This window comes from Nocardia sp. Marseille-Q1738 (assembly GCF_965283145.1).
Window position 1 is genome coordinate 1 of sequence record NZ_CBDIMS010000011.1, and the last position, 219574, is coordinate 219574.

At 67.7% G+C, this 219574-nt stretch carries 248 protein-coding genes, 6 tRNA genes and 1 pseudogene (1 of these 255 cut by a window edge); 168 read left to right on the forward strand and 87 right to left on the reverse strand.

Annotation, left to right across the window (positions count from 1 at the left end):
* Positions 1–302: 302 nt before the first annotated feature.
* A complete protein-coding gene (locus tag ACWPXK_RS29085; protein WP_454199356.1) occupies positions 303–1178 on the reverse strand; it encodes an oxidoreductase in 876 nt (291 codons plus the stop codon).
* A gap of 281 nt (positions 1179–1459) precedes the next feature.
* Between ACWPXK_RS29085 and ACWPXK_RS29090 the strand changes: the two genes are divergently transcribed.
* Positions 1460–2101, forward strand: a complete 642-nt coding sequence (locus tag ACWPXK_RS29090) for a TetR/AcrR family transcriptional regulator (RefSeq protein ID WP_454199357.1) — start codon at positions 1460–1462, stop codon at positions 2099–2101.
* Here ACWPXK_RS29090 and ACWPXK_RS29095 read toward each other — a convergent pair.
* A complete protein-coding gene (locus tag ACWPXK_RS29095; RefSeq protein ID WP_454199358.1) occupies positions 2098–2739 on the reverse strand; it encodes a TetR family transcriptional regulator in 642 nt (213 codons plus the stop codon). The genes ACWPXK_RS29090 and ACWPXK_RS29095 overlap by 4 nt on opposite strands.
* Positions 2740–2912: 173 nt before the next feature.
* Here ACWPXK_RS29095 and ACWPXK_RS29100 point away from each other — a divergent pair, with 173 nt between their 5' ends.
* From ACWPXK_RS29100 to ACWPXK_RS29125, 6 genes are all read left to right on the forward strand, one after another.
* Positions 2913–3134: a hypothetical protein gene (locus tag ACWPXK_RS29100; protein WP_454199359.1), complete on the forward strand. Its 222-nt coding sequence runs from the start codon at positions 2913–2915 to the stop codon at positions 3132–3134.
* Between the two features lie 78 nt (positions 3135–3212).
* Positions 3213–4169, forward strand: a complete 957-nt coding sequence (locus tag ACWPXK_RS29105; protein WP_454199360.1) for a sigma-70 family RNA polymerase sigma factor — start codon at positions 3213–3215, stop codon at positions 4167–4169.
* Between the two features lie 55 nt (positions 4170–4224).
* Entirely contained in the window at positions 4225–6258 is a 2034-nt protein-coding gene (locus ACWPXK_RS29110) for a DHA2 family efflux MFS transporter permease subunit (protein WP_454199361.1), read from the forward strand.
* Positions 6259–6318: 60 nt separating this feature from the next.
* On the forward strand, positions 6319–6963 hold the full coding sequence (locus ACWPXK_RS29115; RefSeq protein WP_454199362.1) for a PadR family transcriptional regulator: 645 nt from the start codon (positions 6319–6321) through the stop codon (positions 6961–6963).
* A gap of 180 nt (positions 6964–7143) precedes the next feature.
* On the forward strand, positions 7144–8346 hold the full coding sequence (locus tag ACWPXK_RS29120) for an FAD-dependent oxidoreductase (RefSeq protein ID WP_454199363.1): 1203 nt from the start codon (positions 7144–7146) through the stop codon (positions 8344–8346).
* 78 nt (positions 8347–8424) lie between these two features.
* Positions 8425–9348, forward strand: coding sequence for a LysR family transcriptional regulator (locus tag ACWPXK_RS29125; protein WP_454199364.1), 924 nt, complete (start codon positions 8425–8427; stop codon positions 9346–9348).
* Positions 9349–9719: 371 nt separating this feature from the next.
* On the opposite strand, the gene ACWPXK_RS29130 is transcribed toward ACWPXK_RS29125, so the two are convergent.
* A complete protein-coding gene (locus ACWPXK_RS29130) occupies positions 9720–10511 on the reverse strand; it encodes a helix-turn-helix domain-containing protein (protein ID WP_454199365.1) in 792 nt (263 codons plus the stop codon).
* Between the two features lie 86 nt (positions 10512–10597).
* On the opposite strand from ACWPXK_RS29130, the gene ACWPXK_RS29135 reads away from it, so the two are divergent.
* Positions 10598–11041 carry a hypothetical protein gene (locus tag ACWPXK_RS29135; RefSeq protein ID WP_454199366.1) on the forward strand — a complete coding sequence of 148 codons (444 nt, stop codon included), beginning with the start codon at positions 10598–10600 and terminating at the stop codon, positions 11039–11041.
* A 196-nt stretch (positions 11042–11237) separates the two neighbouring features.
* Here the strand turns inward: ACWPXK_RS29135 and ACWPXK_RS29140 are convergent, their stop codons facing one another.
* Positions 11238–11954 carry an HNH endonuclease family protein gene (locus tag ACWPXK_RS29140; RefSeq protein WP_454199367.1) on the reverse strand — a complete coding sequence of 239 codons (717 nt, stop codon included), beginning with the start codon at positions 11952–11954 and terminating at the stop codon, positions 11238–11240.
* 674 nt (positions 11955–12628) lie between these two features.
* Here ACWPXK_RS29140 and ACWPXK_RS29145 point away from each other — a divergent pair.
* The gene (locus ACWPXK_RS29145; RefSeq protein ID WP_454199368.1) at positions 12629–13501 is read left to right on the forward strand and encodes a haloalkane dehalogenase; all 873 of its coding nucleotides are present in this window, start codon (positions 12629–12631) and stop codon (positions 13499–13501) included.
* Positions 13502–13686: 185 nt separating this feature from the next.
* The gene (locus tag ACWPXK_RS29150; protein ID WP_454199369.1) at positions 13687–14547 is read left to right on the forward strand and encodes an RNA polymerase sigma factor; all 861 of its coding nucleotides are present in this window, start codon (positions 13687–13689) and stop codon (positions 14545–14547) included.
* Between the two features lie 155 nt (positions 14548–14702).
* Here ACWPXK_RS29150 and mmuM read toward each other — a convergent pair whose 3' ends face one another.
* Positions 14703–15641, reverse strand: coding sequence for a homocysteine S-methyltransferase (mmuM, locus tag ACWPXK_RS29155; RefSeq protein WP_454199633.1), 939 nt, complete (start codon positions 15639–15641; stop codon positions 14703–14705).
* 305 nt (positions 15642–15946) lie between these two features.
* Between mmuM and ACWPXK_RS29160 the strand changes: the two genes are divergently transcribed.
* On the forward strand, positions 15947–19447 hold the full coding sequence (locus ACWPXK_RS29160) for a hypothetical protein (RefSeq protein ID WP_454199370.1): 3501 nt from the start codon (positions 15947–15949) through the stop codon (positions 19445–19447).
* Between the two features lie 61 nt (positions 19448–19508).
* Here ACWPXK_RS29160 and ACWPXK_RS29165 read toward each other — a convergent pair whose 3' ends face one another.
* Positions 19509–20168: a phosphate signaling complex PhoU family protein gene (locus tag ACWPXK_RS29165; RefSeq protein WP_454199371.1), complete on the reverse strand. Its 660-nt coding sequence runs from the start codon at positions 20166–20168 to the stop codon at positions 19509–19511.
* A gap of 409 nt (positions 20169–20577) precedes the next feature.
* On the opposite strand from ACWPXK_RS29165, the gene ACWPXK_RS29170 reads away from it, so the two are divergent.
* Positions 20578–21579: a DUF418 domain-containing protein gene (locus ACWPXK_RS29170; protein ID WP_454199372.1), complete on the forward strand. Its 1002-nt coding sequence runs from the start codon at positions 20578–20580 to the stop codon at positions 21577–21579.
* Here ACWPXK_RS29170 and ACWPXK_RS29175 read toward each other — a convergent pair.
* The 5 genes from ACWPXK_RS29175 to ACWPXK_RS29195 all read right to left on the reverse strand — a co-directional run bounded on the left by ACWPXK_RS29175 (position 21521) and on the right by ACWPXK_RS29195 (position 25424).
* Positions 21521–22768, reverse strand: a complete 1248-nt coding sequence (locus ACWPXK_RS29175; protein WP_454199373.1) for an MAB_1171c family putative transporter — start codon at positions 22766–22768, stop codon at positions 21521–21523. The two genes, ACWPXK_RS29170 and ACWPXK_RS29175, sit on opposite strands and share 59 nt — an antisense overlap.
* A gap of 3 nt (positions 22769–22771) precedes the next feature.
* Positions 22772–23287 carry a hypothetical protein gene (locus tag ACWPXK_RS29180; RefSeq protein ID WP_454199374.1) on the reverse strand — a complete coding sequence of 172 codons (516 nt, stop codon included), beginning with the start codon at positions 23285–23287 and terminating at the stop codon, positions 22772–22774.
* A 45-nt stretch (positions 23288–23332) separates the two neighbouring features.
* Positions 23333–23776: a hypothetical protein gene (locus ACWPXK_RS29185; RefSeq protein WP_454199375.1), complete on the reverse strand. Its 444-nt coding sequence runs from the start codon at positions 23774–23776 to the stop codon at positions 23333–23335.
* Positions 23777–23941: 165 nt separating this feature from the next.
* On the reverse strand, positions 23942–25114 hold the full coding sequence (locus ACWPXK_RS29190; RefSeq protein ID WP_454199376.1) for a cytochrome P450: 1173 nt from the start codon (positions 25112–25114) through the stop codon (positions 23942–23944).
* Positions 25115–25232: 118 nt separating this feature from the next.
* A complete protein-coding gene (locus ACWPXK_RS29195; RefSeq protein WP_454199377.1) occupies positions 25233–25424 on the reverse strand; it encodes a cation transporter in 192 nt (63 codons plus the stop codon).
* Positions 25425–25538: 114 nt separating this feature from the next.
* Here ACWPXK_RS29195 and ACWPXK_RS29200 point away from each other — a divergent pair, with 114 nt between their 5' ends.
* From ACWPXK_RS29200 to ACWPXK_RS29210, 3 genes are read left to right on the forward strand one after another with little or no spacing between them, the layout of a single operon-like run.
* Positions 25539–25952, forward strand: a complete 414-nt coding sequence (locus ACWPXK_RS29200) for a hypothetical protein (RefSeq protein ID WP_454199378.1) — start codon at positions 25539–25541, stop codon at positions 25950–25952.
* Between the two features lie 24 nt (positions 25953–25976).
* Complete coding sequence (locus ACWPXK_RS29205; RefSeq protein ID WP_364335690.1) at positions 25977–26132, forward strand: DUF6131 family protein; 156 nt, start codon at positions 25977–25979, stop codon at positions 26130–26132.
* 25 nt (positions 26133–26157) lie between these two features.
* On the forward strand, positions 26158–26331 hold the full coding sequence (locus ACWPXK_RS29210) for a CsbD family protein (RefSeq protein WP_454199379.1): 174 nt from the start codon (positions 26158–26160) through the stop codon (positions 26329–26331).
* Positions 26332–26383: 52 nt separating this feature from the next.
* Here ACWPXK_RS29210 and ACWPXK_RS29215 read toward each other — a convergent pair whose 3' ends face one another.
* From ACWPXK_RS29215 to ACWPXK_RS29230, 4 genes are all read right to left on the reverse strand, one after another.
* Complete coding sequence (locus ACWPXK_RS29215) at positions 26384–27112, reverse strand: VIT1/CCC1 transporter family protein (protein WP_454199380.1); 729 nt, start codon at positions 27110–27112, stop codon at positions 26384–26386.
* 59 nt (positions 27113–27171) lie between these two features.
* On the reverse strand, positions 27172–27543 hold the full coding sequence (locus ACWPXK_RS29220) for a hypothetical protein (RefSeq protein WP_454199381.1): 372 nt from the start codon (positions 27541–27543) through the stop codon (positions 27172–27174).
* A 79-nt stretch (positions 27544–27622) separates the two neighbouring features.
* Complete coding sequence (locus ACWPXK_RS29225; RefSeq protein ID WP_454199382.1) at positions 27623–29563, reverse strand: UvrD-helicase domain-containing protein; 1941 nt, start codon at positions 29561–29563, stop codon at positions 27623–27625.
* Between the two features lie 207 nt (positions 29564–29770).
* Positions 29771–30847 (reverse strand): AraC family transcriptional regulator, encoded by a 1077-nt coding sequence (locus ACWPXK_RS29230; RefSeq protein WP_454199383.1) that lies wholly within the window; start codon positions 30845–30847, stop codon positions 29771–29773.
* Between the two features lie 34 nt (positions 30848–30881).
* Between ACWPXK_RS29230 and ACWPXK_RS29235 the strand changes: the two genes are divergently transcribed.
* Both ACWPXK_RS29235 and ACWPXK_RS29240 read left to right on the forward strand, forming a co-directional pair.
* Positions 30882–32387 (forward strand): flavin-containing monooxygenase, encoded by a 1506-nt coding sequence (locus ACWPXK_RS29235; protein WP_454199384.1) that lies wholly within the window; start codon positions 30882–30884, stop codon positions 32385–32387.
* Between the two features lie 83 nt (positions 32388–32470).
* Positions 32471–32851: a hemophore-related protein gene (locus tag ACWPXK_RS29240; RefSeq protein WP_454199385.1), complete on the forward strand. Its 381-nt coding sequence runs from the start codon at positions 32471–32473 to the stop codon at positions 32849–32851.
* Between the two features lie 144 nt (positions 32852–32995).
* On the opposite strand, the gene ACWPXK_RS29245 is transcribed toward ACWPXK_RS29240, so the two are convergent.
* The 4 genes from ACWPXK_RS29245 to ACWPXK_RS29260 all read right to left on the reverse strand — a co-directional run bounded on the left by ACWPXK_RS29245 (position 32996) and on the right by ACWPXK_RS29260 (position 36134).
* Positions 32996–33943 (reverse strand): RNA-guided endonuclease InsQ/TnpB family protein, encoded by a 948-nt coding sequence (locus tag ACWPXK_RS29245; protein ID WP_454199634.1) that lies wholly within the window; start codon positions 33941–33943, stop codon positions 32996–32998.
* A 12-nt stretch (positions 33944–33955) separates the two neighbouring features.
* Complete coding sequence (locus ACWPXK_RS29250) at positions 33956–34240, reverse strand: hypothetical protein (protein WP_454199386.1); 285 nt, start codon at positions 34238–34240, stop codon at positions 33956–33958.
* Positions 34241–34320: 80 nt separating this feature from the next.
* Positions 34321–35481, reverse strand: a complete 1161-nt coding sequence (locus tag ACWPXK_RS29255) for a sensor histidine kinase (protein WP_454199387.1) — start codon at positions 35479–35481, stop codon at positions 34321–34323.
* Positions 35478–36134, reverse strand: coding sequence for a response regulator transcription factor (locus ACWPXK_RS29260; protein ID WP_454199388.1), 657 nt, complete (start codon positions 36132–36134; stop codon positions 35478–35480). The genes ACWPXK_RS29255 and ACWPXK_RS29260 overlap by 4 nt, the downstream gene beginning before the upstream one ends.
* Positions 36135–36246: 112 nt before the next feature.
* On the opposite strand from ACWPXK_RS29260, the gene ACWPXK_RS29265 reads away from it, so the two are divergent.
* Positions 36247–36657 carry a nitroreductase family deazaflavin-dependent oxidoreductase gene (locus ACWPXK_RS29265; RefSeq protein ID WP_454199389.1) on the forward strand — a complete coding sequence of 137 codons (411 nt, stop codon included), beginning with the start codon at positions 36247–36249 and terminating at the stop codon, positions 36655–36657.
* Between the two features lie 60 nt (positions 36658–36717).
* Here ACWPXK_RS29265 and ACWPXK_RS29270 read toward each other — a convergent pair whose 3' ends face one another.
* From ACWPXK_RS29270 to ACWPXK_RS29280, 3 genes are read right to left on the reverse strand one after another with little or no spacing between them, the layout of a single operon-like run.
* Positions 36718–37707 carry a hypothetical protein gene (locus ACWPXK_RS29270; RefSeq protein ID WP_454199390.1) on the reverse strand — a complete coding sequence of 330 codons (990 nt, stop codon included), beginning with the start codon at positions 37705–37707 and terminating at the stop codon, positions 36718–36720.
* Entirely contained in the window at positions 37694–38983 is a 1290-nt protein-coding gene (locus ACWPXK_RS29275) for a hypothetical protein (RefSeq protein ID WP_454199391.1), read from the reverse strand. The genes ACWPXK_RS29270 and ACWPXK_RS29275 overlap by 14 nt, the downstream gene beginning before the upstream one ends.
* Complete coding sequence (locus ACWPXK_RS29280) at positions 38980–39303, reverse strand: hypothetical protein (RefSeq protein ID WP_454199392.1); 324 nt, start codon at positions 39301–39303, stop codon at positions 38980–38982. Before ACWPXK_RS29280 ends, ACWPXK_RS29275 begins: the two co-directional genes overlap by 4 nt.
* Positions 39304–39697: 394 nt before the next feature.
* Between ACWPXK_RS29280 and ACWPXK_RS29285 the strand changes: the two genes are divergently transcribed.
* From ACWPXK_RS29285 to ACWPXK_RS29300, 4 genes are all read left to right on the forward strand, one after another.
* Positions 39698–40771: a sugar ABC transporter substrate-binding protein gene (locus tag ACWPXK_RS29285; RefSeq protein ID WP_454199393.1), complete on the forward strand. Its 1074-nt coding sequence runs from the start codon at positions 39698–39700 to the stop codon at positions 40769–40771.
* Positions 40772–40846: 75 nt separating this feature from the next.
* Positions 40847–41620, forward strand: coding sequence for an ATP-binding cassette domain-containing protein (locus tag ACWPXK_RS29290; protein WP_454199394.1), 774 nt, complete (start codon positions 40847–40849; stop codon positions 41618–41620).
* Positions 41617–42855, forward strand: coding sequence for a sugar ABC transporter permease (locus tag ACWPXK_RS29295; RefSeq protein WP_454199395.1), 1239 nt, complete (start codon positions 41617–41619; stop codon positions 42853–42855). Before ACWPXK_RS29290 ends, ACWPXK_RS29295 begins: the two co-directional genes overlap by 4 nt.
* A gap of 30 nt (positions 42856–42885) precedes the next feature.
* On the forward strand, positions 42886–44094 hold the full coding sequence (locus ACWPXK_RS29300) for an ROK family protein (protein ID WP_454199396.1): 1209 nt from the start codon (positions 42886–42888) through the stop codon (positions 44092–44094).
* Positions 44095–44166: 72 nt separating this feature from the next.
* Here the strand turns inward: ACWPXK_RS29300 and ACWPXK_RS29305 are convergent, their stop codons facing one another.
* Together ACWPXK_RS29305 and ACWPXK_RS29310 are read right to left on the reverse strand one after the other, a co-directional pair.
* Positions 44167–45300, reverse strand: a complete 1134-nt coding sequence (locus ACWPXK_RS29305) for a cytochrome P450 (RefSeq protein ID WP_454199397.1) — start codon at positions 45298–45300, stop codon at positions 44167–44169.
* A 233-nt stretch (positions 45301–45533) separates the two neighbouring features.
* Positions 45534–46865, reverse strand: coding sequence for a phthiocerol/phthiodiolone dimycocerosyl transferase family protein (locus tag ACWPXK_RS29310; protein WP_454199398.1), 1332 nt, complete (start codon positions 46863–46865; stop codon positions 45534–45536).
* A 227-nt stretch (positions 46866–47092) separates the two neighbouring features.
* Here ACWPXK_RS29310 and ACWPXK_RS29315 point away from each other — a divergent pair, with 227 nt between their 5' ends.
* From ACWPXK_RS29315 to ACWPXK_RS29345, 7 genes are all read left to right on the forward strand, one after another.
* Positions 47093–47779: a crotonase/enoyl-CoA hydratase family protein gene (locus tag ACWPXK_RS29315; protein WP_454199399.1), complete on the forward strand. Its 687-nt coding sequence runs from the start codon at positions 47093–47095 to the stop codon at positions 47777–47779.
* On the forward strand, positions 47780–48367 hold the full coding sequence (locus ACWPXK_RS29320; protein WP_454199400.1) for a TetR/AcrR family transcriptional regulator: 588 nt from the start codon (positions 47780–47782) through the stop codon (positions 48365–48367).
* Positions 48368–48711: 344 nt separating this feature from the next.
* Positions 48712–50064 (forward strand): flavin monoamine oxidase family protein, encoded by a 1353-nt coding sequence (locus ACWPXK_RS29325; RefSeq protein WP_454199401.1) that lies wholly within the window; start codon positions 48712–48714, stop codon positions 50062–50064.
* A 57-nt stretch (positions 50065–50121) separates the two neighbouring features.
* The gene (locus tag ACWPXK_RS29330; RefSeq protein ID WP_454199402.1) at positions 50122–50568 is read left to right on the forward strand and encodes a universal stress protein; all 447 of its coding nucleotides are present in this window, start codon (positions 50122–50124) and stop codon (positions 50566–50568) included.
* A gap of 372 nt (positions 50569–50940) precedes the next feature.
* Positions 50941–51249 (forward strand): fluoride efflux transporter FluC, encoded by a 309-nt coding sequence (locus ACWPXK_RS29335; protein ID WP_454199403.1) that lies wholly within the window; start codon positions 50941–50943, stop codon positions 51247–51249.
* A gap of 109 nt (positions 51250–51358) precedes the next feature.
* Positions 51359–51727, forward strand: coding sequence for a fluoride efflux transporter CrcB (crcB, locus tag ACWPXK_RS29340; RefSeq protein ID WP_454199404.1), 369 nt, complete (start codon positions 51359–51361; stop codon positions 51725–51727).
* A gap of 195 nt (positions 51728–51922) precedes the next feature.
* The gene (locus ACWPXK_RS29345; protein WP_454199405.1) at positions 51923–52936 is read left to right on the forward strand and encodes a cation diffusion facilitator family transporter; all 1014 of its coding nucleotides are present in this window, start codon (positions 51923–51925) and stop codon (positions 52934–52936) included.
* Between the two features lies 1 nt (position 52937).
* On the opposite strand, the gene ACWPXK_RS29350 is transcribed toward ACWPXK_RS29345, so the two are convergent.
* Both ACWPXK_RS29350 and ACWPXK_RS29355 read right to left on the reverse strand, forming a co-directional pair.
* Positions 52938–53741, reverse strand: coding sequence for a class I SAM-dependent methyltransferase (locus ACWPXK_RS29350; RefSeq protein ID WP_454199406.1), 804 nt, complete (start codon positions 53739–53741; stop codon positions 52938–52940).
* Positions 53742–53818: 77 nt separating this feature from the next.
* Positions 53819–55237: an amidase gene (locus ACWPXK_RS29355; RefSeq protein WP_454199407.1), complete on the reverse strand. Its 1419-nt coding sequence runs from the start codon at positions 55235–55237 to the stop codon at positions 53819–53821.
* A 939-nt stretch (positions 55238–56176) separates the two neighbouring features.
* On the opposite strand from ACWPXK_RS29355, the pseudogene ACWPXK_RS29360 reads away from it, so the two are divergent.
* The 3 genes and pseudogenes from ACWPXK_RS29360 to ACWPXK_RS29370 form a co-directional block, all read left to right on the forward strand.
* A pseudogene (locus ACWPXK_RS29360) lies at positions 56177–56572 on the forward strand (FUSC family protein); the annotation flags it as partial.
* Positions 56573–57004: 432 nt separating this feature from the next.
* On the forward strand, positions 57005–57457 hold the full coding sequence (locus ACWPXK_RS29365) for an SRPBCC family protein (protein WP_454199635.1): 453 nt from the start codon (positions 57005–57007) through the stop codon (positions 57455–57457).
* 57 nt (positions 57458–57514) lie between these two features.
* Positions 57515–58168, forward strand: coding sequence for an SDR family NAD(P)-dependent oxidoreductase (locus ACWPXK_RS29370; protein WP_454199408.1), 654 nt, complete (start codon positions 57515–57517; stop codon positions 58166–58168).
* Positions 58169–58301: 133 nt separating this feature from the next.
* On the opposite strand, the gene ACWPXK_RS29375 is transcribed toward ACWPXK_RS29370, so the two are convergent.
* Complete coding sequence (locus ACWPXK_RS29375) at positions 58302–59555, reverse strand: cytochrome P450 (RefSeq protein ID WP_454199409.1); 1254 nt, start codon at positions 59553–59555, stop codon at positions 58302–58304.
* Between the two features lie 105 nt (positions 59556–59660).
* Here ACWPXK_RS29375 and ACWPXK_RS29380 point away from each other — a divergent pair, with 105 nt between their 5' ends.
* Complete coding sequence (locus tag ACWPXK_RS29380) at positions 59661–60131, forward strand: winged helix-turn-helix transcriptional regulator (protein WP_454199410.1); 471 nt, start codon at positions 59661–59663, stop codon at positions 60129–60131.
* Positions 60132–60305: 174 nt separating this feature from the next.
* Positions 60306–61382, forward strand: coding sequence for a DNA glycosylase AlkZ-like family protein (locus ACWPXK_RS29385; RefSeq protein ID WP_454199411.1), 1077 nt, complete (start codon positions 60306–60308; stop codon positions 61380–61382).
* A gap of 234 nt (positions 61383–61616) precedes the next feature.
* On the opposite strand, the gene ACWPXK_RS29390 is transcribed toward ACWPXK_RS29385, so the two are convergent.
* Positions 61617–62291 (reverse strand): class I SAM-dependent methyltransferase, encoded by a 675-nt coding sequence (locus ACWPXK_RS29390; protein WP_454199412.1) that lies wholly within the window; start codon positions 62289–62291, stop codon positions 61617–61619.
* Between the two features lie 119 nt (positions 62292–62410).
* On the opposite strand from ACWPXK_RS29390, the gene ACWPXK_RS29395 reads away from it, so the two are divergent.
* Positions 62411–62575, forward strand: coding sequence for a hypothetical protein (locus tag ACWPXK_RS29395; RefSeq protein ID WP_454199413.1), 165 nt, complete (start codon positions 62411–62413; stop codon positions 62573–62575).
* Positions 62576–62804: 229 nt separating this feature from the next.
* Here the strand turns inward: ACWPXK_RS29395 and ACWPXK_RS29400 are convergent, their stop codons facing one another.
* From ACWPXK_RS29400 to ACWPXK_RS29415, 4 genes are all read right to left on the reverse strand, one after another.
* On the reverse strand, positions 62805–63026 hold the full coding sequence (locus tag ACWPXK_RS29400; RefSeq protein ID WP_454199414.1) for a hypothetical protein: 222 nt from the start codon (positions 63024–63026) through the stop codon (positions 62805–62807).
* A gap of 118 nt (positions 63027–63144) precedes the next feature.
* Positions 63145–64824: a glycerol-3-phosphate dehydrogenase gene (gene glpD / locus ACWPXK_RS29405; protein WP_454199415.1), complete on the reverse strand. Its 1680-nt coding sequence runs from the start codon at positions 64822–64824 to the stop codon at positions 63145–63147.
* Positions 64825–64876: 52 nt separating this feature from the next.
* The gene (gene glpK / locus ACWPXK_RS29410; RefSeq protein WP_454199416.1) at positions 64877–66397 is read right to left on the reverse strand and encodes a glycerol kinase GlpK; all 1521 of its coding nucleotides are present in this window, start codon (positions 66395–66397) and stop codon (positions 64877–64879) included.
* A gap of 36 nt (positions 66398–66433) precedes the next feature.
* Positions 66434–67249, reverse strand: a complete 816-nt coding sequence (locus ACWPXK_RS29415) for an MIP/aquaporin family protein (RefSeq protein ID WP_454199417.1) — start codon at positions 67247–67249, stop codon at positions 66434–66436.
* 260 nt (positions 67250–67509) lie between these two features.
* Between ACWPXK_RS29415 and ACWPXK_RS29420 the strand changes: the two genes are divergently transcribed.
* The 3 genes from ACWPXK_RS29420 (at position 67510) to ACWPXK_RS29430 (ending at position 71152) form a co-directional block, all read left to right on the forward strand.
* Entirely contained in the window at positions 67510–68274 is a 765-nt protein-coding gene (locus ACWPXK_RS29420) for an IclR family transcriptional regulator (protein ID WP_454199418.1), read from the forward strand.
* 42 nt (positions 68275–68316) lie between these two features.
* Entirely contained in the window at positions 68317–69831 is a 1515-nt protein-coding gene (gene glpK, locus ACWPXK_RS29425; protein ID WP_454199419.1) for a glycerol kinase GlpK, read from the forward strand.
* A gap of 133 nt (positions 69832–69964) precedes the next feature.
* Complete coding sequence (locus tag ACWPXK_RS29430) at positions 69965–71152, forward strand: RNA-guided endonuclease InsQ/TnpB family protein (RefSeq protein ID WP_454199420.1); 1188 nt, start codon at positions 69965–69967, stop codon at positions 71150–71152.
* A gap of 23 nt (positions 71153–71175) precedes the next feature.
* Here ACWPXK_RS29430 and ACWPXK_RS29435 read toward each other — a convergent pair whose 3' ends face one another.
* From ACWPXK_RS29435 to ACWPXK_RS29450, 4 genes are all read right to left on the reverse strand, one after another.
* Complete coding sequence (locus ACWPXK_RS29435; RefSeq protein ID WP_454199421.1) at positions 71176–71751, reverse strand: YceI family protein; 576 nt, start codon at positions 71749–71751, stop codon at positions 71176–71178.
* Between the two features lie 70 nt (positions 71752–71821).
* Positions 71822–72427, reverse strand: coding sequence for an FMN reductase (locus ACWPXK_RS29440; protein WP_454199422.1), 606 nt, complete (start codon positions 72425–72427; stop codon positions 71822–71824).
* Complete coding sequence (locus tag ACWPXK_RS29445; protein ID WP_454199423.1) at positions 72424–73518, reverse strand: LLM class flavin-dependent oxidoreductase; 1095 nt, start codon at positions 73516–73518, stop codon at positions 72424–72426. Before ACWPXK_RS29445 ends, ACWPXK_RS29440 begins: the two co-directional genes overlap by 4 nt.
* A 102-nt stretch (positions 73519–73620) precedes the next feature.
* Positions 73621–74868: an alpha/beta hydrolase fold domain-containing protein gene (locus tag ACWPXK_RS29450; RefSeq protein WP_454199424.1), complete on the reverse strand. Its 1248-nt coding sequence runs from the start codon at positions 74866–74868 to the stop codon at positions 73621–73623.
* 208 nt (positions 74869–75076) lie between these two features.
* Between ACWPXK_RS29450 and ACWPXK_RS29455 the strand changes: the two genes are divergently transcribed.
* The gene (locus tag ACWPXK_RS29455) at positions 75077–75604 is read left to right on the forward strand and encodes an Rv3235 family protein (protein WP_454199425.1); all 528 of its coding nucleotides are present in this window, start codon (positions 75077–75079) and stop codon (positions 75602–75604) included.
* Positions 75605–75723: 119 nt separating this feature from the next.
* Here ACWPXK_RS29455 and ACWPXK_RS29460 read toward each other — a convergent pair whose 3' ends face one another.
* Together ACWPXK_RS29460 and ACWPXK_RS29465 are read right to left on the reverse strand one after the other, a co-directional pair.
* Positions 75724–76638: a cutinase family protein gene (locus ACWPXK_RS29460; RefSeq protein WP_454199426.1), complete on the reverse strand. Its 915-nt coding sequence runs from the start codon at positions 76636–76638 to the stop codon at positions 75724–75726.
* A 220-nt stretch (positions 76639–76858) separates the two neighbouring features.
* Positions 76859–77458, reverse strand: coding sequence for a TetR/AcrR family transcriptional regulator (locus ACWPXK_RS29465; RefSeq protein ID WP_454199427.1), 600 nt, complete (start codon positions 77456–77458; stop codon positions 76859–76861).
* Between the two features lie 109 nt (positions 77459–77567).
* Between ACWPXK_RS29465 and ACWPXK_RS29470 the strand changes: the two genes are divergently transcribed.
* Entirely contained in the window at positions 77568–78581 is a 1014-nt protein-coding gene (locus ACWPXK_RS29470) for a crotonase/enoyl-CoA hydratase family protein (protein ID WP_454199428.1), read from the forward strand.
* 178 nt (positions 78582–78759) lie between these two features.
* On the opposite strand, the gene ACWPXK_RS29475 is transcribed toward ACWPXK_RS29470, so the two are convergent.
* Together ACWPXK_RS29475 and ACWPXK_RS29480 are read right to left on the reverse strand one after the other, a co-directional pair.
* The gene (locus ACWPXK_RS29475; protein ID WP_454199429.1) at positions 78760–81324 is read right to left on the reverse strand and encodes an MFS transporter; all 2565 of its coding nucleotides are present in this window, start codon (positions 81322–81324) and stop codon (positions 78760–78762) included.
* Between the two features lie 9 nt (positions 81325–81333).
* A complete protein-coding gene (locus ACWPXK_RS29480; protein ID WP_454199430.1) occupies positions 81334–81909 on the reverse strand; it encodes a MarR family winged helix-turn-helix transcriptional regulator in 576 nt (191 codons plus the stop codon).
* 278 nt (positions 81910–82187) lie between these two features.
* Between ACWPXK_RS29480 and ACWPXK_RS29485 the strand changes: the two genes are divergently transcribed.
* Together ACWPXK_RS29485 and ACWPXK_RS29490 are read left to right on the forward strand one after the other, a co-directional pair.
* Positions 82188–82862 (forward strand): hypothetical protein, encoded by a 675-nt coding sequence (locus tag ACWPXK_RS29485; protein WP_454199431.1) that lies wholly within the window; start codon positions 82188–82190, stop codon positions 82860–82862.
* Positions 82863–83026: 164 nt separating this feature from the next.
* Positions 83027–84265 carry a lipase family protein gene (locus ACWPXK_RS29490; RefSeq protein WP_454199432.1) on the forward strand — a complete coding sequence of 413 codons (1239 nt, stop codon included), beginning with the start codon at positions 83027–83029 and terminating at the stop codon, positions 84263–84265.
* Here the strand turns inward: ACWPXK_RS29490 and ACWPXK_RS29495 are convergent.
* Positions 84262–85317 carry a phosphotransferase family protein gene (locus tag ACWPXK_RS29495; RefSeq protein WP_454199433.1) on the reverse strand — a complete coding sequence of 352 codons (1056 nt, stop codon included), beginning with the start codon at positions 85315–85317 and terminating at the stop codon, positions 84262–84264. The genes ACWPXK_RS29490 and ACWPXK_RS29495 overlap by 4 nt on opposite strands.
* Positions 85314–86522 carry an acyl-CoA dehydrogenase family protein gene (locus ACWPXK_RS29500; protein ID WP_454199434.1) on the reverse strand — a complete coding sequence of 403 codons (1209 nt, stop codon included), beginning with the start codon at positions 86520–86522 and terminating at the stop codon, positions 85314–85316. Before ACWPXK_RS29500 ends, ACWPXK_RS29495 begins: the two co-directional genes overlap by 4 nt.
* A gap of 162 nt (positions 86523–86684) precedes the next feature.
* Here ACWPXK_RS29500 and ACWPXK_RS29505 point away from each other — a divergent pair, with 162 nt between their 5' ends.
* The 4 genes from ACWPXK_RS29505 (at position 86685) to ACWPXK_RS29520 (ending at position 91007) form a co-directional block, all read left to right on the forward strand.
* Entirely contained in the window at positions 86685–87290 is a 606-nt protein-coding gene (locus tag ACWPXK_RS29505) for a TetR/AcrR family transcriptional regulator (RefSeq protein ID WP_454199435.1), read from the forward strand.
* Positions 87291–87668: 378 nt separating this feature from the next.
* Positions 87669–89249 (forward strand): hypothetical protein, encoded by a 1581-nt coding sequence (locus ACWPXK_RS29510; RefSeq protein ID WP_454199436.1) that lies wholly within the window; start codon positions 87669–87671, stop codon positions 89247–89249.
* Between the two features lie 562 nt (positions 89250–89811).
* Positions 89812–90417 (forward strand): ClpP family protease, encoded by a 606-nt coding sequence (locus ACWPXK_RS29515; RefSeq protein ID WP_454199437.1) that lies wholly within the window; start codon positions 89812–89814, stop codon positions 90415–90417.
* Complete coding sequence (locus ACWPXK_RS29520; protein WP_454199438.1) at positions 90414–91007, forward strand: ClpP family protease; 594 nt, start codon at positions 90414–90416, stop codon at positions 91005–91007. Before ACWPXK_RS29515 ends, ACWPXK_RS29520 begins: the two co-directional genes overlap by 4 nt.
* Here ACWPXK_RS29520 and ACWPXK_RS29525 read toward each other — a convergent pair whose 3' ends face one another.
* Complete coding sequence (locus ACWPXK_RS29525; protein ID WP_454199439.1) at positions 91008–91394, reverse strand: helix-turn-helix domain-containing protein; 387 nt, start codon at positions 91392–91394, stop codon at positions 91008–91010.
* A gap of 175 nt (positions 91395–91569) precedes the next feature.
* Between ACWPXK_RS29525 and ilvD the strand changes: the two genes are divergently transcribed.
* A complete protein-coding gene (gene ilvD / locus ACWPXK_RS29530; protein ID WP_454199440.1) occupies positions 91570–93258 on the forward strand; it encodes a dihydroxy-acid dehydratase in 1689 nt (562 codons plus the stop codon).
* Between the two features lie 235 nt (positions 93259–93493).
* Here ilvD and ACWPXK_RS29535 read toward each other — a convergent pair whose 3' ends face one another.
* Genes ACWPXK_RS29535 through ACWPXK_RS29545 form a run of 3 tightly spaced genes read right to left on the reverse strand, consistent with a single transcriptional unit; the run spans position 93494 to position 97532 of the window.
* The gene (locus ACWPXK_RS29535) at positions 93494–94984 is read right to left on the reverse strand and encodes an aspartate ammonia-lyase (protein WP_454199441.1); all 1491 of its coding nucleotides are present in this window, start codon (positions 94982–94984) and stop codon (positions 93494–93496) included.
* Complete coding sequence (locus tag ACWPXK_RS29540) at positions 94984–96051, reverse strand: asparaginase (RefSeq protein ID WP_454199442.1); 1068 nt, start codon at positions 96049–96051, stop codon at positions 94984–94986. The genes ACWPXK_RS29535 and ACWPXK_RS29540 overlap by 1 nt, the downstream gene beginning before the upstream one ends.
* Positions 96048–97532 (reverse strand): amino acid permease, encoded by a 1485-nt coding sequence (locus ACWPXK_RS29545; RefSeq protein WP_454199443.1) that lies wholly within the window; start codon positions 97530–97532, stop codon positions 96048–96050. Before ACWPXK_RS29545 ends, ACWPXK_RS29540 begins: the two co-directional genes overlap by 4 nt.
* Between ACWPXK_RS29545 and ACWPXK_RS29550 the strand changes: the two genes are divergently transcribed.
* Positions 97531–98406 carry a FadR/GntR family transcriptional regulator gene (locus ACWPXK_RS29550; RefSeq protein WP_454199444.1) on the forward strand — a complete coding sequence of 292 codons (876 nt, stop codon included), beginning with the start codon at positions 97531–97533 and terminating at the stop codon, positions 98404–98406. The genes ACWPXK_RS29545 and ACWPXK_RS29550 overlap by 2 nt on opposite strands.
* Positions 98407–98660: 254 nt before the next feature.
* On the opposite strand, the gene ACWPXK_RS29555 is transcribed toward ACWPXK_RS29550, so the two are convergent.
* The 4 genes from ACWPXK_RS29555 to ACWPXK_RS29570 all read right to left on the reverse strand — a co-directional run bounded on the left by ACWPXK_RS29555 (position 98661) and on the right by ACWPXK_RS29570 (position 102299).
* Positions 98661–99392 carry an alpha/beta fold hydrolase gene (locus ACWPXK_RS29555; protein ID WP_454199445.1) on the reverse strand — a complete coding sequence of 244 codons (732 nt, stop codon included), beginning with the start codon at positions 99390–99392 and terminating at the stop codon, positions 98661–98663.
* 46 nt (positions 99393–99438) lie between these two features.
* The gene (locus ACWPXK_RS29560) at positions 99439–100404 is read right to left on the reverse strand and encodes an alpha/beta hydrolase (RefSeq protein ID WP_454199446.1); all 966 of its coding nucleotides are present in this window, start codon (positions 100402–100404) and stop codon (positions 99439–99441) included.
* A gap of 55 nt (positions 100405–100459) precedes the next feature.
* Entirely contained in the window at positions 100460–101173 is a 714-nt protein-coding gene (locus ACWPXK_RS29565; RefSeq protein ID WP_454199447.1) for an alpha/beta fold hydrolase, read from the reverse strand.
* Positions 101174–101282: 109 nt separating this feature from the next.
* On the reverse strand, positions 101283–102299 hold the full coding sequence (locus ACWPXK_RS29570) for a GlxA family transcriptional regulator (protein ID WP_454199448.1): 1017 nt from the start codon (positions 102297–102299) through the stop codon (positions 101283–101285).
* An 80-nt stretch (positions 102300–102379) separates the two neighbouring features.
* On the opposite strand from ACWPXK_RS29570, the gene ACWPXK_RS29575 reads away from it, so the two are divergent.
* From ACWPXK_RS29575 to ACWPXK_RS29585, 3 genes are all read left to right on the forward strand, one after another.
* On the forward strand, positions 102380–102991 hold the full coding sequence (locus ACWPXK_RS29575; protein ID WP_454199449.1) for a TetR/AcrR family transcriptional regulator: 612 nt from the start codon (positions 102380–102382) through the stop codon (positions 102989–102991).
* Positions 102992–103075: 84 nt separating this feature from the next.
* A complete protein-coding gene (locus ACWPXK_RS29580; protein WP_454199450.1) occupies positions 103076–103837 on the forward strand; it encodes a hypothetical protein in 762 nt (253 codons plus the stop codon).
* A gap of 154 nt (positions 103838–103991) precedes the next feature.
* Positions 103992–104123 carry a hypothetical protein gene (locus tag ACWPXK_RS29585; RefSeq protein WP_454199451.1) on the forward strand — a complete coding sequence of 44 codons (132 nt, stop codon included), beginning with the start codon at positions 103992–103994 and terminating at the stop codon, positions 104121–104123.
* A gap of 61 nt (positions 104124–104184) precedes the next feature.
* Here the strand turns inward: ACWPXK_RS29585 and ACWPXK_RS29590 are convergent.
* Positions 104185–104266 (reverse strand) — tRNA-Leu (locus ACWPXK_RS29590).
* 385 nt (positions 104267–104651) lie between these two features.
* On the opposite strand from ACWPXK_RS29590, the gene ACWPXK_RS29595 reads away from it, so the two are divergent.
* Complete coding sequence (locus tag ACWPXK_RS29595; RefSeq protein ID WP_454199452.1) at positions 104652–113969, forward strand: fatty acid synthase subunit beta domain-containing protein; 9318 nt, start codon at positions 104652–104654, stop codon at positions 113967–113969.
* A 76-nt stretch (positions 113970–114045) separates the two neighbouring features.
* Positions 114046–114483, forward strand: a complete 438-nt coding sequence (gene acpS / locus ACWPXK_RS29600) for a holo-ACP synthase AcpS (RefSeq protein WP_043721202.1) — start codon at positions 114046–114048, stop codon at positions 114481–114483.
* 36 nt (positions 114484–114519) lie between these two features.
* On the opposite strand, the gene ACWPXK_RS29605 is transcribed toward acpS, so the two are convergent.
* Positions 114520–115140: a TetR/AcrR family transcriptional regulator gene (locus ACWPXK_RS29605; RefSeq protein WP_364334487.1), complete on the reverse strand. Its 621-nt coding sequence runs from the start codon at positions 115138–115140 to the stop codon at positions 114520–114522.
* Between the two features lie 297 nt (positions 115141–115437).
* On the opposite strand from ACWPXK_RS29605, the gene ACWPXK_RS29610 reads away from it, so the two are divergent.
* Positions 115438–116670, forward strand: coding sequence for a hypothetical protein (locus ACWPXK_RS29610; RefSeq protein WP_454199453.1), 1233 nt, complete (start codon positions 115438–115440; stop codon positions 116668–116670).
* Here ACWPXK_RS29610 and bcp read toward each other — a convergent pair.
* Positions 116667–117140, reverse strand: a complete 474-nt coding sequence (gene bcp / locus ACWPXK_RS29615) for a thioredoxin-dependent thiol peroxidase (RefSeq protein WP_454199454.1) — start codon at positions 117138–117140, stop codon at positions 116667–116669. The genes ACWPXK_RS29610 and bcp overlap by 4 nt on opposite strands.
* A gap of 166 nt (positions 117141–117306) precedes the next feature.
* On the opposite strand from bcp, the gene ACWPXK_RS29620 reads away from it, so the two are divergent.
* Positions 117307–117528, forward strand: coding sequence for a DUF3618 domain-containing protein (locus ACWPXK_RS29620; RefSeq protein ID WP_195130336.1), 222 nt, complete (start codon positions 117307–117309; stop codon positions 117526–117528).
* 85 nt (positions 117529–117613) lie between these two features.
* On the opposite strand, the gene ACWPXK_RS29625 is transcribed toward ACWPXK_RS29620, so the two are convergent.
* Together ACWPXK_RS29625 and ACWPXK_RS29630 are read right to left on the reverse strand one after the other, a co-directional pair.
* Positions 117614–117910: an excalibur calcium-binding domain-containing protein gene (locus ACWPXK_RS29625; RefSeq protein ID WP_364334377.1), complete on the reverse strand. Its 297-nt coding sequence runs from the start codon at positions 117908–117910 to the stop codon at positions 117614–117616.
* A gap of 134 nt (positions 117911–118044) precedes the next feature.
* The gene (locus ACWPXK_RS29630; RefSeq protein WP_454199455.1) at positions 118045–119022 is read right to left on the reverse strand and encodes a pirin family protein; all 978 of its coding nucleotides are present in this window, start codon (positions 119020–119022) and stop codon (positions 118045–118047) included.
* Positions 119023–119092: 70 nt separating this feature from the next.
* Here ACWPXK_RS29630 and ACWPXK_RS29635 point away from each other — a divergent pair, with 70 nt between their 5' ends.
* Positions 119093–119545, forward strand: a complete 453-nt coding sequence (locus ACWPXK_RS29635; protein ID WP_454199456.1) for a MarR family winged helix-turn-helix transcriptional regulator — start codon at positions 119093–119095, stop codon at positions 119543–119545.
* Between the two features lie 20 nt (positions 119546–119565).
* Here ACWPXK_RS29635 and ACWPXK_RS29640 read toward each other — a convergent pair whose 3' ends face one another.
* The 4 genes from ACWPXK_RS29640 to ACWPXK_RS29655 form a co-directional block, all read right to left on the reverse strand.
* On the reverse strand, positions 119566–120096 hold the full coding sequence (locus ACWPXK_RS29640) for a DnaJ family domain-containing protein (protein ID WP_454199457.1): 531 nt from the start codon (positions 120094–120096) through the stop codon (positions 119566–119568).
* 93 nt (positions 120097–120189) lie between these two features.
* Complete coding sequence (locus tag ACWPXK_RS29645) at positions 120190–120504, reverse strand: hypothetical protein (protein WP_454199458.1); 315 nt, start codon at positions 120502–120504, stop codon at positions 120190–120192.
* 91 nt (positions 120505–120595) lie between these two features.
* Positions 120596–121225 carry a transglycosylase SLT domain-containing protein gene (locus ACWPXK_RS29650; protein WP_454199459.1) on the reverse strand — a complete coding sequence of 210 codons (630 nt, stop codon included), beginning with the start codon at positions 121223–121225 and terminating at the stop codon, positions 120596–120598.
* A 717-nt stretch (positions 121226–121942) separates the two neighbouring features.
* A tRNA-Lys gene (locus tag ACWPXK_RS29655) sits at positions 121943–122015 on the reverse strand.
* Between the two features lie 302 nt (positions 122016–122317).
* Here ACWPXK_RS29655 and ACWPXK_RS29660 point away from each other — a divergent pair.
* On the forward strand, positions 122318–123550 hold the full coding sequence (locus ACWPXK_RS29660) for a L,D-transpeptidase (RefSeq protein ID WP_454199460.1): 1233 nt from the start codon (positions 122318–122320) through the stop codon (positions 123548–123550).
* Positions 123551–123725: 175 nt separating this feature from the next.
* Here the strand turns inward: ACWPXK_RS29660 and ACWPXK_RS29665 are convergent.
* Positions 123726–123801 (reverse strand) — tRNA-His (locus tag ACWPXK_RS29665).
* A 55-nt stretch (positions 123802–123856) separates the two neighbouring features.
* Entirely contained in the window at positions 123857–124513 is a 657-nt protein-coding gene (orn, locus tag ACWPXK_RS29670; protein ID WP_454199461.1) for an oligoribonuclease, read from the reverse strand.
* A gap of 251 nt (positions 124514–124764) precedes the next feature.
* Here orn and ACWPXK_RS29675 point away from each other — a divergent pair, with 251 nt between their 5' ends.
* On the forward strand, positions 124765–126462 hold the full coding sequence (locus ACWPXK_RS29675) for a helicase HerA-like domain-containing protein (RefSeq protein ID WP_454199462.1): 1698 nt from the start codon (positions 124765–124767) through the stop codon (positions 126460–126462).
* A gap of 19 nt (positions 126463–126481) precedes the next feature.
* Here ACWPXK_RS29675 and cmrA read toward each other — a convergent pair whose 3' ends face one another.
* The 3 genes from cmrA to ACWPXK_RS29690 all read right to left on the reverse strand — a co-directional run bounded on the left by cmrA (position 126482) and on the right by ACWPXK_RS29690 (position 129956).
* Complete coding sequence (cmrA, locus tag ACWPXK_RS29680) at positions 126482–127285, reverse strand: mycolate reductase (protein WP_454199463.1); 804 nt, start codon at positions 127283–127285, stop codon at positions 126482–126484.
* 61 nt (positions 127286–127346) lie between these two features.
* Positions 127347–129377 carry an FAD-dependent oxidoreductase gene (locus ACWPXK_RS29685; RefSeq protein WP_454199464.1) on the reverse strand — a complete coding sequence of 677 codons (2031 nt, stop codon included), beginning with the start codon at positions 129375–129377 and terminating at the stop codon, positions 127347–127349.
* Between the two features lie 21 nt (positions 129378–129398).
* A complete protein-coding gene (locus ACWPXK_RS29690) occupies positions 129399–129956 on the reverse strand; it encodes a PadR family transcriptional regulator (protein WP_454199465.1) in 558 nt (185 codons plus the stop codon).
* Between the two features lie 99 nt (positions 129957–130055).
* Between ACWPXK_RS29690 and ACWPXK_RS29695 the strand changes: the two genes are divergently transcribed.
* On the forward strand, positions 130056–131423 hold the full coding sequence (locus tag ACWPXK_RS29695) for an MFS transporter (RefSeq protein ID WP_454199466.1): 1368 nt from the start codon (positions 130056–130058) through the stop codon (positions 131421–131423).
* 22 nt (positions 131424–131445) lie between these two features.
* Here the strand turns inward: ACWPXK_RS29695 and ACWPXK_RS29700 are convergent, their stop codons facing one another.
* The gene (locus ACWPXK_RS29700; protein ID WP_454199467.1) at positions 131446–132066 is read right to left on the reverse strand and encodes a TetR family transcriptional regulator; all 621 of its coding nucleotides are present in this window, start codon (positions 132064–132066) and stop codon (positions 131446–131448) included.
* Between the two features lie 170 nt (positions 132067–132236).
* On the opposite strand from ACWPXK_RS29700, the gene ACWPXK_RS29705 reads away from it, so the two are divergent.
* Genes ACWPXK_RS29705 through ACWPXK_RS29715 form a run of 3 tightly spaced genes read left to right on the forward strand, consistent with a single transcriptional unit; the run spans position 132237 to position 134827 of the window.
* Complete coding sequence (locus tag ACWPXK_RS29705) at positions 132237–133352, forward strand: ferredoxin reductase (protein ID WP_454199468.1); 1116 nt, start codon at positions 132237–132239, stop codon at positions 133350–133352.
* Between the two features lie 18 nt (positions 133353–133370).
* Entirely contained in the window at positions 133371–134519 is a 1149-nt protein-coding gene (locus tag ACWPXK_RS29710) for a fatty acid desaturase family protein (RefSeq protein ID WP_454199469.1), read from the forward strand.
* Positions 134519–134827, forward strand: coding sequence for a hypothetical protein (locus tag ACWPXK_RS29715; protein WP_454199470.1), 309 nt, complete (start codon positions 134519–134521; stop codon positions 134825–134827). The genes ACWPXK_RS29710 and ACWPXK_RS29715 overlap by 1 nt, the downstream gene beginning before the upstream one ends.
* On the opposite strand, the gene ACWPXK_RS29720 is transcribed toward ACWPXK_RS29715, so the two are convergent.
* On the reverse strand, positions 134828–135361 hold the full coding sequence (locus ACWPXK_RS29720) for a DUF4254 domain-containing protein (RefSeq protein ID WP_454199471.1): 534 nt from the start codon (positions 135359–135361) through the stop codon (positions 134828–134830).
* Between the two features lie 393 nt (positions 135362–135754).
* Here ACWPXK_RS29720 and ACWPXK_RS29725 point away from each other — a divergent pair, with 393 nt between their 5' ends.
* Complete coding sequence (locus tag ACWPXK_RS29725) at positions 135755–136075, forward strand: hypothetical protein (protein WP_040775583.1); 321 nt, start codon at positions 135755–135757, stop codon at positions 136073–136075.
* Between the two features lie 4 nt (positions 136076–136079).
* Here the strand turns inward: ACWPXK_RS29725 and ACWPXK_RS29730 are convergent, their stop codons facing one another.
* The gene (locus ACWPXK_RS29730) at positions 136080–136328 is read right to left on the reverse strand and encodes an excalibur calcium-binding domain-containing protein (RefSeq protein ID WP_454199472.1); all 249 of its coding nucleotides are present in this window, start codon (positions 136326–136328) and stop codon (positions 136080–136082) included.
* 352 nt (positions 136329–136680) lie between these two features.
* On the opposite strand from ACWPXK_RS29730, the gene ACWPXK_RS29735 reads away from it, so the two are divergent.
* Entirely contained in the window at positions 136681–137358 is a 678-nt protein-coding gene (locus ACWPXK_RS29735) for a DUF4389 domain-containing protein (RefSeq protein WP_454199473.1), read from the forward strand.
* 38 nt (positions 137359–137396) lie between these two features.
* Here the strand turns inward: ACWPXK_RS29735 and ACWPXK_RS29740 are convergent, their stop codons facing one another.
* From ACWPXK_RS29740 to ACWPXK_RS29760, 5 genes are all read right to left on the reverse strand, one after another.
* Complete coding sequence (locus ACWPXK_RS29740) at positions 137397–138386, reverse strand: ABC transporter ATP-binding protein (RefSeq protein WP_454199474.1); 990 nt, start codon at positions 138384–138386, stop codon at positions 137397–137399.
* A 2-nt stretch (positions 138387–138388) separates the two neighbouring features.
* The gene (locus ACWPXK_RS29745) at positions 138389–139216 is read right to left on the reverse strand and encodes an ABC transporter permease (protein WP_454199475.1); all 828 of its coding nucleotides are present in this window, start codon (positions 139214–139216) and stop codon (positions 138389–138391) included.
* Positions 139209–139985: an ABC transporter permease gene (locus tag ACWPXK_RS29750; RefSeq protein ID WP_454199476.1), complete on the reverse strand. Its 777-nt coding sequence runs from the start codon at positions 139983–139985 to the stop codon at positions 139209–139211. The genes ACWPXK_RS29745 and ACWPXK_RS29750 overlap by 8 nt, the downstream gene beginning before the upstream one ends.
* Positions 139986–140293: 308 nt before the next feature.
* Positions 140294–141112, reverse strand: a complete 819-nt coding sequence (locus tag ACWPXK_RS29755) for a class II glutamine amidotransferase (protein ID WP_454199477.1) — start codon at positions 141110–141112, stop codon at positions 140294–140296.
* Positions 141113–141427: 315 nt separating this feature from the next.
* Positions 141428–141501 (reverse strand) — tRNA-Arg (locus tag ACWPXK_RS29760).
* A 201-nt stretch (positions 141502–141702) separates the two neighbouring features.
* On the opposite strand from ACWPXK_RS29760, the gene ACWPXK_RS29765 reads away from it, so the two are divergent.
* From ACWPXK_RS29765 to ACWPXK_RS29800, 8 genes are all read left to right on the forward strand, one after another.
* Entirely contained in the window at positions 141703–143736 is a 2034-nt protein-coding gene (locus tag ACWPXK_RS29765) for a cytochrome c oxidase assembly protein (protein WP_454199478.1), read from the forward strand.
* A complete protein-coding gene (locus ACWPXK_RS29770) occupies positions 143733–144701 on the forward strand; it encodes a serine/threonine dehydratase (protein WP_454199479.1) in 969 nt (322 codons plus the stop codon). The genes ACWPXK_RS29765 and ACWPXK_RS29770 overlap by 4 nt, the downstream gene beginning before the upstream one ends.
* Before the next feature lie 161 nt (positions 144702–144862).
* Positions 144863–145360, forward strand: a complete 498-nt coding sequence (locus tag ACWPXK_RS29775; RefSeq protein WP_454199480.1) for a single-stranded DNA-binding protein — start codon at positions 144863–144865, stop codon at positions 145358–145360.
* A gap of 81 nt (positions 145361–145441) precedes the next feature.
* Positions 145442–147118: an energy-dependent translational throttle protein EttA gene (gene ettA / locus ACWPXK_RS29780; protein ID WP_454199481.1), complete on the forward strand. Its 1677-nt coding sequence runs from the start codon at positions 145442–145444 to the stop codon at positions 147116–147118.
* A 397-nt stretch (positions 147119–147515) separates the two neighbouring features.
* On the forward strand, positions 147516–147638 hold the full coding sequence (locus ACWPXK_RS29785) for a hypothetical protein (protein WP_454199482.1): 123 nt from the start codon (positions 147516–147518) through the stop codon (positions 147636–147638).
* 189 nt (positions 147639–147827) lie between these two features.
* Positions 147828–152768, forward strand: coding sequence for an NAD-glutamate dehydrogenase (locus ACWPXK_RS29790; RefSeq protein ID WP_454199483.1), 4941 nt, complete (start codon positions 147828–147830; stop codon positions 152766–152768).
* Complete coding sequence (locus ACWPXK_RS29795) at positions 152765–153229, forward strand: acyl-CoA thioesterase (RefSeq protein ID WP_454199484.1); 465 nt, start codon at positions 152765–152767, stop codon at positions 153227–153229. Before ACWPXK_RS29790 ends, ACWPXK_RS29795 begins: the two co-directional genes overlap by 4 nt.
* Before the next feature lie 48 nt (positions 153230–153277).
* A complete protein-coding gene (locus ACWPXK_RS29800; protein WP_454199485.1) occupies positions 153278–153943 on the forward strand; it encodes a hypothetical protein in 666 nt (221 codons plus the stop codon).
* A 759-nt stretch (positions 153944–154702) separates the two neighbouring features.
* Here ACWPXK_RS29800 and ACWPXK_RS29805 read toward each other — a convergent pair.
* Together ACWPXK_RS29805 and ACWPXK_RS29810 are read right to left on the reverse strand one after the other, a co-directional pair.
* The gene (locus tag ACWPXK_RS29805) at positions 154703–155014 is read right to left on the reverse strand and encodes an AzlD domain-containing protein (protein ID WP_454199486.1); all 312 of its coding nucleotides are present in this window, start codon (positions 155012–155014) and stop codon (positions 154703–154705) included.
* Positions 155011–155706, reverse strand: a complete 696-nt coding sequence (locus tag ACWPXK_RS29810; RefSeq protein ID WP_454199487.1) for an AzlC family ABC transporter permease — start codon at positions 155704–155706, stop codon at positions 155011–155013. The genes ACWPXK_RS29805 and ACWPXK_RS29810 overlap by 4 nt, the downstream gene beginning before the upstream one ends.
* A 53-nt stretch (positions 155707–155759) precedes the next feature.
* Here ACWPXK_RS29810 and ACWPXK_RS29815 point away from each other — a divergent pair, with 53 nt between their 5' ends.
* Positions 155760–156326 (forward strand): helix-turn-helix domain-containing protein, encoded by a 567-nt coding sequence (locus ACWPXK_RS29815; protein ID WP_454199488.1) that lies wholly within the window; start codon positions 155760–155762, stop codon positions 156324–156326.
* A 4-nt stretch (positions 156327–156330) separates the two neighbouring features.
* Here the strand turns inward: ACWPXK_RS29815 and ACWPXK_RS29820 are convergent, their stop codons facing one another.
* On the reverse strand, positions 156331–157035 hold the full coding sequence (locus ACWPXK_RS29820) for an HNH endonuclease (protein WP_364337476.1): 705 nt from the start codon (positions 157033–157035) through the stop codon (positions 156331–156333).
* Positions 157036–157271: 236 nt separating this feature from the next.
* On the opposite strand from ACWPXK_RS29820, the gene ACWPXK_RS29825 reads away from it, so the two are divergent.
* The 4 genes from ACWPXK_RS29825 (at position 157272) to ACWPXK_RS29840 (ending at position 160197) form a co-directional block, all read left to right on the forward strand.
* Positions 157272–157676: a globin gene (locus ACWPXK_RS29825; RefSeq protein ID WP_454199489.1), complete on the forward strand. Its 405-nt coding sequence runs from the start codon at positions 157272–157274 to the stop codon at positions 157674–157676.
* An 82-nt stretch (positions 157677–157758) separates the two neighbouring features.
* The gene (locus tag ACWPXK_RS29830) at positions 157759–159363 is read left to right on the forward strand and encodes a glycoside hydrolase family 13 protein (protein WP_454199490.1); all 1605 of its coding nucleotides are present in this window, start codon (positions 157759–157761) and stop codon (positions 159361–159363) included.
* A 104-nt stretch (positions 159364–159467) separates the two neighbouring features.
* On the forward strand, positions 159468–159746 hold the full coding sequence (ctaJ, locus tag ACWPXK_RS29835) for an aa3-type cytochrome oxidase subunit CtaJ (RefSeq protein WP_454199491.1): 279 nt from the start codon (positions 159468–159470) through the stop codon (positions 159744–159746).
* Positions 159733–160197 carry a DUF5130 domain-containing protein gene (locus ACWPXK_RS29840; protein ID WP_454199492.1) on the forward strand — a complete coding sequence of 155 codons (465 nt, stop codon included), beginning with the start codon at positions 159733–159735 and terminating at the stop codon, positions 160195–160197. The genes ctaJ and ACWPXK_RS29840 overlap by 14 nt, the downstream gene beginning before the upstream one ends.
* Positions 160198–160254: 57 nt before the next feature.
* Here ACWPXK_RS29840 and pepN read toward each other — a convergent pair whose 3' ends face one another.
* On the reverse strand, positions 160255–162837 hold the full coding sequence (gene pepN, locus ACWPXK_RS29845) for an aminopeptidase N (protein WP_454199493.1): 2583 nt from the start codon (positions 162835–162837) through the stop codon (positions 160255–160257).
* 219 nt (positions 162838–163056) lie between these two features.
* On the opposite strand from pepN, the gene ACWPXK_RS29850 reads away from it, so the two are divergent.
* Positions 163057–163881 (forward strand): phosphoribosylaminoimidazolesuccinocarboxamide synthase, encoded by an 825-nt coding sequence (locus ACWPXK_RS29850; RefSeq protein ID WP_454199494.1) that lies wholly within the window; start codon positions 163057–163059, stop codon positions 163879–163881.
* A 9-nt stretch (positions 163882–163890) separates the two neighbouring features.
* Here ACWPXK_RS29850 and ACWPXK_RS29855 read toward each other — a convergent pair whose 3' ends face one another.
* From ACWPXK_RS29855 to ACWPXK_RS29870, 4 genes are all read right to left on the reverse strand, one after another.
* Complete coding sequence (locus ACWPXK_RS29855; protein WP_454199495.1) at positions 163891–164373, reverse strand: NUDIX domain-containing protein; 483 nt, start codon at positions 164371–164373, stop codon at positions 163891–163893.
* Positions 164374–164826: 453 nt separating this feature from the next.
* Positions 164827–166068, reverse strand: coding sequence for an RNA polymerase sigma factor (locus ACWPXK_RS29860; protein WP_454199496.1), 1242 nt, complete (start codon positions 166066–166068; stop codon positions 164827–164829).
* Positions 166065–166484 (reverse strand): YciI family protein, encoded by a 420-nt coding sequence (locus ACWPXK_RS29865; protein ID WP_454199497.1) that lies wholly within the window; start codon positions 166482–166484, stop codon positions 166065–166067. The genes ACWPXK_RS29860 and ACWPXK_RS29865 overlap by 4 nt, the downstream gene beginning before the upstream one ends.
* Positions 166485–166595: 111 nt before the next feature.
* On the reverse strand, positions 166596–167831 hold the full coding sequence (locus ACWPXK_RS29870; protein WP_454199498.1) for an NAD(P)/FAD-dependent oxidoreductase: 1236 nt from the start codon (positions 167829–167831) through the stop codon (positions 166596–166598).
* 177 nt (positions 167832–168008) lie between these two features.
* Here ACWPXK_RS29870 and ACWPXK_RS29875 point away from each other — a divergent pair, with 177 nt between their 5' ends.
* Positions 168009–168650 (forward strand): mycothiol-dependent nitroreductase Rv2466c family protein, encoded by a 642-nt coding sequence (locus ACWPXK_RS29875; protein WP_454199499.1) that lies wholly within the window; start codon positions 168009–168011, stop codon positions 168648–168650.
* Between the two features lie 123 nt (positions 168651–168773).
* Here ACWPXK_RS29875 and ACWPXK_RS29880 read toward each other — a convergent pair whose 3' ends face one another.
* Positions 168774–169880: a M48 family metalloprotease gene (locus ACWPXK_RS29880; protein ID WP_454199500.1), complete on the reverse strand. Its 1107-nt coding sequence runs from the start codon at positions 169878–169880 to the stop codon at positions 168774–168776.
* Between the two features lie 167 nt (positions 169881–170047).
* On the opposite strand from ACWPXK_RS29880, the gene ACWPXK_RS29885 reads away from it, so the two are divergent.
* Together ACWPXK_RS29885 and ACWPXK_RS29890 are read left to right on the forward strand one after the other, a co-directional pair.
* Positions 170048–170512 carry a ribose-5-phosphate isomerase gene (locus ACWPXK_RS29885; protein ID WP_454199501.1) on the forward strand — a complete coding sequence of 155 codons (465 nt, stop codon included), beginning with the start codon at positions 170048–170050 and terminating at the stop codon, positions 170510–170512.
* 148 nt (positions 170513–170660) lie between these two features.
* The gene (locus ACWPXK_RS29890) at positions 170661–171473 is read left to right on the forward strand and encodes an Fpg/Nei family DNA glycosylase (protein WP_454199502.1); all 813 of its coding nucleotides are present in this window, start codon (positions 170661–170663) and stop codon (positions 171471–171473) included.
* 30 nt (positions 171474–171503) lie between these two features.
* Here ACWPXK_RS29890 and ACWPXK_RS29895 read toward each other — a convergent pair whose 3' ends face one another.
* On the reverse strand, positions 171504–172454 hold the full coding sequence (locus ACWPXK_RS29895; protein ID WP_454199503.1) for a diguanylate cyclase domain-containing protein: 951 nt from the start codon (positions 172452–172454) through the stop codon (positions 171504–171506).
* Between the two features lie 1107 nt (positions 172455–173561).
* Between ACWPXK_RS29895 and ACWPXK_RS29900 the strand changes: the two genes are divergently transcribed.
* From ACWPXK_RS29900 to ACWPXK_RS29910, 3 genes are all read left to right on the forward strand, one after another.
* A tRNA-Gly gene (locus ACWPXK_RS29900) sits at positions 173562–173635 on the forward strand.
* 47 nt (positions 173636–173682) lie between these two features.
* Positions 173683–173756, forward strand: a tRNA-Pro gene (locus tag ACWPXK_RS29905).
* 134 nt (positions 173757–173890) lie between these two features.
* Positions 173891–175264 carry a tyrosine-type recombinase/integrase gene (locus ACWPXK_RS29910; RefSeq protein ID WP_454199504.1) on the forward strand — a complete coding sequence of 458 codons (1374 nt, stop codon included), beginning with the start codon at positions 173891–173893 and terminating at the stop codon, positions 175262–175264.
* A gap of 821 nt (positions 175265–176085) precedes the next feature.
* On the opposite strand, the gene ACWPXK_RS29915 is transcribed toward ACWPXK_RS29910, so the two are convergent.
* The gene (locus ACWPXK_RS29915; RefSeq protein WP_454199505.1) at positions 176086–176766 is read right to left on the reverse strand and encodes a hypothetical protein; all 681 of its coding nucleotides are present in this window, start codon (positions 176764–176766) and stop codon (positions 176086–176088) included.
* Between the two features lie 164 nt (positions 176767–176930).
* On the opposite strand from ACWPXK_RS29915, the gene ACWPXK_RS29920 reads away from it, so the two are divergent.
* The 41 genes from ACWPXK_RS29920 (at position 176931) to ACWPXK_RS30120 (ending at position 194216) form a co-directional block, all read left to right on the forward strand.
* Entirely contained in the window at positions 176931–177230 is a 300-nt protein-coding gene (locus ACWPXK_RS29920) for a helix-turn-helix domain-containing protein (RefSeq protein WP_454199506.1), read from the forward strand.
* Entirely contained in the window at positions 177227–177472 is a 246-nt protein-coding gene (locus ACWPXK_RS29925; protein ID WP_454199507.1) for a helix-turn-helix domain-containing protein, read from the forward strand. Before ACWPXK_RS29920 ends, ACWPXK_RS29925 begins: the two co-directional genes overlap by 4 nt.
* Complete coding sequence (locus ACWPXK_RS29930; protein WP_454199508.1) at positions 177469–178251, forward strand: BRO family protein; 783 nt, start codon at positions 177469–177471, stop codon at positions 178249–178251. The genes ACWPXK_RS29925 and ACWPXK_RS29930 overlap by 4 nt, the downstream gene beginning before the upstream one ends.
* Before the next feature lie 23 nt (positions 178252–178274).
* Positions 178275–178643: a hypothetical protein gene (locus tag ACWPXK_RS29935; RefSeq protein ID WP_454199509.1), complete on the forward strand. Its 369-nt coding sequence runs from the start codon at positions 178275–178277 to the stop codon at positions 178641–178643.
* Positions 178640–179167 carry a hypothetical protein gene (locus tag ACWPXK_RS29940; RefSeq protein WP_454199510.1) on the forward strand — a complete coding sequence of 176 codons (528 nt, stop codon included), beginning with the start codon at positions 178640–178642 and terminating at the stop codon, positions 179165–179167. Before ACWPXK_RS29935 ends, ACWPXK_RS29940 begins: the two co-directional genes overlap by 4 nt.
* Before the next feature lie 71 nt (positions 179168–179238).
* Positions 179239–179466, forward strand: a complete 228-nt coding sequence (locus tag ACWPXK_RS29945) for a hypothetical protein (protein WP_454199511.1) — start codon at positions 179239–179241, stop codon at positions 179464–179466.
* Positions 179463–179924 (forward strand): hypothetical protein, encoded by a 462-nt coding sequence (locus ACWPXK_RS29950; RefSeq protein WP_454199512.1) that lies wholly within the window; start codon positions 179463–179465, stop codon positions 179922–179924. Before ACWPXK_RS29945 ends, ACWPXK_RS29950 begins: the two co-directional genes overlap by 4 nt.
* Positions 179921–180427 (forward strand): hypothetical protein, encoded by a 507-nt coding sequence (locus ACWPXK_RS29955; RefSeq protein ID WP_454199513.1) that lies wholly within the window; start codon positions 179921–179923, stop codon positions 180425–180427. The genes ACWPXK_RS29950 and ACWPXK_RS29955 overlap by 4 nt, the downstream gene beginning before the upstream one ends.
* Positions 180424–180657: a hypothetical protein gene (locus ACWPXK_RS29960; protein ID WP_454199514.1), complete on the forward strand. Its 234-nt coding sequence runs from the start codon at positions 180424–180426 to the stop codon at positions 180655–180657. Before ACWPXK_RS29955 ends, ACWPXK_RS29960 begins: the two co-directional genes overlap by 4 nt.
* A complete protein-coding gene (locus ACWPXK_RS29965) occupies positions 180654–180842 on the forward strand; it encodes a hypothetical protein (protein ID WP_454199515.1) in 189 nt (62 codons plus the stop codon). The genes ACWPXK_RS29960 and ACWPXK_RS29965 overlap by 4 nt, the downstream gene beginning before the upstream one ends.
* Positions 180839–181267, forward strand: coding sequence for a hypothetical protein (locus tag ACWPXK_RS29970; RefSeq protein ID WP_454199516.1), 429 nt, complete (start codon positions 180839–180841; stop codon positions 181265–181267). Before ACWPXK_RS29965 ends, ACWPXK_RS29970 begins: the two co-directional genes overlap by 4 nt.
* Positions 181254–181520: a hypothetical protein gene (locus tag ACWPXK_RS29975; protein ID WP_454199517.1), complete on the forward strand. Its 267-nt coding sequence runs from the start codon at positions 181254–181256 to the stop codon at positions 181518–181520. The genes ACWPXK_RS29970 and ACWPXK_RS29975 overlap by 14 nt, the downstream gene beginning before the upstream one ends.
* A complete protein-coding gene (locus ACWPXK_RS29980; protein ID WP_454199518.1) occupies positions 181507–181716 on the forward strand; it encodes a hypothetical protein in 210 nt (69 codons plus the stop codon). Before ACWPXK_RS29975 ends, ACWPXK_RS29980 begins: the two co-directional genes overlap by 14 nt.
* Complete coding sequence (locus ACWPXK_RS29985) at positions 181706–181867, forward strand: hypothetical protein (RefSeq protein ID WP_454199519.1); 162 nt, start codon at positions 181706–181708, stop codon at positions 181865–181867. Before ACWPXK_RS29980 ends, ACWPXK_RS29985 begins: the two co-directional genes overlap by 11 nt.
* A gap of 5 nt (positions 181868–181872) precedes the next feature.
* Positions 181873–182067 carry a hypothetical protein gene (locus ACWPXK_RS29990; RefSeq protein WP_454199520.1) on the forward strand — a complete coding sequence of 65 codons (195 nt, stop codon included), beginning with the start codon at positions 181873–181875 and terminating at the stop codon, positions 182065–182067.
* Complete coding sequence (locus ACWPXK_RS29995; RefSeq protein ID WP_454199521.1) at positions 182067–182420, forward strand: hypothetical protein; 354 nt, start codon at positions 182067–182069, stop codon at positions 182418–182420. The genes ACWPXK_RS29990 and ACWPXK_RS29995 overlap by 1 nt, the downstream gene beginning before the upstream one ends.
* The gene (locus tag ACWPXK_RS30000) at positions 182417–183064 is read left to right on the forward strand and encodes a WhiB family transcriptional regulator (RefSeq protein WP_454199522.1); all 648 of its coding nucleotides are present in this window, start codon (positions 182417–182419) and stop codon (positions 183062–183064) included. The genes ACWPXK_RS29995 and ACWPXK_RS30000 overlap by 4 nt, the downstream gene beginning before the upstream one ends.
* Positions 183061–183294, forward strand: a complete 234-nt coding sequence (locus ACWPXK_RS30005; protein ID WP_454199523.1) for a hypothetical protein — start codon at positions 183061–183063, stop codon at positions 183292–183294. Before ACWPXK_RS30000 ends, ACWPXK_RS30005 begins: the two co-directional genes overlap by 4 nt.
* The gene (locus ACWPXK_RS30010; protein ID WP_454199524.1) at positions 183291–184139 is read left to right on the forward strand and encodes a PD-(D/E)XK nuclease family protein; all 849 of its coding nucleotides are present in this window, start codon (positions 183291–183293) and stop codon (positions 184137–184139) included. Before ACWPXK_RS30005 ends, ACWPXK_RS30010 begins: the two co-directional genes overlap by 4 nt.
* Positions 184136–184708 (forward strand): Rad52/Rad22 family DNA repair protein, encoded by a 573-nt coding sequence (locus ACWPXK_RS30015; RefSeq protein ID WP_454199525.1) that lies wholly within the window; start codon positions 184136–184138, stop codon positions 184706–184708. Before ACWPXK_RS30010 ends, ACWPXK_RS30015 begins: the two co-directional genes overlap by 4 nt.
* Positions 184705–185256 (forward strand): hypothetical protein, encoded by a 552-nt coding sequence (locus tag ACWPXK_RS30020; protein WP_454199526.1) that lies wholly within the window; start codon positions 184705–184707, stop codon positions 185254–185256. Before ACWPXK_RS30015 ends, ACWPXK_RS30020 begins: the two co-directional genes overlap by 4 nt.
* Complete coding sequence (locus tag ACWPXK_RS30025) at positions 185253–185618, forward strand: hypothetical protein (RefSeq protein WP_454199527.1); 366 nt, start codon at positions 185253–185255, stop codon at positions 185616–185618. The genes ACWPXK_RS30020 and ACWPXK_RS30025 overlap by 4 nt, the downstream gene beginning before the upstream one ends.
* Positions 185619–185713: 95 nt before the next feature.
* Complete coding sequence (locus ACWPXK_RS30030; protein ID WP_454199528.1) at positions 185714–186043, forward strand: HNH endonuclease; 330 nt, start codon at positions 185714–185716, stop codon at positions 186041–186043.
* A complete protein-coding gene (locus ACWPXK_RS30035) occupies positions 186040–186537 on the forward strand; it encodes a hypothetical protein (protein WP_454199529.1) in 498 nt (165 codons plus the stop codon). The genes ACWPXK_RS30030 and ACWPXK_RS30035 overlap by 4 nt, the downstream gene beginning before the upstream one ends.
* Complete coding sequence (locus ACWPXK_RS30040; protein ID WP_454199530.1) at positions 186534–187631, forward strand: DNA-methyltransferase; 1098 nt, start codon at positions 186534–186536, stop codon at positions 187629–187631. The genes ACWPXK_RS30035 and ACWPXK_RS30040 overlap by 4 nt, the downstream gene beginning before the upstream one ends.
* Positions 187628–188104 carry an SLOG family protein gene (locus ACWPXK_RS30045; RefSeq protein WP_454199531.1) on the forward strand — a complete coding sequence of 159 codons (477 nt, stop codon included), beginning with the start codon at positions 187628–187630 and terminating at the stop codon, positions 188102–188104. The genes ACWPXK_RS30040 and ACWPXK_RS30045 overlap by 4 nt, the downstream gene beginning before the upstream one ends.
* A 192-nt stretch (positions 188105–188296) precedes the next feature.
* Entirely contained in the window at positions 188297–188680 is a 384-nt protein-coding gene (locus ACWPXK_RS30050) for a hypothetical protein (protein WP_454199532.1), read from the forward strand.
* Complete coding sequence (locus tag ACWPXK_RS30055; RefSeq protein ID WP_454199533.1) at positions 188670–189947, forward strand: hypothetical protein; 1278 nt, start codon at positions 188670–188672, stop codon at positions 189945–189947. Before ACWPXK_RS30050 ends, ACWPXK_RS30055 begins: the two co-directional genes overlap by 11 nt.
* Positions 189944–190165: a hypothetical protein gene (locus ACWPXK_RS30060; protein WP_454199534.1), complete on the forward strand. Its 222-nt coding sequence runs from the start codon at positions 189944–189946 to the stop codon at positions 190163–190165. Before ACWPXK_RS30055 ends, ACWPXK_RS30060 begins: the two co-directional genes overlap by 4 nt.
* A complete protein-coding gene (locus ACWPXK_RS30065; protein ID WP_454199535.1) occupies positions 190162–190443 on the forward strand; it encodes a hypothetical protein in 282 nt (93 codons plus the stop codon). The genes ACWPXK_RS30060 and ACWPXK_RS30065 overlap by 4 nt, the downstream gene beginning before the upstream one ends.
* Complete coding sequence (locus tag ACWPXK_RS30070) at positions 190440–190928, forward strand: hypothetical protein (RefSeq protein ID WP_454199536.1); 489 nt, start codon at positions 190440–190442, stop codon at positions 190926–190928. Before ACWPXK_RS30065 ends, ACWPXK_RS30070 begins: the two co-directional genes overlap by 4 nt.
* Positions 190925–191104, forward strand: coding sequence for a zinc finger domain-containing protein (locus tag ACWPXK_RS30075; RefSeq protein WP_454199537.1), 180 nt, complete (start codon positions 190925–190927; stop codon positions 191102–191104). Before ACWPXK_RS30070 ends, ACWPXK_RS30075 begins: the two co-directional genes overlap by 4 nt.
* 187 nt (positions 191105–191291) lie before the next feature.
* Positions 191292–191840, forward strand: a complete 549-nt coding sequence (locus tag ACWPXK_RS30080; RefSeq protein WP_454199538.1) for a hypothetical protein — start codon at positions 191292–191294, stop codon at positions 191838–191840.
* A complete protein-coding gene (locus ACWPXK_RS30085) occupies positions 191837–192160 on the forward strand; it encodes a hypothetical protein (RefSeq protein WP_454199539.1) in 324 nt (107 codons plus the stop codon). The genes ACWPXK_RS30080 and ACWPXK_RS30085 overlap by 4 nt, the downstream gene beginning before the upstream one ends.
* Positions 192157–192501, forward strand: a complete 345-nt coding sequence (locus tag ACWPXK_RS30090) for a hypothetical protein (protein WP_454199540.1) — start codon at positions 192157–192159, stop codon at positions 192499–192501. The genes ACWPXK_RS30085 and ACWPXK_RS30090 overlap by 4 nt, the downstream gene beginning before the upstream one ends.
* Positions 192498–192860 (forward strand): hypothetical protein, encoded by a 363-nt coding sequence (locus tag ACWPXK_RS30095; protein WP_454199541.1) that lies wholly within the window; start codon positions 192498–192500, stop codon positions 192858–192860. The genes ACWPXK_RS30090 and ACWPXK_RS30095 overlap by 4 nt, the downstream gene beginning before the upstream one ends.
* Positions 192857–193156, forward strand: coding sequence for a hypothetical protein (locus ACWPXK_RS30100; protein ID WP_454199542.1), 300 nt, complete (start codon positions 192857–192859; stop codon positions 193154–193156). The genes ACWPXK_RS30095 and ACWPXK_RS30100 overlap by 4 nt, the downstream gene beginning before the upstream one ends.
* Positions 193141–193350 (forward strand): zinc finger domain-containing protein, encoded by a 210-nt coding sequence (locus tag ACWPXK_RS30105; protein ID WP_454199543.1) that lies wholly within the window; start codon positions 193141–193143, stop codon positions 193348–193350. The genes ACWPXK_RS30100 and ACWPXK_RS30105 overlap by 16 nt, the downstream gene beginning before the upstream one ends.
* Positions 193343–193627: a hypothetical protein gene (locus ACWPXK_RS30110; RefSeq protein ID WP_454199544.1), complete on the forward strand. Its 285-nt coding sequence runs from the start codon at positions 193343–193345 to the stop codon at positions 193625–193627. The genes ACWPXK_RS30105 and ACWPXK_RS30110 overlap by 8 nt, the downstream gene beginning before the upstream one ends.
* Entirely contained in the window at positions 193624–194034 is a 411-nt protein-coding gene (locus ACWPXK_RS30115; RefSeq protein WP_454199545.1) for a RusA family crossover junction endodeoxyribonuclease, read from the forward strand. The genes ACWPXK_RS30110 and ACWPXK_RS30115 overlap by 4 nt, the downstream gene beginning before the upstream one ends.
* Complete coding sequence (locus tag ACWPXK_RS30120; RefSeq protein WP_454199546.1) at positions 194031–194216, forward strand: hypothetical protein; 186 nt, start codon at positions 194031–194033, stop codon at positions 194214–194216. The genes ACWPXK_RS30115 and ACWPXK_RS30120 overlap by 4 nt, the downstream gene beginning before the upstream one ends.
* Here ACWPXK_RS30120 and ACWPXK_RS30125 read toward each other — a convergent pair.
* The 3 genes from ACWPXK_RS30125 to ACWPXK_RS30135 form a co-directional block, all read right to left on the reverse strand.
* Positions 194199–194441, reverse strand: coding sequence for a hypothetical protein (locus tag ACWPXK_RS30125; protein ID WP_454199547.1), 243 nt, complete (start codon positions 194439–194441; stop codon positions 194199–194201). The genes ACWPXK_RS30120 and ACWPXK_RS30125 overlap by 18 nt on opposite strands.
* Before the next feature lie 220 nt (positions 194442–194661).
* Positions 194662–195108 (reverse strand): hypothetical protein, encoded by a 447-nt coding sequence (locus tag ACWPXK_RS30130; RefSeq protein WP_454199548.1) that lies wholly within the window; start codon positions 195106–195108, stop codon positions 194662–194664.
* Positions 195109–195172: 64 nt separating this feature from the next.
* Positions 195173–195625 (reverse strand): hypothetical protein, encoded by a 453-nt coding sequence (locus ACWPXK_RS30135; RefSeq protein ID WP_454199549.1) that lies wholly within the window; start codon positions 195623–195625, stop codon positions 195173–195175.
* 108 nt (positions 195626–195733) lie between these two features.
* Between ACWPXK_RS30135 and ACWPXK_RS30140 the strand changes: the two genes are divergently transcribed.
* The 42 genes from ACWPXK_RS30140 to ACWPXK_RS30345 all read left to right on the forward strand — a co-directional run bounded on the left by ACWPXK_RS30140 (position 195734) and on the right by ACWPXK_RS30345 (position 217858).
* On the forward strand, positions 195734–196000 hold the full coding sequence (locus tag ACWPXK_RS30140) for a hypothetical protein (RefSeq protein ID WP_454199550.1): 267 nt from the start codon (positions 195734–195736) through the stop codon (positions 195998–196000).
* Between the two features lie 65 nt (positions 196001–196065).
* Positions 196066–196344 (forward strand): hypothetical protein, encoded by a 279-nt coding sequence (locus ACWPXK_RS30145; protein ID WP_454199551.1) that lies wholly within the window; start codon positions 196066–196068, stop codon positions 196342–196344.
* 47 nt (positions 196345–196391) lie between these two features.
* A complete protein-coding gene (locus ACWPXK_RS30150) occupies positions 196392–196715 on the forward strand; it encodes a hypothetical protein (protein ID WP_454199552.1) in 324 nt (107 codons plus the stop codon).
* Positions 196712–196855 (forward strand): hypothetical protein, encoded by a 144-nt coding sequence (locus ACWPXK_RS30155; RefSeq protein WP_454199553.1) that lies wholly within the window; start codon positions 196712–196714, stop codon positions 196853–196855. Before ACWPXK_RS30150 ends, ACWPXK_RS30155 begins: the two co-directional genes overlap by 4 nt.
* Complete coding sequence (locus ACWPXK_RS30160) at positions 196852–197070, forward strand: hypothetical protein (protein WP_454199554.1); 219 nt, start codon at positions 196852–196854, stop codon at positions 197068–197070. The genes ACWPXK_RS30155 and ACWPXK_RS30160 overlap by 4 nt, the downstream gene beginning before the upstream one ends.
* Positions 197067–197273, forward strand: coding sequence for a hypothetical protein (locus tag ACWPXK_RS30165; RefSeq protein WP_454199555.1), 207 nt, complete (start codon positions 197067–197069; stop codon positions 197271–197273). The genes ACWPXK_RS30160 and ACWPXK_RS30165 overlap by 4 nt, the downstream gene beginning before the upstream one ends.
* Positions 197270–197560, forward strand: a complete 291-nt coding sequence (locus tag ACWPXK_RS30170; RefSeq protein WP_454199556.1) for a hypothetical protein — start codon at positions 197270–197272, stop codon at positions 197558–197560. Before ACWPXK_RS30165 ends, ACWPXK_RS30170 begins: the two co-directional genes overlap by 4 nt.
* Before the next feature lie 17 nt (positions 197561–197577).
* A complete protein-coding gene (locus ACWPXK_RS30175) occupies positions 197578–197847 on the forward strand; it encodes a hypothetical protein (RefSeq protein ID WP_454199557.1) in 270 nt (89 codons plus the stop codon).
* Positions 197844–198047: a hypothetical protein gene (locus ACWPXK_RS30180; RefSeq protein ID WP_454199558.1), complete on the forward strand. Its 204-nt coding sequence runs from the start codon at positions 197844–197846 to the stop codon at positions 198045–198047. The genes ACWPXK_RS30175 and ACWPXK_RS30180 overlap by 4 nt, the downstream gene beginning before the upstream one ends.
* Before the next feature lie 186 nt (positions 198048–198233).
* A complete protein-coding gene (locus ACWPXK_RS30185) occupies positions 198234–198959 on the forward strand; it encodes a hypothetical protein (RefSeq protein ID WP_454199559.1) in 726 nt (241 codons plus the stop codon).
* Positions 198956–199324 (forward strand): hypothetical protein, encoded by a 369-nt coding sequence (locus ACWPXK_RS30190; RefSeq protein WP_454199560.1) that lies wholly within the window; start codon positions 198956–198958, stop codon positions 199322–199324. Before ACWPXK_RS30185 ends, ACWPXK_RS30190 begins: the two co-directional genes overlap by 4 nt.
* A gap of 240 nt (positions 199325–199564) precedes the next feature.
* Entirely contained in the window at positions 199565–199756 is a 192-nt protein-coding gene (locus ACWPXK_RS30195) for a hypothetical protein (RefSeq protein ID WP_454199561.1), read from the forward strand.
* Entirely contained in the window at positions 199756–199911 is a 156-nt protein-coding gene (locus ACWPXK_RS30200; RefSeq protein ID WP_454199562.1) for a hypothetical protein, read from the forward strand. Before ACWPXK_RS30195 ends, ACWPXK_RS30200 begins: the two co-directional genes overlap by 1 nt.
* A gap of 88 nt (positions 199912–199999) precedes the next feature.
* Positions 200000–200200: a hypothetical protein gene (locus tag ACWPXK_RS30205; RefSeq protein ID WP_454199563.1), complete on the forward strand. Its 201-nt coding sequence runs from the start codon at positions 200000–200002 to the stop codon at positions 200198–200200.
* Positions 200201–200291: 91 nt separating this feature from the next.
* Positions 200292–200684, forward strand: a complete 393-nt coding sequence (locus ACWPXK_RS30210; RefSeq protein WP_454199564.1) for a hypothetical protein — start codon at positions 200292–200294, stop codon at positions 200682–200684.
* 154 nt (positions 200685–200838) lie between these two features.
* A complete protein-coding gene (locus ACWPXK_RS30215) occupies positions 200839–201108 on the forward strand; it encodes a hypothetical protein (protein ID WP_454199565.1) in 270 nt (89 codons plus the stop codon).
* 11 nt (positions 201109–201119) lie between these two features.
* Positions 201120–201341, forward strand: a complete 222-nt coding sequence (locus ACWPXK_RS30220) for a hypothetical protein (RefSeq protein ID WP_454199566.1) — start codon at positions 201120–201122, stop codon at positions 201339–201341.
* A 66-nt stretch (positions 201342–201407) separates the two neighbouring features.
* On the forward strand, positions 201408–202028 hold the full coding sequence (locus ACWPXK_RS30225; protein WP_454199567.1) for a hypothetical protein: 621 nt from the start codon (positions 201408–201410) through the stop codon (positions 202026–202028).
* On the forward strand, positions 202025–202333 hold the full coding sequence (locus ACWPXK_RS30230) for a hypothetical protein (RefSeq protein ID WP_454199568.1): 309 nt from the start codon (positions 202025–202027) through the stop codon (positions 202331–202333). Before ACWPXK_RS30225 ends, ACWPXK_RS30230 begins: the two co-directional genes overlap by 4 nt.
* Positions 202330–202476: a hypothetical protein gene (locus ACWPXK_RS30235; RefSeq protein ID WP_454199569.1), complete on the forward strand. Its 147-nt coding sequence runs from the start codon at positions 202330–202332 to the stop codon at positions 202474–202476. The genes ACWPXK_RS30230 and ACWPXK_RS30235 overlap by 4 nt, the downstream gene beginning before the upstream one ends.
* 166 nt (positions 202477–202642) lie before the next feature.
* Entirely contained in the window at positions 202643–203593 is a 951-nt protein-coding gene (locus tag ACWPXK_RS30240) for a glycosyltransferase family protein (RefSeq protein ID WP_454199570.1), read from the forward strand.
* Between the two features lie 62 nt (positions 203594–203655).
* Complete coding sequence (locus ACWPXK_RS30245; RefSeq protein WP_454199571.1) at positions 203656–204177, forward strand: hypothetical protein; 522 nt, start codon at positions 203656–203658, stop codon at positions 204175–204177.
* Positions 204178–204191: 14 nt separating this feature from the next.
* Positions 204192–204890, forward strand: a complete 699-nt coding sequence (locus ACWPXK_RS30250) for an FkbM family methyltransferase (RefSeq protein ID WP_454199636.1) — start codon at positions 204192–204194, stop codon at positions 204888–204890.
* Positions 204887–205756 (forward strand): hypothetical protein, encoded by an 870-nt coding sequence (locus tag ACWPXK_RS30255; RefSeq protein WP_454199572.1) that lies wholly within the window; start codon positions 204887–204889, stop codon positions 205754–205756. The genes ACWPXK_RS30250 and ACWPXK_RS30255 overlap by 4 nt, the downstream gene beginning before the upstream one ends.
* A 76-nt stretch (positions 205757–205832) precedes the next feature.
* Positions 205833–206486: a hypothetical protein gene (locus ACWPXK_RS30260; RefSeq protein ID WP_454199573.1), complete on the forward strand. Its 654-nt coding sequence runs from the start codon at positions 205833–205835 to the stop codon at positions 206484–206486.
* A complete protein-coding gene (locus ACWPXK_RS30265; protein WP_454199574.1) occupies positions 206486–207505 on the forward strand; it encodes a glycosyltransferase in 1020 nt (339 codons plus the stop codon). The genes ACWPXK_RS30260 and ACWPXK_RS30265 overlap by 1 nt, the downstream gene beginning before the upstream one ends.
* Positions 207502–208134, forward strand: a complete 633-nt coding sequence (locus tag ACWPXK_RS30270; protein ID WP_454199575.1) for a hypothetical protein — start codon at positions 207502–207504, stop codon at positions 208132–208134. The genes ACWPXK_RS30265 and ACWPXK_RS30270 overlap by 4 nt, the downstream gene beginning before the upstream one ends.
* A 23-nt stretch (positions 208135–208157) precedes the next feature.
* Positions 208158–208436 (forward strand): hypothetical protein, encoded by a 279-nt coding sequence (locus ACWPXK_RS30275; protein WP_454199576.1) that lies wholly within the window; start codon positions 208158–208160, stop codon positions 208434–208436.
* A 399-nt stretch (positions 208437–208835) separates the two neighbouring features.
* Positions 208836–209138 carry a hypothetical protein gene (locus ACWPXK_RS30280; protein ID WP_454199577.1) on the forward strand — a complete coding sequence of 101 codons (303 nt, stop codon included), beginning with the start codon at positions 208836–208838 and terminating at the stop codon, positions 209136–209138.
* A gap of 34 nt (positions 209139–209172) precedes the next feature.
* Complete coding sequence (locus tag ACWPXK_RS30285) at positions 209173–210582, forward strand: terminase (protein ID WP_454199578.1); 1410 nt, start codon at positions 209173–209175, stop codon at positions 210580–210582.
* A complete protein-coding gene (locus ACWPXK_RS30290) occupies positions 210579–210749 on the forward strand; it encodes a hypothetical protein (RefSeq protein ID WP_454199579.1) in 171 nt (56 codons plus the stop codon). The genes ACWPXK_RS30285 and ACWPXK_RS30290 overlap by 4 nt, the downstream gene beginning before the upstream one ends.
* Complete coding sequence (locus ACWPXK_RS30295; RefSeq protein ID WP_454199580.1) at positions 210749–212155, forward strand: phage portal protein; 1407 nt, start codon at positions 210749–210751, stop codon at positions 212153–212155. Before ACWPXK_RS30290 ends, ACWPXK_RS30295 begins: the two co-directional genes overlap by 1 nt.
* Positions 212124–213053, forward strand: a complete 930-nt coding sequence (locus ACWPXK_RS30300; protein WP_454199581.1) for an HK97 family phage prohead protease — start codon at positions 212124–212126, stop codon at positions 213051–213053. The genes ACWPXK_RS30295 and ACWPXK_RS30300 overlap by 32 nt, the downstream gene beginning before the upstream one ends.
* On the forward strand, positions 213050–214498 hold the full coding sequence (locus ACWPXK_RS30305; protein WP_454199582.1) for a phage major capsid protein: 1449 nt from the start codon (positions 213050–213052) through the stop codon (positions 214496–214498). The genes ACWPXK_RS30300 and ACWPXK_RS30305 overlap by 4 nt, the downstream gene beginning before the upstream one ends.
* Positions 214499–214510: 12 nt before the next feature.
* Entirely contained in the window at positions 214511–215017 is a 507-nt protein-coding gene (locus ACWPXK_RS30310) for an aspartyl/asparaginyl beta-hydroxylase domain-containing protein (RefSeq protein ID WP_454199583.1), read from the forward strand.
* Complete coding sequence (locus ACWPXK_RS30315; RefSeq protein ID WP_454199584.1) at positions 215014–215346, forward strand: hypothetical protein; 333 nt, start codon at positions 215014–215016, stop codon at positions 215344–215346. The genes ACWPXK_RS30310 and ACWPXK_RS30315 overlap by 4 nt, the downstream gene beginning before the upstream one ends.
* Positions 215339–215752 carry a hypothetical protein gene (locus ACWPXK_RS30320; protein WP_454199585.1) on the forward strand — a complete coding sequence of 138 codons (414 nt, stop codon included), beginning with the start codon at positions 215339–215341 and terminating at the stop codon, positions 215750–215752. Before ACWPXK_RS30315 ends, ACWPXK_RS30320 begins: the two co-directional genes overlap by 8 nt.
* Entirely contained in the window at positions 215752–216288 is a 537-nt protein-coding gene (locus ACWPXK_RS30325) for a hypothetical protein (protein ID WP_454199586.1), read from the forward strand. The genes ACWPXK_RS30320 and ACWPXK_RS30325 overlap by 1 nt, the downstream gene beginning before the upstream one ends.
* Entirely contained in the window at positions 216288–216593 is a 306-nt protein-coding gene (locus ACWPXK_RS30330; RefSeq protein WP_454199587.1) for a hypothetical protein, read from the forward strand. The genes ACWPXK_RS30325 and ACWPXK_RS30330 overlap by 1 nt, the downstream gene beginning before the upstream one ends.
* Before the next feature lie 4 nt (positions 216594–216597).
* Positions 216598–216843: a hypothetical protein gene (locus ACWPXK_RS30335; RefSeq protein ID WP_454199588.1), complete on the forward strand. Its 246-nt coding sequence runs from the start codon at positions 216598–216600 to the stop codon at positions 216841–216843.
* Complete coding sequence (locus tag ACWPXK_RS30340) at positions 216840–217244, forward strand: hypothetical protein (RefSeq protein WP_454199589.1); 405 nt, start codon at positions 216840–216842, stop codon at positions 217242–217244. The genes ACWPXK_RS30335 and ACWPXK_RS30340 overlap by 4 nt, the downstream gene beginning before the upstream one ends.
* Positions 217245–217330: 86 nt before the next feature.
* Entirely contained in the window at positions 217331–217858 is a 528-nt protein-coding gene (locus tag ACWPXK_RS30345; RefSeq protein WP_454199590.1) for a hypothetical protein, read from the forward strand.
* Between the two features lie 106 nt (positions 217859–217964).
* On the opposite strand, the gene ACWPXK_RS30350 is transcribed toward ACWPXK_RS30345, so the two are convergent.
* Positions 217965–219197, reverse strand: coding sequence for an IS110 family transposase (locus ACWPXK_RS30350; protein WP_454199591.1), 1233 nt, complete (start codon positions 219195–219197; stop codon positions 217965–217967).
* A gap of 372 nt (positions 219198–219569) precedes the next feature.
* On the opposite strand from ACWPXK_RS30350, the gene ACWPXK_RS30355 reads away from it, so the two are divergent.
* Positions 219570–219574: the start of a hypothetical protein gene (locus ACWPXK_RS30355; protein ID WP_454199592.1), read on the forward strand. It continues 337 nt past the right edge of the window; only the first 5 of its 342 coding nucleotides appear in the window; it begins with the start codon at positions 219570–219572; its stop codon lies off the right edge, out of view.

The following is a 219574-nucleotide window of genomic DNA, read 5'->3' on the forward strand; positions in this document are numbered from 1 at the left end:
CGCCCCCCCCTTTTGTGCCCCCGTTCCTCCCGCGCGGGCCGTGGGGCTGCGTCGTGCGGGGGCCGCCGGGCCGCCGGGTTCGCCCGCCCCCTTTGGGGGGGGCGTCCGAGCGACCGCCGCTGGCGACTGCGTCGCGGACGCGGCGGCCGCTCGGACGCGAGCCGGTCCGCGAACGAGCAATGCTCGATCTCGCTTCGCTCGAAATCGGGAGTGGGGCCGATGTGGTGGCGCTGAGTGGTACACGCGGCACCGAGTGTCTGCGGTTGATCTGGTTGCCGATAACGCGGGCGGGCCGGTGGCGCTCAGAACGAGTAGATGACGCCGGTCAGCCGCTCGGATTCCGTCCACAGCCGCTGCCACAGGTCTTCGTTCTTCGACAGGCGGGTGGACGAGGAGGGGCGCACCGGGCCCTGGGTGCCGAAGAGCCTGGTCGGGCCCCAGTACACCGTGGGGTCGGCGTCGGGCATGGTCGCCGCGAACAGCGTCGAGTGGGCCGCCTTGGCGGGGGAGTGGCCGATCAGGCGGATGAAGGGCTTGGCGATGTGGTCGAGCGGCGTCTCGGTGTGCGCGAAGAGGTCGGTGGCCGAGACACCGGGGTGGACCGCGTAGGAACGCTGTGCGGACCCGGACTCCGTCAGCCTGCGTTGCAGTTCCCGCGCGAACATCAGGTTGCACAGCTTTGCCTGCGCGTACGCGAGATTGCGCTGGTAGCGGCGCTTTGTGTAGTCGAGGTCATCGATCCAGAGCTTCGGGGTCTGCTTGTGCGCGATGCTGGACAGCGTCACCACACGATCGGTGATCCGGTCCAGCAGCAGCCCGGTGAGCGCGAAGTGCCCCAGGTGGTTGACTCCCCACTGGGTTTCGAACCCGTCCTTGGTCCGGGAAAACGGGAGGTTCATCAGCCCCGCGTTGTTGATCAGCACATCGAATTCGCCGCTGTCGTGGGCGAACTTGCGCACCGAGGCCAGGTCGGCAAGGTCGAGTTCGGCCACCCGGACATCGCCGTCGATGCGGTCGGCGACCTCCTTCGCCTTGGCCGCGTTACGGCAGGCCATGATCACGGTCGCGCCCTTGGCCGCGAGGACTTCGGTGGTCACGGCACCGAGACCGCCGTTCGCGCCGGTGATGACAAAGGTGCGTCCCGTCTGATCCGGGATTTCAGTAGGTTTCCACGCCATGGGCCAACCTTACTTTGGAGTAAGTTTCTGGGGAAGGTGTGTGCGGTACTCGGCCTAGATCGTCTCAGACGCGAGCGCCAGTTTCCGGGGATCGCCGCCGCGACACGGGGATTTGCGTGGTCGTCGAGCTGTCGATCGGCTGCGTTGGGCGGCTGCGCACAGATTCCACTGTCTCCGCCACACCGCCGGGTGGCGGTGTGCAGATGTCGGTCGCCAGCGCTTGGGATCGGGTGATCGCACGGACCGGTCGCGGTCGCTGTGATTTCGCTACGGTGGAAGATGTGACGGCCACAGTGGGCAGGCAATACGGCGGGCGCGCCGTCGTGGAGCGGAAGGCCGAGCGGCGTCAGCGGTTCCTCGAGGCGGCGACGCGGATCTTCGCCGAGCGCGGCTACGCGGACTGTTCGCTGGCCGATGTGTGCGCCGCCGCGGGCCTGTCCAAGCGGCAGTTCTACGAGGAGTTCCACACCAGGGAGGACGTGCTGGTCGCGGCCTACGACCGGATCCAGGACGAGGCCGCCGCGGCTGTGCTGGCGCGGATGCGGGAACTCGACCCCCGATTCGATCTGACCACCGCGATGACCGCCGTGGTCACCGCCTATCTGGAATCGATCGGCTCCGACCCCTATCGCGCCAAGCTCGCCTTCATCGAGGTGGTCGGGGTGAGCGACCGGATGGAGCGGCACCGCCGCCGGCGACGCCACGCCTGGGCGTCCGTGCTGGAGTCCCACGTCGTGCCGGTGGTCGCGCCCGGTGCACGGGTACGCGGCGCACCCGGATGGGCCGCGAGCGCTCTCATCGGCGCGATCAACGGGCTCGCGCACGAGTGGGTGCTCGCCGACCCGCGCCCGGCCGCCGCCGAACTGGTGGATCTGCTCGTCCCGATCGCGATGTCGCTGCTGGAGCGGCCGGAAGAGAGCTAACCGCCGCGAACGGCGTAATCGCCGATGGCCTGTTCCAGCGTGTCGAACGCGGTGCCGATGTATTCGGTGAGGGCGGTGGCGATGTCGTCGTTGGATTGCCCGTCGAGGGTGCGGCGCAGGGTTTCGTCGAACAGCACGCGATGCACTCCGCCGAGTAACGCGGCCACCACGCGGGGCCTGATATCGATTGCGGCGGAGCCGGTTTCGCTGGCCAGCGTAGTCGCGAGCGCCTGCTCGCGCTCGTCGTGGAACTCGCGTAACCGGGCCACCAACGCCGGACTGTCGGTGATCATCCGGGCGAATTCCGGTCCGGAGAAGCCGGCCACCGGATCGTGCCGCGCCACCGCGTCCAGATAGGCCCGCCGCAGCGCCGCGAGCGCGGACTCGCCGGTTTCGCGCTCGCGCACCGCACGCGCGAGCTGGTCGACGAACACGTCGCGCAAGTCGAGGGCGAGGTCCTCTTTGCGGGGGAAGTAGTTGGTCACCGTCATCTTGGCGACCTGCGCCGCGTCGGCGACGTCGGCGATCGTCACCTTGTCGAAGCCGTGCTCGAGGAACAGCAGGGTCGCGTGGTGGGAGATGTTGTCCCTGGTCTGCTGCTTCTTTCTGGCACGAAGTCCGAGGTCCGCTGAGGTCATGCCGCCACGATAGCTGATATCGACATAAAAATCTTCTTGACATATTTTTAGGTGCGACATAAGTTTGCGGTCGTCACTAGAACGAAGGAGGGTCAGCGCGGATGAACCAAGGACTTGTCGAAGCAGCTGCGGCTCGCGTCAGTTCCACCATCGACCGAAAGGGATCAGCCACCATGCCCGACAAGACCAGCGCTCACACCGCCATCGAGGCCGCGGTTCGCCTGCTCCGCACCGAAGGAGTCGGCGAAACCCCCACCTCCCGGATCGCCGCGGAGCGCCCCCACTCCTTCCCGAGTGCAGTGCGCCGAGGACGGAAGGAAACCAAGCCGATGCACTCCGCAACGGCCTATCGCGCCAAGCCGCGGCGACCGCTGCGGATTCCCGGGCGCGGCTGACCACCGCTCCCCAACCCGCCGTTCGGCGGCGTGCTCGGCGCGCCGCCGAACGGTCCGCCCCGGCAGGAAGGACGTTCCGTGACCCAGTTGTGCACCCATTCGACCCGTTTCACAGGCACCGTCAGCGAGGACTCGATCAAGGACTACCTACGGCTCATCGGCCGTACCGCACTACTCACCGCCGCGCAGGAGTTCGAGCTCGGCGAGCGGATCGAGGCGGGTGAGTGCGCCGCCCGTCGTCTCGAAAACTCCGGCGATCCAGCGAAACTCGACGCGCGGGAGCGTCGGGAATTGCGCCGCCGGATCGCGGACGGTCGACGCGCCAAAGACCATATGGTCGAAGCCAATCTGCGCCTGGTCGTCTCGATCGCCAAGCGGTATCCCACACCGGCGGGCATGTCGCTGCTGGACCTGATCCAGGAGGGGACGCTCGGGATGATGCGCGCGGTGGAGAAGTTCGACCACCGGCGCGGACTGAAGTTCTCCACCTACGCGACCTGGTGGATCAAGCAGTCGATCGGGCGCGCGCTGGCCGACCAGGGCCGCACCATCCGCATTCCGGTGCATGTCGTCGAGGTGCTCAACCGGGTGAACCGCGCGCAGCGGGCGCTCGCCCAGCAGCAGGGCCGTGCGGCCACGGTGGCCGAACTCGCCGCCGAACTGGAGCTGTCCGAGGATAAGGTACGCGAACTGCTCGACCTCGGCCGCGATCCGCTCTCGCTGCACACGCCGGTCGGGGAGGGCGCCACCGAATTCGGCGAACTCATCGCCGATACCGCGCCGGACCCGTCCGACGCGGTCGCCGAGTCCGCGTTGCGCGGCCAGCTCGACAAGGTGCTGGGCTCGCTGACCGTCCGCGAGGCGGAAGTGATCGCGCTGCGCTTCGGCTTGCGCGGCGGAGAACCGCGAACTCTCGACGAGGTCGGCAAGACCTACGGAGTGTCCCGCGAGCGCGCTCGCCAGATCGAGGCCAAAGGCATGGCGAAGCTGCGACAGCCCGCGCGGGCCAAGGCACTCGACGGCATGCTCGGCTGATTCGCTGTCGTGTCGCTGGGATGCCACCTCGGCGGCAACGTCCCATACTGGGCTGATGACCGGTGCGGTTGCTGTCGCCGATGACCCGGCTGCTCCGATGAGCAGGGCCAAGACCAACATCGTGTTCGGAACGATCGTGCTCGGCATGCTGATGGCGGCCCTGGATCAGACCATCGTCTCCACCGCGCTGCCCACCATCGTCGCCGACCTGGGCGGGGCGGGACATATGGCGTGGGTGGTCACGTCGTACCTGCTCGCCGAGGCGGTGGCCACGGCGCTGGCGGGGAAGCTCGGCGACCTGTTCGGGCGCAAGCTGGTGTTCCAGATCAGCGGGCTGATCTTCATCGTCGGCTCGATGGTGGCGGGCTTGGCGGGTGGCATGCTGGTGCTGGTCGTCGCCCGCGGGATCCAGGGTTTCGGTGCCGGCGGGTTGATGGTCACCTCGATGGCGCTGATCGCCGACATCATTCCGCTGCGGCAGCGCGGCAAGTACCAGGGTGCGCTGGGCGCGGTATTCGGCGTGACCACGGTGATCGGCCCGACGCTGGGCGGTCTGTTCACCGACCACGCCAGTTGGCGCTGGTGCTTCTATGTCAACGTGCCGGTCGCGGTGCTCATGATCGCCCTGGCGGCACGCACCATCCCGCGGGTGCGCGCCGCCGCCAAGCCGATCATCGACTACGCCGGTATCGGGTTGGTGGCGCTGGGTGTCTCCTGTCTGATCCTCGGATTGGAGTGGGGCGGGGAGCAATACGCGTGGGGTTCGTCGATGATCGTCGGTCTGTTCGTCGCGGCGGCGATCCTGCTGGGCGCGTTCGTCGCCGTGGAATTGCGAGCAAGGGAGCCGATGCTCCCGATGGGGTTGTTCCGCAGTCGGGTGTTCACGGTGTGCTCGGTCCTCAGCTTCATTGTCGGCTTCGCGATGCTCGGCTCGATTACCTATCTGCCCGCGTATCTGCAATACGTCGACGGGGTTTCGGCGACCATGTCCGGCGTGCGCACGCTGCCGCTGGTGGCCGGTCTGCTCGCCACCTCGATCCTGTCCGGTCAAGTGGTCGGCAAGACCGGGCGCTACCGGTACTTTCCGATCGCGGGCACGCTGGTCATGGCGATCGGGCTGTATTTGATGTCCACCATGGACCGGACCACCGGCGTCTGGCTGGAATCGCTGTACATGCTGGTTCTCGGACTCGGTATCGGCCTGGCTATGCAGGTGCTCACCATCGTCGTGCAGAACACCGTGCCCTATGCCCAGCTGGGCACCGCGACTTCCGGGGTCACGTTCTTCCGGACGCTCGGAAGCGCGTTCGGCACGGCAATTTTCGGCACGCTGTACAGCAACGAGATCGGCCCGAACCTGACCGACGCGCTGACGCGGGTGCGGGTGGTGCCGCCGGAGGTCGCGGTCGACCCGCAGGCGCTGCGCGCACTGCCCGCCGAGCAGTCGGCACCGATCATCGACGCGTACACGACCGCGATCGATCACGTGTTCTTCTGGGTGGTTCCGGTCGCGCTGGCCGGATTCGTGATCGCCTGGTTTCTCCCGGAGGTGCCGTTGCGGGACAGCGCACGGGCTGGCGCGCGTGATGTGGGCGAAGGGTTTTCGGTACCCGATTCGCCCGATCGACTGGTGCAGTTGGAACGGGCGGTGGCGGTGGCGATGCGCAAAGCGCGGGACGAGCAGCCGATCGGCCCGCGCATTCTCGCCGACGCGGACAGCGACCTCACGCCCGGTGAGGCGTGGGCGCTCGGTCAGGTGTATCTGCGCGACCGCATCACGGGCGATGCCACGCTGGCCGCGATCGCGCGGGCGCACCATCTGCCCGACGAGGTGATCGAACCGATCTACGACCAGGTCGGTGCGGAGGGCTATCTGAGCAGGGAGGGCAAACGGTTGCGGCTCACCGATTCCGGCGCCGCCGAACTCGACCGGATCAAAGCCGCGTGGCGGCGCTGGCTGGACAGCAGGCTCGACGATTGGAACGCAGCCGATCCCACCGACCGCGCGCTGCTGGATCAGGCGCTGACGAACATTGCCACCAAGCTGCTGGAAGACCAGGCGCGCGAGGAGGAATCCGTACCAGCCTGAGCCCTCTTGCGGATTAATACTCGCGCACGTATATTCGTAGACGAGTAAGGAGGTGCCGCGATGAAGAAACGCAAGGTCGACAACCTGCTGGCGCTCGCGGTGCTGTCCGTGATGGTCGAGCGGCCGATGCATCGCTACGAGATCGCGCAGACCCTGCGCGAGCGGGGCAAAGAGCACGACATGGCGATCAAGTGGGGCTCGCTCTACACCGTCGTGCAGAACATGGCGAAGGTCGGCTTCCTCGAGGTCGTCGGCAGTGAACGCGAGGGCGCGCGGCCGGAGCGGGTGATCTACCAGATCACCGACGCGGGCCGCGCCGAGATGGCCGACTGGACCAGGGAACTGCTGTCCACGCCGGAGCCGGAACACCACCGGTTCCTGGCGGGCCTGTCCATTCTCGCGGTGCTGCCCCCGGAGGAAGTGATCGAGCTGCTCGGCAAACGCATCGACGCGCTGGATCAGACCATCGCGACGGTGCGCCGCGAACTCGACCAACTCAGCACGACGCTGCCGCGACTGTTCATCGTCGAGACCGAGTTCGGGGTGGCGATGCTGGAAGCCGAAGTGGCATGGACGCGTTCCCTGCGCGACGAGCTGACCGAGGGCACCTTCCCCGGGCTGGCGCAGTGGCGGCAGTGGCACGACCGCGGCATGCGACCGTCCGAGGTCGCCGAACTGGTGGAGAGGGGGATGGCCGAGAGCTAGCCGAGACCGGACCCGGCGAGGTGCGGCAACACCACCGCCGGGCCCGATCGAACAGTCTCGAACCGCGCCCGCGAACGCGCACCCGGCTACAAGGCTGGCAACCACAGGATAACCGGGTGGATGGCGCGCGGGTCGGTTCGGGCAACCGAAACCCGTATCGCACGAATCCTGGAGACACCTATGTCCACAACACGTACCGCCCTGGTCATCGGAGGCGGCATCGCCGGACCCGTCGTCGCGACGGCCCTGCGCAAAGCGGGCATCGACGCCCGCGTCTACGAGGCCTATCCGGGCCCGTCCTACGGCATCGGCAGCGGGCTCGCGCTCGCGCCGAACGGCGTCGCCGCGCTCGACATCATCGGAGCCGGTGATCCGGTGCGCGATATCGCGCTGCCGGTCACGGGGATGACCATGTCCATGGGAGACAAGCTGCTGTCCCTGCCCGCCCTGTCCGATGTGCCGCCGCTGCAATTGGTCGATCGCAGCGAACTGCACCAGGCGTTGCACCGGCACGCGGTCGCGGCGGGCGTCCCGTTCGAGTACAACAAGCGCCTGGTCGACGTGCGCGAGGACGAGTCGGGCGTCACCGCGCGCTTCACCGACGGCAGCACGGCCACCGCCGACGTGTTGGTCGGCGCCGACGGAATCCGCTCGACCGTGCGCACGCTGATCGACCCGAACGCGCCGGGCCCCGACTACACCGGCATGCTCGGCTTCGGCGCGATCACCGAGTGCGACGCCGACATCCCCCCGGACACGATGACTTTCGCGTTCGGTAAGCGTGCGTACTACCTGTACTGGTCGCTCGGGGACGGGCGAGTGGCATGGGGCGCCAACTTGCCGCACAAGGAGTACCTGTCGCTCACCGCGGCGCGGGCCATCCCCAGCGCGCAGTGGCTGAAGATTCTGCGTGAGACCTACGCCGAGGACACCCCGGGTGGCGAACTGGCCCGGCGCACCACCGAGGAGCAGTTGGAGGTGGTCGGGGCACTGCACATCATGCCGCCGGTGCCGCACTGGTACCGCGGACGAATGGTGCTGGTCGGCGACGCGGTGCACGCACCGTCCAACAGTTCCGGCCAGGGCGCATCGCTGGCCATCGAGAGCGCCGTGCAGCTGGCCCGCTGCCTGCGCGATCTGCCCACTCCGGAGGCGTTCGCCGTCTACGAGCGTTTGCGGCGCGGCCGGGTGGAGGGTGTCGCGGCGCGTGCGGCGAAGATCAACCACAGCAAGACGCCGGGGCCGGTGACGCGCAAGATGATGCAGCTGCTCGCCCCGATCATGGTCAAGACGGTGATGAACCCGGAGAAGACCATGGGTCCCGAGCAGCGTTACCGGATCGACTGGGACGCGCCCGCGGCCAGCGAACTCGCGGCGGCCTAGTGGCGAAGTCCTGCCGGTTCACCGGACCGGCAGGACTTCGACAAGCCGGTGGTATCGGGCAGGGAATAGACTTGTGCGGTGGACGATAGGGATTCCGATGGGAATGTCGATCTGAATCAACTCCGCACCTTTCTGGCCGTGCACCGCGCGGGGTCGATCACGGCGGGGGCGCGGTTGGTGGGGCTGTCCCAGCCGACGGTCACCGGTCAGTTGCAGGCGTTGGAGAAGCGGCTCGGCTCGCGGCTGTTCGACCGACTGCCGCGCGGGGTGGCGCCGACCGCCGCCGCGACCGAGCTGGCGGCGCGGATCGCCGCACCGCTGGACGCGCTGGACACCGTGGCGGGTCCGGCCCGTCGTGCCGAGCCAGCGCCCCAGCCCGCGGTGCGCTTGGCCGGTCCCGCCGAACTCCTTGCGGTGCAGGCGCTCCCGGCGTTGGCGCCACTGATCGCCCGGGGTGTGCGGCTGATGGTCGACGCGGGACTGACCGACGACCTGCTCGGTGGGTTGCGCGCCGGACACTACGACCTGGTGCTGTCCACGGTTCGGCCCAGAGGCCGGACACTGGTCGCCGAACCGCTGTTCGACGAGGAATTCATCCTGGTGGCGGCGCCGTCGGTCGCCGCGCGGATCGACACCGGGCTGTTGCGTGACAAGGGACCGGTCGCGCTGTCGGATGTCCCGCTGATCAGCTATGCGCCGGATCTGCCGATCCTGCGCAGGTACTGGCGACACGTCTTCGGCATCCGGCTCACCGCCGAGGCGGCGCTCGTCGTCGCCGACCTGCGCGCGGTCACCGCGGCGGTCGCGGCGGGCGCGGGTATCAGCGTGCTGCCGCGTTATCTCTCTGCGGCCGAGGTGGATTCGGGGGAGCTGGTCGCGCTGCTGGAACCGGACGACCCACCGATCAATACGGGATTCCTGGTGCGCCGACCCGGCGCGGCGCCCCGCCCGCACGTCGAGCTGGTGTACCAGCGACTGATCGCGGCGGCCAAGCAGTGGTGATCGCGATGAGCGCGGCACTTGCGGACGTCTGAGCCTGCCGCGTTCTCGCTATGCCGCCGAGTCGGGTTCGGAATCTTGACCGCGCTGGTGGACCGGGCTGACCGCCAATCGACACCGCGCTGCTCGTGCGCTGCCCGGATGTGGCGGCCCGCTCGCACCTCCAGCCGCAGTGGTGAGCGGCCATGAGCGCCGCCCGCGGGCGTCCATGTGCTGCCGCGTTATCGCTGTGCGGCGTGGACTGGTGGCGTTGTCGGACCCGGCCGATCCGCCGATCAATACGGCGTTTCTGGGACGCAGCCCGGTGTGGTGGCCCGACCCGCACGTCCGACTGATCGTGGCGTCGGTCTGGCGGTGGCGCTCGGTGGCGGACGCTACCGTCGTGCGGCGCGGTCGCGCAGAATGCGCGCGGTCTGCTCGTCGCCGGGGAGGAAGGCCTCCAGCTGGAGTTCGGCGAGCGTGATGTCGACGGCGGTGGCGAACGAGGTGAGTGTGGTGATCAAGCGCAACTCGCCGTCGTCGCAGCGCAGGCGCAGCGGCACCGCGAAGCCCAGGTGGTCCGGGCCCGGATAGGCCTGCGGCAGATAGCCTTCGAGCTCGGCGATCAGTTCGTCCAAGAAGGGGTCGGGACTGCGCGCCATCCGGCCGCGCAGCGCCTCGGTGACGTGCCTTCCCCATTCCGGCAGGTTGACCACTCGGGCGGCCAAGCCATCAGGGTGCAGCGCGAGCCGGAGCACGTTGACCGGAGGTTCCAGCAGCCACGGCGCGGTGCCCTCGGTGAGCACGTCGAAAGCGGCGTTGGCGGCGAGCAGGATGCCGTAGGGCCGCACGACCAGCGCGGGGTAGGGCAGATGACCGTCCAGGATGGCGCGCAGCGCTTCCAGCACCGGCGCCAATTCCGCGGTCTGGAGCTCTGATTCGGGGAAGATCGGCGCGTAGCCCGCGGCGAGCAGGAGTCCGTTGCGCTCGCGCAGTGAGAGGTCCAGCGATTCGGCCAGGCGCACCACCATCGTGCGTCCCGGTCGCGAGCGTCCCTGCTCCAGGAAGCTCAGGTGGCGCTGCGTGGTGTCGGCGCGGATCGCGAGGTCGAGTTGGCTGACCCGGCGCAGCGTCCGCCAATGCCTGAGCTGCCGAGCGAACCCGGTGGGTTCCGTCGCCGTCGTCATGGCAGCAGTATTGGTCGCCGCGCGGTCACTCGCCATACCCTGCGGGGAATCGCACACGACCGCCACGACCGGCAAAGCTGTGCCGCATGAGCAAGCAATTCGATGAGCAGGAACTGACGCACTTCGCCGACCGGTACGTCGCGCTGTGGAACGAGCCCGACACCGAGGCCAGGCATCAGCGGATTCGGCAGCTGTGGTCGGCGGACGGCGCCCAAGTGCTGGTCGACCCGCCGCAGGCGATGCGCGACGCGTTGGCCGCGCTGTCCTTTCCGATCCCGGCCGTGGAGATCCGCGGCTACGAAGCACTGGATCGCCGCGTCGACCGCGCGTACGACGAGTTCGTCGCCCCGGGCGAGCACGTGTTCGCGGCGAAGGGGCCGGCGGTGCGCCTGTCGGTGAACCTGATCGGTATCACCTGGCACATGGTGACCAAGTCCGATGGCGCGGTGGTCGGTGGCGGATACGACGTCATCGCGCTGGACGACACCGGCCGGATTCAGTGGGACCACCAGTACATCGGGGTCGCATGATGAATGCCGTTGCCTATTGAGCGTTTTGCGCGTCCTCCCCGAGTTGCGGGGAGACGGTAAACGAGCCCGCTGGAAACCCCATGTAAGACCATCCCTGCTGACAGCGGGTACCGCCACGGGAAGCCCACGAGGGCAACGTCGCGTGAGCGATCACGCGACTGCCGACCGAGCGTGCAACCCACGCACGCGCGACGGTTTACGGGCAGGCGCTGAGTACCCGGGCCATGGCGTCTTTTTCGGACTGGGTAACCCAGAGCTGGTAGGCCGCCTTCACTTGAATCTGCCTGGTCACGTAGGCGCAGTGGAAGTTCTTGTTCGGCGGCAGCCACTCGGCCGCGTCGGAGTCGCTCTTGGACTGGTTGGTGGGGCCGTCCGCGGCTTGCAAGTTCAGCGGATCGTTCGCCAGGTCGCGGCGGCGTTCGGCGGACAGCTTCTGAGCGCCTTTCTGCCAGGCATCGGAGAGCGCGATCACATGGTCGATCTGCACATCGTCGGATGACTTCGCGCCGCGCTTGAAGTGAATGGTCTTGCCCGTGTAGGGGTCGTCGAGCGTCCCGGTCGCGACGATGCAGTTGCCCGACTTGAACGTCACGTCGGTCAGGTCGCGCTGCAGGATGTCGTTGCGGGTGTCGCAGCCGTTGTTGCCGCCGGGCACCGACACGTTGTCGGACCAAGGCGGGCCGAATTCCTCCCGGCTGTAACCGGTTTTGGCGGCGCGGTCCGCGACGCGCAGGGAATTCAGGAGGGCGAGGGCGTCGCGGCTGGGTATGGCGGCGATGCACGCCTTGCCGCCGGAACCACAACCTGTCGCCGCGGTCGACTCGCTGGTTCCGACGTAGGAACAGGAGACCAGTCCGAGGGAAGTCGCGACCATAACGCTGATCAGGGCCAGGCGGTGTGCTGTGGATTTCATCGAACTTCCTAACGCCGAACCCACCGGAAACTGTAACCGGCGTCAAAGTATCCATTGACGGCGCCGACACAGACGAACGGCGCATATGAGATTCGGCACAGCTGCCCGGATCGGACTGGTGCGCCAAGGCGGTTGGGCAGCAGTAGTGGGCCCGCCCCCGAATCGCCGTGCCGGCGCCGACTCGGGGGCGGTCTGTCACGAGGAGACCGGGGGAGCCGCGCGGTTGTGCGGATGGTTGTCCACTCCGAAGACCGCACTGGGACGACACCACGGGGCTGATGAGGGGGAGGTCCCGAGGTGTCGAGCCGCGCCTGCTCCGGACGCACTCGTGACGATCAGGGATGATCGGGATCCGGCGGGGCCGGTGCGTCGGGCGACCTGTAGTCGCTTGCGCACCAGCACCTTTTCGCTCCATCTCGATCATGCTTGATTCTACGTATCGAGACAGTAGATAGCCGGGACGTCGATTGGCAAGTTCGTTCGGATGTTCCGGAAAATTTCTCAGATGATCTTCAGTTTCCGCCATGTATCTACTGCATGACTACGGATATGCGCGCCGCGGTGGAGCATCGACAACTGTGATGAGTGTCACCACATGGTCGGTCACAAGCGGCCGTGATCGTGTGTCGAAACCAGGTGAAGGCAAGCAAGCCGGACCTTGGAAGGACGACATCATGCCCACCGTCGAAGTACTCGACTCGTTTCTCAACTACCGCGACACCGGCGTGGGTGCCACCCCGGTGGTGTTCCTGCACGGAAATCCGACCTCGTCGTACCTCTGGCGTAACGTGATTCCACACGTCGCCGATCGAACCAGAGCGCTCGCACCCGACCTGATCGGGATGGGGGAGTCGGGCAAGCCCGACAGCGGCTACCGCTTCACCGATCACGCCGCATACCTGGACGCCTGGTTCGACGCGCTCGGGCTGGACCAAGTGGTCCTGGTCGGCCACGACTGGGGTGGCGCGCTCGGCATGCATTGGGCCGCAGGGCATCCCGGCCGGGTGCGTGGCATCGCGCTGATCGAGACCTTTTTGCGGCCGATGGCCTGGGACGAACTGCCCCCGCTCGGCGCTGAGCTGTTCCGCAAGTTTCGGTCCGCCGAAGGCGAGCGAATGATCCTGGAGGAGAACACCTTCATCGAGTTCAACCTGCCGAAGGGCGTCGCAAACCTCGCTGTCGAGGACCACGACGTGTACCGCGCACCGTATCCGACCCCGGCGTCGCGCAAGCCGCTGCTGGTGTGGCCGCGGGAGTTCCCGCTCGACGGGGAACCCGCCGATGTGGTCGCCATCGTGCGCGAGTACGGCGCATGGGCGGCGGCCACGCCCGAGGTGCCCAAATTGCTGATGGCGCTGGAGAACGGCGTCGGCTTGGGTTCGCCGGAGGTGATCGACTGGGCCGCGACCACCTTCGCGAGCGCCGAGGTGGCGCCGATCGGTCCGGCCGGGCACCACGCGCCGGAGGACCGGCCGGACGAAATCGGCCGCGCGGTCGCGGACTGGTTGGACCGGCACGCTCTGCTCGGCGCGGCCGCACGGTCCTGACGTGGCCTCCTCGCCGATCGACTCGACCGTGCCCGCCCGGTCTGCGGGTCTCGCGAGTGGCACACCATGGAGGGGCCTACTCGCGTTTTGCTGCAGTGGTGTGCCACTCGTGGGATGTGGCGGCGGTAGCCGGATGTGACCGGCGCCGCTTGCGCCGGCGGCGAGGCAGGCCGAATGATGGCCGGATGGGCACGGAGCAGGACCTGGTCGCCGCGGAAGAGAAGGACATGGTCGCCCGTGCGGTCGCGGGCGACCGGGACGCCGTCGCGCAGGTGGTGCGCCAGTTGCAGGACCCGCTCTACCGGCTGGCCCTGCGCATGGTCTGGCGACCCGCTGAGGCCGAGGACGCGACACAGGACATCCTGCTGCGCGTCCTCGACCACCTGCACACCTGGCGCGCCGAGGCGAAGCTGCTCACCTGGGCCTACCGCATCGGCGTCAACTACCTGCTGAATCTGCGACGGCAGACCCCGCAGGAGGCCGCGCAGCTGAGTCTGGACGCCTACCGGGAAGGACTTGCCGACGGGCTCGCGGACGCGGACTACCGGGGTCCGGAGGCGCAATTGCTGACCGCGGAGGTGCGGCTCACGTGTAGTCAGGGCATGCTGCAGTGCCTGGCCCGCGACGAGCGGATCGCCTTCGTGCTGGGCGATGTTTTCGAGCTGAGCTCCACCGAGGCCGCCTGGGTTCTCGGCATCACCCCCGCCGCCTATCGGAAACGGCGGGAACGCGCCAAGAAGCGGCTAGGCAACTTCATGAACGCGACCTGTGGCCTGGTCGACCCGGCGGCGTTCTGCCGCTGCTCACGCCGGGTGGACAAGGCGCTGGCCCTCGGCCGCGTCGACCCGCGCAAACCGGTGTTCGCACGCCATCCGGTCAGCTCCGGCGGGCGCACCGCGGCCGAGGCCGAACAGCAGATGATCCGCCTGCACGACGCGGCATCGGTCTTGCGGGCACACCCGGACTATGCCGCGCCCCAGGCGAAAATGGAGGCGATCACCGACCTGCTCGGCTCGGGCCGCTTCCCCATGCTGGGTGAGGGCTGACCCGCTCGGAACCCTCTAGGAGCATCGCCGCTACGACGATCCGGCGCTGCCGGAGTTCGATTGCGCTGCCTGCGGCTTGGAGAAGTCCACGTAGTACCGGTCGCCGTGGATGGCAGTGCCGTCGGGCCGCACTCTCGTCCGCCGGACAGGGGTGCTCAACCGGAAGTTCGGTTGGAAGGGGCGGACGCATTGCGGTCGCTCGAGGGTGACGTTCCGCGAAGCTCTGTTGCGAGGCGGGCTATGTGGGCCGGGCCGACGCGGCAGCAGCCGCCGATGCCGCGTGCGCCCCGTGCGACCCAGGTGCGTGCTTGTGCCGGGGCGAATTGGGCGTGCCCGGTCCAGGTATGGCGCGCGGAGTCCCAGCCTTCGCCGCTGTTCGGGTAGGCGATCACGGGTTTGCCGGTGCTGGTGGCGAGTTCGATCGCGGCGGTGACATCGGCGGGCGCGCAGCAGTTCACGCCGACAGCGATGATCGAGTCCGATGCGGCGGCCACCGCGAAGGCGTCCGTGAGCGGCTGCCCTGCCCGGGTGCGGCTGCCTTCGATGGTGTAGCTGAGCCACGCGGGCACACCGATGTCGGTCACCAGGTCGGCCAATGCCTCGGCTTCGTCGATGTCGGGGATGGTTTCCAGAGCGAGCAGATCGGCGCCCGCGTCCGCGAGCACCTCCATTCTCGGCCGATGCCACGCCCGTAGTTCGGCCACGCTGCGCCCGTAGCGTCCTCGGTATTCCGATCCATCGGCACGGGCCGCGCCGTACGGGCCGATCGAGGCCGCGACCCATCGGGGCCTTTCTTCAGCGCAAGCCTCGCGCGCCGCGCGGGCCAGCTCCACGCTGCGGCGCAGTAGCCGGATCGACTCCGCTCGGCTCAGCCCGCGCGCGGCGAACCCGTCGAACGAAGCCTGGTAGCTCGCGGTGGTCGCGATATCGGCGCCCGCCTGGAAGTACGCCGCGTGTACGGCCTCGATCGCGGCGGGATCGTCCACCAGCAGACGGGCCGACCACAGTGCGTCGGACAGGTCGTGGCCACGCGCCTCCAGCTCGGTGGCCAAGCCGCCGTCCGAGATCAGCACCCCCGACGTGGGGTCGAACAGCACGGGTCCACTCTAGTGCCTCGACCGTGAGTGCACGCCGCGCTGGCGACACGCCAGCCGAGCCCCGGTGTCTCCGATAGTCCGCGGCGCTTCGTCGAGACCGGGTCCGGGATACACCGCTCGCAGCGATGGAAGCAACGGTATCGCCGCTGATCCGGTCTACTGCAACGCCGCGTGGTGGAACGAGTACCGGCGGTACGAGCGACACCACAGCTTCTGGGGTTCGAGGCGGATTTCGCGTAGTGAACTACGCGGGACCAGGACGGATTCGCGGGGATACCGTCCGAAGCCCCATACTGCGGCGAATGGATCGAGTGATGCAGCAATTCGGTTCTCTCACCCATCTCGGGCTTTATCTGATCGACAAGGAAACCGGCGGACCGATTACCCGCCACCCCATCTACGCCGAAGTCGTTGTCACCCAGTACGACCCCGGTTCCGATGGTGGCCGGATCGAGGAGGCTGTCTCGGCGGGGGTGGAGGCGCTGCCGGCCTCGGATCGGTCCGTCTCGTGGTCGGCGCCGCTCGGTGTGCTGTGGACCGACCACGTGGGATATGTGTCCTACGACCTCACCCGGCTGCCGTCACCGGTCTGCCACCAACTCGACAGCGAGGCGGGCCGCCGTCGCGCTGGGGTGGTGCGCCGCGACGGCGATGGCGGCGAGGAGCCCGTCAGCATCCGCGCTCTGCCCTATGGATGCTCGGCGTGGATCGACGTCCTGAACCAGAGCCGGTTCACCGTCGGCGCGGTGGTCGGCAGGCTGGTGGTGCCGCACCCGGGTCTGCGGCCGCCGCACTACGAGGCGGGCATGTGCTCCATGCAGAACCCGAGCCTCACCGACTGGCAGTTGTCCCCGTCGTCGTTCGCGACCGACCCCAACCAGCTGATCGGCGAGCACTGCTGCGATAACCTCTCTCCGGCCACGCTTTCGCTGCACCAGTTCGTCACCGGGCAGGTGGTGCGGCTCAGCGACGACCCACCGGGCAGCGATATCCCTGACCCCTATCGCGCCGCCTACATCGATGAGTACAAGGTCACCTGGAGCGCGCTCGGGCATTCCCTGGGCGAGATCCGCTACCGCATACCGCTGGCTCCCGGTGAGTCGGTGAAACTCGCCGTGATCGACTGGTCCTGGGACAGCATCGCCAAACGCGATGAGAAGACCGAACTGACCGAGGACATACTGCACCAGACGCACCGCGACCGCGCCATCAGCGAAACCGTCCAGGCCGGGCTGCGCGAAATGCAGTACGGCTCCCGTTTCCTGGGCGGCGTCGCGCACTCCGGCGGCGGCGGGAATCTCGGCGTTGCCGGCCTCGGTGCGACCGTCGGCGACGCGTGGAGCATGGGCGGCTGCACCGCGACCAGCGCGGGCAGCCGCGACTTGACCGCCCAGAATGTGCAGCGACTCAGCGACAGCTTCTGGCAGGCCGGTGCCGCACAGCGCGAACTGAATTCGACGGTGGTGATCCGGGCCGGGCAGGAAGTGAATGAGTCGATTCAGACCCGCACTTTCTCCAACTACAACAGCGCGCGCACGCTGACCATCCTGTACTACGAGGTGCTGCGCCACTATCGGGTGACGGTGCAGTTCCTTCGCCGACGTGCCGCGGTGCTGGTGAAGTATCCAGGAGCGATCACCACTTTCGGCATGGCGGAACTGCTGCGGCATCGGGCCGCGCTCGAACCGGTCCTGGTGGATCCGACGCTCTCGCCCGGGTTCACGGCCCTGGCCAAGCAGGATCAGGTCGCCAGGATCCAGACGCTGCACAATGTCGACCCCACGAAGCTGGACAAGCCGATCCCTCAGTTCTGGGAGGGGGACATCCGGTTCGCGCTCTTCGAGTTCGGTGTGCGGACCTCCGACGGCCTGCGGAACAAGACCGACGAGCCGATGATGGTGAATCTGATCGCGGTGGACGGCAATTCGACGGTAACCCGGCCATTGCTCGAGCGATGGGAAAAGGGCTCCGAGACCGACAACGTCAATGTCGGCGAGCGCCTCAGCGACACCGCGATGTGCTGGTTCATCGCGAAGCCGTCCAGCGGCCCGGTCGCGTGGCGGGATCTGGTCGGATTCGAGTTCGTGCTGCACGACGATGACGAATGGCGGATGGACCGCCTCGCCATCAGGGCCTTCCATCCGGGCGGTGCCGTCGCGCTGCTCGACGACACCGACGTCGAGTTCTACTTCCCGCTCAACGGCGCGTCCAACACCGTTACCTTCATCCGCAGACCAGGCCCCCGCCCGGCCGACCTGCCGCCCACCTGGTCCCCGGAGAAATCGCTGACACCGGCGGAGTATCAGGCAGCGCAGCGCCTGATCGATCACGTCAACACCGACAACGCCTATTACAACCGGGCGATCATGCTGGCTACTCGGACCGCCGACATCAGCGTCGCCTTCGAATCGCTGCCGTGGCAGGGCGGCAAGACACTCGCGGATGTCGCGATGCCGACCCCGCTGGAGGTGTTCGGCAACCATGTCGCCTATCCGCTGACTGCTGTCGGCGTGGTGGTCGATGATCCGCCGCCGGAGGCACAGGCGGAACGGCTGATCACCATGCCGACCCGCGGCGTGTTCGCCTTCACCGAGGCCGCACAGCGCGGCTACGACCAGGACTACGTCACGGTCGGCTCCCGGGCGCCCGGCACAACCGTGCCGATCACGGCGGCCGACGACACCCAGCTCGGCCAATCCGCCGCCGTCGAATTCTTCGATGCCACCGACGTCGACAACTACTTCCTCGACACCACCGGCAAAAACTTCGCTGGATGGTATAGCGCCACCCTGGCCGGGCGCGGCAGCTGGGGGCCGCTATCGATGTCGATGGACATCGATACGCTCGAACGGTTCACCGAAACCTGGAACGCTTTCCCGGCGATCGTCGGCACCGACCGCGGCGCCGGAGTTCCCGGCATCACGCTGCCCGAATTCGCCACGCTGATGGCGACGTTCCTGCACGAGACCGGTGGACGGCTGCTGTTCCGTGGCGCCGAAACCGTCGGCGGTCACGGTCATCCCGGGCTGTCGTACGCGTTCGATTCCTTCGTCATCCACCGCCCCGGCGAGAATCCCTTCACCAAGGGCAGCTACAACACCAGCAATGGCAACCGCACCGCTTGCGCCTGCTTCCACGATCCGATTTATCTCGCGGTGTTCGGGACGCTGGCGCCCACCGCGCGGGCGGTGCGCGACCGCACGGAATGGAAAGGCACTGTCTGGCCGACTGGTGTGCCCACCACGATCGACGGCTCCACGGCGTTCCTGCAGGAGTCCGACTTCTACAAGTTCCGTGGCCGTGGCGCCATCCAGTCCACCGGCCGTGTCGCCTATCTTCCGATCGTGGACTTCGTGCGCGGATACACCGGCGACGATTCGCGCATCACCGCCGTCAAGCGACGCTGGGCCGATCTGGCGGCGACCCTGGGCTCCCAGGGCATCACGCTCACCACGAATGACGACTTCGCCACCGCATCGAGCAATGCCGACTGGGATGCGCTCTTCCAGTCGATCACGATCCAGGCGGTCGCTGTTCGCGGGCACAACAACATTCCCGGCAAGCATTACCTGCCGATGTCGTCCAGCGCGGCCGTGCTGCGTGGCACCGGCCGCGGTTCGGCCTACTTCGTGGCCATCGCCATCGCGGGCAACAATCCGTCCTACGGGAACGATGTGTGCCATCGCATGCTGGAATTCATCGGAACCCTTTGGAGTACACCGATGCCCGCGCCGGGATCGGGAGGCGGCACTATCGGCTCTAGCGCCGATCGCGTTGATCCGACCCCAAGCGGTCAGCTTTGAGGCCGGATCACCAGCCCACGTAACCGGCGAGCGCCTGTGGTCGAGGCACTCGGACCTGGGCTCACTCGTCGTCGCTGGGCTGCGCGGTCGGGGGAACGCCGGTGTCGAGGAAGCGGATCAGCCGATCAATGCGTGCGGTGTGATCGACGCAGCGTTCCAAGTGGTGCCCGAGCAGGGCGTTGTCGATCGCCATATCGGTGGGCGGCTGGGACGCGGGGTCGCGCAGCGCCGAATGCAATTGCTCGTGGAGCGTTTCCATCGATGGTGCGGCGGGCGTCTCCTCGGACAGCGGTTGGTGACCGGAGACCGCCCGCCCTGCCAATGCCGTGTGCTCGGCCGCCAGCTTTCCCATCGCGGCAAGGATGTCCAGAATCGGTTGCGGAGCAACGTGCCCGGGGTGGCGCTGGTACACCTGGTCGGCGACCCGGCTGGCCAGCCATCCGATCCGGGATAGTTCACCGGCGATCTGGATCGCGGTCACCACGTGCCGGAGGTCGCGGGCGACGGGCGCCTGCAACGCCAACAGCACCACGGTGCGCGCCTCGCACGCGCCGTACATCTTCTGCAACTGCTCGTCGAGCGCGAAGGCCTCGTAGGTGGCGGCGAGGTCGGCGTCGACCAGCGCGTCGGTGACACGCTCGACGGCGTCGTGGGCGAGCGTGCACATCAGCGTCAAGTCCTTGGTCAACGCGATGAGCTCGGCAGTGAACTGGGTCCGCACCGCCAAATTCTCACCTATCGACCGGCGCGGGGTCGATTCCTTACCGGATGTTCTTCGGTAACGACATCGCTTCGGCGCTACCATCTCGCGCTCCACCCGCGAGCGGTCGGCCGTCCCACTTTGCCGCGGCCAGGCGAAATCGCAGGCCGGATAGGTGGTTTCCGTTGCCCGTACCAGGGGCGCACGCCGCCGCGGGCGATCCGTTGCTTTCGAACCGATGCGGAGGCGCGCGAAATCGTCAGCCGGGTCCCGATGCGCAGAGAGGTAGTGCGGCACTGAGATTTATGGCATGCGTCACTCGGCCTGCTCGCGCAGGGCGGCTCCGGCCTCGGCCAGAGCCCCAGCGGCTCCAGCGACATCTCCTCGCGAGATCCCGGCGCGGGCGCGGCTGCTCGATACCGTGAGATCCATGCACAACGACGCAGGCCCGCTACGCATCCCCGAGTTGGACGCGGTACGGGGTTTCGCGCTGTGCGGGATGCTGGTGGTGACCATCCGGCAGATCGCGGGCATGGCCGCGACGGACGAGACGGGCGTGGTGATCCCGGTCGGGCATGCGCTGACGGTGGTGTTCGAAGGACGTTTCTTGCCGATCTTCTCGTTCGCGTTCGGGCTCGGCTTCGCCTTGCTGCTGGACCATGCGGCCGAGCGGAGCGAGCGTCCGCGACTTGTCCTGGTCCGCCATTTGGTCGCGCTCGGCGTCATCGGCCTGATCCATCAGCAGTTCCAGCCGGGGGAGGCGCTGCTGCCGTATGCGCTTGTCGGGTTGGCGATCCTGCTGCCCGCGGCTGTGCTGCCGAACTGGATGGTCCTGATCGCGGGCCTGGCAGGCACCATCGGCGTGGCGGTGGCCCTCGGTGGCGACCTGGCTCTGGTGCCCGGGTTGTTCCTGCTCGGCCTGGCCGTCGCCCGCGCGGGAATCGTCGAGACCCTGGGCGAGCGGGGTTGGCAGATCGGTGTGGTCTTCGTTCTCGCGCTGCCCGCCGCGGTGGTGGCGGGCAGGTGGGAGTACCGGACCCCGTATCTGGATTTGTGGTCGACCCCCGCTGCGGCGGTGGCGGGTCTGCTCGGCGCGCTTGCCTACCTGACCGGATTTCTGCTGCTGCTGCGCATCGAACCGGGACAGGTGCTGTCGGAGGTGCTTCAGCCGCTGGGCCGGATGGCAGTGACCAACTACGTCGGCGCCACCGCGCTGGTCCTGCTCGCCGAACCGCGCCTCGGGTTGTCCGGCTCCGCCGACTATGCGGCGCTGCTGGGTGCGGCGGTCGCGATCACCGTGGGGCAGGCGCTGTTCAGCGCCGTATGGCTGCGGTTTTTCGACTACGGTCCGCTCGAATGGGCGTGGTGGTGTGTTACTTGGTGGACGGTGGTGCCGATCCGTCGGGCGCGGGTGCCGAGCCGCCGGTATTGACCGCGGCCGCCCCGGTTTCCAGCGCGGCCAGCGTGGCGGGCACCAGCGGTGCGGTGTCGAATTGGATGGCGACCTCGACCAGCCACGCCAGTTCGCCGGCCAGCGTGGACTGGTGCGGCTCGGTGAAGGATTCGTCGTCGGGAGTCGGTGGCAGACCCAGCCGGTAGGCCCGCAGCGCGGCGGCGATGCGTGCGGCTTCGATCGCGGCCGGCCGTGTGCGCTCCGGGACCGCCAGTTCGGTCGCAAGACGCTCGGCGACGGCGGTCGCCTCGGCGGTCAGATGCGGCTGCAGGCGCAGCAGCCAGTCGCGAATCTCGATCACCCTGCGGTACACCCGGTCCCGCGCGGCCGGACGGCGCCGGGACGACGTGTGCGCCAGCTCCGGGGCAACCTCGTGCAGCGCCAGCCACAGCGGACGCAGCCGGGGCAGCGCCCGCAGTCGCGCGACGGTATGCAGCAGCCACGGCGCCAGCGAGGGGCACAGGTAGCCGACCAGCATGACGGTCGCGCCGAGACTGGCGAACGCGGGCGCGATGTCGGTGTTGAGGCGGCGCAGGCCGATGCCGGACCACGCCGCGACGATCGCGATCACCTTGCCCACGCTGTAGCCCAGCGCGATGGTGCTGCCCACCGCGAGCAGCCGCAGGCCGCGCCGCAACCAGATCCGGTCCACCTCGCCGATCCACCTGCGGCACAGCAGAATGATCCGGATCAGCGCCGCCGAGTACACGGTGAGATAGACGCCGAGGAACGCCACCGCGAGCGGGACCTTCGCGTAATGATCGTCGAAGTCGGTGGGATGACTCTCGTCGTGCACCGGGGCCACCATGAACAGCAGCGCCAGCACCGCGAGCACGAGCAATGGCAGCGCTAGGATGCGCCGCCCGGCACGATTGTCCGGCTCCTGGGGCGCCACCATGAACCCGGTCCAAACGATCTGGGCGAGCACAGCGGTCGCGATGGCGCCGTACACGACAAGCGAAGCCAGATTCGGGATGCCGGAAACGTCTCCCAGCCAGGTATAAGTCTGCGGCACAGCGGCTTCGAACCCGATGCCCGCCGCGAGGATCGCGAACGCGACGGCCCAGCGTGCGGGATTATCCGGGCTGCGAAGGGCGAGACCGACGCGCCATACGAACGCCGCGAACGCGAAGGCGCCGATGCCGCCGTACACCGCCGCGAACCACATCGCTCAGCCCTGTCCCGGACCGAGCGCGTCCAGCAGCCGGCGCGCGGCGACGGGCGCGGAGTCGGGCAGCACCCACTCCTCCCGGGCGGTCCAGTGCGTGATGTGGTGGGCCATCAGCATGTTCGCGATGTCCTCCGCCTCCTGCTCCTGCGGCTGGGCGTAGCTGGTGCGGCCCAGCATGCGCCGCACGACCGCCGGGTCGATATTCGGGGCGAGCAGCCGCACCGCTTCCGCGCCGCGCACGTCGACGGTGCGATGCCCGGCCAGCAGATGGCCGAGCTCGTGACAGACGATGTGGTCCTGGTGCACCTTCGAGGTATTGCGCTGGTAGGCGATGAAGTCGATCGTTTCGGTGACCAGCAGGCCGCCGGTGAGGCCGGTCACGGGGAAGCTTTCCGCGCGCAGCCGCAGCGGCCGGGCGCGGCGCGCGGCCACCGCCTCGGCGAGCTCGCCGACGGTGAACCGGCCGGGTAGTCCGAGGCCGCGCAGTTCGCGCCGCAGCCATCGACGATCCAGCACCGGCGAGTCACCTCCGTCCTTGCTCCACGCCGCGATCCGCATCGCTCACTCGCGGTCTTCGTTCTCGATGCGCCGCAGGATGTCCAGCATCGCCAGCACCGACTCCGCGCGGACCGTACCTTGTTGCAGCCCGTCGCGCAGCACCAGTTCCAGCACCTCGTGTTCGGCATTTCCCTTGAGCGCGTTGATCAATGCCAATTCGCTGCCCCGCGCCGCGGCCAGCTGCGGATCGGTGAACGGGTCGAGGCTGTCGAGCCCGAAGTAGCCGCGGAACACCTCCAGCGTCTCGTAGGACGGGTTCACCGCCTGCCCTGTGCGCAGCTTCCAGAGGTAGTTCGCGGAAAGGCGCGCTCCGGTGGTGCGGTGGATATCCTCGGCCAGGGCTCGGTGGGTGATCTCCAGGGGACGTCCGTCTTTGCTTGTGGGCGGGTGCATCCCATTGATCAGCGCGTTGAGAGCCCGGGTGAACGGGTGTGGATCCTCCCCCATGGTCAGTGTGTCTCCTGTAGTTGACAGGGTGTGTGTCGTAGATCATACTCGTCCGTGCTCCGCCAGCACATGCCGGTGTGGTCGCCCCGCACAGCCGGGCGACCACGAGAGGCCCGGCTCCCGAGAGCGGCAGCAGGTGGGGCGATCATCGTCGCTCGCCCCATCTCAACGGAGCTTCATCGGCAGCGTGAGCGGTCCGCGATGCCGAAATCCGGAGCGCCAGGCGATATCCCGCTCGTCCACCAGTAGCACCGAATCCGGCCACCGGGTCAGGACGTGGTCCAGCACCGCCGCGGTCAGCGTGTGCACCAGCGCGTTGCCCAAACAGGCGTGCACTCCGTAACCGAGTGCGAGCTGCGCGCCGCGGTCTCTGGTCAGATCCAATTCCTCGGGCCGATCGAAGATTTCGGGATCGTGATTGGCGGAGGCGAGGCACAGCAGCACAGTCTGCCCCGGTTGAATCGTGGTCTCGCCGATGGTCAGCTCGGTCGTCGCGAAACGCGGCCCGGCGAGCACTTGCGGCGACAAATAGCGCAGCAGCTCATCCACGGCCGCCTGCTTGTCCGGCATCGCGCGTAGCAGTTCTCCCTGATCCGGGCGGCCGAACAAGGTGAGCACCGATCCGGCGACCAGATCGACCAGCACCTCATACCAGACGAAAAGCAGGTAGAACAGCAGTCCGGCCAGTTCGTCGGCGCTAGGAGATCCGGCGTCGGCGTGTGCGGCCACCAAGCGGCCCAGCACCGTGTCCGGGCGGTGCGTACGCGCGTGTGCGGTGGCATCGGTGATGATCGCCAGCATCGTGGTCAGCGTGTCGCGGGCGCGCGGGGGCGACGCCGAGGGGAGCAGCGTCGAATTCGCCCAGCCCAGCAGGCGTTCCCGGGTCGGCTCGTCGAGACCGAGCAGTTCCCCGAGTACCGCCGCGGGCAGCGGCACCGCGAGGCGTTCGACGACATCGATCGGCTCGCCCGAATCCACATCGCGCAGTAGCGAATTCACCAGGACGGGAGCCAGCTCGGTCCACTCCGCCAGACGCCGCGGCGACAGCTCGGCGGTCATCAGACCGCGCAACCGCGCGTGGTGGGCCGGGGCGGCATTGAGGAGGTTGTCCAGCGGCGGCGGCACGGTGAAGCCGCGATAGTCTTCCGCGTTCGCGTAGTGGACCCGGGTGGACAGCCGGTGATCCAGCAGTCCGGCGCGCACGTCGCGGTATCGGGTTACCAACCAGGCCGGGGGACCGTCGGGTGTTCGGATTCGGTGCACGCCGCCCGCGGTGCGCAACCGATCGAGTGTTGGCCACGGGTCCCGCGCGAAGGCGGAGTCGAACACGTCCGTCACCCGGTCATCATCCCGCACGGCCCGCGATGGATGCGCATGATGCGTGGACTGCCCGCGGACCAGCCGAGCGAATGCGTCCGGGTGCGCGCATTCCGGCCGGTGGCCCGCGCGGCCCGGATCAGGAGGCGGCGACTCCGGTCTGCCGGATGGCGTCGAGGACCTCGCCGTGCGTGAGGGTGGAGTTCACCAGGGCGCGCTCGGACGGCACATCGATGTCGACCGAATCGATGCCGTTCACCCCGCGCAGTGTCGCTTCGATCGCCGACGCGGACTCCCGGGTCACATTGTGCAAAGTAATCGTGTACGTCATGCGTTTCGCATTGACCGATTTGCCGGATGCAAACGGTCCGTTTTGCCCGGTTTGATCGCTCCGGCCGCGGGAATAGCCGAGTTGTCATAACGAATCGAGGCAACAGGGATTGTCATGATCATCATCATCGGGCTCGTCGTCTTGATCGCGGCAGTGATCATCGGGGTTGCCGCAGTGGTTGGCAACACCGGCGACGTCCAGCAATTCGCGGTATTCGACTACCAGTTCCACGGCTCTACCGGCGCGCTGTTCGGTTACGGGATCGTGCTGGGCGCAATCGGGATGCTCGGGCTGGCGCTCGTGCTGTCCGGCGCCTGGCGGGTCACCCGGCGCAGCGCGGCGGCACGTCGTGAGCTCAGGCAGTCTCGTCGCGAGATGGCGGCGGTACGGCGTGATCTCGCGGCAGACACTCCTGAGACAGGTGACCAGGCCGCACGCGAGCCGGCGTGGCGGCGGTGGCTGCATACCCCCGCGCGGGGCGAGCGCGGGGCGACGGCTTCCACCTCGAAACCGTTGACCGCGAAATAATTATCGAGAAAAGGAAATACGGCAATGATTATTCTCGGCCTCATCCTCCTGGTCCTCGGCTGGCTGCTCGGAATTCCACTGCTCACCACCGCGGGCATCATCGTGCTGATCATCGGTCTCGTGCTGCTGGTCGCGGGCTCGGTGGGCCGTCCGGTCGGTGGCCGCCGTTGGTACTACTAGCGGCCTCGGCACCCAAGGAATGGTCATGAAGTTCGAAGATCGCCTAGCGCGCCAAGCGCGGGCCACCCGGGGCAGGGTCAAGAAAATTCTCGGCAGGACAACGGGAAACTCCCGGCTGGAGGCCAGGGGGCGTCGTGAGCAGGCCCGCGGCAACCTGGAGCGCGCCGCGGACAAGCTGCGGGACGCGTTCCGGCGCTGATCCGGGATCTGCCGGTGTCACGCGGAGGCGGTGAGCCGTCGCGGGCACCGGATCAGATTCCGGCCAGGTCGGCGAGCTGTCCGATGCCGTAGGTGACTCCCATGGCCAGCGCGCCGCCGAGCACCACCCGGATCACCGCACGTCCGCGCGGGCTTCCGCCCAGCCGGGCACTGACCGAACCGGTCAGCGCGAGTGCCGCAAGCACGGCCGCGAACGTGACCGGGATGCGTGCGGTGACCGGCGGCAACAGGATGGCCAGCAGTGGAAGCAACGCGCCGAGGATGAAGGACACCGCCGAGGAGAACGCCGCCTGCCAGGGATTGGTCAATTCGGCGGGGTTGAGGCCGAGTTCGGCTTCGGCGTGCGCGGTGAACGCATCGTGCGCGGTGAGTTCTTCGGCGACCTTGCGCGCGGTCTCCGCCGTGAGGCCCTTGGCTTGGTAGATCCCGGCGAGTTCGGCCAACTCGTAGTCCGGCTCCTCGCGCAGCTCCCTGCGTTCTCTGGCCAGCAGGGCACGCTCCGAATCGCGCTGGGTGCTGACGGAGACGTATTCGCCCACCGCCATCGAGATCGCTCCGGCGGACAGGCCCGCGATACCCGCGGTGAACAGGGCCGCGGTGTCGGTCGTGGCCGCGGCGACGCCGACGACCAGGCCCGCGGTGGACACGATGCCGTCATTGGCGCCGAGCACGCCCGCGCGCAACCAGTTCAGCTTGGACGCGAAGCCGACCTCGTGTGGCTCGTGCGGATGGGGGCCGGGTTTGCCGATCGTGCCGTCCATGAACGCAGACTATGTCACTGCGGCCGACCCACCAGGCGTTCGAGACGCCCCTCGGACGGCTATTCCGGCTGGCGGGGGACCGCTTGCGGATGCGGGAGCATCGCGCGGTGGATGACCTGCAGGATCAGCAGGAACAACACCGAAAGCCCCGCGGTGGTGTAGTCGCCGAACAGCACGGCCAGCCCCGCGAACGCGCCGAACACCGGAATCTCCAGCAGCGTGCACCAGCGCAGGATCCGCAGCCGCCGCGCGTTGACGGTCAGCCGCCGCACACCGTCGTCGATGATGGTGAGCGCGGTCTCGTAGCGCACCATGCCGTCACCGACCTGGACGAACATGTGCACCGCTTGGTCGCGGCTGAGTTCGCCGAGCCAGGCACGGTCGATCAGGCGCTTGCCCTCCTCGGCGACCTCCTTGACAACCGCGTCCATGCGGCCCCCTTCCCAGTCGATCCCGGAGAGTCTAGCGGCCGAATCGCGCCTTCCCAGGAGGGATTCGAGGCTGCCGTCGTCAGGCGCGGCCGGTCTCCAGGCGGTCGTCCCGGACGCCGATCCACGCGTAGTCGCGCGCCCGGGTGATCGCCACGAGCTTCTGGCGCTCGGCGAGCTCGGCTCGTTCGCGGCTCGCGCCGGTCGGCGGTTGGGCGCCGCCGGACCAGGTCGGGTGGAAGACGGCCGCGAAGTCGAGGCCCTTGGCGCGGTGGACGGTGCCGACTTTGACCGCAGCGTAAGGTTTTCCGTCGAACTCCGTCAGCGGCAGCGTCGCGATGCCGACCGCGTCGAGCGCGCCGATGAGCCGGTCGGCCTCCAGGTTCGTCCTGGTCAGCACCGCGATGTCGGACAGCGGTCGGCCGCACTCGCGAATGCCGGTCACCAGTGCGCTCTCCAGGTACTGGTCGGGTCCGCGCCAGATCTGCACCGCGCCGTCGGGCAGTGTGACATCTGCGTCACGCAGCGCCACCCCGGAATCGCCGTCGAAATCGCCGAGGGCGTTCACCGCGTCGATTCCCGCCGCGTTTTCCCAGATCCGACGGCGATTGCGGTAGTTCACCCGGAGGATCTCGCCACGGCCGCGCAAGGTGATGCCCGCGTCGGCCATCCGCCAGCCGCCCGCGTACACCTGCTGCCGGCCGTCGCCGAGCAGCAGCAGCGGACTCGATCCGTTCCCACCGGCGATGGCGTGCGCCAGCCGGAGCCCGGCCAGCGTCATGTCCTGTACCTCGTCGACCACGACCGCGTCGTACGGTTGCGCAAGCGGTTCGTTGCGAATCTCGGCCAGCGCGATGGCGATGACGTCGCTGTAGTCGGAGATGCCCCGCTCGCGCATCTCGCGCACGTACGGGACGTAGAGCTTGTGCCACACATCGGCGCGTCGGTCGTCGTCGAGGCGAATCCCATTGCGTCCGTGGCGTTCCGCGCGCTGATAGACGTCGAGATCATTGATCTCGCGCCCTTTGATGACGCGGTCGACCTCCTCGCGCCAGTAGCTGCCGTGCGGTTCCAAGGCCTCGAAATCGGTTCTCACCCGCTCCCAGACTCGGGCGAAAACGCGATCGGCGCCGACCGGGTCGAGCTTCGGCGGCGCGATCCGCTGCGCGAGGAAATCCATCGCCCAGGAATGCAAACCGGCGAACTGGACACGTCCCTCGGTCCCGGGGGCGAGCTGGCGGAAGTAGGTTTCCTGACAGTTGGCCAGCGTCTTGACGAAGGTCGTGTACAGCTGACGTCCGGTGGATCGCTTCGCCTGCCTGGCCATGCGGTGCAGCGCCACGACCGTCTTGCCGGTGCCTGCCGGACCGGCCAGGCGCGCGGGACCGGTGTACGTGCGGGAGACCAGCGCCTCCTGGTCCGGATCGAGGAAGGTCATCCAGTGCTGGAACGGCCGGTGCAGTGCCGCGTCGCGCTGTGCGGCGGTGACGTCCGACCGGTCGAGCAGGGCTGGAGTTTCGTCCCGCGGTTCCTCGATCTCCACCAAGTCGTACTCGAGGGCCTGGTGGGCGACCGTGCTCGCGATCGCTTGCACCCGGCTCGGCCGCAACTGCCGATGCCGTGCGCGGATCACCCGATCGAGCTCGGCCGGTCCGGCGACGGCGAACCTGCCGTCCTCGCGGACGCCGATCTCGCCGGGAACGAGCAGCACGATCTGCACGTCGTGGGCCACGACCTTCTCGCGCCCGAACTGCAGCTTGCCGAACTTCGCCTCGGCATGGCGGCGGATTCCGTCCAGCCCCGCAGGAACGTCCTCGGCGAACCGCAACGCGAAAAGCCCGGTGCCGGAGATCAGCAGCGCATGGGCGTGGTCGTCCGGCGGATGCGCCACATTTCGATGAACGAGGAGGCGCCGGTCCGGCTCCGGCAAAGCTTCGGCGAGAAACGACTGCTGCTGCGCGGTCAGTCCGGAGATGCGGCTCAGCGCGTCCGCCACGCGCCCGGACCAGATATCGGGGTTCATGCCGCCGCCTCGCTGACGCTCGGCTCCGCCATGACCACCGGGGTGGCTGTGCTGGCATTGCGCTCGCCCATGGGGTCCCCCTTCCGGCGCATACCTACCCGGTATTCGACGGTAAAGACCGGGCGTCGAGGAAGGAATGGGTCGGCGGTTTTTCTGGCCAACCGTTACCGAAATGGGCGGATCGGACGCCGGAACGTTGTCGTCCTGTCACCCGAAAGTGTTGTGCTGCTGTGTTATTCCGTGCGATCCGGCACGACGCACCGCGGTAGGGGTTGTCCCCCACCATCTTCGGGCGCACCGCGTGAATGTGGCTTGCTCCGATAAACCGATCAGCGATGCGACCTGACTCATCGGCATATCCGTCGTGGTCAGGTAGCGCCGAGCCGCATCTCGGCGGACCTCGTCCAGAATGGCGGCGAACGAGGTGTGCTCCGCGGCCAGGCGCCGTTGCAGCGTGCGCGGATGCACCGTCAGAAGCCGTGCGACAGCGCCGATCCCGGGAGCCGCCGTGCCGAGCAACTGACGCACGGCCGCGCGCACCTTGGGCGCGATCGCCGCGTCCGCGCCGCCGGACTGCTCGGCGAGGAACGCTATCGCCAGCCGATGCAGGTTCTCGTCGCCGCCGGTCAGCGGTCGGGTCACCAGGCTGCTCGGCAACCGCAGCGCCGCGGACGGCCGCTCCACGCGCACCGGTGCGCCGAAGAACTCCTCGTAGCTCGCGACCGGCGCCTCCGGCCGGTAGGGCAGCTCGACCGAACGCAAGCCGTAACGGTCGTCCACCAGCCGCTGGATGGTGCGATGCACGAACGCCAGTCCCAGGTCGGTGCCCTGGACGGACGTCGGCAGCCCCGGCTGCTGCACTCCGTACCGCAGCGCGACCACACCCCGCTCGGCATAGGGGTCCGGTTCCAGCGTGAGGCTGAGCGAACGCGCGTGCAGGAACAGGTACCGCGCGGAGCACTCGAGCGCGTCGGTCACCGACGGCGAGTTCTGGATGGCCAGCGCCAGCGGACCGAGCATGTCGAGGTGTTGGCGGTGCGAAATCCGCAGGCCCAGATCGGGACAGTGCAGCTGATGCGCGGCCAGCTCCAGCACGGCGGCCACCTGCTCGTCGGGGACGAGCAGGTCGTCGGTGTCGAGCGCGGCGAGAGGCAGGCCGCATGCCGTGGCCAGCGCCTCGGCGTCCCCGCCCAGCTCGGCCACGGTGGCCCGGAACCCGCGCAGGCCCGCCGACCGAATCACCGACATGTCGTCGAGGATCAAATAGTTGTCGCGCGAAGTCAAGGATGCGGTCCGTCGGGCTCGCACACTGGAGGGCATGACGGAGACCGCCGCACCGCCGGAGCACCTCGATGTCGTGATCGTCGGCGCCGGCCTGTCCGGCGTCGGCGCGGCCTACCGGCTGCAGACCGAGTGCCGCGGAAAGACTTACGCCATTCTGGAGGCGCGTGACGCGCTCGGCGGCACCTGGGATCTGTTCCGGTATCCGGGTGTTCGCTCGGACTCCGACATGTTCACTCTCGGCTATCCGTTCAAGCCGTGGCGGGGCTCCAAGTCGCTCGCCGATGGTCCGTCGATCCTGCGCTACATCACCGAGACCGCGACGGAATACGGCATCGACCGGCACATCCGCTACCGCACGAAGGTGCTCGCCGCGGACTGGGACAGTCGGTCCGCGCGCTGGACGCTGACGCTCGAGCACCGCGACGAAGCGGGCGCCCTCGAAACACGCACCCTCACCTGCGGATTCCTGTATTCCTGCGCCGGGTACTACGACTACGAGCGGCCATACGCGCCGGAATTCCCTGGCATCTCCTCCTTTTCCGGAACGGTGGTGCACCCGCAGTTCTGGCCGGAGGACCTCGACTACCGCGGCAAGCGCGTCGTCGTGATCGGCAGCGGCGCCACCGCGGTCACGCTGGTTCCCGCGCTGGCCGAGCAGGCGGAACTGGTGACGATGCTGCAACGCACACCCACCTGGATCAGCGCCGTACCCGGCCGCGACAAGCTGGCCGACCGGATCCGCGCCCTGCTTCCGGCAGGGCTGGCGCACCGGGCGATTCGCACCAAGAACATCCTGTTCGCGATCGGCTTCTATCAGTACTGCCGTCGCCGCCCGGAAGCCGCGCGAAAACTGCTCACCAGTCTCACCACGCGAATCCTGAAGGACGACAAGCTCGTCGCGGAGCACTTCACGCCCAGCTACGACCCCTGGGATCAGCGCTTGTGCGCCGTGCCCGACGCGGACTTCTTCAAGGCGATGAAGAAGGGCAAGGCCGAAGTCGTCACCGATCACATCGATACCTTCGTGCCGGAAGGCATTCGGCTGAAGTCCGGCCGAGTGCTGGAGACGGATGTCGTGGTCACCGCCACGGGTCTGCAACTGCTTGCCTTCGGCGGCATCGCCCCCAGTGTCGACGGCGCGCGGGTCGCCCTGTCCGAGCAGTTCGTCTGGCAGGGGACCATGATCACCGGCGTGCCCAATTTCGCCGTGTGCATCGGGTACACCAACGCCTCGTGGACGTTGCGCGCCGATCTCACCTCCCGGCTGGTCTGCAAGGTGCTCGGCCACATGGACCGCAAGGGCTACGCCGCCGTGGTGCCCGAGCCGCGGGGCACGCTGGACGAGCGTCCGCTGCTGGATCTGGCCTCCGGCTATATCCAGCGCTCGATCGGCCAGTTCCCACGCCAAGGCGCCCGCCATCCGTGGCGCGTCCGGCAGAACTATCTGCTCGATTCGGCCACCACCCTGCGCACGGACCTGGGCAAGACGCTCAGCGCGACGCCGAAATCGGCGGTTCGCCAGCCGGTATCCGTTTCCTAGCGCTGACCGAACGCCCTTCCTGATGGACTAGGCGCCGGGTCACGTCGCGGTGGCCCGACGTTCAACGGAAAGGGTTATGCGACATGACGAGATTCCTCCGAGCAACCGTCGCACTCGGCGGCTTGGTCGCCGCGGGCGCGCTGCTGGTTCCGGCGACCGCCTCAGCGCAGCCGGGGCATGGGGGCGCGCTGCTGGAGACGACGTGCAGCTTCGCGCAGATCGATGCCGCCGTGCACGCCCAGTTCCCGGAGTTCGCCGCCCGGCTCGACGCGCACCCCGACCGGAAGGCCAAGCTCCAGGAGTTCCTCGGCCTGCCGGTCGATCAGCGCAAGCAGCGGGCGAAGGAGTTCCTGGACACGCACCCGGACGCCAAGCGCAAGTTCGAGGAACACCGGGATTCGCCGCGCGCGCAGGAGCACCGGGACAAGATGCGGGTCATCCTCGACACCTGCCACAACTACTGACAACGCGTCCGGGAACCTGTGGAGTTCTCGGACACCGTCCTTCTCGGACGTCCTCGGCCTGCACCGGGTGTGGTGCAGGCGTCGGATCCCGCGTCACTCGGGCCGGTTTCACACACCAGAAGCTGGCATGTCAGCGCCGTCCCGTCAGCGAGCATTGATAACCGGGGCTCGTGTTTCGGGCTCCCGGGCCCGGGCGTGATCCTGCTCGGCCCGGACGGCGAGGTTCACCGCGGCGTTCACATCACGGTCGATCACCAGCCCGCACCCGCAGGCGAAGACGCGATCGCCCAGCCGCAGCCGGGGATTGTGGGCGCCGCAGTGTGAACAGGTCCGGCTGGAGGGAAACCAGCGATCCACCACGTGGATCTGTCCGCCGCGCCAGGACTGCTTGTAGTGCAGTTGGCGCGCCAGCTCGCCCCAGCCGACGTCGCCGATGGCGCGCGACAGACGCCGGTTGCCCATCAGGCCGGTGATGTTCAAATCCTCCAGCACCAGCCGGTCGTGGGTCTGGACCAGCCGGTTGGACACCTGATGCAGAAAATGCGCGCGACTATCGGCGACTCGGCGGTGATGGTGTGCCAGCCGCCCAGCCGCCCGGGCGCGAGACATCGAGTCCTTCTTTTTGCGGGTCACCGCTTTCGCCAGGCGGCGTTGCTTCCGCAACGCGGCGGCGAGGGGTTTCGGGTGATCGGTGATGCGATCCACTTCGACCCCGTCAGCGGTGGCGGCGACCAGGAATGCCGACAGCCCGCGGTCGACTCCCACCCAGCCACCAGTGTCGTCGTCGGAGCGGACCGGGTGCCGGTGACCGGCATGCAGGTCGGCGGCCTCCACGGCCAGGGAGATGTGCCAGCGACTGGCGCGGCGGGTGATGGTGGCGGAGAGGATCTTTGCCCGCCCACCAGCGATCATGCGCCGCAACCGACGGGTGTCCTCCCGGACCCGGATCAGTCCTAGGCTCGGGAGGGTGACCGATCGTGGGATCTGGTCGTCGCCGACGCGGATCGGTGCCCGTCCGCTGCGGCTGGTCTTGGTGCGCAGCCGAAATGACTGTGTGCTGCGGGCTTTCGACTTCCAGCGGGGGAACCCGATCCGGCGGCCGTGTCAGGCGCCGGTGCGCGAATCTGTGAACCCTTTCAGACCCTGTCCGAGGTCGACGGCGGCTTCCTCGAATACTTGCGCCGACACTTCGTGCCGCCATCGCAAGCCGGTCACCGTCACAGTGGCCACCCCACTATTGTCCACGGCGATCACCCGTCCGGCGGCCTCACTGCGTTTCCAGGTGTTGAACGCGTTGATTAGGCTGAACTTTGTCCAGGGCACCGGCACGTCCAGGCCACTGCGTCGCTGGTCCAGTGCGGTTTTCACCATGGCAAGGCACTGGTTCACCTCGCCTCCGAGCTCACCGATGTGCTGTGAGCACCGGACGGGCGAGGTTCCGGACTCACCCTTCCATTGCCCGTGTCGCGCTATTCCGGGGCAAGCGGGAGATCCACCGTCACTTCCAGCCCACCGTCCGAGCGCGCCACCGCACGGACGGTCCCGCCATGAGCCTGCGCGACCGAGCGAACAATGGACAAACCCAACCCGGCGCCGCGCGAGCCGTCGGCGAGCCGCTCGGAGGCGGCCAGCCTCCGGAACGGTTCGAAGAGCCCGTCCACTTCGAAGGCCGGGACCGGTGGGCCACTGTTCTCGACGGTGAGTTCCGCATGGTCGTCGACGGCGCGGGAACGGACGGTGACCCAACCCTGTTCGGGGAGGTTGTAGCGCACGGCGTTGTCGAGCAGATTGTGCGCGAGGCGTTCCAGCAGCAGCGGGTCGCCGACCACGGGGGCAGGCTCGAGGTCGGCGGTGATCCGGACGCCGACCCGGTCGGTGTGGGTCGCGACCGCGTCCCTGGCGATGTCGGCGAGATCGGCGCGGTGGTGTTCGGTCAGCCGCTGTTCGGTCGTGGCCAGCACCAAGAGGCCGTCGATGAGCCGTTCGTGGCGGTGGTTGACCTCGAGCAGTGTGGAGCCGAGCCTGCGGGTGGATTCCGGGACGTCCGGATCGTCCAGCGCCACTTCGATCAACGTCCGGTTGATGGTCAGCGGTGTGCGCAGTTCGTGCGAGGCGTTCGCGACGAACCGGCGCTGACCGTCGAACGCGCGGTCCAAGCGCTCCAGCATCGCGTCGAAAGTGTCGGCGAGATCCTTGATCTCGTCCTGCGGCCCGTCGAGGGCAATGCGCTCGTGCAGGCTGGTGTCGGCCACCCGCCGCGCGGTCGCGGTGATCCGCTGCAACGGGTGCAGGGCGCGTCCGGCCATCAACCAGCCGAATCCTCCTGCGGCGATCCCCACCGCGCCCAAGGAGATCAGTGACCACATCAGCATGGCGCGCAACGTGTCCCGCCGATTCTGCTCGGCCTGCTCGGCCAGCGCCTGGTACAGCTCCGGGGAGACCCGGGTATGGGTTCGCTCGGCACGGTTGGCGAGAAACTCCTGCACTACTTTGTGTGCCGCGGCTCCGGGCCGTCGCTCCAGTGACTGGTTCAGATAGAAGTACATCAACGCGATGAGCACGGCGCCCGCGACGAAGAACGCGGTCGCGTACAGCAGCGTGAGCCGCAGCCGGATGGTGCGCCCGCTCATCGGATCCGGTACCCCACGCCGGGCTCGGTCTCGATCACCGGCGGATCACCCAGCTTCCGCCGCACGTTCATGATCGTGTACCGCACCACGCCGGTGAACGGGTCGACGTGCTCGTCCCACGCCTTCTCCAAGAGCTGCTCGGCCGACACCACGCCGCCGTCCGCGCGCAGCAACTCGGCCAGCACCGCGAACTCCTTGCGCGACAACGAGACCGGTTCGCCGTCTCGGGTCACGGCGAAGCGATGCGGGTCGAGGCGAATACCGGACCGTTCCAGCACTGGAGGAGCGGCGCTGCGCGCACGCCGACCGAGTGCCTGGATGCGGGCGACCAGCTCGGCGAACGCGAACGGCTTCGTCAGATAGTCGTCGGCGCCGAGCCCAAGGCCCGCTACCCGCTCGGCCACGGCGCTTGCGGCGGTCAGCATCAGAATCCGAGTCTCGCCATTCGACTCGACCAAAGTGCCACAGACCGAATCGCCGGAGACCTCGGGAAGGTCTCGATCGAGCACCACCACGTCGTAGTCGTTGACCTGCGCGCGCTCCAGCGCCGCGGCGCCGTCGTACACCACGTCCACCGCCATCGCGTGCCGACGCAGGCCGTCGGCGATCGCGTCGGCCAGTAATTTCTCGTCCTCGACCACAAGTACCCGCACCCCGCCATCGTGCCCCCTGCCGCCGTTGGGTGGCCGTTAGTCCGGGGTTCGGCGGGATGGATCCGAGTAGGCTCGCGCACGAGCAGCAACCGAGCGCCAAGGAGAAACCGGCATGGCAGGCGACTGGAACACCCGGATCATCGAAGAATTCCGCGCCAACCGGGGCAAGGTCGGCGGCCCTTTCGCGGGTCGTGAGCTGCTGCTGCTCACCACGACCGGCGCCAGGTCCGGGCTCGGGCGCACCAACCCCCTCGCCTTCATCCGCGACGGCGACGACATCGTCGTGATCGCCTCCAAAGCGGGCGCACCGACCAACCCGGACTGGTTTCACAACGTCCGCGCCCATCCCGAGGTCACCCTCGAAATCGGCACCGAAACCATCAAGGCGACCGCGATTCCGATCACCGACGGTCCGGAGCGCGACCGGCTCTTCGCCGCCATGGTGGAGGTGATGCCCGGCTTCGCCGAGTACCAGGAGAAGACGGACCGAATCATTCCGGTCGTCAAACTCACGCCGCACTGAGCCCGCCGCCATTAGAGGCTGCTCAACTGCACGAGCCGCTACGAGTAGAGCCGGAAATGGTCAGCCTGCCGTGATCCCGGTGATCAGGGTTTGATCGGCGCCGGTCCGCGTGGTGATGAACTGGGTGAAGGTGTTCGTCTCCTCGCCGGGAAACTGCTGGGTCAGCCGGACTTCCCACCGATCCTGTCCGGCGGGACTGTCCCCCGCACGGGTGATCTGCACGCAATAGCGGGTACCGGCCGGCACCTGGTTGATGCCGCGCTGGATCTGCTCGGCGGGCGCCACCGCCGCGTCCGGCGCGACCACAGCACGGGCTCGGTACCCGGAACGCTCGGCGTAATAGGCGTACTCGAAGGCGAGGATGGCATCGGGGCCGTTGCCGGTGCCGCCCGGGTCGGTGCCGGAGACGACGTCGGGTGTGCGCCGTTGCTCGCATCCCGGCGTCGCGATGGCCCACGGCGGCTTGGCCCACGTCGTGGACGTCGAGGTGAACTGAGCGGAACCGGGCGCGCGTGCGGGTGACGTCGCCGCCGTGCGCGTCTTCGTGTCGGAACCGTAGACGATGGTCAGGCCGATCGAGACGGTGACGACCGCGATACCGAGCACGATCAGCACGGTCAGCGACCGGTTGCCGCGCGGCTGATCCCCGTTCCGCCGGGGATGGCGCACCGGAGTGCCAGGGTGGATGCCCGATCGGTTGATGATCGCGGGCACCTTGACATTGCTCTGTTCGGCGGTGGGTGGTTCCGGCTCGGCGGGCGCGCTGGCCTGCGGGACAGGCATTTCCGGCTGCTGTCCGGCGGGTGCGACCGGGTCGAGCCATTCTTCCCACTCGCCGAAGCGCGGCCGCGTGCTCTCCTTGTCCGGCGCACGCGGCGGCTCCGCGGCCGCGAATTCCGGTTCGCGCCGGCGAATCATCTTGCGGCGGCCGTGCGGACGACGCCGTTTCGACGGCTTGGCCACCGGAATGCGCAGCATCGGCAGACCCGTGTCGAACGGATTGTCTTGGCTCGCAGCCTGACTGGGATGCTCCCGGTCAGGGGGCGTCATCGTCGAATTCGCCCAGCACCGGCACCACCGCCGTCACTGCGGAGGGAATGGTCACACCGAGCTGGCCGTCGCGCGGCTTGTGTTCCTGGTCGTTACCGGCCGGAGGCGGCGCCGGTGGCAGCATCATGCCGCCGGTCTGACCTGGATGGCCAGGGTGGTCCGGACGGCCCGCGGGCGCGGGCTGGTCGAAGGCGGGTGGTGCTCCGGCGGGCGCGGGCCTGCTCTCCGGCTTCGGCGCGTCCGATCGAGCGGTTGAATTGTTCGGCGAGAGCACCGAATTGTTGCCGCTGGAAGAGGGCTTGTCCTGCGACCCGCCGAAGTCGAACAGCTTCGAGGAGTTTTTCGACTCGTCGCCGTTCGTGCCGGAGTTCGTGGTGGAGCCGGGGTTGATCAGCTCCGGAATCGCCTTGTCCGCCGACGCCGCGACGGTGTCGATGGTGTGCATGCCGACCTCGGCGATCTTGTCGATGATATGCGTGCCGATATCGACGCCCGCGTTGATGGCCGTGCTGCCCAGCTGCACCCCCGCGGCGATGAGCTGCTGCTGCAACTGGAGTTGCGCGGCCATGGCCGGGTCCATCGGCTGCGTGGTGGCCGGTGTGGTGGTGCCGGGGACGAAGTGCCCTGTGGTGCCGGGCTGTACGGTCCCGCCCTGTGCGACGCCGGATGGCGCGGTCACCGTGAGCGGTCCCATTTCATCGAGTCTTCTGGTGTGGTCTGTCATTTCGGTGCGCGCCGCGGTCACCGTGGTGATGGCGTCGCGCAGCGCCTGGGTGGCGCGCGCGATGACGGCGTCGGTCTCCGGCGCCGAACTCGCGTTGTCCAGGATCTCGCGCGCGTCGCGCCGGAACTCCGCGATGATCTGGTCGACGCGCTGGGCCGCGCGCCCGGAGGTCGCGTGTGCGTCGGCGAGGACGGACAGGTAGGCGGGACCGCGATCGGAGATATCGCCGATCTGGGTTTGCGTCGTGCGCAGCGCGGGCACCGCTGCGTCGGCGCCGCGTGAGGTCCACGTCGACTCCAAGGCGTGTAAGCCTTCGCGGTGTGGACCTTCGGTGTCGGCCGCCTGCGTGGTGGCGGCCGAAAGCGCGCTGGTCGCAGCCGCATTCGGTACGCCGGCACCGGTGCCGAGCGAGGAGCGCAACGTCAGCAGTGGACGTACCAGTGCGGCGATGATCGGGGGATCGACGCCCGGTTCGGTGCTCGGTGTCCTGGGGGTCTCGGTCGTGGGCTGGGTGGCGTGCGAGCGTTTCCGCAGTCCCATCAGGCTTCTCATGCCAGTGCCTCCCCGGCCTGCGTGATGGCGCCCGCCGTGGCGGCGTCGACGCCCTGTGCCTGCTCGCTGTAACCGCGCAGGACCTGGCCGTATGCGCTGACCAATTGTCCCGCGGTGGACAGCGCTTGGGCGTGTTCGGACACGGCCGCGGTGAACCGCGCCGCGAATTCCGCGCCGACAAGCCCGAGGTCGGAAGCCAGCTGGTCCGGATTCACCGCGCCGGAGGCGACCGCCGCCGCCGACGCCAATTGTTTGGATACCGCGTCCGCGATCGCGGTGTAGGCGGCCACTGCCGCCGGGTCGAGCTCGAGCGTGTTCACTGTTCCCCTCCCGGATCCCAGTCTGTCGCTGCCGCGCCATGATTCACCGTCAAGCGTACTGTGCCGCCTCGCCACTGTGCGCCCGATCCTGGGTGGTCCGTTCCACCCGACGACGTGCCGGACGTCCGGTTCTCGATTCGCGGAGCACGGTCCGATCCCTCGGCGACAGCGGGCACGGTCGATCGACGGGCCCGTTCATGAACCCTTCCCGGACCGCTCGCCACTCCGGTGGACCGCGGTCACCTGCGCAAATGCGCGTATGTCGAGATTGTTATGGCAAACAACAAATTGACTGTTGTGCGCTGGGTCACAGTCGGATATGTTGCCGTGAACAACATTCGCTCCACTCCGACCGGCCGGAGCACTGCCCGGCCGGTGAATGAAAGGCCCACTCATGCGTAAGGGCATGTTCACCGCCGCGGCGTTATCGGTCGCGCTCATGGCCGCACTCACCGCTTGCGGCGACGACTCAGCGGATTCCGGGAAAGCGCAGATCGGCGTGATCCTCCCGGACAGCAAGACTTCCGCACGCTGGGAGACGGCGGACCGGAAGTACTTGCAGCAGGCATTCGACGCCGCCGGTGTCAAGGCGGATATCCAGAACGCCCAAGGCGACAAGAACGCCTTCCAGACCATCGCCGACCAGATGATCACCAACGGCGCCTCGGTGCTGGTGATGACCAACCTGGACAGCGGCACCGGCAAGGCCGTGATCCAGAAGGCGAAAGCGCAGGGCGTCACGGTGATCGACTACGACCGGCTGACGCTCGGCGGCGGCGCGCAGTACTACGTGTCCTTCGACAACGTGAAGGTCGGCACCCTGCTCGGCGAGGGCGTCGCGAAGTGCCTCACCGACCGCAACGCGGTGCGTCCGGTGGTCGCGTACCTGAACGGCGGGCCCACCGACAACAACGCGACCTTGCTGAAGACCGGCTACGACGGCGTGCTGAAGCCCAGGTTCGACGCGGGCCAATACCTGAAGGGCCCGGATCAGGCCGTCCCGGAATGGAACAACATCACGGCGGGCACCATCTTCGAGCAGATGCTCACCGGACGGCCGGACATCGCGGGCGTGGTCGCCGCGAACGACGGACTGGCCAACGCCGCGATCGCGGTGCTGAAGAAGCAGAAGCTCAACGGCCAGGTCCCGGTCAGCGGGCAGGATGCGACCGTCCAGGGCCTGCAGAACGTGCTCACCGGCGATCAGTGCATGACCGTCTACAAAGCGATCCGGCAAGAGGCGGAGGCGACCGCGAAACTCGCTGTCGCCCTGGCGAAGGGGGAACAGGGGACGACCAACGGCACGGTACGCGACCCGGAGTCGAACGCCGACGTTCCCTCCGTGCTGCTGGAACCGAAGCCGATCTACGCGCAGAACGTCAAGGACGTGGTGGCCGACGGCTACGTCACCAGAGCCGAGCTGTGTGCGGGCGAGTTCGCGAAACTCTGTGCGGACAACGGGATCTGATACCGCACGCCCCTTCCGCGGTTCGATGAGGGGACGGCGGAAGGGGCCCCACCCCTTATCGAGGAGAGCTACCCCATGCCCGAACTGCCGGTCATCGAATTACGGGGAGTACAGAAGAGTTTCGGCCCCGTCCACGTCCTGCACGAAGTCGCCTTCAGCGCCTATCCAGGCGAGGTCACCGCGCTTGTCGGCGACAACGGCGCGGGCAAGTCCACGCTGGTCAAGTGTATCGGCGGCACCCATCCGATCGACGCGGGCGAGTTCCTGTTCGAGGGCAGGCCGGTGCAGGTGCACAATCCGCGCGACGCGGCGGCGCTCGGCATCGAGATCGTCTACCAGGATCTCGCGCTCTGCGACAACCTGGACATCGTCCAGAACATGTTTCTCGGCCGGGAGCGCACACACGGCCTCGTCCTGGACGAGTACGTGATGGAAGAGCTCGCCATGAAGACGTTGGCGAGTTTGTCGGTGCGCACCGTCAAGTCGGTCCGTCAGCAGGTGTCGAGCCTGTCCGGCGGCCAGCGTCAGACGGTCGCCATCGCGAAAGCCGTGCTGTGGAACAGCAAAGTGGTGATCCTCGACGAGCCGACCGCCGCGCTGGGCGTCGCGCAGACCCAGCAGGTGCTCGAATTGGTTCGCCGGCTCGCCGACCAGGGCCTCGCGGTGGTGCTGATCTCGCACAACATGAACGACGTCTTCGCGGTGTCCGACCGGATCGCCGCGCTCTACCTGGGCCGGATGGCGGCCCAGGTCCGGACCTCCGACGTGACGCACGCGCAGGTCGTCGAATTGATCACGGCAGGCCGCAGCGGTGCGCTCGGTCTCGAAGCGAGCGGAGTCACCCGATGAACGCGGTAGCGACCCAGCAGCGACCGGCGGTGGCGCCGGTGTCCGACCTGGTGACCGGTTACGTCGGGCGGGTGCGCGGCGGCGACATGGGCGCGCTGCCGTCGGTGATCGCGCTCGTCGTGCTCTCGGCGGTCTTCTGGGCAGCGCGCCCGGTCTTCATGTCCGAGGCCAACTTCGCCAATCTGTTCACCCAGGGCGCCGCGATCGCGGTGATCGCGATGGGCTTGATCTTCGTCCTGTTGCTCGGCGAGATCGATCTGTCGGCCGGGTTCACCAGCGGGGTCTGCGCCGCTGTGCTCGCCGTGCTGCTCACCGACAAGGGATGGCCCTGGTATCTGGCGGTGGGGGTCTCGCTCCTCACCGGTGTGGCGATCGGACTCCTGATCGGCACGGTCGTGGTGAAGATCGGCATTCCGTCGTTCGTGGTGACACTGGCCGCGTTTCTCGCCCTCCAGGGCGTCGCCCTGAAAATCATGGACAACGGCCGCAATATCGCCATCCGCGACGAGACGATCGTGGCGATCGCGAACAAGAACGTGCCCCCGCTACTGGGCTGGGCGCTGTACGCGGTGCTCGTGACCGGGTTCGCGATCGTCCAGTACCGGAAGCTGCGGGCCCGCACGAAACTCGGGCTCACCGGAGCGACGGCGTCGGCGGTCGCGGTGCGCGTCGCGGTGCTGGCCGTCGTGGCGGGCGCGGCGGTGCTGGTGCTCAACGGCGAGCGCAGCCGTAATCCGGAGCTGCATTCGCTGACCGGGATGCCCATCGTGGTGCCGCTGATCGCCGCGCTGTTGCTGCTGTGGACGTTCCTGCTCGACCGCACCTCGTTCGGCAGGCACATCTACGCCGTCGGCGGGAACGCGGAGGCCGCCCGGCGGGCCGGCATCGCGGTGGACCGCGTGAAAATCACCGCCTTCGTGCTGTGTTCGACGATGGCGGCGGTCGGCGGACTGATCGCGGCCTCGCGGGCGAACTCCGTCGATCCGAATACCGGTGGCAGCGACGTGCTGCTCACCGCGGTCGGCGCGGCGGTGATCGGCGGCACCAGCCTGTTCGGCGGACGCGGGCGGATGCTGGACGCGGTGCTCGGCGCGGCGGTGGTCGCGGTGATCAACAACGGGATGGGGCTGATGGGCTACAGCGCGGGCACGAAATTCGTTGTGACAGGATTCGTGCTGCTTTTGGCCGCCGGAGTGGACGCGCTCTCCCGTAGGCGCGCACTCCAGCATCGATGAATCCCCTGTCCCGCGACGAAAGCCCGGTGAATGCGAGCAGCACCTTCTCCCGAGGAGATCCGCACGCGTAATCTCGCCACGTTGCTGCGGCACGTCCACCGCGACGGCGCCGTGTCGCGTGCGACCCTCGCCGAGCGAATGGGTTTGAACCGCAGCACCATCCTCGCCCTCACCACCGACCTGGCCGCCGCGGGTTTGGTGAGCGAGGAGCTACCCGGCCAGACCGGCCGGGCGGGCAGGCCCTCTCTGGTGGTGCGGCCCCGGGAGCGAGGCGTGTACGTCGTCGCGCTCGACGTCGGCGCGGACCGGCTCGCCGCCGCACGGGTCGGGCTGGGCGGTACGGTGCTCGATCGCAGCGAGACCGCCCGGCCCAGCGGCGCTTTCGACCCGGACGACGTGATCGCCGCGTTGGTGGGGATGGCCCGCGCGATGATCGATGCGGCCGCGGCGGATTCGGTCTGCGTCGGCGTCGGCGTCGCGTTCTGCGGCATGGTCCGGGAGGAGGACGGCGTCGTCCGGTACGGGCCCAACATCGGCTGGGTGGACGTCGCGTTCGGCGCGAAGATGACCGAGGAACTCGATCTCGGGCTCCGGGTCGCGGTCGGCAACAACGCCAACCTCGGCGCGCTGGCCGAACGCGAACGCGGGGTGGGCGAAGGCCTGGCGAATCTGATCTACCTGCACGGCGACGTCGGCATCGGCGGCGGCATCATCATGAACGGCGAGCTGCTCGGCGGCGAAGGCGGCTACTGCGGGGAGGTCGGGCACATGATCGTGAACCCGCGCGGGCGACCCTGCGCCTGCGGTTCCCGCGGTTGTTTCGAGGCCGAGACGGGCGAACTCGGGTTGATCTCGGCGGCGGGACGCACCGATCCGCCGGGGCAGGCGGCGGTCGAGGAGATCGTCGAGGCCGCCGCCCGCGGCGACGCGGCCGCCAGGGACGCGCTGCACCAGGTCGGCGAATGGCTCGGCTACGGCGTCGCCAACCTGGTCAACATCTTCAATCCGTCCATGGTGGTCTTCGGTGGCGTGCTGCGCGAAATCTATCTCGCTTCCGCGGCGCAGGTGCGCAGCCGGGTGGCGGTGAACGGCCTGCAGGCCGTCCGTGAACGGGTCCGGTTGCGCACCAGCGCACTCGGCGGCGACGCAACGCTGATCGGAGCCGCCGAACTGGCATTCACCGATGTGCTGACCGATCCGTTGCAGACGCTGGCCCGCACCGCCGCCGCTCGCGCCTGACGTTGCGTTCCGGGCCCGGTCCGTAGTGTGGCGTGCTCGTCCTCCGCGAGTTCCTGTCGACTCCGTCGGAGTTCAGTCGGTTTCGAGTGTCACCGGAAGCGCGGTCAAACCGTGGGCGCGCCATGAATCGCGGTAGGTCAGTTCGGTCTCGGAGATGGCGAGTCCTGCCTTCGGGTATCGCGCGAAGAATTCCGGGACGACGGCGTCCACGATGAGGTCGGCGGTCTGCGCGCCGAGACAATAGTGCGGTCCGCGACCGAACATGAGGCTCGGCCTGCCCGCGCGGGCGGGATCGGAGTCGGCGCCGAATATCGACAGCAGGACCGTGTCGCCGCGGGGGATGGTGTGGCCGCCGACGGTCAGATCGGTCACCGCGAAACGGCGAATGGCGAACGGGAGGGGGTTGGCTCGCTCCATCAGGTCGCGGCGGCGGGCTGACCAATCCGCCGCCGTGATGCCGCCCGAGCCGAGCAGTGCCGCGATCAGATTGCCACACAGGTGCACCGCGTTCTCCAAACCGGCCAGCATCATCAGGAAGGCGAGCGAAACAAGCTCGTCCTCGGACAACGTTCGGGCGTCGTCGGCGCGCAGCCATCCGCTGACCAGATCATCGCCCGGTGCGGCGCGCTTCGTGGCGACGAGATCGGTGAACGTCGCGGTCAGCCAGCCGATTGCCGCGACGAGCCGCCGACCGGATTCGGGTGACGCCGCGTCGAACGTCACCATGGTCGTGGCGGCGTCACGCAGGCCGGGGTGCAGATCTGCGGGCACACCGAGCAATTCGCCGATGACCAGGGCGGGTACCGGGACGCAGAGACGATCGAGGAGATCGACCGCTTCGCCCGGCGCCGCGTCCAGCGCGTCGAATGTCCGGTCGGCGATCCGGCGCACAACGGGCCGCAGGTTCGCGGCCGCGCCGCGCGAGAACGCGGGCGCGGCCAGCCGCCTGATCCGGCCGTGTTCGTCGCCGTCCATATTGAGCAGATTGCGATCCAGCGCTGGCGGCAGCGCGAAACCCGCGTAGCCTCCGCCGGAGTGCCGCTTGTCCAGGCTGAGCCGTTCGTCGGCGAGCAGGGCGGCTACCTCGTCGTATCCGGCGATCACCCAAACATGTTGCCCACCAGGAAGTTCGGCGTGCCGCACCGCGCCGCGCCAGCCCGCGTGCTCGTCCCGCCGTTCCCGCGCCGCCGTCCCGATCGTCCGCACCAACCCACCTCACTGCCGTCGTCCTCGAAGAATAAGCGGCCATCCGGCGTCGCTGGCGTGGGCTGTCGACGGACCTACGTCCGACTGTGTCCTTCCGCGGCCACGCTACTGCCGGTGCACGCCGTCGATGGACAATGCGGCTGTTTCCGGCTGCTGTGGTGGAGTGCATGTACCGGCGGCTTTGTCCGACTGCGCTCGCTTTTCGGCCGCTTCCGGTTTCGGTCCAGCGCACATTACCGCGGTACGTCCGAGTGTTCCGCGCTGCCTTTCGCTTCGATATGGCCCCGGCTGTGCAGCGGCAGCGTCCGACCGCGCGCCTTTGGCGGTGGGCACTGCGTGCCAGGGCCGGACGCCGACAGGTGCGCGGCGAGCAATCGCACGCGCACCCGTTGTTCGGCGGTGGTCTCGTCGGGATGGTGGATCTCGATGCTCAGCCGGTCGTCGAAGGTGCTGATGATGATGGTGCCGCTCGGCTGCTGGAGCCGGTGTCCGGTCTTGTCCGGCTTGCCGAGCATGATCGATCGGAAATCGGTGATCCGCAGCGCGTCCGGCACCCGTGGCCTGCGTACCCGGCCCCAGTTGGTGGCGAGCACGATTCCCGGCGCGCTCGGCGGAGGCCCTGCGGCGATCTCCGGGATGTGCAGCGGCGTCTGCTGCACGATGCCCGAGCCGATCCCGGCGCGCAACGCGTCGCTGATGCCGCGGGCCAACCCGACCAGCGTCGCACCGGGCGGCGGCACGAAATTCGCGAAGCCGAGGACGTTGGTGCCCTCGGTCATGCCGATCGGCGGCCGCACCCGGCTGCGCAGGTCGACCGAGTAGGTGTAGCTCAGCTCGGTCAGCGGCAGCCCGCGCAGTTCGGCCTCGGTGAGCAGGATCGCGGCGGAGGCGAGGCCGTTGATCGTGGTCTTCTCCCGGTGCCCGAGTTCGACCAGCGCCGCGGTCTGCTCCCGGGTCAGCCTGCAGCGGGCCGTGCGGGGCAGCTGGTAGTCGGGATCGTCGGCGGGGTTGATCTGAGCGACGCCGACGGGACGGGGCGGCAGCGCCGGCGTGTCGATCTTCTCGACGCCGCGCTCGCGCAGCAGGTCTTCCACCGACCGGGGGAATCCGCGCGCAGCGAGCTCGGGTAGGCAGCCCCGGGTGAGATCGGTGTAGCAGGACCACAGCTCGGCGAGCACGGCCAGCGAATGATAGGCGTCCGCGATGCTGTGGTGGGTCACCAAGGTGATCCCCGCTTTGTCGCCGTCGAGCACCACGCACAGCGCCCCGAGCGTTCTGCGCTGATCCAACCGGGCGCCGGTGAGCAACTGCTCGGGATCGCCGTCGGCGACCGAGATCTCCGGCGGCGCGCCCGGCGATTCGAGCAGCAGATGCCCGCCGAGCCCATCGGATTCCAGGCGGGCGGCGAGGATGGGCCTGGCGCGGACCACGGCCTCGAACGCGGCCGACAGCGCGGTGAGGTCCAGCCGACCGGCCACCCGGATCGAATAGCCGACGAGGACTTCGCTGTTGGCGAAGATCGCCTCGCTCGGCGCCAGCGGACGGATGACGGTTGCTGCGGTCATGTCGCTTCCTCCACCTGAGCCTGTCGGAGAGGCTAGTCCGAAGCCAGGACGCGCCAGGGTCTTTCGGCACCATCACCCTCTGCCCTCTATCGGGCAATCGAGCGGTGCTGTTTCGGATCGTTGCCACAACGACACCTGCTCGCGACCAAGCGTCGACGCCGACGCCCACGGATAGCTGGCCCGCGTCTAGAGTGATACTCTAGAGCCCTGCTCTAGAGGAGGCTGTCATGACTCGACTCGTCACCTACCGGCTCGATGGCGGTGTCGCCACGATCCCGCTGGACGACGGCAAGGCGAACGTGATGTCGGAGAACATGATTCGCGACATCGCGGCGGCGCTGGACCGGGCCGAGGAGGATCGGGCGGTCGTTCTGCTCACCGGGCGGCCCCGCATGTTCTCCGCCGGCTATGACCTGGCGACTTTCTCCCGCTCGATGGACGACGTCCGCCGGACCCTGCGCGCAGGCGGCAACCTCGTCCATCGGCTGCTCGGATTTCCGTTTCCCGTGGTCGCGGCGTGCCCGGGGCACGCGATCGCGCAGGGCGCGTTCACGCTGCTGGCGACGGACGTGCGCTTCGGCGTCGCGGGGGATTTCAAGGTGGGCCTCAACGAGGTCGCGATCGGATTGACCATTCCGCACTACGGTGTGGAAGTAGCTCGGCATCGGCTCACCGCGCCGGGATTCGACCGGGCCGCGAACACCGGAATCCTGATCGGTCCGGAGGAGGCACGGGAATGGGGATTCCTCGATGTGCTCGTCGCCGACGCGGACGAACTGCACGCGCGCGCCACGGCCGAAGCGCACCGGTTGACCGGAATCGACCTGGGGGCGCACGTGGGGACCAAGCTGCGGGTGCGCGCCCAAGTGCTCGCGGCGGTGCGGTCCGGGATCGATTCCGAGTTCGGGGTATAAATGGCCGTTGACACCCGCGAGCGGATCTTGGCCGAGGCTACCGAACAGCTTCTGGCCAAGGGCTATCCGGCGTTCACCGTGGCGGGCGTGCGCGACCGGCTCGGCTTGTCCAGTGGCAGCATGTTCCACGCGTTCGGTTCCAAGGCAGAACTCGCGGCCGCGGTCTACGTCTCCGGCATGCTCGACTATCAGCGCGCGGTGCTCGACCGCCTCGACGCTCCGGGCGTAGACGCCGAGCAGGCGATCCGCGCGATGCTCGATGCTCATCTCGGCTGGGTGGAAGATCATCGCGACCTCGCCCGCTTCCTGTTCGCCACCCTGCCGGACGAGGTTGCGCATGCCGCGGAACCCGAACTGGCCCAGCACAATCGGGTCTTTTTCGCCGCGTTGGAGCGCCGGTACCGAGAATTGCTCGGCGAGGTGGACGTGGGTGATCACGGCTATCCGGTGGCGCATGCTATCTGCGTCGGACCGGCGCAGGAGTACTGCCGCCAATGGGTGCGCGGACGCGTCACCGCGCCTCCGCGCACGCTGGCACCGACCTTTCAGGAGGCCGCCGTCGCCGCCCTCGCGGCGCTGACGCGATAGCCGGTCGGGAACCACGCGGCTGAGGCGCGAACGGTGGCAGCATGTTTCAGCAGTCGAGGGTAGGTGTCGCCGCCGGATCGACGTGGTCGACAGGGTGCGCGGAGCAAGAGCGCGCAGGCCGATTGCGCGTCTTGTCTGCGAGAGCCGCCGTGTCTTGCTGATGGTTGTCGGACTCGGCGCTGTGACAGCAAGACTCGCGACTGCGCCGGTTCGGCACGCGTTGGTGGGCATCGCGGGCGGCGGAAGTCGCTACCCGCGCGGCCGGATGTCCAGACCGGTTGCGCACGGGCGGTACGTGATCGACAGTGGTTGTCGAGTCAGGGGTGCGGCGACGGGAGGCCACCATGGACCGCGCGGACGTGGTTGTCGTCGGTGCAGGGTACGCAGGGCTGTGCGCGGCGCGTGCGTTGCGGGCGGCCGGGCGGGACGTCGTCGTCCTGGAAGCCGCTGACCGGGTCGGCGGCCGGACGCTCACCGCGCGGGTCGGCGACGGATGGGCGGTGGACCTCGGCGGACAGTGGATCTCGGGCGCGCACACCAGGTTCGCCGCGCTGGCCGAGGAGTACGGCGCCGCGACATATGCACCGCCGACCGGGGTCGACTTATTGGTCGAAGGCGTGGTCCGGCGGCCGTTCACCGGCGCGCGTCCGCCATTGCCCACGCTCGTCCTGGTGGTGCTGGCCCAGGCGATGTGGCGGCTGGAACGCATGGCCGCCCGCGTGGATCTCGCGCGCCCGTGGACCACGCCCGGCGCGGATCGCCTGGACGCGATGACGGCGGCGACCTGGTTGCGCCGGAATCTGCCCGAGCGGCGCGCCCGGCACCTGGCCGAGGTGATGATCGGCGAAGAACTGTGCGTCGATGTCGGCAGCGTCTCGATGCTCGGCTTGCTGACCACGATCCGTTCGGCCGGCGGCGTCGAGGCCGGGATCACGGCCCAGACGGTGACCCGGCTGTTCGTCGACGGAGCCGACGCGCCCGCGCTGGCCATCGGTGCGGAATTGGGCCAGGCGCTGCGTCTCGGCGCTGCCGTCACGTCGATCCGGCAGCAGGCCGACGGGGTCCAGGTCGGCGGGGCATTCGGTGACGTGCACGCCGAACACGTGATCGTCGCGGTGCCACCGGCCATCGCCGGACGCATCGCCTACGATCCGCCGCTGCCCGGGGCCCGTGACCAATTGACCCAGCGCGTGCCGATGGGGTCGGTGCTGAAATCCTTCGCGGTCTACGAGCGGCCGTTCTGGCGCGACGACGGGCTCACCGGCCAATCGCTGAATCCGCACGATCCGGTGCCGGTGACCTTCGACGCCACCCGCCCCGGCGGGCCGGGCGTGCTCGGCGCGCTGGTTCCCGGTCGGGCCGCACAGCGGCTCGCCGCGCTGCCCGCGTCCGAGCGACGCGTCATGATCGTCGGTTCGCTCGTGCGCGCCTTCGGCCACGCGGCCCGCGACCCGATCGAGTGGCACGAAAAGATCTGGGCCGACGACCCGTACACCCGCGGCGGCTACGGCGCCTACTTCCCGCCGGGCGTGCTGACCACCTTGGGCTCGGCGCTGCGGCAACCGGTCGGAGCGATCCACTGGGCAGGCAGCGAAACCGCCACGGAATGGTCGGGCTACATCGAGGGAGCGATCCGCTCCGGCGAGCGAGCGGCGGCCGACGTACTGGCGGTACATCGATCCGTGACCGCGGCGTGATCGTCCGGGTAGCCCGAATGCTGGCTCGGGCCGAGGCCGAGGGACCAGAATGAAGGGGTGTTCCAGCGGATCGTGGTGGGCTACGACGACTCACCCGGCGCCCGAGCCGCCTTGACGATGGCGCTCGACCTGGCGGCGGTGCACCGTTCCGCGCTCACCGTGGTGGCCGTCGAAGAGTATCTGCCGCACTACGGTCCGGTGGTCGGCGAGATCGAGGACGAACGCTCGATCGGACAGCAGGCCTGCCGACGGTGGCTCAACGCCGCCGCCGCGGTCGCCGAACAGCGCGGCATCGCGGTGCAGGCGGAGATCCGCGCGGGTCAGGCCGCGCGGGAACTGGCTACCGCCGCCGAGGAACACGATGCCGACCTGCTGATTCTCGGGCGCAGCGGGCACTCGGGCATCTGGGGCCGATTCATGGGCAGCACCGCGGAGAAGGCCGCCAGGCACGCGGGCTGCTCGGTTCTCGTCGCGCACGACGGCGACGGGCATGAGCAGCGGTGAGCATGCGTGGGATCCGGCTTCGGCGCGCCCGCGAACTCCGGTGCCGCTACTCGGGTCGCGTCGCCGGTTGACTATCCTGGCGTCCACGCGGCGGTGGGGCTCGCCGCTCCGGTCATCCGGAACAACCGCGGCATTCGTCGCCGACAGTCCCTACCCGAACACCACACCCGTTCGTGTAGGAGACATCTATGACCGGTGAACTGACCGAAGAACCGATCGAGATCGATACCCTCGCGCGTAATCGCGCTCCATGGCGGGACTTCTGGCGCACCCACGGTGTGGTACTGCTGGTCATCGCCGCGGGCGGCGCGATCGGCGCGCTGGCTCGGTATGGTCTCGCCCAGGGGTTGCCGCCACCCTGGACACTTTCCCATGGCCACATTCGTCACCAATGTCAGCGGTTGCTTTCTGATCGGCGTCCTCATGGTGGCGGTCACCGAGATCTGGGCGGCGCATCGGCTGCTGCGCCCTTTTCTCGGCGTGGGCGTCCTCGGCGGATTCACCACCTTCTCCACCTACGCCAACGAGATCCGCGGTCTCCTCCAGCCCGGCACCATCGCCGTCGCCTTCGCTTACTCGGCGGGCACGTTGATCTGTGCTCTGCTTGCCACGGCCGCGGCGATGTGGCTCACCCGGGCCGGGTACGAGCGTCTGCGCCGCGCGCGGGTGCGGTCGGCATGAGCGCCGGGCGCGATGTCGCGCCTCGGGTAACCGCCGAGAGGCTGAGTGCCGAGTTCGGCGGCGGTGCGGGTGGCCAGTTGAGGATCGCGTATGTCGAGGAGGGCACAGCGTGAGCGTGCTGCTCGTTCTCATGGGCGGTGCGATCGGAGCGCCGCTGCGGTACCTCATCGACCGCGCGGTACAGGATCGCCGCGACAGCCTGTTCCCGTGGGGCACATTCCTGGTCAACCTGATCGGCTGCCTGGTGCTCGGTGGGCTCAGCGGCGCGGGGACCGCGCTGGCGACGCCGCTGTTCGTCTTGCTCGGCACCGGATTCTGCGGAGCACTGACCACCTACAGCACCTTCAGCTACGAAACAGTGCGGCTGGCGGAGCGCGGCGCCTATTTCTACGCGGCGATGAACGTCGTGGTCGGCGTGGCCGCCGGGCTGGCCGCCACCGTATCCTCCTACGCTCTGGTGCATGCCATGTTCGGCTGACGAAACGTTGCCGGCGCAGACGTGTGAACCGTCGAGGAGCGCGTGTGGTCATCTTCTTGCAGCGCTGGCAAAGCCGTTTGTGACGTGATCCAGGTCACTCGGTTGGTTCACCACTAGCCCGTCGGGCTGCGTTAAGCTGACCCAGACTAATGCAGATATGCGCATACATTACGGTGACGGGAAGGGGTTGGGTCGATGGGACACGAGCACGGGCATGGCCACGCACACGGACACGGGGTATCCCGTGACGCCGACCGCAGATGGCTGACCGTCGCGCTCGCCCTGATCGCCGGATTCATGGCGGTCGAGGTCGTGATCGGTGTGCTGGCGAATTCGCTGGCGCTGCTGTCCGACGCGGCGCACATGCTCACCGACGCCGCGGCCATCGTGCTCGCGCTCGCCGCGATCCGGCTCGCCGCCCGTCCCGCGAACGGCAAGTACACCTACGGCTACAAGCGTGCCGAGATCCTCTCGGCACAGGCCAATGGTGTCACGCTGCTCGTGCTGGCGGGCTGGCTCAGCTACGAGGCGGTGCGGCGTCTGCTGGAGCCGCCGGAGGTGACCGGCGGGCTCGTGCTGGTGACCGCGTTGGCGGGTGTCGCGGTCAATGTCGCGGCCACCTGGGCGATCAGCAAGGCCAACCGGTCCAGCCTCAACGTCGAGGGGGCCTTCCAGCACGTGCTCAACGACCTCTACGGATTCATCGCCACCGCCGTGGCCGGCCTCGTCGTGCTGACCACCGGATTCGCCAGGGCGGACGCGATCGCCACGCTGGTCGTCGTCGCCCTCATGGTCAAGGCGGGGCTCGGGCTGGTGCGCGAATCCAGCCGGATCTTCTTGGAGGCGGCACCCGCGGGTGTGGATCCGGATGTGCTCGGGCGCAGGCTCGTCGACATCGAGGGCGTCGACGAGGTGCACGACCTGCACGTCTGGCAGATCACCTCCGGCGACATCGCGCTGTCGGCGCACGTGCTGGTCCGCCCGGGCGCCGACTGCCACGGGCTGCGTCAGCGGATCGAGCGGCTGCTCGACCACGATTACGGCATCACCCACACCACATTGCAGGTCGACCACAGTCACGGCGTCACCTCCTCGGCGGCCCCGGCCGCGCAGCGCCTCCTTCCGGTGCTGGATGGCCATTGCGACGACGCTCACGGTCCGGTGCACCGCGACCGTCCGTCGTCCGCGGCAGGTATCAGCGCCCCCTGACCTACCGCACACCACGCGCGTGGACTATGGCGGGCGGAATGTCGCGCAGCACCGGAAGACGTTCGAACAGCGGCAGACTCACCGCGAGCGGCCCGCGGGAAGGTCCGAAGGACGAGACGGTCACCTCGGCCACCCGCGGGCTCCACTCGTGCAGCAGCCGGGTCACCCGGCTGCGCTGGACGCCCCACGGCATCGGCGGAGCGGTGTAGTGCGACGTCTTGCCGAACCCCCGGAGAGTCTTGCGGGAGAACCACGGCGGGATTATGTCGAACATCAACTCCACGCCCGGCAGGCGGTCGAAGATCGTGGCGCACAGGCGCCGCACGTCGTTGGGCTCGAAGTACATGAACAGTCCCTGCGCCGTGACGAACACGCCGCGGTCGGTGTCCACCTCGTCGAGCCAGGCGGGATCGAGTGCGCTGATCGGCAGGTGGCGGCAGCGCGCGCTCGGCGGCAGGAATCGTTCCCGCAGCGCGATGCCTTCGGGGACGTCCACGCACAGCCAGCGCACCTGTCCGTCGTCGCACCGCTGGAACTGGGTCTCCAACCCGGAGGCGAGCTCGACGACGGTCCCGCCGGGGTGCGCCGCCAGCCAGGGGCGCAGCCCCTGGTCGAAGCGCAGCGACCGGACCGCGTGCGTGCCGTCGGGAGCGCCGAACGCCCGCTCGTAGTCGTAGTCGAGTGCGTCGAAGATCCGGACGCAGTCCGGGTCGCGCAGGATGCCGTCCGCCCGTTTCGCTTCCGACGCTCGGTTGTAGAGCGTCCACAGCATTGTCTCCGGGACTCCCGCCAATTGGACGTTCATGGTTTCGTCCTCCCCGGCCTTCGGCCGCCTACATAATGAAAACCAAATTCAACTAAGCCTAACCTAATTCTGCTTGGTCAGCGATGCAGGCGAGGGAACGGCTGCTCGGACTCCACCAGGTAGGCCAATTCCAGCAAGGTGCGTTCGTTGCCCCGGGTGGCGGCGAACTGGACGCCGATGGGGAGCCCGGCGGTGGTGCGGCCCGCCGGAACCGTGATGGCGGGTGTTCCGGTGATGTTGTTGATGGGGGTGAAGCAGACGTAGGCGCGCAGCCGGTCGATCAGTTCGTCGAATGGCACGGTCGGACTGAGGTACCCGAGTTCCGGAGTGGTGTGGCCGAGCGCTGGGAGCAGCACCGCGTCGTAGGGGCCGAGCGCCCGCTCGTACGTGGCGGCCGCCGCGCGTAGTCGGTAGAGCGTCAGCGGAGCGTGCAGGGCCCGGCGCAGGAAGAGGCCGCGCAGGCCGATGGTCAGATCGTCCACGCGCCGCGCGTCGAAACGCCGATCGAGCAGCTTTCCCGTCGTGGTGATCGCTGCCGCGAGCAGCGCCCAATAGTGCAGGAAGGCGTTTTCGATCGCCACGTCGAACGGCAGCCGCACAGGCTCGACCGAATGACCACTGGATTCGAGGGTGCGGGCCACCTTTTCGACGGCATCCCGGGTCGGACCGGCCGCGAGCGGCCCCGCGATGTTGTCGAGCACGAGCGCGATCCGCATCCGCCGGGTCGCGGGCCCTTCGACGCGGCCGATCGGCCGCAGTGCGGGGTTGCGCCAATAGCGCTCGGCGGCAGCGGCATACGCCGCCGTATCGCGCACCGTTCTGGTCAGCACTCCCTCGCTGACGATGTCGATCGGCAGCGTACGTGCCAGCCCCGACGCGACGTGTCGTCCACGGCTCGGCTTCAAACCGACCAATCCGGCACAGGCGGCCGGAATGCGGATCGACCCGCCGCCGTCATTGCCGTGCGCGATCGGAACGACCCCGGCCGCCACCAGTGCGGCCGCCCCGCCGGACGACCCGCCCACCGAAAACCCGGTGTGCCACGGATTGCGCGTGGGCGGGGCGTGCGGCGGCTCGGTACTGGCGTTGAAGCCGAACTCGGGCATGGCGCTCTTGCCGAGCACGGTCAGGCCCGTGCTGAGGAACTGCCGGGTGTAGCCGCTGTGCGCCCGGGCGGGTGTGGCGTGGAAGGCCGCGGTGCCCTGATTGGTCGGCATGCCCGCGACATCGGTGTTGTCTTTGACGAACGTGGGCACGCCGTAGAAGGCGCCGGTCCGCTCGGCGGGGATCAGCGGTTTCGCGTAGCTCGGGTAGGCGACCGCGGCCAGCCGCTCGACCTGGTGGGCGCGCGCCACCGCGGCGTCGGCGAGTTCGCGCGGCGAGACCGCTCCGTCGCGCACCAGCGCGGCGAGTGCGACCGCGTCGTGCTCGCCGAGCGCGTCGTCGCCGAAGGCGTGGACGCGCGTGGGTAGCGGAATATGAGCGCCGGCGGTCATGTACCGAATCTAGTCTGTGCACCAGGTCCTCCAGATCAGAAAGGACAGCAGGTGCCAGCGACACATCCGGATCCGGTGCCGCCGAAGGGCCGTGTCGGCACACAGCCGTTCGCTCTGCCACCCGCGGGCAGACGGTGGAGCCCGGCACTGCGTGCCGCCGTGGCGTTCGCCTTCCCCGCCGCGCTCGTCACCGGACTCGGCAATCCGGAGGCGGCGGTGTTCGTCATCTTCGGCGCCTTCGCCGTGCTCTACGGCGAGGGACGGCCGTTCCGGGTGCGCGGCCGGGTGGTGCTGGCGGCCGGTCTGGCGCTGCTCGCCTCGTGTGGCCTGGGTGGACTGGTCGGCGAACTGCTCACCACCGGATTCGGCGCTTCGCTGGTCATGGTGGTCGTGGTGTCGGCGGTCGCGGTGGTCGCCGTCTTCGTGATCGACGCGCTGCGGCTCGGTCCGCCGGGCGCGCTGTTCTTCGCATTGGTCTGCGCGGGCGCGATGAAAGCCGTGGAATCCGGCGCGTCGTTGGTGACACTGCTGCTCTGCACGGCATCCGGTGTGCTCGCTTCGATCATCGTTTCGATGGCCGGAATGCTTGGTGATCACCGCAAACCCGAACGCATGGCGGTCGAGGAGGCCGTGCGCGCGGTGGACGCGTATGTCGCGGCCAGGGAGACGGGCGGCTCCGCTATCGATCTACGTCACCGAGCCGGCGCCGCGATGGCCGACGCATGGGCCGCGGTCTACGACGGTGGCGTGCCGAGTGACCCCGGGGAAGCGACGCTGTTGGCCACCTTGCAGCGTGCGCGGCGCACGCTCGCCGGGTTCGCCCCCGCCGACGACACCGACGATCTGCTCGTCGATCCGTTGGTTTCGTTCGCCCGTCCGAGTGTGGGTTTCCGGCTGCGGCGTTCGCTGTCGTTCTCCTCGCATGCGGCGATCAGCGCGATGCGCGTCGCGGTGGGCTGCCTCGGCGCGGGTGCGCTCAGCGGGTGGCTGGGTCCGGAGCGGCCGCACTGGGCGGTGCTCAGCGCGCTGATCGTGTTGCAGACCGGGCCGGATCGGGTGCACGGGCAGGTGCGCGCCGTCCACCGTTTCGTCGGCACCGTCGTCGGCCTCGGCCTGTTCGCGCTCATCTACCAACTCGGGCCCACCGGCTATGCGCTGGTCGTGCTCATCGCCATGCTGCAGTTCTGCATCGAGCTGTTCGTCCCGCGCAACTACGCGCTGGCCGTCGTGTTCATCACCCCGGTCGCGCTGATCGCGGGCGGTGTCGCCACCACCGATGGACCGATCGGGCCGGTGATCCGGGATCGTCTGGTGGAGACGGTGCTCGGTGTCGTGGTGGCGGTGTTCGCGCTGTACTGCGTCGCGCCGCACGGGCATCGGCGCACCTTCCACTGGATGGAACGCCGCGCGGTCGCCGACGCCCGCGCTCTGCTCGGCAGGCTGCGACGCGAGCCGATGGACACCGAGGCGTGGATGCTGGTCCAGCGATTGCAATTCGAGCTGGTCGGCGTGGTCCGCAGCGGTATCGACTCGGCGACCGATGACCCTGAGTGGACCCGCGAGTACTGGCCGGAGCATGCCGCCCTCGCGCACTTCGGCCATGACCTGCTCGCCGCCTGCTGGGTGCTGCAGCCGGGTGAGCGGCTCACCGACGTGGCCGGCTGGGCAGCCCGCCTGGAATCGGCGCTTCCCGGACCATCGGCGCCGAACCGGCTGCCTCCTGGGCGGTACCTCCGCCTTCGCTCAGCCCCCATTAGGCTTCGGCGCATGCACGACAGCGTGACGGTCCGGATGGCCGCCCCGGCCGACAAGATCTGGGAACTGATCAGCGACATCGAGAACACCGGGCGGTTCAGTCCCGAGACGTTCGCGGCGGAGTGGCTCGGTGGCGCCACCGGCCCGGCGGTGGGCGTGAAGTTCCGCGGGCACGTCAACCGCAATGGCTGGGGACTGAAGTATTGGACGGTGTGCCGGATCGTCGCCTGCGAGCCCGGCCGTGAATTCGCGTTCACCGTGCTCGGTCCAGGCGGCATGCAGGTCAACACCTGGCGCTATGTCCTCGAGCCGGTGGACGGCGGCACCGACGTGACCGAGTCGTTCCAGCTGCACGACAGCCCGGTGCTGCGGCTGTACTGGCTGCTGGCCGGATGGACGCGCGGCAAGACGAACGTCGAGGGCATGCGCGAGACGCTGAACCGCATCAAGGCCGTGGCCGAATAACCGCTCGGCACAGCGCCGTTCGGCGCGGCCGAGGCCGCGGACCTAGGCTCGACAACCATGACTGCTCCTGTGCTTCTCGTGCTCGGCGCCGGTCCCGGCCTCGGGCTGTCGGTTGCCCGCTTGTTCGCGGATGACGGGTTCGCCACTGTGCTGGCCTGTCGCTTTCCACAGGAGGCGGAACCGCTGGCGGCGCAGTTGCGCGGGCAGGGATTCGACGCCGAGGGCGTCGGGGTGGACCTGACCGATCCCGTCGACGTGGGCCGCGTCGTCACCGGAGTGGGTGAGCGCCACGGTCGCATCGACGTACTGCACTTCAACCCGAGCGTCTTCCGTCAGGCCGATCCGCTGCACCTGTCGGTTCCCGAACTGATCGCGGACTTCACCGTCGGCGCCGCGGCGCTGCTGCCCGCCGTCCAGGCCGCACGTCCCTTCCTGGGCGAGGGATCCCGCGTGCTCGTCACGGGCAGCGCGGCCGCGGACGAGCCGTGGCATCAGGCCGCCTCGCTCGGCGTCCAGAAGGCGGCGGTGCGCAACTTGGTGACCAGCCTGGACACCACACTGGCCCCCGCGGGCATCCGCGCCGCCGCCGTGCAGATCAACGGCATGCTCGGCGAAGGAGCCTTCACCCGGGATCGCGTCGCCGCGGCGCTGCACGCGGCGGCCACCCGGCCCGCCGACGCATGGACACCGCACGTCTCCTACGACGGCTGAGTTCCGTCTACCCGGCTCGTGCGCTGAATCCGGCAGGCCGGGCCCACGCAGATCGACGCATTACCGAAAGTGCGACGGAGCGGCGGGAGCCGACGTTTGCACGAACCAGGGCAGGCCGTCGCTGAGCCTGGTGCTACCGCGGTCGGATGGCCGCGAATTCGATTGGTAGCTGCGCGGGTCCACGCAGATTGACGTGTTCCCGGTAGCGCGGAGGGTCCATGGGTAGCGATGGGGATTCGACGCGCTGGGCGAACCGGGTCAGCGCTACCCGCGCCTCCAAGCGGGCCAGCGGCGCGCCGACGCAGAAGTGGGCCCCGAGTCCGAAGGCCAGGTGGCGGTTGTCGCGTGCCGGGTCGAATCGGTCGGGGTCGGCGAACACCGCGGGATCGCGGTGTGCGGCGGCGATCAGCAGCACCACGAGATCGCCACGCTGGATGTCCATGCCGCCGATGGTCAGATCGTCGGCGGCGATGCGCGGGATCAGCTGAACCGGAGGGTCGAAGCGCAGCGTCTCCTCGACCACGCCGGGCCCCCGGCCCGGGTCCGCGCGTAGTGCGGCGAGTTCGTGTGGCCTGCGCAGCAAGGCGAGAGTCGCGTTGGCGATGAGGTTGACCGTGGTCTCATGTCCCGCCACAAGTAGCAGCGCGCAGGTCGAGATCAGCTCCGCGTGGGTGAGCACGTCACCGGCGTCCTCGGCCGCGATGAGTTCGGAGAGCAGGTCCTGGCCCGGCGTGTGGCGGCGGCGCTCGGTGAGTTCTTCGAAGTAGGCGTGCAATTCGATGCCCGCGCGCTGGATTTCGGCCGGGTCGGCGCGGAACTGGGGAGCCGCGCGGGAGGTCGGGTCGAGAGTGCGCGACAGCAGCGCGGACCAATTGCTGAGTCGCGCTTCGTCTTCCAGCGGCACGCCGAGCAGTTCACAGATCACCGTCACGGGGAGCGGATAGGCCAAGTGGTCGACCGCGTCGAAGGTGCCCGCGTGGGCGCGCTGGTCGAGCAGATCGTCGACGATCTCGGCGATCCGCGGCTCCAGCCGACGCACGACGCGCGGGGTGAACGCCTTCGACACCAGCCGGCGCAGGCGGGTGTGGTCCGGCGGATCGAGGAACAGGAACGAGGGTTTCGCCTGTGCGGCACCGTCTTCGCGCGTCCCGTCGTAGATGGGCATGGAACCGAGCTGCAACCGCGCAAGCGACCGGTCGACGCTGGCCCGTGGGTCGCGCAGCATGGCGGCGCAGTCGTCATAGCGGGTCAGTACGACCACGGGTGCGGTGCCGATCCGGAACGGACCGGACTCGCGCAGCCGGGCCAGGAGGGGGTACGGGTCCGCCCGCACCGCGGGGTCGAGCAGCCGCACATAGTCATCGGTCGGGTGGTTCGTGGTCGTCATCGACACTCCCAGCTGTCCGTCCCGGAATCGGCGCCGGGCTTGTTGGTATTATTCCGATACCGACGGTAGGAAGGCAATACCGGCGCGGGATGCGAAAATGTCGCCATGACACTCCGGCGCCCGGTCGACGATTCGGTCACCCGCGTGGTCGAACTGCTCGGCGACCGGTGGACCATCCTGCTGATCGCCGAGGCGTTCTTCGGAGTGCACCGCTTCAGCGATTTCGCCCGCAACATCGGCATCACCAACCGCAACCTGCTCACCAGCCGCCTGCGCATGCTGATCGACGCGGGCATCCTCACCCGCACCGACCACGGCGGCGGACGTGTCGACTACCACCTCACCGCCGCGGGCCGCGAGCTGTATCCGATCGTCATCTCGATGATGGTCTGGGGCGACAAGCACCTGGTCGGTGCGGAAGGCCCGCCGATCGTCCTCGAACATCGCCGGTGCGGGCACGAGACCGCACCGCTGCTGGTTTGCGACCACTGCCGCGAGCCGCTCGACCCGCGCGAGGTCGAACCCAAGGCCGGGCCGGGCTTCCATCAGCCGCCGGGCGCCGAACGGGCCGGTTGACCAGGGCGTAGCCCCGTAACGCGCTGAGGGCGTCGATGTGGCCGACGTGACCGGCCCGGCGTTTCGAACCACCTGGGTGCCTGGACCTGAGGCGCACGGGCGGCATACACGGGGCACGTAGCAGCTGGTGTCGAGCGCACCGGGTGCGGCGGTAGGAGGCAATAGAGTGGGCCTATGGCGCAAGCGATCGCCGTCGACCGATCTCATTGGCTCGGATTCCGCTGGCAGGGGCAAGGTTTGAGCGCGGACCGTACCGACGCGCTCGATGATCTCCTGCTGCTCGGTGTGCAAGGTGGACGTGGCGGCGGGCCGGAGCAGTCGCTGATCCAGCGCACCGCGGTGATCGGCGGTACGCCCGTCACCGAGGCGGTCCGGCCGGAAGGCCCGCTGGTGAGTGTTTGGTCAGTGCGGGGTGCTCCGCATGCCCATCCGCTGACCAGCCTGGACACGGTGTGCGACGCGGTTGCCCCGGTGGCGGCGGACGAGGGCGGGTCGGCGTATCTCGCGACCGTCGAGGAGGTCGCGGCCGCGCTGACGGCGGTGGTGACCGCGCCGATTACCAAAGGCCGAGCCAGCACCGAGGTCACCGCCCGGGTCCGCCCGGGGTTGGTGACCTGGTGTCAGCGCTGCCGGGCCACGCATGTGCCGGATGGATTGTTCCGTGCCGCCGGATGCCGGGCCCGGATAGTCCTCGCTACCCGGCAGCGGGCGACCGTGCTCCACCCGGCTCCGGAACATCAGCGCGGGCAGGTCGGGCATCCGCGGCTCGCATTGCTGGAGGCGTACTTTCGGGTGAACGGCCCGACCACGCGAACGCAGTTCCGTGACTGGCTGGGCAGCGATCCCACCGCCGCGTGGAAGACACTCGGCGCCGACCTCGTGCGCGTGCGCATCGAAGGGCGCGGCTTCGATCTCCCCGAGCCGCTGCTGGACGCGCTGCGGTCGGCGCCCGAGGCCGAGGGTGTGGTCCTGGTACCGCCGAACGACGGCTATCTCCGTCAGGTCGATCGTGAACTACTGGTACCGGATCGTGCGCGCCGCCATGAGGTGTGGCGTGCCCTCGCCGCGCCCGGTGCGGTGCTGTCCGCCGGTGAGGTGATCGGCACCTGGCGGTACCGGCGTGCCGAGAACGAACTGGCCATCACCTGTTTCGAGCCGCTGTCGGCACGACAGCGGGCGGACACCGAGAACAGTGCCGGTCTGATGGCCGAGACCGCCGGAGCCGATCCGCCTGCGATGCGCTGGAACTGACCCGCTCAGTCCAGCGGACGGAAGAAGGCTTCGGCTAGATAGAGCGGCAGCAGGACGTAGTACAGCAGCATCGCCATCGAATCGGCTCCGATCATGAACGCGGGTCCCACGTCGTGCCGCGGGCACGTCGCACCGGGGTTGGAGACCGAGTGGTCTCGCGAGAGCAGGACGCTAGTGCAGCCGTCGCACCTCGGCAAGACGGGTCAGCGTGTCGCCGGAAACAGCGTGCCTGCGCTATCGGCGGCGGATCCTGGCCAGCCACGCGGCGAGGTCGACTTTGCCGGACTCGGAGACCTCCAGGCCTTCCGTGTTCTGGGCCACCGCGTCGGTGACCCGTCCCCGGTAGCGCGTGGGACGCAGGTCCTCCACCGTCCAGCCGTCGCGGAAGGAGTCCCGGATCAGAGCGTCGCTGATCCGGGGACCGAACCCGGGCTCCGCGTCCGAGAGCGCGAGGACATGGAGGGTGCCGCCGGGCTTGCAGACCGCGTGCAGGCTGCGGACGTACGCGGCGCGCTCGGCGTCCTCGGTCCCGAAAACATGGAACAACGCGCTGTCGACGATGGTGTCGAACGCGGGCGCGGAGCCGGGCGGGTCACCGGCGAGATCCGGCCGGTCGCCGAGCGCCAGCGCGTCGGCCACCTCGAACGCGGCGCTCGGCACGCCCTTGGCGGCGGCATTCGCGCGGGCATACTCCACGGCGCTGGGCGACATGTCGATCCCGCGCACGTCGTACCCCAGTCTGGTCAGCAGGATCGTGTGCTCACCCGCACCGCTCCCGGGATCGAGCACACGCCCGGTGATCCACCCCTCGCGTTCGAGCTCGACGATGGCGGGCTGCGGCTCGCCGATCACCCACGGGGCGGTGTCATTGTCGTAGACGGAGTTCCAGAAATCAGCGGGACGAGTCATGACTCCATGGTCCATCCTCAACCGCGCTCGAGGTCAAGATCGGAAATGCCCGCACCCCGGGGACCGCCTACGGTCAGCGACCCGTGCGTCGACAGCCCATGACCGGGTACGCGCCCGGTATGAGCACACCGAATATCGATCCCACCACGGCGGAGTCGATGCGGCAGGACGCGGATTTCGCCGACGAGCACACCAAGCCCACGCACGCCGACGAGCATCCCGCCGACGAAGAGCTGGAGACCGACGAGTCGACGCCGCGCGGGCACAGCGGCATGGACGAGTGAGCACGGCGTGGCACGGTCGAGCGGAACCGTGCCACGTCCGCGCCCAGGCGGCGCCGGCCGGTGACAGTGGATTCGTCGTCGGCCCGGCTCGGCATGCGCCCGGCTGGCAGTAGCGGATGATCTCGGGCTCCGTAGTGGCAGCACGGGCCGCATCGGCGGGTTCGTCGTGGGCTGCTGGCTCGGTATGCACCTGGGCGATCGCGCACTCAGCGATGGCGTCCCAGCCCGGTCACGGCCCGAGGAACAATCGTTCGCACGGCAGGCGCGGCAGCAGCCGACGGTCCTCGATGGTGCTGCGGATCACTTCGATCGTGCACCAACGATTGCGCGTCCAATCCTGGACCAAATTGGCTGCCGCCGCAGCGGTCGCCGCGTAGTCGAAGGCCACGCCGGACAGCCAGATCCGTAGGTGCACATCACCTACGGGTCGGGACCATCCCTCGGCGGTCATGGCCTATCGCCTCCTACACCTTTCCGGACGAGGCATTGGTCGACTCCTCACGGGCACCCGGCGTGGACCGGTGAGCGCGGCGTGGCACGGTCCGCAGGGAACCGTGCCACGCACGGGCTCAGGCGACGGCGACCAACCGGGCCGCGTTGGCGGATTCGTCGTCGGCCGCCTGGTTGGCCGCCAGCTCGGCATGCACCCGCTGGCGGTAACGGGCGATCTCGCGCTCGGTGCCGGCGGCGTCCCAGCCCAGATGGCCGCCGATCAGCCAGGCGACCTCCGGGCCTGCGGCCAGTCCTCGGTCGGCCGCCTCGATGGAGATCCGGGTGCGGCGGGTGAGCACGTCGTCCAGGTGCAGCGCGCCCTCATGGGTCACCGCGTACACCGCCTCGGCGCCGAGGTAGTCCGGTGCGCCGCTCAGTGGCTTGCCCAGTTCGGGTTCGCGTGCGATCAGGTCGAACAGGTCGGTGATCGCCGAGCCGTAGCGCCCGAGCAGACGTTCGACCGTCGCCCTCGGCAGCCCCGCGCGCTGGGCGAGACTGTCCAGGTCGGCGGCGAGTTCCTGGTAGCCGACCGCGCCGAGGATCGGCAGATGCTCGGTCACCGACGGGGCGACCGCCCGGCCGAGCCCCGCCGCGGCCGCGTCGACGACGTCGGCGGCCATCACACGGTAGGTGGTGTATTTGCCGCCCGCGATCACGAACAGCCCGGGCGCCGGTTCGGCGACCGCGTGCTCCCGGGAGAGCGTCGCGGTGTCGGACGACGCGCCGGACAGCAGCGGGCGCAGCCCCGCGTAGGTGCCGACGATGTCCTCATGGGTGAGCGGATCGCGCAGCACCCGGTTGACGTGGTCGAGCAGGTACTGCACGTCGGCGTTGCTGGCGGCCGGGTGGTCCTTGTCCAGCGACCAATCCGTGTCGGTGGTGCCGATGATCCAGTGCGCGTGCCACGGGATCACGAAAAGCACGCTCTTCTCGGTGCGCATGATCAAGCCCGTGTCCAGGTTCAGGCGGTGGCGCGGCACGAGGATGTGCACGCCCTTGGACATGCGGACATGGAACGGGAAATCGACACCGGTCATCCGGTTCATCTCGTCGGTCCACACGCCGGTCGCGCTGATCACCCGGCGCGCGCGCACGGTGTGCACCCGGCCGGTCTCCAGATCGGTGACCTCCGCGCCGACCACGCGTTCGCCATCGCGCAGCAGCCCGGTCACCTTGGTACGGGTGAGCACGGTCGCGCCGTGCTGGGCGGCGGTGCGGGCGATCATCATGGTGTGGCGGGCGTCGTCGACTTGGGCGTCGAAGTACCGGATGGCGCCGGTCAGCGCGTCCGCGCGCAATGCTGGCGCCAGTTCCAGCGCGCGCGTGCGGGACAAGTGCCGGTGCATCGGCAGCGCGCGGGCGCCGCCGATGGTGTCGTACAGTGCGACACCCGCTCCGATATAGGCCCGCTCCCACACCCGATGCCGCAACGGCAGCAGGAACGACACAGGCCGCACCAGGTGCGGCGCGAGGCGGTGCAGCAACAGGCTGCGCTCCTTCAACGCCTCGCGTACCAGCCAGAAGTCGAGCTGCTCCAGGTAGCGCAAGCCGCCGTGGATGAGCTTGCTGGAGCGGCTCGAGGTGCCTGCCGCGAAGTCCCTGGCCTCCACCAGGGTCACGGTCAGGCCGCGGGAGGCGGCGTCGAGGGCGGCGCCCGCACCGACCACGCCGCCGCCGATGACGAGCACATCGATCTCGGTGTCGCCGAGTGAGTTCACCGCGCGGGCGCGGTACTGGGAGTCCAATCGTGCGGACACAGCGGTATCTCTCCTTGTTTTCGGTGTTATTGGGATTGGCCGACGTCGCCCCTCATTCGTCGACGTCGATCCAATCCAGGGTGCGGGCGACGGCCTTCTTCCAGCGCGCGTAACCGCGCTCGCGCTGCTCCTCCGACCAGGTGGGATGCCAGCGCTTGGCCTCGTTCCAGTTCTGTTCGAGCTCGTCGGTGTCGCTCCAGAATCCGACGGCGAGCCCCGCCGCGTAGGCGGCGCCCAGCGCGGTGGTCTCGGCGACCACCGGACGCGACACCGGCACACCGAGGAAGTCGGCCTGCAACTGCATGCACAGCTCGTTGGCGGTGACGCCACCGTCCACGCGCAGCGTGTCCAGCTTCACGCCGGAGTCGGCCTGCATGGCCTCGACCACGTCGCGGGTCTGGTAGCAGATCGATTCCAGCGTCGCGCGCGCGAGATGGGCGTTGGTGCTGTAACGGGACAGGCCGACGATGGCGCCGCGTGCGTCCGAGCGCCAGTAGGGCGCGAACAGTCCCGAGAACGCCGGGACGAAATACACCCCGCCGTTGTCCTCGGCCTGCCGGGCCAGCGATTCGCTCTGTGCCGCACCGGAGATGATGCCCAGCTGATCGCGCAGCCACTGCACCGCCGAGCCGGTGACCGCGATCGAACCCTCCAGCGCGTATACCGGCTTGTCCGAGCCCAGCTGGTAGGCGACCGTGGTGAGCAGTCCGTGCTGCGACCGCACGATCTCGGTTCCGGTGTTCAGCAGCAGGAAGTTGCCGGTGCCGTAGGTGTTCTTGGCTTCGCCGGGACGGAAGCAGACCTGCCCCACCGTGGCCGCCTGCTGGTCGCCGAGCACACCCGACAGCGGGACCGCGCCGCCGAACGGACCGTCGGGGCGGGTGGTGCCGAACAGCTCCGGGTTGGACGACGGTGCGATGGCGGGCAGCATCGCGCGCGGGATGCCGAAGATGGACAGCAGCTCGTCGTCCCAGTCCAGCGTCTCCAGGCTCATCAGCATGGTGCGGCTGGCATTGGTCGGATCGGTGACGTGTACCCCGCCGTCCACGCCGCCGGTGAGCTGCCACAGCAACCAGGTGTCGGTGGTGCCGAAGAGCGCGTCGCCGCGTTCGGCGTCCTCGGCCACACCCGGGACGTTGTCCAGGATCCAGCGCAGCTTCCCACCGGAGAAGTAGGTGGCGGGCGGCAGGCCCGCCTTGCGGCGGATGGTGTCACCGTGCCCGGCCTTCTCCAGATCGGAGGCGATGCGATCGGTGCGGGTGTCCTGCCACACGATGGCGTTGCAGTACGGCCGCCCGGTCTTGCGGTTCCACACCACGGTGGTCTCGCGCTGGTTGGTGACGCCGACCGCGGCCAGATCGCTCGCCACCAGATCGGCCTTGGTGAGGGTGCTCTGGATGACCGCGCGGGTGCGCTCCCAGATCTCGGTCGGGTTGTGCTCCACCCACCCCGGGCGCGGCAGGATCTGCTCGTGCTCGAGCTGGTGGCGGGCAACCTCGTTGCCGCTGTGGTCGAACACCATGAAGCGGGTGCTCGTGGTGCCTTGGTCGATGGCGCCGACGAACTTGGTCATCGCGGTCCTTTCGAGAAACTGCTGTCGGAAACGGAATCAGAACAGGAACTGGGCAGCGAGACCGGCGAGCGCGCCGCCGACCAGCGGGCCGAGCACGGGCACCCAGGCATAAGCCCAGTCGGAGTTCTTGCGGCGCGGTTCGGCGCTGACTTCGGGCGACTCGACCGACGAGCGGGCGCCGACACCCACCGGAACCAGGGCCGCATCGGCCGGTACCGGCTTGCTGACGGGCAGCAGTGCGTGCGCGATGCGCGGACCGAGGTCGCGAGCCGGGTTGATGGCGTATCCGGTCGGACCGCCGAGCGAGGCGCCGATGCCGACGACAAGGAACGCCGCCGCGACCGGGCCGAGCCCGCTGGGGGTGTGTCCGAAAGCAAGGATCACCAGGACCAAAGTGAAGGTGCCGATAACTTCGGTGGCGAAGTTCCAGCGGAAGGCACGGATCGCGGGACCGGTGGCGAACACCGCGAGCTTCTTCTCCTCGTCGGTCTCCTCGTCGAAGTGGCGCTTGTAGGCCAGGTAGGCAGCGGTCGCGCCGAGGAACGCGCCGGCCAGCTGACCGCTCAGATAGGCGAGCGTGGTGCCGCCCGAGATGGCGATACCGGAGGCGTACTCGTCGGCGCCGCTGAACAGGATGCCGATGGTGACCGCCGGGTTGAGGTGGCCGCCGGTCTTATAGGCGACATAAACGCCGGCCAGCACCGCGAACCCCCATCCCACGTTGATCAGTAGCCAGCCACCGTCCTGTCCTTTGGACTTGGCCAGCAGTACGTTCGCGACCACACCGACCCCGAGCAGCAGCAGTACTCCCGTACCGAGTGCTTCGCTGAGGAAGATTGAGCCGAAGTTCATCGTTGAGCCTCCGTTTCGCCCCGCAGGTCGCGGGCGCGACCGTGCGTGAAACGGAAATTACGGCGGGATTTCCGAGTCGGACATAGTTCCCGTTCGACAATGTCGAACGGCTCGGCTGGTTGCCGGAACCCGGCGCCACTACCGTCCGACCCGCTAGGAGGATGTATGGCGCAGCTCACACTGGGTTTCAATGATGTAGCCCAGGTATCACCGAGGATTCGACATTGTCGAATCGCGACTTGGCGGATAGGTTTCCCGACATGCCGGGTCCGATCCAATCGATCGAGCGGGCGGCGGCCGTGCTGCGGCTGCTGGCCCGTGGATCCGGTCGTCTCGGCATCGGCGACATCGCGAGTGCGCTCGATCTGGCCAAGCCGACCGCGCACGGCATCCTGCGCACATTGCAGGGCGTCGGTTTCGTCGAGCAGGACCCGGCGACCGGCAAGTACCAGCTCGGCGCGGCGGTGCTGCACTTGGGCACCAGGTATCTCGACGCCAACGAGCTGCGTTCACGGGCCATCAACTGGGCCGACGCGCTGGCGGCGCGCACCGGAGAGTCGGTGCGGATCGGCGCCCCGGTCGACGGCGCGGTGGTGGTGGTCCACCACGTGTTCCGGCCGGACAACACCGAGCAGGCGCTCGAGCTCGGCGAACTCCTGCCCCCGCACGCCACCGCGCTGGGCAAGGTCCTGCTGGCCTACGACACCGACCTGGCCGCCACGGTGCGCGGAGGCGAACTGGCCCCGCTCACACACCGCACCCTCGTCGACCGAGCCGCGCTGGCCAGGGCGCTGGCCGGGGTTCGGCAGGCCGGATGGGCCGGTGAGACCGAGGAATTCCGGTCGGGCGAGGCGGGTATCGCGGCGCCGATCCGGGCGCCCGGCGGTCTCGTGGTGGGCGCCATCGGCATCACCGGCCGGGTGGATCGGCTGTGCGACGCACAGTTGCGGCACCGGCGGGCGCTGGTCGGTTACGTCCTCGACGCCGCGCGGGCGGTCTCGAGGGATCTCGGTGCCGCGCACTGAGATCCGGGATGACCGGCGGACTTCGACAGGAGGTGGCCGCCGATGACGCAACGCTACGTGCTGTCCATCGACCAGGGCACCACCTCCACCCGCTGCATCCTGTTCGATCAGCGCGCCCGCTTGGTCGGCGTCGCGCAGCGCCCGCACCAGCAGCACTATCCGCGCCCGGGATGGGCCGAGCAGGACGCGCTGGAGATCTGGCGCAACGTCGAGCGGATCGTGCCGCAGGCGATGCGGGATTCCGGCGTCGCCGCCAACCAGATCGCCGCGCTGGGCATCGCCAACCAGCGCGAGACCACCGTGGTGTGGGACCGCCGCACCGGGATGCCGATCGGTCGCGCCATCGTCTGGCAGGACGTGCGCACCGAGGAGTTGGTCGGCGAGCTGCGGGAGCGTCCTGGCGCGGACCGGATCCGCGAGCTGTGCGGCCTACCGCTGGCCACGTACTTCGCGGCGCCGCGGCTGCGGTGGATGCTGGACGCCGTCCCGGGGCTGCGCGAGCGCGCCGAGCGCGGTGAGGTGCTGTTCGGCACCATGGAGACCTGGCTGATCTGGAACCTCACCGGCGGGGTCGACGGCGGGCTGCACCTCACCGATGTCACCAACGCCAGCCGCACCTTGCTGATGAACCTCAGCACCCTCACCTGGGACGACGAGCTGCTGGCGTTCTTCGGCATCCCCGCCGCGATGCTGCCGCACATCCAGCGCTCCACCGCGTCCTACGGCGTCACCCGCCGGGTGGTACCCGGCATCCCGATCGCCGCCGCGCTGGGCGACCAGCACGCCGCGCTGTTCGGCCAAACCTGTTTCGCGCGTGGGGAAACCAAGTGCACCTACGGCACGGGTGGATTCCTCATGATGAACACCGGACGCGAGCTGGTGCGGTCCGAGCACGGCCTGCTCACCACGATCGGCTACCAGATCGGCCCCGAGCCGGTGTACGCGTTGGAGGGACCGATCGCGGTCACCGGCTCGCTCGTGCAGTGGGTGCGGGACAACATCGGCCTGGTCACCAGCGCGCCGGAGATCGAAACCCTCGCGCGCACCGTCGACGACAACGGCGGCTGCTATGTGGTTCCCGCGTTCTCCGGGCTGTACGCGCCGCATTGGCGCAGCGACGCCCGCGGCTTGATCGCCGGACTGACCTCCTACATCACCAAGGGGCACATCGCCCGCGCCGTGCTGGAGGCCACCGCGTGGCAGACCCGCGACGTGGTCGAGGCGATGAACGCCGACTCCGGCCTGCAGGCCGCCACTCTGCGCGTGGACGGCGGCATGACGTCGAACAACCTGCTCATGCAGATCGTGGCCGACGTACTCGACGTTCCCGTCATGCGTCCGTTCGTCGCCGAAACCGTCTCGCTGGGTGCGGCGTATGCCGCCGGCCTCGCCGTCGGCTACTGGCCGGATCTGGAAGGGCTGCGCAACAATTGGCGCCTTGCCGCCCAATGGATTCCGCGCATGGACCCCGCGTATCGCGAGGACGAATACGAGAAGTGGAGGCACGCGGTCGAACTGACCTTCGGCTGGGTGCGATCGAAACCGCGGGCTCGGTAGCCGCGTACCGTGACGGGTCTTGTGTCGGGCAACTGGGTTAGCGTCGTAGTTATGCGGCTTCACCAGGCGCCATATGTCTGCCAGTGGGATAGATCGGTTGAGTTGCCTTGGAACCACTGATAGTTTCGAACGTGTGAGCGACACGGCGGTCAGTGCCCGGTACACATTCCGGCTCCGGCTGTCCGCCACGGCACGCCAGGCGCTGCTGGCCGAGTGGGATCGTTGCCGGTGGGTGTGGAACCAGTGTGTGGTCGAATCCCGCGCCGCTCGCGCCGCAGGGAAAGTGATCGGCCCGGCCGCGTTGGGCAAGGAGCTGACTGGCTGGCGAGCTGAGCATGATTGGCTGCGTGTAGGGGCATCGGTGCCGCAACAACAGATCATCCGTGACTTCGGGCGCTCCCGCGCGAAAGCGTTGAAAGACATCAAGGCGCGGGTGCCGGTGGCGCGGCGGGCTGGAATGCCGCGGTTGAAGAAGAAGGATCTCGCTGCCCCGTCGCTGGAGTATACCTTGCGCGGTTTCCGTATCCGTGACGGCCGATTGCATCTGGCCGGGGGGATCGTCGCGCGGGTCGTGTGGTCGCGGGAACTGCCCGCTGCTCCGTCGAGTGTGCGTGTCTACCGCGACAGCCTCGGCCACTGGTACGCCTCGTTCGTGGTTGCCGCCCAACCCGATCCGCTTCCGGCGACCGGGCAGGCGATCGGGATCGACTGGGGCGTGACCACCACTGCCACCACTACCAGCCTCAGTCACGACCTACCCCACGCCCAGTACGGGAGGTCCGCGTCGGCGAAACTGGCCCGTTATCAGCGGATGATGGCCCGCCGCAGGCCCGGTCGCGGCCGGGCTGCTTCGGCTGGATACCGTGCCGCCAAGAAGCGGGTGGCGAAGCTGCACGCGAAGGTCGCACGGCAACGCCAGGACGGTGCCCGCAAGTGGGCGAAAGCGGTCGTACGCGGTTTCGACGCGATCGCGGTCGAGGACTTCCGGCCGAGGTTTCTCGCTCGCTCGACGATGGCGCGTAAGGCCGCTGACGCCGCGATCGCGTCCGCCAAGGCCGAGCTGGTACACATGGCCACCAAGCATCAGCGTCAGCTGGTGCTGGTCGATCCCGCGCACACCACCATGGACTGTGGTAACTGCGGTGCGAGAGCCAAGCACCGGCTACCACTGTCCCAACGCATCTATACCTGCACGGCGTGCGGGTTCGTCGCTGACCGAGACCGTAACGCCGCACTGGTCGTACGAAACAGGGCTGGTTTCACCCCTGCTGGTGTCGAGAACGTAAGCCCTGACCGCTCGCCGAGCGTCCAGGCAGTTTGAGCCAGGAATCTCGCCCATCAGCATCAGGGTGAAGAGGAATCAAGTGGGATGTGCGACTGCAGGCCGACCTCGACCTCGAGCGTGAGCGTGATCTTGTCGCCGATCACCGCGCCGCCGTCGGGCAGCGGCATGTCGATGGTGATACCGAAATCGCGGCGATTGATCACGGTCTTGGCCTCGAAGCCGGCGACCGGCCCCTGGCCCATGCCGGGATTCACACCGAGGAACTCGACGTCGAGCGATACCGGCTTGGTGACGCCGCGGATGGTGAAGTCGCCGTCCACCAGGAAGTCGTCGCCGTCGACCCGGAACCCGGTGGATTTGAAGGTGGCCACCGGAAACTGCTCGGCCTGGAAGAAGTCCGCGGTGCGCAGGTGCGCGTCGCGCTGTGCGTTGTCGGTGGTCACCGAGTCGACCCGGATTTCGGCCTCGGCCGAGGCGCTGCCGTCCTCGGCGATGACCAGCTTGCCGGAGAAGTCGGTGAAGCGGCCCCGCACCTTGCTGACCATCAGGTGACGCACCGAGAAGCCGAGGGTGGAATGGACGGGATCGATGGCCCAGGTGCCTGCGGTCAGGCCCTTGGTCGCTTCGGGTGTCATGGTGTTCTCCTCCTATAGTTGAGATTTAAACTATGTGAGTGGGGGTTGGATCGGGGGCATTGCGGGAAACTCAGTGGGTGCCGAGAAGCTGTGCGAACGGTACCGGCTCGTCATACGAATCGGTGGCACGCGATCGCGGCGTGTTGGTCAGAAACGTGGCGAATTCCGTTGCGGCGCGGTCCATCCGGGCGCTCAATCCATCCGAGTCGGCGGATGCCCAGTCCTCGGACGCCGCGTACACCGACGTGGGCGCGACCACCGCACGCAGATGGCTGAACATCGGCCGCAACGCGTGTTCCAAGGCCAAGGAGTGGCGCGCCGAGCCGCCGGTCGCACCGAGCAGCACCGGCATCCCGCTCAGCGAATCCGGTTCCAGCACGTCGAAGAACGTCTTGAACAGGCCGCTGTAGGAGGCGTTGAAGATCGGCGTGACGGCGATCAGCCCGTCGGCGGTGACCACGGTGTCGATCGCCGCGCGCAGCGCTCCCGCCGCGAATCCGGTCACCAGGTTGTCGGCCAGATCGCGGGCGTGTTCGCGCAGCTCGACGACGTCGAACGCCGCGTCGGCGCCGGAGTTCGCCAGCGCTTTGCCGGTGGCCGTGGCGAGCCGATCGGCGAGCAGTCTGGTCGACGAGGGCTGGGACAGTCCCGCGGAGACGACGGCGATGCGGGTCATCGGGTCACCTCCGGCGCGGCGTCGCGGGCGGCGACCAGGGCAGCGTGCGTCGGCGCGTCCGGAACATGCGCGGGGCGCATGGCGTCGAACTCCTTGCGCAGCACCGGCACGACTTCCTCGCCGAGCAGGTCCAGTTGCTCCAGCACGGTTTTCAGCGGAAGGCCGGCGTGGTCCATCAGGAACAACTGACGCTGGTAGTCGCCGAACGACTCGCGGAAGGTGAGCGTCTTGTCGATGACTTCCTGCGGGCTACCCACGGTGAGCGGGGTCTGCTCGGCGAACTCCTCCAGCGATGGGCCGTGTCCGTAGACCGGCGCGTTGTCGAAGTATGGCCGGAACTCCCGCACCGCGTCCTGGGAGTTCTTGCGCATGAACACCTGCCCGCCCAGTCCGACGATGGCTTGGTCGGCCGAGCCGTGCCCGTAGTGCTCGTAGCGCCGGCGGTACAGCGAGATCAGTCGCCGGAAATGCTCTTTCGGCCAGAAGATGTTGTTGGCGAAGAATCCGTCACCGTAGTAGGCGGCCTGCTCGGCGATTTCGGGGCTGCGGATCGAGCCGTGCCAGACGAACGGTGGTACGCCGTCCAGCGGACGCGGCGTCGAGGTGAACGATTGCAGCGGTGTGCGGAACTTGCCCTCCCAGTCGACCACGTCCTCGCGCCAGAGCCGGTGCAGCAAGTGGTAATTCTCGATCGCCAGCGGGATGCCGTCGCGAATGTCCTTGCCGAACCAGGGATAGACCGGTCCGGTGTTGCCGCGACCGAGCATCAGGTCGACGCGGCCGCCGGCCAGGTGCTGCAACATGGCGAAGTCCTCGGCGATCTTCACCGGATCGTTCGTGGTGATCAGCGTGGTCGCGGTGGAGAGCTGAAGCCGCTCGGTCCGCGCCGCGATGTAGCCGAGCATCGTCGTCGGCGACGACGGCACGAACGGCGGGTTGTGGTGCTCGCCGGTGGCGAAGACGTCCAGCCCGACTTCTTCGGCCTTCTGCGCGATCGTCACCATCGCCGTGATGCGCTCGTGCTCACTCGGCGTCCGCCCGGTGGTCGGGTCGGTCGTCGCATCGCCGACCGTGAAAATTCCGAACTGCACGACGCCTCCTTCGTTCTCAGTCTGGCCCAAATTGGTGGATATGGCAACCAATGGAACGGCGGTGGACGCCCCGCTATTCCCGAGGCGGCGGTGTGGCCTCGGTTACGTCAGGTATTCCGCTAGCCAGGTGCGGGTGAGAAGGCGGGTCACCTGGGCGCCGGTGTCGAGTTCGGTGGTGCCGAAAGCGTGGTCGAGGAAGGGGAGCTCGACGTAGCGGTGGGGGATGCCAGCGGCGTCGAGCGCGGCAGCGTAGGCCGCGGTGTGCTCGGCGAGCACGAGGTGGTCGTTCGCGCCCTGGACCAACAGCGTCGGCGCGGACTTGTCGGTGATGTGCGGCGTGGAGTCGGTCGCGGCATATCGATCGGGGTATTGCTCGGGCGTTCCGCCGAGATACTGCCGAGCCGCGTCGGACCCTATCGAGGTCTCGGTGCCGGAGGCGGTGAGGTCGACCACGGGATACAGCGCGATCACCGCCCCCACCCGGGGCAGGTCGGCGGCGCTGCCGCAGCTGGGCCGCAGGACACCGGCGTTGATCTGGTTCGCCACGTTGATCGCGAGATTGCCACCCGCGGAGTTACCGAACACCGCGAGGCGGCGCGGGTCCAAGTTGTATCGCCGGGCGTTCGCCGCGGCCCAGGTCAGTGCGCAGGCGACGTCGGCGTCCGCGGTGTCCCAGCGGTGGTCGGCGTCGTCGGAGAGGCGGTAGTCCACATCGAGGACGGCGTACCCGTTGTCGGCCAGCCACGTGGTGTAGGCATTGGTGCCGCGGCTGCCCCCGACGAACGCGCCGCCGTGGATGCTGACCACCAGCGGTGCCGGTGCGGAGCCGCGTGCGGGCAGGTGCAGATCCGCCTGGATCGGCTGCCCGTCGATGGTCGCGTACGTGACGGTCTCGTCGGGCGCGTCGCCGACGGTACTGAACGGAACGGCCGGAGCGAACGGAATCCACGTGCCCGCCGCGTCACGCGCCGCGCACACCAGCGCCGCGCTCGTCGCCACGGACAGAACCAGACCGACGGCGGCCACCCCGGTCACCGTCCCCGCGATGCGCCGGCCCGTCGCACTCCGGCGCAGCGCTACCAGCGCGAGTCCGGCCGTGACCACCGCCAGCACCACGTTCCATGAGCCCATCGCGTCGCGCACCGCGCCGAGCAAGAGCAGAGCGGACTGGATGATCGCGTTGCGCAGCAACGGCATGACCCACGAGACCGGCACGACCGCGATCAGCTGGCTGACCACGAGGTACACGGCGAGCGCCGCCGCGAGCGTCAGCAACCCGATCCGGGCCGGGCGCCGTGGCGGGTCCGGCCTTCCTGGCGCGGCTGAATCCGCTCCTCGCTCCTCGCTCATTCGGGCTCTCCGCTTCGCAGTCGGTTCGGGTCGACTCCAACATAGATCTGTCGATGTGCCGCACCCCTTCCCGCTCGCGGCGCATGTGTAAGCACTCGGGTAGCCGACTACGCACGACATCCGGCGGCGGGTCCGCAGAATCGGTCGCCACAGTGATTTCGGACACAGTGGTTGGGAAGAGGTTGGGATGGCTGGATATCGCGATTGGATGGCACCCGCTCCGAATCCGGAGCCGCCGTTGGACAGTCGTCGCCGCGCCGAGGCCGGCCGGACGGCGAGCGATCCGGCGGCAGCGCGGGCGCTACCGTGCCGCCCGCGGACGCACCTCGCCGCGTCCGGGCGGCCGAGCGCCGGCGTGCGCGGCGCGCTGCGCCGGAGTCATCCGCAGGGAACCCGGGCCGACGACGAAACGCTCTCCGCGGCGCGGCGGTTCGCCGATTCAGCGGTGCGGATCGTGCTGGAGGTACTCGATCGCAGGAGACCGGTGGCGCAGCTCGCCGTGGTCGCCGACGCCACGGTCATCGCCGCGATGCGCACGCTGATCGCCGCCGATCTGGTGCCGGGCCGTGCCCTCGGCGGCGCGGTGCCGATCCGGGTGAGCGTCGTACTGGTGGACGCCAAGACCGCCGAGGTCTACGCCGGATACGCCCGTGGCGCCAGGCATTTCGCGCTGGCGGCGCGCATCGTCCGCACCCGCTCGGCGGGCTGGCGGCTGACCGCTCTGCGCATCCGATGACGGGTGTCACGGATGTGGCGGCGGCCGGTCGGCGGCGTCACACGCACGTCGAGGTGCCGGTCCGGCCGGGAAAGCCCCTGCGAACTGGGCGCGGCGCCCGTGGTGGAGTAGCCGACTACCTAGGTTCGGGCCAGCGAACTCAGCCAGTCGTGCATCCAGGACAGCGCGGTTTTGCCGCCGCCGACGGGGTAGCTGCCGTAGGCGGTGTGGGCCTGGGAGCGGTAGAACTCGTCGAGCAGCCGCGCTCGTTCCTGGTTGGCCGACTCCGACAGCTGGCTCTGCAGCAGCGCGATACCGCCGTTGGACATGAGATCGCCGAGGATGGCGTTCATTTCGAGTTGGTAGCGCCAGATGTAGGCGGGGTCCGGATGCGAGGTCTGGGCCAGGAAGCCCGCGAAGCGGGTCACGAAATCGTCCGCGGCCGTGGCGCAGTAGAGGTCGCCTGCCGCGCAGATGGTGCGGGTCTGCGGGGTGACGAAACCGAACCCGCCGATCCGCGGCCCACCCGCGCCCGCACCGCCCACCGGCGGACCGACCATCGCGTCGGCGGGGGAGCGGCGCGGATCGGAGATGAGTCCGACCGCCGCGATCCGGTGCGGCGGCACGACGCCGAGGCCGGTGCCGATCTCGGCCGCGAGATCCCCGGCCGCGTCGGCTCCTTGGCTGTAGCCGAGCAGTGCGATCTTGGTCGCACCGCACTCCCTGGCCATCGCCGCGATCATGCCCCGCGCGTTGTCCACGGCCTCACGTTTGGAGGCGCCGTAGACCTCGCTCTCCCACGGGAACGCCGTCGCGGCGTAGCTGACGTAGTCCACTCGCGCCGAGTCCGGCAGTCCGTCGGTGACCCCCGCGAGCATTCCGGGTCCGGGCGGGTCGCCGTCCGGCTGGTCGGTGGTCTCCCATGTTCCCGGGATCGCCACCACGTACAGGCTCGGGCACTCCGGTGCCGCGACGGCCGGCCCGCTGCCGGGGCCGACGCAGGACAGCGTCATCGCCGCGATACCGATGGCCGCCGAGATCAACTTCGATCGCATGCGTTCGCTCCTGGTAGTCCACGCGCCGCAGGCGCTCCCCGGCAGGAATCGGCCTCCGCCGGTGCCGCGCGGTGGTCGGACCCGGCCCCGTCGAAGGCAGCATTGAGACTCGGTGGTCTCAAAGTGCAGCCAGAATAGCGAGACTGTGTGAGACGGCACAATCGACCGGCTGAGTGACGCGCATCACAATCGATTCACCTGTGTTCACGCCGGACGATTGCTATGGGCTGTGGGTGAGCAGGATGGCGATGGCCTCCGCCCATCGGTCGATGGTTGTCGCGGCAGCGCGCTCCGTCGAGCGCAGTGGCCGCGACATCGCGGTGCCGCGCAGTACCGCGACGGTGAGATCGCGGACGGCCGGATAACGCGGATGGGCGACGAACTCCGGGCCGAACAGCGCGTCCACCACGCGATGGAGATCCCGACCGGCCTGTCGTTCGGCCGCGCGCAACGCCTCGGCAAGCGACGGATCGGTGCGTGCGGCCGCCCACAATTCGAACTCGGCCTGTGCCGCCGGGCGGGCCATCGATTCGTACAACGCGGTCAGGGCGCGTATCACCGGGTCGGAGCCGTCGCCGAGCCGATCCGCGGCCTCCCGGACGGCCGCTTCGTTGCGGGCGACCAGATGGGCGACCAGACCCGAAACCAAGGCGTCGATGGTGGGGAAGTGGTGTAGCAGGGCACCGCGGCTGACGCCCGCCGCTCGCTGCACCGACAGGGTGGACAGCGCCGAGTAGCCCCGCTCGGCCAGTAGATCCGCGGCGGCGTCGAGAATGCGGACGCGAGTCGCCCGCTTCTGCTCCTCGCGTCGTCCGGCCATCGGGCTCCTTTCGTCGCCGAGGACGATTTCACAGTCAGTATTGACTGTCAAACGCTCGGTGAGCCAGACTGCCGATACCCGGTTCCGGCCGACGTCGAAAGGGAAGACGATGACCGACAGTGAATTCCAGGACGGCGCGGCCGCGTGGTACCGCAATTGGGCCGAGACCCCGGACTCGCCCTGGGCGGGCCGCCCCGAACCGGACGACGCGGGCGAGTACCGCACGCTGACCTACGAACGGGACGGCCGGATAGCGCGTATCACGTTCAACCGCCCGGAGAAAGGCAATGCGATCACCCCGGACACCCCGCACGATTTGGCGCGCGCGGTCGAGCGCGCCGATCTGGACCCGCGGGTGCACGTGATCCTGCTGTCCGGGCGCGGCAAGGGATTCTGCGGCGGGTACGACCTGAGCATGTTCGCCGAGCAGGGTTTCGCGGTGACCGGGGGACCCGGCGACGTGGCGGGAACGGTCGTCGATCCGGTGGTGCAGGGCCGCAACCACGACCCGGCACAGACATGGGACCCGATGATCGATTACGCGATGATGAGCCGGTTCAACCGCGGGTTCGCCAGCCTGATGCAGGCGAACAAGCCGACCGTGGCCAAGCTGCACGGCTTCGCCGTTGCGGGCGGCAGCGACATCGCCCTGTTCGCCGACCAGATCATCTGCGCCGACGACACCAAGATCGGTTATCCGCCCACCCGCGTGTGGGGTGTCCCGGCCGCGGGCATGTGGGCGCATCGCCTCGGTGACCAGCGCGCCAAGCGCCTGCTGTTCACCGGTGACTGCCTCACCGGCGAACAGGCCGTCGAATGGGGCCTCGCGGTCGAGTCCTGGCCCGCCGACGAACTCGACGCGCGCACCGAGGAATTCGTCGCCCGGATCGCGCGCATGCCGGTCAACCAGCTCATGATGGCCAAGCTGGCGCTCAACTCGGCGCTGTACGCGCAGGGCGTCGCCAACTCCGGCATGATCAGCACCGTCTTCGACGGCATCGCCCGGCACACCAGGGAGGGTTATGCCTTCCAGAACCGTGCTGGCACAGTCGGTTTCCGCGAGGCGGTCCGCGAACGCGACGAGCCGTTCGGCGACTACAAACGCGAGCGGTCCGACCGATAAAATCCTCCGGGCGCGGCCGACGCGCGTAACCGAGACGTGCACGTGGTTGTCGCCGACGTCCGCGTCACGATCCACTGGCTGCTCGTGATCATGTCCGCCCCACCGGTCAACGCCTTCGAACGCCGAGGGGCTGGCTCGGTCACCACGGTCCCTCGGGTCCCCGCAAGGAGACCGCTGGTCAGTGCTCGGGCGAAACCTTGTCGGCCGCCTGGTCCTCGACGTCATAGCCGAGCCGCACGTCGTGCGCCGCCTCGCCGCCGCACACCGTGACCCGGCTGGTCACCGGCGGATAGCCGCGCGCAACGATCGTGTAGTCGCCCTCGGCCAGATCGGTGACCACGTAGCGGCCGTTCTCGTCGCTGCGCGTCGTCGCGATGGGCACGCCCGCCGCGTCGAGCACGCTGATCCGGACATCGGAGACCGCCCGGCCGCCATCCGACCACGCCGTCCCGGCCAGCACCGCCATCGGGGCGAGCTCGATGTCATGGTGCAGGGGCCCGCTGTCCGGCACCGTCAGCGTGGTCGCGCTCGGACGCATGTGCTCAGCGATCGCCACCAGGGTGTAGGTGCCGGGGACAACGCCATGACACAGGTAGGCGCCATCGGACGCCGCGGTGGCGGACCCGACGACCTCGCCGTCCGGGTCGGTCAGAGTGACGGTCGCGCCGGGCAGCGGCTCGCCGCGGGTGCGCGACCGGACCACGCCCGACACCTCTCCGGAGCCGAGCAGGGTGATGTCGAACTGCTGGGGCCGATCCCCGACCGTGACGTTGACCGCCGCTGGTTGATGGCCGACGGCCGACACGATCAGCACGTAATCGCCCGCATCGGCCGCGCCGACGACATAACCACCGTCGGAGCCCCCGGTTGCCCGCCCGGCCTGACGTCCGCGCTGGTCGATCAGGGTCAGAGCGGCGGAGGGCACCGGGCGCCCGTCTTCGCGGTGGACATAACCGCTGAGGCAACGGCCTTCGTACTCCGCGCCGTCGGCCGCGTCGAAACTCGCGCGCAGCTCGGGGCGCCGCGCGCCGTTGCCAGCGGGATCACCCGCCGCATGCTTGCCCGCCCCGGCGAGCACCGGCTCCGGTTCCGACAGCGCTTGCGCGGCGCCCTCCCAGACCTGATCCGCGTCCCACCGCGACTCGACTTCCTCCGGCTCGTCGCTCGGCGCCGCCGCCGGGACCGGATTGTCTTGCAGCGGAATCTCTTTCATGAACATCAGCACCACGCAGGCCAGCAGAGCCACTCCGGCCGCCGCGTAGAACACACCGTGCATGGAGTCGGTGAACCCGGTGAGGATCGGTATTCGCAGCTCGTCGGGCAGGGCCGCGATACCGCTGGTGTTGGACTGCATGCCGCTGAGCTGGTCGGGGCCGAATCCGGGCGGCAGTGCGCCGCCGAACGCGTCGGTGATCCGGTGCGGCAACAGGTTGAACAGGATCGTCAGGAACACCGCGACGCCGAGGGTGCCGCCCATCTGCCGGAAGAAGGTGGCCGACGCGGTGGAAACGCCCATGTCCGAGCGTGGTCCGGCGTTCTGCGCGGCGATGATCAACGTCTGCATGCAGCAGCCGAGCCCGAGGCCGATCACGCCGCCGTACACCAGCGGCTGCCACAGCGGGCTGTCGTAGTGCACCTGCGCGTACAGCGTCGCGCCGATCGCGACGATGAACGTGCCGGTCACCGGCAGGATCTTGTAGCGACCCGTCTTCTTGGTGATCCGCCCGGCCGTCTGCGAGCCGAGCATGATGCCGAGCACCAGCGGCAGCATCAGCAGCCCCGCCTTCGTCGGCGAGTAGCCGCGCACCACCTGGAAGTACTGCGGGACCATGGTGATCGCGCCGAACATCGCCACACCGACGATGAACCCACCCAGGATGGTCACGCTGAAGGTCGAATTCTTGAACAGCCGCAATGGGATCAGCGCCGCGTCCTTCATCAGGAATTCGACCAGAACGAACAGCAGGAACCCGACCGCCCCGACGCCGTAGCAGATCAGCGCACGCTCCGACGACCAGCCCCAATGGCGGCCCTGCTCGGCGACGATCAGCAGCGGCACGACGAAGATCGTCAGCGCCAGCGCGCCGAACCAGTCGATGCGGTGGTGCTGGCGCTGGTGCGGCGTGTTGAGCACCTTGGCCACCACGAGCATGGCGAGCACGCCGACCGGGACGTTCACCAGGAACACCCATCGCCAGCCTTCGATGCCGCCGAGCTCTTGGTAGTCGGAGAAGAAGCCGCCGAGCACCGGGCCGAGCACGGTGGCCGTGCCGAAGACCATCATGAAATAGCCCTGGTAGCGCACCCGTTCCCGCACGGGGACGATGTCACCGATGATGGTGAACGCCAGCGACATCAGCCCGCCCGCGCCGAGGCCCTGGAAGGCGCGGAACCCGGCGAGCTGGTACATCGAGGTGGCGAAGGTGCAGGCCACCGAACCGATGACGAACAATCCGATGGCCACGAGATAGAACGGCTTGCGGCCGTAGATGTCGGCCAGTTTGCCGTACAGCGGCGTGGTGATCGTCGCGGTGATCAGGTAAGCCGTTGTCGCCCAGGCCTGTTCGTCGAAACCGTGCAGACTGTTGGAGATCTTCACGATCGCGACACTGACGATGTTCTGGTCGAGCGCGGCCAGGAACATTCCGAGCAGCAGGCCGGACAGGATGGTCAGGATCTGCCGGTGCGACAGGGGTGTGGCTGTGTCCAGGTCCCGCGGTGCCCGGGTGGTGGAATTCGTCATGGATGACCCTTATTTCCAATCGGCTGGCTGTCGGGAAGTTGTCTCGATTCCTGCGGTGAGCCGGTCGAGCAGACCGGTCAGGGTGTCCCGGTCCCGCGCGGACCAGTCGGCCAGGATGTCGGCCAGCCACCGGTTGCGCAACGCGCGGTTCTCCTCGAAGACGCGCACGCCCTCCGCGGTGGCCGCCAGCACGCACGCACGGCCGTCGACCGGATCGGCCCGGCGCTCCACCAGCCCGTGTGCCACGAGCGATCTGCTCTGTCTGCTGATGGTGGAGGCCTCGGCGTGTAACAGCTCGGCGATCCTGCCCGCGCGCTGTGGTCCCTCGTGGACCAGGCAGAACAGCACCGAGTAGGCCAGCCGTTCCAGTCCGTCCGGGCCCGCCTTGGCCAGCTGCGACTTCGTCCGGTTGACCGCTCGCATGAACCGGACGAGCTGCTTGCCGAGCTCGTCGGCGGCCGCGAGTTCGGCCGCCGTGACGGTGCGCTCGTGAGCGAGCGCAGCGAGCGAACCATCAACACAGCGCGCATCGCGCATGGCGGAGCCGAGCGCCAGCGAGGCGCCGTCAGGAGCGGTAGCGGACATGGCAGTCACCTCGATGTTCCCGACAACAGATTAGTTAGCAAGGATAACTAGTTGCTTTGGGCAACTATACATCCGCTGGGTCGAAGCTTTGCGAGGTGGGTCACTTCGTGCACGCCTTGCTACCGTCGCGAGCGCTCTCGCCGACGCCTCGGCCTTGCCTGTTGACCATTCGACCGACAGAATCCACCGAAATATGCAATGTTGTTACTGCGCAACGGCATTGAGAGGGAATCCACGGTGGCCGAGTAGGCACCGGTAAAAGGGGGTGCGGCGAGATCATGTCGTCGAACACGTCCGAGCCGGGCGGCATGCCCGCCCGCTCCGGCCGGGCACGGCCCGAGCGCGTGCCCACGTGGCCCGGGATGATCGCGCCGCAGGGTCCGTCGCACCGCGCTGCAGCTGACCGGCTCCGGGCGCCCCGCGATCGGCGCCGGGCTCGGCGCGGACCACGTCGCGCCTGGTTGGTCGGCGGCGTCGGCTTGGCTGCCTCCCTCGCCGCCGCGGCGCTGGTCCTGGTGTACACGGACGCGGCGTCCGCACCACGGCAATCGGCCACCGTCGCCGACCCGGTGCTCGGGGGCGGACCTGGCTGTGAGCCGATCCGTGGCGAGCAGCTGGTGCGCGGCAACGGCACCGGTTCGGTGGACTCGGGGCCGGACGTGATCCTGGCCTTCCAGCACGCGTACTACGTCGCCCGCTCGGGAGCGGTCGCCCGATCTTTGACCGCACCGGACGCTGCCGTCCCACCGGTCACGGTGATCGACGCGGGAATCGCTTCCGTCCCCCTGGGAACCCAGCACTGCGTCATGATCACCTCCATGCTCGACGGTCGCTACGACGTGGTCATCACCGAACTGCGGCCCGACGCGGCCAACCGCACCTATCGCCAGTTCGTCACCGTGGCCACCAGCGGCGGCGAATCCACCATCATCAAGATCGCCGCACCGAACTGATTCGCGCCGAGCTGCGGCCGCGTCTGCGTTATGCCACTCGAGCACAGGGAATCTCGCTACGATTTCACTGCCGGAGCGGTCGATCGGCGACGAAATGCAATGCATGCGGGTCGGTTCAGGGGAGGTCGTCCGTGGGATTCGCACGATGCGGTGCGGTTGTGGGAGTGGCGCTTTCGGTTCTTCTGGCCATGCCGGTGCCGTCGGCGGCGTCGCCGGACGGTTCGGTGGTGGCGGAGCCCGTGCGGCCGGAGGAGGACGCGTTCTATCGGCCACCAGCCCACTCGGTCGCGTCGAAGCGGGCGGGCGAGATCCTCGCCGCGCGGCCGATCGAGATCGCCAATCAACTCGGCGCATCGCTGGATGCCGGGGCGTGGCAGGTGTCGTACCGGTCGAACAACAGCGCCGACCAGCCGATCGCCGCGGTGGCCACGCTGCTGAAACCGCGCGCCGCCACCGGGAAGTTGGTGTCGCTGCACCCCGCCGAGGACTCCACGGGGCTGTTCTGCGCGCCGTCGTATACAGTGCGCCGCCCGATGCAGGCGGGGTTGCTGGACGGCCAGATCGATCCGCTGCGCGGCGCGGCGGCGCTGCTGGCGCAGGGGTGGAGCGTCGTGGTGCCCGACCATCAGGGGCCGAACGCGGCGTTCGCCCACGGTCCGCTGGCCGCGCGGATCGCCTTGGATGGCATTCGCGCCGCGGAGCGTTTCGGTCCGCTGGGGCTGCCGGGTGCGGACACCGAGGTGGCGATGTGGGGCTACTCCGGCGGCTCGATCCCCACCCTGCACGGGGCGGAACTGCGCGCGGTCTACGCACCGGAGGTCGATCTCGTCGGCGTTGTCTCCGGTGGCACCGATGTCGATCTCGAGATTCTGTCGCGGGAGGCGAACAAGGGACCCGGCGCCGGTCTGGTCGCTGCCGCGATCATCGGACTCGCGCGCGAGGAACCGGAGCTGGACGCCTTTTTGCGCGCGAACGCCACGCCGCGCGGCCGCGAGCTGCTCGCGGCGAAGGACCGCATGTGTGTGCTGAAACAGGCCATGACGGACCCATTTCTCGACATCGACAGCCTGGTGCGGGGCGGGCTGCTGCATCGGCCGATCATGCGGGACGTGTTCGCGCGCACCAGGATGGGCAAGTCGGTCCCCGACGCCCCGGTCTACCTCTACCACGCGACCGCCGACTGGCTGGTACCCATCGGCCCGGCCGACGAGCTCGCCGCCGCCTACTGCCGGGACCCCGCCGCCCGGGTCACCCACATCCGCGACCACCTGAGCGAACATCTGACGCTGAACACGCTCGCCGAGCACAGCGTGGTCGCCTGGTTGCGCGATCGATTCGCCGGAATTCCGGCCGGAAGCGGCTGCACCACAACGAACGTCGCCTCGATAGCACTCGGCCGCTAGTCGATTCCGGCCACTTTCCGGCAGCGCCATTCCAGGTAGTTGATCACCTTCCAGAAGTCCTTGAACGCCGGGTTGGTGGTCTGCCCGTGGTGATAGCGGTAATAGATCTGCTGGGCGATGACGGCCAGGCGGAACAGCCCGAAAACCTCGTAGAACGGCCAATTCTCGGCCGAACGGCCGGTGCGCTCGCAATAGTGGTCGACGATCTGCGCGCGGGTCAGCATGCCGGGCAGGTGGCTCGGCTGGCGGCGGATGGACAGCATGGCCTCGTCGTCGTCGGCCTGCACCCAGTAGGCCAGCGCGCCACCCAGATCCATCAGCGGGTCGCCCAAGGTCGCCATCTCCCAGTCGAGTACGCCGACGATCGCGCCCGAACCGGACGGGTCGAGCACGAGATTGTCGAGGCGGAAGTCGTTGTGGATGACGGTGATCGCGACGTCCGGCGGCTGGTTGCGATCCAGCCAGGCCATTACCGCCGCGAAATCGCTGACATTGTCGGTGCGCGCATTGACGAAACGGCGCGACCAGCCCGATACCTGGCGGCCGACGTAGCCGGATCCTTTGCCGATTTCGCTGAGTCCCGCGGCTACGGGGTCCACCTCGTGCAGTTCGATCAAACAGTCGAAAGCCGTGGTGGACAGTCGCCGCGCCTGATCGATTGACAGGCTCATCCCGTCCGGCAGATCACCGCGCAGGATGGTGCCCGCCACCCGCTCCATCACATAGAACTCGCTGCCGATCACACCGTGGTCGGCACACCGGGCGACCATCCGCGGCACGTACGGGTAGTGCGGACGCAACCGCTGCTGCACCAGGAACTCGCGGCCCATGTCGTGTGCCGAGGCGGCCTTCGTGCCGCTCGGTGGCCGTCGCAGGATCAGGTCACGGTCCGGATAGCGCAGTAGATAGGTGAGATTCGACGCGCCACCGGAGAATTGGCGCACCTCGGGCGGACCGCCGAGGTCCGGCACCTGATCGGCGAGCCAGGCGTGCATGGCCGCGACGTCGAAGGCGTCCTCGGCGCGAACCGTGCCGGCCCCCGGCGCGCTCACCGGTCGTTCCCGTACTTGCGTAGTTCCTGGCGGGCGATCACACCGAGATGTACCTCGTCGGGACCGTCGGCGAAGCGCAGCGACCGAATGCCCGCGAACGCGCGCGCCAGGGGGAAGTCATCGGAAAGCCCGGCGCCGCCGTGCAATTGGATCGCCATGTCGAGCACTTCCTGGGTCATCCTCGGCACGACCGCCTTGATCTGGGACACCTCGCTGCGCGCACCGGCCAGTCCCTTCGTATCCAGCAGCCAGGCGGTGTGCAGGACGAGCAGCCTGGCCTGATTGATCGCGACGCGCGCGGCCGCGATGCGCTCCCGATTGCCGCCGAGGTTGGCCAGCGGCTTGCCGAAAGCGGTGCGCGAAAGGCTGCGACGACAGGCCAGCTCGAGCGCGCGTTCGGCGAGGCCGATGGCGCGCATGCAGTGGTGGATGCGGCCGGGGCCGAGGCGGCCCTGCGCGATCTCGAATCCCCGTCCCGGCCCGGCGATCACGGCGTCCAAGGGAAGCCGCACGTCGGTGAAGGTGACCTCGCCGTGTCCGTAGGGTTCGTCCAGGTAGCCGAACGTGCTGAGCATGCGCTCGATCCGCACGCCGGGCGTGTCGAGCGGGACCAGCACCATGGAGTGGCGCTGATAGGGATGCGCCGCCGGGTCGGTGAGTCCCATGAAGATCACGAACGCGCAGTTCGGATGGCCGATGCCGGTGCTCCACCACTTGCGGCCGTTGAGCACGATCTCCTCGCCGTCCACCACGGCGGTGGCGGCCATATTGGTCGCGTCGGAGGAGGCGACCTCGGGTTCGGTCATGCAGAACGCCGAGCGGATGGTGCCGTCCAGCAGCGGGTGCAGCCACTCCCGGCGCTGTTCCGCGCTGCCGTAATGCAGCAGGACCTCCGCGTTGCCGGTATCGGGTGCGTTGCAGTTGAACACCTCCGGCGCCCAGCCGGAGCCGCCCATCGCCTCGGCCATCGGTGCGTAGTCGACGTTGCTCAGACCCGCGCCGAGTTCCGGATCGGGGAGGAAGAGATTCCACAGTCCGGCGGCCCGCGCCTTCTGTTTGAGCTCTTCGACCACCGGCGGGACCGCCCACGGCGATTCCCGCAGGAAGGCGGCGTGCTCGGCGTCGCGTGGCTCGATCTCGTCGCGCACGAACTGCCGCACCTGGTCGGTGAGACGGACGGCTCGGTCGGAATGCGTGAAGTCCATACCCATCCTCGAGGCTGTGCTGAGCATTGCTCAACTCCCGGTCGGGTCATTGGTAGCATATTGTTGAGCATTGCTCAATAGAGGAGGTGTGGTGAGGAACCATTGCGGAGCGCCTTATCGCGCCGACCGGGTGCGGGTGTCCCGCACGACGCAGGAGGCTGAATGACCGACGTTGCCGTGCAGCCCGGCGGCCGTCGCTCGGCGGAGGACCGGCGCGGACAACTGATCGGGATCGGGCTGGGCATGCTGATCGACCGGCCCTGGCACCAGATCACCGTCGACGCCGTCGCTCAGCAGGCCGGTATCTCACGCGGGCTGCTCTTCCACTACTTCCCGACCAAGCAGGACTACTACGCACAGCTCGTCCGTGCCGCCACCCAGCGATTCCTGCGCGCAACCGGGCCCGACCAGGACGCCGCCGACCCACTCGCGTCGATGATCGCCAACTTCGTCGGCTACATGCGCAGGCGCAGCGGGCCGCTGGTGGGATTGCTGCGCGCGGCGGGGCAGGATCCGGTGCTCGAGTCGATCATGGAGCAGTTGCACGACGAATTGACCGATCGTGTGTTCGCCGCGCTCGGGCGGGACGAGCCGACGACCGCCCAGCGTCTGGTGGTCCGGTCGTGGTGGGCGATGGCCGAAGATCTGACGGTGCAGTGGCTGGCCCGCGACGATGTCGACCAGCACCGGCTGGACCGGCTGCTGTTCGACACGCTGTCTCGGGTGCTCGATTCGGTGGACGCCGAGCGCGCGGCGGGGCGGCGCTGATCGGCTCGCGCATCGTCGCCGCGGATGGCATCGAAATGCGCGGTGCCCGCGGATGATCGACGTGCGAGGCCGGCCCGATGCCGCCGAGAGGCGAATCTCGGCGACACCGGCGTATCCGAGCGCTCCCCGGGAGCGCACGCGCCGCCGCGAAGGGAAAGCACGCCACCCCAGCATAGAGCGATCAATGGTTCGGCGCTCGGTTCGATGCGGAGGGTATGCCGGCAGGCCGACGCGTGTCATCCGCGGCACGCCGAATAGTTTTACGAGATGGCAAATGAATAGGTTTCGCCGGCAGCGGTGCATCGACTATGAATGGGGTGTGCCGTTGCCATTCGTGATCACTTGTCTGCCATCGACTCTCCCGTGCGGGGAGCGCTGATGGTCATCGAACATCCCATCGAGGACGAGGTTACACAGCTGGCGAGACGGGTCGAGAAGGCCCGTGGACGGCTCGCCTACCAGTTCGATCCCGCGCTGACCGAAGCGCTGTCGGAGGACGAACTGCATGCCGAACGTGAACTCGCCGAACGGATTCGCACCCAGGAGCGCGGACAGCGCTGGAAAGAGGCGCAGGCGGCCGCCGCGGCCTCCGACCGGGCCAGGCAGACCACCGAAGCGATCGAGAAGGCCGACATGCGAGATCTCCTGCTCGCCCGCAAGGCGATTGCCGCGCAGCGACGCGAATCCAGCCCGCACGCGAAGCTGGCCTCGCTCTATCGGCATAGATCCTGGTCGCTGCGCGCGCTGGCCGGTGTCGTCGCGGCGGGCATGCTGTGGTCGGCGGTCAACGTGCAGCAGAACATCGCACCCGGCGGGCCGACCGATCCGCTGTACTGGTTCAGTTACCTGCTCGAAGGCATGATCAGCGTCTGCCTGATCATCATCATGATCGGCACCAACAAGGTGGCCGAATGGGGCGTGGTCGACAACCGCCGCCAAGTCGCCTCGGCCGAAGTCGCCCTGCTGGCACTGACGGTCAGTCTCAACACCTACCCGTACGTGCGCGCGGACGCGTGGTACGACGCCGCCGTGCACGCCATCGCACCGGTCATGATCGGCGTGGCGCTGCTCATCCACGACGCCGCCAGCGCACGCTACGGCCTCGCCATCGCCAGGGCCACCGAGCAGGTCCGCGACCTCCCCGACCCGGCCGAGCAGATCCGGCTCACGCTGCCCAGGTACCGGATGCCGATTCCGCAGGAGGTGACCACGTCCGGCGTGCCGCACGATCAGCTGGCTCTCGACGAGTATCCGGCGGCGCAACCGGTCGAGGTGGTCGAGGAGGTGGCGGAGGAGGTCGCGGAAGCCGCTGTCGCACCGGAGCATCCCGCTCCGGTCCAGGCCGAGCAGAAGCACGCACCGGCCGAAACGCCCCGCAAGCCAGTGCTGCCCGAGACCATCGAGGCACTCGACGCGATGGACGGCTTCGAGACGCGCCCCGCCGCGACGGTGAGGGCCAAGACCTCCGATGCCGTGGTTGCCGCGACGAGCACTGTCGCTTCGGCCAACGGCAAGAAGCCCGCCCCGGACAGCGAGACCGTCGCGCCGTTGGCGGCTTCCGCGACCAATGCCGACGAGCCCTCCGCGACGCGGGTGCCCACCGAAGAGGTTGCCCCGGCCAAGGTGGTTGTGCGGCAGACGCCCTCGGCCACACCGCGGACCGCGATGTCCGAGAGCGAGACTGCGACCGCCGCGCTGTCGGAGATCGCCGCCGCGTCCCGGCGCCCGGCGGCCGACCCGAAGAGCGACACCGTCACGGCGGAAGCGAAGAACGGCAAGGACACTCCCAAGCCCGATCTCCTGCAGCCCCCGACGGTCCGCCCCCCGGACATCTACGACACCGGTTCGTTCCGCGTCGCGGACATCCTCGAGCAGGAACTCGCCGAACTGCAGGCCGAACGCCGCCGCGCCCGCACCAACAGGCAGCGGTCCGCCTCGACCGCGGGACGCGAGTCCTAGCCGAGCCGCCTTTCCCACGACGATGCCCGTCGGCGCATGCCACGCCGACGGGCATCGTCGTTTTGCTGACCCAGCAACACATCGCGGAGTTGTCGCGCCTGGACTCGGGGCGATTGCCGCCCGGGCAACGTGTTCAGGCCGCGCAATCGGCGAACGCCCTGATGAACGCATCGGCGGCTTTCCCGTCGCCGCAGCCGCCCAGCCCTTGGTCTTCGCGCTCGACATGTCCGCATCGAAGATGTTGCGACCACGAGGAATTCGCTGGCTATCGCGTCCACACAGCGACGAACCGAACGGGGTCTGGCGCAGTGTTCCTGCGGTCACCGCCCCGGCCACCGCGAGAATTCGCGCAACTCGTGCAGGCACGCTAGCCATCCATCCCAGGTGGCACAGGGTTGAGCACCTTCGCGGCGAACTGGCCGCGAACTATGGCGTGCTGATGAGGGTTCGGTGACTACCACGTAGTGACCGGCACGGGCACTCGCGGCTCGACTGCTGAGAGCAGATCTGCCGAAGGCAGCGTGGTACCGGTTTCGCGGGGTGACTGGGGCACGGTGGAGGCATGGCTCACGATGACAAGACCCCGTTGTTCAGCTGGCGGGCCCGAGAGCAACTGCTCAGCCGCCGCATCCTGGTACTGGACGGTCCGCTCGACGACGACAACGGGACGCTGCTGATGACGCAGCTGCTCACCCTCGCCGCGGAAGACCCGGAGACGGGCATCTCGCTGTGGATCCATTCCCCGGGCGGATCGGTTCCTTCGATGCTCGCCATCCGCGATGTGATGCGTTTGGTGCCGTGCGAGGTCTCCACGCTGGCACTCGGATTGGCTTGCAGCGCAGGGCAATTCCTTTTGTCGTCGGGCAGCCGGGGTCGGCGTTTCGCGTTGCCGCATGCCCGGGTGCTGATGCATCAGGGGTCGGCGGGGATCGGCGGCACCGCGGTCGACGTCGAAGTCCAGGCCGACGATCTGCGTCATACCGTCGACACGGTGCTCGGCATCATCGCCGAGGACACCGGGCAGCCGTTCGACCGGATCTACGAGGACTCGCTGCACGACCGCTGGTTCACCGCCGTGCAAGCCAAGGAATACGGCTTCGTCGACCACATCGTCGACTCGTTCGGACAGATCGTTCCCCAGCGGCAACGGATCGGAATCTCGTCATGAGTACTTACACCATTCCCAATGTGATCGCGCAGCATCCGCGCGGCGGCGAGCGGATCACCGACATCTACTCCCACCTGCTCGCCGAGCGGATCGTCTACCTCGGCACGCCGATCGACTCTGGCGTGGCCAACGCGCTCATCGCGCAACTGCTGCACCTGGAGTCGGAAAGCCCGGAGCAGGAGATCAACCTGTACATCAACTGTGAGGGCGGCGATCTCTCCTCGATGCTCGCCGTGTACGACACCATGCAGCACATCAAGTCCCCGGTGCAGACCACCTGCGTGGGCCAAGCCATCGCGGTCGGTGCGGTCCTGCTGGCAGGCGGTGAACCCGGCCGCCGTGCCATGCTGCCGCACGCGAGGGTGGTGCTGCACCAGCCCGCCGCCCGCGGCCAGGGTGCGATACCCGACCTGATTCTGCAGGCCGACGAGCTGGTGCGGATGCGCGCGGAGATCGAGTCCATCCTGTCGCGGCACACCGGGCAGTCGGTGGAGCGGCTGCGCCACGACACCGATCGCGACCGGGTCTTCACCGCCGAGGCGGCGGTCGGCTACGGCCTCGTCGACCAGGTGCTCGGCGCCCGCGACTGATCAGGCCGCCAGTGCCATGAGCGTTGGCCCGGCACCGGACCGCTGCCCGGGCCGGCGAAGGAAGGCGACCCGACGCTGGGCGCGAAGGTCATCGGCCACCTGTCCGATGAGCTCGCCCAGCGTGGTGCCGAGCGATCCCGCCAGAGCGGCGATCATCTCACTCGACGGCTCTTTGCGACCGCGCTCCACCTCGGACAGGTACTGCGGGGAAATGCCCGCCCGTTTGGCCGTTTCCACTAGCGTCTCGCGCCGATCCTGGCGCAGCGTGCGCAATTGTTCGCCGAGCGCCTCGCGCCAGAGCGGTTCCGGAGCCGTCCGCGGTTGCGGGTCCGGAATCCGGTCGTCGCGTCCTCCCGGGATCGAGTGAAGTCTCGGATGCTCGGTCATGGTGCGAGCGTACGGTCCGGGATCCCCGGCCTGCCCGCCATTACGCTCAGGGCGTACGACCTCTGGCGCGACGCACGTCCGCGGCAGCGCGCCCGCACTGATGCAGTTCGGCGTGGTCCCTGCCGTTCGCGCGCCCGACCGAGGATGATAGGGAATCGTGCCGGAGAATTCGAAGGTGTCCGATCTCAAGCCACGCAGCCGCGACGTCACCGACGGCTTGGAGAAGGCCGCGGCCCGCGGGATGCTGCGCGCGGTCGGCATGGGTGATGAAGATTGGGAGAAGCCGCAGATCGGGGTGGCCTCTTCGTGGAACGAGATCACCCCGTGCAATCTCTCGCTCGAGCGGCTCGCCAGGGGATGTAAGGACGGCGTGTTCGCCGGTGGCGGCTTTCCCATGCAGTTCGGCACCATTTCGGTGTCCGACGGCATCTCCATGGGGCATGAGGGGATGCACTTCTCCCTGGTTTCGCGTGAGGTGATCGCCGACAGCGTCGAGACGGTGATGCAGGCCGAACGGCTGGACGGTGCGGTGCTGCTGGCCGGCTGCGACAAGTCGCTGCCCGGAATGCTCATGGCGGCGGCCAGACTGAACCTGGCGAGCGTCTTCCTGTACGCGGGCTCGATCCTGCCCGGTATCGCCAAACTGTCCGACGGCAGCGAGCGCGAGGTGACGATCATCGACGCGTTCGAGGCGGTCGGCGCTTGCGCGCGCGGCCTGATGAGCCGTGACGATGTGGACGCCATCGAGCGGGCCATCTGTCCGGGCGAGGGGGCCTGCGGCGGGATGTACACCGCCAACACCATGGCCAGTGCGGCCGAGGCGCTCGGCATGTCGTTGCCGGGCAGCGCGGCGCCGCCCGCGACCGACCGCCGCCGCGACGGCTACGCCCGGCGCAGCGGCGAGGCGGTGGTGGAGTTGATCCGGCAGGGGATCACCCCTTCCGACATCCTCACCAAACCGGCCTTCGAGAATGCCATCGCGGTCGTGATGGCATTCGGCGGTTCCACCAACGCGGTTCTGCACTTGCTGGCGATCGCGCACGAGGCGAACGTCGACTTGACGATCGACGATTTCGCCCGTATTGGTCGCCGGGTGCCGCACCTGGCCGACGTCAAGCCCTTCGGCAGGCACGTGATGACCGACGTGGACCGGATCGGCGGCGTGCCGGTGCTGATGAAGACGCTGCTCGACGCCGGATTGCTGCACGGCGACTGCCTGACCGTGACCGGCCGGACGGTCGCGGAGAACCTGGCCGACATCGCCCCGCCCGACCCGGACGGCAAGGTGATCCGGGCCATCGCGTCGCCGATGCACCCGACCGGCGGCATCACCATCCTCAGGGGTTCACTCGCGCCCGATGGCGCCGTCGTCAAGTCGGCAGGCTTCGATTTCGATGTCTTCGCCGGCACCGCACGGGTTTTCGACGGTGAGCGGGCCGCGATGGACGCGCTCGAAGACGGCACGATCTCGGCGGGCGACGTGGTGGTCATCCGGTACGAGGGCCCGAAGGGCGGTCCCGGCATGCGCGAGATGCTGGCCATCACCGCGGCCATCAAAGGCGCGGGCCTGGGGAAAGACGTCCTGCTCCTCACCGACGGACGGTTCTCCGGTGGCACCACCGGTCTGTGCGTCGGCCACGTTGCCCCCGAAGCCGTCGACAGCGGCCCGATCGCGTTCGTCCGCGACGGCGACCCCATCCGCCTCGACGTCGCCGCTGGAACTCTCGACCTCCTGGTCGACGCCGAAGAACTCACCCGCAGACGCGAGGGTTGGAAACCCCTGCCGCCCCGCTACACCCGCGGTGTGCTGGCGAAGTACACGAAGCTGGTGGGCTCGGCGTCCGTCGGCGCCGTCTGCGACTGAAGGGAAGGGCACCCGGAACAACGGCACGGACCGGGGTGACACCCCTTGACCGGCAGGCCCGGTCATCCCCGCAGTGATAGTCAATGCTCGGTGCTGAGCCCGTTAGCATCGGATGCATCGGCCGGGAAACATGGCGGCGCATTGCTTTCCAGACACCGCCGGAGATCGCCGTGACGGACACGTCGAAGTCGAGCCCGCCGACAGAACAGCGTTGATCGAGGTCGGCGACGAGCCGTCAATCGGACGCTGCGAGACGACCGCTCCGCTCGACTCGTATCCCCGCCGGCCGCATTGGCGCGCGGCGCAGCGGTGCGGTGTCGGCCGATGAATGCGAGAGGCCCGCGAGCCGGCGAGCTCCGAGGATTTCGTCGATCGCTTCGGGTGTGAGCAAGCCGAGTTCGATTGCGATCTCGGCGACGGATTGCCCGGTTTGCAGTGCTTGTTTGGCGATGCGGGCGCTGGCCGCGTAGCCGATGTAGGGGGTCAGGGCCGTGACGATGCCGACGGAGCGCCGAACGCCCTGCTCGAGATGGTCGCGATTGGGGGTGATGCCCGCGACGCACTTGGTCGCCAAGGTGTCGACCGCTGCGGTCAGATGCGTGGTCGTGCGCAGCATGCCGTAGGCGATGATCGGTTCGAACGCGTTGAGCTGGAGCTGCCCGGCCTCGGCGGCCATGGTCACGGTCAGGTCGTTGCCGATGGCCTCGAAGGCGACTTGGTTGACGATCTCCGGAATGACCGGATTGACCTTCCCCGGCATGATGGATGACCCGGCCTGGACCGGCGGCAGATTGATCTCACCGAATCCCGTTGTGGGACCAGAGGACATCAACCGCAGGTCATTGCACGTCTTGGACAGTTTCACCGCGACCCGCTTGAGGATGCCGGAGACCTGAACGAAGGCGCCGCAATCCTGGGTGGCCTCGATCAAATTGGCCGCGGGCGTGACGAGTTCGCCGGTGAGCTCGGCGAGGTGGGCGCAGGCCAGCGCGGGGTAGCTGGGATGGCCGTTGATTCCGGTGCCGATCGCGGTGCCGCCGAGGTTGCTCTCGCACAGCAGGGCGATGCCCTCCTCGAGCCGGTCGCAGTCCTCGCGCACCATGACCGCGAAGGTGCCGAATTCCTGTCCGAGGGTCATCGGCACGGCGTCCTGCAACTGGGTGCGACCCATTTTGATGACGTCGGCGAATTCGTCCGCCTTGGCGCCGAACGCGTCCGCGAGGCGGCGCAGGGCGGCGACGAGTTCCCGGATGTGCCGCACGACGGCGATGCGAACCGCGGTCGGGTACACGTCGTTGGTGGATTGGCCGAGGTTGACGTGGTCGAGCGGGTCCAGTTCGGTGTAGGTCCCGCGATCGTGGCCGAGCAACTCCAGCGCCCGGTTGGCGATCACCTCGTTGGCGTTCATGTTCGTCGAGGTTCCCGCGCCGCCTTGGATCGGGTCGATCGGAAACTGGTCGTGCAGCGCGCCGCCCCTGATCTCGGCGCAGGCCGATTCGATCGCGTCGGCGCGGCGAGCGTCCACAATGCCGAGCTCTCGGTTCGCACGGCAGGCGGCCTGCTTGACCGTGGCGAGTGCGGCGACGAGCGCGGGGTATCGCCCGATGCTGTCGCCGGTGATGGCGAAATTGTCCAGCGCGCGTGCGGTGTGGATGCCCCAGTAGGCGTCGCTGGGCACGGTGCGGGTGCCGAGCGAGTCTCGTTCGGTCCGGGTGTTCTCGGTCATCATCGGCTCCGGGCGGTCAGGGCGTCTTCGCGGGCAGGTACCAGGGGCGGCGTGGCAGGATTCGACAGCTCGCCGAGCATGTTGGTCGTCATCCAGTCCCGCAGTTGCCCGCCGGAGAACCCGAGGTCGACGAGGTAGGCCAGCTTGGCGAGCGCCGCCTCCCTGGTCATGTCGCCTCCGCTGATCACCCCCGCGTCCAGCAGGGCCCGTCCGGGCAGGTACCGCGCGAGATCGACCGAACCGCTGTCGCATTGGGTGATCGCGACGACCGGGGTTCCGCGCCGCGTCGCCGTCCGGAGCGTCTCGATTACTTCGGCTCCGTGCGGCATCGTGCCCGAGCCGTAGCATTCGAGGACTATTCCACCGGGATACTGCCGAATCGCCGCGGCGAGCAGGTCGGCGTGCAGACCGGGAAAGACGGTGAGCAGCCCCACCGGAAGGCGGGTTGCCGTGCCGTGTCGTCGCGGTAGCAATGCCGCAGGGGACAGGGGCGGCGTGAATTCCCGAACGGTGGTGAAGCCGTCGTAGTCGTCACACGCGCGTTTGCTCGCCCGCACGGCCGGATGCAAAGCCGAGCCGAACGCGATGTAGGTTCCCGGACCTGGTTGAGTGGCAATCGAATCCAGCGCGAGATGCACATTGCGCTGCGCGTCGCTGCCGGGATGGCCAAGAGGTACCTGGGCGCCGGTCAGCACCACGGGCACAGCGAGATCACGCAGTTCGAAGGCTACGCGGGCGCCGACATAGGCCATGGTGTCGGTTCCGTGAATGACGACGACACCGTCCGGGCGCTCCGATTCGATGCGGTGTCGGACCCACTCCGCTATCCGGAAGGCGGTGCCCGAGTCGGCGGCCGCGCTGTCGATGACGCGGTCGAACTCGGCATACCGGAACTCGACCGACCGGCCCGTCACCTCCTCGTATCGGGCGATGACCTCCGCGATTTCGGCACCGATTCCCGAACGCGGTCCCATACCGGCGCCCTGGTCGGCCATTCCGAAAGTGCCGCCGGTGTAGAGGACGTGAACCCGCAACGCATGGGGATGTGCTGCTCCGCAATCGATCATGCGCCCTTCGCTCCCTCGGCGGTCGCGTCCGGGCGATCCATCGGGGCGAGCACGTCCGGATCGAGACGGCCCCTGATCCGGAACCATCCCGCGAGCATGGCCGCGACGACGACGGCGAACACCGCGAGCGTGATGCGCCCGATCTCGTCGTCGAAGAACATCAGCGCGACGACACCGGCCAGGAAGACGAGGGTCAGGATGTTGAGTACCGGAGCGAACGGGAGCCGGAAGTCCGGTCGGTGATACTCACCCCGCTGGGACTTCCGCACGAAAATCCAGTGACAGATCATGATCGAAGCCCAGGTCCCGACGATACCGAGTCCGGCAAGGTTCAGGACGATCTCGAACGCTTTCTGGGGCAAGAGGAGATTCAGCACGACACCGGCGATGCCCACCGAGCTGGTGATCAGGATTCCGCCGTACGGAACGCCATTGCGGTTCATCCGGGCGGCGAAGCGTGGCGCCGCCCCGGCCACGGCCATCGACCGCAGGGTACGACCGGTCGCGTACAGGCCCGCGTTCAGGCTCGACATCGCGGCGGTGAGCACGACAAGGTTCATGACATCGCCCGCGTGCGGGATTCCGATGGAGCTCATCACGGTGACGAACGGGCTCTCGCTGGGGGAGTACGCGGTCCACGGCAGCAACAGCGTGAACAGGACCACCGACCCCGCGTAGAACAGGATGATCCGCCACATGATGGAGTTGACGGCCTTCGGAACCACGGCGCCGGGGTTGTCGGATTCGCCCGCGGCCACGCCGATCATCTCCGTCCCGCCGAACGCGAACACCACGCCGAGCGCGATGGTGAGCATTGGCGTAAGGCCGTGTGGGAAGAAGCCACCGTTATCGGTGATCGTCGAGAAGCCGGGGACGTTGCCGTCGACCGGTGTGCCGGTGACGAGGAACACCACGGCCAGCAGCATGAATGCGACGATGGTGCCGACCTTGATCAGTGCGAACCAGAACTCGAACTCGCCGAACAGGCGCACCGACACGACGTTGAGCCCGACGACGACCGCCAGCGCGATCAGCGCGAGGACCCATTGCGGTATCGGGACGAACGGCGACCAGAAATGCGCGTACAGCGCCACAGCGGTGATGTCGGCGACCAATGTGGTGGACCAATTCAGGAAGTACAGCCAGCCGACGGAATAGGCCCCGCGCTCGCCGAGGAACTCGCGGGCGTAGGAGACGAACGCTCCAGATGACGGCCGGTACATCACCAGCTCGCCGAGCGCGCGCACGACCATGAACGTGAAGACGCCGCACACGATGTAGACGATGGCCAGCGACGGCCCGGCGAGCGCCATGCGGCCGCTGGCCCCCAGGAAGAGCCCGGTGCCGATGGAGCCGCCGATCGCGATCATCTGCATGTGGCGCTTGCGTAGCTGTTTCTGGTAGCCGACGTCGCCGATATCGAGCTTCGCCGCTGGTGTTCGCGTGGCTGGCCGGGCCGACAGTTCATCGGGGTGCGTCATGGAAACCTTCCTTGGGCCGAAATCCAGCCTGCATGGCGGCGCGCTGCTCGACGGAGGAGTATGGCTGCCATGCGGTCAGGCTGTAAGACAGGTTGACCGTAATGCGGGTCACAACCGCTGTCAACGCCGGGACGACACGAATTTCGCTGGACCGAGCGTTTTGACGCCCTTTCGGCGGATCTCCATACTTGGTCACGTGACAGTCGAAGAAGGCCGGGTGCAGCGCATCGGCGCCACGGAAGCGGTCTTTCGTCGGCTGAAGGGCCTGATCCAAAGCGGCGAATACGCGGTAGGCGACCGCTTGCCCGCCGAACTCGCCTTGGCCCAACAGTTCGGCGTCAGCCGTCCGGTGGTCCGCGAGGCGCTGCACGCCTGTGCGACCCTCGGCTTGACTGAAACACGAACGGGCCGAGGTACTTTCGTCGTCTCCAAGAAGGAGAGGCCGCAACTGACGTTCGCCGGTGTCGACGCCGGAGATCTGATCGAGGCTCGCCAACTCATCGAGATCCCCACCGCGGGGTTCGCGGCGCAACGCCGTGCGCCGGACCAACTTCGGCGGCTTTTCGAGCTACTCGGCAAATTGGCATCGGCCACCGACGCCCGCGAGTGGGTCCGTTATGACGGCGAGTTGCACACCGCGATAGCGGCGGCGAGCGGAAACAAAATGCTGACCGCGGTGGTAGCCGATACCCGCCGCGCGCTGGACCCGCAGTCGGAATTCCTCAATCTCACCCAGGATCGCCGTGCCGACTCCGATCGGGAACACGAGGCCATCGTCCGGGCCATCGAGGCGGGCTCGCCGGAGGCCGCACGGCAAGCGATGGCCGAACACCTGGAGCGGGTGGCGGAGACGATAGCCCGAATCGGCGAGTAATCGCGGCCAACGCGGTACTTCCCGCGTGGTCGCGGAGACAATCTGCTCGGTCGGGCCCGCCTCGCGCGACGGCGGATAGGCGTCGAATATCCGACACTGGCTCCCAACGGCCGGTGGCATCTCGATACGAGGCGCGGTGCACAAGCCGCGGAAGCAGGAAGGAGGCCGCGCGGCATATCGAGAGCCCGTGCCGCTGGGAATTCCCTGCCGCACGGAGTCCTGATGGCGGTGCGGCCTCCCAGGATTGTTCGTTCCTACTGTTTCGCAGCCCGAATGATCAGATCGCTGACCGCGTCAGGCCGGGAAACCGAGACCGCATGCGAGGCGGAGACCTCGACGACGTCGGCGCCCGCACGTTCGGCCATGAACCGCTGGGCCTGTACCGGGATGTTCTTGTCCTCGGTGGTGACCAGCGCGAACGCCGGGACATTCCGCCACGCCGTCGCGGTCGCCGGTTGTTGCAAGGCGTCGAGGGCGACCGGCCGCTGGGTCGCGCCCATCAGCTCCGCGGTGGCGGCGGGCACGTCGGCGGCGAACTGCTGATGGAATTCATCCTGCCGGATGTAGAGCTCGGTGCCGGTGCCGCCGTCAGGGAGTGGGTAGGACGCGGGCCGGGTGGTCGGTCCGAGGGTGGATCCGGGGAACTTGTCGGTCAGTTGCAGCGCGCTTTCGCCCTCATCGGGAATGAAGGCGGCGATATAGACCAGCGCCTTCACAGTGGTTTTCGCCGCGGCCGCGACAGTGATGACGCTCCCGCCGTAGGAGTGGCCGACCAGGACGCACGGTCCTTCGACGCTGTCGAGGACCGACGAGACGTAGGCGGCGTCGCTGTCGAGACCGCGCAACGGGTTGGCTGCGGCGATCACGGGATGTCCTTGTGCGCGTAGTTGTTCGATGACCCCGTTCCAGCTGGACGAGTCGGCGAAGGCGCCGTGGACCAGCACGATCGTCGGCGCGGCGGCAGGATTGGTGGGCTCGGTGCTCACGAGTGGGTTCCTTCGGATTCGGTCGATGGGTATGGCGCGGGTCGAGTCACGCCGGATACAGCGCGGCCCGCAGCGTCGCGACAGCTTGCGCCACCGCTGCTTCGGCCGCGTGGGTGTCGTGCAACGAGTTGACCATCACGAAGTCGTGGACGATCCCGCCGTAGCGCACCTGGGTGACCGGGACGCCCGCGGCGCGCAGCTTGCCCGCGAAGGCTTCACCCTCGTCCCGCAGCACGTCGGCTTCGGCGGTGATGACCAGCGCGGGCGGTAGCCCGGCCAGCTGCTCGGTGGTTGCCCGCAGCGGCGACACGGTGATCTGCGCGCGCTCGTCCGGGTTGGTGGTGTACTGGTCCCAGAACCACTTCATGCCTTCGCGAGTCAGGAAGTATCCTTCGGCGAACTGCTGGTAGGAGCCGGTATCGAAGTTGGCGTCGGTCACCGGATAGAACAGCACCTGCTGGACGAACGAGACATCTCCGCGCTCCTTCGCCATCAGCGTCAACGCGATGGCCATGTTGCCGCCGACCGAGTCGCCCGCGATGGCGATCCGGGACGAGTCGAGGCCTTTCTCCGCGCCATTGGTGGTGACCCACTGGGCGACCCGGTAGGACTGCTCGTTGGCCACCGGGTAGCGCACCTCCGGCGACCGGTCGTATTCGGGAAACACCACGGCCGCATGCGCGCCGACGGCGAGATCCCGGACCAGGCGGTCGTGGGTGTGCGCGTCGCCGAACACCCATCCCGCGCCGTGGGTGTAGACGATCACCGGGAGTGTTCCGGTGACGCCCTGCGGCTTGACGATCCGGGCCCGCACCGAGCCGGTGGGCCCGCCCTCGACGGTGATCCACTCCTCGTCGATGTCGGGCTTGAAGATCGGCGAGTCCTGGACCGCGTCCACGGCCTTGCGTCCCTCTTCCGGCGGGAGCTGGTAGAGGAACGGCGGCTGTGCGGTCGCGTCGACGAACTCCTGCGCCGCCTGCTCGAGCGAGATACCGAGCGGGTTTCCTGACATGTGGGTGCCTTTCTCGTACCGGGAAGGTGTGGAGTGGTGGTGAAAGTACGGCGGCTCAGGCCGATTCGGCGATCGCGCCGGTGATCACGGCCGCGACCTCGTCCGGGTGGGTCTGCATCACCAGGTGTGGTCCGTCGATCTCGACCACCGCCCGCAGCCCGGCCCGCCGATAGCCGAAACGTTCGACGTCCGGGTTGATGGTGCGGTCGGCGCTGGACACGATGCCCCAGCCCGGCTTGGTCTTCCATGCGGCCGCCGAGGCGGGCTCATTGAACGCGATCGCCGACAACGGCCGCTGCGAGACCGCGAGGACCTTCGCCTTCGCGGGGTCGAGGCCCGCCGCGAATACCTCGGGGAAGGCGTCGATGCCGACCGAGACATCCGTGCCGGGCTCGCCGTTCTCGACCGGGTAGGGCGCGTAGACGAGGTTGGCCGCCAGGTCGGAGTCCGGGAATCCGCCCTGCAGTTGCCCCAGGCTCTCGCCTTCCGCCAAGGCGTAGCCGGACACGTAGATCAGCCCGACGACATTGTCGGCCACACCCGCGACGGTGATGACGGCTCCACCGTACGAGTGCCCGGCCAGCAGGACCGGTCCGTCGATCTGCTCCACCACCGACCGGATGTAGGCCGCATCGGCGGACAGACTGCGGTTGAAGACCGGTGGAGCCACAACCTGGTGGCCTTGGCCGAGCAGCCGCTCGGTGACCGGGGACCAGCTCGAGGCATCGGCGAAGGCGCCGTGCACGAGAACGATGGTCGGACTTGCCATGGGGGACATGACGTTCCTTTCTGCGGCACGCCGACGGCGCTGTGCCTGAGACAGTGTCGGCCGGACACTGGATGCCACGCCCCTCACCACGGGCCGCAAAAGCCTCCGATCAGGACACCGCTAGCTCGATCGCCGGGTCTGTCGCGGCGGCTGAGCCGGTCGACCGGAAGCGCTGCTGGTACTTTCGCGGCGAAATCCCCAGCCGCGCCACGAAGGCGCGACGCAGCGCCTCGCTGCTGCCGTACCCGGCGGCCATCGCGGCCTCGGTGACGCCGTATCCGGCGTGCAGCATGTCCCTGGCCATGCCGAATCGGATGAACGCGACGTATTCCGCGGGGGACCGTTCGAGTTCGGCGCGGAACAGCCGGGTGAGATGACGGACGCTGACCCGCGCGTGGGCGGCCAGGGTCTGGACCGTGTGCGGGAATGCCGGGTCCGCGCAGATCAGATCCACTACGCCGCGGACCAGGGGACTGCGCGGCACCGGTCCGCGCAGCGAGGCCGAGAACTGCGACTGCCCGCCCGCGCGCTGCATGTAGACCACCAGCGACTGCGCCACCCGCCGGGCGACGTCGGCGCCGTGGTCCTCCTCGACCAGTGCGAGCGCCAGATCGACACCGGCGGCCACGCCGGCCGAACTGTACAGATTGCCGTCGCGCACGAAGATCGCGTCCGGTTCCACCTCGATCGCTGGGAACCGCCGCGCGAGATCGGTCGCGAATTTCCAATGTGTGGTCGCGCGTCTGCCGTCGAACAGCCCCAGATCGGCCAGCACGAACGCGCCGCTGCAGATCGATGCCAGGCGCCGCGTAGCGCAGGACAGATGCCGCGCCGCCGCCAATACCTCGGGGGTCACGAACTTCGTGGGGTGAAGTTCGCTGCCGGGAATCACCACGGTGTCGAAGCGACCCGCATCGACGGCCGCGCAGCTCACCGCGACGCGGGCACCGATCGAGGTCTGGGCGTCTTTGCCGTCGGCCGAGACCAAGACCACCTCGTAACCAGCCAGCGACTGGTTCGCCTCGACGAACACCTCCGCGGGCCCGGCGAAGTCGAGCATCTTGACGCCGTCGAAGACAAGGACGCCCACCCGCCTGCGGGGCTGGTCGCGGTATTTGGAAGACATGTCCACCATTATTATGGAGGCGAGACTCCAGAACAAGCGGGTGTGCGCGACCTCGCAGGTCGATTGGTACGGTGAGGGCCATGGGACGGCCGCGACGGTTCGACGAATCGGACTTGCTCGATGCCGCGACCGAGCTGTTCTGGTCGAAGGGTTTCGACAGCACATCGGTAGAAGATGTCTCGCTCGCGACCGGCGTCGGGAACGGCAGCATCTACGCTGCCTACGGCAGCAAGCGCGGCCTTTTTCTCGCGGCGTTCGAACGCTACTGCGAGCGGCGTGCTCGCCTCGTCCGCGAGGCCATCGGGTCGACCGCCGGATCGGCGCGTTCCGCGGTCCGTGCGTTGTTCCAGGCGATCATCGACGACTGCGCCGCCCATCCGGACCGGCGTGGCTGCCTGATGATCAACAGTATCGCCCACCTCGGCACCCGCATTCCCGAAGTGGCCGCCATCGGCACCCGCACCACCACGGCGATGGAACAGGGTGTCGCCGAAGGGCTGCGTCCCGCCATGCACCGCGCGGGCGATGTCGACGAAGCCGTACTGTCAGCTCTGAGCGCCAACATCGTGGTGGTCGCTCAAGGCCTGATCCAGCTGAGCCGCTTGGGGATTCCGCCGACACGGTTGCAAGAGATCGCCGACATCTCGGCCGATGCCCTGCCATCATCCTGGGCCGATCAGCTCGTCCACTGATCGCCCGGCAAGTCGACTGGCGACCGTTCCTGAAACGGATTTCAGGGGACTTCAGGCTGCCTTCAGCCACATCCTGCGACGGTGATGACCGACTTCGAGACCACGACTCCCGCAGGAGGTTTCACCATGGATGCCAATCTGGGCCGCGCGCTCGCGACAATATCGACGCTGGCCGTGGCGATTACCGGCATCGCCGCCGGAACCGCAGGCGCCGCTCCGCAGGCCGCCGACAGCGGAATCGTGAACTACACCGCGACCACTTCCGAAGAGAGCATGGTCGTCGACATCGACTCGGGTTCGATGGCGGTCGAAAACGGGGTTTTCGAAGTCAAAGCAGCCAACGGCACCGTACTCGCGGGCACCCCGCTGGAATTTCGTGTCGACGATTTCATCTTCCCCATCGCCGCCGACATTCAGGGCCGAACCGCCACGCTGACACCACGATTCGACCTCGAGCACGCGGTGTACCAGCCGGTCGCGCTTCCTTTCGAAGACCAGGCGCTGTGGCGAACGCCGTACGAACGTGAAGTCGCCGCCTTCACTCGATTGAAGGACACCATCGCAACCGGGGCCGCGATCGGCACCACCGTCGGCGGTATCGGCGGCGGCATCGTCGGCTGTGTACTCGGCGGCATCGCAGGCGCCACCGTCGCCGCCGCGACCATCGTCGGCATGTTCGGGCCGTTCATTCCCGCCGCCGCCGTCGGCTGCCTGGGCGGCATCATCGCGGTGGGCGCACTCGGCACCCTCGCCGGCCAACTCTTCGTCACGGCCCCGGTCGCCATCGCCGCCCTGGCCCAATACTTCACCACGATCAATCAGCCGTTCACTCCGGCGCCCAGGTAAGACAACGCGTACTGCGCCCGTATTTCCCGCAGGCTCCAGGTGGCTCGAATGGTCACCTGGACGGAAGGCCTTCGGGCATACGGATTACGCGTGTCATCTCGCGCATGCGGTACAGGCCAGGAAAGCAGGTTGGCCACCGACGAGTTCGGAGGCGGTGTCGCGTTCCTTGTTGGCTGCCCAAGATTTCGACGCCGACCTGCGGCACCTGCTCGATCTGGCGCGGGTCTGGCCAGCGGCCAGCGGTGCGGTCGCCCAGCGCGACCGGCACGACGCGAAGGCGGTCTAACGGACGTCCGGATGTGGAGGTAGGTCGGCCACCCGGGCGCGACACCGAGGACGGGAATCTGTGCGCGAGAGGGGACTTGAACCCCTACGTCCGTGGACACCAGAACCTAAATCTGGCGCGTCTGCCAATTTCGCCACTCGCGCTTGATGGTACGACCGTCCAAACTCTACCGGGCATTTCGGCCATAGCGAAGCATTGGGTGGGCGTGGCGTACTCGCCAGTAACCTTACCTGGGATTATAACGATTTGGAAACTGCCAACATGAGGGGCGCTCATGTTTCCTACGTGTTGGTAACCCATGGACCAGGGGGTTCAAACATGAGGCCGGGTCATGTTCCTGATCATTCTGGTACGTAAGTACTCAAATACCGCGAAGTAGCGGCCACGCCGGGGGGCAAACGTGAGGATTTCCTCATGATTTTGTGCCATCCTCGCCGGTATCAGGCCGATCGCCCGCGATCACCCGTGTACCGAGAGGGACCGGCGTGTCGCCGAGGCATGTCGCATGGAAAAGGAAGTCGAAGCGCCTTGACGATCAACGAGAGCACCAAGACCGGGACCGGACGGAGCGCGAAGGTGGTCGCGACCGCCGGGAAGGCCGCGCCGGGCGGGGCGCGGTCGCCGCTGTTGGATCGTCTGCTCGGTGGCGTGCCGTACGCGCTCGCCTTCGGTGGGCAGGGTGCGCAGTGGCTGAACGAACTGGAGGAGATCGGGCGCGACAGCGCGCTGGAGCCGGAGCTGACCGCACTGGTCAACGAGGCGGCCACGCTGCTCGAGCCGGTTGCCGCGCAGTTGCTGGTGGTGCGGCCGGTGGGCTTCGACCCGATCGGCTGGATGCTGGAGAACGAGCTCGCCGACGCCGAGGAGGGCGAAACCTCCGCGGCACCGTCCGAGCAGGTGCTGCGCTCGGCCGCGGTGTCCATGCCGGGTGTGCTGCTGACCCAGGTGGCGGCGGTGCGGGCACTGCGGCTGCAGGGCCTGGACGCAGCCGAGCACGCGCCGGCCGCGGTCGTCGGGCACTCGCAGGGACTGCTGGCGGCGGCCGCGGTCGAGGCGGGCGGCACGCGTGACGCTGAGCTGCTGGCGATCGCCCAGATGATCGGCGCCGCAGCGGGTTTGGTCGCGCGGCGGCGTGGGCTGATGCCGGTGGGCGATCGGTCGCCGATGGTCGCGGTGTCGAACGTCGATCCCGAGCGGCTGCGCGGCGTGGTGGCCCAGGTGTGCGAGGGGCTCGACCCGGCCGCTGCCGTGGTGGTCTCGATCCGCAACGGACGCCGTCGCGCGGTGCTGTCCGGCCCGCCGGCGCAACTGGAGCGAGTGCGCCAGCGGTGTGCGCAGATCCACGACGAGCAGGCGCGCGAGCGAGACGCCAAGGTGCGTGGTGGCTCGGTGTTTGCTCCAGTCTTCGAGGACGTGTCCGTCGACGTCGCGTTCCACCATCCCGCCCTGGCCGACACCGTCGACCTGGTGAGCAGCTGGGCCACCCAGTGCGGACTGGACGCCGAGCTGGCGGGCGGGCTGGCAAGACAGATCCTGGTGGACCCGATCGACTGGGTCGACATCGTCGAGGGTGTCATCTCGGCTGGGGCGCAATGGATTCTGGACCTGGGTCCGGGCGATCTGCTGTCCCGTATCACCTCCGGCACGCTGAAGGGCACCGGCGTCGGCATGGTCGCCGCCGCCACCCGCGCCGGGCAGCGCAGCCTGCTCACCCCGGGTGCGGCGCCGGAACCGGCGGCACCGTGGTCGGCGTTCGCGCCGCGACCGGTGCGGCTGCCCAACGGGCGCATCGTCGTCGAGACCGCGTTCACCAAGCTGACCGGCCGCTCGCCGATCCTGCTCGCGGGCATGACTCCCACCACCGTCGACGCGAAGATCGTCGCCGCCGCGGCTAATGCGGGCCACTGGGCGGAACTGGCCGGCGGTGGTCAGGTGACCGAGCAGATCTTCGCCGACCGGGTGGCCGAGCTGAAGAAGCTGCTGCACCCGGGTCGCGCGGTGCAGTTCAATTCGCTGTTCCTGGATCCGTACCTGTGGAAGCTCCAGCTGGGCGGCAAGCGACTGGTGCAGCACTCCCGTGCGGCGGGCGCTCCGTTCGACGGCGTCATCGTGACCGCGGGCATTCCGGAGCTGGAGGAAGCCGTCGCGCTCATCCAGGAACTCACCGAGGCCGGCATCGCGCACGTGGCGTTCAAGCCGGGCACCGTCGCGCAGATCCGCGCGGTGCTGCGCATCGCCGACGAGGTGCCGGACTACCCGGTGATCATGCACATCGAGGGCGGCAAGGCGGGCGGCCATCACTCCTGGGAGGACTTGGACGACCTGCTGCTGGCCACCTATGCCGAACTGCGCAACCGCGCCAACGTCGTGGTGTGCGTCGGCGGCGGCATCGGGACCCCCGAACGCGCGACCGAGTACCTCACCGGTGAATGGGCGGTGCAGCACGGCTACCCCGTCATGCCGCTGGACGGCGTGCTGGTCGGCACCGCCGCCATGGCGACGCTGGAGGCCACCACCGCGCCGGAAGTCAAGCAACTGCTGGTGGACACCCCCGGTACGCCGGATTGGGTCGGCGCGGGCACCGCGTCCGGTGGAATGGCCTCGGGCCGTAGCCAATTGGGCGCCGACATCCACGAGATCGACAACGCCGCCTCGCGCACCGGCCGCCTGCTCGACGAGGTCGCCGGTGACGCCGGCGCGGTCGCCGCGCGCAGGGACGAGATCATCGCGGCGCTGAACGCGACAGCCAAGCCGTACTTCGGCGACGTGGCGGCCATGACCTACCAGGAGTGGCTGGAGCGCTACGTCGAGCTCGCGGTCGGCCTGGACCACCGCAAGGATTTCGACTGCGGCAGCGACCTCGGCGACGCCATCGCCGAGGCCACCCGCTCGGTCTGGCTGGACATCACCTGGCGCGACCGGTTCGCGGAGATGATGCGCCGCACCGAATCCCGCCTGCACCCGGCCGACCGCGGCGAGATCCCCACGCTGTTCGGAAGCGATGAGGATTTCGAAGACCCGGTCGCCGCGCTGTGCACGCTGAAAGACCGGTACCCCGCCGCGGCTCGGACCCTGCTGCACCCGGCCGACGTCCCGTTCTTCGTGTCCTTGTGCAAGACCCCCGGCAAACCGGTCAACTTTGTCCCCATCGTCGACGCCGACGTGCGCCGCTGGTGGCGTTCGGATTCGCTGTGGCAGGCGCATGACCCGCGCTACTCGGCCGATCAGGTGTGTGTCATCCCGGGCACCGTCTCGGTCGCGGGCATCACCCGGGTCGACGAGCCGGTCGGCGAGCTGCTCGACCGCTTCGAGCAGGACACCGCGTACTCGCTGGTGCGTGCGGGTGTGGCGCCCACCCCGGTGGACGCGCGCCGCACCGCGGGCATCACCACCGGTCCGATCGACGCCGTCCTTGCCGCACCGGACGTCCAGTGGGCCGGGCGCACCACGATCAGCCCGGTGCACCGGCTCGGCGATCTGTCCGAATGGGTCGTCGACGGCAACGGCGCGGTGCATCCGCCCAGCGGCGCGACGCTCGTCGAGACCACCGGACCCGAGCCGGAGCACTCGTACCTGGAACTGACCGTTCCGTTGCTGGCGGACAACACGGTGCGCATCCGGATCACCGTGCCGACCACCGTCTACAACGGCGGCGCCCCGGTCGTCACCGAGGCCGACGCGGACGAGGCCATGTCCGCGCTGCTGGCCGTCGCGGCCGGGCAGGCGCTGCCGGAGGTCAAGGGCAAGGTCGCGCACGTGAACCTGGCCTGGACGCCGGATCTCATCGCCGATCACGCCGGAGTGACCGGCTCCGGCCTGCCCGCCACCTTGAGCACGCTCGGCCGCACCGTGCCCGACGTGCTGGTCGGCGCCTGCTGGCCCGCCGTGTTCGCGGTGCTCGGCGCCGCGCGCACGGCGAAGGGCGAGAGCGTCATCGAGGGCATGCTCGACCTGGTCCACTTGGACCACCAGGTCCACCTGGCCGGGGAGCTGCCTGCGGAGACCAGCGTGCTCGCGGTGCGCGCGGAGGCCGGGGAGACCCTCGACACCGACCTCGGTCGCGTCGTCGAGGTCACCGTGCGGATCACCGCCATGCTGGACAAGCCCGAGACCGGGATGTCCATGCCGGTGCTGGCCACGCTCACCGAACGATTCGCGATCCGCGGACGCAACGGCACAGGCGAACTCGCCGATCCGCCGCGCGCGGCGGGCACGCTGTCCGACGCGGCCACCGACACGCCGCGCAGGCGTCGTCGCGACGTCACCATCGTGGCGCCGCGCACCATGCACGCCTTCGCCGCCGTCTCCGGCGACCACAACCCGATCCACACCAGCGATGCCGCCGCGAAGCTGGCCGGGCTGGGCAGCCCGATCGTGCACGGCATGTGGCTGTCGGCCGCCGCGCAGCACGCGGTGTCGGCGATCGATCCGGCCGCTTCGGTTCCCGCGCGGACGCTGACCGCGTGGACCACCCGTTTCCTCGGTATGGTCCGCCCCGGCGCGGAGATCGATGTGCGCGTGGAGCGCGTCGCGGTCGACGCGGGCAGCGAGATCGTCGAGGTCTCCTGCCGGACCGGCGGCGAGCTGGTGATGACCGCGACCGGTCGCACCGCCGCGCCGAAGACCGTCTACGCCTTCCCGGGCCAGGGCATCCAGCGCAAGGGGATGGGGCTGGACGCCCGCGCCAGGTCGAAGGCCGCCAAGGAGATCTGGGAGCGCGCCGACAAGCACACCCGTGCCGCGCTCGGCTTCTCGATCCTGGCCGTGGTGCGGGACAACCCGACCTACCTGAAAGCGCGCGGTGTCGAGCACCGGCACCCGGACGGCGTGCTGCACCTGACCCAGTTCACCCAGGTCGCCATGGCGACCCTCGGCGTCGCCCAGGTGGCGGAGCTGCGCGAAGCCGGTGCGTTCGTGGAGGGCGCGATCTTCGCGGGCCACTCGGTCGGCGAGTACAACGCGCTCGCGGCCGTCGCGGGCGTGCTGCCGCTGGAGGCGGTGCTCGAGGTCGTGTTCCAGCGCGGCTCGGCGATGCACGAGCTGGTGCCGCGGGACGCGCAGGGCCGCAGCGACTACCGGATGGCCGCGATCCGGCCCTCCCAGATCGGGCTGGCCGACGAGGACGTGGTCGACTTCGTCAACGGCGTCGGCGAGCGCGTCGGCGAGTTCCTCGAGGTGGTCAACCTGAACCTGCGCGGCTCGCAGTACGCCATCGCGGGCACGGTGGCCGGGCTGGACGCGCTGGAGAAGGAGATCGACCGCCGCCGTGCGGAATTCGGTGGCAAGCGGGCGTTCATCCTGGTACCCGGCATCGATGTGCCGTTCCACTCCACCGTGCTGCGCAAGGGCGTTCCGGAGTTCCGGCAGAAGCTCGAGCAGCTGCTGCCAGCGGACCTGCACCCGGAGATCCTGCTCGGCCGCTACATCCCGAACCTGGTGCCGAAGCCGTTCTCGCTGGAGCGTGCGTTCGTCCAGGAGATCGCGGACCTGGTGCCGTCGGAGCCGCTGGCCGCGGTGCTGGCCGACTTCGACAGCTGGGCAGCCCGCCCGGCCGACCTGTGCCGCGTCGTGCTGGTCGAGCTGCTGGCCTGGCAGTTCGCCAGCCCGGTGCGCTGGATCGAGACCCAGGACCTGCTGTTCACCGAGGCCGCGCAGGGCGGCCTCGGCGTGGAGCGGTTCGTGGAGATCGGCCTCGGCGCGACACCGACGGTGGCCAACCTGGCGAGCCAGACGTTGAAGCTGCCCGCGTTCGGCGGCGCCAAGGTGGAGGTGCTCAACATCGAGCGCGAAGCCGCGATCGTGTACGCCACCGATACCGAGCCCGCGTCTGTCGACGAGCCGGTCGAGGAGCCCACGGCCGCCGCGGCCCCGGCACCCGCCGCCGCGGCGGCTCCGGTCGCCGCGCCCGCCCCGAGTTCGACGGGCCCGCGTCCGGACGACATCGCGTTCACCGCCGCCGACGCCACCCGCGTGCTGATCGCACTGTGGACGAAGCTGCGGCTGGACCAGATCGGTCCGGTGGACACCATCGAGGGCCTGTGCGACGGCGTCTCCTCCCGGCGTAACCAGCTGCTCGTCGACCTCGGTTCCGAGCTCTCGCTCGGCGCGATCGACGGCGCGGCCGACGCCGACATGGGCGCGCTCTCCGCGACCGTGGAGCGGCTGGCCCGCACCTACCGTCCCTTCGGATCCGTCCTCACCGATGCGATCGGTGACCATCTGCGCAAGGTGCTCGGCCCGTCCGGCAAGCGTCCGGCCGCCATCGCCGAGCGGGTGAAGAAGGTCTGGGAACTCGGCGAGGGGTGGGCCAGCCACGTGACCGCCGAAGTGTCGCTCGGCACCAGAGAGGGCACCAGCGTGCGTGGCGGCGATCTCGGGGGGCTGGTCTCCGGCTCGCTGAGCGACGCCGCCTCGGTCGACGCGGCCATCGACGCCGCCGTGCAGGCCGTCGCGGCCCGTCGCGGTGTCGCGGTGTCGCTGCCCGCCGCCGGCGGAGGTGGCGGCGGGACCGTCGACGCGGCCGCGCTCGGCGAGTTCACCGAGCAGATCACCGGCCGCGACGGCGTGCTGGCCACGGCCGCCCGCGTGGTGCTCGAGCAGCTCGGACTGTCCGAGCGCGTCTCCGCACCGGATGCGGCGGACGACTCGCTGGTCGACCTGGTCTCGGCCGAGTTGGGTTCGGACTGGCCGCGTTTGGTCGCGCCGGTGTTCGACGCGCGCAAGGCGGTGCTGCTGGACGACCGGTGGGCCACGGCGCGGGAGGATCTGGCCCGGCTCTGGCTCGCCGACGACGCCGGAAGCGCGAACGGTCCGGTCACCGGTTTCCTCGGGGCGGGCGAAGCCGTTGCCAGGCAGGCGGACTGGTGGCGCCGGCGCGCGATGCACGAGGCTCGTTCGGTGCTCGCCGGGCTGTACGAGCGGATCGCCGAAGCGGCGCGCAGCGTCGAAGAGCCCGGGCCTTGGTCCTCGGACATCGCCGTGATCACCGGCGCGAGCAAGGGATCCATCGCCGCGGCGGTGACCGGCAGGCTGCTCAGCGGTGGCGCCACGGTGGTGGTCACCACGTCCACGCTGAACGACGAGCGTCTCGGCTTCTACCGGAAGCTGTACCGGGACAACGCCCGGCACGGTGCGGCCCTGTGGGTCGTGCCCGCGAACATGGCGTCCTACCAGGACATCGACGCGCTGATCGACTGGGTCGGCACCGAGCAGGTGGACAATGCCGGCGGCGCGAAGGTCAAGGTCAAGGACGCGATGACGCCGACCCTGCTGCTGCCGTTCGCAGCGCCGCGGGTGGCCGGTGACCTCGCCGACGCGGGTGCACGCGCCGAATTGGAGATGCGGGTACTGCTCTGGTCGGTCGAGCGGCTGATCGGCGGGCTGTCCAAGCTGGGCGCCGACCACGACGTGGACGCGAAACTGCATGTGGTGCTGCCCGGTTCGCCCAACCGCGGCATGTTCGGCGGTGACGGCGCCTACGGTGAGTCGAAGGCGGCACTGGACGCGGTGGTCGCGAAGTGGCGCGCCGAGAAGTCGTGGTCGGCTCGGGTCACGCTGGTGCACGCGCTGATCGGCTGGGTGCGTGGCACCGGCCTGATGGGCCACAACGACCCGATGGTCGCCGCGGTCGAGAAGGCGGGCGTGCAGACCTGGTCCACCACCGAGATGGCCGACGAGCTGCTCAAGTGGTGCACCTCGCGGGCCAGGCAGGTGACCGCCGCCGGTCCACAGCAGATCGACCTGACCGGCGGATTGGCCAGGGCCAAGCTGGACCTGCCCGCGCTGGCCAAGCAGGCCGCCGAGCTTGCGGAGCCCGAGGCCACCACCGACGCGGAGAAGACCATCGCGGCACTGCCCGCGCCGCCGACCATGTCCTCGGCGCTGCCGGTGCCCGAGTGGGGCGAGGTGAGCGCGGACCCGGCCGACATGGTGGTCATCGTGGGCGCGGGCGAACTCGGCCCCTACGGCTCGGCGCGCACCCGCTTCGAGATGGAGGTCTCCGACGAGCTGTCCGCGGCGGGCGTGCTGGAACTTGCCTGGACCACCGGCATGGTCACCTGGGAGAACGATCCCAAGCCGGGCTGGTACGACACCGCCTCCGGCGACTACGTACCGGAGCACGAGCTGGCCGAGCGCTACCACGACGCGGTGGTCGCCCGCTGCGGTGTGCGCCGCTACGAAGACGACGGCTCGATGACCGACGGCTCGGCTCCGCTGATGACCTCGGTCTTCCTCGACCAGGACCTGTCGTTCACGGTGGGTGGCGAGGCCGAGGCCCGCGCCTTCCACGCCGCCGACCCCGAGCACACGGTGATCACACCGGTCCCCGATTCCGGCGACTGGACGGTGACGCGCAAGGCGGGCACGGAGATTCGCGTGCCGCGCCGGGCCAAGCTGTCGCGCACCGTCGGCGGCCAGATCCCGACCGGCTGGGACCCGACCATCTGGGGCATCTCGGCCGATATGGCCGCCTCGGTGGACCGGGTGGCGCTGTGGAACATCGCGTGCACGGTGGACGCGTTCGTCAGCTCCGGTTTCAGTCCTGCCGAGTTGATGAGCTGGGTGCATCCCTCGCTGGTGGCCAACACGCAGGGCACCGGCATGGGCGGCATGTCCTCGATGCGCTCGCTCTACATCGACAACCTGCTCGGTGAGCCGCGGCCGAACGACATCCTGCAGGAGGCGCTGCCGAACGTCGCGCTGGCGCACGTGGTGCAGTCCTACGTCGGCAGCTACGGCGCGATGGTGCACCCGGTGGCGGCCTGCGCCACCGCCGCGGTGTCGGTCGAGGAGGGTGTGGACAAGATCCGGCTCGGCAAGGCGGAGCTGGTGGTCGCGGGCGGCTACGACGACCTCGGCATCGAGGGCATCGTCGGCTTCGGTGACATGTCGGCCACCGCGGACTCGGCGGCCATGAGCGCCAAGGGCATCAGCGACCGGTACTTCTCCCGCGCCAACGACCGCCGTCGCGGCGGGTTCGTGGAATCGCAGGGCGGCGGCACCGTGCTGCTGGCCCGCGGGGATATCGCCATGGAGCTCGGTTTGCCGGTGCTCGGCGTGGTGGCCTATGCCCAGTCGTTCGCCGACGGTGTGCACACCTCGATTCCGGCGCCGGGCCTCGGTGCCCTGGGCGCGGGCCGAGGGGGCCGGGAGTCGCGGTTCGCCGCGGAGCTGCGCAAACTCGGCGTACGGCCCGACGACATCGCGGTGATCTCCAAGCACGACACCTCGACCGCGGCCAACGACCCGAACGAGTCCGAGCTGCACGAACGCCTGGCCGCCGCGATCGGGCGGTCGGACGGCGCTCCGCTGTTCGTCGTCTCGCAGAAGAGCCTGACCGGCCATGCCAAGGGCGGTGCGGCCGCATTCCAGCTGATCGGTCTGTGCCAGGTGCTGGAAAGCGGTGTGGTACCGCCGAATCGGAGCCTGGACTGCGTCGACGACAAGATGCGTGAGTATCCGCACCTGGTGTGGGTGCGCGAGCCGCTGCGCTTCGGCGACCGGCTGCCGCTCAAGGCGGGTCTGGTCACCTCGCTCGGCTTCGGGCACGTGTCCGGCCTGCTCGCGGTGGTGCACCCGCAGGCGTTCATCCAGGCCATCGAGCCTGGCAAGCGCGCGGAGTACCAGCGCAGGGCGCAGGAGCGGCAGCTGTCCGGCCGGCAGCGGTTCGTCGAGGCCATGTGTGGCGGCGCGCCGCTGTACGAGCGGCCCGCGGATCGCCGCCTCGGCGGGGAGGGCACGTCCGCCAAGCGGATTCGGCAACTGGAGGCGGATGTGCTGCTCTCGCCGGACGCGCGTTTGGCCGAGGACGGGGCATACCGGGCGAACGGGCTCGGATGCGCGTAACCGGAAGCGCGGCGGGGCAACCCGCCGCGCCGGGTGCCCGCACGGCGTCCTCGCCCACGTCGTAGGCTGCGCGCCTATGACGATCCTCGGTATCGGCTTGGACTTGGTGACCATCTCCGAGTTCGCCGAACAGCTCGAACGCGCCGGAACCACCATGCTCCGGGAGAGTTTCACCGCGGGCGAGCGGCGCTACTGCCAGAGCAAAGGAACCGACCCGGCGCGCAGTTACGCGGCGCGGTGGGCAGCCAAGGAGGCGGTGCTCAAAGCTTGGGCGTCGTCGCGGTTCGCCCGCCGCCCGCAGATCGGGGACAACCCGTATCCGCTGATCGAGGTGGTCAACGACGCGTGGGGCAGGCCGAGCATCAAGCTGCACGGCCTGGCCGCCGAATTCCTGCCCCGGGTAAGGGTGCATCTGTCGTTGACGCACGACGGCGACACCGCGGCGGCGATGGTCGTGCTCGAAGACCCGGGCGAGCTGGCCGATCTCATCGAAGGCCGCGACAGCGCCGGCTGAGTCGTGCGGTGGTCCCGGTCCGCGCCGGGACCCCCTTTACTTCGTGCCGCCGGTGCGCGATTCCTTCTCCGCGACGAGCAGGTAGGCGACCATCAGCCGCTTGAGTTCGGCGACCGCCTCCGCGCTGCTCTGTTCGTCTTGGACCGAGAAGTTCAGCATCGAATACACCACGTGCACCAGCACTTCGGCCATCATGGTGCGCCGCGGCCGCGGAGTGCGCGGGGTGAGTGGACGCAGCATTTGCGACACGACCTCGGCGAACTGCTTCTCGTGGATCGCGCCGGTGGCCCGGGTGGACGGCGTGGACTGCATGGCGAGCCACACTTCTCGCCGGGACGGGTCGGTCATCCACAGGTTGGCCAGATGGTCGACGAACTGGTTCATGTGCCGCAGCCAGTCCAGTGACGGGATCTCGCCGTGGAAGTCGGCCAGCTCTTGGGAAACGGCCACCAGGTCTTGCCGATTCAGCTCGCAGACGATGACGTACTTGTTGGCGAAGAACTGATACAGCGTGCCGATCGGCACCTCGGCCCTGGCCGCCACCTCTTCACAGGTGAACGACTCGAACCCGACCTCGACGAGCAGTTCTCTGGATGCCTGGAGTAAGGCGTCGAACTTGCGTTTGCTGCGTTCCTGCGTCGGCCGGCGTCGCGGCATGAGCTCCTGTGGGTCGTCCTGCAGCTCCAACGCAGGGTCCAGACGGTGCTTCGACCTGGCCTCCGCGCGTACTTCCACGCATCCAGGCTAACGGTATGGGCACGTCGGCGACACGCACGTCCGTTGTTCGAGTTCAGTCCGGTTGATTTTCCACACCCATCCGCCCGGTGATGTGGCGCCGAACACACACCGGGCGCGCGTGTCTGGCGACGTGTGCCCCGAGCAGGGGAATCCATGCGGCTCATGGCTTTCGGCAAGCTCGTGAGCTCGGTCAATGCCTAGAGGGAGGCGTGATCAGTGGTGGCTGAATCTGTGGTGACTCTCGGCGTTTCCACCGAACGAGGTGCCGTGCACGCGGTGGCGCTCGCCGACGGTGAGAAGCTCGCGGACCGCGTGTTGCTGCGCCGGGTGGGACGGACCGATGGCGACGGCAACGCGGACGTGGCGGCGGCCGTGGAGGCCGTGTTGAACGCTCTGGCCGCCGGGCTCGGCTCGGATCGGGAGATCGGGGGCGTGGCGGTCGCCTACCGGGACGCCGCGGAGCGGCGTGCCATCGTGACCCGGCTGGCGACCGGTCCATGGCACAGCGCTTCCATGGTTTCGGCGAAGTCGGCCCACCTGAGCATGGCGGGCATGATGACCTGGCTCGATAGCTTCGACAATCTGCTGATCTGCGAGGTCGTCCCCGGCTACCAGGCGTTCACCCTGGTCGATCGCGGGCGCCGCCGGGTGCTCGCCGCGGTGGGGCGGGCGGGCCGGACGACGCCGCAGTCGCTCGGCGGTGCCGTGGCGGCGGCCTGGGATCAGCTGGAGGCGGCGGCGACCAGGCCGGACGCGGTGGCATTGATCGGCTCGGCCGCCGCGGAACCGGCGGTGTCGGCCGCTGTCGAGGACTTCGGTGCGCCGGTGATCCCGTGCACCATGGCCGCTTTCGCCTGCGCGGCGGGTGCCGCGTTGAGCGCGCGAATGGAATCCGACAGCTATACCGAGCCGGTCGAGGAACCGCACCGGGCCCGTGGCGGGGTGGCGTTGTTCGCGGCGGCCGGTGTGCTGGCGAGCGGGATGGTCGTCGGCGGCGGATACGTGCTCAATGGTTTCTCGCGCCCGATGCCGACCGTGGTCGCGGACACTCAGCGCGACGGAACCGGTGCTGGAGACGTGTCGGGACTGGATCGGACGCGCGGCAGCGAGGCGGATGGACCTTCCGCCGGTCCGTACGGCTCGATGACCGGCGCCGCGACCGGACCGCAGCTCTCGGGTGAGAGGGGCGCTGTTCCGGAGAACGACCCGTTGCCGCTGTCGATCGCCGAATCCGTCGGCCACGTGGAGCCGGACGCCGAGGAGCCGCTGATGCCGGGCACCGGCGTCCCGTCCCATCGCAAGGTGGGCGCGCCCAACGAGGCGCTGTTGTTCCCCGGTGAGGCTCCGCCGCCCGCCGCGTTCACCCCGGAAGCGGCGGACTGGTGGGACGAGCATCTCCGCTTGATGGCGCAATGGGCCGCGCAGCAGGTGATGCCCGGCTCTATCTAAACCGACAGATCGCGGCGTAGCTTGGCGACGTGGCCGGTGGCGCGGACGTTGTACTGCGCCGCGGCGATCTTGCCCTGCTCGTCCACCAGGAAGGTGGACCGGATGACGCCGACGACCGTCTTGCCGTACATGGTCTTCTCGCCGTATGCGCCCCATGCGGTGAGCACGGCGCGCTCGGGATCCGACAGCAGCGGGAAGGTCAGCCCTTCGGCGTCGCGAAACTTGGCCAGCTTGGCCGGTTTGTCCGGCGAGATGCCCACGACGTCGATACCGGCGCCGTTCAGTTCGGCCAGGTTGTCGCGGAAATCGCAGGCTTGCTTGGTGCAGCCCGGCGTGCTCGCGGCGGGGTAGAAGTACACGATCACCTTGCGGCCGCGGTAGTCGGCGAGCGAGACGTCGTTGCCGTCGGCGTCGGGCAGCGTGAAGTCGGGGGCGGTGTCGCCGGGGGAGAGTCGTTGGTTGGTGGTCACCTCCAGCACGGTAACCGAACGCTCGGACAGGACATCGTCGCGCGGCCCGATCGTGGGGTGTGGGGGCGGATAGACTCGTCCGCGTGCCCTGGGCGCTCCATGAACGGCCGAGTATGCGGCGTGGTTCGTGCCCCAGGCGCGGCAATCGACAACAGGAGGGTGGAACGTGGCAAGGGATACCGAGCGGATCGAGCGGGATATCGAGGCCGCCCGCACTCGGCTGGCGAGCACGCTCGACGAACTCGCGGTACGCGCGGATCCGCACCGGATCGCGGACGACACCAAGCAGATCGTGGTCGCGAAGCTGAACGAGCCGAAGGTGAAGTACAGCCTGATCGGCGCCGCCGCCTTGGTCGTCGGGGTGGTGCTGCTGAAGATCTTCCGCTAGCGCTGCGCGGGATCTTCCGCTGAGCTGAAAACGACGACACCCGGTGTGGCGATGCCCACCGGGTGTCGTCGTTGTCGCGGTCGGTTCAGACCGTCGGGCAGGCGAAGCCGTCGCCGTCGGGATCCAAATGCGGGCCGAAGCCCGGTTCTCCGCGGAACAGCGGGGCCCGTCCGGCGGCGCGGGCATCGTCGCAGTTGGCGAAGGCGCCACCAGCCGAGCCGCTCTGCGACATATTGGCCGAGCCGGTCGCGGCGGAGCCGGTGTCGACGGCCGAGGAGCCGGTTCCGGAGGAACCGGTCGGAGGGGCGGCTAGGGCGGCCGGTGCCGCGAGAAAGGTCATTCCCGCGACGGCCGCGCTGACGGTGAGCCGGCGAACGTTCATGTATTCCTCTGTTGTCTGCTGCGGTGGATGGGGCGCCCGACCGGACGCCGCATCCACTGTTGTGACGGCTCGCTCTCTTGTCAACCGCAGGGGGGCGGAACTAGGGCATTAGGGGGTCGCGGAGACGGCGGGCGTCAGGCTCTCGGCGTGGCGTCGCCGGAGTGCTCGGCCGGGATGTTTCCCATCCGCCCGGCCTGGTAGTCCTCGATCGCCTCGATGATCTCCGCGCGGGTGTTCATCACGAACGGCCCGTACTGCACCACGGGTTCCCTGATCGGCTGGCCGCCGAGCAGCAGAACCTCCAGCGCGCCGGTCCGATTGTCTTGGTGCGCATCGGATGTGACGGTGATCGCGTCTCCGCCACCGAAGACCGCCAGTTGTCCTTCGCTCAGCGGCCTGCGCTCGGCGCCGACCGTGCCACTGCCGGACAGTACATACGCCATCGCCGTGAACTCCTGCGGCCATGGCGTTTCCAGCCGGCCGCCGGGTGTGATGGAGGCGTGCGCGTAGGCGATCGGCGTGTATGTCGAACCGGGACCGGTGAATCCGCCCACCGCACCGGCGATGAGCCGGACCAGCGCGCCGCCGTCGTGCGAGCTCACCAGGGTCAATTCGCCCGCACGCAGATCCTGGTAGCGCGGGGTCGCGAACTTGAGTGTGCGCGGCAGGTTCACCCAGAGCTGGATGCCGTGGAACCAGCCGCCGGAGGCGACCATCTCCTCCGGCGGGACCTCGTCGTGCAGGATGCCGGAGCCCGCGGTCATCCACTGGGTGTCGCCCTCGCCGATGACGCCCCCTCCGCCGTGCGAATCGTGGTGCACCATGGTGCCGTCGAGCATGTAGGTCACCGTCTCGAAGCCGCGGTGCGGATGCCAGGGCGCGCCCTTGGCCTCGTGCGGTTCGTAGGCGACCGGGCCCATCTGGTCGAGCAGGATGAACGGGTCGGCCGCGCGCAGATCCATGCTCGGGAAGGGCCTGCGCACTTCGAATCCCGCGCCCTCGCGCTGTTTGTGGGCGGTGACCACGCTCCGGACCGGCCGCTCGCGCAGCGTGACGTCGGGTCGAGGGAGGCGTGGCAGGACCATGATGTCGGGAACGGTGACGGCGGGCATGGGAACCTCCTAGGGAGTTGGTGTCCATGTCAACCAACCGTGACTACACTTCATTCCCATGGTCCGGTGGTTGAGTGACGACGAGCAGGAGACCTGGCAGGCCTATGTGCGGCTGCGCCAGCGTTTGGACGGAGCGATTTCGGCCGGGCTGGCCGAGGACGGCCTGTCCCTGGCGGACTACGAGTTGATGGTGGCGCTGTCCGCCGCGCCGGGCGGCTGTCTGCGCGCCAAGGAACTGGCCACCGAGGTGTGCTGGGAGAAGAGCCGGTTGTCCAAGCATCTGGCCAGGATGGACGCCCGCGGGCTGGTCGAGCGGCGGCCCGCCGAGGAGGACGCCCGCGGCATCATCGTGCAGCTCACGCCGGAAGGGCGCACCGCGCTGGAGCGGGCCGCGCCGAACCACGTGGATCTGGTCCGCCGCGTGTTCGTCGAGCCGATGACGGCGGCGGAGGCGCGGGCACTGCGAACACTCGCGGACAAAGTCGTCTCCGAGGTGGAGCAAGCAACCGAACTGGACGCCTGATCGCGTCGGATGGGAACGCGCTACTCGGCGCGGGTTCCGCGGCCGAGCCATCGGCGCCACCAGCGGCGTCGAGGCGGGTGGGTGATGACCTCGTCGCCGCGCGCCTGCGGCGTCCCCCGCGGGGATGCCGCGCGGCGCTTGCGCGCCGCATCGCGCTCGGTTCGCCATTGCGCGACAACCTCATCCGCGTTCACCGGCGCGATCGGCACGAACGGCCCCTGCGGCAGGCGCAGCCACTCCACGATGCGTTTGTTCAGCTCGTTCACCGCCGCCCGTACCTGCCGCTCGGCGGTGAACTCGCGCACCGTCTCGGGCAGGCGCTCGATATCACGCCGCAGCAGCAGCGAGGGCGGCAGCAAGGCGTCGCCGCCCACTCCCTGGCGACGGAGGTACCCGCGCAACCACCAGTCCTCGTCGTGGACCGCACCCGTGCCGGGAATCGGCTTGCCGGTGCCGGGAAGGTTGTCGAATTCGCCGCGCTCGGCCGCCTCGTGGATCTGCTTTTCGATCCACGATTCGAAGGTCAGCTTCGACGGCTTGCGCTCGGTCATCGCGACGGCGGTGTCGACGGATGCATGAAGCCAGTCTACGGAATCTTGTAGTAGACGTGGAAAGTCTTGGTGCGGAACGCTTTTCGGTGACGCTCAGGACCACGGCGTGATCGGCGGCTTGACCCAGAGCAGTTTCTCGTCGGCGTGTTCGCGCCGTGCCGCGGGATGCTCCGGATGCCGGGCGGCCCAGTCGTCCTTTTCGTCCAGCAGCTTCGCGACCGTCACCCAGGTCTCGTGGGTGCTCGGCGGATTGGTCTCGGCGGCCCTCGCCAGTTTTCGTCGCACGGGTGCGGACATCGCGAGCACCTCGGCGCCGGAGATGCCGCGCTGCCAGAGGTAGGTCGCCAGCCGTCGCGCTTTCTCGGCGCGGCTCTTGGCCGCCGCTTCGCTGTGTGCGTAATCGGTCATGGCGTGTCCATGGGTCGGAGGTATGCATCGACCTTAAACGCGCCGCGGCCTCCCCATCGGCGGATGGGGAGGCCGCGTGGCGGTGGCGGACTCAGTACGCGCTGTTGACGTTGTCCATCGAGCCGTAGCGGTGCGCCGCGTAGTTGCAGGCGGCGACGATGTTGGCGACCGGATCCCAGATATCCCAGGACGTGCCCTCGACGTGGTAGGCACGGAAGGTCGGATCGATCACCTGCAGCAGACCCTTGGACGGGATGCCCGCGGCGGCGTTGGAATCCCAGAGGTTGATGGCCTGCGGGTTGCCGGAGGACTCGCGCATGATGTTGCGGTGGATGCCGTTGTAGCTGCCCGGGATGTTCTTCGCCGCCATGATGTCGAGCGCTTGGCGGATCCAGCCGTCCAGGTTGTTGGCGTACACCGGCGCGGGCGGAGGGGGCATCGGCGCCGGGGCCGGCTCCGGGGCCGGGGCCGGTGCAGGCAGGGGCGCGGGGATTGCCTCCGCGACCGGTTCGGCGGCGGGCGCGGGAGCGGGGCCGGCGGGCGCGGGAGCGGGAGCGGCCTGCTGCTCGGCCACCATGGCGATGCGAGACGGGACGCTGTCGTCGGCCACGGACGCCGCGGAGCAGGCTGCCACGGCCACGACACCCGCGGCGGCGGCGGCGACGGTGATGGTTTCGCGAAGCGAGGGGCGACGGAGGGCGGAAAGGCGTCTGTCAGGCATTGCGAATCGGTTCCTTTATCGGGGACTTTCTCGATCCGGCCGCGTTCGGGCAGCGCGGATCCTGCGGCGGACGCTCATGGGCGTTCGCCGAAACGGCCATCTGCTGTTGTGTGCTTTTGTTGTGGGGGAGCTATGTCCCCGGAACGCGACGCGCTTCGTGCGTGCGGCGCCGGTTCGCCCTCGATGGGGCCTGGAGCGCGGTGTTGCGCGGGACTCCGCATCCTGGATGCGAAGAGACGGGCGGAAGTATGGGGATCGCGGGTCCGTTGCCGGATCCGCTCCGCCGATCGCGTCGGCTGACAGCTGCCATCCGTGCGATCGTTACCGAATCGGTGTCTACAACTCCTCGGGCTGACCAAACTTCAGGTCGCTTTGTGACCTGATTGCAGAATGGTCACGCTCGGTTAACGGAGGGTGAACGAACCGTGAATGAACGGGGTCGACGATCTTGGAAGGCCCACGACAAGGCCGGGGAATAGTCATCTGAGCTGGGAGTTCGCTGATAAACCTGATGTGGTCTACTTCACAGAAGTTTTCGGCCGTTCGACTGGATTTCCGCGGTCTCGCAGGGGTAGAGGTGTCTGAATTGAGACCACTGGTGCTTCTGTGAAATAGCGCAGGTCACGCGAAGGTCACGGAGATTTCCGGCGCCGGGGAGAAGAAAAGACCGTGCCCTTGCCGTCCGACGACTGGCAAGGGCACGGTCTGTCTGTGCTGTGCGCCATCAGGGACTCGAACCCCGAACCCGCTGATTAAGAGTCAGCTGCTCTGCCAATTGAGCTAATGGCGCGCGCAGCGTTTCCCGCTGCGGGACAAACCTTAACAGGCCGAGGTGCCAGAAGTGAAATCGTGCTCTGACCGGCGCTGACGTGTTTTGCGGTGCCGGTAACGCGGAGGGACGCGGAGTTGATCTATCGGTTGTAACGCTGCAGTGACGGGCGCGGTGTTCACATTGGCCCAGGCGTGACGTGCTGGCAGAATGTCCGATTGTGGTCCCGACCGCCCGCGACACGGCGGGGTGAGCGGCGTGGCGGTTGGTATCCGAAGCCATCGGTGCCTTGCGGGAGCACCGAGACTTGAAACGGGGTTGAAATGAGCGTTGGTAAGGGTCGGCGCAGACCGGCCACGCGGTGGTCGATACGCACGATCGCCGCACCTGTGATCGTCGTTACCGTCGCCGCACTGGCGTTGGCGGGGTGCTCGTCATCCGACGCCTCGCGCGCCGCGCAGGTGGCCATCGATCGCAACCCCATCACGGAGTTGATCAAGCCCAAGCTGCTCTCTCCGGTCAAGGACGGCGAGGTGGGGGTCTCGCCGGGTATGCCGATGACGTTCAAGGTCGAGGACGGCAAGCTCACCAACGTGAGCTTGGTCAGCCCGCAGGGCAAAACGGTGAACGGCAAGCTGGCCGCCGACGGACGGTCCTGGGAGACCACCGAGGTACTCGGCTATGGCAAGACCTACCGGCTGAAGGCCGACGCGATCGGGCTCGGCGGCGCGAATTCCACCACGCTCAGCTTCACCACCAGCTCGCCGGACAACCAGACCAAGCCCTATCTGGTCCCGGGCGAAGGGGAGGTGGTCGGCATCGGTCAGCCGGTGGCCGTCCAGTTCGACGAGAACATCCCCGACCGCAAGGCCGCACAGGCCGCGATCAAGATCACGACCGAGCCGCCGGTGGAGGGCGCGTTCTACTGGGTGAACAACCGCGAGGTGCGCTGGCGCCCGGAGCATTTCTGGGCACCGGGGACGAAGGTCACCATCGACGTGAACGTCTATGGGCGTGATCTCGGTGACGGCCTCTACGGCCAGGACAACGTCCACTCGTTCTTCACCATCGGCGACGCGGTGATCTTCACCGCCGACGACAACACCAAGCAGGTGACCGTCGAGCAGAACGGTCAGGTGATCCGGACCATGCCCACCTCGATGGGCAAGGCGGGCACACCCACCGACAACGGCATCTACATCGTGGCCGACCGGCACGAGAAGATCATCATGGACTCCTCGACCTACGGCGTGGCGGTCAACTCGCCGGACGGGTACAAGACGCCGGTGGACTACGCGACGCGACTGTCCTACAGCGGTATCTTCTTCCACTCGGCGCCGTGGTCGGTCGGACAGCAGGGATACACCAACGTCAGCCACGGCTGTCTGAACCTCAGCCCGGCGAACGCGCAATGGGTGTATCAGAACGCCAAGCGCGGTGACATCACGATCGTGAAGAACACCGTGGGCGGCACGCTGTCGGGCGTGGACGGCTTGGGCGACTGGAACATTCCGTGGCCGGTCTGGAAGGCAGGCAACGCGGACGACAACCGCTGAGCCACAGCACGAGAACGCCGAACGGGCCACCGGGAACCCGGTGGCCCGTTCGGCGTTACCCGGAGCTTTGGTGGCACCGACGACTGTGCGGGCTGCGGCTGGCCGAAGTGGAGCTGCGCTCCGAGGAATGAAGAACGGGCCAGATCAGGAACTTGTTGCCCTGACCTGGCCCGTATGGGGTGAGCGACGGGACTCGAACCCGCGACAGCCAGGATCACAACCTGGTGCTCTACCAACTGAACTACGCTCACCATCGCCGGTGAAGAACCGGCGGGCTAGATATTAGCGTGTCACCCCGCCGACTCCCTAATCGGTGTCCGGCAAGCCGTTGACCTGGGCTGATTCAGCGACCTCTTCGGCGACCTCCTCGGCCACCTCGGCGGCGACCGCGGCGATCTCGGTGGTGGATGGCCCGGGCGGGGCGACGAACGCGGTGCGCCGGTAGTACTCCAGCTCGCGGATGGACTCCTTGATGTCGGCCAGCGCGCGATGGCTCAGGCCTTTCTCCGGCTGGCCGAAGTAGATGCGCGGGTACCAGCGGCGGCACAGCTCCTTGATCGAGCTCACGTCGACCATCCGGTAGTGCAGGTGGGCGTCCAGCAGCGGCATGTCCCTGGCGATGAAACCGCGGTCGGTGGCGATCGAGTTACCGGCCAGCGGCACGGTGCGGGGGGTCGGGATGTACTGGCGGATGTAGTCGAGCACCCGCTGCTCGGCCTCCTCGAGGGTGACGGTGGAGCGGCGCACCTCCTCGGTCAGGCCGGAGCGTGCGTGCATCTCGGCGACCACCGCTGGCATCGCGGCCAGCGCGTCGTCGTCGGCGTGGATGACGATGTCCACGCCCTCGCCGAGGATGTTGAGATCGCTGTCGGTCACGAGCGCGGCCACCTCGATCAGCTTGTCGCTGTCCAGGCGCAGGCCGGTCATCTCGCAATCCATCCACACCATGTATTTGTCGGACACTCGTGCAACATTAGCCGGATCGAATCGCCCGGCCTCTCGGTACGGCGCGTTCGCCGACTCATCGCGCGCCGCGGACGACGGCCGTCGTCGCCTGCACGCCCGAATCGGCGGGGCGGTCGGAAGCCGCCGATGAGCGTGGCGAACCCGATCGGCGGGGATACAGTTCTTCCCAGATCGGCACAGGGCGTTTTCGGTGCGACAGCAAATACTGCGTAAAGCAGTCCGAGTCGAACCAGGACGGAGGACGTGCGATGACAACCCCGCAGGAGAAGGCAGCCGCGGCGCGTAAGGCCGCCGACGAAGCGGCGCGGATCGCGGCGCAGGCGGCGGCCGCGGCCGAGGCAGCGGAACGCGAACTGGCCGAGCAGCAGGCGTCCGACGCCGACGCCGACGCCGCTGCGACCGCGAAACGAGCCGAGTCGACGGGCGCGAGTGCCGCGCAGGAGATCGCCGCGGGCTACGCGTTCGAGGGCGCGGCGCTCGAGCTGGGCACCGTTGTAGCGGACGGGCGGGTGGATCCCGGCGCACGCGTCCGGATTCCGATGCGGACGTTGAACCGGCACGGCTTGGTCGCCGGGGCTACCGGAACCGGCAAGACGAAGACGCTGCAGGGCATCGCCGAGCAGCTCTCCCGCGCGGGGATTCCGGTCGTGCTCGCCGATATCAAGGGTGACCTATCGGGCTTGGCCGAGCCGGGAGAGGCGAACGAGAATGTCGCCGCGCGTGCCGCGGAGACCGGGGCCGAGGACTGGGCGCCGCAAACGTTTCCGACGGAATTCGTCTCGGTGGGCACCGGCGGGATCGGCGTTCCGATCCGCGCGACCATCACCTCGTTCGGCCCGGTATTACTGAGCAAAGTGCTCGGCCTCAACCAGACGCAGGAATCCACCCTCGGCCTGATTTTCCACTGGGCCGACCGCAACGGTCTGGCGCTGCTGGATCTGAAGGACCTGCGCGCCGTGATCACGCATCTCACCAGCCCCGAGGGCAAGGCGGACCTGGAGGGTATCGGCGGCGTGTCCGCGTCCACCGCCGGGGTGATCCTGCGCGCTCTGACGAACCTGGAGGCCGACGGCGGCGACACGTTCTTCGGCGAACCGGAACTCGACCCGGCCGACCTGGTGCGCCTCGTGGACGGACAGGGTGTGATCACGCTGTTCGAGCTGGGCGCTCAGGCGGCGCGGCCGGTCATGTTCGCCACCTTCTTGATGTGGGTGCTCGCCGATCTCTTCCAGACGCTGCCCGAGGTCGGCGACGTGGACAAGCCCGCGCTGGTCTTCATCTTCGATGAGGCCCATCTGCTTTTCTCCGACGCCTCGAAAGCGTTTCTGGATCAGGTGGAGCAGACGGTCAAGCTGATCCGGTCCAAGGGCGTCGGTGTGTTCTTCTGCACCCAACTGCCCACCGACATACCGAATCCGGTGCTCTCCCAGCTCGGTGCGCGAATCCAGCACGCGCTGCGCGCATTCACCCCGGACGATCAGAAGGCGCTGTCGAAAACGGTGCGCACCTACCCCAGGACCGACGTCTACGAGCTGGAGGAGGCGCTCACCTCGCTCGGCACCGGCGAGGCGATCGTGACGGTGCTCTCCGAGCGGGGTGCGCCGACGCCGGTCGCCTGGACCAGGATTCAGCCGCCGCGGTCGCTCATGGACACCATCGGCCCGGACGTGATCAAATCACGGGCTTTGTCCAGCCCGCTGGCCGCGAAATATGGACAGACCTTCGACCGCGAGTCGGCCTATGAATTGCTCGCCGCGAAAGTGGCCGCGGCGTCGCGGGAGCCGGAGCACGCTCCCGCCCCCGGCCGCGCCGCGACGCGCGAGGAGGAGGTGTCGGCTGCCGAGCGGATCATGAAGAACCCCGCGGTGCGGAGCTTCCTGCGCTCGGCCGCCAGCACGGCGGGCCGCGAGATCACACGCACCCTCTTCGGCACCCGGCGGCGCTGAGCACGGAGACGCAGGTCGCTCAGCCGCCGAGCTTTTTGTAGAACGCACCCGCGATTGGTGCGGTGAGCGCTCGGGGCCCGTATTGTCCCGCCACGCTCATTCCCTTGCTGATCAAGCCGGGAACCACGCGCATTTTGTTGCGGGCAAGTGCGTCGATGGACACCTTGGCGGTCTGGTCCGAGGAGACCCACATGAAGTCGGGCACCATCCGGTCCACGATGGAGGCATCCGCGGGATCAGGGGTGTCGGTGCGGACCGGGCCGGGGGCCAGCAGGGTGACGTGCACGCCGGAGCCCTTCAGTTCGCCGCGCAGCGACTCGGCGAAGGTGTTCGCGAACGCCTTGCTCGCGGCGTAGGTGGCATTGTTCGGGATCGGCATATTGCCGGCGGCCGAACCGCTGATCAGGATTCCCCCGCCGCCCCTGGCGATCATGCCGGGCAGTACGGCCAGCGTCAGATCGTGCACGGCGACGGCGTTGAGTTCCATCTGTGCGCGTTCGTAGTCGGGGTCGAGGTCGGCGACGGCACCGAAGGTCGCGATGCCCGCGTTGTTGCACAGGATGGCGATATCCCGCGCGGCCAGCTCCTGCGCCAGCACGCCGCGCTGGGCGCGGTTGGCCAAGTCGACGGGGCGCACCTCGGCGGTGATGCCATGGGACAGGGTCAGCCGCTGCGCCAGCTCGGTGAGCAGCTCCTCGCGGCGGGCGACCAGGATCAGCGAGTAGCCGCGCGCGGCGAGCTCGGCGGCGAGCGCGGTGCCGATGCCGGAGGAGGCGCCGGTGACGACCGCGCGGTTCTCGGAAGTGGGGGAGGGCAGGCTCACCCGGTGCAGCATAATGCGGCCGTGACGGCGGCCGGGCGTCGATGCCCGGCCGCCGGGTCGGTCACAGCCGGGCGGCGAGGCGGGTGCCCTGGTCGATGGCCCGTTTGGCGTCCAGTTCGGCGGCCAGCTCGGCGCCGCCGATGAGGTGCAGGTTGACACCGGCGGCGCGCAGCGGGGCCTCCAAGTCCCGGACGGACTCCTGGCCCGCGCAGATCACCACGTTGTCGACCGGGATCAGCTGCGGCCGTTGACGTTTCTCGCCGAAGCTGATGTGCAGGCCGCTGTCGTCGATGCGTTCGTAGTTCACGCCACCGATCTGGTCGACGCCCTTGGCCTTCAGCGCGGCGCGGTGCACCCAACCCGTGGTCTTGCCGAGGTCCTTGCCGAACGGTGTGGTCTTGCGTTGGAGCAGAACGACTTCGCGTGCTGCGGGAGCGGGCCTCGGGGTGGTGAGCTGTCCGGGAACCTGCTCGTCGTCGGACGTGACGCCCCACTCTTCCTTCCACTCGTCCAACTTGAGCGTGGGATGACCGTCGACGGTGAGGAATTCGCTGACGTCGTACCCGATCCCGCCCGCGCCGATCACGGCGACGCGCTTGCCGACCGGCTTCTCTTCACGGACCAGCTCGGCGTAGGACAACACCATCGGGTGATCGATGCCGGGAATGTCGGGGATGCGCGGCTGCACGCCGGTGGCGAGCACCACCTCGTCGTAGCCGCCCGCGATGAGTTCGTCGGCGCCCACCCGCTTGTTCAGGTGCACGGTGACACCGGTGCGCTCGAGCATCCGGTCGTAGTAGCGGATCGACTCGCTGAACTCCTCTTTGCCGGGGATGCGGCGGGCGATGTCGAACTGGCCGCCGATCTTGTCGTCGGCCTCGAACAGCTCGACGCGGTGGCCGCGTTCGGCGAGGTTCACCGCCGCGGCCAGCCCGGCCGGGCCGGCGCCGACCACCGCGATGCGCTTGGTGCGGCGGGTCGGCAGCAGCTTCAGCTCGGTCTCGTGCCCGGCACGCGGGTTGAGCAGGCAGGACACCGTCTTGCGCTGGAACGCGTGGTCCAGGCAGGCCTGGTTGCAGGCGATGCAGGTGTTGATCTCGTCGACGCGATCCTGCGCGGCCTTGTTCACCCATTCCGGGTCGGCGAGGAACGGGCGGGCCAGCGAAACCAGCTGGGCGTCACCGCGGGTCAGGATCTCCTCGGCCACCTCGGGCATGTTGATCCGGTTGGACGCGCAGACCGGAATGTTCACCTGGGCGGTGATCTTCGCGGTGAACTCGACGAAGGCCGCGCGGGGCACGGAGGTCACGATGGTCGGCACCCGCGCCTCGTGCCAGCCGATATCGGTATTGAGGATGTTCACTCCGGCGGCTTCGAGTTCCTGTGCCAGCGCGACGATCTCGTCGAAGGTCTGGCCCTTCTCCACCAGCTCGGCCATGGACAGCCGGAACACGATGATGAAGTCCGGGCCCACCGCGGCACGGGTGCGGCGGACGATCTCCACCGCGATCCGGCGCCGGTTCTCCGCGGAGCCGCCCCATTCGTCGGTGCGCTTGTTGGTGCGCGGCGCGAGGAACTGGTTGATGAAATAGCCTTCCCCGCCCATGATCTCGCAGCCGTCGTACCCGGCGAACTGGGCCAGCTTCGCGCAGCGCGCGTAGTCGTCGATGGTCCGCTCGATGCCCTTGGCCGAGAGCTTGCGCGGCCGGAACGGGTTGATCGGGGCCTTGATCGACGACGCCGAGACGCTGCCGGGCATATAGGAGTAGCGACCGGCGTGCAGGATCTGGATGGCGATCTTGCCGCCCTGCTCGTGCACCGCCTTGGTGATCGTCCGGTGCCGGTATGCCTCGGTCTTGTTGGTCAGCTTCGCGCCGAAAGGCAGCAGCCAGCCCGCTCGGTTGGGCGCGTAGCCGCCGGTGATGATCAGGCCCGCGCCGCCGCGTGCGCGTTCGGCGAAGTAGGCGGCCAGTTTGTTGGTGTCCCAGGCGCGGTCCTCCAGACCGGTGTGCATCGAGCCCATCACCACGCGGTTGCGCAAGGTGGTGAAGCCGAGATCGAGCGGCTCGAGCAGGTGGGGGAAGGAGCTCATCGGTGAGGTGGCCTTTCTCCGTCAATCCGCGTGCGGCGCTGCGGCGCGCGGATGCAGTGCTTGCAGAACTTCGTCGCACCATTCGACGAATCCCGACTCCACGCGGATGCCCGCGCGCAGGACGAGGTACTGGTGCAGGGTGGTCCCTGCGAGCTGGTCCGGGGCCGGGAAGTCACGTTTCTCGATGTGCCGGTACAGCTCGAGCCGCTGGGCGTGCTGGTCGCGGTGGCGGGCCACCTCGGCGCGCAACGCGGTGATGTCGCCGTAGGCGGCGGCGCGGATCTTCACCGCCAGCTCGTTGCGCGGGGTGCCGGAGTCGCTCGGTTCGGCGATCCAGCGGGCCAGTTCGGTGCGGCCCGCCTCGCTCACCGAGTACACCTTCTTGTCCGGCCTGCCCTCCTGAACCACGGATTCGCCGTCGACCCAGCCGGACTCCTCCATCCGCTTGAGGACGCGATAGATCTGCTGGTGGGTCGCGCTCCAGAAGTAGCCGATGGACTTGTCGAAGCGGCGTGCCAACTCGTAACCCGAGCCGGCGCGCTCGCTCAGCGATACCAGCAACGCATGCTCGAGTGCCATGCGGTGAGGATAGCCGTGACATTCGGTACTATGCAACTGGGTGCATAGCAGTCCTGAGTCCACCCACGCCGACCGGCCGCGCCCATTAAGCTGCGCGGCATGACCGAGGCGAACGCGCGGGCGACGGTTGGACAGGCCGCCGGGCGCGGGCAAATGGTGGCGTGGGGGCTGTGGGACTGGGGGTCTTCGGCGTTCAACGCCGTCATCCTCACCTTCGTCTTCTCGGTGTATCTCACCGACAAGGTCGGCGACGACCTGCCCGGCGCGGTCTCCGCCAGCGCCTGGCTGGGCTGGGCGCTGGGTATCGCGGGTCTGATCGTGGCATTGACCGCGCCGATCAGCGGACAGCGCTTCGACGCGTCGGCGAAACGCAAACACTCCCTCGGCGTGCTGACCGCGCTGATAATCGCCGCGATGGCGCTGATGTTCTTCGTGCACGACGACTATCACGACTTGTGGCTCGGCTTGGTGCTGCTGGCGTTCGCGTCGGCCTGTTTCGAGTTGTCGAACATCCCGTACAACGCGATGCTGCGGCAGGTGTCCACGCCGCAGACCGTCGGCCGGGTCTCCGGATTCGGCTGGGCGATGGGCTATTTCGGCGGCATCTTCCTGCTGTTGATCTGCTACGTCGGTTTCATCGCCGGCGAGGGCGACAATCGCGGGCTGCTCGGCGTGCCCACCGACGACGGGCTCAACATCCGCCTCATCGCGGTGCTGGCCGCCGTGTGGTTCGCCGCCTTCGCGCTGCCGGTCATGTTCGCGGTGCCCGAATTGCCTCGGACGGACGCCGATCCCGGCGCGGCGAGCGCAGGGTTCTTCGCCTCGTACCGGGTGCTCTGGCGCGATCTGCGCGAGCTGTGGCGCACCGACCGGCGCACGGTCCGCTTTCTGCTGGCCAGCGCCGTGTTCCGCGACGGTCTGGCCGGAGTGTTCACCTTCGGGGCGGTGCTGGCCGTGCGGGTCTACGGCATCGACGACTCGGACGTGCTGCTGTTCGGCATCGCCGCCAACGTGGTTGCCGCGCTGGGGGCGATCGTCGCGGGACGTTTCGACGACCGCTCCGGCCCGAAGATCGTCATCGTGGTATCGCTGGCCGCGATGCTGGTGTGCGGGCTCGCGCTGCTGGTCGTATCCGGGCCGCTGATGTTCTGGATCTTCGGGTTGCTGCTCACGGTTTTCGTCGGTCCCGCGCAGGCGGCGGCGCGCTCGTTCCTGGCGCGGCTGGCCCCGCCGGGCCGCGAGGGTCAGCTCTTCGGCTTGTACACGACCACGGGACGCGCGGTGTCCTTCCTGGCGCCAACTCTTTTCGGTTTGTTCGTCTGGCTGTTCGACGCCGATCGCGCGGGCATCGCCGGGCTGTTGATCGTGCTCGCGGCCGGACTCGTGGTGCTGCTGCCGGTGCGGTCGCCGGACCCGACGGAAGTCCGAACCGATTCGGGCCCGGAGGAATCCGGAGCGGTCCGGTGAGATTCGACCGTGCGTGGCCGGATCACGTCCGCTTCGGTGGCCGCCACGCACCCATGCCCAGTGCGATCAGGCGCATTTGCTGCACGGTGCGGTCGACGATCGTCTGCTCCTCGCGCGCCGCGGCCGACACGTAGGCGGCGATCCCGTCGGTCACCGTCGTCACCATCAGGTCGGCGGCGATCTCCAGGTCACGCGGCGTCCAGGAGTCCAGGGCCCTGATCCGGGACAGATCGGCGACGAGTTCCCGCACGATCAACTGGATCTCGCGGGCGATCGCGGTGCGCAGTGCCGCCGATCCGCCGTGCCGCTCCCTGGTGAGGAAGCCGAACAACTCCCGCTTCGGGCCTACCTGCGTGAACACGAACCGCACCGTGTCCGACAGGCTCGCGTCGGTGTTGCGGCGCACTTCGCGCAGCGCCAAGCGCAACGCGGTGACGCCGTCGTCCACCAGTGTCGCGCCCAGGTCCTCCAGCGACGCGAAGTGCCGGTAGAACGCGGTCGGCACGATGCCGGCCGAGCGGGCGATCTCCCGCAGGCTGAGCGCGGCGAAACCGCGGTCGGCGGCCAGCGCCAAGGTGCCGTCCAGGAGTGCCTGCCTGGTCCGCTCCTTGCGTTCGCCTCGGGTAGCTGCCTGCTCAGTCATCCCGGTGAGCATACATCCGTTCACCATTCGGTCTATCCATAACTGTTGTTCGGGTCACAGGTCTTGCTGGTTGACACCGGCCCACGGTCATCGTTCACACTAGTTGAGTGTACAGACGTGCACTGAAAAATGGATCGCACGTCGTCAGCCCAACTGGAGGCGGAGAACGAATGGTGGATCTCGTCAACCTGGTGCAGACCCTGACCTCGCCGCACCCGCTGGATCGATATCTGGAACTGGTCCGGCCCACCCTCACCGTGCGGGACATGCGGGCGGAGATCACCCGCGTGCGCCACTCGGCGCCGGGCTCGGTGACGCTCACCCTGCGTCCGACCAGGCAGTGGAAAGGCCATCGCGCCGGACAGTACGTCCAGCTCGGCGTGGTGATCGATGGCGTGCGGCACACCCGGTGCTATTCGCCGGTCAACCCGGAAGGCGGGCGCGATCGCCACATCGAGCTCACGGTGAAGGCGCATCCCGGCGGAGTGGTGTCGCAGTACCTCTACCACAAGGCCGTGCCCGGCATGGTGGTCGATCTGACGCCCGCCGATGGCGTGTTCCGGCTGCCCGAGCCGCGCCCGGAGCGCGTGCTGCTGATCAGTGGTGGCAGCGGCATCACGCCGGTGCTGTCCATGCTGCGCACGCTGGCCGACGAGGAGCATCCGGGCGAGGTCGTCTTCCTGCACTACGCGAAGTCGCCCGCGGTGCTGCCGCACCGGGCCGAACTCGACCTGATCGCGCGGCGGCACAAGAACTTTCGCATCGAACTGCGCCATCCGCAGCGACCGGGCGAAGCACGCGTCGACCCGGATGCGCCGTGGGTGGACCTCGCGCAGCCGAAGGGCAGCGGGTACTTCGACTACGACGAGTTGGAGCGCGTCGCGCCCTGGTTCGCCGACGCGCAGACCTATGTGTGCGGTCCGCAGTCGCTGATGGACGCGGTACGCACGATCTACCAAGCCGAACAGTTGGACGACCGGCTGCACACCGAGGAGTTCACGCTGTCCGTCGTGCCCGCCGACACCGCGCAAGCCCACGGCACGGTGCAGTTCTCGGCGAGCGGGGTAAGCGGCGAGAACAACGGTGCGACCCTGCTGGAGCAGGCCGAAGCCGCGGGTCTGAGCCCGGAGTACGGCTGTCGCATGGGGATCTGCTTCTCCTGCACCGCGGTGCGCCGCTCCGGCTGCACCCGCAACCTGCGCACCGGCGAGACCGACAGCGATCCCGACCAGCCGATCCAGTTGTGCATCAGCGCGCCGGTCGGCGACGTCGACATCGATATCTGACACCGAAGGGGAGCAATCATGACCATCCTTACAGAAACCAAAGACGGGCCACTGGTGCTGAGCCCGGAGCAGATCGAGGAGCTCGGCCGGGAACTCGACGAGCTGCGCGCCGCGATCGTCGCCGATCTCGGCGAGCGCGACCGGGAGTACCTGTACTCGATCATCAAGGCGCAGCGCGGCTTCGAGATCGCCGGACGCGGCCTGATGTATCTCGGCTTCCTTCCGCCGTTCTGGCTGGCCGCGGTGGCGGCGCTGAGCGTGTCGAAGATCTTGGACAATATGGAGATCGGGCACAACGTGATGCACGGCCAGTACGACTGGATGCGCGAACCGGGCCTGAATTCCCGTGTGTTCGAGTGGGATACGGTCTGCCCGGCCGACCAATGGAAGCACTCGCACAACTACCTGCACCACACCTACACCAATATCCACAACAAGGACCGCGACATCGGCTACTCCGTCCTGCGGATGGATGAGGCCCAGGAGTGGAACGTGCTGCGGCTCGGGCAGCCGCTGTACGCCTTCGTGTTGATGGTGCTGTTCGAGTGGGGGGTGATGGGCCACGATCTCGAGGTCGAGAACATCCTGCGCGGCGAGAAGAAGTGGCCGGAGGTCAAGCAGTTGATCCTCGGCCAGTGGCGCAAGGCGGGCAAACAGGTGCTCAAGGACTACCTGGTGTTCCCGGCGCTGACCGGGCCACTGTTCTTCCACACGCTGGCCGGCAACGCCGCCGCCAACCTGGTGCGCAACGTCTGGGCCTTCGCCATCATCTTCTGCGGACACTTCCCGACCGGAGTACAGACGTTCACCGAGGAGGAGACCGCGGAGGAGACGCGGGGCGAGTGGTACATCCGCCAGATGCTCGGCTCGGCCAACATCACCGGAAGCAAGCTGTTCCATATCATGTCCGGCAATTTGTCGCACCAGATCGAACACCATCTGTTTCCGGACCTGCCCGCGAGCCGCTATCCGGAGATGGCGCCGACGGTGCGCGCATTGTGTGAAAAATACGGCCTGCCGTACAACGCCGGCCCGCTCGGTAAGCAGATCGGCTCGGTTTGGAAGAAGATTTTCAAACTCGCGCTGCCGCCGCGCTGGGTGAAGAGCGAACCGTCTCCCGGTGTTATCGTGATGCGTCAGCGAAAGCCGAGCGAAGCGGGCGTGTAATGATCGGGAAATTCGAAAGCAACAAAGATCTCATTCAGGAATTGACGTCCTCCGGAGCCCGGCACGTCGGCAATATCGCCAACATCATCACCGGCACCGTCGCGGAAGTGACGAGGGAGATCGGTGAGTGGGTCACCGACGCGATCGAGATGAACGAGGCGGCCGCCGCGGCTCGCCGGGACGCGGCGGCGCAGCATGATCTCCAAGACGATGCCGATGACGTCCAGGTCACGAAGCCGCCGGTGGCCGAGACGGAGGGGTTCGTGGAGGCCGAGGTGGTCGACGCCGAGGTCGACGAGACGCGCTGATCACCACACCGGCAGCCGGCGTCGGTGTTCGATGACGTCGGTGATCAGATCCTGGTAGCCGTCGATCAGCTCGGCGAGCCTGGTCCACTGCAGGTGAGCTTCGCAGTCCACCTGCAGTGGATGTGGCCGCATCGTGATTTCCTCGCCCAAAGATCGTTGGGCGGCAATCCATTTCTCCGCGATTCGATCGATCACCGCGCCCAGCGTCTCCGTGTGCAGCGACGCGCCCGACCGGTGCTGAATGTTCGCGGCGACCCACGCGTCTATGTGTCCGATCCACTCGGCGCGCTGATCGTCGATGTCCTCTACCAGTTGACTGCACGCCGCGACCTGCGTGCTGGAGGCTCCGGGGACGTGCGCCCGCTCGAGCGCCTGGTGTCGCCGCTCGTGGCATTCGGCGAGTTCCAGCGCGGCGTGCAGCACGCTGTGCCGGTGCCGGTCGGCGTCGTCGGGTTCACGAAATGCGCGAAGCAGTGCGGCGGCCGGCGGTAGCTCTTCGGCTCGGAAACTGCGCTGAGCGTATTCGGTTGGCATGGTGTACCCCTGCGACACGATCGGAATCCTGGTTACGCCAGGGCCGAGGGGGATCTGGGGGAGGGGCGCCCCTCGGCTCCGGCGCAGTCCCGCACCCGGATGGCCATCCCACCGTCCACCAGCACGGCAGAGAAACCGGGAAATCCGCGACGATGCGAGAGAAGACGGTCCGAGAAATCGGGACACTTTCAGGAAAGCGCGGTAGTCGAAGCCGCGCAATAGGGTGATGGGCGAATCCGAAAGCTGCGGGGAAATCGTTATGTTCCGTTACGGGTCGGTCACCTGTTACCTGCGAGCGGTCATGCGCTCGCGCGAATTGCCGAGCGCATTAGTGGCAACCCGGTGGAGCGCTGCGGCTGCGCGTCGCGGTTCGATCGGCTAGCCTCGACGTTCGTGCCCGCCTACGTGTCATCGCCCGAGTTGACATTCGGGTTCATGTTCGCGCTGGAAGACCCCGAGCGAATCGCGGAGGTCGTGCGCACGCTGATCGTCCGCAAAACCGTCTCGGTCTTCCGGCTCGCCAGGCTGTCCGACGACGACGGCCCGCCGGAGCGCTACGTGGTCAACTGGGCGGTTATCCCGCAGATCTCCATCACCACCGCCGCTCCGGACCAGGATGAGCTCCGCGCCACCCGCACCATGCTGGTCAACGCTTTTCTCAGCGAGGACGGCGAGGTCAGCCTCTATTCGGCGCAGTCGAACGGACCGGCCTGACGGATTACCGCGGAGGTCGCGTTCGGGCGGCGGACCCGATCGAATAAGCCGCCCACACGATGATCAGCGGAGACGGCGGCCGTCCCGCACAGGCTGTGCCGTCCTGCTGGATCGAGTAGCCGGCGTCGCTTCGCCGCACCGGCGCTTTCCCCGCGGCCCACGCCTCGGCGCAATCCCGGACCGGATGCTGTGGCGCGGTCGAAGCGGCCGCGGGCCGTGATGAGGTCGAATGCCCCGCTTCTTGCTCTTGCATCCGCTCGTGCTCAACACCAGCACAGCGATCATCGGCACACCGACGAGCATCAGGACAGGACGAGACCTGCGCATAGTCCAATTGCCCCGATTATCAACGAGATTGGTCGAAACGGCCGCCAGTATTCATGTCGCCGTGGCGTAGTGCATTCACCGGCCCTGCTGGCGACGCTGCCTTGGCCGGTAGCACGGCGCGGGCGTCCGGCAGGGCCGACCCGCCAACCCGTGCTGCACCGATTCGTTGGCGTGTCGGTATCGGATGGTGCCGTTTCTGAATGGCCGGATACGCCACAATCAGGGCATACCGCACTGTTTGTGGCTTGAATCACAAACATCCGGAAGGAGTGTCGATCATGGAACCTGAGAAATCCGTCGTGCCGGCCGACCCGATTCGCGTTCGAGGAGATCTGGACCCGGGGCTGTCGCGGTGGATGTGGCTGGTCAAGTGGCTATTGGCCATCCCGCACTACGTCGTGCTGTTCTTCCTGCACATCGCCTATCTGGTCGTCACGATCGTCGCCTTCTTCGCGATCCTGATCACCGGCAAGTACCCGCGGGCGCTGTTCGACTTCAATGTCGGCGTCATGCGCTGGGCCTGGCGGGTCACCTTCTACGCGTTGTCCGTACTCGGGACGGACCGGTACCCACCCTTCAGCCTGCAGCCCAGCGCGGAATATCCGGCGGACCTGGAGATCGACTATCCCGAGAGCCTGCACCGTGGCCTGGTCTTGGTGAAATGGTGGCTGCTGGCCATTCCGCACTACCTGATCGTCGGCGCGATGGTGAGCGGCGGCGTCTCGCTCGGGATGAGCGATGGCGACGACTGGGGCGGTCCCTCGCTCCCGCTGATGAGCATTCTGCTGCTCGTCGCGCTGATCGCGCTGCTGTTCACGGCGCGCTACCCACAGGGCGTCTACGACTTCGTGATGGGCATCAACCGCTGGATCATCCGCGTTCAGGCCTACGCGAGTCTGATGCGCGACGAGTACCCGCCCTTCCGGCTCGACCAGGGGGCACGCCAAGCCGACTGAATCCGGATGCCGATCATCCATATCGAATCCGCCCGTTCTCAGCGGGCGGATTCGTATATCCGGCGGACCACGTCCTCGATCTCGGGCTCTTCGATCGACAGATCCCGCACTTCGGCCCGATCGGACACGGCGGCCAGCAACTGTGCGGCGGTGATCCGCTCCGGATCGAAGGCCAGCCGCTGTCGCATGCCGTTGCCTTCGCTGCTGAGCAGTTGGGCCGAGGGCAGGTCGTCGAAGTCCGGCGCGGGTTCGGCCAAGTCGACCACCAGGACGCGGCGGGCGCCGACCGTGGCCGCCAAACCGGTCAGTGAACCGTCGTACACCAGCCGTCCGTGGTCGACGACGAGCACACGGCCACAAAGCCTTTCGATGTCGCCCATGTCATGGGTGGTGAGCAGCAGAGTGGTGCCGCGCTCGGCGCGCTCGGCGCGGAGGAACTCGCGCAGCCGCTGTTTGGACAGCACGTCGAGACCAATCGTCGGCTCGTCGAGGATCACCAGCTCGGGCGAATGCAACAGTGCCGCTGCCACTTCCGCGCGCATACGCTGACCGAGCGATAGTTGCCGCACCGGTGTGTCGAGGGTGTCGGCCATCTCCAGTTGCTCGATCAGCTCGTGCGCGCGCTTACGGGCGGCATCCGGCTCCAGCCGGTGGATCGCGGCGAGAATCGAAAATGATTCGCGCAGCGGCAGATCCCACCACAGTTGGGAGCGTTGCCCGAACACCACGCCGATCCGCCCGGCCAGTTCACGCCGCTGCCGGACCGGGTCCAGCCCGCAGGTGCGCACGTTGCCGGAGGTGGGCACCAGGATGCCGGTGAGCATTTTGATGGTGGTGGATTTGCCCGCGCCATTGGCGCCGATGTAGCCGACGGCGGCTCCCCGCTCGATCCGGACGGTCATCCCGTCGACCGCGGTGAGTGTTTCGCGGCGCCTGCGCCAGCGTCGGCCGTCCTTGCGGTACAGGGTGAATTGCCTGGTCAGGTCGTTCATGTCGATGATCGCTTCCGCGTGCCCCGACTGCGCCATGCTTATCCGCCGCCTCCCTGGTAATGCCGTGTGCCCGACCGCCACAAACCCAGCGCCAGCAGCCACACCCACAGCGCCGCGACCGGAGTCAGCCAGGCCAGCCAGGAGGGCAGCAGGGGCGGACCGGGCAGTCGCAGGAGCGCGAGGGTGGGTATGTAGGCGGTGAAGGAGACCGGTATGGCGAATCCGAACAGCAGCTTCATCGGCGTGGGGAACACCGACGCCGGTTGCGTAGCGGCGAACGAGCCGCCGTAGGTGAAGCTGTTGGTGAGTTCGGAACCATCGATCAGATAGAACTGCAGCCCGGCGGCGCAGACGAACACCCCTCCGAACAAGGCGATGCCGCCGAGCAGCGTCAGGGTCAGCAGCGTGGCGGTGCCGGCTCCCCAGTCGATGTCGTTGCGCGCCAGCCCGACTCCGAGCGCGACGATCGATACCGAGGCTCGGGCGAATCTGCGCAGCGAGATGTCGCTGGTGATCAATTGCAGCAGCAACGGTTGCGGGCGGATGTGATAGGCGTCGAGCTGCCCCATCCTGATCAGGACGGGCAACGTGTCGAGGTGGCCGAACAGCACTTGGGACAACGTGAAACTCGTATGGCTCAATCCGAACAGCAGTAGCGCGGCATCCAGGTCCAGCCCACCGAGTACCCGCGCGCTACGGAAGATCAGCCACACTTCGGCGAGCTCTATCAGCCCGAACACGAACGCGCTGAAAACATCACTGGCGAACGACAATCGGTAGCTTCGCTGGGCACGGATCCTGGAGCGCAACACCGCCACATAGGGCGTCGACCACGTGCCGGAGCGCGGCGGGGCGACCTCAACCACCCTGCACCTCCAGCCTGCGGCGCCCGGCGGCCAGCAGCACCCGCCCGGCGATCCCGATCGCCAGCACCCAGAACGCTTGGACGATGACGACCGAGAATGCCGCCGCTCCGGTGATCCGCCCCGAGAGCACGTCGACCGGCGTCTGCAGGATCGACGGAAAGGGAGTGGCCGCCGCGAACGCGGCCAGCCACGACGGGAACATGTGCACCGGCACGAAGAGTCCGGCGAGGAACGTCCCGGAGGCGTAGTACAGCGCGCGGACTCCGCGGGTGTCCACGACCCAGAATCCGATCAGCACCACGACGAACCGGCACAGGAACGAAACCACCACGGCCAGCAGCACACTCACCATGCCGAGCAGATAGGGGCCGGGCGTGGCGGGCATCGCCAGGCCGAAGGTGAGCGTGCCGACCAAGACGCTCGGCAGCCCGCGCGGCAGGAAGGTGCAGGCCGCTCGCCCGAGATCATCGGCGAGATAACCGTATTGGATGTCGACCGGGCGAAGGAAGTCGATCGCGATGTCGCCGGTCTTCACCCGGTCGTCCAGCTCGCCCAGGGGGGCTGCCATGAACTGCACCGCACCGAGCAGTCCCTGGGAGATCCAGACGTACGCGCCGATGCTGCCCTGGTCGTAGCCGCCGAAATCACCGGCGGCGTCCACCGCGGCGACCAGCACGGCCGCACGTACGAACCCGAATATGCAGTTGGTGAACAACCCGGCGAACATGGCCAGTTTGTACTGCCATTGTCTGCGGAAACCGGCGCCCACCAGAGCTGCGTAGAGGGCGACGGCGCTGCGAAATCGTTCTCCGACGGCACGCTGTCCGTCCCCCTCCGGTATGCCGCGCACAAAGATTTCACCCTACCGCCCGATGTGTAGGCGGGGAAGTGTTGGCCGCTGTTTCGGAGAACACCATCCCCTGCGCCGCGATCATCACCGAGCCGAAACCGCGCAGGACACAGGGGCATTGCGGCGATTTCGACGCTACCCGGCTCGGGAAGGCCCGTGGCGACAGGCTCGGCGAGCCGGATGACTCGAGGGCGGCGGGATGCGGATGGCGACGCGTCAGGGGCGTGTCATGGAGCGATCGGCTGGAAGGGGACGATTTCGTCGTGTCCCGGATAGATCACACCGGCCGACGATTCCGGGACTTCGTTCCACGCCCCGGGGAGGTCGCGTAGCGGCTCGGAGACCACGAATCGGGCTTCTTCGCCCAGCTGATACAGCACCGGGACATCGGGATGCAGCGCGCGCAGCGTGGTGATGTCGGTGGAGTAGAACAACGATCGCGTCTGCCGTTCGCTGGAGTAGCGGAAGAACCACATGGAGCTGCCGTCGGTGGTCGCGACGGTCATCTGGACCGGGGCGGCGACCTCATGGGCGCGGCCGACATCCTCGGCGAAACCGACCGCACGGGCGACGGCGCCGAGCGGGTCGTCGAGCAGTCCGAAGGTCAGCGCGAGGAAGAACAGGAGCTCCGAGTCGGTAGACCCCTCGATATCGGGGAAAAGGGACGGCTCGACCGCGGTGATCAGGTCGCGTTTGGTCTCGTGGAAACCGTTCAGCTCCCCGTTGTGCATCCACAACCAATGTCCGTGCCGGAACGGGTGGCAGTTGCTGCGTTGCACCGTGGCACCGGTCGACGCGCGCACGTGCGCGAAGAACAGCGGCGTTCGCACCTGTCCCGCGACTTCCCGCAGGTTCCGGTCGTTCCATGCGGGTTCGACGTTCTTGAACACCGCCGGTCGCCTGCCCAGGCCGTACCAGCCCATTCCGAAGCCGTCACCGTTCGTGGTCGTCGCGCCCAGCCGGGAGTGCAAGCTCTGGTCGATCAGCGAATGGTTCGGCCGGAACAGAAGGTCCTCGGCCAGGATCGGCTCACCTGAATAAGCCATCCACCTGCACATCTATCGATTGAAGCAGAACACCCGAGGATGCGGGACCGGTTGCTGGATGGGAGTTCGAATCGACTGCGGCGTGTACTCCGCGACATCCACGACGATCGTCATCTTGTACTGACGGCACCCGTGCGAGTGCGGCGGCGTGCTGCCCGCAACTGCTCGCGAAGATGTCGGCGAAGCCGGGCCGGATCTGCGCCGCACTCACGCGGTGAGCGGTCCGCCTGGTGAAGATTTCTTGGTGTTTGAGTTTCGCGGCTAGCGGGTAATAGCACTGGGGACCGGCATAGTTGCAGGTCACCAGTGCTGTTGCGCCCCCGGCAGGAATCGAACCTGCGACCTAGGGATTAGAAGGCCCTTGCTCTATCCAACTGAGCTACGGAGGCAGTGGGTTCCACCATGGCCGACATTGGCCGTGCTGTCCAGCGGGGCAATTATAGCGACCGTCCAGGTCGCAAGTTTCTTAGCAGTAGCAACGTTTCAGCCACCCCGAGACCGTAGTCGACGCACTGTGGTGATCCGCGGCCCAGAATATCCGCCCAAACCCGACCGGGCCACGGAATACTCGCCGAACTACGCTCAGTCGTATGTCGTCCGCGTCTGTCCCGCCCGCCGCTCCTGATGCCGAGGCTTCCCGGTCCGGGGCGATGTTCGCGGCGGTCACGGCGTTGTCCGGCGCCATCGCGGCCGTGGTCGCGGCGCTGGTGGTGGGGCTGTCCGCGGCGCAGGCACTGAGTTTGCTCGGCATTCCGGACCCGGGCGCGTCGACCACCTACGGCCTGCCCGCGGTGCGTGCGCTGGCCGATCTGTCCGCGGCGCTGACGGCCGGCTCTTTGCTGTTCGCGGCGTTCCTGGTGCCGCCACAGCCGAATGGCCTGCTGGACGTCGGCGGGTACCGCGCGGTGCGCTGGGCATCGAATTTCGCGTTGGTCTGGGCGTGTTGCGCGGCGCTGCTCGTCCCGCTGACCGTCTCCGACACCACGGGCCAGCCGGTGGCCGACATCCTCCGGCCGGAGAGTCTGTGGCGGGCGATCGCGCAGATCGAATTGGCCGGTGCCTGGCGCACCACCGTGATCTTCGCGCTGATCGTCGCGGTCGGGTGCAGATTGGCGTTGCGCTGGGGCTGGACGCCGGCGTTGTTCGGCGCCTCGATCGTCACGATGATGCCGTTGGCGTTGACCGGGCATTCGTCCTCGGGTGGATCGCACGATGTCGCCACCAACAGCCTGATCCTGCACCTGGTTGCGTCGGCGGTCTGGGTCGGCGGACTGTTCGCGGTGCTGGCGCACGCCTTGCGCGGCGGGGCGTACACCGACGTGGCGGCGCGGCGGTTCTCGCTGACCGCGACCGTCGCCTTCGCCGTGATCGCGGTCAGCGGCGTGCTCAACTCCTGGGTGCGGGTACCGCTGGACGAGCTGTTCACCAGCACTTACGGCAGGCTCGTGCTGGCCAAAGCCGCCGCGCTCGTGCTGCTGGGTGTGCTCGGCTATCTCCAGCGCCGCGCCGCGCTGCCCGCGCTGGTGGCGGATGCCGGTGATCGTGCCGCGCTGGTCCGGTACGCGAGCGTCGAGGTGTTGATCTTCGCCGCGACCGTCGGTCTCGCGGTCGGGCTCGGGCGCACCCCGCCGCCACCACCGGACTCGGTCCCCACGCCCGCCGAAGTGGAACTCGGCTACAACCTGGCCGGGCCACCGACCCTCGCGCGGCTGCTGTTCGACTGGCGGTTCGACCTGATCTTCGGAACGCTGGCGATCGTGCTTGCGGTGCTGTATCTGCTCGGTGTGCGGCGGCTGCGTGCGCGCGGCGACGCGTGGCCGGTCGGGCGCACGCTCGCCTGGCTGTCCGGCTGCGTGGTGCTGCTGATCGCGACCTCCTCCGGGGTCGGCCGGTATTCGCCCGCGATGTTCAGCGTGCACATGGGTGCGCACATGGCGTTATCGATGCTGGCGCCGATCCTGTTCGCGCTGGGTGGCGCGGTGACGCTGGCGCTGCGGGCGCTGCAGCCCGCGGGCCGCGGCGGTGTGCCGGGTCCGCGGGAATGGCTCCTGGCCGCGGTGCACAACCCGGTGTCGCGTTTCCTGACCCACCCGGTCGTGGCCTCGGCGATCTTCGTCGCGGGCTTCTACGCGCTGTACCTGGGCGGGATTTTCGACACGTACGCGGACTCGCATGCGGCGCACCTGTTGATGAATGTGCACTTCTTGCTCAGCGGTTATCTGTTCTACTGGGTGGTGATCGGCGTCGATCCCAAACCTCGGCAGGTGCAGCCGCTGACCAAACTCGCCATGGTGTTCGGCTCGCTGCCGTTCCACGCGTTCTTCGGGATCGCACTGATGAGCATGGCAACGGTGCTGGGTGGCTGGTTCTACCGCGGCCTCGGCCTCGGCTGGAACGCCGATCTGCTCGGCGACCAACGCACCGGCGGGAGCCTGGCCTGGGCAAGCGGAGAGGTTCCCCTGGTGGTGGTGATGCTGGCGTTGCTGATCCAATGGTCTCGCAGCGACCAGCGGCTCGCCCAACGTACCGATCGAGCCGCCGAACGCGACAACGACGCCGCCCTCGCCGCACACAACGCTATGTTCGCCGAACTGGCCAAGCGAGATGGAGAAGTGCGTAAGTGAGTGAACGCGCCACCACGGTCTCCCCACACAGACCGGTCGGGCGGGTGGAACGGTCGGATGTGCGAAGCGCGCGCAGGCGGATGGCCGGGCAGATCCGCAAGACCCCGGTCTTTCACACGTCCGTCGCGAGCCCGTCGGGTCCGGTGCCGGTGACGCTGAAGCTCGAGCATCTCCAGCACGCCGGGACGTTCAAGGTGCGCGGCAGCCTGAACGCGCTGCTGGAGTCGGGGGAGGGTATCGATCAGGTCGTCATCGCGTCCGGCGGAAACGCGGGCATCGCGGCCGCGCTGGCCGCCGCGCGACTGGGCAAGTCCTGCACCGTGGTCGTCCCGGAGACCGCGCCGCACACCAAGGTAGCCGCGATGTGGTCGCACGGCGCCGAAGTGCTCTGGTACGGAACCAGCTACGCCGAGGCGCGGCGGCACGCGACCGAACTCGCCGCCGATCGCGGCGCGCTGTTGCTGCACGCCTACGACCTGCCCGCCGTGGTCGCCGGGGTCGGCGTGATCGGGCTGGAGCTCGAAGAGCAGGTCCGCGGGCGACCGCCGGTGCTGGCCGCGGTGGGCGGCGGCGGATTGGTCGCCGGGATCGCGGCCGCGCTCGGGCGCCGTCAGCAGGTGATCGGGATCGAACCCGAGGGTGCCGCCATCCTTCGTGCGGCGCTGGAAGCGGACCGTCCCGTGGATGTGGCCGGGTCCCGTATCACCGTGGATTCGCTCGGCCCGACCAGGATCGGTGACATCGCGCTCGATGTCGCCCGCCGCAACCGGGTGCGGTCGTTGCTGGTCAGCGAGGACGCGATCGGCGCGGCGCGAGAGTATCTGTGGCGCGAGTTCCGCATCTTGGTCGAGTTGACGGGGGCCGCGGCACTGGCCGCCATTCACAGCGGCGTGTACGTCCCCGCGCCGGATGAGCGACCGATCGTCGTCCTGTGTGGTGCGAATACCGACGTGGCGGTGTTCTGACCCGGCACGTCCGAAAGGCTTGATTTTCACAACTCGGATAGTTGTGCACATTCGCGGATCGGGCCTCCCGGCAGGTGTGGATTCCGAGCACGCTGGAGGTGCCCTCCAGGAGGGGGAGGAAATCCGGACCAGCCCGGATCCGAATGCGAAGGGGTGTGACTATGTACGAGGCGAACGCGACCGTCATCGGAACGATCGCTACTCATCCGATCAAGCGGGATCTGACCAATGGCGAACAGGTGGTCACGTTCCGGCTGGCGAGTAATTCCCGCAGGCTCGACCACACCTCGGGGCAGTGGGTGGACAACGGCACGCTGTACCTCACCGTCAGCTGCTGGCGCAGGCTGGTGGCGGGTGTCGACGCGTCGCTGCGCCGCGGTGACCCGATCATCGCCTACGGTCAGTTGCGCTCGCACGAGTACCGCAGCAAGGACGGCGTCGAGCGCCGGGATCTGGAGATGCGCGCCACCGCGGTCGGCCCGGACCTGTCCCGCTGTGCCGCGCACGTGACGCGATGGTCCGATCCGGCACCGCGGAATACTTCGGCGGGTTCGAGCGCTGAAAGTCGGGAGCCGGTCGGCGCCGCGCCGGGGGAAGGCGTCGCGGCCGTAGGCTCCACCCCTCCCCGTGGCAGTGCGCCCGAGCCCGTCGGTACCTGATCGCATGACCGGTTTTCGTCCCGGCGGCAGTGGTAGCTCTGCTTCGTCCCCTCGTCTCTCGCACCGATAGGCTGCACACTTATGGCTGAGTTCATTTATCAGATGAAGAAGGTTCGCAAGGCGCACGGCGACAAAGTCGTGCTCGACGATGTCACCTTGAACTTCCTTCCCGGCGCCAAGATCGGCGTCGTCGGCCCGAACGGCGCGGGTAAATCGAGCGTGCTGAAGATCATGGCCGGACTGGACCAGCCGAACAACGGTGACGCGTTCCTCGCCGCCGGTGCCACGGTCGGCATCCTCCAGCAGGAGCCCCCGCTCACCGAGGACAAGACCGTCCGCGGCAACGTCGAGGAGGGTCTCGGCGAGATCAAGGTCAAGCTCGACCGCTTCAACGAGATCGCCGAGCTCATGGCCACCGACTACTCCGACGAGCTCATGGACGAGATGGGCAAGCTCCAGGAGGAGCTGGACCACGCCGACGCCTGGGACATCGACTCACAGCTCGAGCAGGCGATGGACGCGCTGCGCTGCCCGCCGCCGGACGAGCCGGTCACCACTCTCTCCGGTGGTGAGCGCCGCCGGGTCGCGCTGTGCAAGCTGCTGCTGAGCAAGCCCGACCTGCTCCTGCTCGACGAGCCGACCAACCACTTGGACGCCGAGAGCGTGAACTGGCTCGAGCAGCACCTCGCGCAGTACCAGGGCGCCGTGCTTGCGGTCACCCACGACCGGTACTTCCTGGACAACGTCGCCCAGTGGATTCTCGAGCTCGACCGCGGCCGTGCCTACCCCTACGAGGGCAACTACTCCACTTACTTGGAGAAGAAGGCCGAGCGCCTCGAGGTGCAGGGCAAGAAGGACCAGAAGCTGCAGAAGCGGCTGAAGGAAGAACTCGCCTGGGTGCGTTCGGGCGCCAAGGCCAGGCAGGCGAAGAACAAGGCCCGCCTCGGCCGGTACGAGGAGATGGCGGCCGAGGCCGAGAAGATGCGGAAGCTGGACTTCGAAGAGATCCAGATTCCGCACGGGCCGCGTCTGGGCAACGTGGTGGTTGAGGTCGAGCACCTGGACAAGGGCTTCGGCGATCGCCAGCTGATCAAGGATCTGTCGTTCACCCTCCCCCGTAACGGCATCGTCGGTGTCATCGGGCCGAACGGTGTCGGTAAGACCACGCTGTTCAAGACCATCGTCGGGCTCGAGCAGCCCGACAGCGGCGAAGTGAAGGTCGGCGATACGGTCAAGCTGAGCTACGTCGACCAGAACCGTGCAGGCATCGACCCGAAGAAGACGGTGTGGCAGGTGGTCTCCGATGGCCTGGACTACATCGAGGTGGGCCAGCAGGAAATGCCGTCGCGCGCCTACGTGAGCGCCTTCGGTTTCAAGGGTCCGGACCAGCAGAAGCCGGCGGGCGTGCTCTCCGGCGGTGAGCGCAACCGCCTCAACCTGGCGCTGACCCTCAAGCTGGGCGGCAACCTGATCCTGCTCGACGAGCCGACCAACGATCTCGACGTGGAGACCCTCGGCTCGCTGGAGAACGCCCTGGAGAAGTTCCCCGGCTGCGCCGTGGTCATCTCGCACGACCGCTGGTTCCTCGACCGCACCTGCACCCACATCCTCGCGTGGGAGGGCGACGCGGACAACGACGCCAAGTGGTTCTGGTTCGAGGGCAACTTCGAGGCGTACGAGGCGAACAAGGTGGAGCGTCTCGGCCCCGAAGCGGCCCGCCCGCACCGGGTTACGCACCGGAAGCTGACCCGCGGCTAGGTCGGCTACAGCGGAGTGGGTGCAGCCGATCCGCACCCACCCCGCTCACCGGGCCGCTCGTCTCTGATGACGGCCTGCACGTTGCCCAGGTAGTGGTGCAACTCGGTCGCGCTGGTCCTCGCCTGCGCGCCGGCATCCTGGATATATTGCCTCGGCTGCAGGTGGACTCGCGGCGGGTGTCGCCACCACCGTCCGCGCCGCACCGGATGGGGCCGGGAGCGGACGAAGCTCGTCCTGCACGGGGGCTTCTGGCATCAGACATGTTCTCCGCGCCATGATTCGGCTGAGGCAACCTCTGGCCGGGTAAGTGGCAGCGGTGCGCGGCGCCCTGAACCTTGGTCGACAACCCGGAACAGGAGTGACACCTACCCACGCGTAGCTCGCTAGGGTGGGAGTTGTGAATGCGCAGGCGCAGTTCGAGCAATCGGTGGTCGAGACCACCGACGCGGTGGCCGAGCTGACCCGAGGTGCCGATGCGGCGCCACTGCCGCCGCGGATACGACCTGTAGCGCTCACCTGACGTTCGCGGGTCCGATCTTGTACTGCGCCGAGGTCAACCGCTGGACCTCGGCACCTGAGCGGCGAACTCCGCGGTCGTGGTGAATACCTGGATATCGGAAGGGAATTCACCCACGCGTCTTCGGCGCACAGTTACTCTCGGACCGGCGTCATTTTGTTACGGAACCGATATCCGAGGGAGTTGGCGAAAATGACCGTCTCGTCCGAATTGTCCAGCGCGGCGTGGGCCGCGGGTTTGCCGCAGTCACTGCGCGGCGAGCTCGCGACGCTCGAGGAAGCGTATTTCCGCCACGTCGACGCGGGCGATGTGGACTGTGCGATCACCGGCATCACTCAGATCTTCCGCCGGCATATGGAGCTGGCGGTGACTCGCCTCCCCGGTCGCGCGTTGGTGCGGGTGTACCACCCCGATGACGGGTCCGGGATCGGCGCCGCCGTGCAGATCGTCACCGACGACATGCCGCTGCTGGTCGAGTCGATCAGCTCGTCGTTGAGCCGGATCGGTGTCAGCGTCAGCGAGATCATCCACCCGATCTTCGAAGTCGAGCGGGACGCGGAGGGGCGGCTGACGCATGCCGCACCGCACGAGGTGGACGGCACCGGCGCGGCCGGGCTCCGCGAATCCTGGATGCACGTGCAACTGCATCCGTCGACCGGCCCGGCGCTGCTGGAAAGGGTCGAGGCCGCCGTGCCGGACGTGGTCGACGACGTGCGCCAGGTGATCGGCGACACCGAGGCCATCCGGGACGTGCAGAGCAAGCTGGCCGACGACCTGGAGCTGGCCGCGCAGTCCGGGGCGGCACCGTTCGCCGCGACCGATCTGGTCGACACGGCCAATCTGCTGCGCTGGCTGGCGCAGGGCAACTTCACCGTCCTCGGCTATGCCCGCTACCGCCTGAGCGCCGACCAAGACCAGGAGACGTCCACCGTGCTGCCCGGCACCTGCCTCGGCGTGCTGCGGCCGGACGTCGGCACCGACTTCCACGTTCCGGTCAACGGCGGCGACCGTCCGCTGCTCACGCTGACCCAGGGATTGGTTCCCGCCACCGTGCACCGCTCGGTGTACCCGTACTTCGTCGGCGTCGCCGACTTCGACGCGACCGGGACGATCGTCGGCGAGCACCTGTTCATCGGCGTCTTCACCGTCACCGCGGTGCACGAGAACGTGTTGGATATCCCGGTGATCGCACGCCGGGTGCGTTCGGCGATCGAGGCCAGCGGATTCGATCTGGATTCGTTCTCCGGTCAAGCGATGCTCGAGGTCATCCAGTCCTTCCCGCGCACCGAACTGTTCTCCTCCGACGCCGAGACGCTGCGTCGCACCGCGACCGCGGTGCTGAGTGTGGGCCTGCGCCGCCAGGTGCGCCTGTTCCTGCGCGCGGACGCCTACGGCCGCTATGTCGCCTGCCTGGTCTACCTGCCGCGCGACCGCTACACCACCAGGGTTCGGCTGGAGATGCAGGACATCCTGGTCCGCGAATTGGGCGGCGTGTCCATCGACTACTCCGCGCGCGTGGGCGAAAGCGATTTGGCGCGGGTGTATTTCACGGTGCGGATGCCGGAGGCCGAGTCCGGCGCTCCGCGGCAGGCGGCACCCGCCGCCGACACCTCCGAGGCCAACCGGATGCGCCTGCAGAACCTGCTCGCCGAGGCGAGCCGCACCTGGGACGACCACCTGAACGACGAGGTGAGTACGTCGGCGGTGCTCGATCCCGCCGTGGTGCAGCGGTACGCGGAAGCCTTCCCCGAGGGTTACAAGCAGGATTTCGCCGCTGCCCGCGCGCTCGGCGACATCGTGCGCATGGAGCGGCTGCGTGACGGCGGCATCGACCAATACCTGTATCGCAAACCGGATTCGGAGCCGGGCTGGTGGCGTTTCACCCTCTACATCGGCGGGCGGGGCATCTCACTGAGCCAGGTGCTCCCCGTGTTGCAGAGTCTCGGCGTCGAGGTGGTGGACGAGCGGCCGTACCAGGTGGAGCTGGAGACCGCGGCCGACGGCCGAGCGGGCGGTGAGCGCTGGATCTACGACTTCGGTCTGCTGGCCCGTCCGGAATTGCTGCGCAGTTCGCTGGACCGGGATTTGGACGCGGAGCTGCTCGAGTCCTCCAAGCGCGCCGACGTGCTGGAGGCGGAGGTGCGGGGTCTGCGCGAACGGTTCGTGGAAGCGTTCGAGGCGATGTGGTACGGCCGTGCGGAGGCGGACGGTCTCAACGAGCTCGTGCTGCGCGCCCGGCTGCCGTGGCGGGCCGTCTCGATCCTGCGGACCTATGCGAAGTACTTGCAGCAGGCCGGTTTTCCGTACAGTCAGGCGAACATCTGCCGCGTGCTGCTCACCTACCCGGATATCGCGCGGTTGTTCGTCGACCTGTTCGCAGCGCGTTTCGATCCCGATACCGTCTCCGCCGAGCACGCCGCCGAGCTGGAGATCCAGGTGCGCGGACGGATCGATGAGGTCGTCAGCCTGGACGCGGACCGTATCCTGCGCGCGATGCTCGGCTTGGTCAAAGCGACGCTGCGGACCAACTACTACGTGACGGACGGGCAAGGCAGGTCACGCGATTACGTCTCGGTGAAGGTCGAACCGCAGGAGATCGCCGAACTCCCCAGGCCGCGTCCGCAGTTCGAGATCTTCGTGTACTCGCCGCGGGTGGAGGGCGTGCATCTGCGCTTCGGGCCGGTCGCGCGTGGTGGTTTGCGGTGGTCGGATCGGTTGGAGGACTTCCGGACCGAGATCCTGGGTTTGGTGAAGGCGCAGGCGGTGAAGAACGCGGTGATCGTGCCGGTTGGTGCCAAGGGCGGGTTCGTGGTCAAACAGCCACCCGCGGCTACGGGTGATCCGGTGGCGGATCGGCAGGCTTTGGGTGCGGAAGGTGTTGCCTGCTATCGGACGTTCATCTCCGGTCTGCTGGACATCACCGACAATGTGGACCGTGCGACCGGTGAGGTGTTGCCGCCTGCGCGGGTGGTGCGCCGGGATGGTGATGACACCTATCTGGTTGTCGCCGCTGATAAGGGCACGGCGACGTTTTCGGATATCGCCAACGATGTGGCGCAGAGTTATGGGTTCTGGCTGGGGGATGCGTTCGCCTCGGGTGGCTCGGCGGGTTATGACCACAAGGCGATGGGGATTACGGCCAAGGGTGCGTGGGAGAGTGTCAAGCGGCACTTCCGTGAGATGGAGATCGACACCCAGACAGAGGATTTCACCGTCGTCGGCATCGGCGACATGAGTGGTGACGTGTTCGGCAACGGCATGCTGCTGTCCGAGCACATCCGTTTGGTGGCCGCCTTCGACCACCGCCACATCTTCCTCGACCCGAACCCGGACGCGGCCGTCTCCTACGCCGAACGGCAGCGGATGTTCGCACTGCCGCGCTCGTCGTGGGCCGATTACGACGCCTCGCTGATCAGTACCGGCGGGGGTGTGTGGGACCGGACGGTGAAGGCGGTGCCCATCAGCCCGGAGATCAGGGCAGCGCTCGGACTGCCCGACGACGTCGAATCGCTGGCACCGCCGGAACTGGTTCGCGCGATCCTGCTCGCGCCGGTCGACCTGCTGTGGAACGGCGGCATCGGCACCTACATCAAGGCGAGTACCGAGACCAACGCCGAGGTGGGCGACAAGTCCAACGACGCGGTCCGTGTCAACGGAAACCAATTGCGGGTCAAGGTGATCGGCGAGGGCGGCAACCTCGGTGCGACCGCCTTGGGGCGCATCGAGTTCTGCCGCAGCGGCGGCAAGATCAACACCGACGCGCTGGACAACTCGGCGGGCGTGGACTGCTCCGACCACGAGGTGAACATCAAGATCCTGCTGGACGCCGTCGTCTCCAGCGGACAGCTGCCCGACACCGAGCGCAATCCGCTGCTGGCCTCGATGACCGACGAGGTCGCGCAGCTGGTTCTGCGCGACAACGTCGCGCAAAACTTCCTGATGGGTATTTCGCGCACCGAGGCGTCACAGATGCTCAGTGTCCAGATGCGGCTCATCGAGGATCTCGAGCAGCGCCGCGGCTTGGACCGCGAACTCGAGGCGCTGCCGTCGGAGCAGGAGATGAAGCGCAGGCGGGAGGATGGCGCCGGTCTGGCGTCGCCCGAGCTGTCCAACCTGATGGCGCACGTGAAGCTGTCGCTCAAGGCCGATCTACTCGATTCCGACCTGCCCGACAGCCAGTACTTCGCCGCGCGGCTGCCCGACTACTTCCCGACGCCGCTGCGCAGCCGTTTCGCCGCGGCGATCAAGCGGCACCGGCTGCGCAGGGAGATCGTCACCACCATGATCGCCAACGAGATGGTGGACTACGGCGGCATCACCTACGCGCACCGGCTGAACGAAGAGGTCGGCGCGACCACCACCGACGCGGTACGCGCCTTCGCCGCGGCCAGCGGGATCTTCGAACTGCATGAGATGTGGGCGCGGATCCGGGCCTGCGACGCGCCCACCTCGGTGCGCGACCTGCTCGAGCTGGAAACCAAGCGGACACTGGATCGAGCGTCCCGGTGGCTGCTGAGCAACCGGCCGCAGCCGATCGCGGTCGGTTCGGAAATCAGCCGGTACCGCAACGAGGTGCGCGAACTCGCACCGAAGGTGCCGGGCTGGCTGCGCGGACACCACGTATCCACGCTCACCGACCAGTCCGCCGAACTGATCGCGCGCGGTGCGCCGACCGATCTGGCCACCGAGGTCTTCGGCCTGCTCAACCTGTTCCCGTTGCTGGACATCGTGGACATCGCCGATATCACCGACCGGGATGGCGACGAGGTCGGCTCGCTGTACTACGCGCTCAACGATCACCTCAAGATCGATTGGCTGCTGCAGGCGGTCAGCCACCTCGAACGCGGCGACCGCTGGCACGCGCTGGCGCGGCTGGCGTTGCGCGACGACATGTACGGGTCGCTGCGTTCGCTGACCCTCGACGTGCTCTCCGGCGGCGACCCCGAGGAGACGGCGGACGAGAAGATTGCATACTGGGAGTCGAAGAACCAGTCCCGCCTCGGCCGAGCCAGGGCGGCACTGTCGGAGTTGTTCGAGTCCGGAACCCACGATCTCGCCACGCTGTCGGTTGCAGCGCGGCAAGTGCGGAGCATGGTGAGCGGGGTGGGCGCTCAGTCGGAGGTACCACGGTGACGAGGTCGCTACACAGAGACGGGACGGCGGCGGGCAGCCTTGTGCTGCCCAAGCGCTTCCACGCCAAAGTGGACGTCAGATGGTCGGACATGGACGTGTTCCAGCACGTCAACCATGCCCGCATGGTGACGCTGCTGGAGGAGGCGCGGATCCCGTGGCTGTTCGAGGACGGCCGCCCGACCGCCCCGCTGCGCGAGGGCTGCGTGCTCGCCGACCTGCGGGTCCGCTACCGCGGCCAGCTGCGGCACGAGGACACGCCGCTGGATATCGCGATGTGGATCGAGCAGGTGCGCGCGGTCGATTTCACCATCGGCTACGAGGTACGTGCCTCCGGGGCCGAGCCCGATTCACCGGCGGCGGTGGTCGCGTCCACCCAGATCGCGGCGTTCGACATGCGGGCGCAGCGGTTGCGCAGGCTCACCGACGCCGAGCGCGACTATCTGTCCGAGTGGATGGAGTGAGCCCTCGCGCGTGGGTGATCGTCCAGTGGTGACAGCGGAGCAGCCGTGATGGCGGAACAACGAGTGCTGCACGTGTCCGATCCGGCGGAGCGGGAGAATCTCGCGACCTTCCTGACCAGGGCAGCGCGTTTGGATCCCGCGGCGGTGGTGCGCCTGCGCCGCCGCGGAGATCATTACGTGGCCGCATGGGTGGCGACCGGTTTCGAGGCACTGGCGGTGCGCACCGTGGTCGCCCAGCTCGGCGTCGACGATGTCACCGTCGGCACCGAGGTGGTGCTGGCCGGGCTGGCCGGCGGTAGCCCGATCGACCTCGGATATTCGATGGACTCCGCCTGGCGTGGCGCACTGCCGCCCGCGGACGGCTTCGCGCATGTCGACGATGTGCCCGCGCGCACCTTGGTCGAACTCGCCGAGCAGGGTGCTCGGCTGGCGAAGGAACACGGCAGCAGCCACGGCCCGCCCGCCTCGCTACTCGACCAGGCCGTGCTGGCCGTGTCCGGTGCGGGCACTCAGGTGCAGGTGCCGATGCGGGTCGTCTTCGCGCTCACGGCAATGGATTTCATCCCGCACTCGGGGGAGAAGGCCGATCCGCGCAGCATCCCGCCCGCCGAGATCGTCCGGGTCCGCGCCACCAGAACATGGTTGCGGCTGGACGCCCGCTACGGCTCGGTCGCCCGCCGTCTCGGCGGTGGGATCACACTCCTGCCGCAGTGAGCTGTGTTTGTTTTGCCAGCGCCTGCGGCGCTGGGTGTTCGCGGCCCCCTTATGGCTCGCGACTGAGCGAGCGCCACTGGCGACTGCCGTCCCGGGGCCCGCGGCCGCGCGGCGCGGGGGCCGCGAACGGCGAATGCTCGGTCTCGCTTCGCTCGAAAATGGGGAGTGGAGCCGGTGTGGTTGCGTGAGATGGAAAGCGCGGCATCGAGGTGCGCCGTCCGTGGAGGCGTGCGGGTGGGTGCCTGCCGGTGGCGAGTTGGTCGCGGACGTGGCGGCCACTCGGCCACGAACGGCGAACGCTGGGTCTTGCTTTGCTCGAAATGGGGAGTGGAGCCGGTGTGGTTGCGTGAGATGGAAAGCGCGGCATCGAGGTGCGCCGTCCGTGGAGGCGTGCGGGTGGGTGCCTGCCGGTGGCGAGTTGGTCGCCGACATGGCGGCCACGTGGCCACGAACGGAGTTGGGTCTCCCTTCGCTCGAAAGTCGAGGTTGGGCATATGCCGGGCACTTCGCCGATGCCGTCGGTGCCGCGTTGAAGCTGTTGCTGTGCATAGCTGCGGGGCGGCGCGTAGTGATCGCCGCAGTGTGCGCGATGGCCTTGGTGGGCGGCCGGAGTGTGTGCCGGGTGCTGCGGCGGTTCCGGAGTAGCACATAGCCGCCCGTGAACGATCGATAGGATGGGCGGCGCCGTCAGTAGGAGGGGACGGCGCCGCCCATCATTTGGTGGTGAAGAACGCTGCCCGAGAACGTCTTTCGGGATGGTCAGGAGACGCCGATCAGGCGCAACAGCGCTGTGGTCGCGGCGGCGGCCAGGATCACCACCAGGATGGGTTGCTGTTTCCAGGCGAGCGCTCCACCGACGAGAACGCCTGCGGGGACCGCGAATCCGAGATTGCCTGTGCCGAGCGGCAGTGTAGTGACGGCAACGAGCGCGGCGAGCAGGACGACCGCGCCGATCTCCAGCAGCCGCACCGCGCGTGCTGGAATGCGGACCCGTTCGCGCAGCGCCGGACCGGCCCAGCGGAAGGCGTAGGTGCCCGCGGCGAGTGCGAATATTCCGGCGGCCAGCATCATCGCCCTTCCGGTGTGGCGGCCGGACCCGGCCGTTCGCGCGCCGCCACGAGCACTCCCGACAGAGCGAGCAGCACGGGCAATCCGGTGGGCAGGAAGGGTGCGCCGACCAACGCGACCGCGGTGCCGGCGCCCACCGCGCCGAGCGTGGCTCGATCGCGCAGGGCGGGCAGCACCAGCGCGAGCAGCACCGCGGGAAACACCGCGTCCAATCCGAGGGCCGAGGTGTCGGGGACCACCGATCCGATCAACGCTCCGATCGCCGCACCGCCGGGCCACGCGAGCAGCACGCCTGCACCGGTGACCCAGTAGGCCGCCCGCTTGCGCCGCGCGTCCGGTTGCGCGATGGCCAGTGCCACGGACTCGTCGTTCATCAGATGCACCCCGAGCGTCCGCCGCCAGCCGGTGCCGACGACGTCGGGAACCGACAGCCCGTACGGCAGGTGCCTGGCGTTCACCAGCAGCCCCGCGAGCACGGCCGCGATCGGACTACCGCCGGTGGCGACGATGCCGAGGAAAAGGAACTCCGAGCTTCCGGCGAGCACCACGCACGCGAGCAGGATGGGCAACCAGATCGGGAACCCCGCACCGACCGCGGTTGCCCCGTAGGAAATCCCGATCACGCCGACGGCGGCGCAGACGGCCACGATGCCCATCAGCGCATCCCGGCCTAGTGTTCGCCATGTCGAACGCATGTTTTCTATAGTGAACATGGCAGGCCGGTTCGTCAATATGGTTTTCTGTTGGCATGACGCCGCAGGACGCGACGACCACACCCCAGGCGGTGATCGCCGCCGCGCTGCGCCGCGAGCGCACCAGGGCCGGGTTGTCGTTGAGCGAGGTCGCCCATCGGGCAGGCATCGCGAAATCCACGTTGTCGCAACTGGAATCGGCGAGCGGGAATCCGAGCTTGGAGACATTGTGGGCGCTGTGCGTCGCACTGGACATGCCGTTCTCCCGGTTGCTCGACCCGCCGCGCCCGCACGTGCACGTGATCCGGGCGGGCGAGGGGCCGGTGGTGGCCGCCGAGCAATCGGAGTATCGAGCCACGTTGCTGGCCGCCGGTCCGGCCAACTCGCGGCGCGATCTGTTCCGCATCACCGCGGAACCCGGGCATGCGCGCAGATCGGATCCGCACATCCCGGGTGTCGTCGAGCATGTGCTGCTCGCGGAGGGCCGCGCGTTGGTCGGCCCCGTCGATGCGCCGGTCGAACTACATCCCGGCGACTACATCGCCTACCCGGGCGATCGACCGCATGTGTTCGAAGCCTTGGCGTCGCCGACCTGGGCGACACTGGTGGTCGAATACACCTGATCGATCAGGCCGCGCCTTCGCCGAGATACTGCAACCACACCGGGTCGAGTTCCGTGGTGGTGGACAGCAGGCGCCAGTGCGGGCCCTTCGGCGAGACCAGCGGGGATCGCAGGGTCCAGCCAAGCTCGCTGAGCAGCTTGTCGGCCTTGCGATGGTTGCACGGCGCGCAGCTGGCGACGCAGTTCTCCCAGGAGTGTTCGCCGCCACGGCTGCGCGGGATGACGTGGTCGATGGTCTCGGCCTTGCCGCCGCAGTAGCCGCACCGATAGCGGTCCCGGTGCATGAGGGCGGCGCGGGTCATCGGCACCCGGGCGCGGTAGGGCACGTGGACGTAGCTGCGCAGGCGGATCACCGAAGGGATGGCGACCGACGTCTCGGCGGAGTGCACCACCGGCCCCTCGTCGTTGTGATGAACGGCGTCGGCCTTGTCACAGATGAGCAGGACGATCGCGCGGCGCGCGGACAAAGCGGTAAGCGGCTCGTAGGTGGCGTTCAGCAGCAGCACCCTGGTCTTGAGCCAGTTGGTGCCCTCGGCGGGCGGTGCGGTGGGGCGGGGGCCGTGGTCGTGATGGCCACGATGTCCACCCGGATAATGTTCGGACACGATGTGCAGCGGAGTAGCCCCCGACCCACGATTGTGGACGTCGGCGGGCTGGAGTTGTCGGTGCGCTCGCGCCTCGTGTGACCGCGCACTATGCCGCTGCTTCATCTCGACCTCGATTTCATGATTGGCAGGATCATGTGGTATCTGCGGAGCAGAGACTGTCACCCAGTTGACCATGGAACGTCGGGTATTGCACGGTGATTTCCAACAATGTCCGGTTAACTGTCGCTGAAGAGCTGCCCAGCCGCGACGTTTCCCGGCGCTGAGCGGCCGCGTGAGAGCAGCCGCGCGCCGCCGCGGGCACAATGGACAGCGGCGCATCCGGTGAATCGAGAGGGTCTATGACTTCGGGCGAGCAGACAGCGACGTCGTTCTACGAGGCGGTCGGCGGGGCGGAGACGTTCCGGCGGATCATCGCGACGTTCTATCGCGAGGTAGCGGCCGACGAGGTGCTGCGTCCGCTCTATCCGGAGGAAGACCTCGGTCCGGCCGAGCGCCGGTTGCGGATGTTCCTCGAGCAGTACTGGGGCGGGCCGCGCACCTACTCCGACGAGCGCGGCCATCCGCGCCTGCGCATGCGGCACATGCCGTTCACCATCGGACCGATCGAGCGCGACGCCTGGTTGCGCTGCATGCGGATCGCGGTCGCGGAGATCGAGCCCGAAATCCTCGACGACGAGCACCGCAAGGCGCTGCTGGACTACCTGGAGATGGCCGCCAACTCGTTGGTGAACGCCCCGTTCTGACAGCGCCTTCGCGCGCGCCGGGCCGGGTGGGTTTCGACCGCGTTGCGGTGGCAGGAAATTCGACTTTGGCACTATTGCGGATGTGAGTGATGTACCAGCCGTAACTGCCCCGGGGGATCGCACCACCCAGCCGTGGTGGCGGTCGGCCGTGTTCTACCAGGTCTATCCGAGATCCTTCGCGGATTCGAGTGGTGACGGGATCGGTGATCTCGGCGGTGTCCGGGACAAACTCGGCTATCTCGAACTGCTCGGCGTCGACGCACTGTGGGTCTGTCCGGTGATGCGTTCCCCGATGGCCGACGGCGGCTACGACGTCGCCGATCCGCGCGACATCGACCAGCTCTTCGGCGGTCTCCCCGCGATGGACGCGCTGATCGCCGAGGCGCATGCCCGCCGGATCAAGGTCACCATGGACCTGGTGCCCAACCACACCAGCGATCAGCACCCGTGGTTCTGCGCGGCGCTGGCCGCGGGCCCCGGTAGCCGGGAACGGGACCGGTACATCTTCCGCGACGGCCGCGGACCCGGCGGCGCCGAGCCGCCGAACAACTGGCCCAGCATCTTCGGCGGGCCCGCCTGGACCAGGGTCACCGAACCCGACGGCACGCCGGGCCAGTGGTATCTGCACATCTTCGCCCGCGAACAACCCGACTTGAACTGGGCCGATCCCGAGGTCGCCGCCGATTTCGAGCAGACCCTGCGGTTCTGGCTGGACCGGGGCGTGGACGGTTTCCGGCTCGACGTCGCGCACGGCATGGCCAAACCCGACGGCCTGCCCGACATGCCCGAGCTCGCCGCCTCGGCCCTGCTCGAACACGACGACAGCGACCCGCGCTTCAACAACCCGGCGGTCCACGAGATCCACCGCCGGATCCGCAAGGTGGTCGACGAGTATCCGGACGCGGTGACCATCGGCGAAGTGTGGGTGAACGACAACACCCGCTTCGGCGAGTACGTGCGCTCCGACGAACTGCACTTGGCGTTCAATTTCCGCCTGGCCGAGTCCGCGTTCAGCGCCGAGGCGGTGCGCGACGCGATCGACAACTCACTCGCCGCCGTCGGGCCGGTGTTCGCCGTGCCCACCTGGACGCTGTCCAACCACGACATCGAGCGCGAGGTCACCCGGTACGGCGGCGGCGCGATCGGTGTCGCCAGGGCGCGGGCGATGATCCTGCTGGAGCTCGCGCTGCCCGGCGCGGCGTTCATCTACAACGGCGCCGAGCTCGGGTTGCCCAACGTGGACGATCTGCCGGACGAGGTGCTGCAGGATCCGGTGTGGGAGCGCTCCGGGCACACCCAGCGCGGCCGGGACGGCTGCCGGGTGCCGGTGCCGTGGGAGGGCGCCGTGCCGCCGTTCGGCTTCACCAGCGGGACGCCGTGGCTGCCGATTCCCCCCGAGTGGGCCGGGCTGACGGTCGAAGCGCAGCTGGAGCACCTCGGCTCCACCCTGTCGCTGTACCGCATGGCGATCGAGCTGCGCCGACTGCGGCCGGAGTTCGCCGGGGACCGGATCGAGTGGTACGGCAGCCCCCCGGGCTGCCTGGCGTTCCGGCGGCCCGGCGGACTGGTCTGCGTGCTCAACGCCTCGGCCGCGCCGATCCAGCTACCGCCCGGGGAGGTGCTGCTGGCCAGCGCGCCGTCCGACGGCGGCCAGCTGCCGCCGAACGCGACGGCCTGGTTGGTCTGAAGACAGGCGAAAAGCCCAGGTCGCGGTGGGGTGGCATCGACACGGACAGGTCAATGGTTCGACCGGCCGGAGAACTACTACAGACGATCGTCTACCTTTGACCCGTGAGCATTCTCGAGACAGTGCTGATCTTCGTCGGCATCCCGCTGGTGATCTACGGCGTCATCGCCGGATTGTCGTTTCTCGGTAAGCCACTGCCTGGCGAGAAGCCGGTCCACTTCACCCTCGGCCAGAAGTGGACCCAGGCGCCGGTGCTGTGGAGTGCTACCGGAGAGGTGATCGGCTCGGGTCATCACTTTCCGGAAACGCCGCATGGACAGCATGCGGCCATCGAGGCCACCCAGGTGGAGCTGATCGGAGGACGGGCAAGTGGCAGGTTCTAAGTGGCCCGCGGTGGTCGAAGCCGATCTGCCGCACGGATACGCGATCACCAGCAGCGGGCGCGTCTCCGGCGTGCACGAGGCGGGCGACGTGTTCAAGGAAGCGCCGTTCAACGATCACGAGCGGCTCACGATGGACAACGTGCTCACCGAGGCGACCCGCGCGACCAAGGTGCGCTTCAACGTCTACATCGGCGATCTGGGCGAGGACACGGCCGCGGGCGCGGACGCGATCTTCCCCACCACACCGGAGGCGGCGCACTCGGTGCTCATCGCCGTCTCGCCCAACGAAAAGGCGATCGAGGTGCGTGCGGGCCGCGATGTCGCCGACCGCGCGAACGATCGCGTCTGCCAGCTCGGCGTCACCGCGGCGCTGAGTTCGTTCCGGCAGGGCCAGCTGATCGACGGCCTGGTCTCGGCGGTCCGCGTGATGGCCGCGGCCATCGGTAGGTAGGTAGTTCCGTAGTCCGGCGCGTCCACCCCTTCGAGCGGGTGGACGCGCCGGTTTCGTTTACGGCTGGGCGTCGAAGGCGCGGGCGCGCAGTGAGCGTTCGATGCCCGCCTTGCCCTCGCTGACCAGGCGGCGCAGCGCGGGTGGGTGGTCGCCCGCGAGGAACTTGTCGGCGACGGACACCGCGTCCTCGCTGATCGCCCAGTGCGGGTAGAGGCCGACCACCACGGTCTGGGCGACCTCGCTGGAGCGGCGCTCCCAGACGCTGGGGATCTCCGCGAAATACCGCTCCACGTACGGGGCGAGCAGGTCACCCTGTCCGGGAGGCGCGAAGCCGCCGACGATCGAGCGGGCGGTGACGTTGGGCACCGAGTCGTCGCGCATCACCGTGGTCCACGCCTGTTCTTTCACCTCGGTGATCGGCCGGGCCGTCGCCGCCGCGGCCGCCTGGCGCTTGCCCGCGGCGGTGGGGTCGTTGGCCAGCTCCTGGTCGATAACGGGTGTCTCCAGGCCGTCGGCATCGATCTCGCCCGCCGCCGCGAGCGCGGACACCAGCCGCCAGCGCAGGTCGGTGTCGACCACGAGTCCGCTCAGTCCGACCTTCGCCGGGTCGCCGTCGAGCAGCTCGCGCAGCACCTCGGTGTGCCAGTCCGGCAGTTTCGCGCCGGTCAGCGCGTTGACGAAGGCCAGCTGGTGATCCGAGCCCGGTTCGGCTTCGCGAGCGAGCTCCAGGAGCCGGTTCGTGTAGTCCGGCCAGCCGGTGGCATCGGCCCAGGCCGGGTCGGCGTAGCTGCCGAGCGTGAGGTTGGTCTGCATCAGAAGTCGTTGCACCACACCGATTTCGGTCTCGGCGCCGACTCCGCGCTGGACCAGCGCGACGAAATCGCGGGCGCGGAACTCGGCCTGGCGAGTCATCTCCCATGCCGCCGACCAGGCCAGTGTGCGCGGCAGCGGCTCGGCGATGTCCGCGATGCGGTTGACCAGCACATCGAGCGAACCGGCGTCCAGCCGGACCGAGCAGTAGGTGAGATCATCGTCGTTGATCAGCACGAACTTGCCGCGCGGCACCCCGGCCAGCTCGGGGACCTCGGTGCGCTCGGCGGCGTCGAGGTCGAGCTCGACGCGCTTGGTGCGCACCAGCTTTCCGTCCTGATCGTCGTAGACGCCGATGGCCAGACGGTGCACGCGCCGCTCACCCGCGCCCGGCTGCGCGCCCTCCTGGACCACGGCGAACGAGCTGAAATTGCCCTCGGCATCCACCTCGAAGTCGGGGCGCAGGATGTTCAGGCCCGTGGTCTTCAGCCACTGCGCGCCCCAGGTGGACAGATCCCGCCCGGACGACTTCTCCAGCGCCGCCAGCAGATCGTCGAACGTGGCGTTGCCGTAGGCGTGCTCGGCGAAGTACGCGCGCAGCCCCGCCAGGAACGGCTGCAAACCCACATAGGCCACCAGCTGCTTCAGGACGCTGGCGCCTTTGGCATAGGTGATGCCGTCGAAGTTCACCTCGACGGCCGCGAGATCCGGGATATCCGCGGCGATCGGGTGCGTGGAGGGCAGCTGGTCCTGCCGGTAGGCCCAGGACTTCTCCACGTTCGCGAAGGTGGTCCACGCGTTGGCGTATTCGGTGGCCTCGGACTGGCACAGCACCGAGGCGAAGGTGGCGAACGACTCGTTCAGCCACAGATCGTCCCACCACTTCATGGTGACCAGGTCACCGAACCACATGTGCGCCATCTCGTGCAGCACGGTCTCCGCGCGCCGCTCGTAGGACGCGCGGGTCACCTTGGACCGGAAGACGTAGTCCTCCAGGAAGGTCACCGCGCCCGCGTTCTCCATCGCACCGGCGTTGAACTCCGGCACGAACAGCTGGTCGTACTTGCCGAACGCGTAGGGGACGCCGAAATTGCCGTGATAGAAGCCGAAGCCCTGTTTGGTCTCGGTGAACAGCCGCTCGGCGTCCATGTACTCGGCCAGCGAGGCACGGCAGTAGAGACCCAGCGGGATGCTGCCGTGCTCGTCGGCGTAGACGTCGGTCCACCGCGCGTACGGGCCCGCGATGAGCGCGACCAGGTAGGTGCTCATCCTCGGGGTGGTGCGGAAGATGTGCTTGCCCGGCTCCGGCGCGAGCGTTTCCACGACGGCGCTGTTGGACACCACCTGCCAGTCCGCGGGCGCGGTGACGGCGAGGTCGAAGGTGGCCTTCAGATCGGGCTGGTCGAAGCAGGCGAACATCCGCTTCGCGTCGGCGGTTTCGAACTGCGAGTACAGGTACACGGCGTCGTCGGTGGGGTCGACGAACCGGTGCAGGCCCTCGCCGGTGTTCGAGTACTCGCAGTCGGCCTCGACCACCAGCTCGTTGCGCTCGGCCAGATCGTCCAGCGCGATTCCGGTCGACTCGTCGTAGCCGGAAACGTCCAGTGCGGTGCCGTTGAGCACCGCCGAGCGCACGCCGCGCGCCACGATGTCGACGAACGTGCTCCCGCCCGGTGTCGCGGTGAAGGTGACGGTGCTGCGGGAGAAGAAGGTCTGCTCGCCAGGTTTGCCCGCCCCGTCGGTCAGGTCCAGCTCGATGCGATAGTTCTCGACCGACACCGTCGAGGCGCGTTCGATCGCCTGTTCACGAGTGAGGTTGGGTGCGGACATAAGGCTCCTTCGTGTCGAAGAACTGGCACGTGCGCCACCAACAATGCCACCTCGGTGTGGCCCGCAGCGCGGGACTTTCCCGATCAATGCCGGTAAACCGGATCGTCAAGGGCAGGGGAGGAGCACGGCAGGCGGACGGCGTGCCGGGCCGGGCCGAGGGGCGGCGGTATTGTGCCTGGTGCAGGACAGGTTCACCATCACGGATTCGGAGGCTCGACGTTGAAGCATGTGCACGCCGGGAAGGTGCGTGACCTGTACGAGGACGGTGACACGCTGGTGCTGGTCGCCTCCGATCGGGTGTCGGTGTACGACGTGGTGCTGCCGACGCCGATCCCGGACAAGGGCGCGCTGCTGACGCAGCTGTCGAACTGGTGGTTCGAGTACTTCACCGACGTGCCCAATCACGTGGTCTCGGCCACCGACGTGCCCGCCGAGTTCGCCGGCCGCGGCATCCGGGTCAAGCCGCTGAAGATGGTGCAGGTGGAATGCATCGCCCGGGGCTACCTGACCGGGTCCGGTCTCGCGGAATACCGGCGGACGGGCACGGTGTCCGGGGTGGCGCTGCCGCCGGGGCTACGCGAGGGCGACAAGCTGCCCGAGCCGATCTTCACGCCGACCACCAAAGCGTCCGAGGGACATGACGAGTCGATCACCTTCGCCGACGTGGTGAACCAGGAGGGGCGCGAGGTCGCCGAGCGGCTGCGCGAGCTGACCCTGCACATCTACACCCGCGGTGCGGCGCATGCCGCCGAACGCGGCGTCATCGTCGCCGACACCAAGGTCGAATTCGGCTGGGACGGCGACGTCCTCACCCTGGGCGACGAGGTGCTCACCTCGGATTCCTCGCGTTTCTGGCCTGCCGCCGAATGGGAACCGGGCCGGGTGCAACGCTCGTTCGACAAGCAGTTCGTCCGCGACTGGGCCACTTCCACCGGCTGGGACAAGGAGCCGCCCGGCCCGGAGATCCCCGCCGACGTCGTCGCCGCGACGCGGCAGAAGTACGTGGAGGCCTACGAGCTCATCACCGGCCGCACCTGGGCGTAGCGGCGGGTGTCACCCCGCCAGCTGCTCGGTCAGCCGGTCCAGATAGGGCCGCTGGCCCGCCACCAGCTTGTCCCGCGCGGTAGCCGGGTCGAACCACTCGGCCCGATCGATCTCCGGGAACTCCACCAACCGGCCGGAGCGTGGCGGCCATTCCAGCTGGAAGGTTCCCGGCACCACGTCCGTCGGGTCCAAGTCGCCCTCGACAGCCCATGCGGTGAGGACCTTCTTTCCCTTGCCGCTGCCGTAGCGCACCTCGCCCAGTGGTAGCCACGGACCGTCCGGAACCGGCAAACCGAGCTCTTCGGTGAACTCGCGGCTGGCGGCAAGACGCGCGTCCTCCGTCTCCGGCTCGTACTCGCCTTTGGGAATCGACCACGCGCCCAGGTCTTTTCGCGTCCAGAACGGCCCGCCCATGTGCCCGAGTAAGACCTCGACGGTCCCGGACGTATTTCGGCGAAACAACAGGACGCCCGCACTGTGTTTGTCTGCCACACCGCGTAGTCTGCCCCCGCGGCGGTGGGCTGCGTGCCCCAGCCCGCTCGTGTCCGCGGTCGAGACAGCAGCACCGCAGACGAACACGGCGGTGGAACATCGACCGAGGGCGACCCCGAATCCACGGTCGCCAGCCCGGCCATACAGGCACAGCCCTGCCTTCGAGCGACGCCGAGCATGGCCGCGTACACGCCGAGCAGGCGCGGCAATGTGAGCACCGCCGGGAAACCTCCATGGACGGTGAACTAGGAGTGCCACGCTTTCCATCTCGCGCGACCACACCGGCTCCATTCCCCGTTTCGAGCGAAGCGAGACCGAGCCAGAGCATTGCCCGTTCGCGGCCCGGCTCGCGTCCGAGCGGCCGCCGCGTCCGCGACGAAGTCGCCAGCGGCGGTCGCTCGGACGCGAGCCACAAGGGGGGCCGCGAACACCCAGCGCCGCAGGCGCTGCCAATCAAACACAGCGGAGGCGTGCGGCGCGGATGGTCAGGTAGTCGCGTTCGGGGATGCTGGTCGTACGGGCGGCAGCCCTGGCGTAACAGGTGCGGGCGGCGTCTGCATCGCCTGCCATCTCGTGGAGATGACCGCGCACCGCGTCGAGGCGGTGCGTGCCGGTGAGTTGGTCGTCGAGCGTCGCGGCGAGCGCGAGACCGGCTTCGGGCCCCGACACCATAGCCGTCGCCACCGCCCGGTTGAGAGTCACCATCGGGTTGTCGGTGAACTGCTCGAGCCGGTCGTACAGTGCCGAGATCTTGGGCCAGTCGGTGTCCTCGGCACGTGTGGCCTGGGCGTGCAGCACCGCGATGGCGGCCTGGATCTGGTATGGCCCGCGCAGGCCGCCGGCGAGCGTGCCGGTGACCAGCGTGGTTCCCTCGGTGATCAGTGCGCGATCCCACAGCGCGCGGTTCTGTTCGGCCAGCGGGATGAGCTCGCCGTGCGCGCCGATGCGGGCGGCGCGGCGGGCATCGGTGAGCAGCATCAGCGCGAGCAACCCGGTGACCTCCGGGTCCTCGGGTAGCAGCCGGTGCACCGCCCTGGCGAGCCGGATCGCCTCGTCGGCCAGATCCGTGCGTTGCAGAGTCGGGCCCGAACTGCTGGTGTGTCCCTCGTTGAAGATCAGGTACAGCACGTGCAGGACCGCGCCGAGCCGCTCGCGCCACTGCTCGTCATCGAGCCGCGCGAAAGGCCGCTCCACGGTGGCCAGTTTCTTCTTCGCCCGGGTGATCCGTTGCGCCATGGTCGCATCCGGCAGCAGGAAGGCGCGCGCGATCTGTTCGGTGCCGAGCCCGCCGACCGCCCGCAACGTGAGCGCGATGGCGGCGGCCGGGGACAGGGCCGGGTGGCAGCACAGGAACAGCATGGTGAGCGTGTCGTCGTGGTCGACCGGGACGGCGTCGGTCACCGCGCGGTCGAACGCGGTGGTCTCCCTGCGCCGCCGCGCCGCCTCCGCGCGCACCGCGTCGGCCATGCGCCGCTGCGCCACCTGGGTCAGCCAGGCGCGTGGATCGTCCGGCAGTGTTCGGGGCCATTGTCTCGCGGCCGCGAGCAGGGCTTCCTGCACTGCGTCCTCGGCGGTGTCGAAATCGCCGAACCGGCGGACGAGCGTTCCGAGGACCTGCGGCGCCAGTGTGCGCAGCAGGTCCTCGGTGCTCGCCGGGAGCGGTGTGTCGTCGGGCACCGCACGCCGGTCGCTCACTGCTCGGTGGCGTCCACGCCTCGCCGTCCGGGGGCGCCCATCACCGCGCGAACTTCGATGTACTCGCCAATCGGTTTACCGCCCGGGCCGGGTGCGGCGGAGGCCTGCGCGGCGATCTCGTAGGCCCGTTCCGGGCTGTCCACGTCGACGAGCCAGTACCCGGCCAGGAATTCCTTGGTCTCCGGGAACGGTCCGTCGGTGATCACCGGCGCGGAGCGCCCGTCCGAACTGACCATCCGCGCCTCGCTCGGCCCGGCCAACCCCTGCGCGTCCACCAGCTCGCCCGACTCGGCGAGCTGCGCACCCAGCGCGCGCTGGAAGTCTATGTGCGCCTGGATCTCTTCCGGTGACCATTCGTTGATCGGTGTGTCGCAGAAGCTTGTGGGTCCGTAGGTCTTCAACAGCATGTACTTCATGGTTCGTTTCCTCTCCTCCGGCGCTCGGCCGTTCGGGGCGCCCGGGTGGCTCCCGCGATGGGAGGTCGGAGCCCAGCGCACGGATTCGACACAGTCATCACGTGATACACATCACAGTGGCGTCCCGGTGTCGGCGAGCCGATCCGGATCGACCGGGTCGCCCGCCAGGATCAGTTCTTTGATCCGGCCGGTCACATCCCAGACGTTCACGTTCATCCCGGCGAGCACTCGGTTGTCCGAGTCCAGCCAGAAAGCCACGAATTCGCGGGCCGCTCGGTCGCCGCGCACGACGACCCTGGCGTATTCGCCCGGTGCCGCGTACCCGGTGTACTCCATGCCGAGGTCGTATTGATCGGTGAAGAAGTAGGGCAGCCGGTCGTATGCGACCTCTTTGCCGAGCATGGTCGCGGCCGCGACCGCAGGCTGGTTGAGCGCGTTGGCCCAGTGCTCCACGCGGATCCGCCGGTCCAGGACGGGATGCCGGTGTGCGGCGATGTCGCCGACCGCGACGATGTCCGGATCGCTGGTGACCAGGCGCTCGTCGACGAGCACGCCGTCGTCCACCGCGAGCCCGGCGTCGGCGGCCAGCTCCAGGTTCGGGCGTGCGCCGACCGCGACCAGTACCGCGTCGGCTTCGATCGTGCTGCCGTCGGCGAGCCGGACACCGTTGGCGATCGCGGTGGCGATGGCGTCCTCGGTGGTGATCGCCTCGACCTGCGCGCCGAAACGGAAGTCGACGCCGTTGGCCCGGTGCAGGTCGGCGAATACCTGGCCCATCTCGGGCCCGAGCGCCGCCCGCAACGGCAGGTCCCCGAGCTCGACGATGGTCACCTCGACGTCCGCGGCGCGGGCCGCCGCCGCGACCTCGAGACCGATCCAGCCCGCCCCGATGATGACGATCCGGCGCGTGCCGCCGCCGAACAGTTCGATCAATGTGTCGGAGTCTTCGATGGTGCGCAGTGTGTACACGTTGGGCGCGTCGGCGCCCGGAATGGACAGTGTGCGCGGCGTCGAGCCGGTGGCGAGCGCGAGTTTGTCGTAGGGCAGCGTGGAACCGTCGGGCAGGGTGACCGTCTTCGCCGCGGCGTCGAGCCCGGTGACCGTGGTGCCCAGACGCACGTCGATGTGGTGGTCGCGGTACCACTGGGCGGGCTGCACGATGAACTCGGTGAACGCCTTCTTGCCCGCGAGATGCTCCTTCGACAGCGGCGGCCGGTCGTAGGGCAGGTGTTCCTCGGCGCCGATCAGCGTCACGGTTCCGTCGAAGTCCTTGTCCCGCAACGCTTCCGCGACCTTGGCCGCGGCCAGCCCGCCGCCGACGATGACGAAATGCCGGTCAGTACTCATCGCGGACTCCTTCTGGCGAAGTGAACCAGGCTCCTGCCGACCAACCCTACTGGCCGCCGCGTGGGCGGCTCGGGAAAACGGTGCGCGGAGTGGGAACGAATCGCCCGCCGGTGTGGTTGCTCGGTAAGGCGGCCAGCCGTGCGCCGCCCGTTGCATGCGATCGAGAGGAAGCCGCCCGTGACCGACAAAGCCACCAAGGACGTCGCCGATTTCTGGTTCGACCCGCTATGCCCCTGGTGTTGGATCACGTCCCGCTGGATCCTCGAGGTCGAGCAGGTCAGGGACATCGAAGTCCGGTTCCACGTGATGAGCCTCTCGGTGCTGAACGAGGGCAAGGACGTTCCCCCGCAATACCAGGAGCTGCTCGCCACGGGCTGGGGGCCGGTCCGCGTCGCGATCGCGGCGGCGCAGGAGCACGGTGACAAGGTGCTGTCGTCGCTGTACACCGCGATGGGCACGCGTATTCACAACCGGCGCGCGGAATACGAACGCGAGAGCCGCAAAGACACGCTCGCCGCGGTGATCGCCGACTCGCTCGCCGCGGTCGGTCTGCCCGCCGAGCTGGCCGCGGCCGCCGAGAGCACCGAGTACGACGAGGCGTTGCGCAAGAGCCACCACGAGGGCATGGACAAGGTCGGACCGGACGTCGGGACCCCGACCATCCACATCAACGGGACCGCGTTCTTCGGCCCGGTGCTGTCCCGCATTCCGCGCGGCGAGGAAGCGGGCAAGGTTTGGGACGGCGCCGTGGCGCTGGCCTCCTACCCGCACTTCTTCGAGTTGAAGCGGACGCGAACCGAAGATCCGGCGTTCGACTGAGCACCGCACGGCGAGTGCCGCCCGCGGCACTCGCCCCGGTCACAGGATGAATCTCGGCGGACTCGCCGGTGCCGCATGGTGGGAAGCCGGATTGCCGCCGGGCGGCGCATCCGGCCCCCGCGCTCACAGCACGGACTTCGGCGGACTGGCCGGTACCTCACCGTAGGAACTCGGGTAGCCGCCCGTCGGCACGGCGGCGCCAGTGGGTGGGTTCGGGCGCAGGAAAAGCTTGCCGTGCCTGCTGCGATCGCGCAGCGCCCACATTCGCCAGGTCAGCACGGGGTGACTGGACAGGGCGTTCACCATCCAGACGAAGAACCCCTTCTCGAACGCCGCCCGGTCGGCCATCTCGTCGAAGCCGACCAGCCTGTTCATGTACTTGCCCGCGGCCAGCGTGCCCATCGCGCCGGACGCGCCGGTGTGCCGGTTGCAGTAACCGTGATTGTCGGCGGTGTACTCCTGCGTGCGGATCAGGCTGCTTCCGATGATCGGCAGGAACGGCACGAGGAACATGCCGAGCTGTCGCCAGTACGACGTGTGCCCGGCCGCGATGTGGCCCACCTCGTGACCGATGATGAACGCCAGCGCGTCGGGTTCGCGTGCGGCGCCGCCGATCTCGAACAGGTCGCTGTAGACCACCACGAAGCGCCGGAAGCCGTGTCCGCTGGCGAACGCGTTGATCTGGCCGTTGCCGAGCACCACGTACGCGTCCGGCACCTTCGCCATGCCGAAGCGAGCGGCCGCCTCCACCACCATCTGGTATCCCTCGGGGAACTGCGTCGGCGACATCCGCACGCCGTTCACCCGCTGCGACGCGTAGGTGATGCCGCGACCGAACCACAGCAGCAGCGGGGCGGCCACCAGCGCCAGGACGTATTGGTCGACGTTGCCGGTCACGAGGAGCAGCACGGCGATCAGATAAGCGAAGACGGTCAGCACGATCACGAGCACGAGCATCGGAATCTCCCAGCTGTGCCGCGCGGGCATGCCGAACGGCGACAGACCACGCGGCTGCCGCTGCGGGGGCACCGCGGGCGGCATCGGCGCACCGGGGTAAGGGCCGTAGGCGGGATACGAGCCGGTGGGCGCCGGCGGATACGCGCCCGACGGGTACGGCTGTCCATAGGGTGCGGCGGGTGGGTTCGGTACCTGCGCCCATCCGGCCTGCGGAGCATACGGGTCGGCCTGCGGGCCCGTCTGGTCGTGCGGCTGGGGTTCGTGCGGCTGCATGAGATGAACTCTATTCAGTTGCCGGAAACGTGCAGGGCCTCGTGCCACGGGACAATGGCCGCGAACACAACTGGCGTATCGGTCGATTCGCGGCGTCGGGCGGTGGTGTCGAGCGTGGGTGTGCCCTGTTGCCCGCCGTGCGGTGGCGGCCTGACACAATGCCTGCCATGCGCGTATACCTCGGTGCCGACCATGCCGGTTTCGAACTGAAGAATCACGTCAAAGCCCATCTGGAGCAGGCGGGCCACGAGGTCGTCGATTGCGGCGCGCTCGTCTACGACGCGCTCGACGACTACCCCGCGTTCTGCATCGAGGCCGCCCGCCGCACCGTCGCCGACCCGGGCAGCCTCGGCCTCGTGTTCGGCGGCAGCGGCAATGGCGAGCAGATCGCGGCGAACAAGGTGCCCGGCGCCCGCTGCGCGCTGGCCTGGAGCGTCGAGACCGCGAAGCTGGCTCGTGAACACAACAACGCGCAGCTGATCGGCATCGGCGGCCGGATGCACTCGACCGAGGAGGCGCTGGCCATCGTGGACGCGTTCCTCGCCACCCCGTGGTCGGGCGAGGAGCGCCACCAGCGGCGCATCGACATCCTGGCCGAGTACGAGAAGTCTGGCGTAGCACCGGAGGTTTAGATGCTAGCGTGCCGACTGATTTCGCGAGGACATGGGTAACTCACCGGGTACGCCCAAAACCCGAGCGGCACCCAGCGCAGGACCTGGACGCAAATCCTATGCCACCCAACTGGTACGGCCTTAATACCCGGAGAGGCGGGGGAGCTAGATGCCGGAGGGGCATACACTGCATCGCCTTGCTCGGCTGCATCAGCGCCGGTTGGCGGGCGGTGTGGTGCGCGTATCCAGCCCGCAGGGCAAGTTCGCCGCGGACGCGGCCCGGGTGGACGGCCGGGTGCTGATCAAGGCCGAGGCGTGGGGCAAACACCTGCTGCACCACTATGACTCCGGCTTGGTCGTGCACGTGCATCTCGGCCTCTACGGCACCTTCACCGAATCCGGGCTGCCGATGGGGGAACCGGTCGGGCAAGTCCGGATGCGCATGATCGGGGGGCCGGAGGGACCGTCCGGGTTCGGCACCGATCTGCGCGGGCCCGCCGCGTGCGAGATTCTGCTCGCGCCCGAGGTCGCCGCGCTCACCGATCGACTCGGTCCGGACCCGCTGCGCCGCGGCGCCGACCCGGACCGCGCCTGGCGACGTATCCATCGCTCGCGCAGGTCGATCGGCGCACTGCTGATGGATCAGCAGGTCGTGGCAGGCGTCGGTAATGTCTATCGCGCGGAACTACTGTTCCGGCACCGGATTTCGCCGCATCGCCCCGGCGTGGCGCTATCGGCCGACGAATGGACGGCCATGTGGACCGATCTTGTCGCGCTGATGCGGGTGGGGGTGCGCGTCGGGAAGATGGTCGTGGTCCGACCTGAACACGACCACGGCGAGCCCTCGTATGCGGCCGATCGTCCGCGCACCTACGTCTACCGCCGTCCGGGAGCGCCGTGCCGCCTGTGTGGCACGCCGGTCGCGCATCAGGTCATGCAGGCCCGAAACCTCTTCTGGTGCCCCACCTGTCAACCGGACTGACCCGAACAGGTCGCAGGCGGTCGGTACCGGTCAGCCCGCGACGGCGGTGTCGACACCCGGCTCGTCCGCGAAGGCGAACCGGCGCCCGCCCGCCGTCTTGGCGGAATACATCGCGCGGTCGGCACGGCGCAGGAGATCGGTGAAATCGAACGGGCTGCCCGGCGGGTTGTAGGCGGTTCCGACACTCGCCGAGACCGGGACCGGACCCGCCGACGACCAGACCGGGTCGCGGAGCGCGGACACGATCCGGTGTGCGAGGTCGCCGAGGGTATTGCGGTGCGCGTTGATCGCGAGCACGAACTCGTCGCCGCCGTACCGGCAGATCACCGTGTCCGGCGGGCAGGCTTCGCGCAGCCTGCCGGCCAGCTCCACCAGCACCTCGTCGCCGATCGCGTGCCCGTATCCGTCGTTGATCTGCTTGAACCGGTCCAGGTCGATCAGCAGCAGGCCGACGCCGCGGCTCGGGTCGGTGGCCATCAGCCGCACCTTGTCCTGCAGCAGCGTGCGGTTGGCCAGATCGGTGAGCGCGTCGTGGGTGGCCTCGTGGCGCAGCCGGTGCTGCAGCGCGGCGATCTCCTGTACCCGCAGCGACACCTTGGCCGACAGGTTCTGCTCCTGCTGTGCGAGCGCCCGCTCCTGCAGCGCCTGCGCGTAGCTGTCGATGGCCTGGCTGGCGATGAACGGCCAGCGCGTGGCGACCAAGGAACCGGGCGTGCCGGAGGGAAAGCCGAGCAGCCATCGCGTGGCCTGCGCCAACATCCGGATCCGGTCGAACGGCGCCTCGGCGAGCCTGGCACCCAGCATCCGCGCTTCGAGCCACGGGAACGGCTCGGTCCTCGCGAGCGTGAGCAGCCGCTCGATGATCTCGATCAGCACCGGCTCCAGCTGCTGGGGTGTGGCGCCCGACCCGGGCTCGGCGCAGACCGCACGAGCCCATGCTCGGGCCATGGTGGCTACCGGGGGTTCGATATCGGCGGACATCGGACTCACCCGGTGTGGGTGACGTCGGTGCCCAACTGTCCTGTGCTGACACAGGCGCCGGCGTCACACTGATCGTTCCCACTGCTACGCGGTTGTGTCCACCTGGTTCGGCGCACGCTCACCGCCCCCTTTCCAGATACCCCCGTCCGGCAAAAAGGATCCTAGCAAGCCACTCGGCATCGAAAAGCACCGTTTTGCAACGTGTTCTCGACACCTCGCGAATAGCGATCGGGAATGTGATCGTACCCGTCGCGTTGGTGTTACACCCGAATTCCGTTCGCTGCGAAATCGCGCCGTGACGCGCTGGCGACACGCTGTGGGACGTGGGCCGGGAGTGCCGCGCGGGCCCCGAGTGCGGCCCGAACCTCTCCCGCGCCACCGGTTCTCCGAGAATTCGTTCTCGCACGCGACGTCCTTGTCTTCCCTGTCGAGCTTCGAATGGTTGTTCCGGGCGTTCGCAGCTCGGTCTTCGCGTCCGCACCGTCTTCTCTGCAGGTTCCGAGTCGCGGACTGTTCCGCGCTCACCGAGTCCGTGGCCCGGATGCCGGACAGCGGCACGCGCGGTCACGGGGAACGGCGGCGCGGCGGTCCGCGCGATGACCGGTTCAGGCGCCGCGTCCGGCCGCGCGACGCCGGTGGTTGCCGAGCGGTTTGCCGACCGTGCGCGGAAGCGGAACGATTTCGGGTCACACCGCCCCGCCGACCTGCGGGTGCCGCCCTCGGCGCTCGGCAACACGCCGAGCGCGTCAACTGTGACGGCGAGTCGTGCGGTCCTCATCGGAAATCCCCTGAGCGATGTTCCTGGCCTGGTCGGCGGCGGGTCGGCGATGTTCCCCGGCGGAGCCATCGCGCGTCACTCGAGTTTCGCCCACCGGCATCCGACACGCCAGAGTTTCAATGAAAAATCCCCTCTAAAATTTCGCTCCCGCGCGCCGCTCCGGAGCGGCGGCCGAGTCGTGCGACACTCGGTGTGGCAACCCCGGAGCGCTCCGGTCCGTACCGTCGAGATCCCGCGGCCGAGGGGGGCTGATTGGCGTTTCGGAAGCCGGATTCGGTACAGTCGGATCGCACACGACATCGTGGCGATCCCATCGGTGTCGTATGCCTGCGGGTGTAGTTCAATGGTAGAACCTCAGCCTTCCAAGCTGATGGTGCGGGTTCGATTCCCGTCACCCGCTCCACGGAGTATTCATCCTCGTCGGCGGCCGCCACGCCGCCGCGAGGGCCACGGGGTGTAGCGCAGCTTGGTAGCGCATCCGCTTTGGGAGCGGAGGGTCGCAGGTTCAAATCCTGTCACCCCGACTTAGAATCGAGATGAATCCCCTGGTCAGGGGGTTATTTCCCTCAAACCGCAGATCAAGCCGTGACGGCTGGATCAATCTGTATCAGTCTGTAGTAGCCTACAATCAGCGCCTACAGTCCAGCAAGGGGTCCTGATGGAGCAACGCAACGGCATCTGGCGGGAGACTCTGGAAGTCACCGCCGAGTCGCAGGCCGACCTGATCAAACGCCTCGCCGCGGTCGAGCGGCTGCTGAAGAAGATGGCCGTGGAGAAACCGAAGCCCCGCCGCGCCCGCGGGGAAGGGGCGCTGTACAAGCGCAACCGGGATGGCATGTGGGTAGGGCAAATCGAATTGCCGAAAGGCCCGGATGGCAAGCGCCGCAAATCCAAACCCGTCTACAGCAAGGACCGGGCAACGGCCGTAAAGAAACTCGGCGAGGTGAAGGACAACCATGCGAAGGGCATCGCGCAAGCCGACCAACGGCTGACAGTAAAGGCGTACCTTGAGGATTGGATCGAGAAGGTCGCGAAGCTGCGTTTGGATCCTGATGCGTGGCGGACGTATCGGTCGGCCATCACCACCCGGATCGTGCCGCCGATCGGTGGCCGGAAGCTGATCGAGCTGTCGCCGGACGACATCCGGCACATGCACAAGTGGATCCTGTCCGCCACCTACACCCGAGGCAAAGGCGAGACCGCGACCGTCAAGACTTACTCGACACGTTCGGTGCAGGAGGCGCACAACGTCCTGTCCGCGGCGCTCACCGATGCGGTGGCCGATGGCAAGGCGTACCGCAACGTGTGTGAACTCGTCGGACGACCGCAGGTGCTGTCGAAGAAGCACGGCGCGCTCACCGCTGAACAAGCCCGGAAGGTACTGCTGGCCGCGCTCGAGGATAAGGACCCATTGGTGACTCGGTGGGCGGCTGGCCTGATGCTCGGCGGCCGCCAAGGGGAACTGCTTGGCCTGCAATGGGATCGGGTGGATCTCGAGGAGGGCACGTTGGACCTGGCTTGGCAGCTGAAGTGGCTGAAGCTGAAGCCGGGCGCGAAACCCGACGACCCGAAACGATTCGATGTGCGCCCAGACTTCGAACACATCCCGCTGTGGCGCGGCGCAGCGTTGACCCGCCCGAAGACGGCATTATCGCAGCGGCTCATACCGATCCCTGCTCCGCTGGCAGCGATCCTGACCGTTCATCGCGATCGCAGCGAAACGAACCCGTGGAACCTGGTATGGGTGACCCCACCTGGGAAGCGTTGGAAGTTCGTCACGCCGGTATCGGACCTGGCTGACCGTGAAGGCTGGGCTGCGGCGCAGAAGCGCGCTGACGTGGAGCCTGTGAGCGTGCATGGGATGCGCGGCACCACAGCAACATTGCTGATGGAGGCCGGAGTGGACGCGCGGGTGATCCAAGCAATCATGGGGCACAGCGATGTGGTGACGACCCGCGGATACCAGCAAGTCAACCTCGAAGCAGCACGGAAGTCCCTCGGGAGCCTGGACGGGCTGCTCGAACTCGATTGAGCGGCGGGATGTTTGCTGAAGGCTGCGTGAGTGTAGCCAAAGTCGCGGCTTCTCGTTGGGGGGAGATGCAGGACTTGCGGTATGAATCGCCGGTCTGTACAGGCGCTTTCCATATGGCACAGGGGCTATGTGTTCATACCCGAACTGTTGCTACAGATTTGCCGCTTCGGATTAGTTCACCATAATGGAAACAATCCGAACAAATCGCACGAAACCCCTACCCGTTCTGGCCTGCGGTAACTATAGTCACAGGTTACCTACTTGATACATGAACTATCGTCCACCAGTTGATAACTGGCGGATGAAGATCAAGGGGGCAGGCCGGGCGGCTGTTGACTTAGGGGTGTGCTCATGATGCGGGACTCCAGGGCAGCGGGATCGACCGCACCGGCATGGCGTAGGGAGCAGCTCGAGCCCAGTGGCTGCGGTCCCGCGTGCGCAACGTACGTAAAATCGAAGAAACCGAGCGGTAGCGGGGGCGGTCGGGGCTCCCGTAGCCCGGGCGACCAATAGGACATCAGTCTCATGGAAGAGAGTGCGCCCTTAGCGGATTGGCATCCGCACGAGTCCGCTCTGATGCAAGCCGTGCACATCAGCATCGCCGAACCCGAAGGCAACCCGCGAACGCGCGGGGGCCGAACGACCATCGGCGTCGTCCGGATCATGCGCCACCGGATTCGCGTCGTCCCCCACCACGGGCTCACCGACCTCGGCCGACGACGACTGCGGTCTGCCGGTTGCTGGGCATGGCTGCATGGTCCACGCGGGGCGCATTGGGAATACGAAAGCGGCGTGGGATGGATCTCCGAGGTCACCGTCGCTCAAGCATCGGGATGCCTGTCGGCGTCGGAGAGCGCCACCGCGCGGGCGCCATCCGTGGCATTGCCGAATGACCAGTCATCGTCAGGGTGGGCGGCCTGACCCATCTCGGCCGCCAGCGCCGCAGGGCTTCGCAGCGCAGCTTCCGTCAACGATTCGGTGGCGATGCGCATGCGAGCCCGCACCTGGCGGCGCAGCATCGCGAACTCCTCCCCGCCGCCGGTTACTTGAAGCGCGAGCTTCTCCGCTTGCTCGGCGACGGCGTCTAGCTGCTCGATCGCACTCTGTGCGCCGGGCAGTTCCTTGCCTGCGGCTTGAAAGACTGACCACACACTCTGGACTGCGAACTCGGCGAGCACCGTGAGTTCGATCGCCAGGTCGGCGTCCGGCACGGCCGCGGGCTGGCCGACCCCGGATTGATTCAGTGGGATCGGATCGCCGCCTTCGTAGAGAATCCGCGCGGAACTCCCCGGCTCCCATTGCAGGCCGGCGTCGAGCTTCCGCAGTGTCGCGGTCCGTCCGGGCCGCCATTCCAGGTTCTCGATCTTTGTGAACGTCGTGTCGCTCGGGCCACCTAGTGCGCTGACTTCTTCCTGTGTCAGTCCCAGGGCGTCACGGCGTGCCTTCACCATCTGGCCGAAGCGGACCAGGTCGGGGTCTCCATGCGTGCCCTGTCTACTCATGCCCCAAGTAGACCCCAATTATTCGGCAAACAAAACCCCGAACCTCCGGACACAGGAATGTCCGTTGACCTGCGGTGCGTGCAAATGCAAGCACGCGTACGGCTAGCTAATGTTTGCCTCTAGATTGTCTTGTACTTCGGAGAAGTTTGCCCTAGGGTTGTGATATGGCCCCGAAGGTTGCCGACGACCGGCTCAACGAAGACAAGCGTCCGCGCGTCTCGGCTCCGCATGTCCCGCTCTCCGTTCTCCGTAAGAAGATGCGCCTGACCCTCGAAGCGGTCTGCGAACGCATCTACGAGGAGACCGGGATGCGGCCCGAGCGGGGGACGCTGTCGGCGATCGAGAACGGACATCGCGGCGCGTCCGCACAGATGATCGAGGCCCTCGCCTTGGTCTACGACATCCCCGTCTCGGCGATCGACACCCAGTACTCGCCCCGCAACCGGCAGGGGGCTGTCGAATGACCGCCTCTCGCGTCAACGTGGCTGCGCTTCAGCAGATCTCCTACAACGTCCGCCAGGCGCATCTGGCCACCGGTATTGGCGAGTCGACTCTCCGGAAGCTTGTCCGGGAGGGGCATCTCGCCGCCCGATACCTCGGGTCCACTCTGCTGATCGATGCCGAGGATCTTCAGCGGTTCTTCGCTTCGCTGCCCAGCGAGAAGCAGGTGGACCGTGACGTCGCCGCGAATCGCGGTGCGGCATGAGTACCGAGTTGATGCCGTTCACCTACGAGGGTGCGACCGTCCGCACGGTGGTGATCGACGGCGAACCGTGGTTCGTTGCCCGCGACATCTGCAACATCCTCGGCCTGCCGAATCTGTCGATGGCTATGCAGCGACTCGCGGACGACGAGAAGGGGGTCAATCGTATTGACACCCCTGGCGGACCGCAGGAGATGGCAGTCGTCAGCGAGTCGGGCATGTACGCGCTCGTGCTCCGCTCAGACAAGCCGGAGGCGGCGAGATTCCGGCGCTGGATTACCACCGAGGTCTTGCCGACGATCCGGAAGACCGGGGGCTACAACACTGCTCCCGCGCTGACCGGTCCGGAGCTGCTCGCCCATGCCGTCTTGGAAGCGCAGCAGATGATCGCGGCCAAGGATCAGCAGATCGCCGAATTGAGTGAGAAGGTCGCCGAGGACGCCCCGAAGGTCAACTACGTCGAGCTGTACGTGGCCGAGTCCGACCTTCTGAAGCTGCGTGTGATCGCGGCGAACAACGACGTCGGCGAGAACTGGTTGCGGGATCTGCTCGTGGAAAAGGGCTGGATCTACGTCGAGACTGAGTCCCGCTGGTCGGAGCGCAAGCAGTGCAAGGAGATCCGCCGCCGCTACTCGGCGTATGCGCACAAGCGGCAGTACTTCCGGCCGGTCGAGGTGCATGAGGCTCCCCGGTTCCGCGGTGAGGTCATGCACACGTTGAAGGTGACCCCGGCTGGTGCTGAGGCTATCGCGCGCCTGGTCGAGCGGGAGCGTGCGGCATGAGGGCTCAATTCGTTTGGCGTCTGGTGGTCGATTCCTGGCCGACTGAGAACGGCGAGCCGTTTGCGCGCCAGGGATTCGACTACTGGGACGAGATCGCCCGCGCCTTTGAGAACAACGAGCCCGTGCCGTCGTGGCTCCCGGACCTGCGGCCGTGGCTGGCGCACGGTGACGAGTCGCCCCAGCGGGATGGCTACGCCATCGCTTATGACGATCCGCCTGACCCGCGCACCGGTTATCCCGGCTTCCCCGAGTACGTGATGAACGTGCCGTCGGCTCCGACGCGCACCTACCTGTCGCGGTCGTCGGTGGCGGGACGTCTGGCCGATCTCCTGGCTTGGGGTTGCGAAGCGCATATCGAGCGCGCGCCCATCGGTGAATGGGAGGCGTCATGATCGATGGCCCGCGCAACTTGGACTCCCTCGGCGGTCCCCATCCCCCCGCCGCCGAGGGTAGGGAGCGTCCCGGTGGCGAGGCAGGCGGCACCCCCTCAGCCGCGCCCCACCGGGACGTATCCGACCACATCGCCTACATCCGGGATCTCGCAGTGCGCGCGCTCGCGGAGTCGTTCGACGCCGACTTGCCGTGGGGCGCCAACGGTAACTGGTCGGCCTGCATCGGCAGTCGGCTCGGTGGCGATGTCGGTCGGTACTGCGCAGCGTTGCCGCCGGATTCGCTGATCGTCGTGCTGGATTCGCTGTGCACGATCGCCCTGGACCCGTGCCGCTTCGGCTCCGCCTGCGTCGATGCTGTCGGCCCGTCCCGCGGCGACTGGTGCGGTGGCTGCCTGGCCCGCGACGCCCTGTCGGCTTTGACCCCCTCAGTTCCAGAGACATCCGCTCCGGGGACTGAGGTCGCACCCTCAGCGGCGTCACGTGACGACGCTCCAGCCGCTGAGGGTGCTCCCAACTTCCCGTGATTACGGGGATCGGCCGCCGATGCCCAATCTCGACGGCCAGCGAATTCAATACGCAAGAAAAGAGTCTACCAATGCCCATCCACTCTGCCGCGTACGACCAGTACCTGGCTGAACTCCTTGCCGCCGAAGCCGATTCCGCGGACCACCGACTCGCCGAGACCGTTGCCGCGATCCAAGACGACGACAATCTGCTGAACCTGCTGTTCGCGATGTACACGCAGGACCCGAAGAACACCCGCGAGTTCGCGATCGCCGCCCATCTGCTGTCCCTCGTGTACGGGCCGGAGGCGACGGCATGAGCGAGCAGACGACGAAGCCCACGGACCCGGAATGGCTGGTCGTCCAACGCCAGATGGGCGGCTACCTCGACCCGGTCGGCGAAGACACCGCCAAGGACGTCGACTACCTGATAGCGCGGCTGCGCAGAATCCTGGACGTCAACGACCGGATCGGTTCCTTGCGCTGGCTGCCCGAGCATATCGAGGAGCTGATCACAGAGCTGCGCCCGCACGGCCGCGCCGGTGACGCCGTGTTCGCCGAGCTGAAAGCGGCCTACCCGGAGCTGTTCTGGGGCCGGTACGGCGGCACGATCATCGGCTGCCGCCAACTGTTCAGCACCGACCCCGGCGCGCCCGAACGGTGCGCCACCGCGCTCGGTCTGACCGAGGTCGAGAAGACCGAAGGTAAGCGGGATTGGCGCGGCACCTACGCCGATCTGCCGGTGCGCGTGATCGGCCACGAGGCGGTGAAGTCGTGACCACCATCTACTTCGAGGTCGACGGCGAGCCTGTTCCCGCCGATGAGTGCGACTGGGTGGTGATCGCCCCGTGCGGCTGTGAATGCTCCTGGTCTCTCGCGCGGTACTGCCACAGCGAGGACGAGGCGTGGCACAACTTCTCGCGCTCCAAGGCCGCGCGCCAGCGTGACGAGAAGCTCGGCTTCCGCATGGTGATCAAGCGGCACAAGGACATCAAGATCAGCTACAAGTGCCCGCACGCCCCGCAGTGGGGAGTGGAGCCGCGCCCGCAGCTCGACGGCCACACCTGGGCTGTGAAGGACCGTAGCCGGTCGGTGCATCTGGTGCCCCTGGTCATCGAGAAGAACGAGTCCGCGTATGAGCGGGACGAGGTGACCGCGGTCTGCCGCAAGGCGAGCGGCTACGTGTGGTCGACCCAGTGGTGGAAGATGGAGGGCCGCACAGACTGCGCCGCCTGCACGGCTTCCGCGAAGCGCCTCCTCGCCGAGGCGGTGCCGTCATGACCGAACTCTCCGGCCGCGCTGTCTTCGCCTGCATCTGCTACGCCGCGTCCCTGCCGGTGCCGTCCAAGGCTTTCGACGTCGCCCGTGTGTTGATGCTGACGCCCGAGTCGCGGTGGTTGCGGTTCCTGTCGGAGTTGATTGCCACCTACCCGGAGGGGTCGCCGGAGCACGACACCGCGACCGCGTTCCGCCGGATCATCCGCAGCGACGGGGAGGTGATCGCGGCATGACCCGCCTGCATCTGCCTCACCCGCACATCGCCGAGCGGTTCGCCGCTGTCTTTTCGTCCGCGCTGCATCGCGGGCTGTCCGCCGATGCCCTCACCACCTCCGCTGCTGTCGCCCGGTGGGCGGAGTGGCGGACACCGGATCAGTGGGAAGCAGACCAACACCACAACCACGAGGGGGAGAAGTGACATCCCACGAGCTGATCGCCGAAGGGCTCCGCGTCCAGGTCCGCCGTCTTATTCGCGAGCGCGACGAATCCCGCAAGAACTACCGGGACCTGCATGTGCGGTGCGAGGAACTGGTGGGCGAACGCGACGATGCGCGCCACGCCCTCGAAGCGAAGACCGAGCAGCACGCCGAAACGCTCAGCCGCTTGGAGCACGCCTATGAGGTGATCGAGCGAGACTCGCGTCCGCCACTCGCCTACGTCGTGGTGAAGAAGGGGCCCGACGTTCGCAGGCACGTGGAGGAGGACGCCTACTACGTCGTCAGCAACGCATCGTCGTCCCGGCAGGAATGCGAACGCATCCGCGATGTAGAAGCCCAGCACTCCCGTCCTGAGTTCGAGCTCTTCGTCGGCGAGATCCGGGAGGCATCCGATGACCGCGCCTGACTCCCTGGATCGCCGCCGCGCTATCGCCGCCCACCTCAACAAGATCCCCACCTCCTGCCCAGCCGACACACACGAGTGGGCCGAGACGGGTCGGATGGCGATCGAAGACGACTACGGCACCATCACGTTCAGCCCCCAACCGGACACCTCCAGCGGCGTCTACTGCGCGCTGGCGGCCGCGGTGCACAAGCACGGCTGCTGCTGGTGCGGGAAGTTCCGCACCGGTCTGGAGGTGTCCGATGGCCGTGCGTGAACTGCTCGAACGCCTGACGTGGCTGCTTCCGTCCGTGCGCCGTCGCTACCCCGCCACGCCTTGGCCGTGGAAGCGCTGCCACTGCGGCGATCTCGCCGACTACCGCAGCGAGATCGGCGTGAACTGGTGCTGGCCATGCAAGTACGCCATGCACGACACCTGCGAGTGCAGCCTGGGGGTGTCCGATGTCGCGTGAGCCCTGGTTCCACCAATATGAGGCCGCCGCCGAGCGCGCCGAACAGATCGAGGTCGAGGAACTGCCGGTGCACGAGCTGGCCCTCGCTGCCGCCGCGACCGTGTGGTTCCAGCACATCGCTGAGGCAACGGATCTCGGGGGTGAGGAGTGATCGCCTTGGAGATCTTCACCCGCCTGCTGATATTCGGCGCTCTCGGGTTCCTGCTGCTCGTGTTCGTCGCGATCCTCGCCGGCGTGCCGCGCGAGTACTCCGGCGCGCCAGTGGAAAACGAGGACGACGGCGAGGAGATCCCCGAAGACCCCGACCGTGCCCGGGATTGGGAGTACGCCGACGAGATCGGAGCCTGGTGATGGCTAAGAAGCCAGCACTGGCTGATGACCAGGTGCGGGAGATCCTGCTGATGGCCGTCAACCATCCGATCGCGGAGATCGCGCTGAAGTTCGACCGCCACCCGAACACGATCGACTCCATCCTGCGCGGGCGGTCCTACAAGCACATCACCATGGGCGCGCACACCGAGGTGTGCACGTGCCGCGGCTGTGTGATCAACCGGCGGCGGGAGGAGAACGAACGCCGCGGCGACGCAGCCCAACTCGAAGGCGTGTGTGTCCGCTGCGGCAACGAGACCACGGTGAGAGCCACTGCGCTGCTGCGTCGTCCCGGTCTCGTCACCTGCAACCGATGCCGCGGGAGGAAGTCATGACCGATCTGGATTGGAGGCAGCAGGCGGAGTGCCGCCGGTACCCGTCCGAGCTGTGGTTCCCCGACCACAGCAACCAGTCTCGCCCGGCGATCGAGATCTGCGTCGGCACCGAAACACGGCCCGGCTGCCCGGTGCGCCGTCAATGTGCCGCGGATGCGGTGAAGCGTGGCGAGAAGTGGGCCATTGTGGCCGGTTTCCGCTGCGGCGAGAAAAAGGAACGGGACGCGCTCGAAGCCTGGCTCGGTACCCCCGTGGTCCCAGCTCCTAAGCCACGTCATTACGTGCGCTCGGAGAACACGGGCCGCTGTGTGGACTGCCACATGCCGACCGCGTCCAGGGTCAACCGGAAACGCAACGAGGCCCGGTACGGCGGCAAGGGCCGTTGCGAGCGGTGCTATCAGGTTCTGCGCCGTGAGGAGCAGAAGGCCGACGACCCGAAGGCGCGCATCCCCGCGGACGCTGCGCGCGAGCACGCCAAATCACTGGCCGCGATGATGACGCTCGACGAGATCGTCGCCCTCGCCGGCATCTCGAAGAGCGTTCTCAACGGGCTGCTCTATGGGTTCCGGGGCAAACCGCGCCTGACCATCAGCAAGGAGGACGCCGCGAAGGTGTTCTCGGTCCAGGTCGGGGTGAGCGCGTGAGCGCCCGCATCGTCGTCAGCCCTGACGGCCTGTCGTTCTCCGCGCAGGACGGCAACTCCTGGACCGCCTTCGAGCCCGACCCTTCCGGCCGTGTCCGCATTACCGGCTGGGACGGCGAAGGACCTGCGGACTGGGTCGCCACTCACGGCGCCATGTACACGCCCGCCGAAATCGATGAGATGGCCGACCGCCTGAAGGCAATGGCCGCGTATGCGAGAGGGATTCGTTGACCGACTACACGATCAAACGCGACTACTGGAATCGGCCGTGGGTCTGCCAGGACGGGCAGCCTCTGCGATACGAGGACGGTAAGAAGTCGCCCGTCAACGCCGTCCCCTACACGCGGGTGTCGACGCTGGCCGAAACCTTGGACGACAAGCAAGGACTGATGGACTGGTCGGCGGCCAACGCCGCGATCGGTGTGGTGCGCAACGCGGCGATCTACGCCCAGGTAGCCCATCTGGCATCCGCGCACCGCGACCCGTGGCAAGTGCCGGAGGCGAAGAAGGCGCTCAAGCCGTTGGTGGCCCAAGCCCAGCAGGTCGCCGGCAGTGACGACGGCGCCGGAATGGGCACCGCGTTCCATGGACTCGCGGAGTTGGTGGACCAGGGCCAGGTGCCGGAGTTCGCGCCGCCCCCGCTGCGGCCATGGCTGGACGTGTACCGGGACGCCCTCGCCGACTGGGAAGTCCTCGACACCGAGGTGTTCGTGGTCGCCGACGAGGTACAGGCCGCGGGCTCCCTGGACCGGCTGCTGCGGCACCGCAAGACCGGCCGCATCGTGGTCGGGGATGTGAAGACCGGCAAGTCCGAGCCCGATTTCCCCTTGAAGACGACGATCCAGGTCGCTGTCTACGCCCGCGGGGTGCGTTACGACCAGGAGACCGGCGCCCGAACTCCGCTGCATCCGGACATCGACCTGGACCGGGGTCTGTTGATTCACGTCCCGGTGAGATCCGGGCAGCCGCGGTGCTCGCTGTACCCGCTGGACCTGGCGAAGGGCTGGGAGTTGGCGAAGGTCGCGGTGCAGGTGCGTGAGGCGCGGCGCATGCCGAAGCTGGAGGCGTTCGCATGAGACTCACGGCGCGACAGGTTGAGCAACTGCTCCGGCCCATCCATGAAAAGCGGGTCCTGAAGGACGGCAAGGGCCATTCGCACGTCTCCCAGCAGGACACGATCGCGCACCTGATTCGGGTGTTCGGGTTCTGCAACTTCGACATCGACGTACTGAACGCCGGCGTCGCGTTCGAGGAGCAGCGAGTCAACGACAGCGGGAAGCCGACCGGGCGCTGGGACGTCTGCTACCGGGCAATGGTCCGGCTGACGATCAAGGACCCCGACGGCAATGAGTTGTGCCATTACGAGGACGGATCGACGGCGACCGCGCAGAACCAAACCCGCGGTGACGCCCACGATCTCGCTTTCAAGTCCTCGATCTCCCTCGCGGTGAAGCGAGCGGCGAAGGACCTCGGCGACCAGTTCGGGCTCTCGCTGTACAACAAGGGCCAGCTCTCGGCCCTCGTCATGGCCACGCTCGTCACTCCCGACCCGGATGCCGACCCGGCCGAGGACTTGCAGGACGGCGTCGAGAAGCAGGTGTCACTCGGCAACGACGAGATCGACCGCGAGGACGGTGACGCATGACCACCATTCACCCCGAACGCCCCGCATTCCAGGCCCCCCAGGACTGGGGCACTGGGGGCGTTCGCTGGCACGACGACCGCAACTTCGAACGTCTGGTGAACGCGGACCTCCGCGACCACAAGGGCATCGGACCGCAGTACGCGATCCTGCGTCGCAAGGAGAACCGGGTCCGCTGGTTGCAGATGCTCGTCAGCATTCAGCGGTCGATCATCCAGCAGAACGCCCTCGCCAACGCCACCCTGAAGGCGCATCCCGATCGTCCTGCGCCGGGGGAACTGACTCCGCAGTCTTACCTCGACGCCAAGCGTGAGGTGGAGGAACGCAAGGGGCCGCGGGAACGCGCGCTGCGGGCGGTGAACGAACGGCTTGGTGAGGCTCGCCGGTTGATCGGCTCCGACCCGTTGTCGAACTCGACCGCCGGCCGGGTGGTGGCCTACCTCGCGGAGGTGGATCTGCTGCTGCGGGAGGGGAACGTCGACGACGCGCGGCGCAAGGTGCGGTCGCTGATGTGGAACCTCGGGTCGGGCGGCGCGGAGGTGGAGTCGTGATCGAGGACCCATTCAACCTGCTTGAGATCGATCGAGGCTTGCGCGAACTCGAATCCAGTGGTGGGCAGGCCGCCCTGGATCTGAAGAAATGGCGCGACGACCTCGCCAGGAAACGGAAGCAGTTGCGGGACGCGAAGACCAAGGCCACGTTCAACGCCCCGGACGGCACCGTTCAGATGAAGAGCGCCTACGTCGACCAGGAAACCACCGAGCTGCAATTGGAGTACGACCTCGCCGACAACCAGGCGAGGTACGGAGCCGACATGGTGGACGAGCGTAGGTCTACCCGTTCGTCGTTGCAGACGAGGGCGAAGCTGGCCGTCGAGGCGATGAAGCTGGCCGGATACGGCGGTGGGGCATGAGCGTCCATCCATCCCCCGGGAACCTGGTGCGGCAGATGCTGCCGAAGCCGGGCCCGCGGCCGAGGCGTCGCCGCGACACACGTCCCTCCGAGGATGTGCTGGATCTCGTGCGCGCCCGCTGCAAGGGACGGTGCGAGCGCTGCGCCCAACCGCTCACGGGCATTCACGGCGGCGACCCACATCACCGGAAGCCGCGCGGCGCCGGCGGAACTCGTGACCCGCGCATCAACCTGCCGTCGAACATCGTCGCGCTCTGCCGTCCCTGCCACGACTGGATCGAGTCGCAGCGCACGGCCGCGCTCAAGGACGGCTGGCTGGTCCCACGTCGGGCGAACCCGGCAAACAAGGAGATCCGGTCCCGCCTGCACGGCGTCGTGCTGCTGTCCGATGACGGCCGGATCGCGCCGATCGGGGGTGAGGCATGAGCACCTGGACCGACAGCGAACGCGACCTGCTACGCAACGTCCACCACTACCTCGGCCAGGTCCTCGCCAACCCCGCCGGCGGGATCGAGCACCTGCGCGGCGGCCACGGATCCGGCGGTGGGGCAGGGTTCACCTACGAATTCGGGTCCACCGCGATCCGCGGCCAATGGCGTGAGTGGATCCCGGAGCAGTGGAGGCCGGACGGGCGTCCTCGGCGGTGGCGGTCCGGTGCCCTGCTGCGCACCGCGACCGTCTCCTATGCCCGGCTGGAGGCGTGGGCGGACGCCCTGCCCGCCGGGGTGCGGGTGAAGGCACTCACCCATTGGCAGACCTATCCGGAGTACACGCGGGATCTGTCTGCGTTGGATCGGGTCACGCTCGCCGCGATCGAGGGGCGTCCTGCGCGGAGGCGTGGGGAGTCGATCGCCATCCCCACGTCGGAGCAGTACGCGCTGTTCGGTTCCGTCTCACCGATCGAAGGAGGGGCAGCGTGACCCCGTACTGGCAGGACGATTTGGTGACGCTGCACCACGGGGACTGCCTCGATGTGATGCGCGGAATGCCAGATGCCTCAGTCGATTCGGTGGTGTGCGATCCGCCGTACAACCTCGCGTTCATGGGCCGGGATTGGGACAGCCACGCGACGCCAGAGGGCTTCGAGCGATGGTGTGAATCCTGGGCTCGGGAATGTCTGCGTCTGCTCAAGCCTGGTGGCAGCCTTGTCGCCTTCGGCGGCACCCGTACCTATCACCGGTTGGCATGCGGCATCGAGGACGCGGGGTTCGAGATGCGCGACAGCATCGGAGAAGGCCGCGGATACCTGCTGGCGTGGGTGCACGGCTCCGGATTCCCGAAGGCTTCGACGGCACTGAAACCGGCCTGGGAACCAATCGTGCTCGCCCGTAAGCCGCTGGTCGGCACGGTCGCTCAGAACGTCACCCGCTACGGGACGGGTGCGCTGAACATCGACGGGTGCCGGGTGCCGGGCGACGAGGACGGCTCACGTAATCGCCCTCCGTCTCGGATCGGAAGCGCGAGCACCTACGCGCAGGACGAATGGACTCGAACGGCGGTTGTCACGCGGCAGGACACAACAGGTAAAGGCCGCTGGCCGACAAACGTTGTCCTCGACGAGCACCAGGCCGCCGAACTCGACCGGCAGAGCGGCACGAGCGTCAGCCGATCCGGCGGCAAGACAACAAAGGCGCTCGGCGTCATGAATGACGACGCATGGACGGCGAAGGACCTGCCGCGCACCGGGCACGACGATTCCGGCGGGGCGTCCCGGTTCTTCCCGGTGTTCAAGTACACCGCCAAGGCGGGAGCTGATGAGCGTCCGGAAGTGGACGGCGTCCGGCATCCCACCGTGAAGCCGTTGGACCTCATGCGCTGGTTGGTTCGCCTCGTGACGCCACCGAACGGTCTGGTCCTGGATCCGTTCGCCGGCAGCGGAACTACCGCGGAGGCGTGCGTTCTGGAGCACTTCCGTTGCATCGCTATCGAGCGAGAGCCGGACTATCTGCCGTTGATCAAGGCGCGTCTGTCCAAGCCGATGGAGATCGGATTCGACTTCGGGGAGGTGTCGTGAGCGCCACCTTCCGTCTCCTGACCACCAGCTCCCGCACCTGGCCCGACCCCCACGCCTTATGGGGCGCGATCGGATCGGCCATCACGAAACACCTGCCCAACGGAGGCGTGATCACGGTCGTGCACGGCGGCTGCCGCACCGGCGGCGACCATCACACGCACTTGTGGTGCCAGCAGCCGATCTGCGACCCCGGATACCAGGTGGTCGAGGAGGTGCACCCCGCGGACTGGGAGCGGTACGGCAAAGCCGCGGGCCCGATCCGCAACCAGGCGATGGTCGACTGCGGCGCCGACCTGGTGCTGGCAGCCCCGCTGCCGGGTGCGCGGTCGCTGTCGAAGGGGACGTGGGATTGCGTGGACCGGGCGCGGATCGCCGGTTTGCGGGTGGAGGTCGTGGCGCTGACGGATGCGCCTCGGGTGGCCTGGGATGAGCCGGGACTGTTCGAGATCGGGGAGATGCCGCATGGTTGCTGAATGCGTTGCGGGACTCACACATTCGTTCGAATCCGGCGGGTGTGGCGGCTCGAGATCCCAGCGAATCGCGGGTAAAATTGAGCCACAACTGAAGACGGCCCCGGGCCGACGTTTGCCGACGTCGGGTGCCCCAGGGCCTAGAACCCCCTTTTCCACTGCAACTGGAAAGGAGGCCCTGAGTTGAGCATATCTATGCCCAGGGACTCTGCGCACGGCAACGCCCTGCCCGATCGCCCAATCTTCGTCGGCGACCCTGCCGAGTGGCAGGCGAACATCCTCTCTTGGGGGCAGCCGAAGCTCCCCGTCGTCACCACACAATCCCGCGCCATTGCGGCCGCCGTGTTCCGTGCTGCCGCTGTATGGAACGAGATGTTCTGGTCACCGATGGACTTCCAGGTCCTCAACTGGGCTGTGCTGTTCGACCGCCCCGACATGGAGTGGTTGACCATCGACCTCGCCGAACGAGCGGTGAACGAGCACTTCCGGCAGTCCATCACCGGACAGATGCTGCCCGGTCACGTGATCCAGCGCGCGGCAGTGCTGCGGCTCGAAGAGGAGGTGCAGCATGGCGCGTGATCATGCCCGGATCTGGCTGTCGATCTGGTCCGACGACGATTTCCGTGCCTTGCCGCCGGAGGCGCAGCACCTGTACTTCGTGCTCGTCACCTCGCCGTCGCTCAACTACGCGGGTGTCGCCGACTGGCGCCCGGGGCGGATCGCGGCGAACGCGGCCGGGTGGACCGCCGACGCGGTGCGTTCTGCTGGCGACTGGCTGGTGCGCGGGCTCTACATCGTCGTGGACGAAGACTCGGAGGAGGTGCTGATCCGATCGTTCATCAAGAACGACGGATTGCTGAAGAACCCGAACGTCGCGGTGTCGATGTCCCTCGCTTTCGGTGCGGTCGCCTCCTTGACGCTGCGGGGGGTGATCGTCCACGAGTTACAGAAGTTGCACGCGAATCAGCCGGAGCTGAAGGGATGGAGCAAGCCGGAGGTCGCCGGTCTGATCGACCGCAAGTCGATCGACCCCGCGTCCTACCCCTTCGGCTACCCCTCCGTGGAAGAGGTCGATTCACCCCAACCGGAAGGGGTCGGTTACCCCTTCCCGAAAGGGGTTCATCAGGGGGTCGGTTACCCCTTAGATCAGGGGGTCGATCAGCCCGTCGATTACCCCGAAACCGAAGGGGTCGTTCAGGGGGTCCCGCAGGGGGTCGCCTCCCTACCGGCTCCTGCTCCAGCTCCTAGCTCCAGCTCCATAAGTGGTTACGTAACAGGGGAACGTCACGTAGGCGCTACCGCCGACCGCAACGCCGCCCCACCCAGATTCCATTCGGGACATGAGTCCGGTTACGTACGCGAGTGCGACGCCTGCGCCGACACATTCGAAGCCCGGGAGGCGTGGTTGCTCGGACTGCTCGCCGCGGCCGAGCCGAAGCGCACCTGCGAGCGACACCCCACCGGAACCGAAGCGCCGTGCCGTGCGTGCGCTGACGCCCGACAGGCACACACCCGATGGCAGACCGACCGCGAGCGCGCGACCGACGAGCGCCGCCGCACCGCCGCTGCGATTGAGTCCGCCGCCGCGCGGCAGGCCGCCGAGGATCGTGCCCGCGCGATCGCCAACTGCCACCTGTGCGATGCCGACGGCTACGACGACAGCCGCCGCGTGTGTAGCCACGACCCGTTCGCCGCGGAACGTGACCGCAACGGCTTGGCCAAGGCGCGAATCGTGGCCTGCAAGTTGTGCGACGACGACGGTCATCGTGCCGACGGCACCGACTGCGACCACAAGCCGCCCCGTAAGGGCGCCGCGGTCGTCGAGTTCCCGGGGCGTGCGTCATGAGTCCCGACCGGTACGGCGACCCCCAACGCCGCTCCTGCCGTAACCCGAACTGCCGCAACGGCTGGCTCGGCGAGGACGAGGAAGGCCGTCCGATTCCCTGCCTGGACTGCAAGGACCACTTGCTCCGTGGCACGACCACCACTCACGACTTCGCCGAGTCGACACCGTCGGCCCGAGCGCAGCAAGCCATCAACGCCGAAAGCGAGAACGAGGAATGACCGAGTCGATCACCAACAAGCACGGCACGGAGATCCGCGTCGGCCAGGTGTGGGCGGACAACGACCCGCGTAGCAAGGGCCGCCGCACCGTCCGCGTGGTGGGGCTGGAGGAACCCGGCCATGCACTGAGCAACGCCCGCCGCGCCGTCTGTGAGGTCGTGACGGACTGGCAGGGCAAGCCGCCGGCCAGTCCCCGCAAGGTCCGCATCCAGGTCGACCGGATGCACCCGACCTCCACCGGTTACCGGCTCGGGTCCGAGGGCGGTGAGGCTCTGTGAGCCCTCAGGCCCCCCGGAGACACCAGGCACCCACCGTTAGCCCGTCCACGGCCCAGCTGGGCGGCGGTGCGGGGCATCAGGATTCGACCGACCGTGACGCACTGAAGGCGATCCTGGATGCCGAGCTGGAAGTCCAGGGGCACGCGATCCTGGGTCTCGGCTACTTCCTCGCAGGCGCTGCTGTCCAGGCGGGCTGGCGTCCACCCGCCCAGGCGATCGAAACCGCCGAGGAACTCGACGCACTCCAGTCGGCGCAAGGTCTCGTAGACGACGAGCGGTGCGGGCATGTTGCCTCTGCCGCGGTGATCCGCGATGCGGATGGCGATGTGTACGCCCGCGATGTCGACAACGTGCTCGATGAGGTCCGCGAGGGGCGGCACGCGGGCTGGTGGCAGATCGGCACAGGCCGCGACGACATCGACAGCAGCACGCTGACCTACCCCGTAACTGTCCTATGGACACCCGAGAACGGAGACATCGAATGACCGACCTCATCAGCGACTTCGCGGTGCCCTGCCCACACTGCGGTGCCCTCATCGGATGGGGCTGCATGAAGCCTCACGGCGGCGGCTACTTCCACAACAAACGCCTGGTGGCACATGCGGCCCGCAAGGCGGTAGCCGCACTTGTTCGCACCCATCTTGCAGGAGCCACCGAATGAGCGACATCCGAGAAGCGTTGGCGCGGCTGCTGATGGACTGGGGTTGCGACGATGAGTCGGCTGGCCGATGCGCGGACGAAATACTCGCCGAATTCCTGGTTGTCCCCCACGCAGATATCGCACCGGATGGCATATGGAGTCGCGCGGAAAGGTCACCTATCCCACTCCCCGAGAACGGAGACACCGAATGAGTGACGGACTGTTCGAGCGCGCCAAGGTGTTCCTCACCGCGGCCGAGCAGACCACCGATGTCGAGATCTTCATCCGCAACGGGGTCACGTACTACGAACAGCTACTGCGGTCGGCGCCGGAGTTGGTGCGGGACTTGGTCACCGCAGTCACTGAAGCACGCGAGGCGGTCGGGGTAGCGCAGCGATCGCTCGAGGCCGCCGAGGTGAGCAACCCACGAGAAGCCCTCGCCCGCGTCATCTCCGACCATCAGCTCACCGGCCGCTACTGCATCGGCTGCACGGGCTGCCCCGACCTCGTTTTCGAGACCAGCGTTGACCACGCCGAGCATGTGGCGGACATGATCGGCATGCAGTTCCTGACCGTCCCCCAGGGGGAGGTCGTCGGCCTCGAATACGGGTGGCGTGGGGATCCGGAATGGAGTGTCGTGCCGGTCGAATCCGCCGATGAGGCACGGGACTTCGCGTCGCATTCCGGGACGGGCGAAGCGCTGTTTCATCCGGTGTTGGCGTGGTCCCCACTCCCCGAGAACGGAGAGCAGCCGTGAGACCTGAGACGAAGCAGCGGATCGCCGATCTCGAATCCGAGGTCCGCGAACTCAAGGAGTTCCACACCAGCAACCGTGAGCAGTTGGAGCGGCACGGGGAGATCCTCAGGGGCATCTTCAACGAGCATCCGCCGATCGTGGTGAGCTCCCGCGACGGCGTGAGGTTGGAGTTGCGTTGCCGCCGCTGCCAGACCGATGAGCATCACACGTGGGCGAACGACAGCCATCTTCCGTGGCCGTGCCCGACGTTGGCGCCGTTCGTCAGATACGCGGTGTACACGCCCGCCGAAGAGGGCGCCGAGAACGGAGACCAGCCGTGAACGACGAGCCATTGGAGATCACCGAGAAGGGCCGCGCCCTCATCGAATCCGGACTCAGTACCCGCCATCTGCATGAGCTCGAGACGGGCTGCACCGCCGAGCGGTTGTGTGAGAGATGCGTGCGTGACGCATTGGTGAGCGCGGAGTCGATGATCGCGGCGAGGGACGCCCGTATCACGGAGCTGGAGGCGCAGCGCGATCGGGTGACCGACCTGTTCGAGAAGTGGGCGGCCGAGGAATCCGAGCACCGCGCCGCTGGCGAGTACGGCATCGCCGAAGGGCTGCATGTCGCCATCGAGGAACTGCGGCAGGCCGTTCACGGAGCCGGAGAGACCCGATGACCGAACCCGTTGCAATTCAGATCGACGAGTTCCGGCGAGTGTCCAGAGCGGCCCTCGACGAACTGTCCTCCGGTGTCGCTTTCGGTCCGGCATGGTCGGAGTACGCGGCGTCCTATGGACATCCGGCTGCGGTTCTATTCCTGCTCGATGCATTGGAGTCGGCGCAGCGTCCCCCACTCGGGTACGTCGTGCTCGCCAAGCGGGACACCAACGCGCTGGTGTGGGAGCGCCGCGTCTTCCCCGACCGCCCTGACGCTGAACGACGGCGTCAGGCGCATCACGATGCGGGAGCGGCTGGCAAAACGCCAGACCTTGAGCCGGAGTACGTCCTCGGCGAGGTCTGGGAGGTACAGCCGTGACCGCCGAAATGTATCCGCTGACCGACTATCCGACCTATGAGGAGGAGTTCGACAGCTTCTCCGAGATCCGTGCCCAGGTCGAGGACTTGGACGAGGGCATGAACTTCGTCCTGTCCTGGTTCATCTACGACGAGCGTGACGAGTCGCCGGAGTTCTCGCTACTGATCTTCATGCCGCGCATCAGCAAGACAACCCAGTTCTCCACCAACACATTCGACCGCGGCGAGGTGGAGGCGTGGCTGAACGGCTACGTCCGGCAGCGGACGATGCGCTGGTTTGGATGGGAGCAGCCGTGACCGCCACCGTCTATCGCCTCGATGACTACCGCCCCACCCTTCCCCGCCTGCTGTCCCGCACCGTCTCCTGCCCTATCTGCCTGTCTCCCATCGGTGCCCCGTGTGTGGTGCGGGGGACACGGCAGCGGCGGCCGGAGGGACCGCACGCGTTGCGGATCGAACTCGCTGAAGACGAAAGGATCCATGGTGCCTGAGAACACCGACAAGAACCCGACCGCCGACATCCGCTCCCTGTACGTAGAGACCCTGACACGCGCCGAGTTGGCGACGGTGTCGTTCATAGCTTCCGATGGATACCGCTCGATCGGCGTGCGAACGAACGAGGAGGCCGCACAGGCCGCGGTTGACGCTCTCGCCGCGGCGGGCCTCCTGCCGGTCATGGATCAACGCCGCGTCTGGTACGACGTCGAGTTCAACCAGAAGCGGGCCGAGCACTGCCTGATCCACAACTGGCGGGAGGTGTCCGAGTGACCCGCCGACTGTTCATCCCCGGCGCGCCAGCACCGCAGGGCAGCAAACGCCATGTCGGCCACGGCCGCATGATCGAGTCATCCACCGCGGTCGGCCCATGGCGTGAGCGTGTCGCCCTCGCTGTGCACAACGAGCACTGGCCGCTGCTGTCCGGCGCGGTCGCCGTCGACCTGACGTTCGTGATGCCGCGCCCGAAGTCGACCCCGAAGACCCGCACCCCACCCGCGACCAAGAAACCCGACCTGGACAAGTTGGTCAGAGCGATTTTCGATGCCCTGACGGGGATCGCGTTCGAGTCCGACGCGCAGGTGGTGGAGCTGGCGGCGAACAAGCGGCTGGCCGATCCGGGGTGCCAGCCGGGCGCGTGGATCACCGTCGCGGACCTGGCCGAGGAGAGTGCAGCGTGAGCTTCCTCGAGCATCTGTCCGCCTATGACGAGGCGTACCGGGAGCGTTACCGCGTGAAGCCGCTAGTCGACGGCCCGGTGTTGGTGTACGGCAGGGACTTCCACATCACCGAGGACGGGAAGGTGGTCGATACGCGGGGATGGTGGAAGCGGGCCGCGCGGGCGCTACTGGCCAGGCTGTGACACACGTTCGGCCACCCATGCCTTCAGGTCCCGCACAGCACCCCTCTTCGTTGCCGCTTTCTGCGGGTAGGGGTTGCCGACGATCTCCACTATCCAGCCTTTACCGCCGACGATCTTCGAGGCGGTGGCGTATGGGGTTCCGGCGTGGAGGATCTCGACGAGGGGGCCGTGGTCGTGCATCGTGTAGCCGGGAGGCAGGCGGGTCATCGCGGTTCTCCAGGCCATGTGTAGACGCACCGTGGGGGGTGCGCGTACGTCCAGGCTTCGTGCGCCCCGTCGTGGCCGTGCACGAGGCAGCAGTACCAGCCGTCGTCCATGGCTTCGCAGGGCGTCATTCCCGACTTGCGCAGAGCGGGTTGCGTGACGGCTTCCATTGCGATTCTCCTGTCGGGGGTTTGGGTTTGGTCAGCACCGCGCCCGGGTGGTCCGGGCGCGACGCAAACGACTAGGACGCCTTTCGGACTTCGAGCACTTTGTCGAAGGTGTACTTGTCGGTCCACGAGTAACCGGACTCGCACGACACCGTGGTCTTGTTGACCCGGACGACTTTGTGCCAGCCGTACCTGGTACGGATGAACGCCGCGCCGACAACGTCTGCACGGGTCAGCCGGACGCGGTCACGTTCAGCGATACGCCGTTCGTAGCCCCGAGCCTCGCGCTCCCAGTACTGCGCGCGCTTGTTCGCCTCAATCCAGCGGTCGCTATTGCGCCGGGACATCGCGTGAATCTTGTTCGCACCCTTGTGCGCGTTGGAGCCGCCGTAGCCGAGTCCGCCCGCGTGTTCACGCAGATAGTCCTCGGCGCGGTCGGCGGCTTCCCGGTCGGCTTCCGCCTTCGTTTGATGCTTGCGTGCGGCAGCGAGCTTGACCTCGAGGCTGTCGTTGGCGGTCATCTGAATCTCCAATCAGAGGAAGGGATCTAGGCCGCGCCCACCGGAGTGGGCGCGAGACAAACGATCAGTCCCACCACAGACGGACGCGGTACGGGCTCGGGCCGGGCCCATCCCACACGTCTCCGCCTGCGGCCGGGAACTGCTGGACGCTGATCTCGTCAGCCCGCAGGGTGCGCGCCCAAGCGATTACCCGGGCGGCGAACTCCTGGCGCTGCTCGTCGGTGTAGCGGTCGTTCGCGCAGGTGTGGTCGCTGCCGTGCCGCTGGTGAGGGAAGAATGGAACGCTGACGTACATGACGGGCGAGCCTTCGCGACCGAACTCGACGTCCGCGGCGTCGTTGAACAGGTCGAAGAAGGTGTCCGCGACCGCGTCTCCATCGAAGGCGTTGTATCGCCCAGCGGCGCGCGTCACCGCGACGAATGTGTCCCAGTTGCCCATCGGGGCGCGCCAGTGAAGCGAGGCGTCCCATCCGAGTCGTGTGAACTCGACGATCTTGGCGTCGATGGTGGTGGTCATCTGAATCTCCTTGCCTGTCCTGCGGGCGATCTGCTGTTGCGATATAGTGTATCGCAACTAGTATGAGTAGCGCAACCCCGTATCGCAACATCGACTATGATTGGAGAGGTGACGGAAGAGATGGACAGGCTGAAAGCCGCGACCCGCGCGTACAAGCGCCTATCGGACCGCGCCGAGGAAGCTCGGAAGGAAGTTTTCGCCGCCGCCCTTGACGCCCTGCGCGCTGGCGAACGCCCCACCGACGTCGCCGACGAGTCCCCATTCACCCCGGCTTACTTGCGGCGCATCGCCCGCGAACACGGCATCGAGCCAGCAGCACCCGGGCCCAAGCCGCGCCGCGCAGACTCATTCAGCGAGCCGCGAAATGCCTTGTGACCTGCTAAAATTGAGCGTGGCCGGGGTTCTGGTATCTACGCCGAGTCCAACCAAGGAGTTGCGCGATGAGTGAGGCGTTGCCGAATTCAGCATTTGACGGCCTGATTCAGGAGCGGAAGGGGTCGTCGGTCGCGGCCGTCCTGGAGAAGGCGGAGGCCAATGGGTGGTGTCTGTCGGGCCCGCTACGTGCTAGCAGGCTTGACATTTTGAAGAACGACGTCCGGATCTCGATCTATGTGTTCGGTCAGCAGCTACGCGAATTCAGTCATGCGGTGCGCACCCGTGGCGATGAGCCTTTCGGCACAACCCGATCGGCGGACTCCGTACTGGAGTGGCTCGGATGAACGCCGAGAAACCCACCCGCCGAGCCCACCGAGACAGGAGAACCAGCGTGAGCGAGGAGATCTTCGACCTCGACGCCGAAGCCCGAGAGCAGCGCATACAGCGCGAGGGCGAACAGCGCATCGGACCGTACCTCGAAGCCCTGCACATGCGGATCGCCCAGATCACGAAGACCATCCCGATCAACACGAGCGACCTCACATTGGTGTTCCCGAAATCCGAGTGGGAGGACCTCGAAATAGAGGACGGAGCGACGGTTCTCGGGTGCCGCATCGTCTTCGCCAACGTGCCGACGATGATGGTGGCAGTGCCTGTGCCCAAAGCACGCGTTGCCTACGCGACACTGCGGGACACCGACGAGGCGGGGTCATGATCAAACTGTTCGATCGCTGGCGGTACCCACGCATGGAGTCGCATGAGCTGTGGCAGCCTTCGGTTTTCGGAGATGTCCAGTTCACGCGGCGCGCACTGGCCGCTATCGCCGAGCCCGCCGACGAGACGGAGACCCCGTGAGCACCACACGCCAGCAGCTCGAGGACCGCGCCCGCGAACTCGGCTGCTTCCCCGACCCGGAGAACTACACCGACATGCGACTACTCGACGCCATCAAAGCCGAGCAGGCTGCCGCCGCATGGATGAACCGATTCGAGCGGCTGCCGTCCGATGAGGCCAAGCGCGATGCTGTGCATCGGCTGGCCCGTGATTTCGCCGAGACGGAGAAGCCATGAGCGCCACACGGGTTTCGGACCTGATCAGGTCTCTGGAGAATCTTCGATCGATTCACGGCGATGTGCTGGTGACGGTTGTGGACCCGTACGACGGCACACGGTGCCCGGTGCAGCTTGAGGTCGAGGTGGACGAGTTCGACCGCTTCGAGTCCATCTGTGTACGCCCGGGAACCTGGGCCGAGGGAGGAGGTTCAACACCATGAGCGACACCGAATGGACTCTCTCACGCCTCCAGCGGGTTCGGGAGGAAATGGAGATCGACGGTCGGCTGCGCGCGGTCGAACGCGAACACAAGATGCGCAATCTCCTCGGTGATGACGTGTACGACTTCGTCAAAGCCACGGAAGAGGCTGGCGGGTTGCAATCGTTCCTCGGTGAGCCTGTCAACGACGCCCAGCCCGATCCTGTACGCCGCGCCCACGCCGCGATCTCCGCTGCCCTGGATCACGTCCAGGAGATCATCGGGGAGACAGGAGAACCGAAGCCATGAGCGAAGAGGATCGGATTATGAGCACACAGGAGATCGACGACCGAGCAGCGGCAGCACTGTCTGTCGATGGCGGCTTGGATTGGGAGGAAGCGCTGCGCCTGGTGGCGATACTGCGCGCCGCACATGTGCTGCGGACGCCGAACGGCATCAGGCGGGCCGACATCGCGATGCGGGCAGGTGCCGACGCGCATGTGGATATCGAGTTCGAGAGCGGGCAGCGGATCTCGGGTGATCTCCGCAACGACCTGCGTCCGATGCTGACGTATTCGAACCCGCTCCTGCCATGAGCACCAACCCAGAGCAAGCCATCCTCGACGCCATCGCAGGCTTGGAGCAGGACGAGATCGGCGAACTCGTCCGGTGGCAGTTGGAGGAAGGCCGCAAACGCGTCCCATTCGGCAGCGATCTGACCATCACCGTGGACGCGCAGACAGGTCAGATCGTGGCCGACGGTTCGCGGAATGCGCCGATCGTCACGGTGTGGTAGCCCGAGTTCGTCGGTGTAGTCCGCTACCGTGTGTCGTGAGGTATCCAACTCGCCATCGCCACTGAGGCCACTCCTTCTAGCGGAGTGGCCTTAGTTGTGCGACCTGCATTCTCCGCGACTCGAGTTCGTCGGTCGACATCGATAGAATGGCAACCGGTACGCAACCCTTTGCTGTGGAGGTCTTGCATGTCGGTCCAGTTGGTGCACGAATGCCGTCAAGGCCGCCGCTGCAAAGCCAGGGTGCGGGACGATGCCGGCGAATTCCACGGGGCGGGTGTCGAACACCCAGACTCCCTGTGTCGGCCGTGTGAGGAATCAGCGTTCGCGGACATCCGGGAGTTGTCCGACGACTACCTGATGCTCATGGTGGCCCGGACGATTCCCCGCACCGCGGTGTCCGGCCCGAAGGTGTCCGGCTCCATTGAACGTCCCATCCCCATTCCTTTGGCGGTGGACACGTTGATGACGGATATTGACAACGAGACCACACGTTGGGCGCTCAGGATCACCCGTGGCGAACCGCTCACCTACCACCCGTACAACCAACCCATTGAATGCCTGAAGGTGCTGTGCGCCAACCTGGGCACCCTGGTGGACATGCCCATGCAGGTGGTGGGCGCCTATTTCCCTTACCCGGATGGTGGGGATTGGGACGGTCGGGCGGAATTCGACGGCGTGGACGCGATATTGCGGCTCGCTCGTCTGCATCAGCGGTCGATGAACGTCCTGGGCTTGGATGAGCCCAAGGAGAAGTGGATGCGGGAGTTCTGCCACGTATGCGGGCTCAAAACCCTGTCGATGAAGGCGAACAAGGAAGACCCGACCTTGGCGACGATCCATTGCCGGAACTGCCGAAACGTCTGGGATCAAGACGAGTTCGATCGACTCAACAACCCTCTGGTGGCGGCATGAGCGTCGAGAGCTGGCGAACGAGCCTGGATTGGGCACGAGACATCGCCCACCTCTACCGCCGCGCCCTCTACCTCGTCGACCCGGAACGGTGCGAGAAACTCGACGAGCAGGCCCGCGCCAAGGGCCATCACTGGATCGCCCCGCAACCCCTCACCGCTGAGGCCGCGGAGGAGGTCATTACGTCGGTAGTGGTCCCGGTACGGATGGCGGAGATCATCGGCACGCCGGTTGGCACGATTTACAGCTGGATTTCCAGGGGTTTGCTGAAACCGGTGCCCGATGAGACCGGTCCGGCGAAATACCTTGTGAGAGACGCGTTGGTGCTGCAAACGCGACGCCAGGTGCGTCGGCTTGACATTGCCTGACCCTTGCAGCAAGCTTCGAAGTTGTGGCACACGTGTGCCTGTCGGCCACTTCTGGCCCCCTAATCGTCGCAGCGCGCTGATCCGTATGAGACGTGCCCCGTCTCGCTGTTGCAGCTCCTACCTCCACAGCTCGAGCTGCCGCGCGCTGCGGCCCCTACGTTCAACGAACCTTGAATTCGAGTCCGCCCCATTCAAGGTTGGCGGCCGAAACTTGAGTCGCCCACCGCCAAGGAGCCCCCGATGGACGCCCTGCTGCTGGCGGACGATGCCGAACTCATCTGCCGCTGGGTCCTGGCCACCCTCTTCATCCCCGAACAGACTGAAGCCTTCTGGGCTGACCTGCACGCGGGATTCGTCGAGGAGATCGAGATGTACCTGAAGGCTTGCGCTGTGATGGCCGACGCCGCCCAACCGATCGGAACGGAGTCCTGATGGCCCCGTCCGGCGACGACCTGGAACTGGCCGTGGATGCTCGGATTGCGGCAGTCCACGACCGTCTCGGTCTTCGCGAGGTATCACGTACCCGCGGCGCGGATGGTGTCGTAAAGATCGACCTGGAGCGCGTCCAGACCTCGGAGGAGTACTGATGGACCTGTGCGCCGTTATCGACGCGATCCTCGCTCCTCTGGCCGAGGACATCGCGCTGGCCTACGACCACTTCGCCCGGGAGTCCTGATGCCGGAGTTCGCCGCCGGCGGTCCGATCGCGGCGTCGGATGTATTGACAGCTCGCATCGTGATCGAACGCCATCTCGACAAGAACGGCGACCGCATCACCGCCACAGCTGAAGACAATCGCGGCGAACCGCTCGATTACGTCACCACGCTGGGTCTGCTCGAGTTCGCGAAGGCGCAGTTTCTCGGAATGGAGCCCTGATGCTGGACCTGTACGCCCTGGTTCGCCTGTTCTGCCATCCCGCCCCACTGCGGACGCTGGAGTACACGGCACCGATCGGCGTGTGGCCGCTGTGAGCGACTGGGACGACGGGGACGACTTCGAGCCCGAACCGAGCCTCCGAGATCGCCTGTCCGCGCTGAGACGCCGAGCGAAGCGCCGCACAGGCCGCGCACTCAGGGCGATTCACCTGTCCCGCTGGGCCGATGCCCTCGACCCACCCCTGACACCGTGGTGGCTCCGCCGACCTTTGGGTTACCGCGAGCACTTTGTGGACCCCAGCGAGCCCGTGGAGGACTACACAGCGCTTTCCGATCACTTCGAGGACGTCCTGCTCTCCCAGATGCACTACAGGGACGGGCAGAAGCGCGCGAAGCTGATCGAGATCGCGTTCACGGAGCCGGATCCGGTGAAGGCGGGCCAGGCTGCCGCCGAACTGCGCCGGATGATTTTCCAGGGCCCGTGATCCGCCGCTGGCTCGCCGGTCTGCTGTCCGCTCTCGCTGACCGCCTGTACCCGCCGTACCCGGAGAGGATGCGGCGCACCGGTGGAGAGGTCAAACCCCGCACCCCCGACGATTCGGTGCTGGTGTGGATGGAATTCCGAGGATGGAACAACTGATGCGCAAGACTGTCGCTGGACTGCTGATCCGCTTGGCCCACCGCATCTACCGCCCGCGGGTGACGGAGACCGACCTGCGGGGCGTGCCGTTGCTCCAGGCGGTTGAGGATGAGCTGAAGCGACAGGACCCATGGGCCCGCCGCGCGTCGATGTCGTGGGATCTCCCGACCTCCACCACAATCCACGTCAACGACCTGGACATAGCGAAAGCAGCAGCGGCCGTTGAGCGCAAGTACCGTCGCCAGCAGCTCCGCGGGTTCGGCCGTTGATGCATCCCGCGGTGAAGGTGATCGTGTCGCCGAAGACGCAGATCATCGTCCACGCCACCTTGTTAACCCTGTTCGTGATCCTCATCCCGCCAACGGTTCTGTTGTGGTCGGAGTCCATTCCCTACATCGCCTATCTGTCGGTGTACGCGATCATCGCCTCCCACTGGACCGGCCTGGTGGCGGCGCTTTCGTGGATGTCGAGCCAGCATGTGGAGGAGAACGGCGATGCGTGACCGATGGGACAGCTTCGTCGTCCGCCTCATCCAGTTCGTCGTCGCCCGCTTGAGGATTCGCGTCGGATGAGCGAAGTGCAGAACGAGGTCAAGTTCCGCGGCCACGAAGCCAGGGATCAGCGCAAACCCCCACCCGGGTACGAGAACCTGGGCGGCGAGTTCGTCTCACCAGCCTTCAAGGCGTTCCTGCAAGCCGCCATGGACGGGAAACTCCCCACACCCGAAGATGTTCCGCCGCAGGACCCGAAAATCGTGGCCCTAGCCCAAGAGCTGATGGTCATCCACCTACCGGAGTGGAAGAACCCCGCCGGCCGCAAGGTAGCCGAACCCACAAGCATGCGTATCGGTGGCGCCCTGCGGGTCGCCGAGTACCTCATCCAGCGCGGCGTCGACATCGACACCGACAAGGCCACCGTCCGTTGGGTTCCGACTCCGGGTGCGCGACTGGGTGCAGGAGACCCGGGTAAGCACCTGTACCGCAACGAGGACGGTACGTGGCCGGAGATTCCGGACGCCGAGGAGTTCTGGAGCATCGACGAGATCGATGTCAAGCAGCTCGATGACGGCCGTTGGTGTGCGTTCCATCCCCGCGGTATCGAATGCACCGACCCCTCGAAGACCGAAGCGTTCGCTATGTGTGTGGAGCGTGTCCGCGCGAAGGTCGCCGAACTGAAAGGCCAGTCGTGATCCGCGTCAATGACCGCCAAGACCCGCAGCAGGGGTCACAGTCTGTCCCGGGCGCTGAACTGGTCGACGACAGCTCTCCCTATCAGCGGGTGTTCACTGTCCCGCAAGGGGAGTTCGTCGCCCGCCTCGCCGCTGCGGGCGCAGTGCAGGACCGGTTCCTGGTGGCCATCGGCAACCCGGACGCGCCAGAAGGTGAAGCGCCGGACGTCTGGTTCGGGGTGGTCGCGTCGTGGCAGCCGCAGGGTAGCAAGGTGCGGGTGACTGCCAGGGCTGCGCGGACGGCCGAAGAAGCCGTCCACCCGTGAACGATGAGATCGAGTCCGCCCGCGGCCGCGTCGAGACGGCACAGAAGGAACTGGCCGACGCAATCGCGGACTTCAAGGCCGCCTTCGCCAATGCAGAGGACCGGCTCGCCATGTTCAACGAGGAACTCGGCACACAGCCCTGATCGACCAGAAATGCGACGTTTTGGCTGCTCGCATCGAATTCGTCGGTATGTTTTGTGACAGGAGAGAATGAATGGGTTCCGTCGACATCGACACCATCGTGCTGGTCGGCAAGATCGGTTTGATCGTCATCAAGGCCATCATCGAGATCGTCGGCGCCCTCGGCTGATGCGGATCGCGTTCCTGGGCAACTTCGGTTGCAGTTGGAGTTCCGAGAGCCACCACGCGGCGAGCCTGGAATCTCTTGGCCACGAGGTGGTCCGGCTCCAGGAACCGCAGGTGCCAGCCGATGAGCTGCTCACCACCGCCGCGGGTTGCGACCTTTTCGTCTGGGTGCACACTCACGGCTGGAACACCCCCGGCATCGAGAAGGTCCTGAACGGCCTCCGGGAGCGCGGGATTCCGTCAATGACCTACCACCTGGACCTCTGGTTCGGGCTGCGGCGGCAGAAGGACATGCAGTCGGATCCGTACTGGAGCATCGACCACTTCTTCACCGTTGACAAACGGATGGCGGAGTGGCTGACGGAGAACACTCCGGTGCGCGGCCACTATGTCACCGCCGGCGTGTACGGACTCGAGTGTTACATGACCGAACCGGGAGACCGGTTCGATGTGGCTTTCGTCGGCTCCAAGGGCTACCACCCGGAGTGGCCGTACAGGCCGACGATCATCAACTGGCTGAACACTCATTACCGCCACCGGTTCCGCCACTATGGCGGCGGCGGACTCGGCACCGTCCGCGGCGCCGAGCTCAACCAGGTGTACGCCGATGCCCGTGTGGTCGTCGGCGACTCCCTGTGCTTGGGCTTCGACTACCCCGACTATTGGTCAGACCGGGTTTACGAGACCCTCGGCCGCGGCGGATTCCTCATCCACCCGTACGTCCACGGCATGGAGAGGCAGTTCGAGGACGGGAAACACCTGCGGTTCTACGAGTTCGGCAACTTCGGCCAGCTCCGTGAACTCATCGACCACTACCTCACGCACGACGAGGAGCGTGAGGAGATCCGCCGCGCCGGGCACGAGCACGTGAAGGCCAACCACACCTACACCCGGCGCTGGCAGCAGATCCTGGACACGCTCGGTTTGTCGGTGCCTAGCAATAGAATTGACTGAATAAGGACCCCCGCGAGTGCGCGAACACTCCGGGGGCATGGCCAGCTGTAGAGGAGCTGACAATGAACGATAATACTTCTCCCCGGTTGTGGCGGCGGATGACCGTCATGGAGAGATTCTTCAGCAGCATCGCCAGCTTCGATGACTGCTGGCTCTGGCGTACGCCGAAGGACAATGGCTACGGCGAGTTCATGGAAAACCGGCAGCGCATCCGTGCGCATATCTGGTCCTACGTGACCTTTCGTGGTGAATACGACCGCAGCCTTGATCTAGACCATGTGTGCCACAACCGGGATAAGTCATGCAAGGGCGGCAAGGGCTGCCTGCATCGGCGGTGTGTAAACCCGCTTCACCTTGAGCCAGCGTCTCGCTCGGTGAACACGAAACGCGGCCGAACCGGCGACGCAGCGGCAGTCCGCACGCACTGCGGGAACGGCCACGAATTCACGCCTGAGAACACCATCGTCCGCAAGGGCGGCTCCCGCGATTGCCGCGCCTGCAAGAGGAGAAGAGAGACGTTGCGCACGCGGCAGGCAAGGTTGGAGCGTGGTGTGAAGCCACGGAAGAAGCGGGTGGACTATTGAGCCGACCAGTGGCAATGGTCGAGACGCTGATCAACGGGCGGTGGAAGATCCTGCTGCCCGAGCGTCGTGCCGCGCGCCCGGAATGGGACCTGGCCAACGGCGGATGGGAACGCCAGCGCCTGGACGCGATGGCCGATCGCATCGGGCCCACTGACGTGGTGTTCTACTGCGGCAGCGAAGAAGGCGAGTTCCCGGCGCTGTGTCAGATGTGGGGTGCCGAGATCGCATTGTTCGAGCCGAACCCGAAAGCGTGGCCGAACACGAAATCGATCTGGGACGCCAACGGCTTACATGTGCCGGTGTGCTGGCCCGGGTTCGCGTCCAACGAGACACGGACGCACGGCGCGCAGCTACTCCAGGCATGGCCGGACTACGCGACAGGCGAGATCGTGGGCGACCACGGTTTCAAGGAGTTGTACCTGGAGGCGGCGAATTACCCGCAAATCCGTCTGGATGATGTGGTCGCGCAGTGGAAGCCACCCACGGTGATTTGCTTCGACGTCGAGGGCAGCGAATGGCAAGTGTTGCGCGGTGCCGAACAAACGCTTTGCGAGCACAAGCCGACCCTGTTCGCGTCGATCCACCCGGAGTTCATGTTCCACCAGTGGGGCGAGTACTCGCGGGACTTCCGGAACTGGATCATCGACATCGGCTACCGGGAGACGCTGTTGGCGTACGAGCACGAATTACACGCGGTGTACGAGGCGCTGTGATCCCCGTCGTAAGGCTCGCGCCGGGTAACCAGTGGGACCAAAACCTCTTGGACCTGCTGCTCTCCAACCAGCTGTATCCGACCGGCTTGGAATTCGAGCGCTTCGACGCCTACACCAAGGCCGACGGGATCATCCTGATCGTGCCGGGCCGGTACTGGCACAAGCACACTGCGGAAATCTCCGAGGCGATCTCGCGGTACCAGTGGGTGCTGGCGATCCGGACCGGCGACGAGGAAGACCTGCTCGACATCGGGCGGATCGTGCACCCGAACATCCGGTGGTGGGCGCAGACGCCGCAGACCGAGAAGGACTACGGCACCGCGCGCTTGATCGGTCTGGGCTTTCCGCCGCACTTCAACAACCTCGGTGAGATGCCGGACCGCGTAATCGATGTCTTCCTGGCGGCTCAGCGCACCCATGAGCGTCGCGACCAGGCATTCGATGCGATCGACCAGGGAGACCGCGGATGGAACTCCGTGACCGTCTCCACTGCCGGATTCACGCAGGGCGAACCGCCCCACAACTACGCACGATTGATGGGCATGACCAAGGTCGCACCGGCGCCGTCGGGGGCGTACAGCCCGGACTCGTTCAGGCTGTACGAAGCCCTCGAGGCTCATGCCGTGCCGATCGCGGACGATATCTCGCCGGCCTATGACAGCGCGGGGTATTGGGAACGACTGTTCCCGGGCGTGCCGTTCCCGATTCTGCGGAACTACGCGGACCTGCCTGGCTACATCGAAGACGTCTTGACCGACTACCCGCGGATAGCGAACCGGGTCGCCGCCTGGTGGATGGGATACAAACGTGGACTGGCCCGGCAGTTGCGGGAGGACCTGGAGCTTCTCGGAGCCGAACTTGCGTGACATCACGGTGGTCATCCCGGTGTCCCCGATCCGGTCGCACCCGGACACGGTGATTCTCGATGAGACGCTGGACTCGGTGCGGCATCACCTGCCGGACGCGGAGATCATCCTCACCTTTGATGGCGTTCGGGCCGAGCAGGAGTTCCGCCGAGCAGACTACGAGCGGTTCATCCAATCCGCCCTATGGCGGGCCGACCACCATTACGGCAACATCCTGCCGCTGATCTGCGACGAGCACATGCACCAGACGGGCATGATGCGCCGAGCCCTCGAACATATCGACACCCCGCTGTTGATGTACGTCGAGCAGGACACCCCCCTGGTGACTGACGAGCCGATCGACCTCGACCTCATCGCAAAGTTCGTGCTGAGCGGCGAATCCAACTGCGTGCGACTGCATCACGAGGGAAGAATTCCCGCCGAGCATGAGCACATGATGCACGGCGACGATGGCGGGTTCATCCGGACCAGCCAGTGGAGCCAGCGCCCGCATGTGGCGTCGGTGGCGTTCTATCGCCGGATCATGGACTGCCACTTCAGCGCTGAGGCCCGGTCGTTCATCGAGGACAGAATGCACGGTGTCGTGGACGAGGCCTACCGCTGCGGCGGGATGTTGGGTTGGGCGCAGTACCGCGTCCACATTTACAACCCGGGGCCGAACCTGAAGCGCAGTTATCACACGGATGGGCGCGCCGGCGAACCGAAGTGGGATGGGAGCCAGGTCTTCTGATGCGGATCGGTCTGATCGCCCGTGCCGACTCGCGCGGACTCGGTGTGCAAACCAAGAGCTTCCACGACGCGATGCAGCCCGCCAAGACGATGGTGGTCGATTGCCCGTCGGCGAATCCGCTTCCACTGCGCCGCGATTGGTACCCGGACGCCACATGGGTGAAGGGCCTACCAACAGCAATCGACTTCCGGACCTGGCTGGACGGCTTGGACGTGGTGTACACCGCGGAGACGGGCTACTCCAGGGCGCTGTGGTCTGAGGCTGAACGCGCCGGAGTGAAGACGATCCTGCACCTGAATCGCGAGTTCCTAGACCCACATGACCAACCCACGTTGTGGGCGGCGCCGAGCATGTGGCGCTACGAGGAGATCCCTGACCCGAAGACCTTCCTCGCAGTCCCGATCGACCTCGCTAAGTTCCCTACCCGCCCGCCAGCCACCAAGGCAACTCGGTTCCTCCACGTGATCGGCCGCCCGGCGATCCACGACCGCAACGGAACCGTGGACCTCCTCGACGCACTCGCCTACGTGCAGTCACCGATCACGCTGACCATCACCTGCCAGGACAGGACCTACGTGCCCGGCCTGCTGGCGTCGCGACGTATCCCGCGCCACATCCACCTGGATGTGCGCGGCGGTGATGCGGCGAACAACTGGGAGCTATACACGGGACAGGACGTGCTGGTGCTGCCAAGGCGCTTCGGTGGGCTGAGCTTGCCGGTTCATGAGGCGCTCGGTTCCGGTATGCCGGTGATCATGACCGCGGTTTCGCCGAACGAATGGCTACCCGGTGACTGGCTGATCCCGGCCCAGAAGCGCGGCGAGTTCATGGCGAAGACCAAGGTCGAGGTGCACTCGGCCGACCTGCGCAAACTGGCTGACCGCATCGACCGGTTCGCCACCGACCCAACGTTCTTCGCTGCCTCGCACGAAATCGCTCGGCGGATGGCGAAGGAGCTGTCGTGGGACAACCAACGCCCGGTGTACGAGAAGGTGTTCGCGGACCTGTGCAACCGATGATTTCCTTCGCCGTTGTCGCCCATCAAGCGAGGCTTGTGCAGGCAACAGAGCTCGCTCACTCCATCGGCGCCATCATCTCCCTGGACGACGGCAGTATCGGCGCCGACAATAACCACCTCCGCGCGTGGGCAGATACCACGACCATCGAATCCGAATGGGCTGCCGTGCTCGAGGACGACGCCGAACCAGTGGCCGGCTTCATTCATCAAGCGGAGCGGGCTCTCGCCGTAGCCCCGGCGCCTGTAGTCAGCTTCTACGTGGGCACCGGACGTCCGATGAAGTGGCAAGACAGCATCGCCAAGGCCATCACTGCAGCGGACCGCGTCGACGCCCACTGGCTCACGTGCAACTACCTGCTCCATGCCGTAGCGGTAGCCATACGAACCGACCTCGTAGACGACTGGCTGGGCTGGGCCCACAGCAGCAGGCGCCCCATCGATGAACGCATGTCCGCCTGGTGTCTCACCCGCCACCACAGGGTTGCCTACACCGCGCCATCCCTCGTCGACCACGCGGACGGCCCAACCCTCATATCACCCCATCCGCTCAGGCGCGGCGACAAACCACGCCGAGCGTGGCGCACCGGAACCCGCGACACATGGAACACCACCAGCGTGGACCTGTGTTAGTCGGACGTAGACGAAGGAACCCCATGCCCCGCACGCCCGAGCAGGTGAAGGCCGACGACGCACTGACAGAGGCGATCGAGGTCGTACACCGTGCGTACAACGACGATGTCGAGGGTGTCCTCACCACCTATGTGGTACTCGCTCAGCGCACATGGTGGGACGAAGAAGGCCGCAGGTTCGCCGCGTCCTACTGCACACCCAAGGACTGCAACGTCACCTTGTCCGAACAACTCGGCATGGTGGAGTACGCATCCACGGTGTACCGGTCCGAGATCATCGACTCCTTCGGCGACGGTCAGTAGAACTTCCTGGACTCCGCAGTGGCCAAGCGCAAGACCACAGCCGAGCGGGGTTACGGCACTGAGCATCGCAAGCGTCGAGCCGCACTCGAACCGCTCGTTCGATCAGGCCAAGCAAGGTGCTGGCGCTGCAAGAAACCGATCTCGCCCTTAGCCAAATGGGACCTCGGACACGACGACAACGACCGCACCCAGTACCGCGGACCCGAACACGTCAGCTGCAACCGCAGCGCAGGAGCACATGCCTCAGCCGAAGCACGCCGAACAGCGCCGCCGCCGCGCTCCCGCAACTGGTGACACAGGGGGGAGGGGATGCCGCGAGAACACCTCGTGCGCGCCCCGACTCCATCCGGCCACAGTCGAAATCTCTCTCCGCCGTTTTTCCCCCAGGAGGTGAGCCACATGGCAGCCCAGAAACCATCGTTGCGCGCGGTCGACAGTGAGGAGCGGGCACCCAAGCGGCCACCGAGGACCGTCACCGACGCCGCCGACAACGGGACGACGCGGGAGCTGCTGGTCGCGATGCGCACTCGGATCGCGAAGGCGGTCGAGGACCCGAATACGCCTGCGCGTGATCTCGCCGCACTGACAAAGCGGCTCGTGGAGGTCGTGCGGGACATCGAGGCGATCGACGCCCGCGAGGAGCAGGAAAACGACAAGCGTGACAGCGCCGACGACGCAGCGTTCGACGCCTCGGCTATCTGAAGCCGCGCGCCACATCGTGATCCCCTCGGGGATCGTGACGACCGGCTGGCCCAAGGTGCGCGAACGCCTGGTCGACATGGGCGTCGAGTTCGACCCATGGCAGGCGGGCATCTCCCAGATCGCACTGGGCAAGCGTGCGAACGGGAAGTACGCGGCCACGGTGGGCGGCGTGGTGTTATCGATCCCTCGGCAGGTCGGCAAGACGTTCACCGTCGGGTTCCTGATCTTCGCGCTGTGCTTGGAATTCCCGGGAACTCGCGTGATCTGGACTTCGCATCACGCGCGCACGACAACGAACACCTTCCGGTCGATGCAGGGAATGGTGCAGCGGCCACGGATCGCGCCGCATCTGGCTCCCAACGGGATCCGGACGGCCAACGGTGAGCAGGAGATCCGGTTTCAGAACCGATCGATCGTGATGTTCGGCGCCCGGGAGCAGGGGTTCGGCCGCGGTATGGATGCCATCGACATCGAGGTTTTCGACGAGGCGCAGATTTTGTCGATCAAGGCGCTCGAGGACATGGTGCCTGCGACTAACCAGGCCAGGCATCCGCATGGCGCGCTGCTGTTCTTCATCGGAACTCCGCCGCGTCCTACCGATCCGGGTGAGGCGTTCACAACCAAGCGGGCCCGTGCCTTGTCGGGCAAGAGCGAGGACCAGGCTTACATCGAGTTCAGCGCCGACTCCGACGCGGATCCCGACGACCGCGCGCAGTGGTCGAAGGCGAACCCGTCCTATCCGGTACGGACACCGCTCGAGGCGATGCTGCGGATGCGAGAGAACATCCCCGATGAGGCGTCGTGGCTGCGTGAGGCGATGGGTATCTGGGAGGACTACACCGCGGGGGCGGTGATCAGCACCCAGCAGTGGAACGACTTGAAAGATCCGGCGTCGCAGCCGAAGGATCCGGTCGCGTTCGGCGTGTACCTGTCACAGGACCGGTCGGTCGCCGCGATCGCGGTAGCCGGCCGACGTGAGGACTGGAAGATCCACGTGGAGATCGTGCCCGCCAAGAGGGGCGGGACCGAGGACTCCCTACCGGGCACGGCCTGGATCGCGCCGCGGCTGAAGGAGTTGGCGGACGGGTTCAGCCCGTGCGCGGTGGTGATCGACTCTTTCTCCGCCGCAGCGTCGTTGATCCCGGCGATCACCGACGCGGGGGTGGAAGTTGTCACGACCGGCGCCAGTGACATGGCGCGTGCGTGCGGCCAGTTCTATGACGCCGTCATCGAGGACGAGATCCGGCACCTGAACGCCAAGCCGTTGAACACTGCGGTGTGTTCCGGAAAGAAACGCCCCCTACGTGACGCGTGGGCGTGGGACCGCAAGGATCCGCGCTCCGACATCACCCAACTCGTCGCCGCGACGCTCGCGGTGCACGGGCTGATCGAGCACGGACCGGAAGATGCAACCGAGACAGAGGTTTGGGGGTTCTGGGAATGACAGTTGCCCAAATCTGGCTGCTCGTAGCAGTTCTGGGCGCCGTCGCGGTGGTGGCTGGCGTGGCTTTGCTGGCTGGTGCGCCGTGGGCGCTGATCACTGGTGGGGTGATGGCGATCGTCGCTGCGGTGTTGCTGGTGGATCCTGCTGCTCTGCGTGGTAGGCGCTGATGCCGTCTCTGCTGGCCCGCTGGAAGGGCGCAGACGTCGAACGCTCGGATCTGACGTGGGATGAGTACGCGCAGCTGCTGCAGCAGTTCCAGTTCAACGGCTACGTCTACCAAACGGGTCTGCAGCAGACGCTGGCGGGCACGGACACGGAACGGCCGTCGAACAACTTCGTCGGATTGGCGTCGAGCGCGTACGCATCCAACGGCGTGGTGTTCGCGTGCATGCTGGTGCGGCAACTGGTGTTCAGCTCGATCCGGTTCCGGTGGCAGAACCTGCGCGACGGGAAGCCGTCGGACACGTTCGGTACTGCGGAGCTCTCGGTGCTCGAGGAGCCGTGGACCGGCGGCACAACCCAGGACCTGCTGTCCCGGATGATTCAGGACGCCGACCTGGCAGGGAACAGCTACTGGACCCGCCAAGGCGATGAACTGATTCGCCTGCGGCCGGACTGGGTCGAGATCGTAGGCGCCAAACGGTATCTGCCCAGCGTGGGACGCAACCGCAACCGCGGCACCGGCCAAGTCGGATGGGTGAAGAAGGGCTACCTCTACACCGAGGGCGGCTCAGGATCCAACAACGACCCGGTGGCGTTCACGGTCGACGAGGTGGCGCATTTCGCGCCGATCCCCGACCCGCTGGCGCAGTTCTCCGGCATGAGCTGGCTGACGCCGATCCTGCGGGAGATCCAAGCCGATCACGCGATGACGAGGTATCAGCGGAAGTACCTCGACAACGGCGCGACACCGAACATGGTGATCAAGCACGACATCGGCGCAAACGAGGAGAAAGTCCGTCGCTGGAAAGAGCAGATGGACGAGAAGCACGCCGGAGCCGACAACGCAGGCAAGACGCTGCATCTGTACCCAGGTGCAGACGCCACGGTGATCGGCTCGAACCTGAAAGACATCGACTTCAAGAATGTCCGCGGCGGCGGAGAGACCAGAATCGCCGCGGCGGCCGGTGTTCCGCCGGTCATCGTCGGCCTCTCCGAAGGTCTCGCCGCAGCCACCTATTCGAACTACGGCCAAGCCCGCAGGCGCCTGGCCGATGGCACTGCGCATCCGCTGTGGCAGAACGTGTCCGGATCGTTGAATCGGATCGTGCCGCGCACCGATCGCACCAAGAGCAGTGCAGTGCGGCTGTGGTACGACGCCACCGACGTGCCGTTCCTGCGTGAGGACGAAAAGGACGCTGCCGACATCGCCGCAGTGAAAGCCCAGACCATCCGTCAGTACATCGACTCCGGATATCTGCCGGATTCGGTGGTCGCTGCGGTGAACGCCAACGATCTCCGCCTGCTCAAGCACAGCGGGCTGTATTCCGTGCAGCTGCAGAAGCCGGGGAGCGACGACCCCCAACCCCAGGGAGAACCGAATGTCGACGGAACTGAAGACCCTGGCGCGTGAAGACCTTTGCCGGTCGGTCTCGTTCACGCTCACCCGGTCCGGCGAGGACACCAACGGTGACAGCCTGACCTTCGAAGGCTACGGCGCCGTGTTCAACAGCCCCACCCGGATCGATTCGTGGGAGGGCACGTTCGACGAGCAGATCGCGCCCGGAGCGTTCAAGAAGTCGATCCGGGAGCGCACGCCGCGGTTCCAGTTCGACCACGGCCACCACCCGCTGATCGGCAGCATTCCGATCGGCCGGATCACCGACATACACGAGGACACCTCCGGGTTGTACGTCGAGGCCCGCCTGTCGGACAACTGGTTGGTCGAGCCGATCCGCGACGCCATCGCCGAGGGCTCGGTGGACGGCATGAGCTTCCGTTTCTCGATCGTGCGTGAGGAGTGGCGGGACAAGGACGGAAAGATCGTCAAACCCGAGGAGGTCCTGGACCTCCTGTGGGATGACCACGAGGGCCGCGGCCCGCTGCTGCGCACCCTGAAGGAAGTCAAGGTCGCCGAAGTTGGGCCCGTCGTTTGGCCGGCGTACGAGGCCACCTCCGCAAGTGTCCGTTCCAAGGTCATCGACCTGGGGCGACTGAATGAACCTGAGCAGCGCAGGCTGCTCGCTCGCGCCGTGTTCCTCGCGGACACGGCCGACAGCTCCCCCGAGGAGCGGTCCGACGAAGAGCCGCAAGACACCACCCCGGTGGCCGTTGAGCACTCGGACGAGGACACCAGCACGCCGCAACCCACCCGTGAGGCCGGGGAGCACGAGCCGGAATCCCCCGAACCCGCACCCGTCGACGACGTCGACGCCACAAGGGCAGCCGCTTTCGAGCGGCAGTTCCTGGACGCGTTGAACGAGGTCAAGACGGCGCGGGAATCAACCCCACCCTTAAGGACTCTGAAATGAGTGTCGAACTCACCCATCAGCAGGCGGTGAACCGCGAGAAGGACATCCAGGACGAACTGGAGCGGCTCAAGGCCAAGCAGAACAAGACCGCTGAAGACCTGGCCGCCGTCGGCCCGCTGGTCGAGGAATTCCGGCAGGTACACCAGCACCGGCTGGACCTCGAGCACGACGCGGCCCTGGCCGAGATCCGGTCGGCGACCGGATCGGCGCCGAAGAACGAGGACGCTGACCGCGGCCCGGCGCGCGTCGAGACCGAGGTGGTCGACCGCACCCGCGGTGCCAGCCTGGGCGGCAAGTACCGAAACCCGTGGGATACCAGCGAAGTCCGGTACGGCCGTGAAGGCACCATTGGTGAACTGCGGTCGCGGGCGCTGGATGCGATCGAGCGGATGCCGCACGCGGACGACAAGGTCCGTGAGGTGTCGACGCGGCTGATCGAGCGTCACGAGGGTTCCAGGGTGGCCGAGTTGGTGCTCACAACCACCTCCCCGGACTACAGCAACGCGTTCACAAAGGTCATCCGGTCCAAGGGCCAAATGGCCGCGCTGACTAACAGTGAGCAGCAGGCGCTTTCGCGCGCCATGTCGCTCACCGACGCCAACGGCGGCTACCTCGTGCCGTTCCAGCTGGATCCGTCGGTGATCATCACGGCCAACGGTTCGTTCAACCAGGTGCGGCAGATCGCGCGGGTCGTGCAAATCACCAGCGATGTGTGGCACGGCATCAGCTCGGCGGGCGTGACGGGTTCGTGGGACGCGGAAGCTGCTGAGGTCTCCGACGACTCGCCGACCCTGGACCAGCCGTCGATCCCTGTCCACAAGGGCGCGGTGTTCGTCGCGCAGTCCTTCGAGGTGCAGCAGGACGCCGCGGGCCTGGCCAACGAGGTCGCGTCGATGATCGCGTTCGAGAAGGACCGCATGGAGTCGGTGGCGTTCGTCACCGGCACCGGTTCGGGTCAGCCTACGGGCATCATCACCGCCCTCACCGGCGGCTCGAGCGTCGTCACGTCGACCACCACCGACACCTTCGCGGTCGGCGACGTGTACAAGCTCGACGGCGCCCTCCCGGCTCGGTATGCGGCGAACGCTTCGTGGCTGGCGCACAGGACCATCTACAACCTGATGCGGCAGTTCGACACCAACGGCGGCTCGGCCCTGTGGGGTCAGCTGGGTGACGCCCGCAAGTCGGAGCTGCTCGGCCGCCCGGACTATGTCGCGGAGGCGATGGACTCCACCATCACCGCGCTGGCCGACAACCTCGTCCTCGTGTTCGGCGACTTCTCGAACTTCGTGGTCGTGGATCGTCTCGGCACGAGCCTGTCGTATGTCCCTCACCTGTTCGGCAGCAATGGCCGTCCAACTGGGCAGAGTGGGTGGTATGCCCACTTCCGCGTGGGGTCCGATTCGGTGAACGATGGTGCGTTCCGCGTCTTGAACGTCACCTAGTCACACCCAACCGTGAAGTACGACCAGGAGCGGTTACGGGCCGCTCTGGCGCAGGTCCCAAAGGATGCCTGGTCGCTGCCCAGCAGCTACGCCGAAACCCGTGTACACCACGGATACCGGCGTGTGGTGCTGGTCAGCGCCGGGCGACCTTGGGAGCACGCCGCCCTGTTCGCCGACGTGCTCGCGGACATCGCGCCGGTGCATGAGGCGTGGCTGTCGTGGATCGAGCCGAGCGGGTTCATCGCCCCGCACCGCGACGCAGGGCCGTGGCGGGAACGCTGGCAGGTCCCCATCGCCGCGGCCGGGGATTGGTGCGGCGCAGACACGTTCACACCGGCGGATGGCTGCGCATTCCAGGTTGAGCACTGGGCGCCCCACTCGGTGATCAACCGCACCGATCGTCCCCGCATCCACCTCGTCATCGACCGGGACGTGTGGATCGACAAGCCGCCGGCGCCGTTCACGGTCTACCCGATCCCCGACGACATGACCGATCTGGTTCGGAGGAGCCTGGCATGAAATACCGCTGCATCAACGCGTTCACCTTCAACGACCGGATGTATCCCGGTGGCCTGGAGGTAGACGGCGACGACGAGATCCTGGCCAGCCACGGCGCCCACTTCGCGCAGGTGGCCGAGCCGCCTGCCCGATCGGTGGAGACCGCGACGGCCGGGCCGGGCGAGGCACGCAATCTCACCCCACCGCAGAAGGCGCCTGCGAGGAAGGCGCCTGCGAAGAAGGCCGCGCCGAAGGCCGCGCCAGCCGAGTCGGAGAAGAAGCCGGACGAGAGCGACACGGCCGACGTGAAAGACAACAACGTCGGCGACCAGGGCGGCGACGATGCGTAGGACGCTCTACAACCGGTGCCTCACCCGGCAGGCGCTCACCTCGGCGGTGCGCACCAACGGCACCGTGAACGGCACAACGGTGGATCTCGGCGTGTTCGGTAACGACTTCCGCAGCGTCCTGTTCATCGTCTCGACAGGAACCATCACCGACGGGTCGCACGCGATCACGATGCAGGACTCCCCGGATGGGACGAACTGGACGACAGTTCCGGCGAGCCAGCGGCAGGGTTCGCTGCCGACGATCGTCGCCGCGAACGACGACACCTTGTTCGAGTTCGGGTACATCGTCGGCACGAACCAGTATGTGCGGCTGGTCGCTACCACTTCAGGCGCTACCACCGGCGGTGTCTTCTCGGCGGTTGCGGTTCTGTCGGAAGGTTCGACCACGCCTGTGTTGAGGTCCTGATGGCGGCGTTCGCCACCACCACCGAACTGCAGAACTGGTTGCAGGAGACGTCTATCGACACGGCCGCGGCCACGCTCGCGGTGAACATCGCCTCCAGCGCGATCCGCACCCACTGCGGATGGTCGATCAGCCAAGAGGCAGATGTGACTGCGGTGCTGGACGGCAGCGGTAACCGGTGGCTGTGGCTGCCGACGCTGAAGCTGACTGCGGTCACGTCGGTAGAGGTCAACGGCGATCCGCTCACCGTGGTCACCGATTTCGACTGGACTTCCTACGGGAAGCTGATCCACCGCGGTTGCTGGCCCCGGACGCCGCGGTCGGTGGAGGTGGTGTACACCCACGGCTACGCCACGGTCCCGGATGTGGTGAAAGGTGTGTGCCTGACGTTGGCGGCGCGCGGTTACCGCAACCCGGAGGCGCTGAAGTCGAGGTCGGAAGCGTTCGGCCCGTTCAACGAACGCGTCAGCTACGACACCAGGCTCTCGCCGATCGAGCTGGATCAACTTGGGCCCTTCAAGCTGGAGTTCGTGGGCTGATGACGGAGACAGTGACCCGCCACCGCGGTGGAGGATTCGACAACGACGGCAACCCGATCCCATGGGCCAATGCCTCGCTCACCGCGCGGGCGGTAGCTCCCGGAGCGACCGAGGAATACAAGGACCGCGGTCGGGATGGACAGCGAGTCGACATGAGCGTGTATTTCCTGCCTGCTGTGGATCTCGGCAATGACGACGAACTGACCGTGCGCGGAGAACGCTACTTCCTGCAGGTTGAGTCGTGGATCTCGCCGTTCAGTACGCGCACCGGAACGGTGGCGCTGTGCAGCAGAGGGGAAGGCTGATCGTATGGCCGTAGTCCGGCTGAATCACGAAGGTATTGCCCGGCTGCTGAAATCGCGGGAGTTCGCCGCTGTGGTCAAAGGGGCCGCACATCGGGTGGCCGCGGAAGCGGGTGAGGACGCCACGGTCAGCGAGTACACCACTGACCGCGCCGCGGCGGCGGTGTCGGTGCCGGCAGAACAGCAAGCCCGCGACGGTGTGCTGACACGCGCGGCCGCCTCGGTGGGGCTCGAGGTTAAGGCTCGGCCGTGAAGCTGCTACGGCTACCCGCAGATCCGGCGAAGGCGGCCAAGAACTATCTCGCGCTGGCGGTTCCGGGCATGGTCGCTGCCCCTGCTCCCACGTTCGGGATGGTGGTGCCCAAGGACTGGACCCCCAGCTCGGCGCCGCACCTGGCCGTGTTCGACGACAGCGGCCCTGCCCGATGGCCGGTCACGACGCGGCCACTGCTGCGGGTCACTGTGTGGGCCGACGGCAGGGACCGTTCCCGGGCCATTGCCGGGGCGGCGTTGGGCGTGCTGCTGTCGCATCGCATTCCCGGGATCGCCACCATCACCGAACCATCCCTGTTGTTGGAGGCCCGCGATTCCACCAACGGTGGGGTGCTCGCCTCGTTCACTGTCCGCGCGCAGGCTCGGACGCTGCCTCTCTGAGGTTTTCACCGCAGTCGCAGCGGTGCAACAGATCCCCTTCTCCCAGCCTGATCGGGCTGGAGACCACCTGATACAGGAGGTGCCTCATGGCCCGTAATCCCGACAATGTCCTGATTTGGCAGGACGCCCATGTGTATGTGTCCGCGGCAACCGTTCGCCCGGCCCTGCCGTCGACTATCGACGACCCCTTCGGCGCCGGCTGGGAGGAAGCAGGCATCCTCGACGGCGACGACGGCTTCCCCGAGGACCGCAGCCAGGACGAGACCAAGCATTTCGGCTGGGGCATCGGCCTGATCAAGGTCGGCTCGAAGAACTACGAGCTGATGCGGAAGTTCTCGCCACTGGAAGACAACGCGACTGTGCGCGGAATGATCCTACCGGGGTCGACTGCCACCAAGATCGCGTTGCCCAAGCCCGTGTACCGGTGGCTGGCGTTCGAGACCGAGAGTGACCTCGCGGATAAGGAGCGCTTGTTCACCACCAAGCGGGCCCGGGTGTGGGTTCCTGCGAACAACCGCAACGAGTCCGACATCACCAAGTGGGAGGTCGAGGCGCTGTTGTTCGCCGATTCGAACGGTGATGTGTTCGACCGGCAGGCGTTCGACGCGTCCTGATAGGCGCTGGCGGCGCGGTGTTTTCCGTGCGGGTTTCCACCGCGACCGCCAGCACCCCTTTTTGCGAAACCCGCAGTCCCAGAAAGACATCTCATGAAGTTAGAAGTCAAGCCGCGACCTCGAGAGGGGGTGGAAACGCGTGATGTTCGTTGAAGAGGCTGCCGGTTTGCAGGCAGTGGTGGAGTTGGCCGAGGAACTTGTTGAACAGGTGTCGTTGAGCTTGCTGGTTCCAGTCACCGGCGGCGCGGCGGGCAGCGAAATGCCGGCGCGCTCCGGGCGAGGCTTTCAGCGAGGACAGTGCCCAGATCGGCCCGACGGCGGCGAGACGCCTGTTTTTGATATGGCGGTGCAGCACAACGGTTTTCTTGCCGCTGGCGCGGGTGATGGGTGCGGATCCGGCGAAGGCTTTGAGGCCGCGGGCGTCGGCGAAGCGGTTGCGGTCGTCTCCGATTTCGGCGAGCACCCGGGCGCCGGTCAACGGTCCCAGGCCGGGGAAGCTGACGAGGATTTTCGCGTCCGGGTGCCTGTCAAAATGGGCTGCGGTCGCCTCCGCGAGGTCTTCTGCGGCGGTGGCCGCGGCATCGAACTGGCGCAGCAGCGCAGACAGCTGAATACCCATGGCGTTCTCCACCATCGGCGGTTGGTGCAGGTAGCTGGCACGGAAGATCGCGTGCAGCCGTTCGGCGTCGTCATTGATGCCGCGTTGACGGCCCGCTTTGACCAGCAGCGCCCGCAGCTGGGTGCGGGTCAGCCTCGCCGCCCGCGCTGGGGTCGGTGCCGCAGCCAGGATGGTGCGGGCGTCGCGGCGGGCCAGGCCGCCGCCAGACAGGCCGGCGAAGGCTTCCACAGCGGCGGGGTAGAAGTCTTTGAGCAGGTCACGGACGCGGTTGCCGATCTGCTGACGCGACCACACGGCGTCCTGCTGAGCGCGAGCCAAGACTCGAATCGCTTGTGCGAGTTCGGTATCGGCGGGCAAGCGTCGGTGCGCGTCCGCGTCGGTGCGCAGGATGTTGGCCAACAGCACAGCGTCGGCGGCATCGGATTTCGCGCCCGCCACCTGGTGGCGGGCGCGGTAACGCGAGGCCGAGAGCGGGTTGATCGCATAGACCGGTCGACCGGTCGCCCGCAGCGCGGCCACCAGCAGGCCACGGTCGGTTTCGATGGCGATCGGGATCGGGTTCTCGGCGGTGTCGCCGGCTTCGGCAAGCATGCTCAGCAGTTGGGCGAACCCTGTCGCGTTGTGGCCGATCTTTGCTTTGCTCGTCGTCCGGCCGTCGGTGTCGACGATCGCGACGTCATGATGGGATTCTGCCCAGTCGATTCCGCAAGTGGAACCCAAATCGCTTCTCCTTCATCAGGTTTCGTGCAGGGGATGAGCCTGGTTGGGGTCACGCGGCACCCTAATCACGGGACTCGAGGGTCCGACATCTCATTAGCCGTCCGTGACTCCAGCACACCGCAGGACTCCATGCTGTCGAAGAGCTCCAGGGCTCGCGAACGAATAGAAGAAGTCACCCCTGCGGCGGGCTCGAGCAACGGCATCCCACCACCCCACAGCCTGGTCTGCCCTCAGGCGCGCCGTTCTCTCTTAAGGCATCGAACGCCAGGAAACCCTGGGCGTCACCTGACGGCAGACCAGATCGAGGAACAAGAACCCCGGCCGTTCCGGCCGGTACTCCCCATCCCTACTAACTGATTAGGAAACTCGCACATGAG

Coding starts and splice junctions, on each gene's coding strand:
- ACWPXK_RS29085 (WP_454199356.1), bottom strand. CDS start 1,178: ATGGCGTGGAAACCTACTGAAATCCCGGATCAGACGGGACGCACCTTT.
- ACWPXK_RS29095 (WP_454199358.1), bottom strand. CDS start 2,739: ATGACCTCAGCGGACCTCGGACTTCGTGCCAGAAAGAAGCAGCAGACC.
- ACWPXK_RS29100 (WP_454199359.1), top strand. CDS start 2,913: ATGCCCGACAAGACCAGCGCTCACACCGCCATCGAGGCCGCGGTTCGC.
- ACWPXK_RS29110 (WP_454199361.1), top strand. CDS start 4,225: ATGACCGGTGCGGTTGCTGTCGCCGATGACCCGGCTGCTCCGATGAGC.
- ACWPXK_RS29115 (WP_454199362.1), top strand. CDS start 6,319: ATGAAGAAACGCAAGGTCGACAACCTGCTGGCGCTCGCGGTGCTGTCC.
- ACWPXK_RS29120 (WP_454199363.1), top strand. CDS start 7,144: ATGTCCACAACACGTACCGCCCTGGTCATCGGAGGCGGCATCGCCGGA.
- ACWPXK_RS29130 (WP_454199365.1), bottom strand. CDS start 10,511: ATGACGACGGCGACGGAACCCACCGGGTTCGCTCGGCAGCTCAGGCAT.
- ACWPXK_RS29135 (WP_454199366.1), top strand. CDS start 10,598: ATGAGCAAGCAATTCGATGAGCAGGAACTGACGCACTTCGCCGACCGG.
- ACWPXK_RS29140 (WP_454199367.1), bottom strand. CDS start 11,954: ATGAAATCCACAGCACACCGCCTGGCCCTGATCAGCGTTATGGTCGCG.
- ACWPXK_RS29145 (WP_454199368.1), top strand. CDS start 12,629: ATGCCCACCGTCGAAGTACTCGACTCGTTTCTCAACTACCGCGACACC.
- ACWPXK_RS29150 (WP_454199369.1), top strand. CDS start 13,687: ATGGGCACGGAGCAGGACCTGGTCGCCGCGGAAGAGAAGGACATGGTC.
- ACWPXK_RS29160 (WP_454199370.1), top strand. CDS start 15,947: ATGGATCGAGTGATGCAGCAATTCGGTTCTCTCACCCATCTCGGGCTT.
- ACWPXK_RS29170 (WP_454199372.1), top strand. CDS start 20,578: ATGCACAACGACGCAGGCCCGCTACGCATCCCCGAGTTGGACGCGGTA.
- ACWPXK_RS29175 (WP_454199373.1), bottom strand. CDS start 22,768: ATGTGGTTCGCGGCGGTGTACGGCGGCATCGGCGCCTTCGCGTTCGCG.
- ACWPXK_RS29185 (WP_454199375.1), bottom strand. CDS start 23,776: ATGGGGGAGGATCCACACCCGTTCACCCGGGCTCTCAACGCGCTGATC.
- ACWPXK_RS29195 (WP_454199377.1), bottom strand. CDS start 25,424: ATGACGTACACGATTACTTTGCACAATGTGACCCGGGAGTCCGCGTCG.
- ACWPXK_RS29200 (WP_454199378.1), top strand. CDS start 25,539: ATGATCATCATCATCGGGCTCGTCGTCTTGATCGCGGCAGTGATCATC.
- ACWPXK_RS29205 (WP_364335690.1), top strand. CDS start 25,977: ATGATTATTCTCGGCCTCATCCTCCTGGTCCTCGGCTGGCTGCTCGGA.
- ACWPXK_RS29210 (WP_454199379.1), top strand. CDS start 26,158: ATGAAGTTCGAAGATCGCCTAGCGCGCCAAGCGCGGGCCACCCGGGGC.
- ACWPXK_RS29215 (WP_454199380.1), bottom strand. CDS start 27,112: ATGGACGGCACGATCGGCAAACCCGGCCCCCATCCGCACGAGCCACAC.
- ACWPXK_RS29220 (WP_454199381.1), bottom strand. CDS start 27,543: ATGGACGCGGTTGTCAAGGAGGTCGCCGAGGAGGGCAAGCGCCTGATC.
- ACWPXK_RS29225 (WP_454199382.1), bottom strand. CDS start 29,563: ATGAACCCCGATATCTGGTCCGGGCGCGTGGCGGACGCGCTGAGCCGC.
- ACWPXK_RS29235 (WP_454199384.1), top strand. CDS start 30,882: ATGACGGAGACCGCCGCACCGCCGGAGCACCTCGATGTCGTGATCGTC.
- ACWPXK_RS29240 (WP_454199385.1), top strand. CDS start 32,471: ATGACGAGATTCCTCCGAGCAACCGTCGCACTCGGCGGCTTGGTCGCC.
- ACWPXK_RS29255 (WP_454199387.1), bottom strand. CDS start 35,481: ATGAGCGGGCGCACCATCCGGCTGCGGCTCACGCTGCTGTACGCGACC.
- ACWPXK_RS29265 (WP_454199389.1), top strand. CDS start 36,247: ATGGCAGGCGACTGGAACACCCGGATCATCGAAGAATTCCGCGCCAAC.
- ACWPXK_RS29270 (WP_454199390.1), bottom strand. CDS start 37,707: ATGACGCCCCCTGACCGGGAGCATCCCAGTCAGGCTGCGAGCCAAGAC.
- ACWPXK_RS29275 (WP_454199391.1), bottom strand. CDS start 38,983: ATGAGAAGCCTGATGGGACTGCGGAAACGCTCGCACGCCACCCAGCCC.
- ACWPXK_RS29285 (WP_454199393.1), top strand. CDS start 39,698: ATGCGTAAGGGCATGTTCACCGCCGCGGCGTTATCGGTCGCGCTCATG.
- ACWPXK_RS29290 (WP_454199394.1), top strand. CDS start 40,847: ATGCCCGAACTGCCGGTCATCGAATTACGGGGAGTACAGAAGAGTTTC.
- ACWPXK_RS29295 (WP_454199395.1), top strand. CDS start 41,617: ATGAACGCGGTAGCGACCCAGCAGCGACCGGCGGTGGCGCCGGTGTCC.
- ACWPXK_RS29300 (WP_454199396.1), top strand. CDS start 42,886: ATGCGAGCAGCACCTTCTCCCGAGGAGATCCGCACGCGTAATCTCGCC.
- ACWPXK_RS29310 (WP_454199398.1), bottom strand. CDS start 46,865: ATGACCGCAGCAACCGTCATCCGTCCGCTGGCGCCGAGCGAGGCGATC.
- ACWPXK_RS29315 (WP_454199399.1), top strand. CDS start 47,093: ATGACTCGACTCGTCACCTACCGGCTCGATGGCGGTGTCGCCACGATC.
- ACWPXK_RS29320 (WP_454199400.1), top strand. CDS start 47,780: ATGGCCGTTGACACCCGCGAGCGGATCTTGGCCGAGGCTACCGAACAG.
- ACWPXK_RS29325 (WP_454199401.1), top strand. CDS start 48,712: ATGGACCGCGCGGACGTGGTTGTCGTCGGTGCAGGGTACGCAGGGCTG.
- ACWPXK_RS29335 (WP_454199403.1), top strand. CDS start 50,941: ATGGCCACATTCGTCACCAATGTCAGCGGTTGCTTTCTGATCGGCGTC.
- ACWPXK_RS29345 (WP_454199405.1), top strand. CDS start 51,923: ATGGGACACGAGCACGGGCATGGCCACGCACACGGACACGGGGTATCC.
- ACWPXK_RS29350 (WP_454199406.1), bottom strand. CDS start 53,741: ATGAACGTCCAATTGGCGGGAGTCCCGGAGACAATGCTGTGGACGCTC.
- ACWPXK_RS29355 (WP_454199407.1), bottom strand. CDS start 55,237: ATGACCGCCGGCGCTCATATTCCGCTACCCACGCGCGTCCACGCCTTC.
- ACWPXK_RS29365 (WP_454199635.1), top strand. CDS start 57,005: ATGCACGACAGCGTGACGGTCCGGATGGCCGCCCCGGCCGACAAGATC.
- ACWPXK_RS29370 (WP_454199408.1), top strand. CDS start 57,515: ATGACTGCTCCTGTGCTTCTCGTGCTCGGCGCCGGTCCCGGCCTCGGG.
- ACWPXK_RS29375 (WP_454199409.1), bottom strand. CDS start 59,555: ATGACGACCACGAACCACCCGACCGATGACTATGTGCGGCTGCTCGAC.
- ACWPXK_RS29380 (WP_454199410.1), top strand. CDS start 59,661: ATGACACTCCGGCGCCCGGTCGACGATTCGGTCACCCGCGTGGTCGAA.
- ACWPXK_RS29385 (WP_454199411.1), top strand. CDS start 60,306: ATGGCGCAAGCGATCGCCGTCGACCGATCTCATTGGCTCGGATTCCGC.
- ACWPXK_RS29390 (WP_454199412.1), bottom strand. CDS start 62,291: ATGACTCGTCCCGCTGATTTCTGGAACTCCGTCTACGACAATGACACC.
- ACWPXK_RS29395 (WP_454199413.1), top strand. CDS start 62,411: ATGAGCACACCGAATATCGATCCCACCACGGCGGAGTCGATGCGGCAG.
- ACWPXK_RS29400 (WP_454199414.1), bottom strand. CDS start 63,026: ATGACCGCCGAGGGATGGTCCCGACCCGTAGGTGATGTGCACCTACGG.
- glpK (WP_454199416.1), bottom strand. CDS start 66,397: ATGACCAAGTTCGTCGGCGCCATCGACCAAGGCACCACGAGCACCCGC.
- ACWPXK_RS29415 (WP_454199417.1), bottom strand. CDS start 67,249: ATGAACTTCGGCTCAATCTTCCTCAGCGAAGCACTCGGTACGGGAGTA.
- ACWPXK_RS29420 (WP_454199418.1), top strand. CDS start 67,510: ATGCCGGGTCCGATCCAATCGATCGAGCGGGCGGCGGCCGTGCTGCGG.
- glpK (WP_454199419.1), top strand. CDS start 68,317: ATGACGCAACGCTACGTGCTGTCCATCGACCAGGGCACCACCTCCACC.
- ACWPXK_RS29435 (WP_454199421.1), bottom strand. CDS start 71,751: ATGACACCCGAAGCGACCAAGGGCCTGACCGCAGGCACCTGGGCCATC.
- ACWPXK_RS29440 (WP_454199422.1), bottom strand. CDS start 72,427: ATGACCCGCATCGCCGTCGTCTCCGCGGGACTGTCCCAGCCCTCGTCG.
- ACWPXK_RS29450 (WP_454199424.1), bottom strand. CDS start 74,868: ATGAGCGAGGAGCGAGGAGCGGATTCAGCCGCGCCAGGAAGGCCGGAC.
- ACWPXK_RS29455 (WP_454199425.1), top strand. CDS start 75,077: ATGGCACCCGCTCCGAATCCGGAGCCGCCGTTGGACAGTCGTCGCCGC.
- ACWPXK_RS29460 (WP_454199426.1), bottom strand. CDS start 76,638: ATGCGATCGAAGTTGATCTCGGCGGCCATCGGTATCGCGGCGATGACG.
- ACWPXK_RS29465 (WP_454199427.1), bottom strand. CDS start 77,458: ATGGCCGGACGACGCGAGGAGCAGAAGCGGGCGACTCGCGTCCGCATT.
- ACWPXK_RS29470 (WP_454199428.1), top strand. CDS start 77,568: ATGACCGACAGTGAATTCCAGGACGGCGCGGCCGCGTGGTACCGCAAT.
- ACWPXK_RS29475 (WP_454199429.1), bottom strand. CDS start 81,324: ATGACGAATTCCACCACCCGGGCACCGCGGGACCTGGACACAGCCACA.
- ACWPXK_RS29480 (WP_454199430.1), bottom strand. CDS start 81,909: ATGTCCGCTACCGCTCCTGACGGCGCCTCGCTGGCGCTCGGCTCCGCC.
- ACWPXK_RS29485 (WP_454199431.1), top strand. CDS start 82,188: ATGTCGTCGAACACGTCCGAGCCGGGCGGCATGCCCGCCCGCTCCGGC.
- ACWPXK_RS29500 (WP_454199434.1), bottom strand. CDS start 86,522: ATGGACTTCACGCATTCCGACCGAGCCGTCCGTCTCACCGACCAGGTG.
- ACWPXK_RS29505 (WP_454199435.1), top strand. CDS start 86,685: ATGACCGACGTTGCCGTGCAGCCCGGCGGCCGTCGCTCGGCGGAGGAC.
- ACWPXK_RS29510 (WP_454199436.1), top strand. CDS start 87,669: ATGGTCATCGAACATCCCATCGAGGACGAGGTTACACAGCTGGCGAGA.
- ACWPXK_RS29515 (WP_454199437.1), top strand. CDS start 89,812: ATGGCTCACGATGACAAGACCCCGTTGTTCAGCTGGCGGGCCCGAGAG.
- ACWPXK_RS29520 (WP_454199438.1), top strand. CDS start 90,414: ATGAGTACTTACACCATTCCCAATGTGATCGCGCAGCATCCGCGCGGC.
- ACWPXK_RS29525 (WP_454199439.1), bottom strand. CDS start 91,394: ATGACCGAGCATCCGAGACTTCACTCGATCCCGGGAGGACGCGACGAC.
- ACWPXK_RS29535 (WP_454199441.1), bottom strand. CDS start 94,984: ATGACCGAGAACACCCGGACCGAACGAGACTCGCTCGGCACCCGCACC.
- ACWPXK_RS29540 (WP_454199442.1), bottom strand. CDS start 96,051: ATGATCGATTGCGGAGCAGCACATCCCCATGCGTTGCGGGTTCACGTC.
- ACWPXK_RS29550 (WP_454199444.1), top strand. CDS start 97,531: ATGGAAACCTTCCTTGGGCCGAAATCCAGCCTGCATGGCGGCGCGCTG.
- ACWPXK_RS29545 (WP_454199443.1), bottom strand. CDS start 97,532: ATGACGCACCCCGATGAACTGTCGGCCCGGCCAGCCACGCGAACACCA.
- ACWPXK_RS29560 (WP_454199446.1), bottom strand. CDS start 100,404: ATGTCAGGAAACCCGCTCGGTATCTCGCTCGAGCAGGCGGCGCAGGAG.
- ACWPXK_RS29565 (WP_454199447.1), bottom strand. CDS start 101,173: ATGGCAAGTCCGACCATCGTTCTCGTGCACGGCGCCTTCGCCGATGCC.
- ACWPXK_RS29570 (WP_454199448.1), bottom strand. CDS start 102,299: ATGTCTTCCAAATACCGCGACCAGCCCCGCAGGCGGGTGGGCGTCCTT.
- ACWPXK_RS29575 (WP_454199449.1), top strand. CDS start 102,380: ATGGGACGGCCGCGACGGTTCGACGAATCGGACTTGCTCGATGCCGCG.
- ACWPXK_RS29580 (WP_454199450.1), top strand. CDS start 103,076: ATGACCGACTTCGAGACCACGACTCCCGCAGGAGGTTTCACCATGGAT.
- acpS (WP_043721202.1), top strand. CDS start 114,046: ATGACGATCCTCGGTATCGGCTTGGACTTGGTGACCATCTCCGAGTTC.
- ACWPXK_RS29605 (WP_364334487.1), bottom strand. CDS start 115,140: ATGCCGCGACGCCGGCCGACGCAGGAACGCAGCAAACGCAAGTTCGAC.
- ACWPXK_RS29625 (WP_364334377.1), bottom strand. CDS start 117,910: ATGAACGTTCGCCGGCTCACCGTCAGCGCGGCCGTCGCGGGAATGACC.
- ACWPXK_RS29630 (WP_454199455.1), bottom strand. CDS start 119,022: ATGCCCGCCGTCACCGTTCCCGACATCATGGTCCTGCCACGCCTCCCT.
- ACWPXK_RS29640 (WP_454199457.1), bottom strand. CDS start 120,096: ATGACCGAGCGCAAGCCGTCGAAGCTGACCTTCGAATCGTGGATCGAA.
- ACWPXK_RS29645 (WP_454199458.1), bottom strand. CDS start 120,504: ATGACCGATTACGCACACAGCGAAGCGGCGGCCAAGAGCCGCGCCGAG.
- ACWPXK_RS29650 (WP_454199459.1), bottom strand. CDS start 121,225: ATGCCTGACAGACGCCTTTCCGCCCTCCGTCGCCCCTCGCTTCGCGAA.
- ACWPXK_RS29660 (WP_454199460.1), top strand. CDS start 122,318: ATGAGCGTTGGTAAGGGTCGGCGCAGACCGGCCACGCGGTGGTCGATA.
- ACWPXK_RS29675 (WP_454199462.1), top strand. CDS start 124,765: ATGACAACCCCGCAGGAGAAGGCAGCCGCGGCGCGTAAGGCCGCCGAC.
- ACWPXK_RS29685 (WP_454199464.1), bottom strand. CDS start 129,377: ATGAGCTCCTTCCCCCACCTGCTCGAGCCGCTCGATCTCGGCTTCACC.
- ACWPXK_RS29690 (WP_454199465.1), bottom strand. CDS start 129,956: ATGGCACTCGAGCATGCGTTGCTGGTATCGCTGAGCGAGCGCGCCGGC.
- ACWPXK_RS29695 (WP_454199466.1), top strand. CDS start 130,056: ATGACCGAGGCGAACGCGCGGGCGACGGTTGGACAGGCCGCCGGGCGC.
- ACWPXK_RS29700 (WP_454199467.1), bottom strand. CDS start 132,066: ATGACTGAGCAGGCAGCTACCCGAGGCGAACGCAAGGAGCGGACCAGG.
- ACWPXK_RS29705 (WP_454199468.1), top strand. CDS start 132,237: ATGGTGGATCTCGTCAACCTGGTGCAGACCCTGACCTCGCCGCACCCG.
- ACWPXK_RS29710 (WP_454199469.1), top strand. CDS start 133,371: ATGACCATCCTTACAGAAACCAAAGACGGGCCACTGGTGCTGAGCCCG.
- ACWPXK_RS29715 (WP_454199470.1), top strand. CDS start 134,519: ATGATCGGGAAATTCGAAAGCAACAAAGATCTCATTCAGGAATTGACG.
- ACWPXK_RS29720 (WP_454199471.1), bottom strand. CDS start 135,361: ATGCCAACCGAATACGCTCAGCGCAGTTTCCGAGCCGAAGAGCTACCG.
- ACWPXK_RS29730 (WP_454199472.1), bottom strand. CDS start 136,328: ATGCAAGAGCAAGAAGCGGGGCATTCGACCTCATCACGGCCCGCGGCC.
- ACWPXK_RS29735 (WP_454199473.1), top strand. CDS start 136,681: ATGGAACCTGAGAAATCCGTCGTGCCGGCCGACCCGATTCGCGTTCGA.
- ACWPXK_RS29740 (WP_454199474.1), bottom strand. CDS start 138,386: ATGGCGCAGTCGGGGCACGCGGAAGCGATCATCGACATGAACGACCTG.
- ACWPXK_RS29755 (WP_454199477.1), bottom strand. CDS start 141,112: ATGGCTTATTCAGGTGAGCCGATCCTGGCCGAGGACCTTCTGTTCCGG.
- ACWPXK_RS29765 (WP_454199478.1), top strand. CDS start 141,703: ATGTCGTCCGCGTCTGTCCCGCCCGCCGCTCCTGATGCCGAGGCTTCC.
- ACWPXK_RS29775 (WP_454199480.1), top strand. CDS start 144,863: ATGTACGAGGCGAACGCGACCGTCATCGGAACGATCGCTACTCATCCG.
- ettA (WP_454199481.1), top strand. CDS start 145,442: ATGGCTGAGTTCATTTATCAGATGAAGAAGGTTCGCAAGGCGCACGGC.
- ACWPXK_RS29790 (WP_454199483.1), top strand. CDS start 147,828: ATGACCGTCTCGTCCGAATTGTCCAGCGCGGCGTGGGCCGCGGGTTTG.
- ACWPXK_RS29800 (WP_454199485.1), top strand. CDS start 153,278: ATGGCGGAACAACGAGTGCTGCACGTGTCCGATCCGGCGGAGCGGGAG.
- ACWPXK_RS29805 (WP_454199486.1), bottom strand. CDS start 155,014: ATGATGCTGGCCGCCGGAATATTCGCACTCGCCGCGGGCACCTACGCC.
- ACWPXK_RS29810 (WP_454199487.1), bottom strand. CDS start 155,706: ATGCGTTCGACATGGCGAACACTAGGCCGGGATGCGCTGATGGGCATC.
- ACWPXK_RS29815 (WP_454199488.1), top strand. CDS start 155,760: ATGACGCCGCAGGACGCGACGACCACACCCCAGGCGGTGATCGCCGCC.
- ACWPXK_RS29820 (WP_364337476.1), bottom strand. CDS start 157,035: ATGAAGCAGCGGCATAGTGCGCGGTCACACGAGGCGCGAGCGCACCGA.
- ACWPXK_RS29825 (WP_454199489.1), top strand. CDS start 157,272: ATGACTTCGGGCGAGCAGACAGCGACGTCGTTCTACGAGGCGGTCGGC.
- pepN (WP_454199493.1), bottom strand. CDS start 162,837: ATGTCCGCACCCAACCTCACTCGTGAACAGGCGATCGAACGCGCCTCG.
- ACWPXK_RS29865 (WP_454199497.1), bottom strand. CDS start 166,484: ATGAAGTACATGCTGTTGAAGACCTACGGACCCACAAGCTTCTGCGAC.
- ACWPXK_RS29870 (WP_454199498.1), bottom strand. CDS start 167,831: ATGAGTACTGACCGGCATTTCGTCATCGTCGGCGGCGGGCTGGCCGCG.
- ACWPXK_RS29880 (WP_454199500.1), bottom strand. CDS start 169,880: ATGCAGCCGCACGAACCCCAGCCGCACGACCAGACGGGCCCGCAGGCC.
- ACWPXK_RS29885 (WP_454199501.1), top strand. CDS start 170,048: ATGCGCGTATACCTCGGTGCCGACCATGCCGGTTTCGAACTGAAGAAT.
- ACWPXK_RS29890 (WP_454199502.1), top strand. CDS start 170,661: ATGCCGGAGGGGCATACACTGCATCGCCTTGCTCGGCTGCATCAGCGC.
- ACWPXK_RS29895 (WP_454199503.1), bottom strand. CDS start 172,454: ATGTCCGCCGATATCGAACCCCCGGTAGCCACCATGGCCCGAGCATGG.
- ACWPXK_RS29910 (WP_454199504.1), top strand. CDS start 173,891: ATGGAGCAACGCAACGGCATCTGGCGGGAGACTCTGGAAGTCACCGCC.
- ACWPXK_RS29915 (WP_454199505.1), bottom strand. CDS start 176,766: ATGAGTAGACAGGGCACGCATGGAGACCCCGACCTGGTCCGCTTCGGC.
- ACWPXK_RS29920 (WP_454199506.1), top strand. CDS start 176,931: ATGGCCCCGAAGGTTGCCGACGACCGGCTCAACGAAGACAAGCGTCCG.
- ACWPXK_RS29925 (WP_454199507.1), top strand. CDS start 177,227: ATGACCGCCTCTCGCGTCAACGTGGCTGCGCTTCAGCAGATCTCCTAC.
- ACWPXK_RS29930 (WP_454199508.1), top strand. CDS start 177,469: ATGAGTACCGAGTTGATGCCGTTCACCTACGAGGGTGCGACCGTCCGC.
- ACWPXK_RS29940 (WP_454199510.1), top strand. CDS start 178,640: ATGATCGATGGCCCGCGCAACTTGGACTCCCTCGGCGGTCCCCATCCC.
- ACWPXK_RS29945 (WP_454199511.1), top strand. CDS start 179,239: ATGCCCATCCACTCTGCCGCGTACGACCAGTACCTGGCTGAACTCCTT.
- ACWPXK_RS29950 (WP_454199512.1), top strand. CDS start 179,463: ATGAGCGAGCAGACGACGAAGCCCACGGACCCGGAATGGCTGGTCGTC.
- ACWPXK_RS29960 (WP_454199514.1), top strand. CDS start 180,424: ATGACCGAACTCTCCGGCCGCGCTGTCTTCGCCTGCATCTGCTACGCC.
- ACWPXK_RS29965 (WP_454199515.1), top strand. CDS start 180,654: ATGACCCGCCTGCATCTGCCTCACCCGCACATCGCCGAGCGGTTCGCC.
- ACWPXK_RS29975 (WP_454199517.1), top strand. CDS start 181,254: ATGACCGCGCCTGACTCCCTGGATCGCCGCCGCGCTATCGCCGCCCAC.
- ACWPXK_RS29980 (WP_454199518.1), top strand. CDS start 181,507: ATGGCCGTGCGTGAACTGCTCGAACGCCTGACGTGGCTGCTTCCGTCC.
- ACWPXK_RS29985 (WP_454199519.1), top strand. CDS start 181,706: ATGTCGCGTGAGCCCTGGTTCCACCAATATGAGGCCGCCGCCGAGCGC.
- ACWPXK_RS29995 (WP_454199521.1), top strand. CDS start 182,067: ATGGCTAAGAAGCCAGCACTGGCTGATGACCAGGTGCGGGAGATCCTG.
- ACWPXK_RS30000 (WP_454199522.1), top strand. CDS start 182,417: ATGACCGATCTGGATTGGAGGCAGCAGGCGGAGTGCCGCCGGTACCCG.
- ACWPXK_RS30015 (WP_454199525.1), top strand. CDS start 184,136: ATGAGACTCACGGCGCGACAGGTTGAGCAACTGCTCCGGCCCATCCAT.
- ACWPXK_RS30020 (WP_454199526.1), top strand. CDS start 184,705: ATGACCACCATTCACCCCGAACGCCCCGCATTCCAGGCCCCCCAGGAC.
- ACWPXK_RS30035 (WP_454199529.1), top strand. CDS start 186,040: ATGAGCACCTGGACCGACAGCGAACGCGACCTGCTACGCAACGTCCAC.
- ACWPXK_RS30050 (WP_454199532.1), top strand. CDS start 188,297: ATGCCCAGGGACTCTGCGCACGGCAACGCCCTGCCCGATCGCCCAATC.
- ACWPXK_RS30055 (WP_454199533.1), top strand. CDS start 188,670: ATGGCGCGTGATCATGCCCGGATCTGGCTGTCGATCTGGTCCGACGAC.
- ACWPXK_RS30060 (WP_454199534.1), top strand. CDS start 189,944: ATGAGTCCCGACCGGTACGGCGACCCCCAACGCCGCTCCTGCCGTAAC.
- ACWPXK_RS30065 (WP_454199535.1), top strand. CDS start 190,162: ATGACCGAGTCGATCACCAACAAGCACGGCACGGAGATCCGCGTCGGC.
- ACWPXK_RS30075 (WP_454199537.1), top strand. CDS start 190,925: ATGACCGACCTCATCAGCGACTTCGCGGTGCCCTGCCCACACTGCGGT.
- ACWPXK_RS30080 (WP_454199538.1), top strand. CDS start 191,292: ATGAGTGACGGACTGTTCGAGCGCGCCAAGGTGTTCCTCACCGCGGCC.
- ACWPXK_RS30095 (WP_454199541.1), top strand. CDS start 192,498: ATGACCGAACCCGTTGCAATTCAGATCGACGAGTTCCGGCGAGTGTCC.
- ACWPXK_RS30105 (WP_454199543.1), top strand. CDS start 193,141: ATGGGAGCAGCCGTGACCGCCACCGTCTATCGCCTCGATGACTACCGC.
- ACWPXK_RS30125 (WP_454199547.1), bottom strand. CDS start 194,441: ATGGCCTGGAGAACCGCGATGACCCGCCTGCCTCCCGGCTACACGATG.
- ACWPXK_RS30130 (WP_454199548.1), bottom strand. CDS start 195,108: ATGACCGCCAACGACAGCCTCGAGGTCAAGCTCGCTGCCGCACGCAAG.
- ACWPXK_RS30135 (WP_454199549.1), bottom strand. CDS start 195,625: ATGACCACCACCATCGACGCCAAGATCGTCGAGTTCACACGACTCGGA.
- ACWPXK_RS30145 (WP_454199551.1), top strand. CDS start 196,066: ATGAGTGAGGCGTTGCCGAATTCAGCATTTGACGGCCTGATTCAGGAG.
- ACWPXK_RS30155 (WP_454199553.1), top strand. CDS start 196,712: ATGATCAAACTGTTCGATCGCTGGCGGTACCCACGCATGGAGTCGCAT.
- ACWPXK_RS30165 (WP_454199555.1), top strand. CDS start 197,067: ATGAGCGCCACACGGGTTTCGGACCTGATCAGGTCTCTGGAGAATCTT.
- ACWPXK_RS30170 (WP_454199556.1), top strand. CDS start 197,270: ATGAGCGACACCGAATGGACTCTCTCACGCCTCCAGCGGGTTCGGGAG.
- ACWPXK_RS30175 (WP_454199557.1), top strand. CDS start 197,578: ATGAGCACACAGGAGATCGACGACCGAGCAGCGGCAGCACTGTCTGTC.
- ACWPXK_RS30180 (WP_454199558.1), top strand. CDS start 197,844: ATGAGCACCAACCCAGAGCAAGCCATCCTCGACGCCATCGCAGGCTTG.
- ACWPXK_RS30185 (WP_454199559.1), top strand. CDS start 198,234: ATGTCGGTCCAGTTGGTGCACGAATGCCGTCAAGGCCGCCGCTGCAAA.
- ACWPXK_RS30190 (WP_454199560.1), top strand. CDS start 198,956: ATGAGCGTCGAGAGCTGGCGAACGAGCCTGGATTGGGCACGAGACATC.
- ACWPXK_RS30195 (WP_454199561.1), top strand. CDS start 199,565: ATGGACGCCCTGCTGCTGGCGGACGATGCCGAACTCATCTGCCGCTGG.
- ACWPXK_RS30200 (WP_454199562.1), top strand. CDS start 199,756: ATGGCCCCGTCCGGCGACGACCTGGAACTGGCCGTGGATGCTCGGATT.
- ACWPXK_RS30205 (WP_454199563.1), top strand. CDS start 200,000: ATGCCGGAGTTCGCCGCCGGCGGTCCGATCGCGGCGTCGGATGTATTG.
- ACWPXK_RS30215 (WP_454199565.1), top strand. CDS start 200,839: ATGCGCAAGACTGTCGCTGGACTGCTGATCCGCTTGGCCCACCGCATC.
- ACWPXK_RS30225 (WP_454199567.1), top strand. CDS start 201,408: ATGAGCGAAGTGCAGAACGAGGTCAAGTTCCGCGGCCACGAAGCCAGG.
- ACWPXK_RS30240 (WP_454199570.1), top strand. CDS start 202,643: ATGCGGATCGCGTTCCTGGGCAACTTCGGTTGCAGTTGGAGTTCCGAG.
- ACWPXK_RS30245 (WP_454199571.1), top strand. CDS start 203,656: ATGAACGATAATACTTCTCCCCGGTTGTGGCGGCGGATGACCGTCATG.
- ACWPXK_RS30250 (WP_454199636.1), top strand. CDS start 204,192: ATGGTCGAGACGCTGATCAACGGGCGGTGGAAGATCCTGCTGCCCGAG.
- ACWPXK_RS30265 (WP_454199574.1), top strand. CDS start 206,486: ATGCGGATCGGTCTGATCGCCCGTGCCGACTCGCGCGGACTCGGTGTG.
- ACWPXK_RS30270 (WP_454199575.1), top strand. CDS start 207,502: ATGATTTCCTTCGCCGTTGTCGCCCATCAAGCGAGGCTTGTGCAGGCA.
- ACWPXK_RS30275 (WP_454199576.1), top strand. CDS start 208,158: ATGCCCCGCACGCCCGAGCAGGTGAAGGCCGACGACGCACTGACAGAG.
- ACWPXK_RS30280 (WP_454199577.1), top strand. CDS start 208,836: ATGGCAGCCCAGAAACCATCGTTGCGCGCGGTCGACAGTGAGGAGCGG.
- ACWPXK_RS30290 (WP_454199579.1), top strand. CDS start 210,579: ATGACAGTTGCCCAAATCTGGCTGCTCGTAGCAGTTCTGGGCGCCGTC.
- ACWPXK_RS30295 (WP_454199580.1), top strand. CDS start 210,749: ATGCCGTCTCTGCTGGCCCGCTGGAAGGGCGCAGACGTCGAACGCTCG.
- ACWPXK_RS30300 (WP_454199581.1), top strand. CDS start 212,124: ATGTCGACGGAACTGAAGACCCTGGCGCGTGAAGACCTTTGCCGGTCG.
- ACWPXK_RS30305 (WP_454199582.1), top strand. CDS start 213,050: ATGAGTGTCGAACTCACCCATCAGCAGGCGGTGAACCGCGAGAAGGAC.
- ACWPXK_RS30315 (WP_454199584.1), top strand. CDS start 215,014: ATGAAATACCGCTGCATCAACGCGTTCACCTTCAACGACCGGATGTAT.
- ACWPXK_RS30320 (WP_454199585.1), top strand. CDS start 215,339: ATGCGTAGGACGCTCTACAACCGGTGCCTCACCCGGCAGGCGCTCACC.
- ACWPXK_RS30325 (WP_454199586.1), top strand. CDS start 215,752: ATGGCGGCGTTCGCCACCACCACCGAACTGCAGAACTGGTTGCAGGAG.
- ACWPXK_RS30330 (WP_454199587.1), top strand. CDS start 216,288: ATGACGGAGACAGTGACCCGCCACCGCGGTGGAGGATTCGACAACGAC.
- ACWPXK_RS30335 (WP_454199588.1), top strand. CDS start 216,598: ATGGCCGTAGTCCGGCTGAATCACGAAGGTATTGCCCGGCTGCTGAAA.
- ACWPXK_RS30345 (WP_454199590.1), top strand. CDS start 217,331: ATGGCCCGTAATCCCGACAATGTCCTGATTTGGCAGGACGCCCATGTG.